The sequence below is a fragment of the Paenibacillus contaminans genome, from assembly GCF_003285015.1.
In the GTDB taxonomy this organism is placed as follows: Bacteria; Bacillota; Bacilli; order Paenibacillales; family NBRC-103111; genus Paenibacillus_V; species Paenibacillus_V contaminans.
The window spans coordinates 1-183,313 of the sequence record NZ_QMFB01000019.1; the positions used below are offsets into that span (position 1 = coordinate 1).

General features: G+C 51.0%; 148 protein-coding genes, 3 tRNA genes, 1 rRNA gene and 2 riboswitches. Of the genes, 136 read left to right on the plus strand and 16 right to left on the minus strand.

Going from position 1 to position 183,313, the window contains the following annotated elements:
• The first annotated feature begins 55 nt into the window (after window positions 1-55).
• The 25 genes from rrf to DQG23_RS27085 all read left to right on the plus strand — a co-directional run bounded on the left by rrf (window position 56) and on the right by DQG23_RS27085 (window position 29,077).
• A 5S ribosomal RNA gene (gene rrf, locus DQG23_RS26970) occupies window positions 56-172 on the plus strand.
• 263 nt (window positions 173-435) lie between these two features.
• Window positions 436-1,731 carry a putative glycoside hydrolase gene (locus tag DQG23_RS26975; RefSeq protein WP_113034151.1) on the plus strand — a complete coding sequence of 432 codons (1,296 nt, stop codon included), beginning with the start codon at window positions 436-438 and terminating at the stop codon, window positions 1,729-1,731.
• A gap of 179 nt (window positions 1,732-1,910) precedes the next feature.
• Window positions 1,911-3,368, plus strand: a complete 1,458-nt coding sequence (gene guaB, locus DQG23_RS26980) for an IMP dehydrogenase (protein WP_113034152.1) — start codon at window positions 1,911-1,913, stop codon at window positions 3,366-3,368.
• 235 nt (window positions 3,369-3,603) lie between these two features.
• Window positions 3,604-4,902 carry a D-alanyl-D-alanine carboxypeptidase family protein gene (locus DQG23_RS26985; protein ID WP_238178048.1) on the plus strand — a complete coding sequence of 433 codons (1,299 nt, stop codon included), beginning with the start codon at window positions 3,604-3,606 and terminating at the stop codon, window positions 4,900-4,902.
• Window positions 4,903-5,050: 148 nt separating this feature from the next.
• On the plus strand, window positions 5,051-5,932 hold the full coding sequence (pdxS, locus tag DQG23_RS26990) for a pyridoxal 5'-phosphate synthase lyase subunit PdxS (protein ID WP_113034153.1): 882 nt from the start codon (window positions 5,051-5,053) through the stop codon (window positions 5,930-5,932).
• Window positions 5,933-6,054: 122 nt separating this feature from the next.
• Complete coding sequence (gene pdxT, locus DQG23_RS26995) at window positions 6,055-6,627, plus strand: pyridoxal 5'-phosphate synthase glutaminase subunit PdxT (protein WP_113034154.1); 573 nt, start codon at window positions 6,055-6,057, stop codon at window positions 6,625-6,627.
• A 27-nt stretch (window positions 6,628-6,654) separates the two neighbouring features.
• Window positions 6,655-7,935 (plus strand): serine--tRNA ligase, encoded by a 1,281-nt coding sequence (gene serS, locus DQG23_RS27000; RefSeq protein ID WP_113034155.1) that lies wholly within the window; start codon window positions 6,655-6,657, stop codon window positions 7,933-7,935.
• Window positions 7,936-8,013: 78 nt separating this feature from the next.
• Window positions 8,014-8,103 (plus strand) — tRNA-Ser (locus DQG23_RS27005).
• Window positions 8,104-8,346: 243 nt separating this feature from the next.
• The gene (locus DQG23_RS27010; RefSeq protein ID WP_113034156.1) at window positions 8,347-8,694 is read left to right on the plus strand and encodes a hypothetical protein; all 348 of its coding nucleotides are present in this window, start codon (window positions 8,347-8,349) and stop codon (window positions 8,692-8,694) included.
• An 18-nt stretch (window positions 8,695-8,712) separates the two neighbouring features.
• Window positions 8,713-8,859: a hypothetical protein gene (locus tag DQG23_RS42640; protein WP_192894644.1), complete on the plus strand. Its 147-nt coding sequence runs from the start codon at window positions 8,713-8,715 to the stop codon at window positions 8,857-8,859.
• Between the two features lie 14 nt (window positions 8,860-8,873).
• Window positions 8,874-9,032 (plus strand): small acid-soluble spore protein P, encoded by a 159-nt coding sequence (locus tag DQG23_RS27015; protein WP_113034157.1) that lies wholly within the window; start codon window positions 8,874-8,876, stop codon window positions 9,030-9,032.
• Between the two features lie 536 nt (window positions 9,033-9,568).
• On the plus strand, window positions 9,569-11,896 hold the full coding sequence (locus DQG23_RS27020; protein WP_113034158.1) for an AraC family transcriptional regulator: 2,328 nt from the start codon (window positions 9,569-9,571) through the stop codon (window positions 11,894-11,896).
• A 233-nt stretch (window positions 11,897-12,129) separates the two neighbouring features.
• A complete protein-coding gene (locus DQG23_RS27025) occupies window positions 12,130-13,068 on the plus strand; it encodes an ABC transporter permease (protein ID WP_238178057.1) in 939 nt (312 codons plus the stop codon).
• A gap of 39 nt (window positions 13,069-13,107) precedes the next feature.
• Entirely contained in the window at window positions 13,108-13,992 is an 885-nt protein-coding gene (locus DQG23_RS27030; protein WP_113034160.1) for a carbohydrate ABC transporter permease, read from the plus strand.
• A 42-nt stretch (window positions 13,993-14,034) separates the two neighbouring features.
• Entirely contained in the window at window positions 14,035-15,600 is a 1,566-nt protein-coding gene (locus DQG23_RS27035) for an extracellular solute-binding protein (protein ID WP_113034161.1), read from the plus strand.
• Window positions 15,601-15,750: 150 nt separating this feature from the next.
• Window positions 15,751-16,371: an SGNH/GDSL hydrolase family protein gene (locus tag DQG23_RS27040; RefSeq protein WP_158560716.1), complete on the plus strand. Its 621-nt coding sequence runs from the start codon at window positions 15,751-15,753 to the stop codon at window positions 16,369-16,371.
• Between the two features lie 282 nt (window positions 16,372-16,653).
• Window positions 16,654-18,093 (plus strand): stalk domain-containing protein, encoded by a 1,440-nt coding sequence (locus DQG23_RS27045; RefSeq protein WP_158560717.1) that lies wholly within the window; start codon window positions 16,654-16,656, stop codon window positions 18,091-18,093.
• 354 nt (window positions 18,094-18,447) lie between these two features.
• Entirely contained in the window at window positions 18,448-20,226 is a 1,779-nt protein-coding gene (locus tag DQG23_RS27050; RefSeq protein ID WP_158560718.1) for a sensor histidine kinase, read from the plus strand.
• Window positions 20,201-21,847, plus strand: a complete 1,647-nt coding sequence (locus tag DQG23_RS27055) for a response regulator (RefSeq protein ID WP_113034165.1) — start codon at window positions 20,201-20,203, stop codon at window positions 21,845-21,847. The genes DQG23_RS27050 and DQG23_RS27055 overlap by 26 nt, the downstream gene beginning before the upstream one ends.
• A 109-nt stretch (window positions 21,848-21,956) precedes the next feature.
• On the plus strand, window positions 21,957-23,627 hold the full coding sequence (locus DQG23_RS27060) for an extracellular solute-binding protein (protein WP_113034166.1): 1,671 nt from the start codon (window positions 21,957-21,959) through the stop codon (window positions 23,625-23,627).
• Between the two features lie 52 nt (window positions 23,628-23,679).
• Window positions 23,680-24,573, plus strand: coding sequence for an ABC transporter permease (locus DQG23_RS27065; protein WP_113034167.1), 894 nt, complete (start codon window positions 23,680-23,682; stop codon window positions 24,571-24,573).
• Between the two features lie 15 nt (window positions 24,574-24,588).
• On the plus strand, window positions 24,589-25,473 hold the full coding sequence (locus DQG23_RS27070; protein ID WP_113034168.1) for a carbohydrate ABC transporter permease: 885 nt from the start codon (window positions 24,589-24,591) through the stop codon (window positions 25,471-25,473).
• 19 nt (window positions 25,474-25,492) lie between these two features.
• The gene (locus DQG23_RS27075) at window positions 25,493-27,007 is read left to right on the plus strand and encodes a glycoside hydrolase family 28 protein (RefSeq protein ID WP_113034169.1); all 1,515 of its coding nucleotides are present in this window, start codon (window positions 25,493-25,495) and stop codon (window positions 27,005-27,007) included.
• An 83-nt stretch (window positions 27,008-27,090) separates the two neighbouring features.
• Entirely contained in the window at window positions 27,091-27,948 is an 858-nt protein-coding gene (locus DQG23_RS27080; RefSeq protein WP_113034170.1) for a sugar phosphate isomerase/epimerase family protein, read from the plus strand.
• Between the two features lie 157 nt (window positions 27,949-28,105).
• Window positions 28,106-29,077, plus strand: a complete 972-nt coding sequence (locus DQG23_RS27085; RefSeq protein ID WP_113034171.1) for a Gfo/Idh/MocA family protein — start codon at window positions 28,106-28,108, stop codon at window positions 29,075-29,077.
• A gap of 144 nt (window positions 29,078-29,221) precedes the next feature.
• Here the strand turns inward: DQG23_RS27085 and DQG23_RS27090 are convergent, their stop codons facing one another.
• The 3 genes from DQG23_RS27090 to DQG23_RS27100 all read right to left on the minus strand — a co-directional run bounded on the left by DQG23_RS27090 (window position 29,222) and on the right by DQG23_RS27100 (window position 31,875).
• Complete coding sequence (locus DQG23_RS27090) at window positions 29,222-31,336, minus strand: hypothetical protein (protein WP_113034172.1); 2,115 nt, start codon at window positions 31,334-31,336, stop codon at window positions 29,222-29,224.
• Window positions 31,337-31,632: 296 nt separating this feature from the next.
• Window positions 31,633-31,709: transfer RNA gene (locus tag DQG23_RS27095), tRNA-Pro, on the minus strand.
• A 90-nt stretch (window positions 31,710-31,799) separates the two neighbouring features.
• A tRNA-Arg gene (locus tag DQG23_RS27100) sits at window positions 31,800-31,875 on the minus strand.
• A 152-nt stretch (window positions 31,876-32,027) separates the two neighbouring features.
• Here DQG23_RS27100 and DQG23_RS27105 point away from each other — a divergent pair.
• The 6 genes from DQG23_RS27105 to DQG23_RS27130 all read left to right on the plus strand — a co-directional run bounded on the left by DQG23_RS27105 (window position 32,028) and on the right by DQG23_RS27130 (window position 36,966).
• The gene (locus DQG23_RS27105; protein WP_113034173.1) at window positions 32,028-32,411 is read left to right on the plus strand and encodes a GntR family transcriptional regulator; all 384 of its coding nucleotides are present in this window, start codon (window positions 32,028-32,030) and stop codon (window positions 32,409-32,411) included.
• Between the two features lie 65 nt (window positions 32,412-32,476).
• Entirely contained in the window at window positions 32,477-33,589 is a 1,113-nt protein-coding gene (locus DQG23_RS27110; protein WP_158560719.1) for a DUF1648 domain-containing protein, read from the plus strand.
• 366 nt (window positions 33,590-33,955) lie between these two features.
• Entirely contained in the window at window positions 33,956-34,474 is a 519-nt protein-coding gene (locus DQG23_RS27115) for an RNA polymerase sigma factor (protein WP_238178049.1), read from the plus strand.
• Window positions 34,471-35,040, plus strand: a complete 570-nt coding sequence (locus DQG23_RS27120) for an anti-sigma factor family protein (RefSeq protein ID WP_113034176.1) — start codon at window positions 34,471-34,473, stop codon at window positions 35,038-35,040. Before DQG23_RS27115 ends, DQG23_RS27120 begins: the two co-directional genes overlap by 4 nt.
• A complete protein-coding gene (locus tag DQG23_RS27125; RefSeq protein ID WP_113034177.1) occupies window positions 35,033-36,298 on the plus strand; it encodes a hypothetical protein in 1,266 nt (421 codons plus the stop codon). Before DQG23_RS27120 ends, DQG23_RS27125 begins: the two co-directional genes overlap by 8 nt.
• A complete protein-coding gene (locus DQG23_RS27130; protein WP_113034178.1) occupies window positions 36,295-36,966 on the plus strand; it encodes a hypothetical protein in 672 nt (223 codons plus the stop codon). The genes DQG23_RS27125 and DQG23_RS27130 overlap by 4 nt, the downstream gene beginning before the upstream one ends.
• 116 nt (window positions 36,967-37,082) lie before the next feature.
• Here the strand turns inward: DQG23_RS27130 and DQG23_RS27135 are convergent, their stop codons facing one another.
• The 3 genes from DQG23_RS27135 to tadA form a co-directional block, all read right to left on the minus strand.
• The gene (locus DQG23_RS27135) at window positions 37,083-39,050 is read right to left on the minus strand and encodes an ABC transporter ATP-binding protein (RefSeq protein ID WP_113034289.1); all 1,968 of its coding nucleotides are present in this window, start codon (window positions 39,048-39,050) and stop codon (window positions 37,083-37,085) included.
• Between the two features lie 104 nt (window positions 39,051-39,154).
• Window positions 39,155-40,921, minus strand: a complete 1,767-nt coding sequence (locus tag DQG23_RS27140) for an ABC transporter ATP-binding protein (protein ID WP_113034179.1) — start codon at window positions 40,919-40,921, stop codon at window positions 39,155-39,157.
• Between the two features lie 73 nt (window positions 40,922-40,994).
• Window positions 40,995-41,474, minus strand: coding sequence for a tRNA adenosine(34) deaminase TadA (tadA, locus tag DQG23_RS27145; RefSeq protein ID WP_113034290.1), 480 nt, complete (start codon window positions 41,472-41,474; stop codon window positions 40,995-40,997).
• A 581-nt stretch (window positions 41,475-42,055) separates the two neighbouring features.
• Window positions 42,056-42,146: riboswitch (cyclic di-GMP riboswitch) on the plus strand.
• Window positions 42,147-42,160: 14 nt separating this feature from the next.
• Here tadA and DQG23_RS27150 point away from each other — a divergent pair.
• Entirely contained in the window at window positions 42,161-42,967 is an 807-nt protein-coding gene (locus tag DQG23_RS27150; RefSeq protein WP_113034180.1) for a transglutaminase-like domain-containing protein, read from the plus strand.
• Between the two features lie 280 nt (window positions 42,968-43,247).
• On the plus strand, window positions 43,248-46,922 hold the full coding sequence (locus tag DQG23_RS27155) for a collagen binding domain-containing protein (protein ID WP_113034181.1): 3,675 nt from the start codon (window positions 43,248-43,250) through the stop codon (window positions 46,920-46,922).
• Window positions 46,923-47,193: 271 nt separating this feature from the next.
• On the opposite strand, the gene DQG23_RS27160 is transcribed toward DQG23_RS27155, so the two are convergent.
• On the minus strand, window positions 47,194-47,889 hold the full coding sequence (locus DQG23_RS27160) for a class D sortase (RefSeq protein WP_113034182.1): 696 nt from the start codon (window positions 47,887-47,889) through the stop codon (window positions 47,194-47,196).
• Between the two features lie 284 nt (window positions 47,890-48,173).
• Between DQG23_RS27160 and DQG23_RS27165 the strand changes: the two genes are divergently transcribed.
• From DQG23_RS27165 to prmC, 4 genes are all read left to right on the plus strand, one after another.
• Window positions 48,174-48,842 (plus strand): glycoside hydrolase family 73 protein, encoded by a 669-nt coding sequence (locus DQG23_RS27165; RefSeq protein WP_238178050.1) that lies wholly within the window; start codon window positions 48,174-48,176, stop codon window positions 48,840-48,842.
• Between the two features lie 204 nt (window positions 48,843-49,046).
• Entirely contained in the window at window positions 49,047-50,147 is a 1,101-nt protein-coding gene (ychF, locus tag DQG23_RS27170) for a redox-regulated ATPase YchF (RefSeq protein WP_113034183.1), read from the plus strand.
• 64 nt (window positions 50,148-50,211) lie between these two features.
• Window positions 50,212-51,282, plus strand: a complete 1,071-nt coding sequence (gene prfA / locus DQG23_RS27175; protein ID WP_113034184.1) for a peptide chain release factor 1 — start codon at window positions 50,212-50,214, stop codon at window positions 51,280-51,282.
• 6 nt (window positions 51,283-51,288) lie between these two features.
• Window positions 51,289-52,164 carry a peptide chain release factor N(5)-glutamine methyltransferase gene (gene prmC, locus DQG23_RS27180; RefSeq protein WP_420330256.1) on the plus strand — a complete coding sequence of 292 codons (876 nt, stop codon included), beginning with the start codon at window positions 51,289-51,291 and terminating at the stop codon, window positions 52,162-52,164.
• 574 nt (window positions 52,165-52,738) lie between these two features.
• On the opposite strand, the gene DQG23_RS27185 is transcribed toward prmC, so the two are convergent.
• Window positions 52,739-54,748: a dihydroorotate dehydrogenase gene (locus tag DQG23_RS27185; RefSeq protein WP_113034185.1), complete on the minus strand. Its 2,010-nt coding sequence runs from the start codon at window positions 54,746-54,748 to the stop codon at window positions 52,739-52,741.
• A 322-nt stretch (window positions 54,749-55,070) separates the two neighbouring features.
• Between DQG23_RS27185 and DQG23_RS27190 the strand changes: the two genes are divergently transcribed.
• From DQG23_RS27190 to DQG23_RS27485, 60 genes are all read left to right on the plus strand, one after another.
• Window positions 55,071-55,454, plus strand: coding sequence for a glyoxalase superfamily protein (locus DQG23_RS27190; RefSeq protein WP_238178051.1), 384 nt, complete (start codon window positions 55,071-55,073; stop codon window positions 55,452-55,454).
• An 82-nt stretch (window positions 55,455-55,536) separates the two neighbouring features.
• Window positions 55,537-56,352, plus strand: a complete 816-nt coding sequence (gene spoIIR / locus DQG23_RS27195; protein ID WP_113034186.1) for a stage II sporulation protein R — start codon at window positions 55,537-55,539, stop codon at window positions 56,350-56,352.
• Window positions 56,353-56,414: 62 nt separating this feature from the next.
• Window positions 56,415-57,578, plus strand: a complete 1,164-nt coding sequence (locus tag DQG23_RS27200; RefSeq protein ID WP_113034187.1) for an L-threonylcarbamoyladenylate synthase — start codon at window positions 56,415-56,417, stop codon at window positions 57,576-57,578.
• 228 nt (window positions 57,579-57,806) lie between these two features.
• Window positions 57,807-58,367, plus strand: coding sequence for a manganese efflux pump MntP (locus tag DQG23_RS27205; RefSeq protein ID WP_113034188.1), 561 nt, complete (start codon window positions 57,807-57,809; stop codon window positions 58,365-58,367).
• A gap of 69 nt (window positions 58,368-58,436) precedes the next feature.
• On the plus strand, window positions 58,437-59,021 hold the full coding sequence (locus tag DQG23_RS27210) for a low molecular weight protein arginine phosphatase (RefSeq protein ID WP_113034189.1): 585 nt from the start codon (window positions 58,437-58,439) through the stop codon (window positions 59,019-59,021).
• 205 nt (window positions 59,022-59,226) lie between these two features.
• A riboswitch (ZMP/ZTP riboswitch) is annotated at window positions 59,227-59,307 on the plus strand.
• Between the two features lie 86 nt (window positions 59,308-59,393).
• Window positions 59,394-59,852, plus strand: a complete 459-nt coding sequence (gene rpiB, locus DQG23_RS27215) for a ribose 5-phosphate isomerase B (RefSeq protein ID WP_113034190.1) — start codon at window positions 59,394-59,396, stop codon at window positions 59,850-59,852.
• An 82-nt stretch (window positions 59,853-59,934) separates the two neighbouring features.
• Window positions 59,935-60,576, plus strand: a complete 642-nt coding sequence (locus DQG23_RS27220) for a TIGR01440 family protein (RefSeq protein ID WP_113034191.1) — start codon at window positions 59,935-59,937, stop codon at window positions 60,574-60,576.
• Between the two features lie 248 nt (window positions 60,577-60,824).
• Window positions 60,825-62,081, plus strand: a complete 1,257-nt coding sequence (glyA, locus tag DQG23_RS27225) for a serine hydroxymethyltransferase (RefSeq protein ID WP_113034192.1) — start codon at window positions 60,825-60,827, stop codon at window positions 62,079-62,081.
• Window positions 62,082-62,328: 247 nt separating this feature from the next.
• Window positions 62,329-62,961 carry a uracil phosphoribosyltransferase gene (upp, locus tag DQG23_RS27230; RefSeq protein WP_113034193.1) on the plus strand — a complete coding sequence of 211 codons (633 nt, stop codon included), beginning with the start codon at window positions 62,329-62,331 and terminating at the stop codon, window positions 62,959-62,961.
• 142 nt (window positions 62,962-63,103) lie between these two features.
• The gene (gene wecB / locus DQG23_RS27235; protein WP_113034194.1) at window positions 63,104-64,252 is read left to right on the plus strand and encodes a non-hydrolyzing UDP-N-acetylglucosamine 2-epimerase; all 1,149 of its coding nucleotides are present in this window, start codon (window positions 63,104-63,106) and stop codon (window positions 64,250-64,252) included.
• 229 nt (window positions 64,253-64,481) lie between these two features.
• Complete coding sequence (locus DQG23_RS27240) at window positions 64,482-64,718, plus strand: AtpZ/AtpI family protein (protein ID WP_113034195.1); 237 nt, start codon at window positions 64,482-64,484, stop codon at window positions 64,716-64,718.
• Window positions 64,711-65,085 (plus strand): ATP synthase subunit I, encoded by a 375-nt coding sequence (locus DQG23_RS27245; RefSeq protein WP_113034196.1) that lies wholly within the window; start codon window positions 64,711-64,713, stop codon window positions 65,083-65,085. Before DQG23_RS27240 ends, DQG23_RS27245 begins: the two co-directional genes overlap by 8 nt.
• A gap of 36 nt (window positions 65,086-65,121) precedes the next feature.
• Complete coding sequence (gene atpB / locus DQG23_RS27250) at window positions 65,122-65,904, plus strand: F0F1 ATP synthase subunit A (protein WP_113034197.1); 783 nt, start codon at window positions 65,122-65,124, stop codon at window positions 65,902-65,904.
• 87 nt (window positions 65,905-65,991) lie between these two features.
• Window positions 65,992-66,207, plus strand: a complete 216-nt coding sequence (atpE, locus tag DQG23_RS27255; RefSeq protein ID WP_113034198.1) for a F0F1 ATP synthase subunit C — start codon at window positions 65,992-65,994, stop codon at window positions 66,205-66,207.
• A gap of 192 nt (window positions 66,208-66,399) precedes the next feature.
• A complete protein-coding gene (gene atpF, locus DQG23_RS27260) occupies window positions 66,400-66,885 on the plus strand; it encodes a F0F1 ATP synthase subunit B (RefSeq protein WP_113034199.1) in 486 nt (161 codons plus the stop codon).
• Window positions 66,882-67,427: a F0F1 ATP synthase subunit delta gene (locus DQG23_RS27265; RefSeq protein WP_113034200.1), complete on the plus strand. Its 546-nt coding sequence runs from the start codon at window positions 66,882-66,884 to the stop codon at window positions 67,425-67,427. Before atpF ends, DQG23_RS27265 begins: the two co-directional genes overlap by 4 nt.
• A 16-nt stretch (window positions 67,428-67,443) precedes the next feature.
• Complete coding sequence (gene atpA / locus DQG23_RS27270) at window positions 67,444-68,958, plus strand: F0F1 ATP synthase subunit alpha (RefSeq protein ID WP_113034201.1); 1,515 nt, start codon at window positions 67,444-67,446, stop codon at window positions 68,956-68,958.
• Window positions 68,959-69,192: 234 nt separating this feature from the next.
• On the plus strand, window positions 69,193-70,050 hold the full coding sequence (atpG, locus tag DQG23_RS27275; protein WP_113034202.1) for an ATP synthase F1 subunit gamma: 858 nt from the start codon (window positions 69,193-69,195) through the stop codon (window positions 70,048-70,050).
• Between the two features lie 124 nt (window positions 70,051-70,174).
• Window positions 70,175-71,581: a F0F1 ATP synthase subunit beta gene (atpD, locus tag DQG23_RS27280; protein ID WP_113034203.1), complete on the plus strand. Its 1,407-nt coding sequence runs from the start codon at window positions 70,175-70,177 to the stop codon at window positions 71,579-71,581.
• Between the two features lie 82 nt (window positions 71,582-71,663).
• Window positions 71,664-72,065: a F0F1 ATP synthase subunit epsilon gene (locus DQG23_RS27285; RefSeq protein ID WP_113034204.1), complete on the plus strand. Its 402-nt coding sequence runs from the start codon at window positions 71,664-71,666 to the stop codon at window positions 72,063-72,065.
• 359 nt (window positions 72,066-72,424) lie between these two features.
• Window positions 72,425-72,790, plus strand: a complete 366-nt coding sequence (locus DQG23_RS27290) for an NADH-quinone oxidoreductase subunit A (RefSeq protein WP_113034205.1) — start codon at window positions 72,425-72,427, stop codon at window positions 72,788-72,790.
• Window positions 72,775-73,293: a NuoB/complex I 20 kDa subunit family protein gene (locus DQG23_RS27295; protein WP_113034206.1), complete on the plus strand. Its 519-nt coding sequence runs from the start codon at window positions 72,775-72,777 to the stop codon at window positions 73,291-73,293. The genes DQG23_RS27290 and DQG23_RS27295 overlap by 16 nt, the downstream gene beginning before the upstream one ends.
• The gene (locus DQG23_RS27300; RefSeq protein ID WP_113034207.1) at window positions 73,290-74,471 is read left to right on the plus strand and encodes an NADH-quinone oxidoreductase subunit C; all 1,182 of its coding nucleotides are present in this window, start codon (window positions 73,290-73,292) and stop codon (window positions 74,469-74,471) included. The genes DQG23_RS27295 and DQG23_RS27300 overlap by 4 nt, the downstream gene beginning before the upstream one ends.
• A gap of 6 nt (window positions 74,472-74,477) precedes the next feature.
• On the plus strand, window positions 74,478-75,578 hold the full coding sequence (locus DQG23_RS27305) for an NADH-quinone oxidoreductase subunit D (RefSeq protein ID WP_113034208.1): 1,101 nt from the start codon (window positions 74,478-74,480) through the stop codon (window positions 75,576-75,578).
• On the plus strand, window positions 75,578-76,585 hold the full coding sequence (gene nuoH / locus DQG23_RS27310) for an NADH-quinone oxidoreductase subunit NuoH (RefSeq protein ID WP_113034209.1): 1,008 nt from the start codon (window positions 75,578-75,580) through the stop codon (window positions 76,583-76,585). Before DQG23_RS27305 ends, nuoH begins: the two co-directional genes overlap by 1 nt.
• A 22-nt stretch (window positions 76,586-76,607) precedes the next feature.
• Entirely contained in the window at window positions 76,608-77,063 is a 456-nt protein-coding gene (gene nuoI, locus DQG23_RS27315) for an NADH-quinone oxidoreductase subunit NuoI (RefSeq protein WP_113034210.1), read from the plus strand.
• Window positions 77,053-77,580 (plus strand): NADH-quinone oxidoreductase subunit J, encoded by a 528-nt coding sequence (locus tag DQG23_RS27320; protein ID WP_113034211.1) that lies wholly within the window; start codon window positions 77,053-77,055, stop codon window positions 77,578-77,580. Before nuoI ends, DQG23_RS27320 begins: the two co-directional genes overlap by 11 nt.
• A gap of 3 nt (window positions 77,581-77,583) precedes the next feature.
• Window positions 77,584-77,895, plus strand: coding sequence for an NADH-quinone oxidoreductase subunit NuoK (nuoK, locus tag DQG23_RS27325; RefSeq protein WP_113034212.1), 312 nt, complete (start codon window positions 77,584-77,586; stop codon window positions 77,893-77,895).
• A gap of 280 nt (window positions 77,896-78,175) precedes the next feature.
• On the plus strand, window positions 78,176-80,065 hold the full coding sequence (gene nuoL / locus DQG23_RS27330; protein ID WP_113034213.1) for an NADH-quinone oxidoreductase subunit L: 1,890 nt from the start codon (window positions 78,176-78,178) through the stop codon (window positions 80,063-80,065).
• Window positions 80,055-81,689 (plus strand): complex I subunit 4 family protein, encoded by a 1,635-nt coding sequence (locus tag DQG23_RS27335; RefSeq protein ID WP_113034214.1) that lies wholly within the window; start codon window positions 80,055-80,057, stop codon window positions 81,687-81,689. The genes nuoL and DQG23_RS27335 overlap by 11 nt, the downstream gene beginning before the upstream one ends.
• Before the next feature lie 4 nt (window positions 81,690-81,693).
• Window positions 81,694-83,238: an NADH-quinone oxidoreductase subunit N gene (locus DQG23_RS27340; RefSeq protein WP_113034215.1), complete on the plus strand. Its 1,545-nt coding sequence runs from the start codon at window positions 81,694-81,696 to the stop codon at window positions 83,236-83,238.
• A 532-nt stretch (window positions 83,239-83,770) separates the two neighbouring features.
• Complete coding sequence (locus tag DQG23_RS27345; RefSeq protein WP_192894645.1) at window positions 83,771-86,263, plus strand: S8 family serine peptidase; 2,493 nt, start codon at window positions 83,771-83,773, stop codon at window positions 86,261-86,263.
• Window positions 86,264-86,301: 38 nt separating this feature from the next.
• On the plus strand, window positions 86,302-86,553 hold the full coding sequence (locus tag DQG23_RS27350) for a DUF1146 family protein (RefSeq protein WP_113034217.1): 252 nt from the start codon (window positions 86,302-86,304) through the stop codon (window positions 86,551-86,553).
• A 271-nt stretch (window positions 86,554-86,824) separates the two neighbouring features.
• Window positions 86,825-88,150 (plus strand): UDP-N-acetylglucosamine 1-carboxyvinyltransferase, encoded by a 1,326-nt coding sequence (gene murA / locus DQG23_RS27355; protein ID WP_113034218.1) that lies wholly within the window; start codon window positions 86,825-86,827, stop codon window positions 88,148-88,150.
• Window positions 88,151-88,515: 365 nt separating this feature from the next.
• Window positions 88,516-89,592 carry a stage II sporulation protein D gene (gene spoIID, locus DQG23_RS27360; RefSeq protein ID WP_113034219.1) on the plus strand — a complete coding sequence of 359 codons (1,077 nt, stop codon included), beginning with the start codon at window positions 88,516-88,518 and terminating at the stop codon, window positions 89,590-89,592.
• A 237-nt stretch (window positions 89,593-89,829) separates the two neighbouring features.
• A complete protein-coding gene (locus DQG23_RS27365; protein WP_337589417.1) occupies window positions 89,830-90,477 on the plus strand; it encodes a M23 family metallopeptidase in 648 nt (215 codons plus the stop codon).
• Between the two features lie 154 nt (window positions 90,478-90,631).
• Window positions 90,632-90,922: a sporulation transcriptional regulator SpoIIID gene (gene spoIIID, locus DQG23_RS27370; RefSeq protein WP_113034221.1), complete on the plus strand. Its 291-nt coding sequence runs from the start codon at window positions 90,632-90,634 to the stop codon at window positions 90,920-90,922.
• Between the two features lie 241 nt (window positions 90,923-91,163).
• A complete protein-coding gene (gene mreB, locus DQG23_RS27375; RefSeq protein WP_113034222.1) occupies window positions 91,164-92,159 on the plus strand; it encodes a rod shape-determining protein MreB in 996 nt (331 codons plus the stop codon).
• A gap of 205 nt (window positions 92,160-92,364) precedes the next feature.
• Window positions 92,365-93,279 (plus strand): flagellar hook-basal body protein, encoded by a 915-nt coding sequence (locus DQG23_RS27380; RefSeq protein WP_113034223.1) that lies wholly within the window; start codon window positions 92,365-92,367, stop codon window positions 93,277-93,279.
• Between the two features lie 31 nt (window positions 93,280-93,310).
• Window positions 93,311-94,186, plus strand: coding sequence for a flagellar hook-basal body protein (locus tag DQG23_RS27385; RefSeq protein WP_113034224.1), 876 nt, complete (start codon window positions 93,311-93,313; stop codon window positions 94,184-94,186).
• A 19-nt stretch (window positions 94,187-94,205) separates the two neighbouring features.
• Window positions 94,206-94,433 carry a DNA-directed RNA polymerase subunit beta gene (locus DQG23_RS27390; RefSeq protein ID WP_113034225.1) on the plus strand — a complete coding sequence of 76 codons (228 nt, stop codon included), beginning with the start codon at window positions 94,206-94,208 and terminating at the stop codon, window positions 94,431-94,433.
• A 214-nt stretch (window positions 94,434-94,647) separates the two neighbouring features.
• Window positions 94,648-95,202, plus strand: a complete 555-nt coding sequence (locus DQG23_RS27395) for a CDP-alcohol phosphatidyltransferase family protein (protein WP_113034226.1) — start codon at window positions 94,648-94,650, stop codon at window positions 95,200-95,202.
• A gap of 120 nt (window positions 95,203-95,322) precedes the next feature.
• Window positions 95,323-95,751, plus strand: a complete 429-nt coding sequence (gene fabZ / locus DQG23_RS27400; RefSeq protein ID WP_113034227.1) for a 3-hydroxyacyl-ACP dehydratase FabZ — start codon at window positions 95,323-95,325, stop codon at window positions 95,749-95,751.
• A gap of 104 nt (window positions 95,752-95,855) precedes the next feature.
• Entirely contained in the window at window positions 95,856-97,556 is a 1,701-nt protein-coding gene (locus DQG23_RS27405) for a phospho-sugar mutase (RefSeq protein ID WP_113034228.1), read from the plus strand.
• A gap of 82 nt (window positions 97,557-97,638) precedes the next feature.
• The gene (locus DQG23_RS27410; protein WP_238178052.1) at window positions 97,639-99,678 is read left to right on the plus strand and encodes a DUF5693 family protein; all 2,040 of its coding nucleotides are present in this window, start codon (window positions 97,639-97,641) and stop codon (window positions 99,676-99,678) included.
• Window positions 99,651-100,775, plus strand: a complete 1,125-nt coding sequence (csaB, locus tag DQG23_RS27415) for a polysaccharide pyruvyl transferase CsaB (RefSeq protein ID WP_113034230.1) — start codon at window positions 99,651-99,653, stop codon at window positions 100,773-100,775. The genes DQG23_RS27410 and csaB overlap by 28 nt, the downstream gene beginning before the upstream one ends.
• 7 nt (window positions 100,776-100,782) lie before the next feature.
• Window positions 100,783-101,526, plus strand: coding sequence for a WecB/TagA/CpsF family glycosyltransferase (locus DQG23_RS27420; RefSeq protein WP_113034231.1), 744 nt, complete (start codon window positions 100,783-100,785; stop codon window positions 101,524-101,526).
• Window positions 101,527-101,657: 131 nt separating this feature from the next.
• Window positions 101,658-102,752: an MraY family glycosyltransferase gene (locus tag DQG23_RS27425; RefSeq protein WP_113034232.1), complete on the plus strand. Its 1,095-nt coding sequence runs from the start codon at window positions 101,658-101,660 to the stop codon at window positions 102,750-102,752.
• A 331-nt stretch (window positions 102,753-103,083) separates the two neighbouring features.
• Window positions 103,084-106,965: an S-layer homology domain-containing protein gene (locus tag DQG23_RS27430; RefSeq protein WP_113034233.1), complete on the plus strand. Its 3,882-nt coding sequence runs from the start codon at window positions 103,084-103,086 to the stop codon at window positions 106,963-106,965.
• A 605-nt stretch (window positions 106,966-107,570) separates the two neighbouring features.
• Window positions 107,571-111,074 (plus strand): Ig-like domain-containing domain, encoded by a 3,504-nt coding sequence (locus DQG23_RS27435; RefSeq protein WP_158560720.1) that lies wholly within the window; start codon window positions 107,571-107,573, stop codon window positions 111,072-111,074.
• 89 nt (window positions 111,075-111,163) lie between these two features.
• Window positions 111,164-111,724 carry a hypothetical protein gene (locus DQG23_RS27440; protein WP_113034235.1) on the plus strand — a complete coding sequence of 187 codons (561 nt, stop codon included), beginning with the start codon at window positions 111,164-111,166 and terminating at the stop codon, window positions 111,722-111,724.
• A gap of 85 nt (window positions 111,725-111,809) precedes the next feature.
• Complete coding sequence (locus DQG23_RS27445) at window positions 111,810-112,085, plus strand: alpha/beta-type small acid-soluble spore protein (protein WP_113034236.1); 276 nt, start codon at window positions 111,810-111,812, stop codon at window positions 112,083-112,085.
• A 187-nt stretch (window positions 112,086-112,272) separates the two neighbouring features.
• Complete coding sequence (gene metK / locus DQG23_RS27450) at window positions 112,273-113,478, plus strand: methionine adenosyltransferase (protein ID WP_113034237.1); 1,206 nt, start codon at window positions 112,273-112,275, stop codon at window positions 113,476-113,478.
• A gap of 150 nt (window positions 113,479-113,628) precedes the next feature.
• A complete protein-coding gene (locus DQG23_RS27455; protein WP_113034238.1) occupies window positions 113,629-116,301 on the plus strand; it encodes a stalk domain-containing protein in 2,673 nt (890 codons plus the stop codon).
• 231 nt (window positions 116,302-116,532) lie between these two features.
• On the plus strand, window positions 116,533-117,711 hold the full coding sequence (locus DQG23_RS27460; protein WP_113034239.1) for a sensor histidine kinase: 1,179 nt from the start codon (window positions 116,533-116,535) through the stop codon (window positions 117,709-117,711).
• Window positions 117,695-118,420, plus strand: a complete 726-nt coding sequence (locus tag DQG23_RS27465; protein WP_113034240.1) for a response regulator — start codon at window positions 117,695-117,697, stop codon at window positions 118,418-118,420. Before DQG23_RS27460 ends, DQG23_RS27465 begins: the two co-directional genes overlap by 17 nt.
• Window positions 118,421-118,529: 109 nt before the next feature.
• On the plus strand, window positions 118,530-118,931 hold the full coding sequence (locus tag DQG23_RS27470) for a glycosyltransferase family protein (protein ID WP_113034241.1): 402 nt from the start codon (window positions 118,530-118,532) through the stop codon (window positions 118,929-118,931).
• A gap of 118 nt (window positions 118,932-119,049) precedes the next feature.
• Window positions 119,050-121,131, plus strand: coding sequence for an ATP-dependent helicase ComFA (locus DQG23_RS27475; RefSeq protein WP_113034242.1), 2,082 nt, complete (start codon window positions 119,050-119,052; stop codon window positions 121,129-121,131).
• Window positions 121,128-121,907, plus strand: coding sequence for a ComF family protein (locus DQG23_RS27480; RefSeq protein WP_113034243.1), 780 nt, complete (start codon window positions 121,128-121,130; stop codon window positions 121,905-121,907). Before DQG23_RS27475 ends, DQG23_RS27480 begins: the two co-directional genes overlap by 4 nt.
• A gap of 103 nt (window positions 121,908-122,010) precedes the next feature.
• On the plus strand, window positions 122,011-122,433 hold the full coding sequence (locus tag DQG23_RS27485) for a TIGR03826 family flagellar region protein (RefSeq protein ID WP_113034244.1): 423 nt from the start codon (window positions 122,011-122,013) through the stop codon (window positions 122,431-122,433).
• A 155-nt stretch (window positions 122,434-122,588) separates the two neighbouring features.
• Here DQG23_RS27485 and DQG23_RS27490 read toward each other — a convergent pair whose 3' ends face one another.
• The 3 genes from DQG23_RS27490 to DQG23_RS27500 are packed head-to-tail and all read right to left on the minus strand — an operon-like array spanning window position 122,589 to window position 126,041.
• The gene (locus tag DQG23_RS27490) at window positions 122,589-124,163 is read right to left on the minus strand and encodes an extracellular solute-binding protein (RefSeq protein ID WP_238178059.1); all 1,575 of its coding nucleotides are present in this window, start codon (window positions 124,161-124,163) and stop codon (window positions 122,589-122,591) included.
• A gap of 45 nt (window positions 124,164-124,208) precedes the next feature.
• Window positions 124,209-125,072, minus strand: a complete 864-nt coding sequence (locus DQG23_RS27495; protein ID WP_113034246.1) for a carbohydrate ABC transporter permease — start codon at window positions 125,070-125,072, stop codon at window positions 124,209-124,211.
• 18 nt (window positions 125,073-125,090) lie between these two features.
• Window positions 125,091-126,041 carry an ABC transporter permease gene (locus DQG23_RS27500; RefSeq protein ID WP_113034247.1) on the minus strand — a complete coding sequence of 317 codons (951 nt, stop codon included), beginning with the start codon at window positions 126,039-126,041 and terminating at the stop codon, window positions 125,091-125,093.
• 326 nt (window positions 126,042-126,367) lie between these two features.
• Between DQG23_RS27500 and DQG23_RS27505 the strand changes: the two genes are divergently transcribed.
• The 32 genes from DQG23_RS27505 (at window position 126,368) to DQG23_RS27660 (ending at window position 166,243) form a co-directional block, all read left to right on the plus strand.
• On the plus strand, window positions 126,368-128,707 hold the full coding sequence (locus DQG23_RS27505; protein WP_113034248.1) for a helix-turn-helix transcriptional regulator: 2,340 nt from the start codon (window positions 126,368-126,370) through the stop codon (window positions 128,705-128,707).
• A 107-nt stretch (window positions 128,708-128,814) separates the two neighbouring features.
• A complete protein-coding gene (gene flgM / locus DQG23_RS27510) occupies window positions 128,815-129,090 on the plus strand; it encodes a flagellar biosynthesis anti-sigma factor FlgM (protein ID WP_113034249.1) in 276 nt (91 codons plus the stop codon).
• A gap of 29 nt (window positions 129,091-129,119) precedes the next feature.
• Complete coding sequence (locus DQG23_RS27515) at window positions 129,120-129,620, plus strand: flagellar protein FlgN (RefSeq protein WP_238178054.1); 501 nt, start codon at window positions 129,120-129,122, stop codon at window positions 129,618-129,620.
• Window positions 129,621-129,632: 12 nt separating this feature from the next.
• Window positions 129,633-131,099: a flagellar hook-associated protein FlgK gene (gene flgK, locus DQG23_RS27520; RefSeq protein WP_113034250.1), complete on the plus strand. Its 1,467-nt coding sequence runs from the start codon at window positions 129,633-129,635 to the stop codon at window positions 131,097-131,099.
• Window positions 131,100-131,121: 22 nt separating this feature from the next.
• The gene (flgL, locus tag DQG23_RS27525) at window positions 131,122-132,021 is read left to right on the plus strand and encodes a flagellar hook-associated protein FlgL (protein WP_113034251.1); all 900 of its coding nucleotides are present in this window, start codon (window positions 131,122-131,124) and stop codon (window positions 132,019-132,021) included.
• Window positions 132,022-132,054: 33 nt separating this feature from the next.
• Window positions 132,055-132,624, plus strand: coding sequence for a DUF6470 family protein (locus DQG23_RS27530; RefSeq protein WP_113034252.1), 570 nt, complete (start codon window positions 132,055-132,057; stop codon window positions 132,622-132,624).
• Between the two features lie 55 nt (window positions 132,625-132,679).
• Entirely contained in the window at window positions 132,680-133,138 is a 459-nt protein-coding gene (fliW, locus tag DQG23_RS27535) for a flagellar assembly protein FliW (RefSeq protein ID WP_113034253.1), read from the plus strand.
• Window positions 133,132-133,362, plus strand: coding sequence for a carbon storage regulator CsrA (csrA, locus tag DQG23_RS27540; RefSeq protein WP_113034254.1), 231 nt, complete (start codon window positions 133,132-133,134; stop codon window positions 133,360-133,362). The genes fliW and csrA overlap by 7 nt, the downstream gene beginning before the upstream one ends.
• A 147-nt stretch (window positions 133,363-133,509) precedes the next feature.
• Window positions 133,510-135,144 carry a flagellin N-terminal helical domain-containing protein gene (locus tag DQG23_RS27545; RefSeq protein ID WP_113034255.1) on the plus strand — a complete coding sequence of 545 codons (1,635 nt, stop codon included), beginning with the start codon at window positions 133,510-133,512 and terminating at the stop codon, window positions 135,142-135,144.
• A gap of 148 nt (window positions 135,145-135,292) precedes the next feature.
• The gene (locus DQG23_RS27550) at window positions 135,293-135,691 is read left to right on the plus strand and encodes a flagellar protein FlaG (protein ID WP_238178055.1); all 399 of its coding nucleotides are present in this window, start codon (window positions 135,293-135,295) and stop codon (window positions 135,689-135,691) included.
• Between the two features lie 30 nt (window positions 135,692-135,721).
• Window positions 135,722-137,623: a flagellar filament capping protein FliD gene (gene fliD / locus DQG23_RS27555; RefSeq protein ID WP_113034256.1), complete on the plus strand. Its 1,902-nt coding sequence runs from the start codon at window positions 135,722-135,724 to the stop codon at window positions 137,621-137,623.
• Between the two features lie 81 nt (window positions 137,624-137,704).
• The gene (fliS, locus tag DQG23_RS27560) at window positions 137,705-138,106 is read left to right on the plus strand and encodes a flagellar export chaperone FliS (RefSeq protein WP_113034257.1); all 402 of its coding nucleotides are present in this window, start codon (window positions 137,705-137,707) and stop codon (window positions 138,104-138,106) included.
• Entirely contained in the window at window positions 138,099-138,443 is a 345-nt protein-coding gene (gene fliT / locus DQG23_RS27565; protein ID WP_113034258.1) for a flagellar protein FliT, read from the plus strand. The genes fliS and fliT overlap by 8 nt, the downstream gene beginning before the upstream one ends.
• A 421-nt stretch (window positions 138,444-138,864) precedes the next feature.
• Complete coding sequence (locus tag DQG23_RS27570) at window positions 138,865-139,062, plus strand: cold shock domain-containing protein (RefSeq protein WP_113034259.1); 198 nt, start codon at window positions 138,865-138,867, stop codon at window positions 139,060-139,062.
• A 355-nt stretch (window positions 139,063-139,417) separates the two neighbouring features.
• Window positions 139,418-139,969, plus strand: coding sequence for a ribosome hibernation-promoting factor, HPF/YfiA family (gene hpf / locus DQG23_RS27575; protein ID WP_113034260.1), 552 nt, complete (start codon window positions 139,418-139,420; stop codon window positions 139,967-139,969).
• 241 nt (window positions 139,970-140,210) lie between these two features.
• On the plus strand, window positions 140,211-142,718 hold the full coding sequence (gene secA / locus DQG23_RS27580; RefSeq protein WP_113034261.1) for a preprotein translocase subunit SecA: 2,508 nt from the start codon (window positions 140,211-140,213) through the stop codon (window positions 142,716-142,718).
• Window positions 142,719-142,758: 40 nt separating this feature from the next.
• Window positions 142,759-143,884, plus strand: a protein-coding gene (prfB, locus tag DQG23_RS27585; RefSeq protein ID WP_113034262.1) for a peptide chain release factor 2 whose coding sequence is annotated in 2 segments (ribosomal slippage) — window positions 142,759-142,830 and window positions 142,832-143,884 — 1,125 coding nt in all. Because the reading frame shifts where the segments join, the coding sequence is not laid out codon by codon here.
• Between the two features lie 225 nt (window positions 143,885-144,109).
• Window positions 144,110-144,979 (plus strand): YitT family protein, encoded by an 870-nt coding sequence (locus DQG23_RS27590; RefSeq protein ID WP_113034263.1) that lies wholly within the window; start codon window positions 144,110-144,112, stop codon window positions 144,977-144,979.
• Between the two features lie 231 nt (window positions 144,980-145,210).
• On the plus strand, window positions 145,211-146,263 hold the full coding sequence (gene argC / locus DQG23_RS27595) for an N-acetyl-gamma-glutamyl-phosphate reductase (protein ID WP_113034264.1): 1,053 nt from the start codon (window positions 145,211-145,213) through the stop codon (window positions 146,261-146,263).
• 87 nt (window positions 146,264-146,350) lie between these two features.
• Window positions 146,351-147,577, plus strand: a complete 1,227-nt coding sequence (gene argJ, locus DQG23_RS27600) for a bifunctional glutamate N-acetyltransferase/amino-acid acetyltransferase ArgJ (protein WP_113034265.1) — start codon at window positions 146,351-146,353, stop codon at window positions 147,575-147,577.
• 127 nt (window positions 147,578-147,704) lie between these two features.
• Window positions 147,705-148,493, plus strand: coding sequence for an acetylglutamate kinase (gene argB, locus DQG23_RS27605; RefSeq protein WP_113034266.1), 789 nt, complete (start codon window positions 147,705-147,707; stop codon window positions 148,491-148,493).
• A gap of 72 nt (window positions 148,494-148,565) precedes the next feature.
• On the plus strand, window positions 148,566-149,759 hold the full coding sequence (locus DQG23_RS27610; RefSeq protein ID WP_113034267.1) for an acetylornithine transaminase: 1,194 nt from the start codon (window positions 148,566-148,568) through the stop codon (window positions 149,757-149,759).
• 134 nt (window positions 149,760-149,893) lie between these two features.
• Window positions 149,894-150,841, plus strand: coding sequence for an ornithine carbamoyltransferase (gene argF / locus DQG23_RS27615; protein WP_238178056.1), 948 nt, complete (start codon window positions 149,894-149,896; stop codon window positions 150,839-150,841).
• Between the two features lie 143 nt (window positions 150,842-150,984).
• A complete protein-coding gene (locus DQG23_RS27620; protein ID WP_113034268.1) occupies window positions 150,985-152,223 on the plus strand; it encodes an argininosuccinate synthase in 1,239 nt (412 codons plus the stop codon).
• 361 nt (window positions 152,224-152,584) lie between these two features.
• Entirely contained in the window at window positions 152,585-154,000 is a 1,416-nt protein-coding gene (argH, locus tag DQG23_RS27625) for an argininosuccinate lyase (protein ID WP_113034269.1), read from the plus strand.
• A gap of 289 nt (window positions 154,001-154,289) precedes the next feature.
• A complete protein-coding gene (locus DQG23_RS27630; protein ID WP_113034270.1) occupies window positions 154,290-156,611 on the plus strand; it encodes a helix-turn-helix domain-containing protein in 2,322 nt (773 codons plus the stop codon).
• Between the two features lie 201 nt (window positions 156,612-156,812).
• The gene (locus DQG23_RS27635; RefSeq protein WP_238178060.1) at window positions 156,813-157,754 is read left to right on the plus strand and encodes an ABC transporter permease; all 942 of its coding nucleotides are present in this window, start codon (window positions 156,813-156,815) and stop codon (window positions 157,752-157,754) included.
• Between the two features lie 15 nt (window positions 157,755-157,769).
• On the plus strand, window positions 157,770-158,675 hold the full coding sequence (locus DQG23_RS27640) for a carbohydrate ABC transporter permease (protein WP_113034271.1): 906 nt from the start codon (window positions 157,770-157,772) through the stop codon (window positions 158,673-158,675).
• Window positions 158,676-158,702: 27 nt separating this feature from the next.
• Window positions 158,703-160,313, plus strand: coding sequence for an extracellular solute-binding protein (locus DQG23_RS27645; RefSeq protein WP_113034272.1), 1,611 nt, complete (start codon window positions 158,703-158,705; stop codon window positions 160,311-160,313).
• Window positions 160,314-160,365: 52 nt separating this feature from the next.
• Window positions 160,366-162,348 carry an NHL repeat-containing protein gene (locus DQG23_RS27650; protein ID WP_113034273.1) on the plus strand — a complete coding sequence of 661 codons (1,983 nt, stop codon included), beginning with the start codon at window positions 160,366-160,368 and terminating at the stop codon, window positions 162,346-162,348.
• On the plus strand, window positions 162,345-165,017 hold the full coding sequence (locus DQG23_RS27655) for a cohesin domain-containing protein (protein ID WP_113034274.1): 2,673 nt from the start codon (window positions 162,345-162,347) through the stop codon (window positions 165,015-165,017). Before DQG23_RS27650 ends, DQG23_RS27655 begins: the two co-directional genes overlap by 4 nt.
• A 200-nt stretch (window positions 165,018-165,217) precedes the next feature.
• Window positions 165,218-166,243, plus strand: coding sequence for an S-layer homology domain-containing protein (locus tag DQG23_RS27660; RefSeq protein WP_113034275.1), 1,026 nt, complete (start codon window positions 165,218-165,220; stop codon window positions 166,241-166,243).
• An 88-nt stretch (window positions 166,244-166,331) separates the two neighbouring features.
• On the opposite strand, the gene DQG23_RS27665 is transcribed toward DQG23_RS27660, so the two are convergent.
• The 3 genes from DQG23_RS27665 to DQG23_RS27675 form a co-directional block, all read right to left on the minus strand.
• Complete coding sequence (locus DQG23_RS27665) at window positions 166,332-167,216, minus strand: DUF4097 family beta strand repeat-containing protein (RefSeq protein ID WP_113034276.1); 885 nt, start codon at window positions 167,214-167,216, stop codon at window positions 166,332-166,334.
• Window positions 167,217-167,221: 5 nt separating this feature from the next.
• Window positions 167,222-167,776: an HAAS signaling domain-containing protein gene (locus DQG23_RS27670; RefSeq protein WP_158560721.1), complete on the minus strand. Its 555-nt coding sequence runs from the start codon at window positions 167,774-167,776 to the stop codon at window positions 167,222-167,224.
• Window positions 167,777-168,163: 387 nt separating this feature from the next.
• Window positions 168,164-169,597, minus strand: coding sequence for a VanW family protein (locus DQG23_RS27675; protein ID WP_158560722.1), 1,434 nt, complete (start codon window positions 169,595-169,597; stop codon window positions 168,164-168,166).
• A 429-nt stretch (window positions 169,598-170,026) separates the two neighbouring features.
• On the opposite strand from DQG23_RS27675, the gene ftsE reads away from it, so the two are divergent.
• The 5 genes from ftsE to DQG23_RS27700 all read left to right on the plus strand — a co-directional run bounded on the left by ftsE (window position 170,027) and on the right by DQG23_RS27700 (window position 175,944).
• Window positions 170,027-170,713: a cell division ATP-binding protein FtsE gene (ftsE, locus tag DQG23_RS27680; RefSeq protein ID WP_113034279.1), complete on the plus strand. Its 687-nt coding sequence runs from the start codon at window positions 170,027-170,029 to the stop codon at window positions 170,711-170,713.
• Window positions 170,703-171,620, plus strand: a complete 918-nt coding sequence (gene ftsX / locus DQG23_RS27685) for a permease-like cell division protein FtsX (protein ID WP_113034280.1) — start codon at window positions 170,703-170,705, stop codon at window positions 171,618-171,620. The genes ftsE and ftsX overlap by 11 nt, the downstream gene beginning before the upstream one ends.
• A gap of 93 nt (window positions 171,621-171,713) precedes the next feature.
• The gene (locus DQG23_RS27690) at window positions 171,714-172,922 is read left to right on the plus strand and encodes a murein hydrolase activator EnvC family protein (protein WP_113034281.1); all 1,209 of its coding nucleotides are present in this window, start codon (window positions 171,714-171,716) and stop codon (window positions 172,920-172,922) included.
• Window positions 172,923-173,004: 82 nt separating this feature from the next.
• The gene (locus DQG23_RS27695) at window positions 173,005-174,486 is read left to right on the plus strand and encodes a S41 family peptidase (RefSeq protein WP_113034282.1); all 1,482 of its coding nucleotides are present in this window, start codon (window positions 173,005-173,007) and stop codon (window positions 174,484-174,486) included.
• Between the two features lie 171 nt (window positions 174,487-174,657).
• Window positions 174,658-175,944, plus strand: a complete 1,287-nt coding sequence (locus tag DQG23_RS27700) for a PDZ domain-containing protein (RefSeq protein ID WP_192894646.1) — start codon at window positions 174,658-174,660, stop codon at window positions 175,942-175,944.
• 82 nt (window positions 175,945-176,026) lie between these two features.
• Here DQG23_RS27700 and DQG23_RS27705 read toward each other — a convergent pair whose 3' ends face one another.
• Both DQG23_RS27705 and DQG23_RS27710 read right to left on the minus strand, forming a co-directional pair.
• Window positions 176,027-176,818 carry an OmpA/MotB family protein gene (locus DQG23_RS27705; protein ID WP_113034283.1) on the minus strand — a complete coding sequence of 264 codons (792 nt, stop codon included), beginning with the start codon at window positions 176,816-176,818 and terminating at the stop codon, window positions 176,027-176,029.
• The gene (locus tag DQG23_RS27710; RefSeq protein WP_113034284.1) at window positions 176,802-177,602 is read right to left on the minus strand and encodes a flagellar motor protein; all 801 of its coding nucleotides are present in this window, start codon (window positions 177,600-177,602) and stop codon (window positions 176,802-176,804) included. The genes DQG23_RS27705 and DQG23_RS27710 overlap by 17 nt, the downstream gene beginning before the upstream one ends.
• Before the next feature lie 561 nt (window positions 177,603-178,163).
• Here DQG23_RS27710 and uvrB point away from each other — a divergent pair.
• A complete protein-coding gene (gene uvrB, locus DQG23_RS27720) occupies window positions 178,164-180,161 on the plus strand; it encodes an excinuclease ABC subunit UvrB (protein WP_113034286.1) in 1,998 nt (665 codons plus the stop codon).
• A 56-nt stretch (window positions 180,162-180,217) separates the two neighbouring features.
• Window positions 180,218-183,100, plus strand: a complete 2,883-nt coding sequence (gene uvrA, locus DQG23_RS27725) for an excinuclease ABC subunit UvrA (RefSeq protein WP_113034287.1) — start codon at window positions 180,218-180,220, stop codon at window positions 183,098-183,100.
• Window positions 183,101-183,313: the final 213 nt, after the last annotated feature.

Below are 183,313 nucleotides of genomic sequence, written 5' to 3' on the forward strand. Positions count from 1 at the left end.
CAAACACTTCGCATCTAGTTTTCAGGGAGTAAACACCCTGTATATGGGCAACATGTTTGGTGACGATAGCGGAGGGGAACCACGCGTACCCATCTCGAACACGACCGTTAAGCCCTCCAGCGCCAATGGTACTTGACCCGCAGGGGTCTGGGAGAGTAGGACGTTGCCAAGCAAATGAAAGCCTCTTTACTGGTTAACCGGTAAAGGGGCTTTTTNAATGAAAGCCTCTTTACTGGTTAACCGGTAAAGGGGCTTTTTGTGTTTTCTAATGTTTCTTTGCGGAGAAGGCTTTAAAGTACAGGACATAGGTCAGCGTCAAATTGCTGCAGGCGGTAGAGGTTAATTTAGCTGGACGATTTTCCAATAAACTCTTGTTAATTGAAGAATTATGCATGTCTTCCTTGAGCCATACTACCAGCTAAGGAGGAGATACAAATGAATGGGGAACGGATTTGTACGTTATTTTACGGGTTATTGATCTGTTGTATCGTGCTCTTGGGAACGGCTTGTTCGCAAAATGTGTCGTCCAGACATATTGACGGATACACCTCCGATGAGGCGAAGGCGAAAGCACCTGAAGGAACTGACCATGTGCCAGTGCAAGAGCAGAATCGTTCGGATTTCACGAAGGAAGATAAGGCCCCTGCGGATACCGACATAAAGTCGGGAAATGAACGGCGTACCGGGAACGAGCCGTCGTCACCGGCCGTTCCTATTCCCTCGGGCGGAAATCAATCGAAGGAAGAAGTAAAAGCCAAGGGCATATACGTTTCCGGGCGTATGGCTGCGAGCGGCTCTTTTCAACAATTGCTCGATTTGGTGGACCGTACGGATCTAAATGCGATGGTTATTGATATGAAGAACGATTCGGGACAATTTATTTTTCCTAGCAGCATACCTTTAGCCGAACAGATCGGGGCGACCGAGAGTCCGATGATACCGTCTCCGGAAGCTTGGATGCAGCGCCTCAAAGCGAGGAATATATATTCGATAGCAAGAATTGTCGCTTTTAAGGATCCTTACTTGGCTGTACAGAGACCGGATTTCGCTATGCGTACGAAAGACGGGAACGCTTGGCAAGATGCAAGAGGCGTTTTATGGATTGATCCGTACAATGAAGAAGTATGGGATTATAATATTGCGATCGCTAAGGAAGCGGCGAGAATTGGTTTTGACGAAATTCAATTCGATTACGTTCGTTTTCCGGAGAACGGTCAGAAGGTGGACAGGGAGGTCCAGTATCAAAATCCGCATGGATGGAGCAAGGCGAAAGCGATAGAGGCGTTTTTGAGCAAAGTGAAGGAGGGGTTGAAAGGAACGGATGTATTCGTGTCGGCGGATGTTTTTGGACTTACGACATCGAGCTCCACAGATATGGGAATCGGCCAGGAATGGTCTAAAATCGCCAAGCACGTCGATGTGATTAGTCCGATGATTTACCCTTCCCATTACGGTAAAGGCGTCTATGGGATCGCGAATCCCGATCAGGAGCCCTATCTGACGGTTAGGCAGGCGGTGAGCGATGCACTGGCCAAGAACGATGAAGTATTCCGTCTTAACGGCAAATCTCCTGCCATACGGCCATGGTTTCAGGCTTTCACGGCAACATGGCTCCCTTCCCATCAAAGATATGGAGCGGCTGCGATCAAGGAGCAAATACTTGCAGCTAAAGAGCTGGGCTTGGAGCAATTTATGCTATGGAATCCGGCCTGCAAATACGCGTACGAATAAAATTTTTCGTTTTGATAAGCCTTCTGTTCGTGCGGAAAGACGGCGATCGGTGAAGAGTTTTTGAAAAAAAGGAAATACATAAATGAGTTCCTTGAAAATGGAGAGGACATTTTCTTGACATGAAAATAGAGCATTGATAATATTGCAATAATATACTCATGTAAGGAGGCGCTCCATTCGTGTGGGAGACGAAGTTTGCGAAGGAAGGGTTAACGTTCGATGACGTGCTGCTCGTACCGAGAAAATCAGCCGTATTCGGGAAGGAAATCGACGTATCGACGGTGCTGGGTTCTACGCTGAAGCTAAATATTCCTTTTATCAGTTCCGCAATGGATACGGTAACGGAGTCGGCGATGGCGATCGCGATTGCGAGGGAAGGCGGCATCGGCATCATTCACAAAAATATGTCGATCGACCTGCAGGCTAACGAGGTTGATCGCGTCAAGCGGTCGGAGAGCGGCGTTATTACGAATCCTTTTTCACTTACGCCGGAACATCATGTTTATGACGCGGAAGAGTTGATGGCGAAGTACCGCATTTCCGGGGTGCCTATCGTTGACGGAAACAACAAGCTGGTCGGTATTTTGACGAATCGCGATTTGCGTTTCGTACACGACTATTCGATTAAAATCAAAGACGTGATGACGACGGAAGGGCTTGTCACCGCACCTGTCGGCACTACGCTCCAAGAGGCGGAGGGCATTCTTCAGAAGCATAAAATCGAGAAGCTGCCGCTTGTTGACGATCATAATGTGTTAAAGGGTCTTATTACAATAAAAGATATCGAGAAAGCGATCCAGTTCCCGAACGCTGCCAAGGATCAATACGGCAGACTGCTCGTGGGCGGTGCTCTGGGCGTTTCTAAGGACGTTATGGAGCGCGCTGCGGCGCTTGTAGAAGTTGGCGTCGACTTGATCGTGGTTGACTCCGCACACGGGCACCACATCAACATCGCCGATACGGTAAGAAAGCTGCGCGGACAATATCCGGAGCTTCCGATCGTGGCAGGCAACGTGGCTACGGCGGAAGGCACCCGCGATCTGATTGAAGCAGGGGCCAGCATCGTTAAGGTCGGAATCGGGCCGGGTTCGATTTGTACAACCCGTATCATCGCCGGTATCGGCGTTCCGCAAATCACGGCAATCTATGATTGCGCGGAAGAAGCCAGAAAGCACGGCGTGCCGATCATTGCAGACGGCGGGATCAAATACTCCGGGGACGTCGTCAAAGCGATTGCCGCCGGCGCCAGTGCGGTTATGTTAGGAAGCTTATTCGCAGGTACGGAAGAAAGTCCCGGTGAATCTGAGATTTATCAAGGCAGACGTTTCAAGGTATACCGCGGAATGGGTTCGTTAGGCGCGATGAAAGAGGGAAGCAAGGACCGTTATTTCCAAGAAAACGAAAGCAAACTTGTACCGGAAGGCATCGAAGGCCGGATTCCTTATAAAGGACCTGTTGCCGATACGATTTTCCAACTGGTAGGCGGTTTACGCTCGGGTATGGGTTATTGCGGTACGCAAAACCTTCAAGCGCTTATTAACGATACGCAGTTCGTCAGAATTACCGGAGCAGGCTTGCGCGAAAGCCATCCGCATGATGTTCATATTACGAAAGAAGCGCCAAACTACTCGCTATAAGCGGAGTGACGGCTTGAAGGGAAGCAGCGGTTATCATAACGCTGTTTCTTTTTTATTAATCGGCAAGAAAGAATTTATCCGCGAATTGTTCGATTTCCCGGTAAACGCGCCTGCCCTTTAGGACGTCGAAGCCGTTTATCCTTGTTGCGTCTAAAGACCTACCCCTTTGCAAGGTGAATTTACGTGTTCCCATATGGTACAATGTAAAAATAAATCACATCATATATGGGAGTGAGTGTGGGAATTGAAACGGTTCACAAAGATGAAACGATACGTCGCGATGTTGGTAGTGGCTCTTCTAGGGCTGCAGTTGCTAATGATAAAACCGGAGAGCGCGTTGGCCGCGGATACGGTAGATTTGAAGCTGGAAGTGAAGTCGGCGATCTTGATGGATGCTGCGACCGGGCAGATTTTATACGAATTGAACGCCGATACGGCGCTGCCTCCCGCCAGTATGGCAAAGATGATGACCGAATATCTTGTTATGGAAAACATCAAGTCTGGGAAACTTACTTGGGACGAGCTGGTTACGACGAGCAAATATGCTGCTGACGTACCGGGTTCCGGCGACTTGTTGGCTAATGGCGAGAAGCTTTCTGTCAAAAGCATGTTTCAAGCGATGTCGATCTATTCGGGCAATGACGCTTCCGTAGCATTGGCTGAACGGATTGCAGGTTCGGAAGAAAATTTCGCCAAAATGATGAATGATAAGGCAAAGGAGCTCGGTCTGCCGACTGCCCACTTTGTAACGTCAACAGGCCTTAGCAAAAATGATCTTAAAGCCTTCCCTCCGATCAACCTGGAAGGCGAGACGTTAATGTCCGCTAAAGATGCTGCGATGCTCGCTTTTCGGATTATTAATGATCACCCGGAAGTGCTTGAGTTTACGAAAATCCCTTCTCTTAAGCTCCGTGAAAGGGACAAGTCCCCGATGATCAACTGGAACTGGATGCTGGAAGGAAATCAAAGCGTAACGAACTTCAAGAAATACGCTTATCAGGGGTTGGACGGGCTAAAAACAGGATCGACCGACGAGGCGGGTTACTGCTTTACGGGAACTGCGGTTCGCAATGGTATGCGCTTAATCAGCGTCGTTATGGGAACGGATTCCGAGCCGAAGCGTTTTGAGGAGACGCGTAAGCTTCTGGATTACGGCTTCAATAACTTCGAGAAGAAGGATATCATCGCCGCGAAAGCCGAAATCGATACCATGAAAACCGTCGAGCTGAAAAAAGGCGTGAAAACTTCCGTTCCTGTCGTGACGGAAAGCGCGCTTTCGATGGTTGTCAAAAAAGGAACGACCGAAGATCAAATCGTGAAGACGGCCGAACCGATCGAGGAAAGCAAGCGGGTCGCTCCTATCAAGCAAGGAGATGTACTGGGCACCGTTAAAGTCACGTACAACGGGAAGGATCAATCGGTTAATTTGGTGGCATCCGAGGATGTCGATAAGGGAAGCTGGATTCGCCTTTTGTTCCGGGCCATCAAAAACTTCTTCGTCGATCTGTTCAGCGGCATCAAGAACATGTTCTAGACAAAATGTTGACACCTGAACAAGGTGAGAAATATGGGCGATAAGGTTGTATAATGTCGACCCATGCTGTAAAATAATTTGTTAGGAGTTTGTCAAATTCGGTTCAAAATAAAATCAGCTCTTATGCCATTTGGGAGGTCAATTCGCAATGGAAACAGGAACGTCTCGCGTTAAAAAAGGTATGGCCGAAATGCAAAAAGGCGGCGTCATCATGGACGTCATGAACGCTGAACAAGCTAAAGTTGCCGAAGCGGCTGGAGCATCCGCCGTTATGGCGCTTGAGCGGGTACCGGCAGACATTCGTGCGGCAGGCGGCGTAGCCCGTATGGCGGATCCGACAATCGTCGAGGAAGTTATGAAGGTTGTTTCGATTCCGGTAATGGCGAAAGCGCGTATCGGTCATTTTGTCGAAGCGAAAGTGCTTGAATCCCTCGGCGTCGATTATCTCGACGAGAGCGAAGTACTGACACCGGCTGACGAAGTATTCCATATTAACAAAAAAGAGTTCACGGTACCTTTCGTGTGCGGCGCGCGCGACCTCGGCGAGGCGCTCCGTCGGATCGGCGAAGGCGCTTCGATGATTCGTACGAAGGGCGAGCCGGGAACTGGAAATATCGTTGAAGCCGTTCGTCATATGCGCATGATCTGGTCGCAAATCCGGAAAGTGCAAAGCCTGGCGAAGGACGAGCTGATGGCGGAAGCAAAAAACTTGGGCGCTCCATACGAATTGCTTGCTTTCGTTCACGAGAACGGCAAGCTTCCGGTCGTTAACTTTGCGGCTGGCGGCGTAGCTACTCCTGCGGATGCGGCATTGATGATGCATCTCGGCGCTGACGGCGTATTTGTCGGATCGGGTATTTTCAAATCCGACAGCCCTGAGAAGTTTGCAAAAGCGATCGTTGAGGCGACTACGCACTACACGGATTACGCTTTGATTGCAAACCTTTCGAAAAACCTCGGCACGCCGATGAAAGGCATTGAAATCTCCAAGCTGAATGCCTCCGAGCGTATGCAGGATCGCGGCTGGTAATCAAGCTTAAATAGTTAGGCATATTCGATGCGGCAGATGTGCGGACCGGCTCCTATTGCCCGGTTACCGCATCATCTGTCCGCATTTTTACAGCTATAGCGAGTTGGAAAGAAGGAACGGACATGAAAATAGGGGTACTTGCGCTGCAAGGCGCGGTTGCCGAGCATATCCGAATGCTGGAATTGGCCGGCGCTGAAGGAGTCGTTGTTAAACGGACCGAGCAGCTATCGGAAATCGGCGGTATTGTCATTCCCGGCGGAGAGAGCACGACAATCGGCAAGCTGATGCGCACATACGGCTTTATCGATGCGCTGAGGCAGTTTTCAGCGGAAGGCAAGCCGATTTTCGGCACTTGCGCAGGTCTCATCGTGATGGCCAAGGAAATTTCGGGTCAGCCGGAAGCTCATCTCGAGCTTATGAATATTACCGTTGCCCGTAACGCTTTCGGACGGCAAAGAGAAAGCTTCGAGACGGATCTGGACGTACACGGAATCAGCGAGAAAGTAAGAGCGGTATTCATTCGTGCGCCGCTGATCGAGAAAGTAGGGGAAGGTGTCGAGATTCTGTCCACCTATAACGGACAAATCGTGGCCGCCCGCCAAAAGCATCTGCTTGTTGCGTCGTTCCATCCGGAGCTGACCAACGATTACCGGATGCATGGATATTTTCTCGAGATGGTTAAACAACGCGGGTAAACTACTTCCCTTTCTGGAGGGGTTATTTTGTTTGATGCCAAGCTGTTAAGAAATGAATTCGAACGCGTTCAGCAGGCGATGAGCAATCGCGGAAAGCAGCTCGAAGAAGTCGATCGTTTTCCAGGCGTGGACTCGAAACGCAGGGAATTGCTGCAGGAAGTGGAACAGCTCAAGAACCGGCGGAATGTCGTTTCTCAGGAAGTCGCCGTAAAGAAACGCGCTAAAGAAAATGCAGATGATCTTATCGAAGAAATGAAAATCGTCGGCGACCGGATTAAAGTGCTGGACGACGAAATTCGTATCCTCGAGTCCGAGCTGAACGATATTTTGCTTGCGATTCCGAACGTGCCGCATGAATCGGTGCCGGTCGGCAAATCCGAGGATAATAACGTTGAGGTTAGACGGATCGGCGAACAAACCTCTTTCGCTTTTGCTCCGAAAGCGCATTGGGAAATTGCTCATGATCTGGATATTCTGGATTTTGAAAATGCGGGCAAAGTGACAGGCTCCCGTTTTGTGTTCTATAAGGGGCTTGGAGCGAGATTGGAACGGGCACTCATGAACTTCATGATGGACCTTCACGCCGACCGGCACGGGTACGAGGAAATGCTTCCTCCTTACATCGTGAATCGGGACAGCATGACCGGAACAGGCCAGCTTCCGAAGTTCGAGGAAGATGTGTTTAAAATTCAAGATACGGATTATTTCTTGGTACCGACAGCGGAAGTTCCGGTAACTAACTATCATCGCGACGACATTCTGCCTGTCGAGGCTTTGCCGAAATATTTCGTAGCATTCAGCGCTTGCTTCCGTTCCGAAGCCGGAGCGGCAGGCCGGGATACACGCGGGTTAATTAGACAGCATCAGTTCAACAAGGTCGAGCTGGTTAAGATGGTCAAGCCGGAGGACTCTTATGACGAGCTGGAGAAGCTGACGAATGAAGCCGAGACGGTATTGGAGCTGCTGAAGCTGCCATACCGCTGTATGAGCCTCTGTACGGGCGATATGGGCTTTGCGTCGGCCAAGACGTACGATCTTGAGGTTTGGCTGCCTAGCAGCGGCACGTACCGCGAGATTTCGTCCTGCAGCAACTTCGAGGACTTCCAGGCGCGCCGCGCCAACATCCGCTTCCGTCGCGATTCGAAAGCGAAGCCGGAGTTCATCCATACGCTGAACGGTTCCGGGCTTGCGCTTGGGCGTACGGTGGCTGCGATTTTGGAAAATTATCAGCAGGAAGACGGCACCGTGTTAGTGCCTGAAGTTCTTCAACCTTATATGAATGGCCTTAAGGTGATCGGCAGAAAATAGAGGTTGATATTGTTTTCACATTTATGTTAAAATTCAATGTGCATCTGGAAATTTCCTAAACGTTAGGAAATTCCACTTGGAGAGGTGGTCGAGTGGTTTAAGGCTCTGGTCTTGAAAACCAGCGAAGGGGTAACTCTTCCGTGGGTTCGAATCCCACCCTCTCCGCCACTAAGCTAATCATGAAACTTACAGCCATTTGGACGATTATCGTCCGGGTGGCTTTTTTATATTCACAATGTTTATCCGCCTTACAGTGTCGATTCCGATTGGGCGGAATCGAAATCCAAGCGCATGCAACAAGCGACGATCCCTTCAGCCGTACTTGGATAATTTAGTTTCTTCAAGTGGAACCGAGAGCTTGTATAAAAGGCTGTCCGTCTCCATACGTTAACACTGTGGAGGTGGTAACAGATGAGGAAAAAAGAAAGTCCGGCAATCGATCAAGAGCAGCTCGTAGCCGCTTGGAAGCGCACGCTGCCGACCGTGCTGAACGCGTCCGACAAAGTTTCGGTCTATGCCGACGAAGCCGATCCGCAAGCGATTCGGATTACGATTTTAGCGGAAGGCCGCTCCGGTTATGAATTTGATTTTACATGCAGGTACGTGGACGATCGGGAAGTGAAGGTTCAATTGGTCGACGCGGAGCGCGATGAAGTAACGGTCGACGAGCGGGGCGAACGAATTCAGCAGATGGTGGAGGATTATATTCGCCACATCCATGAATGCGCGCAGGTACTGCATGCCGAGACGCATGCTTAACAACGGAGGCGATACACGATGACGAAGAATCGAGCAACCGATAAAAATTTGCAGAACGTGGTAAAGGACTTCGATAAAACGCCGGTCAACAGCCACGATGCCCAGCAAATTCAGCAGCAAACGAACGATCGCCGCCATAAGGACTCGTTAAATCACGAAGGATAGGGAGGAATACGCACATGCCGAAAAATAAGACGCAAGTCGTTAATCCGCCAAGCGGGCAAACGAATCAGCATGAATCCGTACAGCCCCAAGAGCCGCTTTCCGGCTCCAAAACGGTGAAGAACCGCAACCATTCCCACAAGAGCCCGAGCGAAGGCAGCGGATCCGGGGGATAGTTTGGCTCCACGTTAAGAAAAAAATCCGCCTTTCGTGCAAATGCCGAATAGGCGGTTTTTTTATGAAATTTTTATTTTCGAGAAGCGCATAGTTATCGAACGCCCGGACATACTATTATCGACGGTGAGAGCGAGGTGTGGTTCCATTGAACAATTTCGAGGGAAACTAGCCACTAACGATCTTTCAGCCTTATTATAGAAACTGGAGGGATGTGCCAAAGACACGTAAGTGTTAGAGGCAACAAAGAAAGTTGTCTACGACAACCGGATCGAAGGTACTATAAGCGAGGAATAAAGAAATGATCTAAAAAATTTTCACCGTCAATGAAGAGGACCCCATAAAAAGGGTCCTTTTCGCATTGTCAGGGTAATTTATGTTCCGCCGTATTAGTCACCCAGGCTACTCGTCCTACTACCGGCAAGTGTATGAATTTATTCGTACTCGTTTCCAAGAAAAACAGCTATAGGGTATACTATACTAGTACTGCTGAGACCAAAGGATAAGAATATGATGAACAACGGGAGCGACGAAGGTATTGAATAGATTATACCGATTCTTTCGACATGCCAAGGGAAACTTCTATAGAAAAAGTCTCGTTCTCATTCTGCTCAGCGCGAGCATCCCCGGGCTTGTCATCGGTGGAAGCGTTTACTGGATCGTATCCGCTAAAATCGAGTCCGCGTTGATTGAATCGCATCAGAAACAAATTTTGGAGCAGTCCCGAAATATGGACGAGCAGTTAAACTATTTGGAATTGACCTTGAGTCATTGGGCCTTCGAGCCGCGTTTTGGCGAAAGCTTGCAAACGCTTGATTTTGTCTATCATTTTGCGGAAACAAGGGACATCTACAAGACGCTGCTCGTGATGCAGGGCTCTCATCCGCTCATCAAAGGGGTGGAGCTGTTTATTGACAGGCCGTCGCCTGTGCGGTTCAACCCGGAATACAATCCACCCAACGACCAGAGCCAGATTACGTATTTCAAGCAATTGCTGAGCAGAGGGGGCACGGCTTACTGGACGAATTCGTCCCAAGTCGCCAAACCATCCGCTTCTAATGACGCCTTGTTGGTTCACAAGATCATGGATATGAACCAAAACCCGTTCGGTGTCCTGGTCGCCACGCTGAATCGCGAGAAAGTCGAGAACATGTTGAAGGTGCTGAATCCCTATGATAAAGGCGCCTCCTTTCTGATGAATAGGCAAAATGAAATTTTCGCAGCCGTCCAGAGTGGAGCTTCTTCACCGAACGAGTTTGAAGCGGCCATTAAGGAAGCCGTCATGCAAGTGAGAGACGACGAGAGGGCTTTCTCGTTCAAATGGAACGGTGACGATTATTCGGTTTCAGTCGGCAAGCTGCCGCGAATCGATACGGAGTGGACTTATGTCTCTGCCACTCCCATCTCGGCCATCACCTCGCCGATTATTTTCGTATCCGAATTGATACTCCTCTTCAGTATTTCCGGTTTTGCTTTGGCATTGGCGCTGTCGTGGTTCGCCTCCAATCGCATCTATTCGCCGGTAAAGCGGCTGATGAATGTGCTTGCCGGAGGAAAGGCCGGGGGATGGAGCCGAAACCTCGACGAATTCCAGCTTCTTGAGAAACAATGGGGGCATTTATCGCGGGAAAGCAGTCTCCTACAGAGCAAGCTTCAGGAACAACTGCCTCATATTAGAGAGGGTTTTCTGCTGCAGCTGTTTCACCAATACTTGAATCGTTATTCCGAGCAGGAGCTCAAGAATCGCATGAAGCAGTACGGTTGGGAAACCGACGGCCGGCAATTTATCGTAACGAATGTGCAATTAACCGGATTTTCGCAATCGGATGGGCGATTTACTCATGATGACAGAGGACTTGCCACGTTCGCGGCGGCCAATATCATCCAGGAGCTGGCGGCATCGCGCTTGAAGGAATTCAGCGTCATTAATTTTCACGATTCGTCGATCGGCCTGCTCGTATTCGCCTCCGATGCGGCTTCAGCGAGAATGGAACTTCTTGCGATGAGTAAAGAGCTGACGCAAACGATCAATCAGATCCTATACGTCCGCGTGACGATTACGATTGGCAAGCCGACGGATTTGGTGCGGAATATCCCGGCTATATTCGAAGAGGCCAGCCAGGTTTCGTGGGCTCGCATAATGAAAGACGCCAATCAGATCATCGACATGGAGCAGCCTGATGCTGCGCTTGACCTCGGCGCATTCCAATACCCGTTCGCGCTGGAACGGGACATCGTACAAGCGATGCGAATGGGGCAGCAGAACGATGTCGAGCGTCTGCTCGAGCAGTTTCTGAACGAAGTGGCGGACGGAGGGAACAAAGAAGCGGTTGTGAAGCAAAGCCTGCTTCTTCTGGTCGGAAGTATGCAGCATATGATTATGTTATCGGGGATTCGGTTGAGAACGCCGTTAGAGGGCGCTAACGTATTCGACAGCCTGCTGCAAACCCGGGAGCGGGAGCAGATCATACAGCTCATCTGCACGAAAGTGGCCAATCCGTTTATCGAGGCGATGGCAGAGCGAACGAATACCCAGGTGCAGAAGATTATAGAACAAGCGATTCGCTATTTGGAAACGAATTATACGAAGGATATTTCGCTGGATAGCTGCGCGGATCAATTAGGGACGAATCCGTTTACCTTGAGCAAATCGTTCAAGCAAGTAACGGGAATCAATTTTATTGATTATGTGACGGACTTGCGATTGAACAAGGCGAAGGAGCTGCTGCGGGAAACGGATATGAAGATGAATGACATCGCGGAATCAGTCGGGTACCAGCAGACGTATTTCAACCGTATTTTTAAAAAGCAGGAGGGCATTACGCCAAGCCAGTATCGGGATAAAAGCCGTGATGCAACCGTATGAGCATCAGCATTGTTGCCCTGAACGTCTGTTATTTAGGCGTTTTGAGGGCTTTTTTGGCATGCGGCGAGAAAGTCCAATACGGGTAAAAAAGTGCAAAACTAGCTCTGTCGCGGCCGTTGCTCCTCCATCCAAAATGTATAATTGCCTGCAAAATGATCCTGCCCTATGATTCAGTTGCGAATACACTTCATGCAGAAAGGAGGAACATCCGAAAGGAGATACCGATGGATAAAATGTTGTCGAGCGCGAAACCGGCAGGCCGATCGGAGACGAATTGGCTTCGTCATGTGAAGAAAGACAAGTGGTTGTATGTGCTGCTGTTACCGGGGGTTCTGTATTTCCTTGTTTTCAAGTACATCCCGATGTGGGGAGTGCTCATTGCGTTTCAGAATTACCAGCCGTTTTTAGGGTTTTGGCAGAGCAAGTGGATCGGAATGGAACACTTCACCATCTTTTTTCAAAATCCCGATTTCATCAAACTGCTTCGCAATACGCTATTGCTGTCATTTTACAATATTATCTTTTATTTCCCTGCCCCTATCTTTATCGCGCTTATGCTCAACGAAGTTAGAATTGCGATCGTCAAGCGAACGATTCAGACGCTGATTTACGTCCCGCACTTCATCTCGATGGTCATCGTGGTCAGCATTACCTACGTGTTCTTAACGACCGAGGGCGGGATCGTCAACGAGCTGTTGCAGCAGTATACGGGCACGAAGATCGCTTTCTTGTCCGACCCCGATTGGTTTCGACCGTTGATCATTCTGCAAACGATATGGAAAGAAGCCGGGTGGGGGACGATTATTATTCTGGCTGCGCTGTCGGGCGTCAGTCTGGAGCAGTATGAAGCCGCGATCGTCGACGGAGCGGGAAGATGGCGCCAACTGTGGCATATTACGCTGCCGGCAATCCGAAGCACAATCGTCATACTGCTCATTCTCAGGATGGGGTATGTTCTCGATAACGGATTCGAGCACATTTATTTGATGATGAATGCGCTCAATCGTGATGTGGCCGATGTATTCGACACGTATGTGTATGATACCGGGATCAGAGGGGGAGCATTCAGCTACAGTACGGCAGTCGGCTTGTTTAAATCGATTGTAGGCGTCATTCTCGTATTGTCCAGCAATTACCTGGCAAAGAGATTCGGGCAAACGGGCATTTATTGATTGACTGATTGATTGATTGATTGATGGAGGATAATCGTTATGGGAAAATGGTCTAACACCGTATCCGCAAGGATATTCGACGGGTTCAACTACCTCTTGCTGGTGTTGTTCGCCCTTTGCTCCATCGTCCCCTTTCTTTATATTATTGGCGGTTCTTTCGCTACGGAGGCGGAATTAAGCACGAGAGGATTTTTTCTGATTCCAACAGAGTACTCCTTGAATGCGTATAAGTATATTTTCACATCGAATACGTTGATCCGCAGCATCATGGTTTCGATCTATGTGACGGCAGTAGGTACCGTGGTCAATCTGTTCTTTACCGTCACGATGGCCTACCCGTTGGCGCGCAGAACATTGCATGGCAGGAATACCATCCTCAACCTGGTTGTCTTCTCCATGCTGTTTAGCGGCGGGCTCATTCCTACCTTCTTGATCGTAAAAAGCCTGGGTCTGCTCGACACTTATTGGGCTTTGATGCTGCCGGGCGCGATAAGCGCATTTAATTTGATCATCGTGAAAAATTTTTTCCAGGAGCTGCCCCCGGGGTTGGAGGAGTCGGCGAGAATAGACGGCTGTACGGAAGTAGGCGTATTGTGGAAAATTGTGCTGCCATTGTCCAAACCGGTGTTGGCTACATTCGGCATGTTTTACGCGGTCGGGCACTGGAACAATTTCTTCACTGCGCTGCTTTATGTGAACAGTCCCGAAAAATGGCCGTTGCAGGTATTGCTGCGCCAAATCGTTTTGCTGTCGCAGGGGAGCTTGGGGGATTCGACGCAAATGGATCATCTGTTCGAGCAGCCTCCTGAGCAAGCGGTGAAAATGGCCGCGATCGTGGTGGGCACCGTTCCGATTCTGCTCGTGTACCCGTTCCTGCAAAAGCATTTTGCCAAAGGGGTACTGCTTGGTTCCGTCAAAGGATAATCGTCAAAGATTGTATAAAATGAGGAGAGGAATGAATCATTGATGGCGACGAACAAGAAATCGCTACAACGGGGGATTACCCTGGCACTTGTTTCAGCAGTAGGGCTCACAGGGATGATCGGATGCTCAAACGGGGGGAATAGCAAGGAGCCGGCCGGGAACAGTACGTCACCTGCCGCGAATAGCGCATCGCCAACTACGCAGCCGCCGCTCAATCTCGATATTATGCTTCCTTCCTTTGGAACCGAGAGCCCGAAGGAGGACAGTCCGGTCATTCAAGCGCTCGAAAAGGCGACAAACACCAAACTCCATTTTGAATGGGCGCCCAATTCGTCCTATGGGGACAAGTACAACATTACGTTGGCGTCCGGCAAAATGCCCGCGATCATGGTCGTGCAGAGCAAGACGGCCAGCTTCGTGAATGCAGCCAGATCGGGAGCTTTCTGGGAGCTTGGACCATACTTGAAGGATTATCCGAACTTAAGCAAAGCGAACCCGATTACTTTGAAAAACTCTTCCGTCGACGGTAAGGTATATGGTCTTTATCGTACTCGTCCGCTCGGCAGAAACGGGATGATGATTCGCCAAGACTGGCTCGAAAATGTCGGCTTGCAGCCGCCCAAAACGATTGATGACTTTTACAATGTGCTTAAAGCATTTGCCGCTCAAGACCCGGATAAGAACGGGAAGGCGGATACGTACGGCATGGTCATTACCAAATACAATCTCCCGTGGGAGATGATGCAAACCTGGTTTGGGGCTCCGAATAAATGGGGAATGGATGCGAATGGCAAGCTGACGCCGGTTCATTTTACGTCCGAATATATGGATGCGCTTCGCTTTTTCAAAAAGCTGTATGACGAGAAGCTGATCAATCAGGATTTTGCCGTCATGGATTCGGCGAAATGGGTAGAACCGCTTGCCGGCAATCAGGCTGGTGTTGTGCTTGGCGAGGCGGACGGTGTCGTGCCTTTTGAGAACCGGGTTGAGGAAGCGATGAAGAAGCTGAACAAGCCAGAGCGGCAATACCTCGATATTTTCGGTGATGTTGCCGGACCTAAGGGAATCCGAAACTTGCCGACAACGGGCTATGCAGGTTTGGTCCACATTTCTAAATCCACAGTAAAAACAGAAGCGGAACTGAAACGCGTATTGACGTTCCTGGACAAGCTGAGCGATGCCGATATGCAAAACTTGCTGTACAACGGAATTGAAGGCAGACACTATACGAAAACGGCGAATGGGATTGAGGCGACGACGGACAAAGCGCTGCTTGTGGAAAAGGTTGATATATCCCAAGTTTTAACAAATATTCCGGAAAATAAGGCGCTTCAGGCTGTGGTAACGCCGCTGCGGGCGAAATTGACCAAGGTACAGAAGGATAACGAAGCGTTCGTCGTTCCAGATCCGACTTCTCCTCTCGTATCGACCGTGTATACGCAGAAAGGCGCGCAATTGGATAATATTGCAAATGACGCCAGAACCAAATTCATTGTCGGTCAAATTGACGAAGCGGGCTTGAAGGCGGCGAACGAGCTGTGGCTGAAGAGCGGCGGCGAAGACTTGATTAAAGAAATGAATGAGCTGTATGTTGCGAATGGGAAGTAAAGATAAGAGTCGTTTCACCATAGCGGTCATGAGCCGCATCTGCTGACCCCACAGATTCTAACGGTGCTATTTATAACTATTTCGGGAAAATAGCTCCGTTAGATTTCTTTACCCTCCATCGTGCTCGAAGCGAAAGGAATGTCTATAAACATGAAAAAGATTTTTTTAATTGGCGACAGCATAAGCGTACACTACGGTGATTATTTATCAGCGTTAATTAAGGAATGTTATGAGCTCATTCCACGCGAGGGTATAAAAGAAGCCTTGCAGAATATCAATATGCCGATTGGCGGTAACGGCGGGGATAGCGCCAGGGTGCTGGGTTTTCTTAAAGCTCAGGAGGATGAAGAAAGGCTCAATTATGATGTTTTGTTATTTAACAGCGGACTACATGACATTAAGCGCATATATGAAACCATGGAAATACAAGTTGAGCTTTCTGCCTATGAAGCTAATTTGAGAGAAATACTCAAACTGGCGCGTGTTCATCGGGTGATGCCGATTTTTATAAACACCACGCCGGTAGACGATGAAATCCATTTTTCCTTCCTTAAAGAAAACGGTGGAATAACCCGTTATCATGCAGATGTTATTGCCTATAACCATGCAGCAGAAAAAATAATGAGGGAAAATGATGTAGCGATTATTGATTTGAACGGCTATACTGCGTCGTTAGGGGGCAACTTGTATTGCGACCATGTGCATTTCAATGATTCGATAAGGAAATTGCAGGCTGATTTTATCGCTGTAAAGCTTGCCGAAATACTCTGAAATGACAGTTTTGAACAGGACGCACCTCTCCAACCAGATATACGGTGAGAGAGGATTATCTAAAAATTTTCACCGTCAATGAAGAGGACCCCATAAAAAGGGTCCTTTTCGCATTGTAAGGTTAATTTTACCACTTTACAACCTGCTTCTTTTATGTCGATATAAAAATAAGCCGGAATTCTTTAATTTGCATGCGGTATGACCGGCATTTTACATCGAAATGGAGCTGGAGGAATGACCGGATACGGATTCAAACAGCGAATGCGCCGGAGGAGGCTGGCTTTGGCTTTATCGCTAGCTGTAACAACCGGTATCGCCCTGGATGGGGGAGCATGGACACATACGGCTTCCGCAAACGGCGGAGTCGATTACGAGACCGCTACGATCGGTTATGCAGGGAAAAACTTCACGGTGCAGATGGTGACCGTCGATCTGAAAAACCCTTTCTTGCGTGTTGAGCCGGTTATCGCCTCCGGAGGGATCGGACATGTGGAGAGTTTGTCCTCCATGACGGAACGAACGGAAGCGGCTGCTGCGGTAAACGGTACGTTTTTTGATGCCTATGCAGCGGATGAAACGCAAAAATATCCGAATGGACTCATGCTGAGGGCAGGAGAAATAATGAGGAGCGGGGAAAACCAGACTTTCGCCGTAAGCGTCGATAAGGTGCCGATCATCAACAAGCTTAAGCTCGGGATGACCGTAACGGTGAAGCATAACGGAGACGCCTACAGCTTCAGCCCATGGGGCGTCAATACATATTACGGTGCGGAAGCCTATGACCAGGTTATCTGGTATACGCGGGACTTCGGGGAGAAGGTGTCGTTCCCAGGGGGGACGAAGGTTGTCGTATCGAACGGCATCATTACGGAAATAACGGATGGCGAGGCGACGATACCGGAGGACGGCCAGGTTTGTTTTATCGGTCATACGGACGGGAACAAAAAGTACATGCTCTCCAAGCTGCACGTCGGCGATGAGGTGTTTGTGGAGGCGAAGGTTGAAAATAAGGATAGCGGGGATACAGGCTTGGCCGGCGGCTGGGATGCGGCGATCGGCGTCGGACCGAAGCTTGTGACGAACGGCGCAGTCGATGTCGATTTTGCAAGAGACGGCTTCGACGATCCCAAGATTACGAGTTCGTCAAACGTGCGGAGTTTCGTCGGCATTGACGAGCAGAAGAGGCTCGTATTGGGAACGGTATCGTCTTCGACTATCTCCCAAATGGCGAATGTGCTCGCTGAGCTTGGTTTGACGGATGCCATGAATTTGGACGGTGGCGCAAGCTCCGGGCTTTTCTACGAAGGGGCGTTGAAGCGGACCCCGGGCCGGCTGCTAAGCAATGCGCTCGTTGTTAAGCGTTATGATGAGCCTCAGGTGCAGGTGGTCGTCAATGGGAAGTTTATTACGGAATATCGCGGTTTTATACGCAATAATACGACGATGGCGCCTTTCAGAGGAATATTCGAGGCGATAGATGCCTTTTTCACGTGGAACAATGACGAGCGTACCTTAAGCGTCCAGAGAGACGGCAAGCAGATTGTATTAAGGCCTGACGAGGCGACTGCATTGGTGGACGGCCAAACGGTCAAGCTTGAGGAACCGGCCACGATCGTCGACGGCCATATGTATATTCCGCTGCGGTTTGTGGCGGAAACGCTGGGCGCGAAGGTGCAGTGGAACCAGGAGCTGTATCGTGCCGAGCTGACAGTATCGAAGTAAGCGCCAGGCATATAGGAAATGGTAAAGAAGCGGGACGCTCCGGGCACTTTGGCTCGGTTCGTTCCGTTTTTTTTGTACCCTTTGGGATAAACGCCATCGTCAAAGCATTGCCGGTAGGCGTGCAGGGTTTCGACCGATAAGTAACGAGTCCCCGCGTTGTTCCGCAGTACTTCCTTGTTTGAAGCGGGTATCGCCCCCTTCCTTGATCGTAAAGAAATGATCGATGCAGATGCCGACTTGGATGACTGTTTTGTTATATGTCGGTCTACTTTGTTAATATTCCGATTGTCGACAATGAACAACGCTGTTATAATGCCACCATATCGAAATCCATGGGGATTGGAGAGGAATGTTATGCGTTTGTTGCGAGAACGGGGCTTTTCGATATATGCGAAGCTGCTGATTTCTTTTCTTTTTGTCGTCCTACCCTTGTATGTAATCGCTCTCATTTCCAATCAAAACGGCTCGGAGATGGTAAAGGAGGAGCTTCGGCGATCTCTCGGTTCCAAAGTACATTTCTATTTAAGCACATTCGACAGCGAAATGATGCGGATCGTCCAGCTAAGAAACGAGTATGTGTCCGATAAAGATTTGCAAGATATAAGCTTGCTGAGTCCGATCATGTCCGATTATCAATATACCCAGTCGGTTAGCCGAATTATCGATCGTTTAAACGTATTGAAATCGTCCAGTCTTTACGTTCGGGACGTTAAGGTGAGCGTACCGTCACTGAATCGGACGATATCCACCAAAACGTATTCGGATTCGCTCGAGAATACGGAGCTCTCCCCAAAGAAAAATATGAACGGGGCGCTGGATGCTTCGATACTGCAAGCGGACAATCAATATTACATCGCCGGTTCCTATCCCCTCGCTCTCCCTCAAGACACGGCGCCGCTCTATTACGTGAAAATAACGTTGTCAGAAGAAAAAATCATGCAATCGCTCTCCGATATTAATCACAATTTGAAGGGAGGGGCCATCTTATTCGGATCCGATCTAAGCTGGTCGATTCATAGCGAATCAGAGAAGCCCTTCCTGCCTCAAGTTCTTCCATACGCGCAAGAGATGGCGAAGAGCGGGGCGAACGAAGCAAGTCAGCTGATGAGAAGCAACGGAAAGGACTATTTTGTCTTTTATGAACGATCGCCCAAGCTCAATACCGCTTTGTTGGTCTATATTCCGGAAGATGAAATATTGGGGCCGCTGAAGAAAAACCGGATCTGGCTTTGGACACTTTCGATCGTTTCGGTCACGATATCCGTCTTGTTCTCGGTTTGGATTCATCGGCTCATCCGCCGGCCTATTCGCACGATGGTTCAAGCTCTTCGCAACGTCGAAGCGGGAAGAACCGGCATCGTCATCCACTACCGGTTCAAGGATGAATTCGGCTATATGTACAATCAGTTCAACGCCATGACCAAAAGGCTGAACGTTCTCATTCATGAAGTATACGAACAGCAAATACGTGCGCAGCGGGCCGAGCTGAAGCAGCTGCAGTCCCAGATTAATCCGCATTTTTTGTACAATAGCTATTTTGTTTTGTACCGAATAGCACGGCTTCATGATATCGACAATGTGATTCGGCTAGCGCAGCATCTTGGCGATTATTTTCGCTTTATTACACGCAGCTCGAACGATGAAGTACCGTTAAGCGAAGAGTGGAAGCATACGCTGGCCTATATCGAAATCCAAATGATTCGCTACCGCAAGCGCATGCAGACCCGATATGACGAGATTCCCGAAGCATGCCGTGAAATCAAAGTGCCCCGGCTGCTGTTGCAGCCCGTCATGGAAAATGCTTATGAGCACGGGTTGACCAATAAAGCTTCGGGCGGACTGGTGACCGTTCAATTCCTGTATCGGGAACGGAGCCTCACGATCGTTATCGAAGATAACGGAGACGAATTATCAAGCGAGCAAATCCGGCTTATGCAACAAAAGCTGAAGCAGTATGACGATTGGACGGAAACGACGGGCATTCTCAACGTCCATAAACGAATTCAACTGAAATTCGGATCTCGCTTCGGCTTGCAAGTATCGCGTGCTTCGATCGGCGGCTTGCGCGTAGAAATGACAATACCGGCTCAAGAGGAGGAGAACGGCGATGTACCGACTGTTAGTGGTGGATGACGAGGATTTTATCGTGGATGGGTTAATCGACTTATTCGAGGAACGCTTCCCGGCTTCAATGGAATACTACCGTGCTTATTCTTCGGGCGAGGCGCTTGAGTGGCTGAAACGGGCGAAAATCGATATCGTCCTTACCGATATCCGCATGCCGGGCATGAACGGGCTGGAGCTTCATGAGGAAATCATTCGGCTATGGCCGCAATGCAAGGTTATCTTTCTGACCGGATATAACGACTTTGACTATATTCAGTCGGCCATGCGGAACGAAAGCATCGATTACATTCTGAAGACGGAGCACGATGACGTCATCGTCAGAGCGGTTGAAAAGGCGGTCTATGAGCTGCAGCACAGGTTCGAGTCGGAAAAGTTGATCGCAGATGCCAAAAAAAGATTGCAGACGGCATTACCGGTTATGCAAAAGGAACTGCTATGGGACATTTTGAATGGAGACGTATCGCAGGCCGCGGTCGCTCAACAATTCGATGAATTAAACTTGCCGCTGCGCTCGGACCGTCCGGTGTTTCTTGTGCTGGGCAGGATCGACGGCTGGAACGGCATTTCATCGCCCTCCGACCGGATGCTGCTCGTGTATGCGCTGCAAAATATTGCAAATGAGTATTTATCCGCCTTCGCTTATCATTACTCCATTTTTTACGAGCAGGCCAGACTTGTGTGGTTCATTCAATTCAAGGAGGATTCGCACGCGGAGGAGAATGAGGGCGATTATAGGCAAGGGGAGCAAAGGAACCTCTTTGTTAACGGGGCCATGGAGAACATTCAAAATGCCAGCAGACAATACTTGCATATTCCGGTGTCATTCCTTGCAGCTAACGACGCGGTGGATTGGTATGAATGCGCGGAAAAATATAATCTGCTAAAAATGATGCTCCATGTCCATTACGGCATGCAGCAGGAGCTGCTGCTTTCGGAAAGTCATTTGCCTGAAAACCCAGACAACCGGGTTACCCGCGCAGGAATATTCGAGCTTCGGCCCAATAAATGGGCGCTTTTGCAGTCCTGCTTGGAGAAGGGGGATATGCAGCACTTCCAGGAGCTGTTCCGGGAGCTGGTGAAGCTTATTCCGGCCAATCGCCAGCAATGGGACGGATTGGGGTTCCATATCTATCATTCGATCTTGTCGGTGTATTTTACGCACCTTCATCAGTCCGGCATGACGGACATGTTCGGTTACGATCAGGTGATGGCTAGCGGAACGAACCGAACCTGGGGGGAGACGGCCGAGCGATTGTGGCAAATGGCGGAAGCGATATTCGAGCGGCAAAATAACGAGCTGATCGATCGGGAGCGGGAGGTCATTCGTAAAGTTAAGCAATATATCAGCGCGAACTTGGGGGGCGATTTATCGTTAACCCGAATCGGAGAGGTGGTCGGGTTCAATCCATCTTATTTGTCCCGGTTGTACAAGCAGATGACCGGAGAAGGGTTATCGGATTATATCGTTGCCGAACGGCTTCAGCTTGCCAAGGCGCTGCTTGCGAAGCAGCATATGCGCATTCATGATATCGCAGAATCGCTCGGCTTCGACTCGCCTGCCTATTTCGCGCGCTTTTTCAAAAAACAAACGGGCATGACGCCGACGGAGTTTCGGGAGTTGTTATAAAGCCGTAAATGGAAGACTCAATTGTAAAGACATTCTGATTGTTGGGCTTCTGCGGGGGAATCTATAATTTAGTTGTCAAGATATTCTGGATTTTATAGGGGGAAATGCAATGAACAGAAGGCGTTCCAGCGTGTTTCTGGCAACGGCATTGGCAGGCATTATGGTTGTCGTGACGGCTTGTTCCGAAAAGCAAGAGAAGCCGGTAAGCGAACAATCACCCGGCAATCAGACAGGTACGGAGAAGCAGGAGTCTGCCGCAACCAAGCCTAGCCCGCTCGGCAAATACGACTCGAAGATCGAGGTAACCGCCGCGCGTGATTTGTCGGGTGTGACATTCCGGCCGGGGGAATCCATCGAGAACAACATTTGGAGCAAGGCGTATGAGGAAGAGCTGGGAATCAAGGTCAAATACGCATGGACCACATTAGGCGATTACGATCAGAAATTGAATGTATCGATCGCTTCCGGAGAGCTGCCGGATATTTTCCCGGTAAACGCTACGCAGCTCAAGCAACTGGTCGATTCCGGCCAGTTAGAAGATATGACGGACCTATTTGAAGCATATGCGTCCGATCTCACGAAAAAAATTGTCAAAGAGGATCCGAATCAATTGAAATCCGCAACTTTCAAGGGAAAGTTGATGGCGATACCGAAAGCGGGTTCGGCTACGGACTTTTCCCAGGTGTTGTGGATTCGTAAAGATTGGCTGGACCGGCTGCAGTTACCCGAGCCGAAGACGCTGGACGACGTCGTCAAAATTGCGGAAGCTTTCGTCAACCGTGACCCGGACGGCAACGGCAAGGCGGACACGTACGGATTGGCTGTCGGCTCCGGGATGAACGGAACGTATACAAGCTTACGGGGATTTTTCAACGGCTATCACGCTTATCCAAATAGCTGGTATAAAGACAAATCCGGTAAATTTGTTTATGGAGGCGTGCAGCCGGAGACGAGGAATGCGCTTGCAAAGCTAAGTGAAATGTATAAAGCGGGCCTCATCGATAAAGAGTTTGCCATTAAAGGCGATGACAAATTGGTGGAGCAGATGGCGGGCGGCAAAGTCGGCATCAACTACGGCCCCTGGTGGATTCCTGGCGGTCCGCTGCAGACGAACAAAAATCAGAATCCGGATGCGGACTGGAAAGCGTACGGCATCCCTTCGGCAGACGATAAACCGGCTAAGCTGCAGGTAGATTTCCCGGTTGCTCAATATGTCGTGGTCAAGAAAGGCGCCAAAAATCCGGAAGCGGCCATAAAAATGCTAAATTTAATGGTCAAGTATGCCTATGAATTGAGAGAAATCGAGAAATATTTTGTCCCAACCGACGGGATTTCACTCAATGCCTATCCTTTGCTATTCGCGTCGCCGGTCAACGGCAACTTGACCATTCATGTCAACATCATGAAGGCGCTGGAAACGAAAGACCCTGCCAAGCTTAATGCGGAGGAAAAAAGCTATTACGATAGAATTATCGGTTACCGGAACGGCGACAACAAGTTATGGTTCCAGGAGGCAACTTACGGCGGAATCAGTGCATGGTCCGGGGTGAAAGAGAAAGTCGACCAGGGGCTGCTGCAAGCTCCCGATTTCTTCGGTGCCGTTACGAAAACGATGTCTCAAAAGGGCGGAGTTTTGACCAAGCTTGAACTCGAGACGTTCACCAAAATCATTATGAACGAAGCGCCAATCGAGGAATTCGATAAATTCGTTGAGAATTGGCACAAACTGGGCGGCGATGACATCGCAAAAGAAGTCGAAGCATGGGCCAGCAATTTATAACGAACATAGGGGAGCTCACCCTCCCCTATTCTCTTGAACGAGGAGGAGCGGGATGAACCGTAAGACGATCAGACAGCTGCCCCTGCATCTCATGCTGCTGCCCGGCATCGTATTTGCAATCGTGTTCAGCTATGTACCGATGGTAGGTATTGTTATTGCATTTCAACAGTTTTTGCCGGTCAACGGACTGTTCGGTTCGCAGTGGATCGGATTGGACAATTTCACCTACGCATTCGAACTTCCCGATTTTACGAAGGTGCTGGGGAATACGGTTTATATCGCCCTTATGAAGATCGTCGCCGGGTTGGCGGTCCCCGTCATTATCTCGCTTTTGTTGAATGAATTGCGGATCCATGTCCTTAAGCGGGGCATCCAGACGCTGATTTACTTGCCCCACTTTTTGTCGTGGGTCATCCTTGGCGGCATTCTGACCGATATTCTGTCTTCCGAAGGCATTGTCAATCAACTGCTGGGTACGTTCGGCATCGATCCGATTTCCTTTCTAAGCCGTAACAATTGGTTTCCCTACGTACTGGTCGTATCTGACGTGTGGAAGGAGTTCGGCTTCAGTACCATTGTTTATTTGGCGGCTATCACGGGCATCAACCCGTCCATTTATGAAGCGGCCGTGATCGATGGAGCAAGCCGGATCAGACAGATGTGGCATGTGACATTGCCCGGTATGCGGCCGGTTATCGTGCTGCTTATGACGCTTAGCTTGGGGAATGTGTTAAATGCCGGATTTGATCAGGTATTTAATTTATATAATCCCGCCGTATACGAGAGAGGAGATATTCTCGACACGTTTGTCTATCGGATAGGGATGCTTGATTTTCAATATGGCCTGGCCACGGCGATCGGGATGTTCAAATCGGTCGTTTCCCTGATTTTCATATCGGTGTCCTATTGGGCGGCCTACAAATTGGTGAATTACCGTATTTTCTAAGGAGGGCTCGCTTCAATGGTAACCGGAGAATCATTCGGCAATCGTGCGTTTCATCTATTGAATATCTTCTTTTTAGTTGCCGTTGCTTTGCTCTGCCTGCTGCCGTTAGTTCATATTCTTGCCGTTTCGTTCAGTAACAGCAGCGCAGCTGCCGCAGGAGCCGTCAAGCTGTGGCCGGTCGGTTTCACGTTACATTCCTATGAGTTTATATTGAAAAAGCCGGAGTTTCTCCGGTCGGTTAACATTACGTTGATCCGTGTCGTTATCGGCACGACGCTTAGCATGCTGCTGACCGTGCTGTCGGCGTATCCGCTATCCAAAGATACGCGGGCGTTAAAATTCCGCACCGGCTATGCCTGGTTCTTCGTCTTTACGATGTTGTTCGGCGGCGGACTGATTCCTTGGTATATGACGATCAAATATTTGGGATTGCTCGACAGCGTATGGGGATTGATTTTGCCGTCGGCTCTACCGGTATATAACGTAATCCTGCTGCTCAACTTTTTTCGCAACTTACCGAGCGAGCTTGAGGAATCAGCGCTTATTGACGGCGCCGGTTACTGGAAGGTGCTGTGGAAAATATACGTGCCTTTATCGATGCCCGCACTCGCGACCGTAGGACTATTCACCATCGTGGGGCATTGGAATTCCTGGTTTGACGGGCTGATTCTGATGAACTCTCCGAGCAATTATCCGCTTGCCAGTTACTTGCAAACCGTCATCCGAGGTGTGGATTTGACGAAGGTCACGGGGCAGGACGTGCTGACATTGGCGTCGGTCAACGACCGCACCGCTAAAGCGGCCCAAATTTTCGTCGGTACGATACCGATTTTGTTGGTTTATCCATTTCTTCAGAAATATTTCGTGAAGGGCATCGTCCTTGGCAGTGTAAAGGAATAACAGGTTGGAGTTGAGCAGCGTGTATCAATTTAATGTGATGGATTACGGAGCGGCAGGCAATGGAACGAATTCCGATACGGCAGCGGTTCAAGCGGCAATCGACGCTTGTGCGGCAGCGGGGGGAGGTACCGTATATGTGCCGCCAGGACGGTATTTGATCGGCACGGTATGCTTAAGAAGCAACCTGACGCTGCATCTTGAACAGGGTTCTGTTCTCATAGCCAGTACGGATAAGGACGAATATCGGTTTGTTACCGTATACGAGCAATGCGTCAATACGACGGTACAAACGGGAAACTTGTATGGGAAAGATATTAGCAACTTCAGGATTACCGGAAACGGAGAAATCGATGGCGCTGACAAGGCGTTTTGGACTCGAAAAGAAACGGTAGGCGAAAGCTGGAACTCGGTCCCCATTTATTATTGGCCAAAAGAATGGCGGCCTATGGGCATCATGCTGGAAGGCTGCAGCAATGTTCATATCGAGGCCGTCACGATTCGCAGCTCGCCGCTTTACTCCGGGTGGCTAATCGATTGTCAACGCATCCAATTGCGGGGATTGCAAATTTTGAACGATTTTCATGGTCCCAATACGGATGGCTTTCACTTCAGCTCGTGCCGGGACGTTCATATTGCCGACTGTCATTTTTTGACCGGGGACGATTCTATTGCCATCGATGCCGATGGCATAAGCAAGGCCGAGAATTACACGATAACCAATTGTACGTTTAACACTTCCGTTAATTGCTTCCGTATTTTTACCGGTCTGGATCCGTGGTTTACGGTCGGCAGCTATAATGAAGTGCGAAATATCTCGATCAGCAATTGCTCCGTGTCCAATGCCGCAGGATTTCTGAATGTGACTGCAGATAACGGTTTAATCGAAGGCATAACGGTATCAAATGTTACGTTGACGATGGAGCAGGAAGGCACGCCGATCTTTATCATGACGAATAAAGGTACGGTTCGTCATGTTATCGTGAGCAACATGACGGCCAAATCGAACGGTACATGCGTCATAATCGGTCAACCGGGCGACAGTATCGACGATATCGTACTTTCGAATATTTTGTTTGACGTTGCCGCAAAGAGAAAGGCATTCGGAATCGATATTCCGGACGATATTCAAGGCTATGCGTATCATCATTTTGTTCCGTACAATCTGTATTTCCGTTACGCGGGACGAATCCGGCTGCACCAGGTTGCTGTCCATTGGCTGGATACGGAGCTCCAGGAGAGCTGGAGCGCATTGAAGTGCCGCGAAATCGAGCGGATCGATATCGACGGCTTCAGCGGCATACATGCCGGAGAGGACTCCGAGATGCCGGCCCTTCACTTTGCGAACGTCAAGGAAGCTTGGATTACCCGGACACGAGCTTTACCTGGTACAAAAGTATTTTTGCAGGTAGAGGGGACGGAAACGAGAGACATTCATTTATCGGATAATGATCTGATGCATGCAGGCCAACCTGTAAAAACAGCCATGGATGTACGTGCCGAAGCCATATGCGAGCGGGGCAACAGAACTTGGTGAGAACAAGGAATGTCCGGTACCGCTTAATGAGAAACGCGTACAGTTGGTATATCTTGGGTCTGATCTGAAATAGGGGTGCTGCCATGAGGCTAGGTATAAGCTCGTATTGCTTGTCCCAGCTGGTGCGAGAGGGGAAAATGACGATCTTCGACGTGATGGAATGGGTAGCGGCTCAAGGCGGGCAGCATGTGGAAATCGTTGCCGGAGGCCCGTTAACCATCGACACGGAACTGGCCGAGAAAATAAGGGAATATGCTCAGGGATTGGGATTGGAAATTTCGAATTACTTAATTGGCGCCGATTTTACCGCGGGTGATGAAGGCTTCGAGGAAGAGGTACACCGAGTCATGAGGGAGGTTGATGTGGCAAGCCGCATGGGCGTCAACCTGATGCGTCATGATGTGGCGTGGCGCCCCGCGGAGGAAGCGACGACCGAAGAATTCGAACGGGACCTTCCCAAATTGGCGGAAGCGTGCGCGAGAATCGCGGACTATGCGGCGCGGTACGGGATAATAACCAGCGTCGAAAATCACGGCTACCATGTGCAGGGGAGCGAGAGGGTGCAGCGCTTGATCGCGGCGGTCAATCGTCCCAATTTCCGAATGACACTTGATATAGGCAATTTCATGTGTACGGATGAAGAGGCCGTGGCCGGAGTCAAGCGTACGATCGGTATGGCCGCAATGATTCATTTGAAAGACTTCTATGTGAGGCCTTCTTACCGAAATCCGGGTACGGGCTGGTTTACGACGGTTTCGGGAAATTACTTGCGCGGCGCCATCGTCGGACAAGGGGACATCGATATGTGGGAAGTGCTTCGCGTGATCAAGACAAGCGGTTACGACGGTCCGATTTCCATTGAGTTCGAAGGAATGGAGGCGTGCAGGAGCGGGACGGAACATGCATTCCACAATGCCATGCGTATCTGGAACGAGGTTTGAAGGATAACGCGAATACGCGCTGCGATTTCTTCGACGCTCTTCAACCGGATGGAGGTTGCCTAGTGCTCGACGAGTCGATGGAAAGCGGGGCGAGCGTCAATGTACCGTTTGTGCGAAACGAATAGAAGCTTAAGTCGGAGAGGACGGATCGACTGACATGCGTTTAAAAATCGGCTTTATCGGAGTAGGGGGCATTGCCTCTCTCCATATCCAGAGTCTGTTGCGGATTGACGGCACAGAGATCGTTTCGGTGTACGACGTGAACAAGGAAAATGCGGTCAAAGCCGCGGAAAGCACTGGGGCACAGGTCATGGATAGCGCGGAGCAAGTACTCGATCCGGCCCGGATCGATGCCGTGTATATTTGCACGCCTCAGTTTGCAAGGGGAAATTTGGAGGAGCTGGCGGCGCTCCGCGGCATTCATTTGTTTGTGGAGAAGCCGCTGGGCTTGGATATGGAGGAGGTTCGCAGGAAGGAGCAGGTCATTCTGGAATCGGGCATCATCCATTCCGTCGGTTATTGTCTCCGCTACCTCGATACGGTTCAGCAAGCGAAGGCGTATTTGACCGGACGTCAGGCGCATTTGATTCAAGCCTATCGGTTCGGCGGTTCCCATCCGGCGGAATGGTGGCACAGGCTGGACATGTCCGGCGGGCATCTGGTAGATGCGGTTACCCATCAGATTGACATGATTCGCTATGTAGCCGGCGAGTTCAACGAGGTCGAAGCGAAGCTCGGCCGCGTATCCTTTGACAGCCTTCAGTCGAAAGGGTCGATATACGATGCCGGATCCATTGCGTTCTCCATGGAACAGGGAACGGTCGGCAGCATCACCGAATCGTGTTTATCTCCGTTTCATACCGCTTCCGACCTTAAATTGTTCGGACACGACTTCTTTGTCTATCTTAGTCAGAACGGTGCAGTGTTGGCAATCATTGACGGCGGGCAAAATGAAACCATTACGTCTGCCATGGATCCATACTTCGAACAATGCAAAGCGTTCGTCGAGGCCGTAACGCATCATACACAAGCACCGATCTTGAGCAGCTATGCAGACGGGGCAAGGACACTCGCCGTTACGCTTGCGGCTAACCGGTCTTCGTTAGAACGGACCGCCATTCATTTCTAGTGATTATGGGAAAGCTTGAGATCATCAAGCTTTCTTTTTTTTGAAATTTCATTAGCCGATTTACCGGCAAACAAAAAAGCTCAAATCGCTAAGGATGATTGTCTTCGCGACATCATCCCGGGATTTGAGCCGCCCTTTATCGAGTTAGACCGCCTGCCAGTGCAAATCGCCAGCCCAGTCGGGTGCATAGTAGATACGCACGGTCGCCGATTGCGTATCGACGCCGATCAGCTCGGATTTCGTATGATTCCCATAGAAAGCGCTTGCAGGAAGCAGCGAGTAGGTGAATGCGGGCAATGTAGAAAACTTGGCTGCGAAAGTTACCGTAACGTCGACATAGGTACCGGTGGAGTAAGGAACGTTCTTAATGCCGCGCTTCATCTCGGAGGCACCGCACACGATGGTTTCTACCGGCGATGCGGAGGTGGTATGGTAAGGCAGCGGGGCGCCTTTGTAAGCGGAAATGAATACGCTCCCGAGGTACATCGTAAATGCGGATGAGGTTCCGGCTGTAGCCAACAGTCGGATTTTTCCCGCCGGACCTGACAGCTTCCCGGATATACGCAGCAGGTGGAAGCCGTTTCCGAAGTCGTAGAGGTTGACGTCCCGGTAACTCTCAGCGCCCGAGGCAACGTCGATAACCATGATGGCGGCCGGCATTTTTCCATCCGGACTGTAAAGCCAAATTGTCGATGAAAATTCAAATGTATCAACTTCGAAGTTGATTTCGATAAATTGGAAAGCGCCGGTTCCCGATCCGCCATATACCGCTTTGTAACCATAGGGCGTGTTGACGGTCAGCGGCATTACGGAGGCAGTAAAGGTCGCCGCGAATGCCGGCGGCTTGTCATTCGAGTCCCTAACGGACCAGTCCCCGCCGATTGCGGAGTTCTGAAGGGACATGGAGAACATATCCCCTCGCGATGCCGGGCTGTGCTGCGTCATGCCGATGACATGCGAGTAAGGAGATACCGCCGGAGGTGAATTGGAGTCGTGATTCATACCGAATATGAGGAAGTTTCCGTTGATTCGTGCCCCTCGTTCCATGTAGCAGTTCGTTAATATGTTTTGCTGATGTACCCTTGTCGCGTTTCGTGCGCCGAGCGAGACTGAGAAATCGCAGCCGATGAAGTTGTTGGCATGCGCTTCCGAGGTTGCGCCGGGGGTACCGTTATCGGTAATGAGAAGACCATAAACGTCAGGTTTGTTGCCGTTGCACTTCAGAAATTCATTCGCATTGACCGCCTGTGCCTGGCAGTCCAGGATGATTTGTCCGGCCCGGATATTCTCGAATTTGTTCCAAAACGCTCCCCAATCGAGACTGTATCCGTCGACAATGAAGGTGTCGCACTCTATGGAACGAATATTGGAGTGCCAGACCGCTTGCGCCATAAGGGTATCGCAGTAGAAGTTGTGAATGTCGGGGTATTTCGTGGTTCTGACGATCAGACGGCCGCCCGAGTACCGGGCGCCGGCGCCGTCAAATACTTTAGGGAGCATCAAGTCGCCGGTGATGCTTCCCGATACGCCTCCCACCATCCGGACCGACAGCTCCGAGGCTGCATGGCTGGCGGCTTGCATAGGGAGCGTAATATCCTGATCCTCCGCGGCTCCGAAGTCGGAGGCAGAGATCGACTCCCCGACGATTCGTACCCAGCAGCCGGCGCCGGTTGGCTGCGTCTCTCCGGTACCGGCAAGGAATGACGCGAGGGTGCCGTACTGACCGTTCCAGGGGACGGTCGGGCTGATAATGGTCCCGCCGTTATGCCGGTTCTTGGCACAGCCGGCGTCCCAATAGAATAGCCCCCCGCCTGCAGCGCTTCCGGCATAATAACCGCGGACGCTGATATGGTGATTACCGGTCGTTGTCACGGTAAACAAATCGACGACGGATGAAACGGAGACGGCGCTTCTTCCGACCAACACAGCCCCATTTGCGGGATTGGCTGCATCGGATAAGTCTTGGACCGTCTTAGGCGACCCATCCGGAGCTAAATAGCTTATTGCCGTTGAAGGATGGGAATTGGCGCTGTCACGATTGCTCAGAAGTTCGTGGTCGCAATTGCAATCGGCGTTTTTCGGTTTGGCTCCTGCCGTCCCTGCAGCTCCGAGCAAGCCCAAACCGCTTGCAGCTGCCGCTACACCTGCCATTCCCAGCTTGGACAATACATTTCTACGGCTCACCATAGGCGAATGATCGGATTTGGCGGAAGTGTCCTCGATCGGCAAATCATGTTCTTTAACGTCTTCTGATTTCATGGTCGATAGCCTCCTTATAAATGGTTTTCCAAGCATCACGTGCGAGGCAGCCTCACCCGTTCGTACAGTTCATCCCATCACCCCGAGTAAATAAAGTGGTTTGCTCTTCCATTATAAATTTGCCGAAAATGGGCAACTACAAGAATGTCTTTACATTTCGGTCTTCTGTTTACCGTTTTATGAAGGCTGGCGTGAATGTTTTGCAGAGATCAGGGAGCGAAACGGAAAGCTTCATTTGACGATTTTAACGCACAAAAAAACCGCAGCCCGGAAGCTGCGATTCGATGTTATAAGTATGGTCGGGACGACACGATTTGAACATGCGACCCCCTGGTCCCAAACCAGGTGCTCTACCAAGCTGAGCTACGTCCCGATGGTAATTATGGTGACAACCTCAATCGTCACGAAGAACATAATAGCATAAGTAAACGAGAAATACAAGCCTTGGAACGGAAAAAAATTATGGCGTCCCCGGACGGAATCGAACCGCCATCTGTCCTTTAGGAGAGGACTGCTCTATCCTATTGAGCTACGGGGACGCAGTAAAAATGATTATATCATAAAATAATGAGATCAGGAAGCGCGAACAAACGATTTAAAGAACATCCCTTAATTTATGTATTTAGGGTTTACTTTGCAATCTATCTGTTATATATATAATATAACAGATATACACGGGGAGTGGCTGGTTGTGATCATCCAAATCGATCTGCAGTCGGAAACGCCGATTTATGAGCAGCTTATGAATCAAATAATCGAAGGGATTGCAGCGGGAGAGCTTAAACCCGGCGATCCGCTTCCTTCCGTACGAAGCTTGGCGTCGGATGTAGGCATTAATTTACATACCGTAAATAAAGCCTATACGCTGCTTAAGCAAGAGGGATTTATTCAAATTCACCGGCAGAAAGGCGTAGTCGTCCAGCCGGATACGATGCCGGGAATGACCAGCGCGTATACGGAGAAGCTGCAAAGCGAGCTGAAGCCGATCATAGCCGAAGCCAAATGCCGGGGTATGACGATGCAGGATTTGACGGAAGCGGTGGCGGCTATGTACCGCGGATTGGGTCGAGTCTGACCGCTGCGGTCAACCGGATTCGCCAAAGCTAGCCGTGAGCCATAAAGTCATGGGGAGGTATGAGTATGGAATTGTTGATTATGTACTCGTATTTGTTGTTAATGAACGCCATTACGATCGGTATTATTGCTTTTACCCCTTATTGGACGAGGAAGACGGTGCAATTCGGCTGTTCCATACCGGAAGCTGAATTTCATACCCCGCTGCTGAGGTCGATGCGGAGACGTTATGCCGGATGGATGGGAAGCTTCGGATTATTGCTGCTCGTCGTATGTTCCGCCATAGCCGCTGCCGTCGGCCCTGATCGTATCGCCATCGTGATAACGGCTAATGTTATCGTAGTCGGGCTCGTATCGACGTTCATGTACTATTATTATCATAATAAAATGAAAAAGCTGAAGGCGGAGAAAGGCTGGATCGGACATGGCCTGCGTATTGTAGCGGTCGATACGTCGTTTCGTAAAAAGCTGGTCATTTCGACATCCTGGTACTGGCTGCAAATCGGCGTAGTCGCAGTAAATGCTTTGGTGCTTGCGCTCAATTACGACAAAATTCCGGACGTGTTGAACATGCATTACGATTTTGAGGGCAACGTTACCCGTACGGAACCGAAATCGTTTGGAAACGTGTTTATGATGTCGATTATCCAAATCGTTATCGTCGGCTTGTTCTCGTCCATTAATGTCGCCATCAAGAAGAGCAAGCAGCAGATCGATGCGAATAACCTGCAAAAATCGATCGGCCAAAATACCCGCTTTCGCCGCAGCTGGTCGCAATTTCTGTTCGCAATGGGATTGGCGATGGTGCTTATGTTCGTTTTCGACCAATACAGCCTGTTGTTTTCCTTCGATGGCAATCTAGTGCTTGCCGTGAACTTGCTCGTCCCGCTGGCCATGGTCGTAGGCGTTGTGCTGCTGTCGATCCGTACCGGGCAGGGCGGCAGCAATCTTGCCGTCGAGGGCACCCCGTCCCCGGAAGCGGTGGAGCCGATCAACGACGATAAACACTGGAAGCTCGGCATGATTTATTATAATCCGGACGATCCGACGCTTTTTTTGGAAAAAAGGGTCGGCATCGGGTGGACCGTCAATTTTGCCCGCCCGCTGGCTTGGGTTATCTTGCTCGGGCCGTTGGTTATTGCGGCGGTCATCATCATCGCAGTAGAAACGGCATCGTAATCATTTGGCATCGTCGCATGTACAAAGCTCTCATTCCCGCATCGGCGGGGAGGGGGCTTTGTTTATTTTGAAATATCAGGGCAGAAAGTATATCTCCGGGGCTTGTTCGATTTCCCGATAAAAGCGCCTGCCCTTAAAGGGCGGCGAAGCCGTTTATCCTTGACTTAGGAGCTGGAAGGTCTCTTTCGCTGCTTGATATACATTTGCCCGTCGGATGCCCGATAATCGAATTACTGAACGCTGTTGCGGTTGGGAAAAATATTTTTGGCGGCAGTGCAGTAGTTTCGTAAAAGGCTTCGTCTATTAGTCATGGAATGAACGGGAAAGGGGGAGAGCCGCATTCAAGAGCATGCCGTCATCGAAAGCGTGTTGGCGGGGGAAACGGATGCGTTCCGTGCGATTATCGAAACGTATCAGGCTTATTTGTACAGAGCCGTATATCCGATCTTAAACGATCAGAAGGACGCGGAAGACGTGCTTCAGGAAGCGTTCGTCAAAATTTTCGTTTCTCTCCCCCGTTACCAGCACCAAGGCTTCAAAACATGGATTACGCGCATCGCCGTCAATACGGCGATTGATTATAGACGCAAGCGCTCCAACCGCAGAGAGTATCTGACCGATACGCATGAAGAACACGCGATGCCGGTTTCCGAGAACGCTGCGGAGCTCGAAGTCGTTCGTAAAGAACGCGGCGAGCTGATCGCCAAATATGTGAACGATCTGCCTGCGAACTATCGGGAGGTCGTCGTCGCTTTTTACCTGGAAGAGAAGTCGTATCAACAAATCGCCGATGAACAAGGCATTGAAATTAAGACGGTGGCGTCAAAGCTGTTTCGGGCAAGAACCTGGATGAAGAAGCACTGGAAGGAGGAAGACTTGCGATGAGCGCGAACCATTATAGTAAAGAAGAATGGCAAATGTATGCGGAAGGCCGCATTGACGATCGCGACAGGGATGCTTTCGAGAAACATTTGTATGAGTGCGACATCTGCATGAATCAATATGTTGAACTGCTGGAAGGGCTAAATGATTCGGGAAAGTCGCAAGAGGTGTCTTCTTCGGACGCATGGGAAAGGGATATGCCCGGAAAGGACTTTACGGATCGCGTCATGGCGGCTTTAAAAGAGCTGGGGGGCACGGCTTTACCCGTTCCAGAAGAATCTGGCGCAGGAGTTGCTGCAGACGGCGGCGTTGATGCGAAAGGCAGCGGGAAGGCTGTCGTCAGCCAAGTGCCGTTATTCCGCAGACCGTTGTTCCATTATGCGGTGGCGGCTGTTATTACGCTGATATTGATGTCGACCGGGATGTTCCATAACATTTCGTCACGGGTCGAGCATTTGGAAACGCAGTCCGGCGAACAGCGGGAGCCGATTTCCGAACGGCTGATGGAAAAAACGGTTTCGATGCTGGAAGCGATGCAGGCACAAAGAGGAGGGGAAAAACATGAATAAAAATCCGATCGCCGCATTTTTGCTGTCGTTTATCCCTGGGCTGGGGCACCTCTATTTAGGCCGGTACGTCCGCGGTGTGCTGTACGGAGGCGCTTCGTTCGGCCCGATTTTCCTATTGATTCTAATGGATTTCGGCAGCGGCGGTTCGATACCGGCAGATTTTGCGATGCTGATGATAGGCTTTGCGCTTGTGGCGGCGGCCATCAATATGCTTGATATGATTATTACGCTGTTGGCAAGGGGAAATGGCACTCCGCACGGTGGCGCCGGCATGAACAGGAGCTGGACGGGCGACGGAACGAAAACGTATTCCGCAGGTTCTGCAGGCGGCTTCTATGGAAGCCCAGCAAGCGCCGGCGAAGCGGGAGGAGGAACACCCGACGGTACGATGGGCGGCAATCTTCCTTACGGACAATACGGACAGGATCAGGCACGGATGTCTTCTCCGCACTGGTCGCCGGCGGAAGCGGCTCAGCAGCAGGACGAGCGCTTCAAAACGATTTTGCTGTCGTTTATCCCGGGACTCGGCCATTTCCAGCTAGGCCTGATGCAGCGCGGCTTGACGTTTCTCATCAGCTTTTTCGGATTGTTTGCCATGATCGCCTTTGTTTCGTATATGACGCGGGAAGACGGCTTCTTCGTATTCCTGCTCGGTTTGCCGGTCATCGTGTTTTACTGCATATTCGACGCCATCCAGCAGCTGAACCGCAAGCATAGGGGAGAGACGCTCGTAGACCGGAGCATCATCGAGGAGCTTGATCTAAACCGTCAGGACGGGCGTAAAAGCAAGCTTGTCGCCATGTTCCTATCGATATTTCCCGGAGCCGGGCATATGTACCTCGGCTTGCAGCGCCGCGGCTTGCAGCTGATGGCCGGTTTTCTGTTCAGCATTTACATCATGGATGTGCTGCGGCTGTCGATTTTCATGTTTTTGATCCCGATCATTTGGTTTTTCAGTTTATTCGATGCGCTCCAGCTCGTTTCCAAACACGATCGCGAGGAGCTGCAGGATATTCCGCTCGTAGGCTGGCTCCTGAACCATCAAAAATGGCTTGGCATCGCCTTTATCGCATTCGGAGGTTATTACTTGCTGGATAGAGTCGTGCTGCAGCTATTGGAGCGGAAATTTCCGGAACTTCATATCTCGGGATACTTTCATCAATACTTTCAACTGTTCGTCATCTCCACGCTGCTGATCGGGGGCGGGCTGAGGCTGCTGCTGGGCAGCTCCGTTAAGAAAGAAGGGGACGGACAATGAAGCAATGGCGCGTAGGAACCTTTTCGATGGGGATCTCGCTTATTATGGCGGGGGTTACGTTATTGATCTCGTCGTGGCAAGGGCTTTCCGCGTTCGATACGTTGATTGCGTGGTGGCCGGTCGTGTTCGTTATGATCGGAATTGAAATATTGCTGTTCGCCGTATTGTCCAAAACGGAAAATCGGATCGTGAAGTACGACGTGTTCAGCGTACTGTTCGTGGGTTTGATCGGATGTTTGTGCCTCGGCTATGCGATGCTGGCATCAACCGGGCTGCTTAACGAAGTCAGATATGCGGTAGGCTCGACCGAACGTTCGCTGGATCTGCCGAAGGTGTCGGAGAACGTGCCGGCGGATGTGAATCGGATCGTCGTACAGTTCGGAGGCCGGCAGCCGAAAATCGATAAAACGGCGGATCGTTCCGTCTCCTTATTCGGAAATTACCGGGTCCGGACCTCTTCGGAACGGAATATCGAGGCGTTAAAGCCGGACGAGGTCGCGACGGTGCAAACGGTCGGTACGACCATGTACGTATCCGTTAAAGAATTGCCGCGGAAGCGGGGGTTAACGGATGAATATCCTTATGCGGCGGTGACGGTCGTCCTGCCTCAGGATATCCCCGTCGAGCTTCGAGGCGCAAGCAATCAGGAAATTGGATTCAGCCAATGAAACGGATATAAAAAAAGCCCGCGTCCGCACGAAGGTGCAGACTAGCGGGTTTTTGCGTATATCAGCTGAAAAGCCATTGGTGGACGGCTTAACTCGAAAAGGCTCTTCGAGCGCTGTCAGCTTGCGCCTTGCTGCAGCCGGTACATTTGAGCGTAACGTCCCTGCAGGCCAAGAAGCGATTCATGCGTGCCCCGTTCAACGATTTCGCCGCGGTGCAGCACGAGAATAAGATCGGCGCTGCGGATGGTCGACAGCCGGTGCGCGATGATGAAGGTGGTCCGGCCCTTTTTTAGCACCTCAAGCGCGTTTTGGATGACCGCCTCCGTCTCCGTATCGATGCTGGAGGTGGCTTCGTCAAGAATGAGAATCGCAGGATTAAATGCGAGCGCCCGCGCGAACGAAATCAACTGCCGCTGCCCGGCCGACAGGGTGGCCCCTTTCTCCAGTACAGGCTCGTCATAACCTTTGGGCAGTCCGGCCAATATTTGCGCTCCGCCGACGTCGTTCAGCGCCTGCGCGACTTGCGCCCGGCTAATGGCCGGATCGTTCAGACTGACATTCGACGCTACGGTGCCGGTGAACAAATACGGGTCCTGCAGCACAATGCCCATATGCTCGCGCAAAGGCTGCTTGGGGATGGCCGACGTATCCTGGCCGTCGATCGTGATCGTCCCGCGCTGCGGGTCGTAAAAACGGAATAGCAGGTTCATAATGGAGCTTTTGCCGGAACCGGTATGACCGACAAGCGCGACCGTCTGGCCTTGCTTGGCTTCGAACGAAATGCCGCGCAGCACGTAATCGTCTTTGTAAGCGAACCAGACGTTGTCGAACCGGACGTTGCCCTGGTAGCGGGGAAGCTGTCCTTGCGCGACATCCGTTCCCTGCTCGTCGATCAGCTCGAATACGCGCTGGGCGGCGATACGGGCTTGTTCCAGCATGCCAAGCTGGTTCACCATCCCGTTAAGCGGCTGGAAGAGCCTGCCGAGATAGTCGATGAAGGCATACAGCACGCCGAAGGTGATGGCGCCCCCGAACGTAAACGAACCGCCGCCAAAGTACCAGACGACGCCGGCGAATGCGAAATTTTTCAGCACGTTGACAAGATTGAACGAGGTAAGCGCGTTAAGGTGCTGCATTTTGTTTTGGTAGACGAAATATTCGGTATTGAGCGCTTCGAATTCATCCATCGTTTGCTTCTGCCGGCGGAACGCGCGAATGACCGTCATACCTTGTATGGACTCGTTGATGATGCCGTTCAAATCGCTGATTCGCGCGCGGATAATCTGGTTGTAGCGGCCGGCGTACTTGCGGTACAGCCAGATCCAGGCGACCAGAAGCGGTATAATAACGAGACAAATCGCGGCAAGCCTCGGGCTGAGCAGAAACAATGCGGCATAAATGCCGATCATGTTGATCGCGCCGGAGAAAAACTGAGTCAGCACCGAAACGAATAAATCTTTGACCGCTTCCGTATCATTCGTTACGCGGGAGACGACCTTCCCGGCCGGCATGTTGTCGAAATAATTAATAGGAAGCCTTTGGATTTGTTTATACAGGTCCAAACGAAGCTTTTGCACGATGCGGTTGGCCGCCGTTTGGAGAAAGTATTTTTGCCCGTAATGGAATGCCGATGCGACGGCGAGAAGCAGCAGATATAGGCCGGCCAGCTCGATCAGTCCGCGTACCTCCGGTTTATAGAACGCGAACAATTCGCCGGGCGATAACGTCTGGACGGCATAGGAAGCGACTTTGCCGTCTTTGCGTACGACAAGACTGCCGTCCGTTAGGGAACGTTCGCCGTCGAAACGCAGCGGCTCATTGACGAACACAAAATGCTTCCCCGTCTGGATGACGCGTACCTCCCGGCCGGCTTCCGCACCTTTCGGCAGTTTGTCGCTGCGGACGTATTGCTTGTCCCGATAGCCGACAATATCGTCGGGATCAATCGTATTGCCGGCATCGCCGACACCTGTAGGTGCCGTTATTTCATACCAGGGCTTTTCGATGCCGAGAATATGCGTATCGATCATCGTCTTCGCGATAAAGGGACCGCACAGCTCTGCGAATACGGCGACGGCAAGCATCGCGAGACCGACGGTGAAACGGCGTTTATACTGAAGCGCGTACCGAAGCAAGCGGCTTCCGGCACCGGCGGTTTTTGGGCTGTTATTTATCGTTCCTCCGGCGCTCACTTCGATTCACCGCCTTCTTCTTCGGATAAGTTGGCTTCGACCTGCTGGCGCTCGTATTGTTCGCGATACCAGCCGCCTGCTTGCAGCAGCTGCTCGTGCGTGCCCTGCTCGACGATATGGCCGCCCTCCAATACGATAATTAGATCGGCGTGTTGTACGGCGGAAAGCCGATGGGTAGCGATCATCGTCGTTTTATCGGTGCGGAGACGGCGTACGTTCGCAATAATTGCCGCCTCCGTCTTGGCGTCGACGGCGGACAGGGAATCATCGAGAATGAGCATCTCCGGCTCGGCTATGAGAGCGCGCGCAATCGCGACCCGCTGCTTTTGTCCGCCGGAAAGCGCTACGCCTTTCTCACCGACAAGCGTGTCGAGGCCGTTTGCTAGAAGCGGAATATCGCGCAGGAAATAGGCCGCTTCAAGCGACTTTGCGATATCCTCTTCGGTTGCATCTGGTTTGCCGAACCGGATATTTTCGCGGACCGTTTTCGAGAACAGCATTTGTTCCTGTGGCACATAACCGATTGCCCCGTGCAAGCTTTCAAGCGATATTTGCTCGATCGGAACGCCGGCAAGCGAGACGATGCCCTTGCCGCTCGGATAGTCGCGAAGAAGCTGACGAATCAGCGTCGTTTTGCCGCTGCCGGTCCTGCCGACGATGCCGAGCGTCTGACCAGGCTCCAGCCTGAATGAAATATCCGTTAAATTGTCCGTTTCGGAGGAAGGATAACGGAATGTAACACGCTCGAAGCGCAATGTTTTCGTTCCGGACGGGGGCTTCGGCTCATCGCTGTCGGCCACATCCGGCTTGTAAGCGAGCGTCTCGTTAACCCTGTCGAGGGATGCGTTGCCGCGCTGCATAATATTGATGAGCTCGCCGATCGCAAACATGGGCCAAACCATCATTCCGAGGTAAACGTTAAACGTAACGAGCTCGCCGAGTGTGATTTCGTTGCGGAATACAAGATAAGCGCCGTAACCGAGCCCGATTAAATAGCTGGCGCCTACAAGCAGCTTCACTGTCGGCTCGAACAGGGCGTCGATCCGGGTAACGTCGGTATTTCGCTCATATACGTCATCGGTTAGCTTCGCAAATTTCGCCTGATCCGCCGTTTCCTGAACATAAGCGCGAATAACGCGAACGCCGGCCGCTGCTTCAAGCACATGGTCGTTCAATTGGCCGAACGATTCTTGTGACGAGCGGAAGCGTTCGTGAATTTTTTTGCCGTACAGGCTCATCACAAGGGCGATTAAGGGCAATGGAATAAGCGCAGCAAGGGTCAGCTTCCAGCTGATGAGGTAGCCCATCGCAAATAAAATGACCAGCATAAAGCCGCTGGAATCGACTAGCGTAAGGATGCCGAAACCGGCGGTCGCGGAAATCGCCCGCAGGTCGTTCGTCGCGCGAGCCATCAGATCGCCGGTCCGGTTGCGCTCGAAGAAGGTCGGCGTCATGCGTAGGAGATGGCGCATGAAACGGGAGCGGAGCATACGTTCGATCAGGAACGCCCCGCCGAACAACTGATACATCCAGTAGTAAGAAACGACATAAATGACGGCCATGACGGCGGTAAATTGAAGCAGGAAAGCCGTTAGCTCCGACTTGGTCAGCGTTCCCTGCTGAATCCGGTCGATCGCGCTGCCGATCATGCGCGGCGGCACGAGCTCGAGCACGCCGACAATAACGAGGAGCGTCACGGCGATGGAGTAACGAATCCAGTGCATTTTATAAAACCAGCGAAGCTTGTAGAGTACGGCGAACAAGGTTGTATCCTCCTCCGTTGATTGTTCATTTCCGGTAAACGCGAACGGCCCTCATAAAATAAGGCGCCGCCGTTTAGCCTTGTTCAACGGACGGGGACGATTGCTGCTTGCGCAACTCCCTAAGCTCGCGGAAAAAACGCGACAGCCGTTCGCTGCATGCTTCCTGCAGCACGCCTTGCGTAAGCTCAACGCGGTGATTGAAACGCTCCTCCTGAAGCAAGTTCATGAGCGTTCCCGCACATCCGGCTTTAGGATCGCTCGTGCCGAAGATGACATGAGGGATTCTGGCTTGAACGATGGCGCCCGCGCACATCGGACAAGGCTCCAGCGTGACGTACAGCTTGCAATCCAGCAGCCTCCAGGCGCCGAGATTCCGGCTGGCTTCGCGAATGGCGATCATCTCCGCATGAGCGGTAGGATCAAGGGACGTTTCACGTAAATTATAGCCGCGTCCGACGACTTCCCCGTTGCGAACGATGACGGCGCCGATCGGCACCTCGCCGATAGCTGCGGCTTTCTCCGCTTCCTCCATCGCCATGCGCATCCATAACATATGTTCTTCTTCCAAGGGTACACCTCTTTACGTTCATAACGTTCCATTTAAGGGTATAGGCATAGTTTGCAGTGCCGCTTATTTGCATAATAAAGTGATAGCAGCTATCCCCAAGAGGATAACCGAAAGGCCGGCTCGATATATCCACTGTGGACGGTTATGACGAATTTTATGATTATCCACATGCTGTGCATAACTTTGTGGATAACATTGTTCGTAATGTGGACAAAGCAAGCGGTATCCTCATTGTACGTCGGGCGGGACGTTAGGGCAAGTCGGCGAATTGCTTGTAAAAACGGGAATTTATTTGCGCGAAGAATGAAGGATTCCCGACTTCATACCATGTGAATATATGTTCCATGATGTGGATGTCTTGTGGATAGGAATCTATGAATCTCAAGGCCATGATCATACAGAAATGGTAGAATGACTTCATCAAGTCGGGCCGCCTTCATGTAGCACGGGGAGCTGCTGGCGGTGAGGAAAAACGCAGAGCTAGACATGGAAAATATTGAATATACAAAAGGACAAGGTATATGGTATACTTTACCTGATAAATAAATATTTTTTTCGGTGCTTTCCGCCGATAAAGGCAAATTTAGCGAAAGCTAAAGACGCAAAACTATAGGGTCTTCCTTAGTACTCGTACTAAAAAGACAGCCAGCTGCCGAAATGGAGGCTTTTTTATGTTCCCGAAAAGACGTATTATTCTAATAGTTTTGGCAATATTCCTGCTTGCTCTGCCGAATGCCGCCTTCGCGGCGCCGGCTAAAGCGGCGGTTGATAAAGACTTGTTGGATCAAGGAATTGTTACGGTTGATTATGCTATTGGCAAGAACGCCAAAGCGATTGTTCGAGTGGTAAAAGGGAAAGTGCACTACGATTATAATCTGGTTGAAGGCGCACAATACCCGCTGCAGCTTGGCGACGGCAAGTATACGATTCTTATTGCTGAAGCGGTAGGCGGTACTAAATATAAAGTAGTTGCCCAGGAAGAAGTCGTTCTGGAGATGGAAGATGCGAATGCCGTATTTTTGCAAACCATACCGCCGATCGATTGGAATGAGGAGACGCTGGCAGTCGTGAAAGCTGCTGAACTGACCGAGGATCTCGAAACCGACGAGGAAAAGCTTGCGGCGATCTATCAATATATTACCGAAACCATAGAATACGATTATGAATTGGCAGCAACGGTTGAGCCGGGCTACATCCCGAATCTGGATGAAGTGTTCGAAGCGGAGAAGGGTATATGCTACGATTATGCGGCTACCTTCGCGGCGATGGCGAGAAGCGTCGGCCTTCCAACCAAGCTGGTAATGGGTTATCAAATGGATGATCCGGACACCTACCATGCATGGAATGAGGTTTACCTGGAGGAAACCGATGAGTGGGTAACGATCGACACCACTTATGATGCCGCCGCGGTCCAGAATGGAGAAGCTGCGGAAATGATTAAGGATGCGGCTGATTATACGGTTGCTAAATTTTATTAAAACTTCATAGACGATAACGCTTGTTGAGGAATGGTTGAGCGGTACTTTGACTATACCTAAAGCGCTATAGAGAACGGGATGTCCCCTCGGGGGAAATCCCGGTTCTTTGCGTTGTTCAAATATTGTTCAGATCGGTGGATTATACTGTCCGAGATATCATGATTCCATCAACGAGACAAGCAAAAGCTGCCAAAAAGAGAGAAGATAGCGACCAGATTTTAGGAGGCGGAGGAGGAGAGCGATTTTATTTTTCACCAAACTGTAGAAAAGGAGTAATGAAATGGTAACGAGGACATTAACAGCTCCCGCATTTAAGAAAAAAATCAGCATGATGCTTATCGCGTTTTTGCTTCTTATGCAAACCGTTTATGGCGGCGGCATATTTGTTGCGAATGCTGCCGGGAGCACCATTACCGAAAATATTTTAACCAGCGTAACGATGACGGTTTATGATAAAAACGGGCAACCTGTAACCGGCAACGTATACGACCAAGAATCGGAAGTTAAACTCGATTTTACATGGGAGCTTCCGAACGGCAAGTACGAGAATGGAAGCAAGTATACGTTCACGCTTCCGAGCAATTTCGAACTGTACAACGATATTACGGGTGATCTTGTAACCGATGAAGGTTCTGTAGGGACGTTTAAGGCTACGAAATCCGATCACAAAGTACTCATGACATTCAATGATATCGAAAACGACTTCGTCGCGGGAACGTTAACGTTTAAATCCGTTTTTAAAAAGCTTCAAGTGACGGATTCTACTGAGCAGAAAATCTCGTTCCCGGTCAATGGCGGCTATGAGATAAGTGTGTTCTTTAAGCCGACCGGCGCAAAGGAAATAGAAAAAAAAGGAACTCCTGCAGGCTTTAATGCCAAATCCATAGACTGGGAAATCATCGTCAATAAAGGCTTGAATACGGTACAGAACGGAGTCGTTACCGATACGATCCCTACAGGCTTGGCTGCACCGGTTACGGTGGCCGTCTATGAGCTTGACATCAATGCTGGGGGCGGGGTAATCAAGGAGACGCTTGTTGATCCTTCAAAGTATACATACACAAACGGCGCACCTTTGACTGTTCAGTTCCACGGAGAAATCAAAAAAGCATACAAAATTAAATATACGACGGCAATTACTGACGCTAGTATAACGACGTTTAAAAACCAAGCCACTTTCGAAGGAGTTTCTGCTGACGAAACAGTTACCGTGAATCAAGGCAAGCACTTAACAAAGAGCTCGAGCTACGATTCCAGTAAAGGAGTTATTTCTTGGACCATCCAATACAACTACGATGAAAGAAAAAATGCGGATCAAACCGTAACCGACCTTTTTGATGATTCTCAGAGATTGGTTGCCGGTTCGCTGAAGGTCCAATCCGTTAAGCTGAATGCCGACGGAAGCGAAGGGCAAAAGACCTTGCTGAACACTCCTGCCGGTTACACAGTGAACCCTAAGAGCGACACCGGCAAAACTGGCTTTGAACTTGTGTTCGCACAACCTGTGTCCGCGGCGTATAAAATCGAATATCAGACTGAAGCGACCGATCTTGCAGCAGACCGTATCACAAGCACCAAGACGATCAAAAATACGGTCAGCACGGTGACCTACGGGAGCGTCAATGCTGAACGGGATGTTACCCAAGCGATCCTGAAGAAGTCATTTGGAGCGGTAGATTACAAGAATAAGACGGTGAAATGGACCATCACGGTTAATGGCGACTCCAAGCTGATGACGAACGCGCTTATCAAGGACACCTTTACAAACAAGGGCTTGGAGCTCATTCCGGATTCGATTAAAGTGGCTCCAAAAAATAGCGGCGTAACGGCAGTGGTTTATGAAATACTACCGAATCCGCCAGCGGTAAAAGACGGATTTAATGTTCAATTCAAAGCTCCTATTAACGTTCCGTACACGATTAGCTACGAAACGAAATTCATGTACTATGAGCTGCTTACCGGAAAAACGAAATTTTTGAACACTGCTGAAGTTACTTGGGATCAGTACCCGGGGAAATCCATAAAAGTGGATGAAGATTTCGATCCTAACCCTGAGACGAAGGCGAACGGCTTTAAGTACGGATCTTACAATGCCGCTACGAAGAAAGTTACTTGGAATATCGGGGTCAACTATAACGGAAAGCCGCTTACATCGATTGATGTAACGGATGCTGTACCTGCAGGCCAAAAGCTGGATCCCGATTCGATCAAAGTATACTACATGGATATTACGACAGGCGGCAAAAAGGAAGATACTACGGCAAAAGCTGCCCAAGTGCCGGCTGATCGTTACCAGATCGTCAAGAACGATCCGAATAAAGTGGTCGTGAAATTTAGCGATCCTTTGAATGCTCCTTTTAGCGATCCGTTCTTGATTACATTCGAAACGAGCATCGACAATCAAATTGTAGGCGCAAATGTTAAAAATGAAGCTTCGGTAACCTATAATTCCGATCCGGTCGTGAAATACTCCGCTACCGTAGACATCAAGCAAGGCGGGGAGTATGTTTACAAGGACGGCCAGCAGGACGGCGACGTGATTAATTGGTCTATCGCCATCAATCGCGGACAGTCGACCGTTCAAGGAGCGAAAATCAAGGATATCCCAAGCGACAATCAAATCTTTAAGCCGGGAACGTTCCATTTGTTTGAGACGACCGTCGATAGTGCAGGGAATGTGAAAAAAGCGCAACCTGTCTCGGAACTAACGGTAAATGTTGATTATAAACTGGAAATCAAAACGGATAATAGCGGCAATCAGACATTCGAGCTTGAATTTTTACATGAAATCAAGACGGCTTATATTTTGGAATATCAATCGTTAATTGTTGCCGCCAACAATGATAAGGTAACCAATAAGGTGGAGTTTAGCGGCAATAACGTACAAACAACAATAACGCCGTCAACAAAAGAGATCATCGTCAAATTCTCATCGGGATCCGGTACAGGAAGCGGGATTAGAGGCGCGCTGACCGTTGAGAAAAAGGATGAGCTCGATGGTACTAAGCTGCTCAGCGGCGCGACATTCAGTCTATTCCGCGTATCTGGCTCGGATCGTATCCTGGTCAATACCCTTACGACGGGTAACGACGGGAAGATTGAATTTAAAAAGCTCCTGGCAGGAGACTACATTTTGAACGAAATTACAGCTCCGGCAGGATACGTTTTGGATTCGAAGGATCACCAGGTAACGATTAATTCTACGACACCGATTAACAAGACAATTAAAAACAAAAAAGTGGCGACACCGACGCCGACACCTACGGTAACGCCGACGTCTACACCAACAGTGACACCGACGCCGACACCGACACCTACGGTAACGCCGACAGTGACACCGACATCGACGCCGGCAACGCCGTCGCCAACACCGGCAACACCGACGCCGACAACATCGGTAGAAACGCCGTCGCCGACACCGGCAACGCCAACACCAACACCAACACCGACGCCATCGGCAACGCCTGCGACACCAACGCCGACGACTTCAGTAGCACCGACGCCGACACCGACAGCAACGACGCCGGTAGAGACTGCGTCGCCATCGCCGACGCCGGTACCGACTAAGGAGCCGGTAACCGAACAGAAGAAGACGGACAAAGACACTTTGTTAGAGGGCGAAGTTGAAGTTCCGCTCGGAGGAAAACCGTCAGTCGGACAAAAACCGAAAAATGGCACGGTAGATGTAGATCCGGATGGCCGCTGGGTTTATAAACCGGACTCCGGATATATCGGAAAAGATCATTTTACAATCGTGGTCAAGGATAAGGACGGAGCCGAAGAGGAATATTTCATTGACATTGATGTCGAGGATGTTCCGCTTGGCATAACGCCTCCAGTAAAAGAGCTGCCGAAGACAGGCGAAGAAAGGCATTATTATTTTGAAATGGCCGGTCTTGTCATGTTGCTCTTGGGGGCGGTGCTTCTGAGAAGCAGATTCTCCAGAAACAAATAATTCATCGTTAAAGGATAAAACGCCTGCTTGCGTCATTGACGCCGGCAGGCGTTTTGCTGTGTGGCTGCAGCATAATTTTTCGCCGATACAGTCCGTCACACATTTACCGCGATTGGCTTTTTCATGATGGTGATTTAGCAATTGTGTCCGGGCGCTGGCTTAAAAGCGCGAACATAAAAAACGCCTGCCTTCACGAGGTGAAGACTGGCGTAAAATTTTAAAGGTTTGGGGAATCGGCGGACCTACCTATAGATCAGGCGTGACTCGACTACTAGTAATCAGGGTTTGGTTTGGCTTGCACAATAAGCCGATGAGTCGCGTTGACGATCGGATCGCATGTAATGAGGGTGAGTACTTGATCTTTCTTGTTGCTTTTCAGCACCCAAGTATCCGTGGGTTTAACAACAACGACGTTATAAACGGTATAGACGATTTTTTTGTCCTTTATTTTCAGCTCAATTTTGTCGCCCACTTCCATCTCGTTCAGGCGGTTGAAGAGCTTTCCTTTATTTCGTACCCGGTGAGCGGCTATCGCAGCGTTGCCGACTTCGCCGAGCGCGGCCGTCTCCGTCATATGGGCGGCTGCGTATTTCATGTTCTCCTCGGTAGCTCCCTCCAACACCGGCAATTTCAGGTTAATTTTGTCGATGGAGAGAAGCGCAACAGCCTGTTTGTCTTGCTTCGGCTCAGGTTCCGCTTGCGGAGCGGGGCTCGCTTCCGGCACCTCCTCCTCTTCGGCCGCAGGAGACTCATTGACTTGCATAAACAATTGGGAAAGCTGCTCGTATTCGGCCGCAGCCCGGGGGTCGACCTCGTGCTCGCCCGAAACGGAGAAGCTTTGTTCCGTTTGCTCCAGCAGCTTCGTTTGCCGCCAATCGTAATAAATGTCTTTGGCTTGTGGCCATAATAGCAGCAGGATACCGGCGACAAAGCAGAACAAGGATAAGGTATTTATGTTTTTTTTCATCATTCGCCTCTGTTTTTTTTAGAATTAGTATAGGGATGAAGTTTCCCTATTTAATCATATAGTCCGCATCTGAACGAAAAATGAACGGAAAGATTTATATTCCTCCTTGACCCGCAAACATGCCGTATTTTCAGAGTTCCATGCTGCACAACAGCGGTCGAATCGTAAAATCCGATGTGGTTAACTAACCGTCCTTGCTTGGCGCTGTGACCAACTCTACTGTTTTTACGTAAGATAAACAGAGGATGACGCATCCTTCTAATAAGGACAAGGAGGTATGCCGTATGAAGGTGTCACAGCGGCAATTTATCGATGCCGTAGCGCCGATCGCCGTTTTGCTGCGTACCGAAGGCTCCTCGATATTCCCGTCCGTCCGAATTGCGCAGGCTTTGCTCGAAACAGGCAGCACCCTGCATCCATGGAACAACCTGGTTGGATATAAAGTGGGCGATGGCGGGCTAACGCCGTATTGGCGCGGCCGCAGCGTAAGCAGGACGACTTGGGAGGTCTACGACGGCGTCCGGGTGGATGGCGTGGCCGCGGATTGGCGTGCGTACGATACGATCGCCGACTGCTTCCGCGATCAGGATCTGCTTTTTCTGAAGCCGCGCTATGACCGGGTACGTGTTTCGGCAACGCCGCAGGAACAGACCGTCATGCTGCAGGCTTGCGGATATGCGACCGATCCGGCGTACCCGGGAAAGCTGCAAAGCTTGATCGCTACCCATCAATTGCTAAGCTACGATACGGAAGCGGAGGAGAGAATGCCGATGAAATTGGAGCATGATTGGCAATGGAACATGCTCGGCGACGCGCTCGACGGGCTTTATAAGCAAGGGCTTATTACCGACAACAGCTGGGTGGAGAAGGCATATAAGCAGACGCTGACGCAATCGGAGCTGACGTGGTTGAATACGATCCTGTTCGCGCGCAAAAACGGCGTGCAAATTTAGTTTTATTTTCGGGTTCGAAAGATGAGAATAGGATGAACAGAGGTTCGGCTCTTTATCCGAATCAGGCTATTGTCAGGCCTCTGTCTGGCGATAGCCTGTTTGGGTATTTTCGAAGCATCGCCAGCGGTTTACAGGATGACTTTGCATCACGTCTGCGATATAATTAAATAATGACCATTTACAGAAAATTAAGGAGTTGTCGTAATGGCTTTGAAGGCTGGAATCGTCGGCTTGCCGAACGTGGGCAAATCGACTTTATTTAATGCGATCACACAAGCGGGGGCGGAATCCGCGAACTACCCGTTCTGTACCATCGACCCGAACGTAGGGGTTGTAGAAGTGCCGGACGAGCGGCTGCAGAAGCTGGCCGACATCGTCAACCCTAACCGGATCGTGCCTACGGCGTTCGAATTTATCGACATCGCCGGCATCGTGAAAGGCGCAAGCAAAGGCGAAGGGCTCGGCAATAAATTTTTGGCGCATATCCGCGAAGTGGATGCGATCGTTCATGTCGTCCGCTGCTTCCAGGATGAGAACATTACGCACGTATCCGGCAAAGTCGACCCGATCAGCGATATCGAGACGATCAACCTTGAGCTGATTCTTGCCGATCTCGAGTCGGTGGAGAAGCGGATCGACCGCTCCCGCAAAAATATGAAGGGCGGCGACAAGAAGTACGCGGCCGAAGTCGAGTGCCTGGAACGGATCAAAGAGGCGCTGTACAATGACCTGCCGGCGAGAAGCGTCGAGGTTAGCGATGAAGAGGCGGTTCTGATTCGCGATCTGCACCTGCTGACGATGAAAAAGATGCTGTATGCGGCTAACGTAAGCGAAGCGGAAGTAGCGAATGCCGACGACAATCCTTACGTGCAGAAGGTTCGCGAGTTCGCAGCGAAGGAAGGCGCGGAAGTCGTGCCGATCAGCGCCAAGGTGGAGGCGGAAATCGCGGAGCTGGACGGAGAAGACAAGGAAATGTTCTTGCAAGAATTAGGTTTGACGGAATCCGGCCTCAACCGTTTGATTCGCGCCGCCTATAAATTGCTCGGACTGTACACGTACTTTACGGCGGGCGTGCAGGAAGTGCGTGCGTGGACGATCCGCAAAGGACTTAAAGCGCCTCAAGCGGCAGGCGTTATTCATACGGACTTCGAACGCGGATTTATTCGTGCCGAGGTCGTATCTTACGAGGATTTGGTTGCAGCGGGTTCGATGAACGCCGCGAAGGATAAAGGGCAGCTCCGGCTGGAAGGCAAGGAGTATGTCGTGAACGACGGCGATGTTATGCATTTCCGCTTTAATGTTTAGCGGATGCCTTGACGGCGGCAATCCATTCTAATAAAGGTTTTTAGAAAGCAAGGGGTGAACGAACATGTTGGACCGGCTTCAATCATTAGCGGATAGGTATGATAAATTAAGCGAGCTGCTTTGCGATCCGGACGTTGCGAACGATCCGAAGAAGCTGCGCGAGTATTCCAAAGAGCAGTCCGATTTGCAGGAATCGTATACGGCTTACATGGAGTACAAATCGGTCATGGAGCAGCTCGAGCAAGCGAAAGTGATGCAGAACGAGAAGCTCGATGACGAGATGCGCGAGATGGTCAAAATGGAAATCGACGAGCTCGTCGAAAACAAAACCCGCTTGGAAGAGCAGATCAAAATTTTGATGCTGCCGAAAGACCCGAACGACGACAAGAACGTTATTGTGGAAATTCGCGGAGCGGCGGGGGGCGACGAGGCGGCTTTGTTCGCAGCCGATCTGTATCGGATGTATACGCGTTATGCGGATACCCAGGGCTGGCGAGTGGAAGTGCTGGATACGAATCTGAACGATCTCGGCGGGTTCAAAGAGGTCATTTTCATGATTACCGGCAAAGGCGCGTACAGCAAAATGAAATACGAGAGCGGCGCTCACCGGGTGCAGCGCATTCCGGTTACTGAGTCGGGCGGACGGATCCATACGTCCACATCAACGGTCGGCGTTATGCCGGAGGTTGAGGATTTCGATATCGAAATCAAAGAAAGCGACATTCGCGTCGATACGTTCTGTTCGAGCGGAGCGGGCGGGCAGTCGGTCAACACGACGAAATCGGCCGTGCGGGTAACCCACGTCCCGACAGGCATCGTGGCCACCTGCCAAGACGGCAAATCGCAAAACTCCAACAAAGAAAAAGCGCTGCAGGTACTGCGTGCGCGGATTAACGATAAGTTTCTGCAGGAAGAGCAAGCCAAATATGCCGATGAGCGCAAAAGCAAAGTCGGTACCGGCGACCGCAGCGAACGGATCCGTACGTACAATTTCCCGCAAAGCCGTGTGACCGATCACCGGATCGGCCTGACTCTGCACCGTTTGGAGACTGTCTTGAACGGCGATTTGGAAGAAATCGTTTCGGCGTTGACAGTGGCTGCGCAAGCGGATCAGCTGGACGATAAAGGAGAATAAGACGTCATGCCGATGCATGCGGAAACCATACGTGAAGCCTATTTAAAGGCTTCTTCTTTTTTACGCGACAAGGGCGTAGCGGACAGCTCCGCTAATGCCGAGCTGCTGCTTCAGCACGCCCTCGGACTGGACCGCACGTCGCTTCTGCTGCGCTGGTCGGAACCGTTCCCAGCAGAGCGGGAAACGGACTGGCTGCGATTGCTGGAGCGCAAAGCGGCGGGAGAGCCGGCCCAGTACATCATCGGCGAGCAGGAGTTTTACGGGCTGCCGTTTACGGTAAACCGGAACGTCCTTATTCCGCGTCCGGAGACGGAATTGCTCGTCGAGCGGATGATCGCGGAAGGAAACCGGCTATGGCCCGGGGGCAGTCCCCTGCTCGCGGATGTAGGCACGGGAAGCGGGGCGATTCCGGTTTCCATTGCGGTACATTGCCCTGCGTGGCGGGTCATGAGCTCCGACATATCGGCGGGAGCGCTGGAGACGGCTAGGGGAAATGCCGAGCGCAACGGCGTAGGCGAGCGGGTGAAGTTCGTTCAAGGCGATTTATTGCTGCCTTATATCGAACAAGGTACCGCCATCGACTTGCTCGTGTCTAATCCGCCGTATATTTCAACCGGGGATATGGCCGGCTTGCAGCCCGAGGTGAGGGATTACGAGCCGCATAGCGCGCTGGACGGCGGCCCGGAAGGACTTGATCTGTACCGCAGAATGATAACGCAGCTCGCGGAACTTCCTGCTTGCCCGCGCGTTATCGGGTTCGAAGTCGGACAAGGACAAGCCCGAGAGGTAGCGCGTATGTTGGGTTCAGCGGCTGATTGGACGGCGATCGATCTAGTGAAGGATTTAGCCGGCATCGAACGTCATGTCGTGGCGGTAAGATAGTCGAGAAAAACGGTCCGGCGAAAGCAGCTATATGGTATAGCCAGCCGCGCATAAACGAAAAGCTCGAAAAAAAACCTAGCGCTGATGTCCAATCTGCCGCTAGGTTTTTCTTTTAGTTTGCATACTGCACGAAGCCGTGTAGGCGGCTGCTTCCTCGGCCTTTTAGTACGAGATCAAGTCTAAAACTAGGAACTGAAGAAGACACGAGAAGCAAACACGGGTGCCTGGACAGTTCGCTAGTGTAGAAAATATTATTATTTATGAGGCTATCCGTACTATTTCACCTGTAAAATGCTCGTTCTCGCCTGTTTGTGAGGCAAACGCAACTATTCATTTCGTTTGCCTCACGAATAGTTGCATTTGCCTCATTAGCTCGCCAGAACACGGTTTTTTGGCGAGAGATAGTGAGATTTGCCTAATGAACAGTAAACTTTTCCTTACTATTTCTACAGAGCACAAGTGATCAGTGGCATGGAGCATGCATCTTAAGCTCTGGAGTTTTGGGGGATTGATGTCGATAACTTATCCGTTACACAAACAAATGCTGTGCATCCCCTATAAAATCTAGTCGGTCTTAACGGAGTGTAGGCGACAGGGGTTCAGCGACCGGCTTTCGTTTCACCATATAAGGGTACAGCAGCGCCAGTCCTCCTACGTACAGAGCAAACGCGAAAATGGCCGGCGACAAGTGAAGCAAATCGGTATAGCCGATCGCGAGATGTACGCCGAAGCCGGCTGCGAACCCCGGCAGGCCCCCGATCAGCAGCGTCCACCACAACCAGCGTTCGCCTTGGTTGATCCCCCATAATGCCGCAGCCAGAATGGCGATTGCATTCGAAAACAGCGCCCCGCCGAAGCCAGCGCGATCATGAGCGATAAGCGGTACAAGCCGCACGTTGAGCTGCGTTAGCATTTCCGGGGTTGTGCATAGGAAGGCTAAGTCTTGCGGCACAAACACGTCGTTCATCCCGATCCAAGCGATTACGATGCCTCCGGTCGCAAGCGAAAATCCGAGCGTAACGAGCAGCAGCTGTCCCCATTGAGCCCGCCGCCACCGTGGATCGTTAAATCGATTGGGCGGTTTGCGGGAGGGCTGATCCGCGCGGGTTCGCATCGACATAAGAAACATCGGAAGCAAAATAACGGCAACCAGCGCATGCAGCGGATCGAAGTAGCCGTATCCGAGAAACAGGAAAAAGCTTGAGAACCCTACGGCTCCTGAGGTGAATAGAGCGGTTTTGGCCCAATGAAGCCGGTTGCGCAGGCCGAACCATCCGAAAAGTCCGTACAGGATGCCGATCGACATCATCGTTCCCGCCAGCGTCACCCTGTCATGGGACATAAAGGGAAGCAGGCGTCTGTTCAACTGTGCGAGCATCGTTTGGTTCATATTTAAATAAGCTGCGTCGTAGGGGAGGATAACGGAGGTGGCGGCAATCCACCATGCCAAAATCCCGCCGATTACCATACCCAAGCCAAGCAGGCACATCCAGCCCCAGTCCCGCCAGAACGAATGTGCTGCCGGAGCGGGCTTCGAACGAACGCGATCATAAACGATCGCTTCATTAATTCGCTTTGCGAGCCCGGGGCCGCTATAGACGAAGCCGCTGTGCAATTGGACGGCAGCCGCTCCGGCTTCCAGCAAGTCCATGGCGTCTTGAGGTTCGTGAACGCCGGCCGACGCAAGTATAGGGACGCTGGAGCCGATTGTCCCGCTAATAGTGCGAAGCAGTTCGATGCACCGTTGTTTTCCGGTCAGACCGATGATATCCCCGACTTCGGTGCGGATGAAGTCGCCGACGGAAATGCCGTCGAAGCGTTCATCCCGAACGATTCGGAGCAGCTCTTTGAGTTTACCGAAGGGACAATCTAGCGGGACATAGAGAAGAACAGGCCGCTCCGGAGCCGCTAGACGGGCGGCTTCCCTTATTTGAGCGAGAAAGCTTGCAGTTTGCTCCGATGTCCAGTCCCGCTCGACGGTCGCGTCTATGATAAAGCCGCGCGCATAAGGCGCGAGCTTCGTTATTGTCGTTTTCTGCTCCGCCAGGGCGTCCTCGGGATTCAAACCGGGCATGTGCGCAAGCCGGAACAGGTAAGGAAGCCGTTTGGCGGATTTGCCTATTTGCGGAGCTCCGGCTTCTTCGCTGCTCGAATCAGGAAGGTGCGCATGCTCTTTATCCAAACGCCCGATGATGGCGTCAAGCCCGTCATTGACATAGAGGTTCGGATAAAGGATCGTCTCCGCGGCTTCGTCGCGAATAATCGGTCTATCGTCTTCTATCGCCTGGGCGGTGACGGGGCCGATCTCGATATGGCCGATTCCGAACTGGGAAAGCGCTTTGCGGCCGGTTCCGTGAACGTCCAACTCGCCGCTTAAGCCGACGGGGCTTTGCAGCGGAATACCCGCTAACGGGGTCTGCAAAATCGGTGGCAGTTCAGCGTGGCCCAGCGTACGGATAACAAGCGCGCCGCCCGGCAGACGGCTTAAGGCGCCCATGGCGCCGAGCGTCAAATCCCGGGCTGTTCGGGCAGGCAATTTGAAAAGCAGCGGGCGGAACAGCGTCTGATAAGACCAATCCGGCATACCGGGCGACCTCCTTTTGCTTGCGGCCTTCAGAAGAAGGTACGGTTTCACGCGTTTCTTTGATTTATCAGCAAAGTATATCGTGGAAGCGGCTCTAAATCTCGGTAAACGCCAGCGCCAAAGACGCCGGTAGGCGTTTATCCTTGCTGATAATGATACTTCGATCATAGCAAGGCGGGGCATTATTGTAAATTATTGATTGACTGCCGGAATCATATGCGAGACAGTTGAGGAAGAAGGTTTTCCAAAAGCATCCTGTTGCTTGGGAATGCAGCAAACCAGCCCGCAAGAGAAGGTCGATTAAACTCAAGGAGGTTTTATCATGAAAAGTCAAGAAATCGGGATGAAGCCGGTAACGCCTATTTTGCGCATATTTGATGAAGAGAAAGCGAAGGAGTTTTATATCGGCTTTTTGGAGTTCGCCGTGGACTGGGAGCATCGGTTTGAGGACGGCTTCCCTCTTTATATGCAGATATCCCGAGGCGCATGCCTCATTCATTTGTCGGAGCACTATGGAGACTGTACGCCGGGCTCGTCGATCCGGATCGAAGTCGATGCGCTCGAAGCGTACCACGCCGCTTTGCTCGGGAAGGCATATAAGTATGCGCGCCCGGGGATCGAAAATACGCCTTGGGGGACGCGGGAGGTTCGCATATCCGACCCGTTCGGCAACCGGATCACATTTTATGAGAATGAGGAAAGCTAGAAAACTTTTACTAGATTGATAGGTTTAAAGAAAGACCCCTCTGTCCATACTTGGAGTATGGAACAGGAAGGGGTTGTGCGAGATGGTTAAACGGGTTTCGTTTCGGCAATATGCTTACGTAATATTCGCGATGCTGGTTATGATCGCTTGCTGGGAAACGAATAAATCGAATGCGGCGGTTGTCGGCTCCGACATTCCGTCGGAAGCGATCCGTCTGCGCATACTGGCCAATTCCGACGCCGTTCAGGATCAGGCGATCAAGCGGGTCATCCGCGATGCGATCATCGCCGAAATGGACAAATGGGTAAGCGAGCCGCAAGGGATCGACCAGGCTCGGCAAACCGTCCGCGATCATTTGCCGGAGCTCGGCGAGCTGGTTGGAAAGCAGCTGGCGGAGCACGGTTATACATATGGGTACAGCGTGGAGCTTGGCATCGTGCCTTTCCCGACGAAAATGTACGGAAACCGGATCTACCCTGCAGGAAATTATGAAGCGCTTCGGGTGACGCTCGGCAAAGGTGAAGGACAAAACTGGTGGTGCGTGCTGTTCCCTCCATTGTGCTTCGTGGATGCGGCCTCCGGCGAGGCGGTAGCCGAAGAGAAAACGGATTCCCGCAAAAAGGCGGATTCGCCTAAAGCCGTCCCGCTTTCCGCTAAAGCGCCGAAAGAGGACGACAAACGCGGCAGTGCGGAATCGGTCGGAACGAAATCCTTGTCCGCGAAGGCAAAGGATGCGAAAGCCGAAACGATTGCCAAACATACAAGCATCGCAGTTTCCGATATGGGCAAGCAAAAAACGATTGAAACGACGCAGCTCGGCGAACGTCCGGCAATGAAATTTTTCCTCTGGGAAAAAACGAAATCGGTATTCTCGTCCATCAAAAGCTGGTTCGCTTGATACCGTGACAGCGGCTGTCTCGGGATGTATAATGAACAACAAAAACGCAGAGGGTAATTCTAATGAAGACGAAAATATGGACTGTCGGCACGGCGCTTGATGCAACGGTACGGCAGTCCGAAATACAAGAAGCGGCCGATTGCCTCCGGGAAGGGAAGCTGGTCGCTTTTCCGACGGAAACGGTATACGGCTTAGGGGCGGACGCACGCAGCACCGAGGCGGTGGAGGGCATATTCCGGGCCAAAGGCCGTCCGTCCGACAATCCGCTGATCGTCCATATCGCGGACAAGTCTCAGCTTCACGATCTGGTCGATCGTGTCGATGAGACTTCTTGCCGTCTTATGGACGCATGCTGGCCGGGGCCGCTCACGCTCGTGCTGCCGGCCAAGCCCGGCGCCGTCTCGCCGCGCGTCACCGCGGGCCTCGCGACCGTCGCCGTGCGCATGCCGGCGCACCCGCTCGCGCTAGCGCTGATCCGCGCCGCCGGCTGCCCGGTTGCCGCGCCAAGCGCGAACCGCTCCGGCCGCCCGAGCCCGACGGAAGCGCGACACGTGCTCGACGACCTGGACGGCCTTATCGACGGAATCGTCGATGGCGGGCCGACCGGCGTCGGCGTCGAGTCGACCGTCGTCGAGGTTGCGGCGGACGGCCGCGTGCACGTGCTGCGCCCGGGCGGCGTTAGCGCGGAACGGCTCGCGCAGCTTTTGCCGGATGCGGCCGTCGTTTCGGCGCATGACGATGGCGCGGGAGCCGAGGCTTACGGCGCCGTCGTAACCCGGGCGGAAGCGCACGGTGCTGCAGCAGGCGCTTCTGTCGCGGCCAAGGCCGATGCCAGTGCAAGTACGCCTCTGGCCCCGAAGTCGCCCGGCATGAAGTACGCGCATTACGCGCCCAAGGGCCGTCTGACGCTCGTGCGGGGCTTATCGGCCGAGCGCGTCGCAGCACGCATCCGGCAGGAGCTTGAGGCTGCGCGTGCGCGAGGGGAAGTCACGGGCGTTTTGACATTCGCCGAACGCGCCCGATTATATGACGCCGATTTAGTCGTGCCGTGCGGCAGCCTGGCGGATCCGGATTCGGTAGCACGCGGGTTGTATGCGGCGCTTCGCCGTTTTGACGATGCGGGGGCAACGTTTATTTTGGCGGAGACGCCGGAGGAGAAGGGGATCGGAGCGGCCGTTATGAACCGTATGCGAAAAGCGGCGGCTGATCGAGTGATAGAGGTTTAACCGGCACGTGGAACGCTTCTACAAACGACAGTCATCGCCACTCCAAGTGTGCCGCTGTCATACACTGCCGTCCCGCGCCGCTGAGCCGTTCACCAGGATAATGCGCACAGTGCGAATAATCGCTCGTCAGCTTGTCTTGCAAGGCTTTTTCCGAAACGGCTAACCTAGCATGTTTCCCAAGTTGTCCGCATATGTTGAAGGTAGGACAGGCGGATCGGGGGGAAGGCTATGGATACGGCGGTGGCGGTATGGGGACAGCTTGCTACGCTGCTGGTGATGGCGTTTGCGCTAGGCTTGGACGCATTTTCGCTCGGCATCGGGATCGGCATGAAAGGAATACGGCTCATTCACATTTTGCAGATCGGGTTGATCACCGCTTTGTTCCATGTGCTGATGCCGTTGTGCGGAATGTTTACCGGATATTATGTAGGTACGCTTCTCGGGAATGTGGCGACCGCCGCAGGAGGCGGGTTGCTGCTCCTCTTGGGAGGACATATGCTGTACAGCGCAATGAAGGGAGAGAGCGCCCCGTCTTTCGATCACGGCACCTTATGGGGGATTTTGCTGCTTGCCTTAACGGTCAGCATCGATTCGTTCTCGGTCGGCGTCTCTTTCGGCATGTTCGACTCGGATTTGCTGCTCACCGTTCTCTTATTCGGAACCTTCGGCGGAATCATGTCCGTTACCGGTTTATGGCTTGGACGAAGAGCGGGACATTGGGTGGGCGAATACGGAGAAGCGTTCGGCGGTATTATTTTGCTTGTTTTTGGCATTAAATTTTTGATGTAGCGCACTTTTTGCTACAATGGATCTATACTACTACTATAACGCGCTCGCGAGAGAAGGGGGCGAATCGATATGGCACATCGCATTTTGTTCGTCTGCACGGGAAATACATGCCGCAGTCCGCTGGCCGAAGGGCTTCTAAGCTTGCTGGCCGAGCAACAAGGGCTTTCTGTCGAGGTCAAGTCCGCCGGCGTAGCCGCAATCGAGGGCTGTTCCATGTCGGCGCATTCGGCGTCCATTTTGCGGGAAAAAGGCTATAAAGGATCGATTACTTCCAAGCCCCTTGACGGCAATCTTGTCGGTTGGGCCGATTTGATTTTGACGATGACGGTTAATCATAAACGGGCGGTCATTCAGCAGTTTCCCGATTCCGTCGATAAAACGTACGCGCTTAAAGAATATGCCGAAAATGATTCGCACATTCTTGAGGCGGTACGCGAACATGAAGCGCTTAGTGCGGAGCTTCAATTGAAGCAAGCGCTCGGCCGGCAGATCGGCACGAGCGAACGGGCGCGGCTGTTGGAGCTTGTCGACCGGTTGCCGGATTACGACATCGCCGATCCGTTCGGCGGGTCCCGGTCGAGTTACGAGATAAGCGCCGCGGAAATCGAACGAAGTTTGCGCAAATTGCTGGATCGGTTAAGCAGTCAAGGATAAGCTTCCAGCGCGCTCTGATCACAGTTTAATAACGGTTCATTAAACAGCTGTCCGTCTTTGCTTATCGCGGCTTACAAGATTCACCAAGGAATACTGGGTTAGCACATCCTATGAATGAAGAAGCGGCTGCTTTTTTCCGCGTACGACAGGAAAGGTGCAGTCTTTACAGCGTGAAGAGAATGAGCTATGATAGTAGCAAGTAAATAGGACTCAATGTAACTGGCGACAAGTGGGAATAACCACAATGGAGCATTGAGGGTAACGGCCGGTCGCCTGGGCAAAGAGCAACGACGTGGAAGCACGCGTGTGCTCTTTTTCTGTTTTACGGTACGGATAGGTTATACTAAGGGTATGATAACGGGAGGTGTCCTCATGAAAATTGTTATAGGTTCCGATCACGGCGGGTTTGCGTTGAAAGACGGCATTAAAGCGCTCATTCTCGAAATGGGCCACGAGGTTGTCGATGTGGGCTGCGATTGCACCGATTCCGTAGACTACCCGGATTACGCGCTGCCTGTATGCGAACAGGTAGTATCAGGCGAAGCCGACCGCGGCATTCTCATTTGCGGGACGGGAATCGGCATGTCGATCGCTGCGAACAAAATTCCGGGAATACGCTGTGCGCTTGTGCATGATACGTTCTCGGCGAAGGCGACGCGCGATCATAACGACTCCAACGTTCTGGCGCTGGGCGAGCGCGTCATCGGTCCCGGTCTTGCTGCGGAAATCGTCCGGATATGGGTCGAGACGCCGTTCTCGCACGGACAACGCCACGAAACGCGCGTAGGTAAAATCAAAGCGCTGGAAGACAAATATTCGATCCATCCGTAAGCAAAGTTGAAAAAGCCGCCGCGACAGGCAGCTTTGCTAAGCTGTCCGCATCAAACGGCGCTGCAGGAAAGGGGATGCCGCAATGCGGCCAGCTGACGAAATATCCGAGGTGGGCGGTACGGAATCGGACGACCGGCGGCAAGTGGAGCTGGACAAGATCGAAGCCGACGTTGAGACGGTGCTAAGCGAGTTGGTTGAAGTGGGGCGAGTGGAAGCGGGACAAATTGTCGTCGTCGGGACAAGCACCAGTGAGGTGCTAGGCCGCCATATCGGCACATCGGGCACAATCGAGGTGGCGGAGCGGCTGTATCGCGGCATCATGCGAGTGAGAGCGAAAACAGGCTTTTCCCTCGCCTTTCAATGCTGCGAGCATCTAAATCGTGCGCTTGTTATCGAACGGGAGCTGCTGGCCCGGTATCCGGCGCTCGAACCGGTATCGGTTATTCCCGTACCAAAGGCGGGCGGCTCTATGGCCGCATATGCATACCGGCATTTTCAGCAGCCTGTCGTGGTGGAAGAGATCGCCGCACATGCAGGCATCGACATCGGCGGTACGCTGATCGGCATGCATTTGCGACGCGTCGCGGTTCCTTTGCGGCCGTCGATTCGCTTTATCGGCCACGCGCCGGTGCAGATGGCGTACACGCGTCCGAAGCTGATCGGCGGCGTTCGTGCCGTCTACTCCGAGGAAGCGGCTAACGAGGCGAACGGAAGCTGTTCGTAGGACCGTGATGAAGTGCCGATGCTTTCTTTCAAAAGGGGCGGCGACAACAAAAAGTCGTCCCGGTTAACGCGCAGCTTCCTTCGTAAGGGGAGTCGCAGTGTTTTTTACGAAAATGCGCGTTTACGCTGGGTTTTCAGCATAGCGTGCGACCTGTCGCCCGACGGAAGATGCATATGATCGTTTATCCTTGTATCTATTTTTATTCATAATGGATGACCAAAAACATAACGACTCAGGAGGAATCGAACATGGATTTTTTGCGTAAAGCGGACCCGAAAGTATTGGAAGCGATGAATTTGGAGTTAGGTAGACAGCGTGACAAAATCGAGCTGATTGCTTCGGAGAACTTTGTCAGCCCGGCTGTAATGGAAGCGATGGGATCGGTTCTGACGAACAAATATGCGGAAGGTTATCCGGGCAAACGTTTCTACGGCGGCTGCGAGTATGTTGACGTAGTGGAAGATATCGCTCGGGATCGGGCGAAGGAACTGTTTGGCGCGGAGCACGCGAACGTACAGCCGCACTCCGGCGCACAAGCGAACTTGGCCGTATATCTGGCAACGGTAAAGCCTGGCGACACTATCCTCGGGATGAACCTGGCTCATGGCGGTCACTTGACTCACGGAAACCCGGCTAACGCATCCGGCTTATTGTACAATTTCGTAGCTTACGGCGTTAACGAGCAAACGTTCCGCATCGATTACGACGAAGTCCGCAAAGCTGCATTCAAGCATAAACCTAGAGTGATCGTAGCGGGTGCGAGCGCGTATCCGAGAACGATCGATTTCGAAGCTTTCGCGCAAATCGCCAACGACGTAGGCGCCCTGTTCATGGTTGATATGGCGCATATCGCCGGCCTCGTTGCGACGGGACTTCACCCGAATCCGGTGCCGCACGCTCATTTCGTAACGACGACGACGCACAAAACGCTTCGCGGTCCGCGCGGCGGGATGATCCTGTGCCGCGAAGCATGGGCGAAAGAAATCGATAAAGCCGTATTCCCGGGCACGCAAGGCGGTCCGCTCATGCACGTTATCGCAGCCAAAGCGGTTTCGTTCGGCGAGGCGCTGCAGCCTTCGTTCAAAACGTACGCACAGAAAGTAATAGACAATGCGCAAGCCATGGCTGAAGAATTGCTTGCTCAAGGCCTTAACATCGTCTCGGGCGGTACGGACAACCACTTGCTGTTGGTCGATCTGCGCGGCATCAATCTGACCGGTAAAGTCGCTCAGCACCTGCTTGACGAAGTAGGCATCACGGTAAACAAAAATGCGATTCCATTCGATCCTACGAGTCCGTTCGTTACTAGCGGCATTCGGATCGGTACGCCTGCTGCGACTTCCCGCGGATTTGACCAAGCGGCTATGAAATCGATCGCCCAAATGATCGCACTTACGCTGAAAAATCCGAACGACGCAGCCGTTCACGATAAAGTTCGCGGCATGGTCGCCGATTTGACGGCACAATATCCGATGTATCCTAGCCTGAACTACGGGCAGGCATAATGAAACTTTCCTTATAATAAACGGAACGGGTCGCTTGCGGCCCGTTTTTTCCTTGTAATACTTTTTTTCAGCGATTTTCAAATACGATTTACAAAAACGTTAAATCCGATACTGCATGTTTAACGATTGTGGTATAATAAGCAAGGTTTCTGTAAATTCCTGTTGACATCAGGCGAAAACATGTTGCACCGAAATCCGGATGCGATCGTCGGAGCCTGGCCTGTAAGCAGACAATCGGGAGGACAACATGGGTAAGGTGTTTGTTTGCGATCACCCTCTGATCCAGCATAAATTAACGTACATACGCGATAAAAATACGAAGACGAAGGACTTCCGGGAACTGGTGGACGAGGTATCCTCGCTCATGGCGTACGAAATTACGCGCAATGTCGCACTCGAGCAAGTCGAGGTGGAGACGCCGGTTACCAAGACGACTTGCCACATCGTTTCGGGGAGCAACAAACTTGGTCTTATACCGATTTTACGTGCCGGACTCGGCATGGTCGACGGCATGCTGAAGCTGATGCCTACCGCAGAAGTCGGCCATATCGGACTGTACCGCGATCCTCAGACGTTGCAGCCGGTCGAATATTATGTAAAGCTGCCTACGGATCCGACGCAGCGCGAGCTGATCGTCATCGATCCGATGCTGGCGACAGGCGGCTCGGCGATCGCCGCAATCGATCTTCTCAAGAAGCGGCAGTGCACCCGCATCAAGCTGATGTGTTTGATTGCTGCGCCGGAAGGCGTGGCCGCCGTTCAGAAGGCGCATCCTGACATTGATATTTACGTCGCTGCAGTGGATGAGTATTTGAACGATCACGGTTATATCGTACCGGGTCTTGGAGATGCCGGCGACAGGTTATACGGGACGAATTAATCTTGTGCGACGAGCAAGCGGGCGGCGGTCTGCGACATTGCGACCCCGCTTTTTTGGAGCGCATGGGCTTAGCCCGCAGCCGCTGCAAGCCGTTTAACGGTACTGCTTGCTTGGCGCCTTAACGATAGGGGGAAACAATCCGATGAAGCGCATAAAAGTCATGACCATCTTCGGGACGCGCCCCGAAGCGATCAAGATGGTTCCGCTCGTTCTCGAATTGCAGAAATATCCGGAGCAAATCGATTCGGTCGTTTGCGTGACCGCCCAGCACCGGCAAATGTTAGATCAGGTGCTCGAATTGTTTCACGTGAAACCGGATTACGATCTCGACGTCATGAAAGACCGCCAGTCGCTTAACGAGCTTACGGTCCGCGTCCTGCAAGGGCTTGATCCGATTTTGAAGGAAGCGAAGCCGGATATCGTGCTGGTTCACGGCGATACGTCGACGACATTCCTCGCCAGCTACGCAGCTTTCTTGCAGCGTATTAAAGTCGGTCATGTGGAAGCGGGACTGCGTACATGGAACAAGCTTTCACCGTATCCGGAAGAAATGAATCGCCAGCTCACAGGCGTGCTGTCCGATCTTCATTTTGCTCCAACCGACTGGTCGGCGGGCAATCTGAGGAACGAAAGCAAAGCCGAGGATGCGATATACGTAACCGGCAATACGATTACCGACGTGCTGCAATACTTGGTTAAAGAAGATTTCGCGCATCCTATGCTCGATTGGGCCAAGGACGGAAAGCTTATTCTAATGACAGCGCACCGCAGCGAGTCGCAAGGCGAACCGCATCGGCAAATTTTCCGGGCGGTGAGACGAATCGCCGACGAGTTCGAGGATGTACGCATTGTGTATCCGGTTCATCTGAACCCTGCCGTCCTGGAACCCGCTCACGAAATTTTAGGCGGTCATCCGCGCATTCAGCTGATTAAACCGTTGGATGTTTTCGAATTGTACAACTTCTACCCGCATACGCATCTGATTTTGACGGATTCGGGCGGGATTCAAGAAGAGGCGCCGTCGTTCGGCATACCGGCACTGGTGCTCCGCGATACGACAGAACGTCCGGAAGGCGTCGGCGCCGGCGTACTGGAGCTGGTCGGCACCGACGAAGAAACGGTCTATAACAGGGCTAAAGCGCTTCTTACGGACAAATCGCTTTACGATAAAATGAGCAAATCGTCCAATCCTTACGGAGACGGGCAAGTATCGACGAGAATCGTTAAGGCGATTTTGCATCATTTCGGCTTGGCGTCGGAACGTCCGGAACCTTTTTCCCCTAGTAAATAATGGTGTTTTTAATGAGGGGTCAGGCAGCTATATTCGGCCGATATTGAGACAAGCTTTAACACATGCCGAAAACTCCGCACCGTACAGTGGCACTGTTCGGTTTCCAAAACCGGGAAGCCTTGAATTATAAGGGTTTGTCGTGAAATGTTCACGAAATGTTTGATTTTTGGTGAATTGACATTGCCACCTTGCTCCGATACAATAAATGAGGATTGTTAGGGGTTGTGCCATGAAGAATTCGGATTCTTCCAACCAGAGTCCATGGCGGGCTGCTGGATTACTTGGGGCGATTGGTCTGGATGTTGCGGCCTGTACGGTACTCGGGTATTTCGGCGGACGTTATGCGGAAAGCATTTTCGGCGGAGGAAAAGGATGGGTTATCGGAGGCGTGCTGTTCGGTTTTTTCGTCGGCATCGCAACGGTCGTGCTGATCATAAGAAAATTTATGGAGGACGACCATGATTGACTTATCAAGCCATCTACGAACTTTGCTGCGCGCAACTCTTTTTCTTATGGCTGTTGGACTTGTTGGTTGGGCGTTGGTTCCTTCGGTTCGTCCCTATGCGGCCGGCATTATGCTGGGCGCGGTAGGCAGTCTCGTCAATGCGCATTTGCTGCGTTACAAGATTGAGATGTTGGGGCAGCAGATTGCCGAAAAAACGCAAAAACGAGTCGGTTTGGGATTTGTGGCCAGGATCAGCGTGGCGCTTATTGCCGTTATGGTGGCGATCAAGCAGCCCGGCGTCGATTTGGCCGCGACTATCGTTGGATTATTTTTTGCCCAAATGGTTACACTCCTGTTAGGTATGGTAACCATTTTTAAACGTAAGTAGCAATACAACCCATAGGAAAGGGGTGAAAATGGACTAATGCATGATTTTCCTACATGGCAAATTGGTGGTTTGAATATTGACGTTTCTACTTTTTTGGCGATTATCGTTTCCTGTGTAGTCGTATTCGTGCTGGCTCGCGTTGCAGTAAGCAACCTGTCAGTCGAAAACCCTTCCAAGATTCAAAACTTCATGGAGTGGGTCGTCGAGTTCGTACACAACCTGATTGCCAGCACTATGCCTCTTAGCAAGGTGAAAACGTATCTTTCTCTTGGCATGACGCTGATTCTTTTTATTTTCGTTTCCAACCTGCTCGGCTTGCCGTTCGGGATTGTTACCGAGCACACCGAAGAAGTTAAACTTTTCGGGCATACGCTAATTTCCAATGAAATGATTCAAAAAGGAATCGATAAAGGCCATCACGGTGCAGAAGTGGCTTGGTGGAAATCGCCTACCGCAGACGTATCCGTTACGTTCGGTCTTGCAGCTATCGTCTTTTTCTTGACGCATTTCCTTGGTTTGACGCGCAATACGAAGCATTATCTCAAACACTATTTCGAGCCGTTTCCTTTCTTCTTCCCATTGAACGTGCTCAAAGAGCTTTCGAAGCCGCTGACGCTCAGCCTTCGTTTGTTCGCAAACATTTTTGCGGGTGAGGTACTGATTTCGACCATTCTTATGGCCGGCATCTGGGGAACTCCGCTTCTTGCCGCTTGGCAGGGCTTCAGTCTTTTCGTAGGCGGCGTACAAGCCTTCTTGTTTACGATTTTGACAATGGTGTACATTGGCTCGGCAGCTATCCACAATGAAGAAGATCATTAGAAGTTGTCGCGCTCATTTAAGAGGCAAAGCCTCTCGGGTAACAACCCGTATATTTTAGATTCACCACTATGAGGAGGATGTTTACAAATGGAATTATTGGCAGCAGCAATCGCTATCGGTTTGGGTGCACTTGGCGCAGGTATTGGTAACGGTATGATCGTAAGTAAAACGGTAGAAGGCATTTCCCGTCAGCCTGAGCTTCGCGGTACGCTTCAAACGACTATGTTTATCGGTGTCGGTATCGTCGAGGTAGTTCCAATCATCGGCGTCGTTCTTGCATTCTTGATGTTCTTCCAAGCGTAATTCACAGCCCGTTTGTTGGCGGGGAAGGCCTAAGCCATCCGCGCCTTCATTTTTGCCTAAGACTGCACGGCGTTTACAACAGGTGAAGACATACATGGTTTCGCCGGTCTTGGGTTCTTAAAAACGAGAGTGCTTGTGAATAACAGGTATTAAAGAGCGATTCTTTCGAATGATTGGAAGGGAGTGACAGGAATGGCGTGGAAATGGGAGTCGTTTGCATTCGCGATTTTAGCCTTTGCAATTTTGTACTGGCTGTTGAACAGATACGCTTTCGGGCCGCTTTTCGGCATGATGGAGAAGCGTCGTGAAATGATCGCTCAACAAATGAAATCGGCCAGCGACAATCGCGATCAAGCGGATAAACTTCTGGCAGAACAGAAAAAAGTCATCGAGGAAGCCCGCAAAGAGGCTTACGCGATTATCGAGCAGTCCCGTACGATGAGCAGCAAACAAGCGGACGAGCTGATTCAGAACGCAAAAGCGGAATCCAACCGCATCAAAGAAGATGCGCTTAAGGATATCGAGAGCGAGAAGAACAAAGCCGTTGCTGCATTGCGCGGTCAAGTCAGTGCGATGGCCGTTATGGTAGCATCGAAAATTATCGAGAAGCAAGTGGATGAAAAGTCGCAAGAAGAGCTCATTGACAAATACCTGAAAGAGGTAGGAGGCAAGCTATGAGCGGCGGTACGATCGTAGCAAAAAGGTATGCTAGAGCGCTGTTTGAAGTGGCGCGCGAGCAGAACCTGGTTGCACAGGTGGAGGAAGAGCTGCGTTCGGTGCTAGCGGTTATTCGGGACAATCCCGATTTCGGCCAGCTGTTGCAGCATCCGAATATCGCATCCGCAGCGAAGGTCGAAATGGTCAAAGAGGTGTTCGGCGATCAATTGTCCGAAACCGTCTTTAACACATTGTGCCTTTTGTTGGAAAGACGGCGTGAAGACGCGCTTTCTTACGTGCTCGACGCTTTTGTCGCAATCGCGAATGAAGCGCTCGGTCAAGCGAATGCTGTCGTGACTTCGCCTACGGCGCTTTCCGACAAGGAAAAAGAAGAAATTACAGCACAATTCGGCAAGCTGGTCGGCAAAAAAATCCGAATTGAAAATGTTATAGACGCAAGCTTGATCGGCGGCGTACAAGTGCAAATCGGCGATCGTTTGTTCGATGGCAGTTTGTCCGGCAAGCTGACTAGGCTGCAAAATTCGTTCTCAAAAGCACAATAGTTAGGGGTGAGGTTCGTTGAGTATCAGACCTGAAGAAATCAGCACGCTGATTAAAAAGCAAATCGAAAATTATAAATCCGAGATTCAAGTCGTTGAAGTCGGTACGGTTATTCAGGTAGGTGACGGTATTGCCCGTGCACACGGTCTAGATAGCGTTATGGCCGGCGAGCTGCTCGAGTTCTCGAACGGCGTTGTGGGTATGGCCTTGAACCTCGAAGAAAGCAATGTCGGTATCGTTATCTTGGGGCCTTACAAAGATATCCGCGAAGGCGACCAAGTAAAACGCACCGGCCGTATCATGGAAGTTCCCGTAGGCGAAGAATTGCTCGGCCGTGTCGTTAACTCGCTCGGTCAGCCGGTTGACGGCAAAGGTCCGATCAACACGACGCAATTCCGTCCCGTAGAATCTCCGGCACCAGGCGTAATGGCGCGTAAATCCGTTCATGAGCCGATGCAAACCGGTATCAAAGCGATCGACTCGATGGTTCCGATCGGCCGCGGTCAACGTGAGCTTATCATCGGCGACCGTCAAACCGGTAAAACGACGATTGCGATCGATACGATCATCAACCAAAAAGGCTCCGGCATGAAATGTATTTATGTCGCGATCGGCCAAAAGCAATCCACGGTAGCGAACGTCGTAGAAACCCTCCGCCGCAACGGCGCGATGGACTACACGATCGTTGTTACGGCAAGTGCATCCGAACCGGCTCCGCTCTTGTTCTTGGCGCCGTACTCGGGATGCGCGATGGGCGAGTACTTCATGTATAAAGGCGAGCACGTGCTCGTTATCTATGACGACTTGTCCAAACAAGCTGCCGCATACCGTGAGCTCTCCTTGCTCCTGAGACGTCCACCGGGCCGGGAAGCTTACCCTGGTGACGTATTCTATCTTCACTCCCGTTTGCTCGAGCGTGCAGCTAAGCTGAACGACGAACTGGGCGCAGGTTCCCTGACTGCTTTGCCGTTTATCGAAACGCAAGCGTCCGACGTATCCGCCTATATCCCTACGAACGTGATCTCGATCACGGACGGTCAAATCTTCCTGGAATCCGACCTGTTCTATTCCGGCCAACGTCCGGCGATCAACGTCGGTATCTCGGTATCCCGTGTCGGCGGCTCCGCACAAATCAAAGCGATGAAGAAGGTTGCCGGTACGCTGAAGCTTGAGCTCCAGCAATACCGCGAGCTGGCTGCGTTCGCGCAGTTCGGTTCCGACCTCGACAAATCGACGCAATCGATTCTGAACCGCGGCGCTCGTACGATGGAAGTTCTGAAACAAGGCGTTAACGAGCCATTGCCTGTCGAGAAGCAAGTCGTTGCTCTCTACACGGTTATGAAAGGCCATCTGGACGAAACTCCGGTTCAAGACGTTATCCGCTTCGAGAAAGAGCTTCTGGCGTTCCTTGATTCGAGCCATTCGGAAATTCTCGCTTCGATTCGCGATACGAAGGATCTGGTTGCCGACAACGAGAAAGCGCTCGTTGACGCGATCAATAAATTTAAAAGAAGCTTTGCGCCATCTGCTTAGTCGTCAAGGATTTTGTCCCGACGCCCGGAAGGTCCAAACCAAGCTGGCTTTCCGTAAGGAAAGCTTAGCTTGTGCCTAGGGCTGTTCGGATATGGCGGCGGCACGAACGCAATCGATATAAGCTCCGACGCTTCGGAATAGCTCGGAGCGCCCTTTCTAGAGCGGCTTGCCGATGCAAGCTTGGCTATTCTTTACGAAGTAACTTGCTTATGCAAGTTTGAAGGTGGTGAAAGCATGGCAAAAGGGATTCGCGAAATTAAGCGCCAAATCAAGAGTAAACAAAACATGCGTCAAATCACGAAAGCGATGGAAATGGTTGCGGCCTCCAAGCTGAAGAAAGCGCAAAACAGCGCCGAAGCGGCACGTCCTTACGCGGACAAGATCAAGGAAGTAATCGGAAGCATCGCTGCAGGTACGAAGGGCATTAAGCATCCGATGCTGCAATCGCGCGAGATTAAGAAGACCGGATATTTGGTCATCACGTCCGACCGCGGTCTTGCAGGCGGCTACAATGCCAACGTATTGCGTAAAGTGATTAACACGATTCACGAGCGGCATAAATCGAACGACGAGTTCGCTATTTTCGTCGTCGGACGCAAGGGCAGAGACTTCTTCAAGAGACGGAATATCGCCATCCACGAAGAAGTGACGGGACTTCCCGACGCGCCTTCGTTCGCGGACATCAAAGCGGTTGCGGCTGCTGCCGTAAGAGGCTTTGAGAAAGGCGAATACGACCAGTTGTACCTGGTGTATAACCAGTTTATCAACGCGATTTCGCAAACGCCTGTGGAGAAAAGACTGCTCCCTCTTGATGATATGAAAACCAGCGGTCCGACTACGGATTATGAATATGAGCCGTCGCCGGAAGCCGTGCTTGAGGTGCTGCTGCCGAAGTATGCGGAAACGCTTATTTACAGCGCTGTGCTTGAAAGCAAGGCGAGCGAGTTCGGCGCGCGTATGACCGCAATGGGCAGCGCGACGAAAAATGCGACGAAGATGATCAACGGACTTACGCTTCAATACAACCGTGCACGTCAAGCGGCAATTACCCAGGAAATTTCCGAGATCGTTGCCGGAGCGAACGCGCTGTAGGCTAATGGTCGTTTGAACGGAAAAGAACTGACTAAGATGATTTCGATGCTGTTTTGCAGACGCAAAATGCAGCTTATGCTTTCGATGTCGGTTTGCTAACGCAAATCGTTTAGGAGGGAAAACAATGAGTAAAGGACGCGTTGTTCAGGTCCTGGGTCCGGTTGTCGATATCGAGTTCGAGCGCGGACAACTGCCAGAGATCTTGAATGCGATCAAAATTCAACAAAAAGCCCAATCGGCGAACGAGCAAGACATCAACCTTACGGTTGAAGCGGCTGTTCACCTTGGGGACAACATGGTTCGCTGCGTTGCGATGTCCTCCACGGACGGACTCGTTCGCGGAGTTGATGCGGTTGACACGGGCGCTCCAATCAGCGTACCTGTAGGACCGGCGACACTGGGCCGTGTATTTAACGTTCTTGGCGACCCGATCGATAACAATGGTGATGTTGATCGTTCGATCGCTCACCCGATCCACCGCGAAGCTCCGAAATTCGACGAATTGACGACGCAAGCGGAAATGCTGGAAACGGGCATCAAAGTTATCGACCTTCTGGCTCCTTACATGAAGGGCGGTAAAATCGGTCTCTTCGGCGGTGCGGGCGTAGGTAAAACCGTAACGATGCAAGAGCTGATCCACAACATCGCTTCCGAGCACGGCGGTATTTCCGTATTTGCCGGCGTAGGCGAAAGAACGCGTGAAGGTAACGACCTTTACCACGAGATGAAGGATTCCGGCGTTATTTCCAAAACGGCGATGGTATTCGGACAAATGAACGAGCCGCCAGGCGCGCGTCTTCGCGTAGCATTGTCCGGCTTGACAATGGCCGAGTATTTCCGTGATGCGGAAGGCCGTGACGTTCTTCTGTTCGTCGATAACATTTTCCGCTTTACTCAAGCGGGTTCCGAAGTTTCCGCATTGCTCGGCCGTATGCCTTCTGCGGTTGGTTACCAACCGACGCTGGCAACCGAAATGGGCCAACTGCAAGAACGGATTACAACGACCAAAACCGGCTCCGTTACGTCGATCCAAGCGATCTACGTTCCTGCGGATGACTATACCGACCCGGCTCCTGCTACGGCGTTCGCCCACTTGGACGCAACGACGAACCTGGAGCGCGGTATCGCGGCAAAAGGGATCTTCCCAGCGGTTGACCCGCTTGCATCGAGCTCGCGTATTCTGTCGCCGCTAGTCGTTGGCGCCGAGCACTACGAAGTGGCTCAAGGCGTAAAACGGATTTTGCAGCGCTACAAAGAACTTCAAGACATCATCGCGATCCTCGGTATGGACGAGCTCAGCGACGAAGATAAAATAACCGTAGGCCGCGCGCGCCGCGTAGAGCGTTTCTTGTCGCAGCCGCTGCACGTTGCCGAGCCTTTCACAGGTACGCCTGGTATCTACGTACCGGTTAAAGAAACGGTTCGCAGCTTTAAAGAACTGTTGGAAGGTAAATATGACGATCTTCCGGAAGCGGCATTCTTCAACGTAGGTACGATTGAAAATGCGGTCGAGAAGGCTCAAAAGCTGTAAGTTTTGACGAAAAAGAGTTTTTAACGCAAATTTCGGCGAAAGCCGGAGAGTTGACGGCAAAAAACTCTTGGGAGGGTTCAGAGTGAGCAATTTTTTACTGGAAATTGTCACTCCCGAGCGCAAAGTATACGCGGATCATGCGAATATGATTATCGTGAAGGGAGTTGCCGGGGAACTCGGCATTTTGCCGAACCACATCCCTCTCGTTACTCCGCTGAAAGTGGCGCCGATTACCATTAAGAAAGACGGTAAAAACGAGCAAATTGCCGTAAACGGCGGCTTTATGGAAGTCCGTAAGGACAAGGTCGTCATTCTCGCGGAAAGCGCAGAGCTTCCCGGGGATATCGACGTGGAGCGTGCGAAGGCGGCTAAAGAACGTGCCGAGAAACGTCTGGGCTCCAAGCAGGATGAGGTCGACTTCCGCCGTGCGGAGCTCGCTCTTCAGCGTGCTTTGACCCGGATCGATGTGGCCGGTAAGAAATAACGGTTTGAGCATGAAGGCGCAAAGGGTAACCTTTGCGCCTTTTCTCAGTGTATCGGAAAGGAAAGTCATCGCCGATTGTTCGATTTTTATGTAAGCGCACTCTTCTTTTAGAAAAGAAGGCGCAGTCGTTAATTCTTAGGTCGATACATATTATAGAAGTGAAGGGAAATGTTGTGCGTTATGTTGGAATATCCGTCAAACGCAGCATTTGGCAATATTTTGGGGAAATGCGAATGAAAAATATCGTAATAACGCATCATGATAAAGGACGTTAAAGGAAAAATCAGTTAGACACTACTGATGGCTTTTGTTATAATTGGGACGGAATTTAATCCAAATCTACGGAGGGATACGGCAGCATGTACATGAATAATTATGTCATTGTGGCGATTTTCATCGGACTCGGCATCTTCCTGCCTGTAGCCGCACTGACCATCGGCAGAATACTGCGACCAAGCAAGCCGGTTTATGAAAAATTGACCACTTATGAAAGCGGTAACGAGCCTGTCGGTGTAGGACAAGTTCGCTTCAATATCCGCTATTATTTGTTTGCGTTGATGTTCGTCATCTTCGACGTGGAGACGGTTTTTTTATACCCTTGGGCAGTGGCATATAAGCAGCTGGGCTTGTTCGCGCTGGTCGAAATGCTGATCTTCGTTTCGCTGCTGGTTGTAGGCCTGATTTATGCTTGGAGAAAGAAGGTGCTTCAGTGGACTTCTCTTTAGAGTCAATTTCTCCGGAAGAAAGAAAAGAGCTTGAGCGCAATGTATTTATGACTACACTTGAGCAGTTGAAAGCATGGGCGAGAAGCAATTCGCTTTGGCCGCTAACGTTCGGGCTTGCTTGCTGTGCAATCGAAATGATGGGAACCGGCGGCTCCCACTATGACCTCGACCGTTTCGGCGTCATATTCCGGACTTCTCCGCGCCAATCGGACGTCATGATCGTAGCCGGAACCGTAACGAAGAAAATGGCTCCGCTCCTTCGCCGTCTTTACGAGCAAATGCCTGAACCGAAATGGGTTATCGCAATGGGATCCTGCGCAACTGCCGGCGGACCGTACGTCAAGTCCTACGCTGTCGTTAAAGGGGTCGATCAGGTGGTTCCCGTAGATATATATATTCCTGGTTGTCCCCCGAATCCGGCTGCCTTGATATACGGAATCAACAAGCTTCAAGAGAAGATCCGTTATGAGGCGAAGACAGGGAAGCAGGTGACGAACCAATGAGCGAGGAAAAGAAGGATTCCGAATTAAAGCCGGAGGAAGCCGCGAAAACAAACGAGATCCCGTCCGCCGACGAGAAAAAGGAAGCGGATTCATCTGCTGCCATTAGCCGAGATGACGCTCAAAAGCAATCGCCTGACAAGCCGTCTTCCACGGCGCCTTCGGAGGCCTCCACAGGGGCTTCTGAAGCGGAAAACGTACAATCTCCTGCAAGCGGAGATGAAGCTCCTGCAGCGGCTGCGAAGCCCGCAAACAGCGATTCGGCCAAGCCCGATGGAGATGCGGCTCCTGCAGCTTCAAGCGCTGATGCGGAGAAGGAAGCCAAAATAAAAGCCGCGGCGGAAGCAAGAGAAGCGCGTGCGAGGGAAAGAGCGGCTAAAGCGGCTGAAGCTGGAGAAGGCGGAGCCGAAGCGGCCGCACCCGCAGCATCGGGCGGAGATGCGGACGCAGAGAAGGAAGCCAAAATAAAAGCCGCGGCGGAAGCAAGAGAGGCGCGTGCGAGAGAAAGAGCGGCTAGAGCGGCAGAAGCCGGAGAAGGCGGGGCCGAAGCGGCCCCACCCGCAGCGTCGGGCGGAGATGCAGACGCCGAGAAAGAAGCGAAAGTGAAAGCCGCGGCGGAAGCAAGAGCGGCCAGAGCGCGAGAACGCGCCGCCAAAACAGGCGAAGGCGCGGATGCAGCGCCGGCAGCCCCAAAGGAGCCGTCGCCGAAGCAGCCTGTTCTCGATCGCCTCGTACAGCTGCTTAAAGACCACGTAGCGGAGGATGCTGTCGAAGAGGCTTCCATTAACGAACGCGGCGGACACCGTCCGACGATCGTCGTGAAAGGCGATCATTGGCCGGCTGCGGCTGAGTTGCTGAAATCGAGCCCGGAGCTCGACCTCAACTATCTGCGCAATTTGTCGGGCGTCGATATGGAAACGCATCTGGAGGTCGTTTATCATCTTATCAGCCTGAACAGCAAGGAAGAATATACGGTGAAGGTGAAGACGAATCGTGACGAGCCGACTGTTCCGTCGGTGACGCCGATTTGGTCGACCGCGAACTGGAACGAGCGTGAGGTGTACGACTTGTTCGGTATCGATTTTCCGGGACACCCTGACCTTAGACGAATTATGATGTCGGACGAATGGGTCGGACATCCGCTGCGCAAAGATTATGAACCGCTCGACCCGGAGGTGTAACCGAACGTGATACGGACAGAAGAGTTGCTGCTTAACGTCGGACCTCAGCATCCGAGTACGCATGGCGTATTTCGTATTGTTGTCAAACTGGACGGCGAAGTGATCACCGAGGCGATCCCGGTCATGGGATACTTGCATCGGGGCACCGAAAAACTGGCTGAAAATCTTACTTACACCCAGATCATTCCCTATACCGACAGGCTGGATTACGTTTCGGCGATGACGAACAACTATGTGCTCGTTAATGCCGTCGAGAAGCTGATGCAAGTCGAAATACCGGAACGCGCCGAGTTTTTGCGGCTGATCGTTATGGAGCTTCAGCGGGTCGCCAGCCATTTGGTATGGTGGGGAACTTATTTGCTTGATATCGGGGCGATGAGCCCGTTTTTGTTTGCATTCCGCGACCGCGAAAAAATTATCGATCTGTTTAACGAGCTGTGCGGCGCACGCTTGACCTACAATTACATGCGGATCGGCGGGGTCAAATGGGACGCTCCCGAGGGCTGGATTGACAAGGTGCGCGATCTCGTTCCGTACATGCGCGATAAAATGGAAGAGTATAACACATTAGTTTCCGGAAACGAAATATTCCTGTCCCGGATCAAAGGGATCGGCAAATATGACGCGCAAACCGCGATCGATTATGGGCTTAGCGGAGCCAATCTTCGCTGTACGGGAATTGACTGGGATATTCGTAAAAAGCAGCCTTACTGCATTTACGACCGATTTGAATTCGATGTGCCGGTACGCAGCGGCGGAGACTGCTATGACCGGTATTTGATCCGTATGGAGGAAATACGCCAGTCTCTTCGCATTCTGGAGCAGGCGGTGGAGCAGTTCCCGGCGGAAGGCGACATCATGGGTAAAGTGCCGCGCGTGCTGCGCGTACCTGAGGGTGAAGTCTATGCGGCTATCGAATCTCCTCGAGGCGAGATCGGCTGCCATATCGTTTCGAAAGGAAAAGACAAACCGTACCGGTTGAAATTCAGAAGGCCGTCCTTCGTGAACTTGCAGATATTGCCCAAGCTGCTGGTAGGCGAAACGATGACCAATATGATCACCATTCTGGGCGGCATCGATATTGTCGTAGGGGAGGTCGACGGCTAATGGAAAATCTGCTGAATGAGCAGCTGTCATGGTGGAATTTCGGCGTTTTTTCTTTCTGGGCAGTCGTTCTGCTCGTCATCGTGCTGGGCTACGTTACCTACGCAATCTATTTCGAGCGCAAGATCCTGGGATGGATGCAGCTGCGGCACGGTCCCACGCGGACCGGCCCGCTAGGCTTGCTTCAAACCGTTGCGGACGTCGCGAAGCTTCTCATTAAAGAAGATACGATTCCGCGGAAGGCTGAACAGACCTTGTTCAAGCTTGCGCCGATCATTATGTTCATTCCATCGTTCGTCGTGCTCGCGACGATTCCGTATACGAGCAGCTGGTTTTTCGCTGACCTGAACGTCGGCATGTTGTACTATGCGGCGCTCTCCGGTATTTCGACGATAGGCGTCGTGTTAGGCGGATGGGCTTCGAACAACAAGTATGCGCTTCTCGGGGGCATGCGCTCCGCTGCACAGATGATCAGCTATGAAGTTCCGCTCGTTATTTCCGTCACAGGCGTCATCATGATGTCCGGAAGCCTCAATATGCGTACGATCGTAGCCGCACAAGAAGGGGCGTTCTGGCATTGGAACTTTCTGCCCCAAATTGTAGGCTTTATTGTATTTATCATCGCGGCGGTTTCCGAGCTGAACCGGACTCCGTTCGACTTGCCTGAGGCGGAGTCGGAGCTTGTAGCGGGTTACCACGTAGAATATAGCGGTTTTCGCTTCGCCTTCTACATGCTGGGCGAATACGTATACACGTTCGCGATCGCTTGCCTGACTACGGTTCTCTTTCTTGGAGGCTGGCATGCGCCGCTGCCGTTCCTGGATTTCATACCGGGCATTATCTGGTATCTGCTGAAATTTACGCTCGTCGTCTTCTTCCTCATCTGGCTTCGCGGCACGCTACCGCGTGTACGTATCGACCAACTGATGAGTCTTGGCTGGAAGGTGCTGCTGCCGCTGTCTCTCGTCAACGTGATCATTACGGCTGTCGTGATCGAGCTGACTAAATAAAAGGTGGAGGGGTGAGTCGAGAATGAAAGGGATAATGAAAGGTCTAGGCTTTACGTTCAAAAACATGACGCGCAAAAAAATAACGTACGCCTATCCCGATGTGCCGTTGATCATGCCTGACCGCTTCCGCGGGATCCAGCATTTTGATCCGGAGAAGTGCATTGTATGTAACGCTTGCGCGCGGGTATGCCCGACCGATTGCATCACGCTGACCGGGAAGGCGAATCCCGACCCCGAGAAAAAGGGCAAGGTTATCGACACGTACGATATTAATTTTGAAATATGTATTTTGTGCGATTTATGTACGGAGGTATGTCCGACGGAAGCGATCGTCATGACGAACAATTTCGAGCTTGCCACTTACAGCCGGGACGAGTTGTTCAAAAACTTGAATTGGCTGAACGACAATAACCAGCATATTCGCCAAGAAAACAACTCCGCTATGCCGAAAGGAGGAGCGAAAAAAGATGCTGAATAATCTCGCCGACTTCTTCTCCAGCGGCAGCAATCTCGTCTTTTTCTTCTTCGCGATCCTCGCGATCGGCGGCGCGATTTTTATGCTAAGCTTTACGCGGGTCATTCACATGGTTCTGGCGTTGGCGCTGACTTTCCTTAGCCTGGCCGGTCTTTACGTACTGCTTGAGGCGGAATTCGTCGCTTTCGTGCAAGTGCTCATCTATGCGGGGGCGATTTCGATCCTGATGATTTTCGGCATTATGATGACGAAGCATCAAGGCGAGGAAGAAGAACCGCGTCGGCCGCTGCATTCCATACTGACAGCCGTAGGCGCTTTGGCGCTTTTCGGGATTTTGTTCTATGCGATTCAGCAGGCCACCTTTCCGACCGCCGGCGGCTTTGAACCGGGCGAAGACAATACGCTTGAAATCGGCAAGCTGCTGTTTAATGTCCATGTCATACCTTTCGAGCTGATGTCGGTGCTTTTGACCGTCGCATTTATCGGTGCGATCGTGATCGCCAAGAGGGAGGAGGAGTAGCCAATGAGCGGTTCCATTGCTCCTTATTTGACACTGGGCGCGATTCTATTCTGTATCGGTCTCTATGGGGCGCTCTCCAAAAAGAACGCGGTTATCGTGCTCTTGTCCGTCGAGCTGATGCTGAATGCCGTCAACTTGAATTTAGTCGCTTTCTCCAAGCTTGGCGTCAATCCGTCGCTGACCGGACAGATTTTCTCGCTCTTCACGATCACGGTGGCCGCCGCTGAAGTTGCCGTCGGCATCGCGCTTTTAATTTCGCTCTTCCGCAACAAAGGAACGGTTGACGTTAACGAAATGGATTCGATGAAGCATTAGCCTGGCGCTTCAAGCAATCTGGCTTGCGAACCAGCTCTACGAAAGCCGGCCTTACGATGCGCTTTCATTACGATAAGAGCTTGAAGCAAGCAAACTTAGCGAGTTTGTGCAAGCAAACCTTACGATGTGCTTTCTTACGGAAAGCGAGCTTTAACCTTACGATGCGAGTTTGCTACCGCAAACTTAGCGGCTGCTTACGATGTGCTTTCCTTACGGAAAGCAAGCTTAACCTTACGATGCGAGTTTGCTCACGCAAACTTTTAGGAGGTTCCCAAATTACATGGTATCCGACTACTCACAATACGCGTGGATCGTTCCGCTGTTCCCGCTTGCGGCGTTTCTCCTGCTGACCGCCTTTGGCCGCCAGCTGAGAGAGGGCGGCGTATTCGTCGGCATTGTTGCCGCTTTCGCTTCATTCGCGCTGTCGCTGCTCATTTTTTTCGAGCGTGCCGGCGGGCAGATGGAGGATTATACGTGGAACGACCTGCAATGGATTAAAGTCGGCGACTTCACGCTGAATATGGGGTTTGAAGTAACGAACCTGAATGCGCTGATGCTTGTCATTGTCACGCTGGTAAGCTTACTCGTGAACATTTACTCCAAAGGGTATATGCACGGGGACGAACGAATCTCTACCTTCTTTGCTTACGTGTCGCTGTTTACATTCTCGATGCTTGGGCTCGTCATCTCCGTTAATATCGTGGAGCTCTATATCTTCTGGGAGCTTGTAGGCGTCTGCTCTTTCCTGCTCGTCGGGTTCTGGTACTTCAAGCCCGAAGCGAAGGCTGCGGCGAAGAAGGCATTTATCGTTACCCGGATCGGCGATGTCGGGCTGTTCATCGCGATTCTGCTGTTGTACTGGTACATGCCCGGCCACCAGCTTGATTTCAGCTCGATCCATAATGCCATTCAAGATAAGGCGATCGAGCCAGGCATCGTTACCCTGATCGCGATTCTGATCTTCGTAGGGGCTGTCGGGAAATCGGGTCAATTCCCGCTGCATACGTGGCTGCCCGATGCGATGGAAGGTCCGACCCCGATAAGCGCACTGATTCACGCGGCGACGATGGTAGCTGCCGGCGTATATCTGGTTGCGCGGACGTACGACATTTTTCTCGCATCCGAAACCGCATTGCTGGTCGTGGCGCTAGTCGGCGGCTTTACGGCGATTTTCGCCGCTACGATCGGTACGGCTCAGAACGACATCAAGCGCATTCTCGCATACTCGACCGTCAGTCAGCTGGGCTACATGATGATGGCGCTCGGTCTCGGGTCGTGGGTTGCATACTCGGCGGGTATTTTCCACCTGTTTACGCACGCGTTTTTCAAAGCGCTTCTGTTCCTCGGGGCAGGCAGCGTCATTCACGCGGTGCATACGCAGGATATCCAGCTGATGGGCGGACTGTCCAAAAAGATGAAAATTACGACGATCACGTTCGCAATCGGAACGCTTGCTTTATCCGGCATTTTCCCGTTCTCCGGCTTCTGGTCGAAGGATGCGATTTTGGCGGAAGCGTACCACTCGAACCAGCTTTTATTCTGGATCGGCTTGATTGCGGCGTTCTTTACGGCTTTCTACATGTCGCGCCTGTTCTTCCTGGTCTTCACCGGAAAGAAAAGATCGGATTACGAGCCGCATGAATCGCCGGCTTCCATGACGCTTCCGCTTATCATACTCGCGGTGCTCGCTGTCGGCGCAGGTTTCGTGTTCATGCCGGAGCTGAACCCTTGGCTGGGCGAATGGCTCACCGACGGCAAAGCGGCAGAAGAGCATATCAATTGGGTTGTCGTCATTCTTTCCAACGCTGCGGCCATTCTAGGCATTTTGCTCGGCTGGGCGATATTTGCCAAAGGCTCGATCTCTCGAGAGCTCGTATCGAAGCCGATGCCATGGCTCGTCACGCTGCTGAACCGCAAGTATTACATCGATGAAATTTATCAAACGATTATCGTCAAGCCGCTTCGCGCGATCGGTTTTGCGCTTAATGCGGTAGACGACTTCATTATCGACGGCATCGTCCGTTTGACGGCGACCGGCGTCGTATCGCTCGGAAGGCTCGGCACGAGGCTGCAAAACGGCCAGGTTCAAACGTACGGTTTGATTACGCTGCTCGGACTTATCATTTTGGCTGTCGCTCTCGTCGGAAGGAGGTTCATCCATGTTGGCTAACATCCCGATACTCAGCATGATCGCCTTCTCTCCGCTGCTCGGTGTGCTAGTGCTCCTGTTCATGCCAAAGTCGCAAGGCCGCTGGATCAAAGTGATCGGCATCGCGACGACGCTGATTCCGCTTGTGCTTGCGACATGGCTGTATATCGATTTCAATCAGCAAAGCAACAATTTGCAGTACGGCGAGCATTATGACTGGATCAACGTACCGCTCAACAAAGACGTGCCGAATCTCGAGCAGTACGGATTTACCTCGTATTACTTGAAATTCAGCTATAGTCTGGCGGTGGACGGCTTGTCGCTGCCGATGGTGTTCCTGACGGCGCTGATCGCAACGATGGCGGCGCTCGCCTCCGTATACATCAAGAAACGCTGGAAGCTGTACTTCATTTTGTTCTTGCTGCTTGAAGTGGGTATGTTCGGCGTGTTTATGTCGCAAGATTTGTTCCTGTTCTTCGTTTTCTTCGAAGCCACGCTGATCCCGACGTTCTTCCTTGTCGGTATCTGGGGGTATATGAACAAGGAGAAGGCGGCGAACAAGTTTTTGTTATACAACGGGCTGGGTTCGGCCGTCATGCTGCTGGCTTTTCTCATTTTGGTCGTAACGGCCGGCTTCTCGCAGGTGCAGGATCAGGCGAGTTCTTCGATTTATTTCAGCGGGAACCTCGGCGACATCGTAACGAACCTGTTCACGCCCGATTCTGCGGTTAACGCCGGAGGGGAAGGCAATCCGTTTTATATGAGCGGGAACTTGAAATGGGCGGTATTCATACTGCTGTTAATCGCTTTCGGCATCAAACTGCCGATCCTGCCGTTCCATACATGGATGTTGAAAGTCCATATGGAAGCGCCGCCTTCCATCGTTATGATTCACTCCGGCATTTTGCTTAAAATGGGCGCTTACGGCTTGATCCGTTTCGGCATTCTGCTGTTCCCGGCGGAAGCGAAGGAATGGGCGTTCGTACTCGCGCTGCTCGGCTTGATCAACATTGTGTACGGGGCGATTCTGGCATTCGTCCAGAAGGATTTCAAGCTTGTGCTGGCTTACTCCAGTATCAGCCACATGGGCGTCGTTCTGCTTGGGATCGCAGCGTTCAATCAAATCGGAATGGAAGGCGCAGTTTTCCAGATGGTATCGCATGGTCTCATCTCGGCGCTTATGTTCTTGCTTGTCGGCAGCATTTACGAACGTACGCAAACGACGCAGCTCGATAAACTCGGCGGGTTGGCCGGCTCCGTACCGTTCATGAGCGGCATCCTGCTTGTAGCGGGAATGGCTTCGCTGGGTCTTCCGGGCTTGTCCGGATTCGTCGGCGAATTCCTTGCCTTCCTCGGCTTGTTCGGTTCGATGAAGGTCGTAACGGTCGTCAGCGCGCTCGGTATTATTTTGGCAGCAGTCTACGTGCTTCGCGCCGTGCTCCGCATTACGTACGGACCGATCAACGAAGCTCACCGCTCGATCCGCGATGCGAGGCTCATTGAAGCGATTCCGATGATCACGCTTGTAGCGTTCATCATTTTGCTTGGCGTATATCCGGCGATCGTAAGCCAGCATCTGCAGCAGACGGTAAACGGCTTCGATCAGTTTATTCAACAAGTCACATCGATGAAGACGGGAGGTTAGACCGATGGAGCAACAAGGGCTTCAGCTAAGCGATTTGTACACGTTAGCGCCGGAGTTGACGTTGGTCATAGCCGCCATCGTCATCTCGTTGATCGATTTATTCATACCGAAGCAAGTCAACCGAAGCCTGCTCGGCTGGCTGACGCTTGCAAGCATTATCGTTTCGGGCGTTTTCGTTTCTTTGCAGATCGGACCCACTTCGCTAATTGACCCGGCTAACCCCGAGTCCGGCGAACTCCTTAACCTGCTGGGCGGAAGTTACCGGGTAGACAACTTTGCCAACCTGTTGAAGCTGATTTTGCTCGGATCGACGGGGCTGATCATCCTGATGAGCATCGGCTCGGTCAAAGAAGAGGACATCCCGCATAAAGGGGAGTTCTATTACTTCTTCCTGCCGGCCGTGCTGGGCGCGATGATTACCGCTTCCTCAGGGGATTTGATCACGCTTTTCGTGGGGTTGGAGCTGCTCAGCATTACATCCTATATTATGGTGGGTATGCGCAAAAAGGATCATAAGTCGAACGAAGGCGCGTTTAAATACGCTATACTCGGTGCGGTTTCGTCGGCTACCATTTTGTACGGGATGTCGTTCCTGTACGGCATGTCCGGCTCTACCAATCTGATGGCTATCAATGCGGCGCTTCAGCAGGCGGATCCTTCTTTCTCGGCGCTTATCTACGTATCGTTCTTTCTGCTCCTTGCGGGCTTCGGCTTCAAAATAGCGGCCGCTCCGTTCCACAACTGGGCTCCGGACGTCTATCAGGGCGCTCCGACGCCGGTTACGGCATTTTTGGCGGTCGTTTCGAAGGCTGCGGGTTTTGCCATCTTGTTCCGCGTGATGTACGGCGTATTTTACGGAAATTCCGGAACGCCGGAGCATCCGATTGGAGAAGACGCATTCTTCTCGCTCAGCGTACTGGCCGCGATCGCGATGATTATCGGTAATGTGACGGCGCTGCGGCAAAAAAATGCGAAGAGGCTGCTTGCCTACTCAGGGATCGCAAACGCAGGTTACTTGCTGGTCCCGATTGCGACGCAATTCTCGCTCGTCCATTACACGAACTTCTCGGAATTTGCATATTATTTGCTGGCGTACGCGCTTATGAACATCGGCGCCTTCGCTGTGCTTCTGATTATCGAGCGTTCAACGGGCTCTTCCGAAATTAGAGGATATGCCGGTTTGTATTACCGGGCGCCATGGACGGCCGCCGCGATGGTGCTGCTTATCTTGTCGCTCGCGGGTATTCCGGTGACGGGCGGCTTTTTCGGAAAGCTGTTCATTCTAATGGGCACCCTGCAAAACCAAACGTACTGGCTCGCTGCGATTATGCTTGCGACGAGCGTCGTTTCGTACTACTTCTATTTCAGTATTATCCGTCAAATGTTCATGCGCAGCGACGAGTCGTCTCCGATTCGTACGACGCCGACGTTAGGGATTACGATCTGGATTTGTACGATCGGCACGGTGGCGATGGGCGCTTATCCGCAAGGCGTGCTCGGCTGGATTCAGGACATGTTCAAGCTGACGCGCGATTTGTTTATCGGTTAAATAGGAGCAGCCTGAATCAACGAGGGAGTTTCGAATTCGAAGCTCCCTTTTTTGCGTGGAGAGATTCGTAAAAAATTGCCCGGTACTATCTTTCGCCGATTGTTCTATTTCCTATAACGCTTGTCCCTGGTGGGCGTGCTGGCCAAATTTGAAGCCGATATACGGAGAAAATGGGGGTTTTTCATAAGGGTTGTATACGACGAAGCTGCTAATCTCTCAAAATTGGTCAAAATGAACCGAAATCGGCACATTTGGCATGAAATAAAGACTTGAAAAATGATATGATTGAAGTAGCTTTATATGGACGGGCCGAACCTGCGGATACTTCGCATCGGCGCATAATCCCATAGCTGGCGTAGCGCGCGTTGATAGAAATGTCCTCGGAGCGGCCGGGGATTAACGAGAGCCCTGTTTTGCACGATCACGCAAACATGAAAGCGCGTTTACGTAAATTAGCAGGGAAAGGGCTGTCTCTGGCGAATTAGATAAACAGGCAAATTCGTCGACAACATTCGCTAAAGGATGCATTAATATGACAAAAAAAACGCTGCTCCTTACGGCACTATTGTTCGCTGCCGGTTCCACTACGGCTTGGGCCGCTGCACCTAACGATCCGCTTATAAGCAACCAGTCTTATTTGCAGCAAATACATGCTTACGAAGCTTGGGATATTGCAAAATCCAATACGGACATTATCATCGCTGTCGTAGATACAGGGGTCGATTTGGAGCACCCCGATTTAAAGGATAATTTAGTTCCCGGCGCGAATTTAGTTCAGCCCGGCAAGCCTCCAATGGACGATAAAGGGCATGGAACGAATGTTGCCGGCGTTTTGGCGGCGGCAGCCGATAACGATAAAGGCATTGCGGGTTTGCTTTGGAACGCCAAGATCATGCCGATCAAGGCCCTGGAATCGGACGGTACCGGCGACGAAGAGAAGCTGGGCGAAGGCATTCGTTACGCTGTCGATCATGGCGCCAAGATCGTTGTGCTCTCTCTCGGCTTAAACAAGTATTCTTCTTATATGAGCACAATTGTGGATTATGCCGAAGAACGCGGTGTTCTGCTTGTAGCAGCGGTCGGCAATGAAGGCAATGCGGTCCGCTACCCTGCCGCTTACCCGACTGTGCTTGCAGTCGGCGGCGTTGGGAAGGATAATAAAGCGGAGCCGTTATCCAACTCCGGGCCGGAGATTGACATAGTGGCGCCCTGGGACGTTTTCACTACCGCGATGCGGGGAACATATACCGAGAAAAACGGAACGTCGCTCGCCGCTCCGCAAGTAGCGGCTGTAAGTGCGCTGCTCTGGTCGATTCATCCGGATTGGAAGCCGTATCAAATTCGCAATGCCATTCGCCAAAGCGCGGAGGATCTCGGAGCTCCGGGATGGGACCCCGTCACCGGATTCGGGCTGCTGCGCGCCGATCGTGCGCTCTCGCTCGAGTATAAAGACGATTTATTCGAACCGAACGATACGTCACAGAGCGCGAAGCCGCTGTCGATCAACAGTGTGGTGGATGCATCGTTTGCCGGCGCCGAGGATATCGACTGGTTTGTGGTGGACGCGCCCTATGACGGAGTGCTTCGCGTCCAATTGACCGGCGAGGAGGCCGGCTTGAAGGGGCGGCTGGTTTATTATGCCGATCCGGTCTCGAACGGCGTTTCGTACCCAGACGGGCTCGAGAGCGGCATAGACATCCCCGTTACTAAAGGGAAGAGCTATTTAAAGCTTCAATCGCAGGGCGCGCCTAAGGGACAAGGCATATACCATCTAAAAACGAATTTCAGCATGAATCCGGATGTTTATGAAGACAACGACCGTCAGTATAAAGCCTATGTGCTGCCCGACAGGAGCCAGGTTGTTGTGGGGACGTTCCACGCTTATCAGGACGTCGACTGGTTTGCCATGACGATCGATCAGCCGGGAACGCTTAAACTAAAGCTTTCCGTGGATACGGCGAGAATCGATCCGGTGCTGCTCATTCAGCGTAAAGGCGGCAAGGAAATCATAATCGACGAGCGTTCCGACGGCGAAACGGAGACGTCCATGCCGATCGATGTCACGCCGGGAACCTATTATTTCCGAGTAAGCAATATTACCGACTATGCTTACCCGGTCGTCGGGGAATATATGCTCGATATCGACTTCTCCACACGTTATGAGGACCCGAACGAACCGAACGATAAGCCGTACCAAGCCTCTCTGATGGAACTGGGAACCGGTTATCAGGGCGTGCTGGACACGGATTCCGACGTGGACTGGTTTAAATTTAAAATAGATGCCGAAAGCCTTGTTCATTTCAGGCTTACGGACATTCCGGCCGACCGTATCATTTCGATCGGAGTGACGGATGCGTCGCTTGCTGCGCAGCAAACGGAGAGGGTCGAAACGACGCCGACATCTACACAGCTTGAAGCCAAGCTGGCGGCAGGCACGTATTACGTGAAGCTGACGGCAAACCGCAGCTTCGATACCCAGCTGTATACGCTGACTGTCGATGCCGAGCCGCTTGTCGCCGGTTTTACCGATATTGGCGGCCACTGGGCGGAGGAAGCTATTACGAAGCTGACGGGACGGCAGATCGTTAACGGCTTCGCTCCGTATCGGTTCGGACCCGACCGCACGCTGACACGAGCCGAGGCCGTCGCCATGTTTGTCCGTGCATTCGGCCTTAAAGGCGGACAAGCGACTTACAGCGATGTGCCGAATACGCACTGGGCCAAGGATGCGATAGCGGCGGCTACCAGAATGGGAATCGTCAGCGGCTACGAAGACGGCAAGTTCAGACCCGATTCGCCGTTATCGCGAATGGAGCTGACGGCGATGCTGGCTCATGCGCTTGGCTTTACGCCTAGAAACGGCCCTGCGCCATATACCGATATTGACGATTCGTATTGGGGCAGCGGCATTTTGCGGACGATGAAAGCGGAAGGCTGGGTACAGGGATTCGAAGACGGGCGTTTCCTGCCGGGATCACCGGCTACTCGGGCCCAGCTCGCAGCGCTGCTTGCGAGGACGGGGTAGCTGAGCAAATATAATTGAAGAGAATCGGGAGGAACAATATGGACGGTTCGGATCCGCTTAATTATTCGTTTGCGATGAGCAGCCTCGGCTATATTATTTTGACGCTTTGCGCGATCGGGTTGTCTTGGTGGGCGCTTCAGCAGGTTCGCCTTGATCTTTTCGTGAAAAATCCGAAGAGCGCTCAGGTGAAAGTATTGCAGATCTTTTTATCGATTGCGCTCGGGTATGAAGTATCGCGTTTTTTGATCGATTACTTCAACTGGTCGGCTTTGCTGAAAGGGTTGTTCTAAAGCCGCTCCGCGGTTTCCGGCTGCTGCAGAAAGAGATTTTGCCGAATAACATGCAGCCTACTTGTCAACAATGGATAATAACGAAGAAAAATGTTACCCTTGCATAATATTTCAACTGCACCGCCCAAAAAAGCGTAACGCTTACGAACGTTATGAAGAACGTCCGTTTAACGACTGAATGGCCTGCGCGAAACATATTGTTTGCGCATGCGCGGGCTGCAGCGGGCCAGCAGAAATAATGCTGACATCAAACAGGCGCGGAGGGACCAAGATGAGCAAAATAATCGTCCGCGGGGGCAAACGATTATCTGGTAAAGTTAAAGTGAGCGGCGCGAAGAACGCCGTTCTTCCTATTATCGCCGCATCGCTGTTAAGCAGCGACGGCGAAAGCGTCATTCATGACGTGCCGCATCTGGACGATGTGATGACCATGATGCAAGTGCTTCGTCAGTTGGGCGCGAATATCGTCTACGATCGTGAAACGATGCGGGTTGATGCGACGAAAATCGTGTCTTGCGAGGGTACCTACGACCTGGTACGCAGAATGCGCGCTTCGTTCCTTATTGTCGGTCCGCTGCTGGCCAGAATGGGCCGAGCCAAAATTGCGCTGCCCGGCGGCTGTGCAATCGGAACGCGCCCGATCGATCAGCATCTCAAAGGCTTTGAAGCAATGGGGGCTACGATCGAGCTCGGACAGGGCTACATTGAGGCGAAAGTGGACGGACGGCTGCGCGGCTCCAAGGTATATTTGGACGTCGCCAGCGTCGGCGCAACCGAAAATATCATGATGGCTGCGGCGCTTGCCGACGGGACCACCATAATCGAGAATGCGGCGAAGGAACCGGAGATCGTCGACCTGGCCAATTATTTGAATGCCATGGGCGCACGCATACGCGGCGCAGGTACGGGCGTTATTCGAATCGAAGGCGTGGAAGAGCTGCATAGCGTTACGCATACGGTTATTCCGGACCGCATTGAAGCGGGCACCTATATGGTAGCGGCTGCGATTACAGGCAGCAGCTTATATATTGAAGGAGCGCTTGCGGATCATATGATGCCGGTCATTTCCAAGCTTCAAGAAATGGGCGTTGTCATTAACGAAGACGAGAACGGCTTGCATGTAAGCGCGCCGGATCCTCTTAAAGCGGTCGATGTCAAAACCTTGCCGTATCCGGGCTTTCCGACCGACATGCAATCCCAGATGATGGCGTTGCTGCTTAAGGCGGACGGAACGAGTATCGTAACCGAAACCGTGTTCGAGAACCGGTTTATGCACGTCGATGCGTTTCTTGCGATGAATGCGCAGATCAAGGTTGAAGGGCGTACTGCGGTTGTCGGCGGCAATAACAGGCTGAAGGGCGCCAAAGTATGCGCAACCGATCTTCGTGCCGGAGCGGCGCTTATATTGGCCGGTTTGGCGGCTGACGGAGAAACGGAAATTACGGGCATTCATCATATAGACCGCGGATATGTCGGGATTGTATCGCGGCTTCAGGAGCTCGGGGCGGATATTCGCAGAGTGGAAGTCGAGCTGGAACAAGTGGAAGAGGAAATGAGCGAGGTCGGATTATTCGCCATTCAGCCTACTTGGGCATAATAGCGCTTCGCAGATACATAAACCGAAAAGCCGGTCACCCGGCTCATACAATAAGAATCGGAAAACCGACATTCAAGCTGAGAAAGCTTGGGTGTCGGTTTTTTTGGTTTATCAGCAAGCATATCGCGGAAGCGGCTCTCAACCTCGGTAAACGCCAGCGTCAAAGACGCCGGTAGGCGTTTATCCTTGGCGTAACCTTATTCTATTTCAACTTATCCAACCCCTGTTTACGAATGCCGCAAGTCTGTCAAAGCTTGTTCTAGCAGAGGTTTCATAGTCATATGATGGATAACAAGCCTAGCGAATGATGCTAGCTTGCCCCTTCGTTCCTGTGAACGGAAATCAACTCGCTAGAGGAGGCCCTCATGATCAAACTGGCCGCGCAACGCAAAAAACAGGCTGCAATCTGGGCGGCGCTGTGGTTGTCTATCGTTCTCGTTATTACTGTCGCCATCCCGTTGCTGCTTGTCGACCGTTCGCCCTCTCCCTCGCAGCCGGACGGCTCGGCTCTAGCAGCGCAAGGCACGGCCGAATCGTCGGCCGCTGCGGAAGCCGGCCTATCTTTTTTGGTTCCCGTTTATTTAACGAAGGAACAGCGAATCGATCGGATTCCGATAGAATCATATGTTCGGGGCGTCGTAGCCGCCGAAATGCCGGTCGAGTTCGAAGTCGAAGCGTTGAAAGCACAGGCTCTTGCAGCCCGGACTTATATCGTGCGGCGTATATTGGAGAACGATACGAGCAGCGTGCCTGTTAAGGGAGCTTGGGTAACCGACACCGTAGCGCATCAGGCTTACTTGACGGACAGCCAGTTGGAGGCACAGTGGGGAGCGGAGGCTTACCGAACGAACGCCGCCAAAATCAGCCGTGCCGTAGAGGAGACGAAGGGCATGATTCTGACTTACGAAGGCAAGCCGATAACGGCAACCTTTTTCTCTACCAGCAATGGGTATACCGAAAACGCCGAAGATTACTGGTCGGATTATATTCCCTATTTGCGCAGCGTCAAAAGTCCGTGGGACAGCAAGCTATCCCCCCGTTTTAAAGAAACGGTCACGATGCCTTACAGCGACTTCGCCCGCAAGCTGGGAATAAGCGGCTCCGTGTCCGCAAGCTCGGCGGTTTCGGGCAGCAAAACGATCGAAGTGAGCGAGGGCCATCGCATCAAGCAGATTAAGATCGGCGGCAAGCTGTTTAGCGGCCGCCAGGTGCGCGAGAAGCTCGGGATTAATTCGTCGCAGTTTCAGCTCAAGCTGAAAGGGAAAAACGTGGAGATCACGACAACGGGCTTCGGTCATGGCGTGGGCATGAGCCAGTGGGGCGCCAACGGGATGGCGAAGGAAGGAAAAACGGCAGAAGAAATCGTTACCTACTATTATACCGGTATAAAAATAGAGAAGGACGCTTCTTTTCTGGAGCGGGCTTCCAAAGCGGAGTTTTAGGAGATACGGCCTGCAATCTTTCAAGTGGACAGCCTCGTAAAGCATGAAGAAGATTATCAATATGAATCTCCAAAAAAATCTATCATCTCGCGTATAAAACATCTTGATCTGGCAACAATGCTTAATGAGGTGATAGCAATGAGTGATCAAAACAAAGAGATTCAGAGCAAACCAGAAGCTGCTCAATCCACAGAAGCAGCTCCGGCGGTAAACCCGTCATCGTCTTGGAAAAGGCTAATGTCGAAGAAGTGGGCCTTTCCTGCGCTGTACATGGTAGCCGCTGCTATTATTTTAACGTTAATGTGGGTCTACCAAAGTTCCGGCACAACAACCTTAACCGGTAAAGAGCTAGGACTCGAAACCGGTAAGGCCGGAACGACGGTGACCGACGCAAACGGCAAAACGGGAGATTCGGTAGAGGTGGCGGCGAACACGGAAACGATGCGCTGGCCGGTGAACGATCGTAACGAGCAACCGGTTGTGATGCCTTTCTTCGACAAAGACGCCCCGAATGACGTGAAGCAAGCTGCGATGATCGAATACGGCGATACGCTGATCCCGAATGCGGGAGTCGATCTGGCAAGACAGGACAATGAAGCTTTTGACGTACTTGCTGCGGCAAGCGGCAAAGTCACGAACGTGCAGGATCATCCGGTAGCCGGGCAAACCGTGGAAATCACACATCCGAACGGGCTTGTTACCGTATACCAGAGCTTGTCCGACGTGAAGGTAGCCAAGGACGCGGAAGTGAAAAAAGGCGATCTGATCGCCAAAGCAGGACGCAGCGAGCTCGGCAAGGATCTCGGCGTTCATCTTCACTTCGAAGTGCGCCAAGGGCAGAACGGCACGGCGCTCAATCCGGAAACGGCAATCAGCGACAAGTAAAGCGTCTCGCTAAGCAAAGCTTAGGCAGGCGGCCATAAGCAGAGGGGGACAATCCTTCTCTGCTTTTTTTTGTAGGACAAACGCTCAATCAGAATATATAGGCTCGCTCCTCATATAATGTACCAAACTATCTCGAAGTAGGGAGGCGGGCGGAGTGCACGATTACATCAAAGAGCGAACCGTCAAAATCGGTCGCTGTCTTGTTGAAACGCGAAATACGGTTCGAACGATTGCCAAGGAATTTGGAGTCTCCAAGAGCACTGTGCACAAGGACTTAACGGAACGGCTGCCTGAAATCAACCCCGATCTGGCGAATCAAGTGAAAACGATTTTGGAATACCACAAATCGATCCGTCATTTGCGGGGAGGCGAGGCCACGAAAATCAAATACAAAAAAAACCGTCACTACAAAGGAGCCGATCAGCTCGTAAGCGCGAAATCGTAGTTGCCGCCGATGCAAAAATGTTCGAAAAAAAGAGGATTTTAGCTTTTTATGGCGAATGATTGTTGCAGGCGGTTTTCTCGGCTTTTGAAGTGATTCAGCATGTATAAGCTTCACGCTTATACGTGACTCTGAATTCACCTCGGGAAACGGCACTGTCTTACCTAAGACGGTGTAGCCGTTTCCACTTGGAACACCCCAAATGATGGCAGGAACGGTCGGTTCAGGGAGGATTTTAGTTCGTATGTTAAGCAAAGATATCGGAATAGATTTGGGAACAGCAAACGTACTCATACACGTGAAGGGACGCGGCGTCGTTCTGGATGAACCTTCGGTCGTAGCGATCGAAAGCGAAACGAAGCGTGTCCTTGCCGTTGGGGAAGAAGCGCGGCGGATGGTAGGCCGGACACCCGGCAATATTATCGCCATTCGCCCGTTGAAGGACGGCGTTATCGCGGATTTTGAAATAACCGAGATGATGCTCAAATATTTTATCGATAAAGTCGGCGGGAGAAAATGGTACAGCCACCCCCGGATTCTTATTTGCTGTCCCACAAATATTACTTCGGTCGAGCAGAAGGCTATTCGCGAAGCTGCGGAACGAAGCGGCGCAAGAGAGGTCTTTTTGGAAGAAGAGCCGAAAGTGGCGGCGATCGGCGCGGGAATGGATATTTTCCAGCCGAGCGGTAACATGGTAGTGGACATTGGCGGAGGGACGACCGACGTTGCCGTCTTATCGATGGGCGATATCGTCACCTCCTCTTCTATTAAGATTGCGGGGGACAAATTTGACTCCGCAATCATGAAATATATTAAAACAAAGTACAAGCTGTTGATCGGCGAGCGGACCAGCGAGGACATCAAGGTGAAAATCGCAACCGTGTACGGGGACGGCCGATACGACGAAATGGACATTCGCGGTAGAGACATGGTTTCGGGGCTTCCGCTTACCGTTACGATTAACTCGAAGGAAATCAAGGATGCTTTGTGGGAATCGGTGTCCGCGATCGTGCAATCGGCCAAAACGGTGCTGGAGCGCACGCCTCCGGAGCTTTCGGCGGATATCATCGACCGCGGCGTCATTCTGACCGGCGGCGGCGCTTTGCTGCACGGGCTCGATCTCTTGCTGTCGGAGGAGCTCAAGGTTCCGGTCATCGTGGCCGAGGATCCGATGCACTGCGTGGTCAAAGGAACCGGCGTCATGCTGGACAACCTTGACAAGGTCAAGAGACGCATTTAACGTACATACGCTGGTCAATACCTGCGGCGTCTTTGACGCTGGCGGTTACCGCAGCTCTAGAACCGTTTTCGCGATATGCATGCCGGGAACTAAAAAACGGACACGCCGTTGACGATATATACAATATGTAAAAGAAGAAGGCCGGTTCTGGGACCGGCCTTTTCCAAGAATAAGCGTGTCTCGCCCTGCGGGAGGAGGAGCCTCAATGTTAAGAGGATTATATACGGCTGCGGCCGGGATGATTTCCCAGCAGCGGAAGCACGATACGATCACGAATAATATCGCCAATATTAATACGCCCGGGTTTAAGCAAGGCAACGCGGTAAGCCGTTCTTTTCCGGAGATGCTGATCGCCATGTCTGTCGGTGGTCAGGACAGCCCTATCTCGTCGCCGATCGGCAGAATCAATACCGGCGTGATGGCGGAGGAAGAGTTATCGATTTATTTGCAAGGCGACTTGCAAGAAACGAAAAACCCGTTTGATTTGGCTCTTATTTCGAATATTCAGGTTCCCGGCATAGCGTTCGACGGTGCGGGCAAATACATAACGCCCGATGGGGAACGTATTTATCAGCCGCAAGCTTTCTTTACGGTACAGGATACGAACGGCGAAAACCGCTACTCCCGGAACGGGCGATTTACCGTCGACTCGGATGGCCAGTTGATTACGCCGGAAGGCTATCGCGTGCTCGGGCAGGACGGCCAGCCGATCGTGCTGACGGACAATACGGATCCGGCCAATCCCGTGCTGCTGTCGGATGCGACGATCGGCCCGCAAGGCCAGTTTTTGGACGTGGTGAACGGCCAGCCCCTGAACGATGCGAACGGCAATCCGATCTCGCTGCTTATATCCCGGGTTGACAACCCGAATCGTTTGATTCGCGAAGGGAACGGCGTTTATCGTCTGAATGAGGAAGATGCGGCGCAAGTGGTTCCGATCGTCAATATGAACGAGCAGGTTCAAGTTGAGCAAGGTTATATCGAACGCTCGAATGTCGACCCGACCCAATCGATGATCGATATGACGTCTGCCTTGCGCGCGTATGAAACGAATCAGAAAATGGTACAATTTTATGATAAAAGCATGGAAAAGGCCGTCAATGAAGTCGGCAGAGTCTAGGACGGAATAGGGAAAGGTTTAGGAGGTTCCGATGAACAACTCGTTGATTAATTCGATGGTGACGCTCCACGCCCTTCAGCAGAAGCTGGATATCGTTTCGAACAATATGGCCAATCTTAATACGGTCGGCTATAAGCGGCGCGAGGCGACTTTCGAAGATATTTTGAACAATATCAAAGAACAGCCGCAAGGGTTCCAGAAGGAAGGGCGCTTGTCTCCGCTGGGCTTTAACCAAGGCTGGGGAGCCAAGCTCAGCCAAGTGCAGATGAGCATGAGCCAGGGCACGATTAAGGAAACCGGCACCAAAACCGACCTCGCCATCGAGGGAGATAACGGTTTATTCGAGGTCACCCGAAATACGCTGGACGCTAACGGCAATGCGGTGCCTGAGGTTTTGTATAAGCGTGAAGGCGCATTCGATTTGATCGTGCAGCCCGCGGATCCCGACAATCGCTATTTGGCGACCAAGGAAGGTTACCATGTAAGGGATACGAACGATCAGCCGGTTACCGTTCCTGTCGGTTTTACTATGGGTGTCGATCCTAATGGCGATATCCGGGTATTTGACGAAGGAAATCCGAGCAATTCGTTTTTGACCGGACAGAGGATCAAGCTGATCCGCGCCGTTCGCCCGCAATATTTGCAGCAAGTCGGCGATAATTTGTTCGTCTTGCCGCAAGGGGCGGTTAATGGGCAGGGACAAATCACCAGAGTGGCGAACGATGGAGGCGGCTCCGGGCTTGAGAGCACTATCGCGGTCCGCCAAGGCGCGCTGGAGCAATCCAACGTCAACATGGCCGATGAAATTACTGAACTGATGATGGTGCAGCGGGCGTTTCAGCTCAGTTCGCGTGCGGTGACGTCCTCGGATACGATGATGAACCTTGCGAACAACCTGCGCGGATGACGGTATGGAGACGAACGTCATGACGGCTAAACAGACGAAACCGAAAGCTGCCCGCAAAAGTCTTCCGCGCGGACTTGCCATCACGCTGCGCATACTTCGCCACTTGCTCGTCCCTATTCTTTGCTGCATCGCGTTGCTGGCCGGCCTGAGCATAGGCTACGTGAAGCTGGGCGGACAACCTTTCGCCGACGTGTGGAAGCTGGAAACCTGGAAGCATTTGATCGACCTCGTTTTTGCAAATACCTAGGTTGGGTTTCTTGATTTCCAATCGCAGTCCGGCAATGAACGGATAAAATAGAACGACGGTGGACTCCCTGAGGGGAGTTTTCTTTTTGCCCATTCTAACGTTATAATGTAAGGATGTGGGCGGTTTACGTTTGCGCGCGCTTCCATCAAGGGGAAACAGAGAGATGCTTATTAAGCCGTTTTGTTGAAGCAGAACGTATAGGAGGGGCACGGATTTGAACTTGCCAAATCTGTTGACCGGGGTCCGGTTTGTATTAATACCGATTTATTTGAGCGTATTTTTTGAAGGGTACGTCAAGCTCGCTTTCGTCGTATTATTGATCGCGGGCATAACGGATGTGCTTGACGGGTATTTGGCGCGCAAAAGAAAACAGATTACGGAGATCGGCAGCATGCTGGATCCGCTTGCGGACAAGTGCATGATGTTAGCCGTAATGGCATCTCTGCTTATATCCGAAATGATTCCATGGTCGGCTGCAATCGCCATGCTGATTCGGGATGCGGGGATGATCGCGGGTTCTGCGTTTTTCCATTTTCGAGGTAAAAAGACGGTTCCTGCAAATACGATGGGTAAGCTGACAACGGTTCTTTACTATATTGCGATATGGCTGATCGTATTCGAGGTTCCCTATGCCATTACATACTTGTGGTTCGTCATTACGTTCTCTTTTCTTACTTCCTTCATTTATATATTCAAATTCAAAACGCTTAACCGAGGCCAAGGCGCGCAGGAGGCAGAGGAAAGGAAAGAGCATATTTCCCGATACTAGTCGGATCCGGAAATACGCTCCCTTATCTGAACCCTCAGAACCTGCAGATTATGAGGGACAATTGTATTGTAAGTTGAATGCAGCAAAATTATTCCGAGCTCAGGAAAGGCAGGTTTTCGTATGCTGAACGTAACTGAAATTCAAGACATTATTCCTCACCGCTATCCGTTTCTGTTTGTCGATCGTATTTTGGAGGTCGAAGAAGGGGTTAGGGCGGTAGGAATCAAAAACGTAACGATTAATGAACCGTTTTTTCAAGGGCACTTTCCCGGGTTCCCGGTCATGCCGGGCGTTCTGATCGTGGAAGCGCTGGCGCAGGTCGGCGGCGTGGCCCTGCTGAAGATGGAAGAAAATAAAGGCAAAATAGGACTGTTTGCAGGTATCGACGGTTTAAGAATTCGACGTCAAGTCGTTCCCGGCGATACGCTGACGCTGGAATTTACCGTCACGCGGTTAAAGGGAACGATCGTCAAGGGCCGCGGTGTAGCCCGCGTCGGCGATGAAGTAGCGGTGGAAGGCGAATTGATGTTCGCAATGGCCGGCCGTTGATCTTCAATTGCAATGCCTGACTCGTACAGGGATAAAAAGAACACACCGTGCATATTCATGGGAAGGCAAGTTAAGCATGTTCCGGACATGGAGGGGTATGGAGAATGAACGCAAATGTACAGGACGAATACCGTCGCTGGTTAAACGACCCGGCGATTGACGACTCGACGAAACAGGAGCTGCTCTCTATAGAGGGGCAGCAAGGCGAAATCGAAGATCGCTTTTACAAAGAGCTGGAATTCGGGACAGGCGGTTTGCGCGGCGTTATCGGCGCCGGAACGAACCGGATGAACCGGTATACCGTAGGCCGGGCTACCCAAGGCTTGGCGCAATATTTACTGGAGCACGAGAAGGATCCCCAGTCGGTTGTTATCGCGTACGATTCACGCAACCAGTCGCCCGAATTCGCTTTGGAGGCGGCATTGGTGCTTGCGGGGAACGGCATTGCGTCATACGTGTTCGAATCTCTTCGCCCGACGCCGGAGCTATCGTTTGCGGTTCGTCATTTGAAAGCCTCTGCGGGTATTGTCGTGACGGCCAGTCACAATCCGCCTGAATATAACGGATACAAAGCATATAACGCCGATGGCTGCCAGCTCGTTCCGGAGCAAGCGGAGCGGGTAATCGCCAGTATTCGATCCATCGAATCGTTTACGGAAGTTCGCCGCGCGTCCCGGGAACAAGCGGAGGCCAAGGGACTACTGCACTGGATTGGCGAAGCGATTGACGCAGCTTATCTCCAGCAGGTGACTGCAATCAGCCAGAACCCGGATGCGGTTAAGGCGATGAGCGACCAAATGCGTATCATTTATACGCCGCTGCATGGTGCAGGCAATCTTCTTGTACGAGGCGCATTGAAGAATATCGGTTTTGAACGGGTCGAAGTGGTTGCCGCCCAGGAGCTGCCGGATTCGCAATTTTCGACCGTTAAGTCGCCGAATCCGGAGGAACGGGAAGCATTCGCGCTGGCTATCGAGATGGCGAAGCAGAGCGATGCGGACCTTATTATCGGAACGGATCCGGATTGCGACCGGATGGGTGCCGTCGTCAAGGATGCGCAAGGCGAATATGTCGTATTGTCCGGAAACCAGTCGGGTGCGATCATGGTCGATTATTTGCTGGGCAGCTTGAAGCGGCGCGGCGAGCTGCCTGCAAACGGTACGGTTATCAAAACGATCGTGACAAGCGAGATGGGAGCTGTCATCGCCAAGCATTACGGCGTGGAAACGATCAATACGCTGACCGGCTTCAAATATATCGGAGAGAAAATGACGCAGTTTGAAACGACGGGCGAGCGTAGTTTTTTATTCGGATATGAAGAAAGCTACGGCTATTTGGCCGGCAATTATGCGCGCGACAAGGATGCTGTCGTCGCCGCCATGCTGCTTGCGGAAGCGGCTGCTTATTACAAGCAGCAGGGGAAAACGTTGTACGACGTACTTCAGGAGCTTTATGAACGGCACGGCTTTTTCCTCGAAGCGCTCGAATCGCGGACGATGAAGGGCAAGGACGGCTTGGCCCAAATCGGGCAAATCATGAGCGATTGGCGGAGCAGTCCGCCTGTCCAGGTGACCGGCATTCCCGTTGCCGAGGTGCTTGATTATTCGCAGGGCCGGGATGGCCTGCCGCCTGAGAACGTGCTCAAATATGTGCTTGCCGACAAGTCGTGGTTCTGCTTGCGCCCGTCCGGTACGGAGCCGAAAATCAAATTGTATTTCGCCGTTTGCGGCGAAGCGCCTAAACAAGCGGCGGATCGGCTGCAAGCGTTAAGAGAAGAAGTCATGGCCGGAATCGACGGCAAATAGCGAAATCCGGCCATGATGGCGGATTCTCGAAATTGAGGTGAGGCGTTTGGCTGGACGGACTGTCCAATGGAATCGCACGATAATGAAGTTGTTGTGGGGGCTGGTCATTCTTGGCCTGCTGGCCTCCCTTCCTTTTACTTATGAACGTCTGCGTACGGAGGGCTCCTCGAAGAAGGTGGAGTTCGTATTCGACTACCGCGACCTTTTGGAAATTTCCGATACGAAAACGAACCCCCAGGAATTCGTTAACACGCAGCTAAAGGAATTGAAGAAGAACGGCATTCACTCGTTGGCCGTTTACGAAAGCACGCTTAATGAGCTGAAGCTGAGCCGCAGAGTCGAGCTGTATTCGTCGCGGGACGCTTCCATCATCATGCAGACGCCGATCGTCGCGCATGAAAATTTTGCTTATGTGCTGTTCTCGGACAAAGAATCGCAGGCGGTTACGAAAGATTTAATTGAGCGGGCTTTTAACCGGCTGAATGTGAAAATGCGCCCTTGGAGCTTCAAAAATCAAGAAGGCATGATTATTGAAATGCCGCTCGACGAAGCGTCGATCAAATCGCTCGACCCGGATCCGATTACGCTCAAAGCGTTGAAGGACCAAGGGTTTCAAATCGTGAGCCGCCTGTCCAATCGTCGCGCGTTCAACGCAGAGGATATGGACAAGCTCTTGGGTCAACTCGCGCAATTGGGCGTAAAAACGATTCTTACCGACGGCGATTCGGTTCCCGGCTACTCCAACGGGGCGGGCGGGAAATCGAAGGTGGAAGACATCGAAGCGATGGCCGAGCTGATGAACAAGCATCAGCTTGCGCTTGCGGGGGTAGAACCCGTCAGCTTGAAGGTGCCTCCCAAAGGGATGAGCACGCTGGCTAAGGAGCTTGATTACAATATCATCCGTCTGCATTCGTTCTCCGAGGCGGAGGCGGACAAGCTGACGGAAAACTTGACACCGGAAGAGCTCGAGGGGCGGGTTCAGGCGATCGCCGACCGGTTTGTGCTGGCCGTCAAGGATCGCAACATTCGGATGATTTTCCTGAATGCCCGGGCATCCAAAAATCTGATTCGCGGACAATACGTGGATCCTCTTCAAGCGGTTTACGATACGGTCAATGGCAAGGACGGGGCACTCGAGCGAATCGAGAAATCCGGGTACACGCCGGGAACGGCGCATTCCTTCACCGTTTATGAGCCGCCTATGCAGAAGGCGCTGCAGCTGTTGTCGGTCCTCGGCAGCGTCGCGGTTATCGCGCTTATGCTGTCCAGATTCGTTCCTAGGCTGACGCTGCCGATCTGGATAATCGGTACTGTAGGCGCAGCCGGACTATTTGTCGTCAAACATAGTCTATTGATCAAGCTGCTTGCATTGGGCGTAACCGTCAGCGCATCGACGCTGGCGATTATGACGGTTATCAGCAAGCTGCGAAGCATATCGAATCGGCCGGTTCGCTCAACGTTCGGTACGATGTTCGCGCTTCTGCTGCAGGCGACAATCATTTCCGGCTGCGGCGCAGTTTTCGTCGTGGCGCTGATGAGCCACATTACGTTTAATCTGCAGCTCGCCCAATTTACCGGCGTCAAAATGCTTGCGTACTTGCCGGTCGTGCTTGCAGCGATTTATTTGATTTTCTTCAGCGAAGGACTTTCGGCGGCCGGCATTTTCGGCAAAGCGAAGCGAATCTTGTTCTCGCATATAAGCGTAATTTCGATTGTGGCGGGGGCAGTCGTTCTCGGCGCCGGCTACTATTATTTATCGCGGACCGGCAATGAGGGACAAGCATCCTCACTGGAGCTTATTTTCAGGTCATTCCTCGAAAATACACTCGGGGTAAGGCCGCGTACGAAGGAATTTTTGATCGGACATCCGATATTCCTGCTCGGCGTCTACTTGTGCTTGAAGCGCAAGGCATGGGGGCTTTATGCGGTGTTGATCGGAGCGATCGCGCAAGCGGATATCGTCGGTACGTTCACGCATTTGCATACCCCGCTCGATATATCGATGATCCGGGTTATTTACGGCCTGCTTTTCGGCAGCGTAATCGGACTTTTGTTGATTGCAGCTTGGGAACTTTGCGCAAGGAGTTGGCATAAATGGGTGGGCCCGCTAAACAAATTGTAATTTCCGGCTATTACGGCTTCCGCAATAGCGGAGACGAGGCGGTGCTCCAATCGATTTTGCTTGCGCTTCAAGACGAAGGCCATCAACAGGGGATTTCGATCGAGCCGGTTGTTTTGTCCGGAGATCCGGAATGGACTGCCCGAACGTACGGCGTCAAGGCGGTTCACCGGATGAAGGCGGGCGCGCTTCTATCGGCTATACGCCAAAGCGACGGCTTGATCAGCGGCGGCGGCAGCCTGCTTCAGGATGCTACCGGAAAGATGACGATCCCATATTACATCGGTGTCATCAAGCTCGCCCAATGGCTCCGCAAGCCGACTTTTATTTATTCGCAAGGCATCGGGCCGGTTAACAGCAAGGGATTTTACCCGTTAATCCGCAGCGCATTCAAGCATTCCGCTTACGTTTCGGTTCGCGATCAGGAGTCGGCCGAGCTTCTCAAGTCGATGCATTTAGGGCAAACTAAAATAGAAGTCGTTCCCGATCCCGTTATGGGACTTCCCCTTCGGGAAACGGGCGTGCGGCAAAAACCTGCGGCGAATGCCGGGTCGAAACCGGTTATCGGCGTATCGGTACGCTACTGGAACGAGAACAGAAGCGAGCTTGCGGCGCTTGCGGACAGCTTGAACGGCATTGCAGCCGATCGGGACGTAGAAATTCGATTTTTGCCGTTCCATTTGCCGTCAGATGTAAAAGCGTCGGAAGACGTTATAGAGCGATTGAGCGATGCCGCTCGCGCCGCCAGCGTGAGCGTACGCGACGTTACGCACCCGCAGGACATGCTTGCGGAAGTCAGCGCTTGCGATGCGATCATCGGCATGCGCCTGCACTCGCTTATCTACGCGGCTTCTCAGCACGTTCCGATGATCGGCATTTCTTACGATCCGAAAATCGATCAATTTTTGCATCGGCTCGATATACGGTCTTCGGCGACGACCGAACGCTTCGATTCGACGGCTGTCGCGGCGGAAACGCTTCGCTTGCTCGACGCCCGGGAAGCATGGCAGCTCGAGAAGCGCGATGCGATCCAGCGCCTCAAGGCGGAAGCGAACAAGCCGGCGCAACAAGTTGCGGCATTTTTACGTCAAAAAGGGTGAATAACGAATGAGTATTCCGAAAGTATCCATATTCGGCGTTCCGATTTCTAAGCTGGGGATGAGCGAAACGGTGCAAATGCTGGCTGAAGCCGTCGAAAGCGGCCGTCCGCATCAGATCATTACGGCGAATCCGATTATGGTCATGATGGCGTTGGAGCAGCCTTCTTATATGGCCATGATGAAACGGGCGGAAATTATTGTGCCTGACGGCGCAGGCGTCGTTTGGGCTTCGGGCTACGTCGGCAATCCGGTCAAGGAGAAGGTCGCCGGCATCGAGCTTGTTCACGAGCTTGCCAAAATGGCCGAGCATACGGGGTGGCGCATGTATTTGGTAGGCGCATCCGGCGAGGTTATTGCGGCGGCAGCCGAAAAATTGAAAGAAAAGTACCCGCGTCTGCAGCTGATTGGGTATCGGGACGGATTTTTCGGGGAAAATCAGGATCGGGACGTCATTCAGGAAATCCGGGAGGCGAAACCGGACATTTTGTTGGTCGGCCGTTCGGCGGATAAACAGGAGCCATGGATCGACCGTTATAAAGAAGATCTGAATGTACCCATTATTATGGGCGTCGGAGGAAGCTTTGACGTCATTTCGGGCAAACTGAAGAGAGCTCCGAATTTCTGGATCAAGTTCAAGTTAGAGTGGTTTTATCGTCTTATGCAGGAGCCTTGGCGGTATAAAAGAATGCTTGTATTGCCGAAATTTGCATGGAAAGTCATTCGCGAAAAAGAGAACGTGCAAAAAAGTTGAAAATGCCCATGAAAACGACCGTAATTCGTCCATTTTCGGATAAATAGCAGATTCGCCTTTATTTCACAAACAGAGTATAATGAGTCCCGTATGCTCTGTGAAAGAAACCTGAGGGGTTGTGTGTAAATATAATGAGCGCATGGATGTATGTGATCGGCTTCATTGCTTCTTGTTCGTTAGCCGTTCTGCTGACACCGCTGGTCAAAAAGCTCGCGTTTCGCGTCGGTGCCGTATCCGTTCCGAACCATCGCAGCGTGCATACCAAAATTATGCCGCAAATGGGCGGGCTCGCGATCTTTTTGGCATTTGCTATCGTATATACTGTCGTTTCACTTATCGCTCGACATTATACAACGGAAATCACTATGGCGCTGCTGATCGGCGGTACGATCATCGTAATCGTCGGCGCGTTTGACGACCGGTTGGCGCTTTCTCCGAAAGTAAAGCTGCTCGGCCAAGTGATTGCGGCGATCGTGGTCGTTTCCTTCGGCTTGCAGATCGACGTCATCAATATTCCGTTTACGGACTGGTCATGGACGCCTCCAACCTGGCTGGCGATCGTTATTACGATCGTTTGGATCATCGGCGTTACGAACGCGGTAAACCTGATCGACGGTTTGGACGGTTTGTCCGCCGGCGTTTCGGGCATCGCAACCGCTACGATCATGGTCATGGCTTTGATGATGCCGCAGCAAGAATATCCGATTGCGCTGCTTTGCGCAGTTCTTTTGGGAAGCATCGTGGGATTTCTCTTCTTCAACTTTAACCCCGCCAAAATATTTATGGGCGATACGGGTGCGCTGTTTCTCGGCTTTACATTGGCTACATTGTCCATCGTCGGTTATAAGCAGGCGGCATTCGTCTCTTTTATCGTGCCGATTCTTATTCTGGGCGTCCCGATTTCCGATACGCTGCTCGCCATCATACGCCGGAAGCTGAACAACAAGCCGATTTCGGCTCCCGATAAAGGCCATTTGCACCACAGCCTGATGAGCCTCGGGTTCAGCACGAAGAAAACGGTGCTGATCATATACGGAATTTCGATCTTGTTCGGTCTTTGCGCCGTGCTGTTGTCGCAGCCTACCCAATGGTGGACGATCGTGCTGTTGGCGATATTTTTGCTCGGCATGGAAGTCGGGGTTGAAGCGCTCGGCATTCTAAGCAAGAAACGCAAGCCTGTTATCCAGCTGCTGCAAAGGTTGTCCGGTCAGCGGAGCAAAGGATAAGGTTCCGAATAGCAAGCCTCTGTCTCAAGTAGACAGGGGCTTTTTTGTCTTTTCTGCGTTACTTAAGGTAACCGCTAGAGATGCTGTAAGGCCGTTATTTATTCGCGGACCAGGCCACACTTGATCGCTGCCGAAAAATCACGACTTTATGAAAATCGGCATCAAATCTAAAGATTCGACCTGTTTTTGCCGATAACAACAAGTAACCGCAACTTTTTGGAAGCAAACGGAGTCTAAGGAAGGGGAAATTTGGAAAGGGGCGAAGTCGCGAGAATTATTGTTGGTCGATACGGGTAATTTAAAGTCTTTTTCATATAAGGAGGAAACCGTTTTGAAAATCAAATTGTTTCGCAGCTGGACAAGCGTGATCGTAGCGATTGCGCTGGTGCTGACGCTTCTTCCGGTCTTTCCGAAGCAGGCCTCGGCTGCCTCGACTATTTTTTATCCGGACGATACCGGGATGTCGCAGAAAGCGAATCCAACATTTACTAACGGCGTTGTATCGCTTGATCGTAATGTCGCTTACGTGGCAAACTCCAAAACAATCGATATTAAGGGAACGTATCACTCGGTCGCCTCGGATTCCATGGTCATCAAAGTCGAACAGATGGTGAAGGATTCCTTGGGCAAATGGACGACGGATCCGCAGCGCAGTTTTACGAAAGGCATTAATGCGCTGCCGAACAATCGGTTCGAGGCTTCGCGTATTCAGTTTTTCGCAGGCTATAATAAAGTGACCTTTCTCGGCAAGCAGAATGGCCAAGAGAGATTTGACGTTCTTTACGTGTTGTATGACGATATTCCCTATTTGAAATCTCTTAAAGTCGGCACAGGGAATTCGGAACCGGTCGATCTGAATGAAGGCGTCAGCCGCGTTATTCCGAAGCCGACTACGATTACCGATCCGAACTATCGGATGACGGTTTATTTGCAAGGGCAAGCCGACAATGCCACCAAAATTTCCGTGAACGGCAACGTAACTACACCTACGGAGGACGGCGTCTTTTTCGCTCCGCCGATCACGCTCGTGCCAGGGAAGAATGAAGTCGAAATCGTCGTCGAGAATGACACGAACCGCGTGGTGGCGAAGCGGACGATCTACTACTACGATCCGTTGAAGCCATATGTGGAGCTCGGCATCAAGCAAGACAGCTCAACCGCAGTGGAAAATCCTTTGGAATCGCTGCTTACGGGCAGGCCGAAGCTGACGGATACGACGACGGCGGCGAAAATCGTAGGTACGATCATTACGCCGTACAGCGCTACGAATCGCAAAGACGACTTTAAAGACGTTGCAACGGTAACGGCACATGTATATACCGGAACTCCGCAGGCTTTTAGCGGCGCGGCGCTCCAGCCGATTACAGAAACGGTCATTCCGGGAGATGACGGAGATCCGGCATATAAACTGATCACGTTTACGCTGAATGGCTACAATATTCCGAATCCGACGGACAAGGAAACCAAGACGCTCGATTTGCAAATCGCTTACGGTACATTTACTAATCAAATGGGCAATTTGAAGTACGATTATTATCCGGGCGATGTTGTTATAACGGAAGCTGCGCTTGTCGACGCCACAGGTGCCAATATTGCGCCGCTCAACAACAGCGAAGTGACGCAGCCAAACTTCTTCATCAAGGTGAAGACGAATAAAGCGCCTGCAGATGTTAATAAGCTGCAAGCCATGCTGCTTCCGCTTGGTACGTCGAATTTAGGCGTGGCCTACAAGGCGGCGGGGACTGGTGCAAACGAATATATTTATGAGGTAACGGGTCTGCCTAACGGCTCGCAGAAGCTGCGTTTGCAATATGAAGGATCTCAAACAGGCTTCGATGCGACCGTTAATTACGTATCCAAACGTTACATTTATCTTGAAGGCATCAACGACGGGCAAACGGTGAAGGTGAATTCGAAAAACTTCTCGCCGAGTCTGCCGAACAGTTATCCTAAGATTCCGATTTCCGGACAATTTGTAGGGTTTGACGAATTACAGAATGTAGAATTGGCGATAAACGGCAAGAAAGTAACGGATCTTACTATTCCAACGGTAAAACCGTATAATTTCAGCTATGAATTGAAGTTTGACAATAGCGTATCCGAAGGCCGACTTTATTTTGGCGAGAATACGATTGTAATCAGCGGGGACGATACTTCCGGCGGAACGATTCAATCGATTCGCAAGGTTGTAAAAATCTACATCGTAGATGAGAACATGCCAAACCTGTTTAAGTTCCAGCCGCTTGAAATCCCGACATCGGGAACGCGTCCTGTTTTGGATGCGAACATTTTTACGAGCGCATTGACGCAATTCATCTACAAAAACGAGAAGTTCGTTACTAGCGTGAAAAGCTACGACCTGGCTTTCCAAGGAAACGGTGCCACAGAAATCAAGCTGATGCGCGGCGGCGAAATGGTGCTTCATTCTAAAATATCCGGCAACACGGCATCAATCGAACCGGATAGCCAACTAGGCAGTGCGCTGTTTCAGACTTCCGATTTTAACGGAACGTCGGACAATTTCTTGTTCCGAATCAGAAATCTTACGTTCGATGCGCCAGGCAGTCATGTCTACACGCTCGAATTGAAAAATGCGACGGGTGCTCCCATCCAGCAGCGTTTGGAAATTCAACGCGAGGTAGCTCCATACCGTATTCTTTCGCCGCAGCCGACTGTAGGCGATAGAATCGTAGTAAACAAGAACTTTGTTCGCTTCGATGTTGAGGCGGAAGGCGCGACACAAGTTTTGATCGACGGGAAACCGGCGACAAAGCGGCCGGATTTTAACGACAGATTTATTTATGACTTTTCCGGACTGAAGCCGGGCAAAGAAACGACAATCAAGGTTGCGATCGTACGTTCGGGTGGGACGTTGAACAGTTCGGTGAAGGTGTTCTATACGAACACTGTCGAGATCGGCTCTCAATTTATGGAGAAGATCGGTTCCAAACATAGCGTTTTTGGGGGAGATTTGCAGCTGTCGTTCCCTAAAGGTACGGTTATGAAAACGGCGGACCCTTCCTTCTCCCAAAATCAAGTCACGAAATTTTACGATCAAACGCAGTTGATGTTCGGGATCGCCGATCCTTCTAACGGTATGGTCGAGAAAATGAACGACTACGGCAACCGGAAAGGCCTCGACATTGACTTAAGAACCGATGCCAGAACGCCTAACGGGCAGTACGCAATTCCTATTTTGGACTGGCTGGCCCAGCAATTTACTAGTCCGTCGACAAGACAGCACTTTACTGCCGTATCTCCGTATTACTGGATCTCCGGAGGCGTTGGCGAGGAGAACGTAAAAGGCTCCGCAAACTATAAGCCTGCTACCAACGGTCTTGATCCGTACGACGTTGAAGGTACATTTACGACCTTCTTGCCTGAACGCAAGGTCGTGCCGACGGAACGCGGAACATTGACGCTGCAGTTTGACAAGTCCGTAGTCGATATCGCCGGCTCGCAGGTTACGGTTTTCCATTTTAACGATAAAGGTGAATGGAATAACATCGGCGGCGTAGTCGATACCGGTAAAAATACGATCACAGTGCCGTTTGACGATTACGGATACTATGTGGTCATGAAGCTTCGCGAAGGATTTGCGGACATTACCATCCATCCGTGGGCGCGTAACGTTCTGGAGGCATTGTTCGCCAAAGGCTTCATGAAAAACATCCGTTATGAAGACTTCGGAACGGACGATTTTACTACTCGCGGCGAATTCGCAGCGATGATCGTCAAGTCGTTGAACATCCCGCTTAAAGTCGACAATAACAACACTTTCGTCGATGTCGTGCCTGGAAGCAAAGCTGTTACTTGGGATTATGCACATATTGAGACGGCGGCAAGGGCGGGCATCATTACCGGCATGGATAACCGATGGTTCGGCGTGAACCAGCGGCTGACCAGGGAGCAAGCGGCGACTATGATCGCGAGGGCGCTTGATCTCAAAGTTTCTATTAATGACAGCAAACTGAACGCCAAGCTGGAAAAGTCTTTCGAGGATGTAGCGGCGATGTCTTATTACGCCAAGCCGTTCATCGATGCGGTGAACAATGCGGGCATTATGGTCGGCCGTCCGAGCAATCTGGAGGATCCGAAGAGCAAGACGCTTCTTTTCGATCCGCAAGCTAATCTAACTCGAGCCGAAGTCGGGGAAATTTCCGTACGCTTGCTTCAGAAGTACACCAAGATCTTCCCTAAAAATCTGAATTAACTTATATGGAGTGGCCGTTTCAGTCTACTGGAACGGCCACTTGTTAAAGTTTCAAAAGGTATATTCTTCGCTGAACGTCCCACTTCCGGTAAACGTGCCGCAGCCGTTTATTCTTCGTTTATCAGAAAGCACATCGTGGAAGCGGCTCTAGACCTACGGTAAATGCCAGCGTCAAACACGCCGGTAGGCATTTATCCTTGTTGGAAAATGTTTCGCGATGACTTTTGTATAGCATTGCATGTATACTAAATCTCGTAGCGGATGATATATCGGAAATATACACGCTGCAGACTACATAAGAGAGGGATTTTGCGGCCTTCGAAAAATAAATTAAAACTTTTTTCTGAATCCGCAACTTTTTCAAAGCTGGAGCGTTTAATTACTGTGAAAACATTCAGCGGGATACATAAGACGGTACATTCCGATGGTTAATTTTCACAAAATTATCTCTTTACGCTGACAGGGGTCCATTGTATAATGTTTAAAGTGGCCTAGGACTCTCTATGTTTTTTTAAGTTGTTTACTAGTTTCTGTGGGCACCACTGTTCGCAGACTTTCATATTTGATGATACATGCTCAACTCTGGGAAGGAGGTGAATCGGCAAATGAGTGAATCGAGCTCAAATTTATCTAGAGAGTACTCTCAGAAACATATTCGAGGAGGAGAAAAAAAGGTTATGAAAAAAACTTTATCTTCTGTCGTTTCGATCGCTCTGATCTCTTCGATGTTCGCAACAGCGGCTTTCGCAGCTGAGACGACTTCGACACCAGAAACGACTAATACATCCGTAAGCGCAACAAAAGAAATGACTACACTAGAGAAATACGAAGCTTTGAAAGCTGCTGGCGTTTTTGAAGGCGACAGCACAGGTGCAAACCTTGAAGGTTTGACAGACCGCGCGCAAATCGCGAAAATCATCGCTAAAGCGTTTGAACTGTCTGAAAATGCTTCCGGCGCATCTGTTTACAATGACGAAGCTTTCAAAACTCCTGAATACAGCTGGTCCCTTGGATTCGTTGGCGCAGTTACTAAAGCCGGCCTGATGGATGGCGTATGGGAAGGCGTATTCGACCCAACTAGCAACGTAACTCACGAGCAAATCGCAACGATCCTCGTTAAAGCGTTCAAACTGGAGCACCCTGCAACTGCAGAAGTTGAAGGCGAAGTATCCGATTGGGCTAAAGGTTATGTAGCTGCAGCTGTTAAAGCTGGTCTGATCAAGGCTCAAGCTGACTACACTGTTGCTGCAAAGCGTAGCGACCTCGTAGAATCCGCTTGGACGGCTATCGAGAAAATCGATTCGGAAAAACCGGTAACGGCTTTGAAAGTTAGTGGCGTAACTGCTTTGACTAACAGCAAGGTTTCCATTACTCTTTCCGAGGCTGTAACTGCAGTTGACAAAACGAAGATCTCGATCAAAAACTTCGACGGCTCTGCATTGGAAGTGAAAGACGCTTCTCTGTCTGCTGATGGCAAAACCGTTACAGTAACAACTGCAACACAAACTGCATACGCAGCATATTCTTTGACTGCTGACGGCGTAACGAAAAACTTTGTAGGTCTTCCAGTTGACACGACGAAACCTTCGGTAGTTGGAACTGTCTCGGTAGATTACAAAGGTGTGCTGACAGTTGCATTTAACGAAAAAGTTGATGCAGCAACTGCAACTAATGTTGCTAACTACACTTTCGATAACAACTTGAAGGCAAAAACAGCTACTCTTGATTCGGCCACCAACAAAGTTACAATTGTGACTGAAGCACAAACATCTGGCCAATTATATCAACTGACAGTATCCAACGTAACGGATCTTGCTGGAAATACAATGGATTCGAAATCGGGTCTGTACTTCAGCGGTGTTGTTGATACGAATAAACCGCAAATTTCGACAGTAACTGTTAACACTGATGGTACTGTCGAAGTTAAATTCACCGAAAAAGTTGATGCAACACTTGCTACTAGCGTACAGAACTACGTGTTTGACAATAGCCTTACGGCAACAAGTGCAACAATTAACAGCGACAATGATGTTGTAACACTGACTACTTCTGCACAAACGAATGGTCAGCTTTACAAAATGACTGTTAAGAATGTTGCAGACATTTCGGGCAATGTAATCGATGCTGTTGACAAATTCTTCAGCGGCATCGTTGATACTACGAAGCCTCAAATTGCTACGTTCACCGCTAACCAAGATTCCAGCATTACTGTTATCTTCAACGAGAAGGTGAACAAAGAGCAAGCGGAAAATGTAGCGAACTACGTCATTGACAACAATCTTACGGTAACTAGTGCTTCGCTTAACGCGGATGATCTTAAAACCGTAACATTGAAAACTACTGTTCCAGTAGTAGGTCAGCTCTACAAAATGACAGTTAAAAATGTTGCTGATAAGTCCGGAAACGTAATGGATGCTGCCGACAAATTCTTCAGCGGTATGGTAGATACGGCAGGACCGACGATTGTATCTGCAACGACAGATCCAGTTACTAACAACCAAGTTGTTATTAAGTTCAATGAGAAGTTGAATAAAGATCTGGCACAAGATCCTACTAACTATTCCGTTGATGGTGACTTGAAATATCCAACTAAAGCTGTTTATGACGAATCGACTGGTGTAGGAATCGTTACTCTGACTACTGCAAGTCAGACGTCCGGCAAGCTTTACACGGTAACAATCAACAACCTGAAAGACCTTTCCGGCAATGTAATTTCTGCAAATTCGAAGAAAGGCTTCTCCGGTGTTAATACGAGCACTACTACATTGAATCTGCAAACGATTCAAGCAGTTGACAACAATACGCTGGATGTTTACTTTGATGCAACGCCATCTGATGCGGATGCCCAATCCGTAACATTGACTGTATACGATGGATCTTCTGCATCGGGAACTCCTAAGGCACTTGTGCTTGTTAGCCAGGGCAAACGTCCTGACAACTCCAAGGTTGTAAGATTCTATTACACAAGCACAGACGGCGTATTTACGCAAGGGAAAGCATACACTGCTGTAGTTTCCGGCGCTGCTAGTCTCCCAAGCGATGTGTCGAAAAACACCAAAACTTTCGGCGGTACTCCGGTAGCCAGCGCTCGGCCGAAGGCTTTGACAGCTTCTCCGGTTAACAGCACATCGGCGAAAATTGTATTCGACAAAGTAGTTAAGGGTTTGCATGCATCCCGGATTCACATCGTCGACGCTGCTGATTCCTCTTACGTGATTGATGTCACTGGAATTCAAGATGCAGATGGGTCGGGCAATCTTGATAATGTTACAACTGCCATACTGAATTTTGGCGATTCGAAGCCACTAAAAGGCGGACGCACTTATAAAGTAACGTTTGATGCTGGTATTACTGACCCGGCTGGAAACCAATTGCAAATTGGTTCCGACTATGTTGTAACGCTTGGTGGTATTGACCTTGCTAACGCAGCTCCTAAAATGGTCTCGACAGCTGTTATTGACAAATACAACTTCGACATCATCTTTAGCGAGCCAGTATTGAATGCTGGTGCTGCTGGTGTGCAGTACATCATCACTGACAATACTGATTCCAGCGTTGTAGCTGTAACAAACGCAGTTTATACAGCTTCCTCTGACAAAACAAGATTGACCGTATCGCTGAACAAAGATGCTGCTCCTGCAGGACTTGTGGGCGGCCGCGCATATACGGTAACGTATGTAACAGCAACGGGTTCGATTATTGACAAGCAAGGAAAAGCATATGACACAACAACTGATGCAAACAAAGTACAGTTGGGCGCATCGAATGCGACTAATGCACAACCGATTGTAGTTGCAGTTGACGCTAGCAGCGCAAAGAAAGAGATTAAGCTCACGTTCAGCGAAGATATTTATAAAGCTCCTGGTGTAAAACTGGCAGCTGGTGATACTCTGAGCGATACGTACTTTACAATCGCGATCAACGGCGGCGCACCATTAACTGGCTCTGTTGTTGCAATTGATTCTAAAACGGTCAAGTTTGTTGCTAACGAGTCGTTTGCAGCAGCTGGAACGGGTACTGTAGCAATTACTGCTGCAGGAGCTACTGCACTGAAAGATATTAACGGTCAAGTTTCCCTGACTGACTCGGTATCCTTCGGTACTCGCTAAGTTCGGCTTAAAAGAAGCCTCTAGCCTCTGGGCAGAGGCTTCTTTTCTTTTATGCACATCTAATTCACTCAACAAGGAGGATTTCAAATTTGAGCAAAACAAAGAAAATAGTTGTGATAGCAGCATCGCTAGTCGTTGCTTCATGGCTGGCTTTCCAATTACCAACCAACGCCGACGCCCCATCCCAACCTGGTACAGCTAACGATCCGCTTGTGACGAAAAGCTATGTAGATGAGCTTGTCCAGAAAAAGGTTGCGGAGGAAGTAGCCAAGATTAAAGGCGGCATAACGGCGCCTACATCTACACCGACGCCTACTCCTACTCCTGTAACAACACCTGGCACGTCGTCGGAAGGCGTAACCGTTATCGAGCTGAAGGCCGGACAAACACTATATGGCGCGGCAGGCGCAGAGTTTATTGTGCGTACTGGAAAGACGTTAATCGTCAGCAGTGACGACAATGGCGTTCCGGACATAACATCGGGTAAAGATATCGCACCTAACGGAGCGATTGAAACAAACCATTTGCTTATTTTCCCTAGAGAGGGACGCGGTATTAAACCGGATCCGAAAAACAAGGATGCCATATTCGTGATGGTCAAAGGAAATTACATACTGCAAAATGCGGACGGTACGAAAGTATCGCCATAAATTTACCCAAAATGACAGAATGTTATCCGGCTGACGAAAACGCCGGCGGTCATACTATAGGTACACCAACAAGGAGGTGACCGAGATGGCCAAACAAAAAGTAGTACAAGCCAGCAAACAAGCCCTCGACATGATGAAGTACGAAATTGCCGCAGAGCTTGGTTTACCGGTCGGTAAACAAGCAATGAGCGCAATGGGAGCGGATGTCGAATTTGCGACTGAGCTAGGCTCCATTTCTGCAGGGTCCATGAAAGAAGATTACTGGGGGCATATCGCTTCCCGTGATGCAGGAGCCGTAGGCGGAACGATTACCAAACGTCTCATACAGAAAGCGGAAGAAGCCCTTTTCTCTTTGTCTTAAAATTAGAAATTCCTAATGTAAAGTGTTCCCTTAAAGCCTATTTTTATACTTGGTTTATTGACAGTACTCGACAAATCGATTAGTATAAACTATTGAAGGTCGTGAATAACAACCTCCTCCACTGATTCTTGGAGAAGGTTGATTTTTTGTGCAGCCTTTTCAAAAATCATTGGGAGGTCGAGTTCAAATGGCGACTTCAAGCAAAAGACGCTTGTTTACATCGGAATCCGTAACGGAAGGACATCCGGATAAAATATGCGACCAAATTTCCGATGCAGTTTTGGATGCTTTTCTTAAGGAAGATCCGAATGCGCGTGTTGCTTGCGAAGTATCGGTAGCGACAGGTTTGGTTTTGGTTATTGGGGAAATTAGCAGCCGTGCGGAGTTCGTGGATATTTCTGCGATTGCACGTCAAACTATTAAAGAAATCGGTTATACGCGTGCGAAATTTGGCTTTGATTCCAATACGTGCGCAGTATTGACTTCGCTTAACGAGCAATCTGCCGACATTGCACAAGGTGTAGACAAGGCGCTTGAAGCAAGAGAAGGACAAATGTCGGATGCCGAGATCGAAGCGCTTGGCGCAGGCGATCAGGGGCTTATGTTTGGTTTTGCCGTAAACGAAACGCCGGAATATATGCCGATGCCGATCGCTTTGGCTCACCGTTTGTCCCGTCGTCTTGCTGAAGTAAGAAAGAACGGTACTCTTGCTTATCTGCGTCCAGACGGCAAAACGCAAGTTTCCGTCGAGTACGAAGGCGATAAACCTGTACGTGTTGACACGATTGTCGTTTCGACACAGCATGCAGAAGAAATTACGCTTGAGCAAATCAAAAAAGACATTCATGAGCATGTTATTGCGCCTGTTGTTCCTGCCGAGTTCCTGGATGCTGAAACGAAATATTTCATCAATCCGACCGGCCGTTTCGTAATTGGCGGACCGCAAGGGGATGCAGGTCTTACCGGACGTAAAATTATCGTTGATACTTATGGCGGTTATGCACGCCATGGCGGCGGCGCATTTTCCGGCAAGGATCCGACAAAAGTCGACCGTTCCGCAGCTTATGCCGCACGTTATGTAGCGAAAAATGTGGTAGCAGCCGGTCTTGCAGATAAATGTGAAATCCAACTTGCTTACGCGATTGGCGTAGCGCGTCCGGTTTCCATCAATGTGGACACGTTCGGCACCGGTAAAGTAAGCGAAGAAAAAATCGTCGAACTGATTCGCAATAACTTCGACCTGCGTCCTGCCGGCATCATCAAAGAGCTGGATCTTCGTCGTCCAATTTACCGTCAAACGGCAGCTTATGGACATTTTGGCCGTACCGATCTCGACGTTCCTTGGGAACGCCTGGATAAAGCGGATAAGCTGAAAGCCGAAGCTTTCCAATAAGAGACAAATATTTTCAAATTATAGATAATGGAAGAACCATTTGTCTGCAATAGGCAATTGGTTCTTTTTTCATGCGCAACTTTTTGTCGAAAGTAGGAGTCTAAATTAGGTAGAGATAGAGAGGAATAGGTATTGGAGAGGAGAAAGGCAATGAATCGGCAACACGGAAAGAAAAGCATGGTGATCGTCTTAAGAAAAACGGGGACGCTGTTACTGACGGCTGCGCTTCTTGCCACGCCCGTTACGTTGAGCTGGAAGCCCGTTATAGCAGCGGCGGCGGAGGACTCGATCAGACTGATTAGCGAGGAAGCGATCACGTCAGGCGCTATTCTCAAAAAGTATGAGTGGACGTCGACACGAGGCAGCAAGGCGATTAAAGTAGGAGCCAATGTCATCCAAGTAGATCTTCAGAACCCCAACGTGAAACTTGACGTCATGACAGGCAAGGACAGCCAGTTTACCAAAAAGCAGTCCGTACGCAACATGGCGACTGAAACAGGGGCTGTAGCCGGCGTGAATGGCGATTTTTTCAACACGCAGGCGGTTGGCGTACCGATCGGACCGGAGGTTTCGAACGGAAAGCTTGAATCGACGCCTCCATTCTTACCGGGGTGGTATTCGTTCGGGCTGACGAAGGACAATAAGCCGGTCATCGAAATGTTTACGTTCAAAGGCTCGGTAAAAGCAAAAGATGGTGCGGAGTTTCCATTGGGCGGCATCAATAAGCTGTATTACTGGTACGAACCGAACGGCGAGCACAGCCACATCGATTCCATGTTTATTTATACTAGCACATGGGGACAGGATGATCGCGCAAACGACCGGAATACGGACTTAACGGAGGTCCTGGTTCAGAATGATATAGTGAAAGAGATCGTCCGTTACGGCAAAATTCCTATGATAGCTCCGGAAGACGGATACATACTTAGAACGGAAGGCAAAGCAGCGCAGTTCGTGATGGATCACATCAAAGTAGGCGATAAAATCGAGGCCAACTATGAGGTGTATGCGCAGGACCCGACATTAAGCTATGACGCCAAAACGTTCAAAATGATGATTGGCGGTCATACGATCCTTGTCGATGGGGGGAAACCGGCCGAGTTTTCACGCCCGTCCTCAAGCGTCAGCGGTTCGTCTCCGGTCGCCCGTACTAGCGTCGGTTATTCCCAGGACGGCCGTTATGTGTATATGATTGCAGCGGATAAAAGCAGCGAAAGCGACGGCTTGACTCTTGCGGAGCTCCAAAAAGTGATGATCAAGGTTGGCGTCTGGAAGGGAATGAACCTCGACGGCGGCGGATCGACGCAAATGGTCTCCCGTCCGCTTGGCGAGAACAATGTACAGCTAGTAAACGATCCGGGTGGTTATGAACGTCCGGTAGTCAACGGTCTGGGCGTATTTTCGACGGCGCCTAAAGGCACCAAAGCGCTCAGCATGAAAGTAACCGGTCCTACTTCGCTTCTCGTAGGCGAGAAGGCTAATTACAACGTATCCGGTTACGATGAGTACTATAATCCGTTCCAAGCGGGTCAAATAACCGCAGACTGGTCTTCAAGCAAACCGGTCGGCACTTGGGACGGCAATACGTTTACGGCCACGCAAAAAGGGAAAACGACGTTTACGGCCGTTTCGGGCAATATTAAACAAACCTACGACGTTCAGGTTGTCGGCAGGGAAGATATCGCCAGCATGGTCATAGAGCCTTCCGTAGGCGTCATAACGGACAGCAACGAGCCAATCAAACTTAGCGTTCGCGTCAAAACCAAATCAGGTGCCGAGAAACAGCTCCCCGGCGATTTGTTCCAATGGGAAATTAAAGGCGCCAAGGGTCAAATAACCGGCGATACGCTTCAATTGGAATCGATAACCGATGTGAAATCGGTCGAGCTTATAGCGCGTTACGACGGATTCAGCAGCATCACATCGCTTGGGATCGGCTACAAAAAGCTGTGGGCGGATTTTGACAAAGCGAATTTTGCAACGACCTTCGCGGGTTCATCGGCCGATGTCAAAGGCGAAGTGAAGCGCGTACCGGGCTTTGGCAATGCTGCAGGCAGTGTCAACAACGCCGTGTATTTAGGCTACGACATGACGGCAGGGACTGGGACGAAGGCCGCTTATGCCGTGTTTAGCGAAGGCGGAATCGCCATCGAGGGCGAGCCGAAGTCGCTTAGCATGAACGTGAAAGGCGACAACAGCCGAAACTGGCTGCGGGCTGAGATTTTCGACGCCACCGGTAAAAAGTTTTTTGTGGAATTCACGAAATCGATCAACTGGGGAGATTGGAAAACGGTCACGGCCAACCTGGCAAGCTATTCGATGACCTATCCGATCAAATTGAGCAAAATATACGTGGCCAATCCTGAGCAAGGGCAAGACGAACGGGAATTGAAGGGCTCCATCGTTTTTGACGATCTGACCTTCCATTACCAAACGGAGGCTCAACAGCTTCCAAGAAATCAGATTAAACTGACGGTCGACAAAAAAACGGTACAAGTGAACGGTAACCCGGTAGATATCGAGCAAGCGCCGGTAATTGTAGAAGGAAACACGCTGGTTCCGGGCCGATTCGTAGTCGAGGCGTTGAAGGGCGAGGTTCTCTGGACGAACGAGGAACGCAAGGTTACAATTTATCGCGGTTCTCAAATGGTAGAACTTTGGTTGGATAACAAGGAATTGAATATTAATGGGAAATTGGTGACAGCCGAAGTGCCGCCTGTGCTTATGAACGAGTTTACGATGGTGCCGCTTCGTATTCTATCTGAGAATTTAGGATGGAAAGTAAGCTGGGATCAAGAAACGAAGACGGTAACGCTGGAGTAAAATAGTACTTCCATAGCACTTTCAAACATCGGCAAATATGATACTATTATACCAAACGCCTTTTGCGGAATTTGGAAAAAGACTAATCGTCCTGTGGCGTCTGTATCTTGAAATCTCAGAAAGTGTATCTGCTGATTGTTCGATTTCCCGGTAAACGCGCTCTTCCTTCGGAAAAGACGGCGCAGCCGTTTATCCTTGGTTTTTAGATGGGTATAAAGGAGTTTGGGCAGCTTGCAGCAAGTCGATGCAATTGATCGTGTCATAAAAAATGCGATATCCGTAATGGAGAGCAGCAAATATCAGATTTTTGAAATTTGTGAAAGTGCCCGTGCGGAACGGGATACGCTTAACAAAGAGCTGCAGCAGGTCATGGAAGAAGCAGGCAGTGCGATCGATCAGGTCGATAAGCTCGAGCTCGCATACAAAAAGTCGAGAATCCGGCTCACGGAGGTGAGCCGGGATTTCCGGCGTTTCAAGGAAGAAGATATAAAGATCGCCTATGACGCCGCTACTCAGCTGCAGCTGCAGCTCACGGTTTTTAGGGAGAAGGAAGCGCACCTGAGGCAGCGCCGCGATGATTTGCAGAAGCGGATCAAAAACGTGGACAAGCAGATCGAACGCGCAGAAATGATCGTTTCCCAAGTGGGCGTAGTTCTCGAATATTTGTCGGGCGACTTGAACCAGGTCACGCGTATTTTGGAATCGGCGAAGAACAGACAGATGATCGGCTTGAAAATTACGCTCGCCCAAGAGGAGGAGCGTAAGCGCATTGCCAGGGAGATCCACGATGGGCTGGCGCAAACCATGGCGAACGTCGTACTGCGTGCCGAAATATCCGAACGTATGCTCGCCAAAGGGCAACAGGAAGCCGTAAAAGACGAACTGATCGAGCTCAAAGGGCAGGTGCGCAGCGGTCTTGAGGAAGTTCGGAAAATCATTTTCAACCTGCGGCCGATGACGCTTGATGATTTGGGACTTGTTCCTACGCTGCGGCGATTTGTGCAGGATTTTGAGGAACGCACGAAAATACATGCCTCGATAGAACTGATTGGAAGGGAGATGCGGCTGCCTTCGGGTATGGAGGTGGCCGTCTTCCGATTGGTCCAAGAGACGTTTTCGAACGTGCTCAAGCATGCGAACGCTTCTTATATCTCGCTGGAGTTGACTTTCCAAGCCCAGATGGTGAAGATCGCCGTCAAAGACAATGGGGTCGGCTTCGATGTAGGGATGATCGAGGCGAAGATCGCTAAAGGAAGCCATTTTGGATTGATGGGCATGCGTGAACGAGTCGAACTGCTGGAAGGAAGGATGGATATCGAGTCCAGCCCGAATGCCGGTTCAAAAATATCAATGCTGATTCCGATCGGTTCCGAACAGAGGAGGAATATAACGGATGGACAAAATGACTAGCGCAAAACGAAACATTAAACTGGTCTTAGCCGACGACCACCAATTGTTTCGCGAAGGCGTCAAACGAATTATCAATATGGAGCAAGGTCTTGAAGTGGTAGGCGAATGCGGAGACGGCATCCAAGTCATCGAGCTCTGCAACGAGCTGAAGCCGGATATCGTGTTGATGGACATCAACATGCCGGTGGAGAATGGCGTTGTCGCGACGGAGAAGCTGAAGGAATTTTTCCCGGAAACAAAGGTTATCATTCTTTCTATCCATGACGATGAAAGCTATGTGTTCGAAACGCTTCGCAAAGGCGCATCGGGCTATTTACTGAAGGATATGGAAGCGGAGTCGCTTATCAATGCCATTCATTCGGTTGTTGCCGGCCATGCTTATATTCACCCGAAGGTAACAGGCAAGCTGATCAATCAGCTTCGCAGGATGACCTATTTGGATGAAGTCGGCGTAGCCGCAAGCGGAACGGCCGTGAAGGAAGCGGGCGTCAAATTCGTTCATTCCTCGAATAACCCGCTCACTCGCCGCGAAGCGGAAGTGCTTCGACTGATGGCTGAAGGCAAAAGCAATAAAGGGATCGGCGAATTCCTTTTTATAAGCGAGAAAACGGTGAAAAACCACGTTAGCAGCATTTTGCAGAAAATGGAAGTGGATGACCGGACGCAAGCGGTAATCATCGCCATCAAAAATGGATGGGTCACGCTTTAGTACATAGGCGCTGCGCTTAGTACTGCAATAGAATAGTATGGCGAGTCGAAAGTAACAGGAACTCCGCCAAGCATTGCGGCATATACTATCCGTAAGGGAGGGAGCCGCGATGATCGTAGGGTTGCTGTTGTTTTTCGGCTTGTACGGCTTGAGTGCGGTACTCGTTCATGTTTGGTATGCTTTGGATCAGAACAAGAAAAGAAGACGCACCATCCGATTTATTTTGATTACCCGCAATAATGAACAGCATATGGAGTGGTATTTGCGATCGCTTCGGTTTTTTTCAAGATGGCGCGGTTGTCATGTGGCCATTGCGGTTTTTGATGACGGATCGACCGACGATACGCTGCATATTGCCCGGCAATATGGGCGCAAACGGGATTATATAGACATCTACGAGCGTGTTGACGATATAGACAACTATATGGACGACTGGCAGGGGGAGCGATTGATTGTACTCAGGCTGCATTTGCTAACCCCTTACAGGCGATTAGCCGTTCTTCAGTGGTAAACGCTTTCAGCTGTTGAAAAGGTGCTGAAGAGACGCGTCCGGACTAGAGCGAATGATGGAAGACGAATGAGGATGAACAACACGGCGAGACTTGGAATTTTCGAAGAGGAGCCGATGCATGAAGGCAACCTTATATGCCGTTAAGAGCGGGGGCGAGTGGAGCTGGCGCGCGACGCCGGATTTTCGCATCGATCTTGCTTACTGGCTTCGGCAATATGATGGACCAAGGGACATCGTATCGCTCGAGCCTGCCTTATCGTGGGGACAAGCCGTATGGATACGGGATACGCTTAATTTGCGAAGGCTTCAGCCTAGCCAACATCAACATGTCAGGAGGGAATTGACGAAAAGGTTACGGGAATCGGGTGACGGTTCCCAGCTGCTCCGGAACGTGAAATTTAAGGAGCGACCGCTTTCAGGGGAAAGCGTTCATGATTTCTCGGGGACGGATCGCTCGACGGCAGAGAAAATTGCGAAGCTGCTCCAAGGCCGCTCTCTGCTTCCGGAGGAGCTCCACAGCTTATTGACTGCGCATGGGCTTGGCCATGTAGTGGATAGTTGGCTTCCATATGTCCAACTGGCCGCATTGGAGGGCCATGTGACTTTGACGAATGCGGTTCGCTGCCGGGAAAACGGCTGGTTTTGGCGGCGCGTACGAAGCTATTCATGCCGTCGCTGCGGAAGCGGCGATAAACGAATGTATTGGAGCCGCTGTTTATTTTGCGGGACGGATTGCCCCTACTGCGAAGAGTGCTTGACGATGGGGCGTTCGCGGTTTTGTACGCTTCTGATTTTGGGCGAAGGAAGTGTGACCGGTGAGGAACGTGACTCCGTAGTTAGTGCAACTGGTGGCCGGTTGCTTGAGGAGCGGCATATGGTCCGTCATGCAAGATCGTATCAGGCAGGAGCTGCGCTAGGTGCGAAAGGCGCCGCTGCTGCTCAAGAAATGGACGGGCTGGCGGCCCATTTGCGGCCCTGGGGTCTCAGTCCGGCGCAAACGGAGGCGTCGGGCAAGGCGCTGCTTTTTCTTAAGGAAACGGCTGCGGGTATGAAGTCGAATGAAGATGTACGGGCGAAAAAGGGTTCGGCAAGCTCCCATGGCCGCCAAGCTTTGTCAGGGAACGCTTCTATACATCCGAATGCGAACGTGAAAGAGGATCGGCCGTCTTTCCTTATTTGGGCTGTCACGGGTGCGGGCAAGACGGAGATGATTTACCCCTTGGTCTCGCATGAGCTGGCCGCAGGACGGAACGTGCTGATCGCGACGCCGAGGCGGGATGTCGTTCTCGAGCTGATGCCTCGACTTGCTAAAGCATTCCCGGGCGAGAAAATCGTAACGCTGTACGGCGGCAGCAAGCAGCGCTGGGAGCAGGGCAGCGTTACGCTATCTACGACGCATCAGTTGATGCGTTTTTGGCGGCGGTTTGATCTGGTCGTGATCGACGAGCTGGATGCCTTTCCGTTCCACGGCAATCCTGTGCTTGAGTTTGCGGCGATCAAAGCCTGCAAAGAGGATGGGCGCTATATTCTGCTGTCGGCTACGCCTCCCACGGCTCTGCAGGAGGCCTCATCCAGCGGAAAACTGCCGCATGTGAAGGTGCCTGTGCGCTACCATCGGCATCCGCTTCCAGGGCCGGTATTGCTTACGTCAAAGCCGCTCAGGAGCTGGATCAAGCTGAACGCCGTTCCGAAAGGCGTGCTGCTTGCGATGAAAGCATCGGTTGCGAGGGGAGCGCAGCTGTTTATTTTCGTACCCGCAATCGTGTTGGTCGAGCCGCTTGTTGCGCTGCTGCGCCGAACGTTTCCTGAACTGAACGTGCAGGGGACATCGTCTAAAGACGAGGACAGGGCTGAGAAAGTGATCGGTTTTCGCGAGAAACGAACCGATATGCTCGTAACGACGACTATTCTCGAGCGGGGCGTAACGGTGCCGAAGACGGACGTGTTTATTTTGGGTGCGGACTCGGGGTTGTTTAACGAAGCGGCTTTGGTACAGATGGCAGGACGGGCTGGGCGATCGAAGGATGACCCGTTTGGTTATGTATACTTTATTGCCTACGAACGTACGCAAGCGCAGCGGGCGGCTATTCGGCAGATCGAGCGCATGAACCGGCTGGCGAAGGAGAAAGGGTATCTTCTTGATGAGGGACCGCAGCAGCAGAAGCACGCATCCCAGGACAGCGGGGAGGTGCAGCGATGATCGGCGAGCCTCGTAGGCCATTTGCGGGTTTATGGCGCGGCATGGGGCATAAAATCGGCGGGTTGCTGGGCGGCTTCCAGCGGGATTGTCCGGTTTGCCGGGCGGCAGCGAACGCGGCTTCCAACCCGTTCGGGCTTTGCGCGTCTTGTTTTGCCAAGGTTCCTTGGATTACCGAGATTATTTGCGAAATCTGCGGCCGGTACGAAGCATGTCCCGATTGCCGGCGGCGAAGCGAGCCCGCCTTTCGTCAGAACAGGAGTGCTGTCCGCTATAATGCGGTGATGAAGGAGTGGCTGGCGTTGTTCAAGTACCGCGGCGACGAAAGGCTGCTGAATTTATTCGCCGACATGCTGCTGCTTGCGTATCGAAAACATGGCGAGCTGGCCGACCTGCCCAAGCACGGATTCGATCTGCTTACTTACGTCCCGCTTAGCGAGCAGCGTTTGCTGGAAAGAGGATTCAATCAGGCGGAGCAGTTGGCCCTTCGGCTTGGTCAAAAAACCAAGGTGCCGGTTATGCCTCTGCTGACCCGCCTGCGTCATACGCCCAAGCAGAGCTTTCAAAAGCGCGCGGAGCGTCTCGGCAATCTCGAGGGCGCTTTCGATATAGACGGCGAGCATGTCGGCAAGCTGGCTCCCATGCTGCGCGAACGAAACCATCTGCACATCGCAATCGTAGATGATGTGTATACGACCGGCACGACGCTGCAGCACTGTTCTTCGATTTTGGCGCGGCATGTGCCCGCAACTTTTTACGGTATTACTTGGGCCAGGTGACGGAATTGTAAAATATTAGAGAATTAGCTATACAAATGTTGCGTCGGTCATGTAAACTGGTGGATAAGAATGACCGTTTGGATCGATCGGGGGGCTTTTTTTTATGGGAATGAATGTTGATAATTGTCCTCGCTGCGGCAAAATCTATGTGAAGAATTTTCGTGATGCATGTCCGTCCTGCATAAAAGATTTGGAGCAGCAATATGAGAAATGCGTGAAGTATTTGCGGGAATCCCGTAAAGCTACCATTATCGAGCTGAGTGAAGCGACCGAGGTATCGGTTAAGCAGATCACGAAGTTTATTCGGGAAGGCCGTATTTCGATTGCGAGTTTGCCGAACATGGGGTATCCGTGCGAAGTGTGCGGCACCATGATCCGCGAGAACGCGATGTGCGGAAGCTGCCGTCAGCGGCTGGCGAAGGACGTTTCCAACGCTCGGGAGGACGCGCTGCGTGCGGAGGAAAACCGTAAACAGGAAGCGCATATCGCCTTTAAAATTGAAGATCGTTTGAAAAACAAAAGATAACGGATCGTATGCGAATCCCTGATACCGAAACGGTATTTTCGATATCAGGGATCTGTCACGGCAATAAACTCGTAAACGTTGCCGGTCATCTAATGGAGCTTGATCCGGCGCGATGATCAAAGCGATTGCACTATTCCGCTGTCGAGAAACAGCGGCTATTTCCGGTTCTGAACATGATCATACGCATCCTTATACGTTTTGACCAGTTGATCCAGGCCAAGTTTTTGCACTTCGCCCACATATTGATCCCATTCATCCAGACTGCGGTTGCCGAGAATAAATTTCGTAGCATTTTCCTGTTGGTACTTCTTGACGGCTTCTCCGACCGTATTGAGCACATCGATCTGCTGGTCGGTGAACGGAGGGCTCGGCTGCAGCTTGGAATCGTAGTTGGCCGCTTGTTTGAATGCGTCTTGCGACTCCGTTCCCATGAATGTCAGTGTGGCCATAAAATCCATCCGCGTATAGGTGCCCAAATTAAACAAACCGGGTTTCTCGCGCAACTCCGATAGCGTTTTGAACGATTTCAAATATTGCTTTTTCCCGTCCGCCATTTCGTACGTGACCCCTTCAACGCCCCATGTCGACAATTGCTCGCCTTCATCGCTATAGAAGAAATCCATATATTTCATGGCTTCTTTAATTTTCTTCGATGTCGAGGCTATCGTCATTCCGATATCGAGCGCCGTCTGGTTAATGTTAACGCGGCTCGCTCCCTCAAATCCTGCAGGAGGCGGCATGAACAGCATGGTGAAGTCAGGACGGTCTTTGCGCAGCGGCACATTGTAATAGTCCATTACGACGTAATCCAGAAAGACAAAGGCCTTATCGTTCGAAAGGCTGTCTTCCCACTTCTTGGAGTTAAACGTCAGCCAATCCGGGGCTATGAGACCTTCCTTGTATAGTTTGTTCATGAACGCAATCATCTTCTTATAGTTGTCTTCGATCGGTCCGTAACGCCATTCTTTCCTGTCAAAGTCGTAGTACGTATCATTGAAGGTATTGAACTGCGGCGCCATCCGCGAAAGGGTGTCGAACCCGGCTCGCGTGCTGAACGGATAGCTGTCCGGGTACATCTGCTTCAATTTCTTAAGAACGTCATACAGCTCATCATAGGTCTGCGGGACATTCAAGCCGTTTTTCTTGAAGACATCGTCGCGGTACATCCAAATAATCCGATCGCCCAGACCAAAGTTCTGGTCATTCGGGAACTCGTAAAGCTTTCCGTCCACGGACGAGAACCGCTGCAGAATATCGGGATGGGCCCCCAGCCATTTCTTCAGATTCGGCGCTTGGTCCAGGTAATCCAGAATGTTGACCAGCGCGCCTTGCTGTCCATATTTATTTGCCTTGGTAAAGCTGCTCATGAAAATAAGGTCTGGCATGTTCCCCGAGGCAATCGTTAAATTGACAGCGCCATCATAATCATTTCCGGGGGGGACTTGACCCTCGATCGAATACCCCGTCTTCTCCTCGATCGCCTTCCAGATCGGCTTGTCTTTGCTGTAAGTCCAGTTCGATTGAGAAGGGACGAGCATATTGAGCGAGACCTTCTCTGCAGGCTTGGCGGGCGGCGTTCCTTTACTCGGACTTGCGCTGCTGCCCGGGCTTGCCGTGCCGGAAGCCCCTTCGTTGTCGGATGAGGTGCTGCAGCCTCCAGCGGCGAGACCGAGCAATAGGGCAAGCGAGATCGTTGTTACCTTTTTCATTATAGCGGCGCAGGCTTGCACAGAAGCCAATGCGCCTTTCCTCCCCTCAGCAAATTAGTAGTTGCCTTACCCTTTTAAGGAACCGAGCGTCACCCCTTTCACGAAATATTTTTGCAGGAATGGATAGGCTAGAAGGATCGGAAACGTTCCGATCAGAATGGTGGCGTACTTCAACGATTCTTCAACAATTTGCTGATCGCGCCCGAGCGAGAAATTACCCTGAAGATTCGTTTGTCCCGACAACACGATTTCTCGCAAAACAACCTGCAGCGGGACGAGGTCGGCATTGCGCAAATAAAGCAGCGGCGTAGAAAAATTGTTCCAGATCCCGACTGCATAGAAGAGTCCGATTGTCGCCAAAGACGCTTTGGAGAGCGGCAGCGCAATGCGGTAAAACATACCGATGTCGGTCAATCCGTCTATTTTGCCCGCCTCTTCGAGCTCCTGCGGGATGCCGGCGAAAAATGTTTTCATAATAAGCAAATACCAGGCACTGATCGCTCCGGGAATAATCATCGCCCAGAACGTATCGACGAGCCCCAAGCTTTTGACGACGAGAAAGGTAGGCACCATTCCTCCGCCGAAGAACATCGTGACGACGATGGCCATCAGAAGCTGCTTCTGGAACAGCATCTTTTTTTTGGATAGCGAGTACGCCCCCATAGCCGTACAAAGCAGTGATATTGCCGTGCCCGATGCCGTATACAGCACCGAATTCCGAAAACCGGTCCAGAGACGCTGGTCATTGAGGGCAATGGCGTACATTTGCAAATTGAATCCTTTCGGCCATAAGGACACTTGCCCTTTCATCACGTATACGGAGCCGCTAAGCGACACATTGAGCATGTACAGAAAGGGATACAAGACGACTGCCAGCAGGAGCAGCATGATGCTGATGTTGATGGCGTCGAACCAACTGAATTTTCTCATCTCACGGATGCCCTCCATTTACCATAAGCTTGATTCCTTGGCAATTTTACGGCTGAATGCATTGGCGCTTACAAGCAGGAGCAGGTTCACGATGCCGGTAAACAGCCCGATGGCGGTCGCATAACTGTAATTTCCTTGCAGAAGCCCGATTCGGTAAACGTAAGTGCTGATAATGTCGGCGGTTTCATATGTGGCGGGGTTATAGAGCAAAAATACTTTCTCGAACCCGACCTCTAGCATGTGCCCGATATCAAGAATCAGCAGCATGATCACCACCGGTAAAATGCCGGGGAGCGAAATATGCCACATCCTTCGGAAGCGCCCCGCGCCATCCATCTCGGCCGCTTCGTACAGATGGGGGTCGATCGCCGTAAGCGCCGCCAAATACAGAATCGAGGACCAGCCGATGCCCTGCCAGATGCCGGAAGCGACATAGATCGTACGAAACCACTCCGGCAAGATCAACCAATTGACGGCAGAGAAGCCGAGCGATTCGATGACTCGGTTGACGATCCCCCCGGAAGGCGAGAGAAAGACCGTGATCATGCTAACCACGACCACATTCGAGATGAAATGGGGCAAATAGCTGACCGACTGCACAAATCGCTTAAAGATGGCATGCCTCAGCTCATTCAGCAGCAAAGCCAATAGAATCGGCGCCGGAAATCCGAACAGAATCGAGTAGAAGCTAAGCAGGAACGTATTTCGGAGCAGCTTGAAGAAATCCGGGTTTTGGAAAAACATTTCATAATATTTAAACCCGACCCACTCGCTATGCCAAACCCCGCGAAACAAATTGTATTTCTGAAATGAAATCAGGATGCCGAACATGGGAATGTAGTGAAAAATAAAGAAATATAGAACGCAAGGCAGCGCCAGCAGCAGCAAATACTTGCTTTCACGAAACTTCCGGCGGAGATTCGATCGTTTTGGCGTCTGCGTGTAGAGTTCGGGCTGTACCCGAGCCATGTGTTTTCCTCCTCTCGTCAGGTTCCGTTTCTCTTGCATCGTACAGGAAATGAAGGCGCTGGCATACATTCTATTTGTCAAGATGTATGCGTTCAGAGCCGCTTCTGACAAATTGAATATTACCTGACGAACAGCATATTTACCGCTGTCTGAAGCGGTTTGCCGCAATATTGATTATTGAAGATGGGGTTGTTATAATGATCCTACCTTGCCGGTGCAGCCATATAAAACAGACTACTCGGTACGGCTGGACCCGATCCGGCCAACTTGCAGTGCGCTTCTCACACGTGGCGGGATACGAATATTCGTGAGAAGGAGGCAATGTTATGGTTCGGCCAAGATTCATCCCCATCCGCCGGAATTCTTTGTTTGTGAAGCTGCTGACCGGCTTTCTCATCGTCATTGTGCTGCTGATTTCCTTCAATGCGCTTTCCTTCGCTTTCTTCAAAAACAATATCGAACGGGAAATCATCGATAACAGCACGCTTAATTTGAGCAATACAGTCGATCGATACGAAAAACAGTTCAAGATTGTGGAAAGCGCTGTCATGAAGCTTTATTTCAATGACCGCTTTTATTCCATTTTGCAGAAAGACAATATGTTGGATTACTATACGGCACATCAGATCATCACCAAGGAAATCAGCGCTTTGGTAAGCGACGACCTGCTTCTTTTGGAAAACATGCTGGTGCTGTTTCGCGATAATTCGATTGTCCTGGATAAGCAAGGCCTGAGCGGCACGGCTGATTTTTTCAGCAAAAGCTACTCCAGCGAACCTTATAATGCCTTGTTCTGGAAGCAGCAGTTTACAGACAGCTATTCGCTGAGCATTTTTCCCGCGGCTGCTTTCAATGAGATTAGTTTCGACAAGCATGTGGTCAGTAAGGGCGATTTGGTCCCGTTTGTGATCAAGAATCAATTCAACAGCCGTTATATCGTCGCTGCGCTGCTGGACGCCGACCGGATGTTTCAAGCGTTCGGGCATGGAGGCGATGACAGCTTCTTTATTCTCGACGCCTCTCAGCGCATGCTTTTTCACAGCGAGAACGACCGTAGGGCGCCGGCGAACGATAGCGGTTCCCGCGGCGGTCTGCCCGATCGTTTCACCGCTTCCCAGACAACCGGCTATATGAACATCGACAATTACTACTACATGTACAAGAAAGGCGCCCATTCCGGGCTTACCTACGTTTATGCCATCCCCAATGTAAGAATAGCGTCGCAGGTTGCGCATTTGAATATGGTATTGATCGTTATTCTTGCCGTATCGCTCGTGCTCAGCGTGATCATTTCCATCCTGCTCAGCATGAAGCTGAACAGCCCGATTCAACGGATCGTGCAGCTTGTAGAGCGAGGCGGGCATTCCGACAAACGGCCCAGTAAAATTCATGAATTCGATCTGATCAGCGACAATATCGCCGACATGATCCGGACCAACCAATCGTTCCATCATGATATTGAGATGAAGAACGATTTGCTGAAAAATTACGGGTACATCAATCAGATCAAAAACATTTATCAGTGGGATGGATTGCGCAAGCTGATCGAAATGAACAAACCGTTCTATCTCGTCGCTTTCCAACTTGCGTTTACGAAGCATTTCCGCAGTCTGATGCCGGATGATCAAGAGAAGGCCTCCTATTACATCAAGGAATTTATCCACCTGCATATGAGCGGAAGTTTCCATGATTATGTAACGCTGCAGCTTGAGAAGGAAGTGATTCTATCCTTGATCTTCGAGGAAGAGAGCGCCGATGCAGTGCTTGACGCGCTGCACCAAATCAAGGGGATGCTTGGCGCCGACAAGGAATATTGTTCGATTACGTTAGCCTTCCGTCCGGTAAGGCGTCATCCTGAGGAGCTTGCCGCAGCATACGAAGAATCACGTGAAATGATTGCAAGGCGTATGTTGAATCGGGAGACCCAACTCATAACGGATTTAGAGCCTGATCGACGTACGTTCTGGCTGTCGGTTTCGCAGGAGCAGGAGCTGCTTGCCGCTCTGCAAGGCGGTCACGCGGATAGGGCGACGGACCAGATCCATCGATTTTTGGATTATATGGAGAAGAATAAGGCCAATGCGCAGCAGTTTGCCGAATTTGGCAAGGAAGTCGTCCTCAAAGTGATGCAAACGCTGACGTCTTTTAAACTTGATATCGGCCCCTTGTTCAACGGGCATCACCCTTCCATTTTGATGGAGGAATGCGTGACGCTGGATGAATACAAGCTGTGTTTCCAACAGTTTATTAACGGAGCGATGCAGCCGGTTCAGGACAGAAACGCGGAGAAGGATCCAATCAAGGATTACGTTCTGGACTATTTGAGCAAACGTTACGGCGAGGACATCTCACTCGAGCAGCTGGCCGACCAATTGCAGCTGTCCCGCGGCTACTTGTCTGCGTATTTCCATGAGAAGACCGGGAAGAAGTTCATCGATTATTTGAATGAGGTGCGCATCAGCCGTGCCAAAGAAATTTTGAGCCAGACGGATATGCGCATCCAGGAAATCGCACTGCAGGTCGGTTATCAGAATGTCAACTCGTTCATTCGCATGTTCAAGCGGATTAGCGGATTTACGCCAGGGGAATATCGGAGAGACGCGCTGGCGAGGGCTTGCGCCGTTCAAGCTCCGGCGGATATGGAACTTGGACGGGATTTTAAGTAGAAAGGAAAATCACGTGATTTATATAAAGTTTTGCTGTTAGCAGACCGATAATATGTATAACGATTATCGGTCTATTTTGTTTACCGTAGCATAAAGAGGTGAGTACATTGAAGATCAACGAAACGCAGCGGATCAACGCCGTTAACCCTTATAAGAACAACAATCTTGCGAACCACAGCATAACGGGCAAGAAGGGGAAACGCAGGGACGAGGTGCAAATATCGGCGGAGGCGCAAGAACTGCTTGGCACGCAGCGGGTCAGCACGCAGGATCAAGAGGTTCGCAACAAGAAGCTCAATGAGCTTAAGCAGTCCATCGATGCCGGAACCTATCATCGCGATGCCCGTCAGATAGCCGAGAAAATACTGCCATACTTGAAGTAATCGTTTAGGGGAGAAAGAGGTGATTTTGCGTGGCGATCGGGCCGATTATGGACGTGATGTCCCAACTGATTGAAGCACACGAGCAGCTGCTTGCCTTGAGCGAGCAGAAGACCGAAGTCATAGTACGCAACAACGTAGAAGAACTGAACAGAATCGTTGGGAAGGAATCCAGGCTGACTGCGCATATCGCCTCCCTCGATCAGCAGCGGGTATCGGCGGTAGGTCAATATTTGACTGCTAAGGGTTATCGGCCCCATCCGTATATTACGGTAAGCGACATCGTCAAATTGATAGTCAAAATGGAAGAAAAGCAAGCGATTCAAGAGGCGCAGCGCAAGCTTCTGAATACGATCGAGCGGCTGAAGGAAGTCAACGGACAAAATCAGCAGTTGATCGAGCAATCGCTTACCTATATCGAGTATTCCTTGGATCTGATTGTCGGCCCGCCCGATGACGAGGCCACCTATCAGCATCCGGCCAATCAATACGCAGGAACGAAAAGAAGCGGCTTGTTCGATACAAGAGCTTAAGGAGGTGCAAGCATGAGATCGACTTTTACGAATATTGAAATATCCAAGCGAAGCCTCTTTACCCAGCAGGCCGCTCTACAAACGACAGGACATAATATTGCGAATGCCAATACGCGGGGGTTTTCCCGTCAGGTCGTCCACATGGTGGCGGCCCGGCCGATCGAAGCGCCCGGTTTAATGAGAAGCGACGTACCTGGACAAATGGGTCAAAGCGTTGAGTTCGACGCGATTACGCGGGTTCGCGAGCAGTTTTTGGACAAGCAGTTCTACAACGAAAGTAAAGGCTTCGGCGAATGGTCGGTACGCAGAGACACGCTTGAGAAGCTGGAAGCGATTATCAACGAGCCGTCGGAAACCGGGATACGGAAAGTATTGGACGGGTTTTGGAATGCTTGGCAGGAACTGAGCAAACAGCCGGATAATTTGGAGGCGCGTGCGGTAGTTAAAGAAAGCGCATTGGCGTTGACCGACGCTTTCAACCATGCAGCCAGACAGCTTAAGGATTTGTCCGCCGACCTTACGGATAACATTGATGTCAAAACAAGCGAGGTTAACTCGCTGCTTGGTCAAATCAAAAGTTTGAATCATGAGATTTACCGGATCGAGACCTTAGGGAACAATGCGAATGATCTTCGTGACCAACGTGATGTTTTGCTGGACGACTTATCCAAAATCATCAATATTACATCGGTTGAAGAAGAGCAAGGCTATACGGTCAGAATGGGCAATGTGGAGCTGGTTAACGGCGATACGGCGGTCCCATTTGATCTCAACATGGTAAACGCCAACTATGTTGTGGACGGAACGGGCAATTTAAACAGCGGTGAGCTGTTCGGATTGATGTATTCGAAGAATAAACTTGTCGTCGAGTATCAGAATCAGTTGGATTCTCTTGTATCGACTATGGCAAACGGCATCAATAGCGTTCATAAGCAAGGATATACGCTTAAAGAACCGACCGAGCTCGGTCAGGATTTCTTCGTTTTCGTGCCGCAAACGACGCCGCCCACCAGTCTATCGGAGAGAATGCGGGTTAACACCGTCATTACCAACAATGTCGAGAACATCGCGGCTTCGAAAGCGACCTATACGGATGCGAATGGCGTTTTGAAGGTGGTTAGGGGCAACAATGAGCTTGCTCTGCAAATCGCAGGTATTCGCAATCAGAAGTTTAACTTCGACACCTCCGGAATCGATAAAATCATATTGAACGGCGGAACGTTCGACGAGTTTTTACGTGCGGTCGTAGGAGAGATCGGCGTTCAGACGCAGGAAGCGAATCGTCAGGCGAACAACCAGCAGATTCTTGTCGAGCAGATCGATGCCAGAAGACAAGCGGTTAGTGGAGTATCATTGGATGAAGAGATGGCCAATATGATCAAATTTCAACACGCATATAACGCGGCGGCAAGAGCACTGACGGCGGCCGACGAGGTGCTGGATAAGATTATCAACGGCATGGGCGTCGTAGGCAGATAACTAGTATTGAGGTGAGCAATCGATGGGAACTCGTGTTACCCAGAGCATGTTGAACTCGCAGATGCTGCGAAACATCAACACAAACATGAACCGTATGCAAACGCTGCAGGATCAGCTTTCCACCGGCCGGAAAATCAACAAGCCTTCCGACGACCCCGTCGGTATCAGCTTCTCCATGCGTTACCGCAGCGAGCTTAATGTTAATGAACAATATGAGAGTAATGTGTCTGCATCGCAGTCATGGATGGACTATACTGACACGATGCTCGATCAGATGGGAAAAGTAATACATCGCGTAAGGGAACTGGCCGTCGAAGGGGCGAACGGGACGAATTCCAAGGAATCGCTGGAAGCTATGCGGATCGAAGTCGACCAAATGTACGGACAAATGGTCAATATAGGAAACAGTCAGTTCAACGGCAAATATGTATTTAGCGGGCAAATGACCGACCTTAAGCCTTTTCCCGATGAAGAGGACGCTATGAATGCCATAACGGATACGCGCGAGATTCAATTCGAAATCGGTTTAGGCGTCCGAATGGCTGTCAACAAGACGGCTGATCAAGTATTCGGTGAACCGGGTGCGGAAACTAACATCTTTCAAGTGTTCAAAGACCTTTCCAAAGCGCTGGGCGATCAGAATTATGACGGCGTATCTACAGCTTTGGGTAAGCTTGACCAGCGCATGGATTCATTTCTTGGCGTACGTTCGGACGTTGGAGCCAAAGCCAATCGTATCCAACTGGCGGCGGACCGATTGCAGGATATTGACGTCAATGTGACCAGCTTGCTGTCCAAGACGGAAGATGCCGATATCGCTAAAGTGATTACTAATATTAAAATGGATGAAAACGTATATCAGGCTTCTTTATCGGCAGGATCGCGATTAATTCAGCCGAGCTTGGTGGATTTCCTGAGATAGAGCGATTTTCTTGCTTATGGAGGAGGTGACACCGTGGTTATCGCGCCGCAAATTCAAATCAGACAAACGCCCGCTTTGCTTGGCATAGACGCCGATTTGGGCACGCAAGACATCGTTCAACCCAGAGCGACGCTTGAGATGACCACGGAGCGCCCTCAGCAGGATATAAGACAGCCGCGGGGGGACTTGGAGATCGATCAGTCCCGGGCGTGGGACGCGCTTGGCGTCGGCGGCGTTTTGCAGACGATGAGCCGAATTTATTCCAACGCGCCGGAAATTGCGCTGCAGGCGATCGCCCGCATTGTGGAGGACGGCAATCGTATGGCCAAAATCCATATTAAGTCCGACGCGATAGCCGAGCTCGCCCAGAACATTCGTCTCGAGTTCGGACAGTTCGATGTTGTGCCGCCAACAGAGTTCGACAATGTAGATATATGGTACACGGCGAATAAGGCTGAGATAAACGTAACGGACGGAAGAGTGAATATTAATGCCCAGGCGAACCGGCCACAAATCGATTATCACCGCGGCAAGCTCGATATTTACTTGATGCAATACCCGAAGGTGGAGATTACCCCGCCGAGCATTGACTATACCGTATAAAGAGGCTAACGTATGACGTAAAGCCTCTTTTTTATGGGTAAGGAGCGTGAATAGGATGATTATTACAACTGCGCTTTTTGGTGATGTGGAAGTCGCTGAAGAGGATGTTTATACGTTTCCGGGTGGTGTGCCGGGATTTGAGAATGCGAATCGATTTGCGTTGATCAAACAGCACCCGGATGAACCGTTCGTATATTTGCAATCGGCGGAGGCGCCGAGCCTAAGCTTTATACTGGCGGACCCTTTCGTTTTCGTGCCGGATTATGATTTTGAGATACGCGAGCATCTTATTGAAGAACTGCGTATCGAAGAACTGTCGGATATTGCCGTATGGTCGATTGCGACCGTTAACGATACGTTTACCGAGGCTTCAATTAACCTGATGGCGCCGATTCTGTTAAATTCGAAACATAGAATAGGCAAACAAGCGATTTTGCATGACACTTCCTATCCGGTTAGACATCGTATTCTTAGCGCAAATGACGAGATGAAAGAGGAGGACTCCGTATGCTAGTGTTATCTAGGAAAAAAGGAGAGTCCATCGTCATTGCCGGGAATATTGAATTAGTTGTACTGGGGACGGAAGGCGATAATGTCCGTTTGGGAATCAAAGCACCTAAAGATGTCGAGGTTTATCGGAAGGAGCTTTTCCAAGCTATCCAAGAACAGAACGTAGCCGCAGCTTCAAATAATAGGATCGATCCGATGCGAATTAGCAAATTGTTCAAAAAAAACTGATAAGTTTTTTGATTTTGCTCTAAAAAAACTGTCGAATGCATTCGATAATAATAGTAGCGGCAATTTATGGGGCGGCCGACCTATAGATCTGCTACATATGAATTCCACACGGATGTGGAATAAGAACCTTCAAGGAGGAAGAATAACATGAGAATTAATCACAACATTGCAGCAGCAAACACTCACCGTCAATTGACGGGCAACACATCAGCAGCAAGCAAATCCCTGGAGAAATTGTCTTCCGGCTTCCGTATTAACCGTGCAGGCGACGACGCAGCAGGTCTTGCGATCTCCGAAAAAATGCGCGCGCAAATCCGCGGTCTGGATATGGCTGCTAAGAACTCGCAAGACGGCATCTCCCTGATCCAAACGGCTGAAGGTGCGTTGAACGAAACTCACTCCATCTTGCAACGTGTTCGTGAATTGGCTGACCAATCCGCTAACGGAACAAACACAGATGATGATCGTAAAGCGCTTCAAAACGAAGTTAAACAATTAAAAGAAGAGATCGATCGTATTGGTAACACTACTGAATTCAATACCCAAAAACTATTAAATGGCGCGTTACAATCCTCAGGTGTATCAGTTGGTACTAACTCGACCAATGGTGCCAAAGTTTTGAATCAAACAGCCGCGAAGTTAACTTCCGCAACAGATTTTGATTCAATAGATGGAAGCGGCATAACCATTACAACGAAAGATACTATTAAGATTGATAAAGCAGAAATTAGCATTGACTGGGATAAAGGTCTGACTGACTCGGAAAAGGCTTTAATCCAAGGCGACTATAGCACCACCGCAATGACTGACACGCAAAAAAATGATATCAAAAATGCTCTGAATCGTGTGGTAAACGAGGCGATCGATGCCTATAATGCTGCAAATGGAGCGAGTGTTTCAAATGTTAAGATCTACGAAGCAGCTGGGAAGCTCGTAATGGAAAGTGGAAAAGTTGGGCAAGACTCTCAGATCGATTTTGGTGCATCAGCTGGTGTTCTGGATGTATACCTTGATGCCGCGACTCAAAGCAATTCCGGACAAGATCAAGTAGCAGTTGCAGTTCCTGCGGAGACTCTTTCTTTTGAAATCAACGGTGTAAAACTTCAAACTGCAACATTGGCTACTGCAGCTGCTTCAAGTAACGCAACAACTGTGGCAACCGATATCCAAACCAAGATACGCGCAGCAGTTGATTCTTATAATACTGACGCTGGTTTAACTAAAGGTATGGAAGGCTTTATCGATAAAGATGCAATCTTTGTCGAGGCTAAAGATGGAAGATTTGTTGTGTCCAGCACAAGCGGCGCTATAACTTTTAACGAAAGAGAGGGCTCGACTCTCGTTAAGAACCTTGGTTTGACACAAGCTCAAACTGACGCTGCAGGAAATGGCGGCATGACTTTCCAAATTGGGGCTAACCGTGGTCAAACGATTAGTTTTGGAATTGGTGATATGCGTTCTGCAGCTCTGGGTATTGCGAATGTTGATATCAGCACTAAGTCGGGAGCATCTCTGGCGTTGGACACAATGGATAAAGCGATTAAATCCGTATCTGCCGAACGTTCCAAAATGGGTGCTGTTCAAAATCGTCTGGAGCACACAATCAACAATTTGCAAACCGCTTCCGAGAACCTATCTGCAGCGGAATCCCGTATTCGCGACGTAGACATGGCGAAAGAAATGATGGACTTCACGAAGAACAACATTCTTTCCCAAGCGGCACAAGCAATGTTGGCTCAAGCAAATCAACAGCCACAAGGCGTTCTGCAATTGCTTCGTTAAGATTTGGCTTCATAAAGAGCGGCTATCTTTCGCGGATAGCCGCTCTTTCATATATCAAACTGAATCGATAATAACTAAATTTGCTAACAAAACCATTTTACTATGCCGATAAATACATTAATAGAATCTTCTAAATGGAGGAAAAAACATGAGTTCAAATGACATGTCAATAGGACAGTCGATTGCTCCTTTGTCAATTGAACGGTCTGCAGTCGATAGTTCGGCAAAGTCAGAAATTCAAGCATCGGCAGCTATATTGCAAAGCGCTCAAACGGTTAAAGATTTAAAATTAGCAGGGCTCAAAGGCGAGCATGTAACCATCAGTGACGAACAATTGGTGAGAGCCATTGAACGCGCGGTCAAAGCGATGCAAGGAGCCAGCACACAATTGCAATTCTCTGTGCATGAGAAGACGAAGCAAATCATGGTCAAAGTACTTAATTCGGATACGGGTCAAGTCATTCGTGAAATTCCTCCGGAGAAGAATCTGGATTTTGTTGCTAAGTTATGGGAGATGGCGGGAATTCTTGTCGACGAACGCAGATAATCAAAATTATTCAGTAAGAAGGTGTATGCTATGAACAACATGCGTATTAGCGGTCTTGCTTCGGGTATGGATATTGACGATATGGTCAGCAAACTTATGAAGGCAAGCCGTATGCCATTGGAACAACTGAATCAGAAAAAGCAGCTCATGGAATGGCAGCGTGACAGTTACCGGACGTTAAACATGAAAGTGCTTGATTTAAAAAATGCCGCGTTCAATCTGAAACTGCAGTCTGCCTTCAGTGCTCGGAAAGCGGCGGTTTCCGATGAAAGCATCGTAAGTGTTGCACCTGGAAATAGCAGCAGTGAAGGGTTATATTCTATAAAGGTAAATCAGTTGGCTAAATCCGCCTCGGTTACTTCCGGTCAATTGACCGGTGTATCTAAAGATACCGATCCGCTTAGCACATTAGGTCTCAGCGCCGAGACAACGTTGACTATAAGCGGCGAGAAGGGAAGCGCTACCGTCAAATTGAAGCCAACCAACACGGTGGCTGAACTTGTGGCCGAAGTGAACGGAAAGTCGAATGCAACTGGAGTTAAGGTTTCTTACGATGAAACAATGAACCGACTTTTCTTTGTGTCCGGGAGCACAGGTACAACCTCCAAAGTGCAGTTAAGTATGAGAAGCACAACGGAAGGTGCCGGTCAAAATTTACTCAGCTCAGTACTTAAGTTGTCTGGTTCTACAGCGATCGCTGATAAAGGACAATTAGTAACCGGTTCGGTAAATTTTAACCCAGATGGGGTCGGAACTTTAATAGACAAAACGCTGACATCGGAGCAGACCTTGAAAATTAATGTGAGCGGGGTTGCTACTCCTTACGAATTCAAGATTTCCAATACTACAACTGTCGGCCAATTGATCGATAAAATTAACAGCTCCGATCTTGGGAAGTCGGGTATATCTGCATATATGGACAACTCGGGAAATCTGGCTTTTTACAATCCAGACGATTCCAAGACGCTATCTTTCACCGATACTACCGCTGACGGAACTGGTCTGTTGACAAAGCTCGGTTTTATCGGCGGGCAGAGCGTCACGAACGATATCGATACTTCGCAATATACAATATCCGGTCAAGACGCGATCATCGAATTTAATGGTGTTACTGCTAATTACAAGACAAATACCTTTACGGTAAACGGGATGTCAGTCACAGCAAAAAAAGAAGGTAGCCCAGCGGTTAATGTTACCGTTACTCAGGATGTTGACAGCACCTTCAATACGATAAAATCGTTTGTGGACAAATATAATGAATTTATAGACTCCGTCAATAAAGAGCTATCGGCGAAAAAATACCGGGATTTTGCGCCACTTACCGATGAGCAGAAGAAAGATATGAAGGAAGACGATATTAAACGGTGGGAAGAAAAGGCGAAGAGCGGCATGCTCCGCAATGACTCGTTATTTTCAAATGCGTTATATAAATTGAGAGGCTCCTTTACTCAACAAGTCGGCGGCTTAGCTGGAGGGGATCTGGACAAACTGTCCGAGATTGGAATCGGCACAGCGCTGGTATCTGGACCACTTGTATCGGGCAGTTATCTGGAGAACGGGAAGTTGTATATTGATGAAGCCAAGCTCAAAAAGGCTATCTCGGAAAAACCGGAACAAGTCATGAATTTGTTCGTTAAGGACGATGGCAATAAAGATACGGATAGCGCTGACGGTATTGCAACGCGGCTAAATGAAAGGCTTGAAGGGCTTTTCAAACAGATCACGTCCAAAGCGGGGACAACCGATAGTGTCGAGACAAGCTTCACCATGGGGAAACAAATGAAAGAGTTGAACAAGCGAATCGACGCATTGACGCTCAAAATGGAAACTCTCGAATCCCGTTATTACAAGCAATTCACAGCTATGGAAAAGTATCTAAACCAAATGAATGCGCAAAGTAGTTGGCTGTCTCAACAGTTCGGCGGGCAATAAGCTGCATAAAGTTGACAGTTCTATGATTCGCCGAATATGATAGCTTACATAGGCACACAGTACGACCAAGGGGGCTTTACGATGATTTCAGCACAACGGAATAAATACTTGGAGACGACGATTCAGACGGCATCCCCGGCACAATTACTTATTATGCTATATGATGGCGCTATTCGTTTCTGCAGGGCGGGGATCGAGGCTATACGCAATAATAACGTGAAAGACGCAAATGTGAATTTGATCAAAGCCCAGGACATTGTCAGCGAGCTTATTATTACGTTGGACCGAAGCGCCCCTGTGTCCGAAAGTTTGCTAAAGCTTTATGAATATTTCGGCCATCTTCTTATCCAAGCAAATATCAAGAAATCGGCTGAGCCTGTCGAGGAAGTGCTGCAATACTTGCTCGAGCTTAAAGAAACCTGGATTCAGGCAAATAAACTAGCTGCCTCCGGCTCTGCCGGCGCAGGTGTTCAACATGCATGAAGCTATTGAACGCTTGCAAGAGCTTACGGCCAATTTGGTACGCGATCTCCCTCAAGCTACTGTAGACGATATTGAATCGTTTATATCGGAACGCGGCCTGTTGGTGGAACGACTTTCAGGGCTCAATCTTACTGGAGACGCATATCGCCAAGCTTCCAACTGCATTAAGGAAGTTTTGAGCCATGATCCGGTTATTATCGAACGGATGAATGCTCTGCGGGATGAGGCGGCTCAAGGTCTGAGCAAGTTCAACAATGCCCGTATGCAGCGAAGCGCTTATGAAGTAGGAGACAGCTACAGCTATAATGAAAGTTTATTTTTTGATAGCAAAAAATAAAAATGATAAACCTCTTCCGGCATGATTGCGCTGCGTGAAGAGGTTTTTTTATTTTAGTTGATTGACCAAACGTTTGATTTGTTTAATCTAGTGCAAAAACAAGCTGACTTTTGGAATGCTTAGTGGCCTCTGTGCGTTTCTTTAAGGAATAATGCCGCAATATACCCACTTTTCCACACAAACCATTATCCCCACCTGTGGATAATGTGCATAACTCTGTTGATAACCAATGAAAACAAGCTTTCAGCGGTTCTTTCATATGTTTAGATTTTGTTAATAGCGAAATTTTCAGAAAAATGCGGCTTTATTGGTTAGGCGCTTTCATTTCAATTGACATCGCTTCCAACGGGTGTTATAGTCAAAATGTGGGTGAAAGCGCCTGCAGCTATCTAGCTATTTGAAGACGAAGGGAATGTGTCGCATGCAAGGTAAAGTGAAATGGTTTAACGCAGAGAAAGGCTATGGTTTCATCGAGCGTGAAGACGGTGGGGATGTATTCGTTCACTTCTCCGCAATCCAATCCGAAGGATTCAAAACACTTGAAGAAGGCCAAGCTGTAGAATTCGACATCGTCGAAGGCGGACGCGGACCTCAAGCGGCTAACGTAATCAAATTGTAATTATCCGGCCAATCGGCCGATCGGAATAGTGCGTGTTCAGGGGGCTTCGGCTTATTTGGGCAAACTCTATATAGATGGCTATTATCCGATACGCTAATGTTACACCTCGGCAGATGCCGGGGTGTTTTTTCGGTTTTCCCGCCGTGCGAGGTGTGGAGGATATGACGGTGGCCCCACGCTCTCTGTTACGGAGATTTTTATCATATCAGCGGAAAAGTAATGTAAAAACGGCAGCGTATAGGCGTCAGCAGGCGCTGTCTTAGTCATCCAAATCCGGCAATAACGTTCATGTTAAGTTTTTTTGAAGCGGGCGGGCGAATATAGTATAATACAGATAGAAGGGAGGAGTTATACCATGAAATTCAACATCCGCGGTGAGAACATTGAAGTGACAGCAGCTTTGAGGGATTACGTTGAACGAAAGCTGAGCAGGCTGGAAAGGTATTTTGAAGCTCCCCTAACCTCTGAAGTACATGTAACCTTGAGCGTGGTTCGCGAAATGAATAACATCGAAGTGACGATTCCCCTCACAGGTGTGTTGCTGCGTGCCGAGGAACGCGCCAGCGACATGTATGCCTCCATCGATCTAGTGGTGGATAAGCTCGAAAGACAAATACGCAAACATAAAACGAAAGTCAATCGCAAGATACGGCAAGAAACCGGACATAAGGCATTTTTCAAAGTCGAAGGAATCCCGGCGCATTTGCTGGATGACGAGGACGATCTCGAACTCGTACGTACGAAGAGCTTCACGCTCAAGCCGATGGATGTGGAAGAAGCGATTCTGCAAATGAACATGGTTGGGCATAACTTCTTCGTATTCGCCAATTCGGACACCGAACAAGTGAACGTCGTGTATAAACGCAATGACGGCAAGTACGGCTTGATCGAACCGTCTTTACATTAAGACAGTAGGCGAATGACCCATAACTGAGAAGCTGTATAAGCCTGATCCGACGGGATCGGGCTTTTCTATATTGAAACTTAACTTGCGGCGCGCCGTACTAAGGAAACAGCAGGGCGGAGGTCAGCGCCGGCAGACTGGAGAATCTGACGGATATTACCTATCCAAATGGACGTCGATTCCTTGCTACAGCCCTGTTAAACTGTTACAATTTAGGCAAACCGTCTTTGAAAGGGGCAAGCCCATGCTGGGACTCGTAAAGAAAATATTTGGCGATGCCAACGAACGGGAAATTAAGCGAATCACGAAAGCTGTCGAATACATCAATTCCCTCGAACCTTCGATGGAGGCGCTGACGGACGAGCAATTAAGCGCCAAAACGATAGAGTTCAGAGAACGTTTGGAAAAAGGCGAAACGCTGGACGATTTGCTGCCGGAAGCTTTTGCGACGGTGCGCGAAGCATCGAAGCGTACGCTCGGCAAGCGTCATTTTGACGTTCAAATGATCGGGGGCATCGTGCTTCATGAGGGCAAAATCGCCGAGATGAAAACGGGCGAAGGTAAAACGCTCACCGGTACGCTTTCGGTTTATTTGAACGCACTTGCGGGCAAAGGCGTGCATCTTGTCACGGTCAACGATTATTTGGCGACGGTCGGCCGGGATGAAATGGGCAGAATCTATAATTTTCTCGGAATGACTGTCGGATTGAACTTGAACTCGCTGGATCATGCGGAAAAGCAAGCGGCATATGCCTGCGATATCACATACGGAACGAATAACGAATACGGCTTCGACTACCTTCGCGATAACATGGTGCTGTACAAGGAACAAATGGTTCAGCGCCCGCTGTACTATGCAATCGTGGATGAGGTTGACTCCATCCTGGTCGACGAAGCGCGGACGCCGCTTATTATTTCCGGACAAGCTGCCAAGTCGACGGAGCTGTATACGGTGGCGGACCGTTTTGTCAGCCGGTTGAAGGTGGAGGAAGATTATACGGTCGACGTGAAGCTGCGTACGGTAACGATGACGGAAGCGGGCGTGTCGAAGGCGGAGCGGGCTTTCGGCATCGAGAACTTGTTCGATCATCAGAATGTGACGCTCAACCATCATATTACGCAAGCGCTGAAGGCGCATGTCATTATGAAACGCGATGTCGATTACGTCGTGCAGGAAGACGAAGTCGTCATCGTCGACGAATTTACAGGCCGTTTGATGACGGGACGTCGCTACAGCGACGGACTTCACCAGGCGATCGAAGCGAAGGAAAACATGCGCGTTCAGAACGAGAGCATGACGCTCGCGACGATTACATTCCAGAACTACTTCCGGATGTACCAGAAGCTTGCCGGCATGACCGGTACGGCGAAGACGGAAGAAGAAGAGTTCAAGAAAATTTACGGTCTCGACGTCGTCGTCGTGCCTACCAACCGTCCGATGATTCGTAAAGATACGCCGGACGTCGTTTATAAATCGGTCGGCAGCAAATTCCGCGCGGTCGTCGAGGAAATTGCAACTCGCCATCAGAACAACCAGCCGGTACTGGTCGGTACGATTTCGATCGAGAACTCCGAACGGTTGTCGGAAATGCTTAAACGTAAAGGCATCAAGCACCAAGTGTTGAACGCCAAATATCATGCCGAGGAAGCGGCAATCGTTTCGCGTGCCGGTCAACCGGGAGCCGTGACGATCGCTACGAACATGGCGGGACGCGGTACGGACATTTTGCTGGGAGACGGCGTTCCCGAGCTTGGCGGTTTGCATATAGTAGGTACGGAGAGGCATGAAAGCCGGCGTATCGATAACCAGCTGCGCGGCCGTGCCGGACGTCAAGGCGACCCGGGTTCGTCGCAATTTTATTTGTCGCTGGAAGATGAGCTGATGCGCCGGTTCGGCGCCGAGAACATCATGGGTATGATGGACCGCCTTGGGTTCGAGGAAGACCAGCCGATCGAAAGCCGTCTGATTACGAAGGCGATCGAGTCCGCTCAGAAGCGCGTAGAGGGCAACAACTTCGATATGCGTAAAGTCGTTCTCCAATACGACGACGTGATGAACCAACAGCGGAACATTATTTACAAGCAGCGTAAAGAAGTGCTCGAGTCTGCAAATATTAAAGAGATCGTTCACGGCATGATTGCGCCGCCGGTCGAACGCATCGTTGCCGTACACTGTCCGAGCGAGCAAATCCCGGAAGAGTGGGATCTGCAGGCGGTTGTCGATTACGTTCACGGAAACTTGCTTCCGGAGGGCGAGCTCGACAAAAACGACCTGTGGGGTAAAGAAAACGAAGAGATTGTCGAATACCTGAAAGAGCGCGTCTTCAATCTCTACAACGAGCGTGAGGAGCAAATCGGCGAAGAGAGCATGCGCGAGTTCGAGAAGGTTGTCGTGCTGCGTGCGGTAGACAGCAAATGGATGGATCATATCGACGCGATGGATCAGCTTCGTCAAGGGATTCACCTTCGTGCATACGGCGGTACGGATCCGCTTCGTGAGTATCAGTTCGAAGGCTTCGAAATGTTCCAGGAAATGATCGAAAGCATCCAAGAGGAAGTAGCTATGTACGTCATGAAGGCGCATGTAGAGACGAATCTGGAGCGTCAAGCGGTAGCTCAAGGCCAGGCCGTCGATCCGAGCGGCGAAGCGGCGCCGAAGAAGCCGGTTACTCGTGACGAAGATCGTATCGGCCGGAACGACCTGTGCCCATGCGGCAGCGGCAAGAAGTATAAACAATGCCACGGAGCGTAAGCTTTGTTGCTTATAACATTTTGCAAGAGGTGTAAAAACGATGATCGATGCGCAAGTTAAACATGGAATGAAGGAAATGGCAGAACGACTCCTACAACTTAGGGGGTCACTTTGACTTCGATCTGAAGCAAGAACAGATTGCGGATTACGAAGAAAAGATGGCGGCTCCCGATTTTTGGGACGACAATGAGCGCGCGCAGAAGCTGATCGCGGATATGAATGGCGTCAAGACGGTGATCGATCAGTATTTGGGGCTGTCGGGCGAATACGAAGATCTGGAAGTGCTGATGCAGCTTGCCGATGAAGAGAATGACGCCGATATGGCCGCAGAGCTGACCCAAGGCGTGGCTGCGCTCAACCGGAAGTTCGAGGATTACGAGCTCCAACTGCTGCTTAATCAGCCGTACGATCGGCTCAATGCCATTCTCGAGCTGCATCCCGGCGCCGGCGGCACCGAGTCGCAGGACTGGGCGGAAATGCTGCTTCGTATGTACCGCCGTTGGGCGGAGAAGCGCGATTTCAAGGTCGAGCTGCTCGATTACTTGCCTGGCGACGAAGCCGGAGTGAAAAGCGTCACGCTTCTTATTAAAGGGTTTAACGCATACGGCTATTTGAAGGCGGAGAAAGGCGTTCACCGGCTCGTTCGGATTTCGCCGTTCGACGCATCGGGCCGTCGGCATACTTCCTTCGTTTCATGTGATGTCGTGCCGGAGATCGACGACGATGTGGAGATCGATATCCGGACGGAGGATTTGAAAATCGATACGTACCGGGCGAGCGGCGCAGGCGGTCAGCATATTAATACGACCGATTCCGCGGTTCGGATTACGCATATTCCGACAGGCGTCGTCGTTACGTGTCAAACGGAACGTTCGCAAATCAAAAACCGCGAGCGCGCGATGAAGGTTCTTCGCTCTAAGCTCTACGAGAAGAAGATCGAAGAACAGCAGAAGCAGCTTGCGGAAATTCGCGGCGAGCAGTCCGACATTGCTTGGGGAAGTCAAATTCGCTCCTATGTTTTTCATCCGTACAGCATGGTGAAGGATCATAGGACGCAGACGGAAACCGGCAACGTGGGCGCTGTTATGGACGGCGATCTCGATTTTCTGATCGATGCGTATTTGCGGAAGCAAATCAATCAGTCCAAGGATAACGAAAACCAATAAGCGTCAGCGTTTCTCGCGGCGTGTTTGGATAACAAACCTACGTAGTCATTCCTACTTGACGGTTTGCGGTTTGCCGATGAGGCGGCCGCATCCGGACAGGTAGGTTTTTAAGTTTTCCAGAAAGTATATCGTGGAAGCGGCTCTACACCTACGGTAAACGCCAGCGTTAAAAACGCCGGTAGGCGTTTATCCTTGTGTTTAGAGGTTGTTGCACGAGGAGGACGTATGCGCAGAAAAGTACCGCTCATCCGAATGGGAACGCCGCTTCATCATACGATCGAGTATGCGATGCTGCTGGTCGGCTCCCTTATCATCGCGCTAAGTTTCAACCTGTTTCTGAACCCGAATCAAGTGGCTTCCGGCGGCGCTTCGGGTATTTCCACCATACTCGAGCATACGATCGGTTTGGAGCCCGCTGTCGGGCAGTGGCTGCTTAACATTCCGCTTTTTGTGGCGGGGGTGCTGCTGCTGGGCAAATCGTACGGATTAAAAACGGCAGTCGGATCTGTGGTACTGCCGCTTTTTGTGCTGTTCACGCAGCATTTGCCTTCCCCTACCGATAATGTGCTGCTTGCCGCCATTTATGGAGGAATCGGCGTGGGTCTCGGGATCGGCATTGTTTTCCGGGGGCGTGGGTCGACCGGCGGACTGTCGGTTGCGGCACAGCTCGTACATAAATATACGGGCTTGAGTCTTGCGCTGTCGATTGCGCTGATGGACGGCCTGGTCATTTTGTCGGCGGGGTTCGTATTTTCTGCGGAAAAGGCGCTGTATGCACTCATCGGACTGTATGTAACGACCAAAACGATCGATATCGTGCAAATGGGCTTCGGTTATTCGAAGGTGGCTTTCATTATTAGCCATAAAACGGACGAGCTGTCGGAGGCGATTCTTCACGTGCTGGATAGGGGCCTGACGAAGCTGAACGGCGCAGGCGGCTATACAGGTGACGAAAGGGTTGTGCTGATGGTGGTCGTCGGACAGACGGAAATCAGCAAGCTGAAAACGATCGTGCAAACGGTCGATCCGACAGCGTTCGTCATCATAAGCGACACGACAGAAGTTTTGGGAGAAGGCTTTAAACTGCAAGCATAAAAAGGTAAAATAAAAAAGGATTTGGACCAGCGCGGATGTCGACGCTGCCGGCGGGAAGGAAGCTAGTTGCGGAAGCAACGGCAGCGTCTGACGGATAGCAGCGGCTATCGTATAGCATCGTATACCGGCATTATTTATGTGCAAGAAACCGTTGAATTTTTATACATACGAATGTATAATGATTCATATCGTTTGGGAACGGTCATGGAATAGGGTGAGGAGGAATTGGCAATGACACAGACAACTTTGAGAGCGGCGGTTGTAGGATCTACCGGCTATGGCGGGGTGGAGCTGATTCGTTTTTTGCTTGGGCATCCGAATGTTCAAGTGACCTCGGTCATTTCGTCGTCGCATGCAGGGACGCTTCTATCGGACGGATTTCCGCATCTGACGGAAATTATCGTGGATGAGCTGGACGCGGTCGATGTCGATCTGATTAAAAGCAAGGCGGATGTCGTATTTACGGCGACACCGCATGGCGTCAGCTCGGCATTATGTCCGAAGCTGCTCGATGCAGGGCTTAAGGTCGTCGATTTGTCGGGGGATTTTCGTCTGCAGTCGGGGGAGCTTTACGAGAAATGGTATAAGCATCAACCGGCGGATCCCGCGTATTTGCAAAAGGCCGTTTACGGCTTGGCGGAAGTGTTTGGCGACGATAGCAAGGGCGCGGAGTTCATTTCAAACCCGGGCTGCTATCCGACTTGCACCGTGCTGGGGCTCGCTCCGGCAGTAGCGGCGGGCTGGATCGATCCTGCGACGATTATCGTGGACGCGAAGTCCGGCGTGTCAGGCGCGGGCAGGGGGCTCAGCCAATTGGTTCATTACTCGGAAATCAATGAAAATTTCCTGGCTTACAAAGTAAATAAACATCAGCATGTGCCGGAAATCGAGCAGACGCTGTCGCGGATCGCCGGCAAGCCGGTCGTGACGACGTTCACCACGCATCTGGTTCCGATGACGCGCGGCATTCTGTGCACGGCGTACGCTACCTTGACGGATAAACGGACGGATGAAGATTTTATCGAGATGTACCGCGCATATTACAAAGGACGGCGGTTCGTGCGCATTCGCAACAAGGGCAAATGGCCGGCGACGAAGGAAGTTTGGGGCTCCAACTATTGCGATATCGGTTTCTCCGTAGACGAGCGCACCGGACGGGTCACGATCATTTCCGTCATTGACAATCTGGTGAAGGGCGCCGCAGGGCAAGCGATCCAAAACCTGAACCTGATGATGGGTTGGGACGAATGGGCCGGGCTTGAATTTACGCCGGTGTATCCATAAGAAGTGAATCCCCTAACCCCTTACGGCGGGATCGGGATTGTGAATGAAGGCGAAGAGAAGCTATTGGACAACCGCTAAGGAAGGTAGATGGGGATGAAGGAGTTATTTACGGTAGTGCCGGACGGCAGCGTTACGTCGCCTAAGGGGTTTCGGGCAGGCGGCTTGCATTGCGGATTGAAAAAAACGACGCGGTTCGACCTCGGCGCAATCGTTTGCGACGTGCCGGCCGCGGCTGCGGGCGTATACACGCTTAACGCGTTCCAAGCGGCGCCTCTTAAAGTGACGCAAGAGAGCGTTGCGGTAGAAGGCAAGCTGCAGGCGATGCTGGTCAACAGCGGCAATGCGAACGCCTGTACGGGCAAGCAAGGCGAAGACGATGCGCGGACGATGCGCGCGGAGCTGGCCAAAGGGCTCGGCTTGGCTGAGCATCTGGTAGGCGTGACGTCGACCGGCGTAATCGGCGAGCTGCTGCCGATGGGGAAAGTGTCTGCGGGCATCGAGCAGCTGCCGGGGCAATTAAAAGCGGATGGCGGCGACGATTTCTGCCAAGCGATTTTGACGACGGATTTGGTCAAAAAAATGATTTGCGTCCGCGTCAACATCGGCGGCGAAACGATCCATATTGCCGGCGCTGCCAAAGGTTCGGGCATGATTCATCCGAACATGGCGACGATGCTCGGCTTCCTGACGACGGATGCGGATATCGACAGCGCCGATCTGCAAAAGCTCTTGAACGAATCGACCGATTCGACGTTTAACATGATAACGGTGGATGGCGATACGAGCACGAACGATATGGTTATTGCCATGGCGAGCGGTCTCGGCGGAGGCGGCAAGCTGAATCCGCAGCATCCGGACTGGCCGGCATTCGCGGCGGGCTTCCGCCATGTGGGCGAATATCTCGCCAAAATGATCGCCCGCGACGGCGAAGGCGCAACGAAGCTGATCGAGGTTAATGTGGTGGGCGCGGATTCGGAAGCGGCGGCGCGTGCGATCGCCAAAACGGTCATCGGCTCCAGCCTGGTCAAATCGGCATGCTTCGGCGCCGACGCGAACTGGGGACGCATCATCGCGGCCGTAGGCCGGGCAGGACAGCCGGTCAATACCGAAACCGTCGACATTCGCCTCGGCGACATCAGCGTGCTGGAGCAATCGCGTCCGGTGAAGTTCGATGAAGAGCGGGCTGCGGAATATTTGAAGGGCGAGCTTGTCGAAATCTATGTGAACTTGAATATGGGGAACGGGCGGGCAACGGCATGGGGCTGCGACCTGACCTATGAATATGTTCGTATTAATGCGGCGTATCGGACTTAATAGAAGCGAAGCGATATAACGGCAAAAGATTTGCCACAGCGTTCTTCGACGAGAACCGGGGAGGGCGGATTTTGGGCCGATGATCAGATCTAGCTAACGTTCGGAGCCTGCAAGGGAGAGACGAAGCGTGAACAATTGTTTTGTAATGAAATGCGGCGGCAGTACGCTTGCAGCGCTGCCTGAATCGTTCTTTGCCGATCTGAAACGGCTGCAGGAAGACGGGCTGATCCCGGTTATCGTGCATGGCGGCGGACCGGCGATCAACGAGACGCTCGGAAAGCTCGGCATCGAAAGCGAATTTGTCGGCGGCTTGAGGAAAACGAGCGAAGCGGTGCTCGATGTCGTCGAAATGGTGCTTGCCGGGCAAATCAACAAAGAAATCGTGCGCAAAATTCAAAAATCCGGCGCTAAGGCGCTGGGCATGTGCGGAGTCGACGGACACTTGATGCTGGCGCAGCCGGTTGAGAACGCGCATGAGGTCGGACTTGTCGGCGACGTTGTCGGCGTTAACGCGGCGCTGATCGAAGGTGTAGTGAATATGGGCTACATGCCGGTTATCGCGCCTATCGGTCTCGGCGAGGATGGCGGACAGCGCTACAATATCAATGCGGATACGGCGGCAGGGGCGGTTGCCTCGCATCTCGGCGTGGAGCGGATGATCGTCGTCACCGACGTGCCGGGCATCATGCGGACGGTAAACGGCGAGAAGGTCGTGCTGCCGTCGGTCACGAAGGCGGACATCGACGAAATGATCGCGAGCGGAGAAATATACGGCGGCATGATCCCGAAGGTTCGGGCGGCGCTGCAGTGCATACAGGGGAATGTGAGCGAGGTCGTCATCGTTGACGGCTCGGTACCGGAAGTGCTCAGCAAAGTGCTTAAGGAAGGCAATGTCGGTACGCGCATTTTGCGATGACAGTCATGAGCGGCATAAGCCGGAATGTGCGTGCACGTAGGGGGTCGACATTTTACAAGAGGAGTGAGTGGCATGGGTGAGGAGAACAAAAGCTCGCTATTCCCGACGTACGGAAGATTTCCGATTACGATCGTGAAAGGGGAAGGCAGCCGTCTGTGGGACGACACAGGCAAAGAGTATTTGGATTTGATGACCGGGATCGCGGTTACGAATTTGGGTCATGCGCCGAAGCAGATCAAGGAAAAGCTCGTCGAGCAGCTCGATCAGCTGTGGCATATCAGCAATTTGTTCGGAATCCCGAACCAAGAGAAGCTCGCGAAGCTGCTGACCGATAACAGCTGTGCCGATGCGGTTTTCTTCTGCAACAGCGGTGCGGAAGCGAACGAAGCGGCGATCAAGCTGGCGCGCCGTTACAACCAGAAGGTGCTCGGCAACGAGCGCTACGAAATCGTGACGTTCAAGCAGTCGTTCCACGGACGGACGCTGGCGACGCTTACGGCTACCGGCCAAGCGAAGGTGCAGGAAGGCTTCCTGCCGCTGCCGGAGGGTTTTGTGTATGCGCCGTATAACGATGCGGAAGCCTTGAAGGGATACGTCAACGATAAAACATGCGCGATCATGCTCGAGCTCGTACAAGCCGAAGGCGGCATTATTTTGGCGGACCCTGATTTCTTGAAAGAAGTCGTGCGTTTGTGCAAGGAGCATAATCTACAGCTGATCGTCGACGAGATTCAGACCGGTATGGGTCGTACGGGAACATTGTTCGCCTACGAACAGTTTGGGATCGAGCCGGATATTTTCACGCTTGCCAAAGGGATTGCGAGCGGGTTTCCGATGGGCGCTATGCTCGGCAAAGCGCATCTGCGCGAAGCCTTCGGACCGGGCAGCCACGGCTCCACGTTCGGCGGAACGCCGATTGCGACAGCGGCCGGGATCGCTACGCTGGAGACGATCGTCGGCGAGCAGTTGCCTCAGCGTGCTGCTGAGCTCGGGGCTTTCGCGGTTCGCAAGCTGAGCGAAAGTCTGAACGGCAATCCGTTCGTGAAGGAGATTCGCGGCAAAGGATTGATTATCGGGATCGAATGCGCGGAGCCGGTTGCCGGCGTCATTTCGGATATTCACCAAGAGGGCGTGCTGGCCATTACGGCAGGGCCTAACGTGATCCGTTTGCTGCCTAGCCTGCTTATTTCGGAAGAAGAGCTGGGACGCGGGCTGGACGTCATTTGTTCCGTTCTGGCCAAACGCTCGGCTGCAGCCGTGCAATAAATTGTATAGGGAAGTATGCAAAGCGATTCCTCATGGATAAACGGGGGCTCCCCCGAAAGTACCGGGAATACGCTTCGAAGGAAACCTTCATTTTTGGGGGAATTTGTTAAGGGTTTGTGAAAGGAGAGATAGCGTTGGCGGAATTAAAGCTAGACGTAAATCTGAAGGGGCGGGATTTTCTCGGTTTGGTCGATTACACCCCTGAAGAAATTCAATATTTGATCGACTTGGCGGTCGAGCTGAAGCGCAAACAGAAGGCCGGCGAGGAGTACCATCCGCTTAAAGGCAAGACGTTGGCGATGGTATTCGAAAAATCTTCGACGCGCACGCGCGTTTCGTTCGAGGTCGGCATGTACCAGCTCGGCGGTCAAGCGCTGTTCTTGAGCCGCAACGATATCCAAATGGGTCGCGGCGAGCCGATTTCCGATACGGCGCAGGTGCTTTCGCGTTATGTGGACGGCATCATGATCCGTACGTTCGCACACCGCAACGTAATCGAGCTTGCCCGCGCGGCGACCGTTCCCGTCATCAACGGGCTTACGGATTTCTCGCATCCGTGCCAGGCGCTGGCCGACTACCAAACGATCTACGAGCACAAGGGCTCGCTGAAGGGCTTGAAAATCGCCTATATCGGCGACGGTAACAATATGGCCCACTCGCTGATGATCGGTGCGGCGAAGCTCGGCATGCATATTGCCGTTGCGACTCCGGAAGGCTACGAGCCGGAGAAGGAAATTACGGAGGTTTCCAAGGAAGTGGCGGCGACGACCGGCGGAAGCGTGACGGTATGCCGTGATCCGAAGGAAGCCGTATTGAACGCCGACGTTATTTATACGGACGTATGGGCGAGCATGGGCTTTGAGGAAGAGCAGAAGCAGCGGGAAATTGCCTTCGCGAACTATCAAGTGAACGAAGAGTTGGTGAAGCATGCTAAGAAGGATTACCTGTTCATGCACTGCCTGCCGGCACACCGCGGCGAAGAAGTGAGCGAGGGCGTAACGGACGGCCCGAACTCGATCATTTTCGACCAGGCGGAAAACCGCCTGCATGCGCAGAAAGCGATCATGGCCTCGATTATGTAAAAAAGGCAAGTCCGTTAAGACGGGTTTTATAAATGGAATGAAGCAAGACGGGACTTTGGGGCGGCGCCGGCTGCAGGCCGATCGGGCAAGGCGCGGGCCGCCTCGAACCCTGTCGACGAAAATAAGGAGCGTGTCACAAGCATATGGCGAAGGAAAAAATCGTGCTTGCCTATTCGGGCGGGCTGGATACGTCGGTCATTCTGAAATGGCTGAAAGAAACATACGACGCGGAAATTATCGCATTCACGGCGGATATCGGACAAAAGGACGAGCTGGACGGCCTCGAAGCGAAGGCGCTGCAAACCGGCGCGTCGAAAGTATATATTGACGATCTGCGCGAAGAATTTGCCCGCGACTTCATTTACCCGATGTTCCAATCGGGCGCTTTGTATGAAGGGCAATATTTGCTCGGCACGTCGATCGCGCGTCCGCTGATTGCGAAACGCATGGTCGAAATCGCACGCGCCGAAGGCGCTACGGCGATCGCACACGGCGCGACAGGCAAAGGAAACGATCAGGTTCGTTTCGAGCTGACGGCTGCCGCTTTGGCGCCGGAGCTTGGCGTAATCGCCCCTTGGCGTCTTGACGAGTTCCGCGAGCAGTTCCCGGGACGCGCGGAGATGATCGCTTATGCCGAGAAGCATGGCATTCCGGTGCAAGCGAGCGCGGCGAAGCCGTACTCGACTGACCGCAATCTGCTTCACATCAGCTTCGAGAGCGGCATGCTGGAGGATCCTTGGTTCGATCCGAGCGCGGAGTCGAATGAAGACATGTACGTGCTTAGCGTTTCGCCGGAGCGCGCTCCTGATCAAGCGGAATACGTGGAGCTGGAGTTCGACAAAGGCGATTGCGTGGCGGTTAACGGCGAAAGCCTGTCCCCGTTGGAAGTCATGGAGAAGCTTAACGATCTCGGCGGCAAGCACGGCATCGGCCGCGTCGATATGGTCGAGAACCGCTTCGTCGGCATGAAAAGCCGCGGCGTATACGAGACGCCGGGCGGCACGATCCTCTTTACGGCCCACCGCAAAATGGAATCGCTGACGATGGACCGCGACGTCATGCACTTGCGCGACTCGCTGATCTCGAAATACAGTTCGCTCGTGTATAACGGCTTCTGGTTCGCGCCGGAGCGGCTCGCTCTGCAGGCGCTCGTAAACGAGAGCCAGAAGAACGTAACCGGTACGGTCCGCATCAAGCTTTACAAAGGGAACGTGATCGGAGCGGGCGTGAAGAGCCCGGTCAGCCTTTACAATCCGGATATCGCGACAATGGAAGCGGACCCGACGAAAGCGTACAATCAGAACGATGCGACAGGCTTCATCCGCCTGAACGCTTTGCGCTTGAAAGTAGGCTCCGGCGTCGAGCAGAACGCGAAAAAATAAGGAAGCCTCGTAATGGCTCCCGTCATTGGAGAATGCGGCTTCGCAAGCTTGAAGGACAAGTCGCTCCGGGCGGCCGGAAAATGGAACAAATAACCGAAGGACAAATTACCGATAGTACAAGCCGAAGGGTCGAGCGAATGCTCGTCCCCTTTGACGGTCTTATATACTGTATTTCGTATGACGCATCGCTCGGGAGAGGCAAATCTTTTCAGAGCTGGAGCGCGTAAAGCGGTCTGCTTTGCGCCAAAAATCAGAACGCAATTCGCGATTCGCATCTTTTCGGCTGTTGACCGATAGTTGCGGGTACGGCGAGCATCCTTGCTCCAAGGACGGCGAAGGTTAAGGAAGGGGAGTTACGTACGTGTCCAAACTTTGGGGTGGACGTTTCACGAAGCAAACGGATCAATTGGTAGAAGAATATACGGCTTCGATCATGTTCGATAAGGCGCTGGCCGAGGAAGACATTCAAGGCAGTCTTGCGCATGTCACGATGCTGGGCAAATGCGGCATTTTGCCGGCTGACGATGTGGAGAAAATCAAGGACGGTCTCTTGAAGGTACAAGGCATGATTCGCCGCGGGGAAGTCGAGTTTACCGTAGGCGACGAAGATATTCACATGAATATCGAGAAAACGCTGATCGACGAAATCGGGCCGGTCGGCGGCAAGCTGCATACGGGCCGCAGCCGGAACGACCAAGTCGCGACGGATATGCACTTGTACCTGCGTAAACGGGTCGTCGAGTTCGTCGGCCTGCTGAACAAGCTGAACGAGGCGCTGATCGGGCAATCGCTCGCCAACCTCGACACGATTGTGCCGGGCTATACGCATCTTCAACGGGCTCAGCCGATTTTGTTCGCTCATCATATGATGGCGTATGTGTCCATGTTCCAGCGCGACATCGAGCGCATGCAGGACAGCTACAAGCGGATTAATTCGCTGCCGCTGGGCGCCGGTGCGCTGGCCGGAACGACGTTCGCGATCGACCGTCATTTCGTGGCGCAGCAGCTCAAATTCGACCGCGTGTACGAAAACAGCCTCGACGCTGTCAGCGACCGCGATTTTATCGTCGAGTTTCTGGCGAACGCCGCGCTTGTTATGACGCACTTGTCGCGTTTGTGCGAGGAGCTCGTCCTCTGGTCGAGCACGGAATTCGCTTTCGTCGAGCTTGACGATGCGTTCTGTACGGGCAGCAGCATTATGCCGCAGAAGAAAAATCCGGACGTACCTGAGCTTGTCCGCGGCAAGACGGGGCGCGTTTACGGTAACCTGTTCGGTCTTTTGACGGTGCTGAAAGCATTGCCGCTTGCCTACAACAAAGACATGCAGGAAGACAAAGAAGGCATGTTCGATACGGTCAAAACGCTGCAGGGCGCGCTGCAACTGTTCGCGCCGATGATCGCGACGATGAAGGTCAACCGCGAGCGGATGCGCCAAGCCGTCAACCAGGACTTCTCGAACGCCACCGATATCGCCGATTATTTGGTGAACAAGGGGCTGCCGTTCCGCCAGGCGCATGAAGTGATCGGGAAAACCGTGCTGTACTGCATTCAGAACAAAAAATATTTGCTCGATCTCAAAATCGAGGAGTTTCATCAGTTCTCCAAGCTGTTCGACACGAATATTTACGATGTGCTGCAGCCGGAGAACGTCGTCAACGCACGTAATGTATACGGCGGTACGGCTTCCAACCAAGTATCGGAAGCAATCGAACGCGCACAGAAGCAGCTCGAGGAAACGAACGACTGGGTGCAAGCGTACGTCGAGAAAAGCAAATAATGAATTGCATAAGTGCTAGATAAAGTGAAATGGACGGTGACTTGTCACCGTCCATTTTTTTCTGCGTCTTTCTTTTCTTACGTAATAAGGGAAATGCGGTCTATCTCCCTTCTTGAGCGGCAAGTTATTTATAAAAATGGGTGTCCATATTTACTCTTGGATGTTTACTCCAATATGTCTCAGACGTATGATTAATCTTATAACATTTTTTCCTGTTCATGGTTATTTCAATAAATCCCTTCCCAATGAAATTAGCTCTCGCTTAATCACTTAAAAAGGGGTGTGAAATTTGAATAAATCCGGGAAAGAACTCCATTCAAGAAGAAAATCCCTAAGAAAGGTTTTTCTATTATTACTAGCCTCGTACATTTCACTTTTATTGGTGGCTATGATCAGCAGCATCATTTATTACCAACGGGTGGAGTCGAATATGCTTGATAGCGCCAAACGCACAAGCATGACTATGTTGGAGCAGTTGAAAATAGACATGGATAACAAGATTGAATATGTAAATAAACTCAGTAACAGTTTAGTGTTCAATCAAAAGATGGATATGTTGGTTAGAGATAATCAAACGGTATATACATATGAGGACTTAATGAAAGATATGATGGGCTTTACAAAAAGCGATTTTATTTATGACTACTATGTTTATTTTGCAAATAGTGATGAAATTGTAACTTCTACTATCAAAATAGATCCTAAGCATTTCTATGATAACGTTTACAATTATGAAGATGTTCAGTATGAAAAGTGGTATTCCATGCTGCATGAATATCATTTCAGGAAATATATGTCCGCAACCCGACTAAACGCTTATGGCTCCCAAACACAAAGCGTTATTACCTTTATGCAGACGATACCGATTCACAGAAGCAGCACCATGGCACAAGCGATCATTCTTATTGATGAAAGCAAGATCAAAGCAGTTATCGATAAAATGAACTGGGCAAGCGGAGCGCATATCTATGTCCTTAATAAAGACTCTGAAACCATTCTCACCTCCAAAAATGCTCCGGTCATATCCGATGATATAAAACATGCTATGAATACCACGAGCGGAGTGGTTGATCATGAACAAAACTCCGAGAATGTTATCGTGTCCTTCCAAATCTCCGATGACACCGGTTGGAAATATATTATGGTTACTCCGAAATCAAAGTTTTTTTCGCAAATCAACCGGATTAAAGTAAACGGGTATATCATTCTCATCATATGTACCCTGATCGGAAGCGTATTAGCATACATTTACACTTATAAAAATTATCGTCCCATAAAGGAAATCAGCAACATCATCGGTCATGAAGACAACAGCAATATACAATCCAATAACGAATTTGAGCATATCAGATCTTTCATTATTCAAACTCTTGAAAAGAAAAAAGAGCTTAAAGACATAATCAATGTACAGGCTCCAATCATGCGCTCAAGCTATTTCACTAAACTTATGAAAGGGTATCCGTGCAGTACCGGGAATGAGAAGGATTCTTTAGGATTTCTGGGAATTGAATTGCAATCGGACGGATTTATGGTGATCATCACCGAAATTAGCGACCGATGCGGTTTTTTCAAAGATCATACAGAGGAAGAGTGGATGTTAGGGCGTTTTATCCTCATGAATGTAGGCGAGGAATTATTTAATAACGAGTACAGATGCTACTTTGTTGAGATTGATCATTGCCGTGTAGCGTTTATTTTGAATCTGCAGCAAGATCGCGACGGAATAAATCAAAAAAATGAATTTGAACAAATCTATACGATTTACAATGAAGTGATTGAGAAAAAGTGGGGGTTATCCATTACTTGTGGGGTGAGCAATCAACATACGGGCATGATTCAGTTAAGAGAATGCTACGATGAGGCTATGAAAGCATTGGAATACAGTACGGTTAAAGGTAAAGGCGGTATTATTTACTTTGAAGAACTGAGCCGGGGAGACAGCTATTATTACTATCCGATCGACATTGAAATTCAAATGATAAATTTTTTGCGCTCGGGTGACTATGAGAATGCGATTCAAATGGTGGATATGATTATTGAAGTAAACTTCAAGTCAAGACGTATTAGTTATGAGACCGGTAAATGCTTAATCATTGAAATGATCAGCACATACATGAAGGTTATGAACGTTATTCTGGCGAAATCAGGCGAGAGTACGATCCCTATGGATGATATGGTAAAGAACGTACTCGGTTCCAGCACGATTGCAGAGATGAGCATGAAGATGAAGGAGATAGCCGACAGTATATGCAAACTGGTCAAGAAAAATCAGGGGACTCCCGGCGAGAAGCTGGTAAATGAAGTGATTGCGTATATTCGGGATAATTTTAGCGATAATTCCTTAAGCCTTAAATCCATAGCGGAACGATTCAATATTACTCCTCAATATGTCTCTACACTGTTCAAAAAACATACATCTGAGAATATTAAGGATTTTATTTCCCAAATCAGGTTGGAGAAGGCAAAGGAATATCTTGCAGACAGTAGTTTGACCACATCTCAAATCGCTGAATTGCTGGGTTATGCGGATGAGAAGGGGGTCATAAGGCTGTTTAAAAAATGCGAAGGGATAACCCCGGGAAGCTATAGGAAAAGCATAGGTACCGAATAATTCGATCGGCGCAAGCGATCTCTTCATCGCAGAGATCGGTATGCGTCTTTTTCATTGGCAAAGATTAAGAAATGGAAGTCGAGATTTAGTCTTGGGTGTTTATTCGGATATATCCTTTGACGTATTGTTACTGCAGACATACGGCAGTTTTTTATGGCTGCGCGTAAATAAAGCGAGAGGAGTGATTAAATGTTGAGCAGAATGCCCCTTTATAGACAAAGTATCGGCAGAGCGATTTGGAACAACCGATCTATAAAGGGGATGATCAGGGGGTGGAGGCTTTATGTCTTTATTCTACCGGCATTTCTTTATTTTATTATTTTCTGTTATGGCCCGATGTATGGAGTACAGATTGCGTTCAAGGATTTTATTCCGGCCAAAGGGATATGGGGGAGTCCATGGGTAGGCCTTAAACACTTCAGCATGTTTTTTGGTTCACACGCGTTCGATACTGTTATTAAAAATACGGTTTCCATATCGTTATACACGCTGATTGCAGGATTTCCTGCTCCTGTCATACTGGCATTGATGCTGAACGAAGTAAAAGGAAAGTTCTTTAAAAAACTTGTACAAAATGTAACCTACGCTCCCCATTTTATATCTATGGTTGTAATGGCAGGCATGATTATCATGTACTTAAGTCCTAATGGTATAGTCAATCAATTATTTGAACATGCGGGTATCGCAAAAATTCCGTTTCTTGAGAAGGCCAGCTATTTCAATGATATTTATGTGTTTTCCGGGATATGGCAAAATGTAGGCTGGGGATCCATTATTTATCTTGCAGCTTTGGCCGGGATTGATCCTCAACTGCATGAAGCGGCAATCGTAGATGGCGCTACCAGAATGCAAAGGATTATTTACATTAACATTCCCAGCCTGATTCCAACCATGGTTATTATCCTTATACTTGATGCCGGCGGAATCATGAATGTAGGGTTTGAAAAGGTTTATCTGCTGCAAAATCCCTTGAACCTGGAGGCGTCGGAAGTCATATCTACCTATGTTTATAAAGTAGGACTCCTTAAGGCACAGTACAGTTTTTCAGCGGCGATAGGTTTATTCAATACCCTGATTAATTTATCGCTTATGCTGTTAGTCAATAAAATCTCAAGAGTCGTAAGCAAAACCAGTCTTTGGTGATAAGCGTGGGAGACAATTATGAATGCGATGAGGGAAACAAAGCTGGATCAAATTTTTGTAGCGATCAATACGGTTCTACTGTCGGGCATACTAATAGCCACTTTATATCCGCTGGTGTTTGTTATAAGCGCTTCGATCAGTGATCCCGATTTGGTCAATTCCGGCAGGATGATTTTATTGCCTAAAGGAATCTCTTTTGAAGGGTACGCCAATGTGTTTAAAGATTCACGTATATGGACGGGTTATAAAATGACAATTTTCTATACGCTGGCAGGGACATTAATAAACCTTGCAGTGACCATACCTGCAGCGTACTCTCTGTCAAGAAAGGATTTTGTCGGCAAAAAGGTCATCATCATTATTTTTATGGCTACTATGTTTTTCAGCGGAGGGCTTATTCCAACCTATCTGTTGATGAAAGATATAGGTATCCTTAACACGATTTGGTCCATGCTGCTGCCTGGAGCAACATCAATATGGTATATCGTGATATGCAGAACGTATTTCCAGACGAACATCCCGGATGAATTAAGAGAAGCGGCTGTCATTGATGGGTGTACCGACTTTAGATTGTTTTTTTCCATCGTGCTTCCTCTATCCTCGGCCATTATAGCCGTCATGGCCTTGTTCTTCGGAGTGAGTCATTGGAACAACTACTTTTCAGCTTTAGTATACCTCTCAGACAAGGAGTTGTTTCCGCTCCAGCTTATACTGCGGGAAATTCTTGTGAAGAGTGAATTCAATGCTCAAATGCTTCTGATCGGTTCCAGCGATTCGGAGGCGCTTGGTAAAGAACTACGGATCGCAGAACAAACCAAATATGCGTTAATCATCGTCTCCACTTTACCGGTTATGCTGGCGTATCCGTTTATTCAAAAGTATTTTGTAAAAGGCGTAATGGTAGGCTCATTGAAAGGTTAATCTCTAATAAAGAAGAGGAGTATTGGAATGAAAAAGAAAGTTGCCCTGCTAATGGCGCTCGGAAGCACGATGTCAATTATTGCTGCATGCAGCAGCGAACCGGCGAAAGAAGCTGAGAAGCCTGCCGAAAAGGAAGATAAGGCTGCCAGCTATATGAACGCAACAGGATTTCCGATTGCGAAGGACAAAATCACGATTAAGGCGATGGGGTTAAAGGATCCGGGGGGAACGGAATGGAACGACCTGGAGCTGTTCAAGAAGGCGGAAGAGCTGACGAATATTCATTTTGATTTTCAACTGGCTGAGCAGTCGACTTATGAGGAGAAAAAGAACCTTGCCCTTGCCAGCGGAGAGTATCCGGATGTCTTCTTCCGTAGCATATCTGTAAATGACGAGGAGGTTTACGGGAAGCAAGGCACGTTCATTAACCTGAAACCTTTGATCGATAAATATGCGCCCAACTTAAAAAAGCGTATGGAGGAAAATAAAGAGTTAAAGGCAGCGATAACGGCAACGGATGGAAACATCTATGCCTTGCCTTATTATGTTCAGACCAGTACGTTGAATCCGCATGTGAGCTTTTTTAATGCCGAGTGGATGAACCGAGTAGGCATGACCATGCCGCAGAATACGGATGATTTATACTTGTTGCTGAAAGCCTTCAAAGAGAAAGACCCGAACCAAAATGGCAAAGCAGATGAAATTCCATGGTCCAGCTATCGCTTTGAAGCCATGAATCAGTTCATTTTACCGGCGTTTACAGGACTTTCCGGCGGACCTGTATTCGATGTTAAGGACGATAAGGTTGTTTTTACGCCAATCCTTCCAGAGTTCAAAGAATATCTTGCCTATATGAACAAGCTCTATAAGGAAAATCTGATCGACCATGAATTTCTCACCCAGACTGCTCAACAGCATCTCGCCAAAGTGAAAAGCGGCATAGTGGGCGTATATAATACATCGCCAACCGTACTTCCGCCGGAAACCACCGAATTGCAGGATTCTCTCGAGCCTATTACGTCTCCATTTAACAGCAAAAAGGTTGCGAGAGCTTACAGCCCCATTTATACAGGCAGAGCGGCCATTACAGACAAGAATAAATATCCGGAAGCTACAATGCGCTGGATTGATACGTGGTATGCCAAGAGTGACGAAGCGGTACAGGGTCTGAGCGGAACCGCTTTATTTGTCGGAATGGAGAACGAGCATTGGGAATATGCGGATCCGGAAAAGAAGACCTACAAATTCAAGAGTCCTGTTACGAGTTTTCAGGATATCAATAAGAAAGTTTCCGTAAGTTCGTATATGCCTAGCTATTTGGAATTTATGCCGTATCCTTCCGGTTCCCCACTCATGGAGATGAAGGTCAAGGGAGTTCAAAAACGCCAGGAGCCTTATATGAAGTCGTATTTCCCTACAACAGCAAGGTATACGAAGGAAGAGGGCGAAAAGGCTACCATAATAGAAACGGATATTAATACGTATGTGGAACAGATGATGACAAAGTTTATTACCGGCGATGAACCGATTCAAAATTTCGATAAATATGTGGAAAGCTTGAAGAAAATGAAACTCGATGAACTTACCGCCATTAAGCAAGCTATTTATGACAGATGGCTGAAAGGCAAAAACAGCTAGTTTTTGAGCGAAACCGGATTCGACATTATTCATTATGCAGGAGGTTGACCAAATGATTAATCATTCTCGGTATGGGGCTCCCGAATTTATGGGGTATCCGCTGAAAGAGACCTTTCTATTAAATTGTGCTGTAGGTATAGAGGATGGTCAAAATATGCTGTATACCTTACAGACGGGGAGACCGCCGGTTTTTAACGTATTTGACATCGATGCATGTCGTGTTGTACGTTCCTTCCCGCTTTCAGAAGATACCCATACTTGCTGGACACATAAAATTGACGCCGAGGGCAATGTATACTTTGCCACGCAGGCAACAGGCAGGCTCTATAGGTATTCGCCAATATCCAAGGAAGTGGAAAGCCTGGGGTATGTGCTGGGTGAGTCTGCACTCTACCACATTTGTTTTGATGAGGAACGCAACGTATATGTGGGAACATTTCCAAACGCCAAAATTGTCAAATACGATGTAAAGGAAAAGCGCTTTTATGACCTTGGCACAGTCATTGAGGGTGAAAAATATGCCATGTCCATGGTCTATTACAAGGGTTTCCTTTACGTCGGAGGCAACTCTGCAAGTACAAGCTTTTATAAAGTGAATGTAAAGTCGGGAGAGAAGGAGCGGCTTAAAAACCCAAGTATTTCAGGTGTGTTTGATGAAACCCAGGTTCGCTGCTATTATATGATGACTCTCGTTGAGCACTATCTTTTTGCCCATACGAAGCTGTTTGACGGTACCTATGTCATGCTGGTATATGATTTGGAGCAAGGACGATGGTTAGACTTTGTTCTGGATAAGGCATTTGGACATCATGTATCACCCAAGCTCGACGGCAAGGTTTACTTGATCCTGGAGAAAAGGGTAAAGTCATTTGATCTTGCTACATGTGAAATTGAAGAGACGGGTATGGATTATGCAAATTACATCATGGGCGGAAACTGGGTCCGGATGAAGGATCAGGAGAAGTACCCGGGCAATACGTATGTAACTGTAAATTACGACCTGGGGAAGCCTGTTCTGCTCAATTTGCAAAAGAAAGAAGTAACCGTGCTGGAAAATGCCGACTTTACAGATCAGCCGATTGAAATAAGGGCTATGGGCACGGACCCGGATGGACATATCATCTTCGGGGGTTATATGGGGACGCATGGCGCCGTTTTTGATGTTGCAACAGGGGACTACCGAATATTCCCGATCGGACAGATCGAAGGAATGGGGACTTGCGGCGACAAAGTGTATTTCGGTATTTATACACAAGCCCAAGTACATGAGTTTGATCCCAAGCTGCCTATCGATACGGGCAATAACCCCAGGTTTTTGAGGAAAATCGGGGAAAAACAAGACAGACCTTTTAAGGTCATTGAAGCGGAAGGCAAGGTTGTCATATCGTCTGTTCCAACTTATGGCGAACTTGGAGGAGCATTGACGATATTCGATCCGGTCGGCGATACCTGGGCGGTATATCGAAATATTGTTCCAAACCATAGTGTCATTTCACTTGCGTACCGTGATGGGAAAATATATGCATCGACCTGTATATGGGGCGGGCTCGGTATTGATCCTATCGAGAGAGATGCCAAAATATTCGTTTTTGATCTTGCCAAAAGTCAAAAAGTAGCGGAAGTAACGCCGAAGTTTCCTGATTTCCAGGATCACCTGATGCATATAGGAGATATTTCTTTTGGGCCTGACGGTCTGTTATGGGCGGTATCGAAAGGATTTGTTTTTGCTATGGACCCCGAGACGCTGGAAATTATGAAATATCGTAATATCAATGGGTATGATTGGACGGTGGAAGGAATAAGATTGGTTCCTATATGTATCCGTTGGGGGCATGACGGGCTTATGTATATCAATGCGAACGACACCATGGCCGTGTTTGATATCCATAGTCTCGATTACAAGATTATTGGGGGAAGGGCAACGCACTTTGAAATAGGCAAGGACGGAAACCTGTATTATACGGACTACTCCCGGTTGTATAGAATCGACGTTTCGAATACAAACGAACCCGTACCAGGAGGAAAACAAATATGAGAAGACGAGCGTGGAGATGGGCAATCTCGATGATGGCTTTTCTGATGATCGTATTTGGAACGCTAACACCTGCTTGGGCAGATGGGCCGGGATCGCCGAATAGTAAAATAATAGACGGACCCGAATTCCTGGGTGAACCTCTTACACAGACACTTCTGCTCAATACGGCGCTTGGAACGGAAGACGGACATAACATGCTCTATACGACTATGAGCGGAAAGCCTGATGCCAAGTTCATTGTGTATAATCTGGATACCCATACCGCAGAGCGTACATTCGAGCTTCCAGGTGTAAAGAACTCATGGAGCCATAAAATAGACAGCAAGGGGAATGTTTACATGCTCCCTCATGGCTATGTAAGGGTCTATCAGTATTCGCCAGTCACCAAGCAAATAAAGCAAAGCGGGCTCGTTCCAGGAGAAACCGCTACATACGGCTTAAACATTGATGAGAATGACAATGTGTATTTCGGAACTTTCCCCAGCGCCAAAGTAATCAAATACAATCCTGTTACAGATGAAATGACGGATTTCGGAACGATCTTTCCCGGACAAAAGTACGTCATGTCCATGGTATACCATGAGGGATTCCTTTATGCAGGCGGGCAGGATCAGAACAGTATGTTTGTCAAAATAAATGTCGAAACAGGCGAGAAGACGCCGATCCCCAATCCGAACGCTTCGGAGCTTCCGGAGCTTCCGGCAGGCTTCACACCTATTTCCTACTACATGATGAGTAAAGTGGACCATCTTGTTTTCGCTCAGATAAAAGCATCAAACGGTATGTATTACATGTGTGTATATGATCTTAACCAGGGCAAATGGGTGAAAGCGTTTTACAGATCCTTCGGACATTATGTGTCTCCAAAGCTCGATGGAAAGGTTTACTTGCTGGGCGGTCTCCCGAGTGACGGAACGACAAATGCATTATATTCGGTTGATCTGACAACGTTCGAAACGGAAGATACAGGAATACGGTATTATGGAAACTATACAGGGGGCGGATGGGTAGAGCTTCAAAACAGGCCGGATTTACCGGGTAAATCTCTTGTAACGGTTCAGCAAGGAAAAGTGTTGGCGTTTAACCTGGCGGCCCAAAAAGCAGAGTTCCTGCAGGAATCGAACTTTCCTGCTAATGGAATCCACATACAGGATCTTGAAGCGGGACCTGGCAACAAGCTTATTATGGGCGGATATATGCTTGACAAAGGTATCATCTACGACACGGAAACCGAGAGCAAGCAGGAGTTTGCAACTACACAAACGGAGACAATCAAGCGAATAGGAAACAAAATCTACTTAGGTTTGTATACGCAAGCGGTATTAAGTCAATTAGATTTGGAACAACCGATCGGACCCGCGAATCCAAAGCAACTGACTTCCTTCGGAACGGAGCTTCAGGATAGAATTTTTGATATTGAAGACGCGGACGGCAAGATTGTAATGGGGACCTTTCCTCGGGCAGGTTTTCTAGGAGGGGGACTTGCCATATATGATCCTGCAACAGGCGAAAGCCAACTCTACAAAAATGTAATTCCCGATCAGAGCGTAGAAGGATTGGCCTATAAGGATGGCAAGGTATATGGAGCCACCAGCATATATGGAGGCGCGAATCCTACTCAAACGGAGGCGAAAGTATTTATCTTTGATATGGCTTCAAGGCAAGTCGTTAAAGAGGTTGCGCCCAAAATGGCAGGCGTGGATGTTCCGCTTACCTTTATAGGGGATATTGAGTTTGGGCCGGACGGGAATTTGTGGGGCATCTCATCAGGCGTCGTTTTCGCTTTGGACCCGGTAACGCTCGAAACCGTGAAAGCAATCGTCGTTGACAGGGTTTCCAGTACCAAAACGCTGCCTACCGTAGCCCATCTTATTTTTGGAGAGGACGGCATGCTTTATACCAATGTAAACGGTTACTTCACCATCATTAATCCTTTTACATTGGAATACGACAAGACCTCGATAACGATGACTTACCATACGATAGCATCGGACGGAAACATATACTTTACAGGCTATTCTTCTGATACGCATAAGCTGTATAGAATGAAGGTTTCGGACCTTACGGAGAAAAGCACACTGACTGCCCCTGTCAGTACCGTTTCAGCCGAAACGGAATTCAAGGTTAGCTACGGAGTCAGCGATGTAAGTCGGGCCGTTTACGGTCAAGACATCAACCTGGAATACGACCCAGGCGTCATCGAGCTTGTATCCGCAAGATCGCTAATCGAAGGGGTCGCGATTGTCGAGACCGTCAAGGAGCCTGCCGGCAAGCTTCGTTTGATTGTAGCCAGTCAAGGTCCGCAGCACGTCGTTACCGGCAATGCGCAAGTGATCGAGCTTACATTCCGGGCGAAGGATGTTTTGCAAACGGCTTCAAGCGTCATTTCGATTACAAGCGCCTTGTTGAGCGATGAGCAAACAAACGAAGTTCAAGCAAAGGCATCGTCCGTCACAATTACGGTAACGGCAGACGGCGCTGGCGGAAGAAATCCGGATATCAATCAGGACGGTAAAGTGAGCATAGGCGATTTGGCGTTCGTGGCTGCGAATTACGGCAAAGACAGAAGCAGTCCGGATTGGGCACAAGTGAAGAAAGCGGATATTAACGGAGACGGCAGAATCGATATTCTGGACCTCGCGGCGGTTGCCAAGAAGATCCTTGAATAGCGGAATGTGAAGAGGGAAGGGGGAGGCCCCCTTCCTTTTTTTTAAATATAAGACTGTATATGTTTCACATAACAAGTGCTTATATTTCAACGGTAAACGCGCTTGTCCGAGCTTATGCTTACGAAGTCGCTTTCTTCGAAAGCGTTCAGGACAGCGAAGCCGTTTATCCTTGACCGAAAGTATAAGGAAAGGATGTTGTTATGAATCGCAGAGTAATCATTTCTCAGCTGCTTCTGCTGGTTTGTTTCCTGATGTTGCTTCCGATTAGCGCTTATGCGCAGTCAGCCCCGTCTATTCTGTTGACCGCAGCCAACCCGGTTGATGGAAAAGTGACGATAACCATGAGCGGCAACAATATGAACGATTTATACGGTTATGAGGCGAGCCTGGCTTTCGATTCCGGTATGCTGGAGCTTGTGGAAGCCAAATCCGGGCTGGAGGGGTTTTCCGTTTCGCCTGTTGTCAAGGGCAACGAGATCGTCCTCGCTCATACCAAAATCGGCAACGTAGCCGGAGAAAACGGAGATCTTCTCATTGGTACGCTAACATTTAAGATCAGGAAATACGGGGCTTCTACTGTCACATGGAAAGCTTTCAAAACGATCGACTCCCGCTTGGCCGCGCAAACCTACGCCATAGACGAGAGCGTTTCCGTGGTTGCTGCCAGGAAATTTGTGGATTTGGAGGGGCATTGGGCCAGAGAAGATATCGAATTACTCGCTGCGAAGGGCGTTATAGAAGGAATGGACGAAGATCATTTTGTGCCGGAAGCACATGTAACCAGAGCGCAGTTTACTGCGTTGCTCGCGAGAGCGCTGCATATCCAAACGGACGCGAAGCAGAATCCGTTCACCGATGTTTCTCCCGGTTCCTGGTATAACGAAGCGGTCCGCAGCGCCTTTGCTGCAGGCGTTATTCAGGGCGTGACGGAAACGAGCTTCGCTCCGGAGCAAAAGATCGCAAGGGAAGACATGGCCGTGATGATGGCGAGGGCGAGCGCCTATGTGGCGGGGGCTGCAACAGGGCAAAGCCTTGAAGGCGATTTGCCGATCTTTGCGGATATGGAGGAAGCAAGCGAGTGGGCCAGAGCAGACATTCGCGCAGCCGTTCACTTAGGCATCATCAACGGCAGAGAGGAGAATCGGTTTGTTCCTAAAGACAAGGCAACCCGGGCCGAAGCGGCTGTAGTCATAAAAAGGCTCTTGTCCTCGTTAAGCCTGCTTTAACCGGTGGATTGGAACAGGCGGGAGTCGTCCGTTATGCAGCCTGTAGGAGAAGCTAAATGGATAGCCCCCGCAAATGCAGTTCCTAATTCTACCGAAGACCTACCGAGACGCCGCCGATATCCGAGCGTATTTTGAGCAGCGGTCCTTTGTTTTTGTCGCCGATCGTGCCTTGGATATTGTGATTGTCGTTGCTCGTAAACACCATATCGGGAAGATTGACGGTGGATGCGCCGATTTCGCTCTTAATATCCACCCGCATCGCGTCGGTCCGCGGCAGCTTTACGCTGATCCCGCCGATATCGCTGTAAACGACGGCATCCTGGTTAAATTCGCTCAGTGATAAATGGATCGCTCCAATCCCGCTTTCAAGCTCGACAGCGCCGCTGACGTCCTTGATGTTCATAGCGCCCGTATCCGTCGAGGCTTTGAACGAATCGCTCTTGAAGCCGTCTACCGAAAGCGTGCCGACATCCGTGCTGAGTTTCGCTGTTTGTGCCTGCAGCCCTTCGATTCGAACGCTTCCGATGTCGCCTTTGACTTGAAGCGACCGGTACATTTTGTCGGGTACCGTTATTTCGAGCTTGGGGCGGAGATTGCCGTTTATCAAATCGAATATTTGCGGAATATCGATTCCGGTCTGAAACTTTTTGTGGATCAGCGCTTCGATGACTGCCGTATCGGACGGCTGCGTTTCGGCCTTAAAGCTGACTTGCTTTTCCATCGAGTTGAGCGCGCTGCCTTGGAACGAAACGTGTATATCGCTGTCCTTGCCGGGCAGGAGGACGACTTCCGCGTAGTCGGCTTTTACAGATATATGTTGAATGGCGGCAGCATCGATCGTTTTTTCATGTTTGAACTCGCTTCTCTCCTGGGCGAAACCGTCCGTTTCCTGGTACAGCCAGGCGAGACCGACCGTCCCAATCGCTATGAACGCGATGCCGATAAAAGTGAAAGTTTTGAGTGGAAAGCGCATACGTTCTATTCTCCCTTAATGAGCCGTTTGTTGGCTCGAATATAGGTGCGGACCAAGCGGGAAAAGCGCGGCACAATGGCCAGCATAGCCGATCCGAAAAGCAAACCGAGTCCGACCAGCACAAGGGAACCGAACAGCTCGACCAGCAAAATCGTGTTCGTTTGCTCAAAGCCGGTACCAATCATTATGAAAATGGGACTGGCAATCAAGATGAGCGAAACGAGCGAGAAAGAGAATAACACCCCGCATATTGCCAAGAAAGGCGCCAGCACGAATATCAAATTGAAGAAACCCAGCGCCACGCTGATCAGCATCGATTTAGCCGTGTTGTCTTGCGGCGGCGTCGGATAGCTTTCGTACATCGGCGGCGCCTGAGAGGTCATCCACTCCGGACCGCGGTTCGGCTGGCTGAGCCACTCGATGATTTCCCGCTCGCTTTTGCCGTTCGCCTCGGCTTGCCGGAACAGCTCCTCATAAACATATTGAATACGGCGCTGCTCGTCTTCCGGCAGCCCTCTTAACCGCAGCTCGAGACCTCGTAAGAAATCGTCTTTGTTCATTTGGAAATCCCTTCTTTTGTTCTTGTTGCTACAACCATACATGAAAACGGTCATAGTGACCAAGTAACTGCGGTCATGTGACTTCGGCCGGTACCGGCACATGCAAGAATAAACGTTCATGACCCTTCGGGTCACAGATTATGATGAAAACTCGGCGCACAATCGCGCATTTTCGTAAAACGGCTTCATCGTCCTAAACGCTTTCAAAGAAAGCGCCTTCGTAAGCATATGCTTACGAAGGCACGTTTACCGGGAAGTCGAACAATCAGTGAAGAGTATGTCTCCTGAGACTGCCAAAAACCCCCGCGGGAGGCGGAGGCGTTTAAGGCTGCAAGGGTAACCGGTGCGCGTCGGCGTGAAGTCAAATGTGAAATCGACAGCGCTCGCTTAGCGGAAATTCGGCCCGCGTACACCGTCCTCGATAACGGAGGGGGCGGGCGCCGTGTCGTCGCCCAGCTTCGATTCGTCGCCGTTCACGGCGATCAGCGTAGGCTGCGGCGCATAGGCATCGCGGGAGACGAGGTCGGTAGAGACGACGTTTCCGTTTTGCTTTTTGACGCGGTACGTTTCCACGATGAGCCCGGGCTTTCCTTGCTGGAGCGTCACCTTTTTGCCTTTGCGCAGCGTCGGGTTCTGGACATATTTGTTCGGCGCCGGAAGCTCGCGGATCGTCTTGGTCACGACCTCGTACGTGATGTCGCTCGGCGTTTGGCCGAACAGCTTGACGGTAAGGCGGCCGTTGTCCATCGAGGTGCGGATGAGCAGGTGATGGCCCGTATTGTTTTTGAATTTGAAGTTGATGTAACCGTCGGCATAGGTGGCGTCGAGTCCCGGCGTGACGTAGCTTACGGGAAGCGAATGGTTGCGCCGTTCGACGATCTGTAGTCCGCCCAGCAGCACCGCGTTATACAGTGTCGAAGATACTTGGCAGATGCCCCCGCCTACGCCCGGGACGAGCTTCCCGTTCAGAATGACCGGCGCTTCTTGAAAGCCGAACTTTTTTTCGGTTTCCTGGATGATCTTGCTGTAATCGAAAATACCGTCCGGCGGAAGCAGCATATCGTGAACCGTTTGGGCTGCGGAGGAAACGTTGTGGATGCGCCCCTCCCCGCTTGCCGGAAAAACGGTGGAAAACTCCGCTATTTTCCGCGTGATGCCTTGCGCTTTCAGCGTCTCTTCGGTGACGGCGGGTTTGATTGCAAGAAGCGGAAGCGTAAGCGGAATCGGCGCCTGCAGTATCCCGAGCATCCAATCCTTCGGAGGAAAACGCCCGTCCAGCTGCCGCAGCAGCTCCTCCGTATCGATCCGGTATCCGTTCCTGCCGGGATCGATCCGTACTTCATCTTGCGGAGATATGATACGCAACGCGTTGACCGGCTCGCTTTTTTGCAGCGCGATCCATGTCTGGTCCACCGTTCGCTGCAGCACCTCTTTATCGAAAGTAATTTGCAATCCCAGCGCGCGGTTCGTTAGTTTCTTGCGCAATTGCGCGCGCTGCCAAAGCGAGCCTGACTTCAGCGCTTCCATCTGCGCGATGATTTCGTCGGCATTGCTTCGCAGGCCCAGCTGTTCCAGAGTAAGCGAAGTTGCCACTCCGCCTGCCGGCTCGGCCTTCAGCCGGACTTGCTGCCGTGCGAGAAGCAAAACGGCATCCTCCAGCTTGGCGCGAAAGCCTTGGAGAGACACGCCCTCCGCATGCCAGCCGGACACGATGACGCCGGCCGGTACCGTCTGGCGGGTGGCATAGACCGCCAAGGACGCAGCGCCGCCGGCCGCTGCCAACACGCCAAGCACGATACCTCCGATAAGCAATCGTTTCAATAACGCCATCCCCTTCCTTCGTGGTCAGCCTGTACTACAAATGTATGACGGGGACATGCGGATTCATGCTCGTCTTTCCGGAACGACGCAAAGGTTATTGTTTCAGCCGCTAAATCGCGTAATTTCGAGGCTTGTCCGGATCGTCGCAGAATGTTTCGATTTTGTGGCAATTTGTCGGGTACGTAAAGGAATTTGACCGTTCGTGTCGAAGTGTATAAGGTACGACCGGACGGCCCATTTTTCGACATCGGACACAGGCAGAGGCGGGCTGGCGGGAGCTCGGGACGGAATGGAAAACTTGCGTGCAGAAAGCAAAACTCGACGGATCCTTAGGGAGTCGATCGAACGAACGGACTATCGGACGCCGTACATAAAAATAGACGCTGATCCGGCTGAGGCCGGTGTGTCAATAAACTGGGATGTGATTGAATGATAGAAATGCAGGATGTATGGAAGACGTATGCCGACGGGACGCATGCGATCCGTGGAATGAACCTGAAAGTCGACCGCAACGAGTTCCTTTATGTGGTCGGACCGTCGGGCGCCGGCAAATCGACGTTCATGAAAATGATATACCGGGAAGAAAAGCCGACCAAAGGGCAAATTTTCGTCAACGGGTTTAACCTCGGCAAGCTGAAGCAGCGGAAAATTCCGTTCGTACGTCGCAATATCGGCGTTATTTTCCAAGACTTCAGGCTGCTGCCCAAGCTGACGGTTTTTGAAAATATCGCATTCGCCATGGAAGTTATCGAATCGCCCAAAAAACTGATCAAGAAACGCACGATGGAGGTTCTGGAGCTGGTCAAGCTGTCGTCCAAAGCGGAATCGCTTCCAACCCAGCTTTCGGGCGGCGAACAACAGCGGGTAGCGATCGCGAGAGCGATCGTCAACAATCCGGCGGTCATTATCGCGGACGAGCCGACCGGTAACCTTGACCCCGAAACGTCTTGGGGCATTATGAAGCTGCTCGAAGAAATCAACTACCGGGGGACGACGATCATCATGGCCACGCACAACAAAGAAATCGTCAACACGATACGCAAGCGGGTACTCGCCATCGAGAAAGGGCAAATCGCGCGCGACGAGGCTAAAGGAGAGTACGGCTATGAAGATTAGCACGTTGGGCCGTCACTTTCGCGAAGGCGGTAAAAATGTAATCCGCAACGGCTGGATGTCTTTCGCGTCGATCAGCTCCATCGCAATATCGCTGTTTATTCTCGGTGTTTTCCTTATATTGGCCTTAAACGTAAACTACTTGGCGCAGCAAATCGAGAAGCAAGTGGAAATTCGCGTGTTCCTCGATGTCAATACGCCGGAGGAAACGGTTGCGGAAATCAATAGCAGTATCGGCGCCATGCCGGAAGTCAGCAAAGTGACCTTCGTATCCAAAGCGGAAGGGCTCGTCCTGATGCGGGAGCGGATGGGGGAGACCGGCAAAGCGTACTTGGAAGGGCTCGACGGGGATAACAACCCGCTCAACGATTCGTTCACCATCGAGGTTGCCGAGCCGCGGACCGTAGCGCAGGTAGCCGCCAACATTTCGGAGTTGAACGACGGCAAATCGGTGAAGCCGATCGTCAAAGTCAGCTACGGCCAAGGGACGGTCGAAACGATGTTCAAGATTACGTCGGCTATCCGGAACGTAGGACTTGTGCTTGTCGGCTGCTTGGCACTCACCGCGATGTTCCTTATTTCGAACACGATCAAGCTGACGATCATGGCGCGCAACCGCGAAATTCGGATCATGAAGCTGGTCGGTGCGACCAACAGCTTTATCCGCTGGCCTTTTTTCATTGAAGGCGTGCTGCTGGGCTTGATCGGGTCGGTTATTCCAGCCGGTATAATGACTTACGGTTACTGGGAGCTGCTGAACAACGGCAAGTTTGAAATGAGCTCGTTCATGATGCAGCTGAAGCCGTTTGAGGAGATCAGCTATCCGATTGCCGGACTGCTTATCGGGATCGGCATCGTGATCGGCGTTTGGGGAAGCACGATTTCCGTTCGCAAGTATTTGAAGGTGTAGAGAGGCAGAAAGTCCGTTATCGGCAGGGGGATTATGCTAAAGCGGTTCTGAGGAAGCGCACTTCGAAAGTATTTGCCAATAGGAGGATCCGATTTGAATAAACGTGTATTGTCGCTGATTGTTGGAGTAACGCTGCTCGGCGCCGCTTTGGCGCCGGTGATCGGTTATGCGGACAGGCTTCAAGACTTGAACAACGAGCTGAAGGCGATCGAGAAAAAAACGGCTGAGGCCAAGAAGAAAATTCAGGAAGCCGAGCGTGCCGCGGATAGTCTGAAAACCCAGAAGGCTGCGGAAACGAAAAACCTTGAAGAAGTTCGCAAAGATATCGACGATCATGCCAAAAAGCTGAACGAAATCAAAATGCAGAAGTTGACGGCCATAGAGGATCTCGACCGGACCGCCGTGGAGCTGCAGCAAGCGGACGACCGGGTGGCGGAGCGGGACAGGCTGCTCAAATCGCGCGTTCGTCTCATGTATATGAACGGCTCGGTTTCGTATTTGGACGTCATCCTTAGCGCGACGAGCTTTTCGGACTTTCTTGACCGGTTTTATGCGCTCCAGAACGTCGTCGGCCAGGACAAAACGATCCTGGAGGCAAACAAAGCCGACCGGCAGATTATTGCGGCCAAAGAGGAGCAGCAGAAAGTCCAGCTGGCGCAAGTGACTGCGCTCGAGGCCGAGGAAGAAGCGGTGAAGCAGAAGCTGCTGACGCAGGAGAAGCAGAAGCAGGTCATGATCGCTTCGCTGGCCAAGCAGGAAGAGGCTGCGGAAGAAATCAGCGAGGAGCAGGAGCAGGCGGTCAAGGAGCTCGCGCTTCGCCAGCAGAAAATTATCGACGAGAAGCGCAAGGAGCAAGAGAAGCTGAATAAAAAACCGGCGACGCCGGCTCCGAAATATTCGGGCGGCAAGCTGGGCTGGCCGATTCAGGGCGGCGGCGGCACGATCTCCGACAACTTCGGTTACCGGATCGATCCGATCAAAAAAATCCGCAAGCTGCACAAGGGCGTCGATATCGCTGCGCCAAGAGGAACATCGATTATTGCGGCGGAGGAAGGCGACGTGCTGATTGCCGATTGGACGTCGGGTTACGGCAATACGGTTGTGATCAATCACGGCAACGGCATGTGGACATGGTACGGTCACATCCGGGAAGGCGGCATTAACGTAAAAGTTGGGGATCACGTCAAACGCGGGCAAAAAATCGCCGAAGTAGGCTCGACGGGGGATTCTACCGGAAACCATCTGCATTTTGAGGTGCGGCTGAATCAGGAAGCGACCGACCCGATGCCATATTTGAAATAATTCGGCTTTTCGACAATAATAAACCATACGGGCTTGTCATATACTATTGCGTGGGCAAGCCGGTAAAGGTGGTGGAAGCGTTTTGGCGTTTAAGGGACGGACTGTACTTGCATTTATTTTGCTATCGATGTTTGCCAGCAGCATTCTGACTTTGACGATTGTGAAGTCTCCGGCGTTTTCTCAGGAAATCTCTGGGTCGGCGGGAGCGCCGTCGGGAACGGCGGGGTCGAAAGCGGGCGCCGGGTTGTCGGATGCCGATGTGAAGAAGATTTCCAAAACATTCGATCTGATCCAGAAAAATTACGTCTCCGAGGTCGAGCACGATAAAGTGGTGAACGGCGCAATCAACGGCATGCTGGCCGTGTTGGACGACCCGTATACGAGCTACATGGATCAGAAGGAAGCGAAGCAATTCGACGAATCGATCTCCTCTTCCTTTGAGGGAGTCGGCGCGGAGGTTTCGATGGTTGACGGCAAGGTGACGATCATGTCGCCGATCAAAGGATCGCCTGCCGAGAAGGCGGGGCTGCGCACGGGAGACGTTATTGTAACCGTCAACAGCGAAAAGCTGGACGGACTTACGCTTAACCAGGCGGTCATGAAAATCCGCGGGCAAAAAGGGACGCAAGCGAAGCTTGGCGTCGTTCGTTCCGGGGCGGCAGAGCCGATCGAGGTTATCGTGGTGCGCGATGCGATTTCCGTGGAGACCGTGTACGCGGAGATGATGAGTGACGGCATCGGCAAGATCGAGATCCGCCAGTTCTCTCTCAATACCGGCACGCGGTTTAAAGAGGAGCTAGAAAAGCTGGAGAACCAAGGGATGAAGGGGCTTGTCATCGACGTGCGGAACGACCCGGGCGGTTTGCTCGACGTCGTGCTCGATATCGTCCAGCCTTTCGTCGAGAAAGGCAAGCCGCTTATACAAGTTGAGAATAAAATCGGACAGAAGGATACGAAGGTGTCCGAAAATCCGAATCCGCCGAAAAAATATCCGGTCGCCGTGCTTATCAATAACGGCAGTGCCAGCGCGTCGGAAATTTTGGCGGGCGTTTTCAAGGAAGTCGTTCCCGGCAGCAAAATTATCGGCGAGACGTCGTACGGCAAAGGGACCGTGCAGGTCACGTTCTCCAAAGAGATGGGCGACGGCAGCAACATCAAAATGACCGTTTACAAATGGCTGACGCCGAACGGCAATTGGATCAATAAGAAGGGCGTCGAGCCGGATATGAAGGTGGAGCAGCCTGCGATTTACACTGTGGCGCCATTCTCGAGGAAGACGACGCTGAAGTTCGATACGACCGGCGAAGATGTCAAGACGCTGCAGACGATGCTGGCGGCGCTTGGTTTTCCGGCAGACCGGACGGACGGTTACTTTAGCGACAAAACGATGCGTGCGGTCAAATCGTTCCAACAACAGCACGGCCTGACGGCAACCGGCGAAGTCGACGAGAAGACGATGGATAAGCTGGAGCAGGAAACGATCGCCTTCATCAAAGAAGGGAAGCACGATTTGCAGCTTAGCGCGGCCGTGAAGCATATGCAGGATAAGCTGTCGGGCAAATAGCGGAAGCTCAGGCGAACGAGGCATACGGCTATTGGAACAAAAAGTAAGGGGAACGCTGGAAAGCGCGATTCCCCGGCAGGATATTGCTGCAGGCGCGTCGAAATAGAAGAAGAAGGCTGCGGAAGTCGGGCCTTCTTCTTTTATTTTTCATGCTTGTGAGGAGGCGGATGGATGAATTTAAGCATGGATTGGCTTAAACAGTTGGCCGAAGCTTTGCTTCAGCTGCTGCTGAATCCGCTTTATTATATCGGCTTGCTGCTGATTTTGCTGCAGTATCGCAGGCAGATGGCGCTCGAACGAAAACTTTTTCACGTCAAGCTGCATGGGATGCTTGGGGAAACGTGGCGTGCGGTACTGTCCGGCTGGCTGGCGGGTATCGCGGCTTCCCTCGTCATGGCTGTGATCGGGGCGAGATTGCAGCCGGAGACGGTACTGCTGCTGTGGGGGATAACCGCTGTACTTATGCTGGTAAGAGCTCGGCTTGCCTGCTTGGCATACGCAGTCGGGGCATTAGGGCTGCTTCAGGGATTATACGAGCTTATTCCGTCGCTTCGCGACATAAACGGTATGGGATGGCTGAAGACAGCGGTCGTGGAAGCGGATATGCCTTCGCTTTTTGCGCTCGTGGCCGTATTGCACCTGCTTGAAGGTATGCTTGTCCGCTGGCAGGGGCAGCGATTGTCCAGCCCGCTGTTCTTCGAGGGCAAGCGGGGCAAGCTGATCGGAGGTTATCATCTGCATGGCTTCTGGCCGGTACCGCTCTTCTTGCTTATTCCTGCTCCCGGGGGGCTGACGCTGCCATGGACGCCGTTCTTCTACGGCGATGCGGCGGCTGCCGGCTGGACGTTGATGGCTATGCCCGCTTTGATCGGTTTTACGGAGAGAACCGTCGCATTCCTGCCCAAGCATAAAACGGAGAGAACAAGCGGAAGATTGTATATTTACGGTACCATTATTCTCCTGCTCGCGGTCGCGAGCGAATATGTGCCCCTGCTTGTTCCAGTTGCCGCTATCCTCGGGATCGTGCTGCATGAGGCGCTGATTTGGGTCAGCAGACGAGAGGAATCCAACCATCGGCCGCTGTTCGTTCATGAGCGGAACGGATTGAAAATATTAGCCGTTCTGCCGAACAGCCCTGCCGCCGTCATGGGCTTGGAGCCGGGCGAGACGATTTATAAAGTGAACGGCGAGAAAGTGCAGACGAAGGAGCAGCTGCATCAAGCGATGCGTTTAAGCTCGGCATTTTGCCGGCTTGAGGTGGTCAACGGGGCCGGGCAGAACAAGTTCGTGAGCCGGGCGTTGTATGCGGGCGATCACCATCAGCTCGGTCTCATTCTGTGTCCGGATAGCGATGCCAGATATTATGTAGGCGAGAAGCAGCGGGAGCTGACGGTTGCCGCCTTCTTCCTGTCACGGTGGAAAGGACTGCGCAAAAACGATCAGACGGAGTCTATGTAACAGCTAGAATAAAGAAAAGCCCCATGAATTTGCCTTCCGGCAGTTCATGGGGCTTGCTGCCCTTAAAGGACGGCGAAGCCGTTTATCCTTGCGGAGTTTCCCGGAGCACGACGATTTCGACGCGGCGGTTTTTCTGCCGGTTCTCGGCGGTATCGTTGGGGGCTACGGGCCTCGTATCCGCAAAAGCAGCGGAAATGAACATGTCGGCAGGCAGCTTGGATTTATCGGTAAAGTACCGCGAAACGGATGCCGATCGTTCGAAGGATAAACCGAGATTATCCTTGAAAGCCGAGCCTGTGGCCAGCGGGAGATTATCCGTGTGTCCTTCGATGCTGATTTTGGCTTCCAGCGTCAGGAACAAGCTGGACAACTTGTCCAGGATAGGGAAAGCGCCGGCTTTTAGATCCGCTTTACCCAGATCGAACAGAAATAAATCGTTAAGCGTAACGGCTATGCCCCGCTGCGTATCGGCAACGAATACCTGGTTTTGCAGCTGGTTTTCGTTGACGTATTGATTGATCTTTTGCAGCAGGTCCTGAAGCTCCTGCTCCTTCTTCTCTTGTTCCTCGCGCTTTTGCTTCTGTTCTTCGGTTTCTTCCGTCGAGTCGCTCTTATTCGGTTCGCTTCCGTTCGTTCCCCGTCCGATGTCGACGCTTCCGATGACGCCTGATCCGCTTGGCAGCATCGCGTCCGAATTTTTAAACTGGAACTGGAGCGTCTGCGCCAGAACGTCGAATTTCGCTTTATCGACTTTGCTCATCGCGTACATGATGACGAAGAAGATGAGCAGCAGGGTAATCAAGTCGGCATAGGTGATCAGCCAGCGCTCATGGTTTTCGTGCTCGGCGTGCTTTCCTTTATTTCTCCTCGCCATTATCTCCACCTGCTTCCGGAGCATTGTTATTCTTCGTCTTGTCCTGATGGAGGAAGGAGGTCAGCTTTTTCTTGATCAGCTGTGGATTTTCGCCTGCTTGCAGCGCCAGAATGCCTTCCAGCATCAATTCCATTTCGGAAATTTGCTCTTTGCTGCGGATTTTGATTTTGCTCGCGATCGGCAAATAAAGAACGTTCGCACTGCTGACGCCGTAAAGCGTAGCCGAGAACGCAACTGCGATCGCCGGGCCGAGCGCTTCGGGATCTGCCAGGTTGCCGAGAACGTGAATGAGACCCATAACGGTACCGATAATACCCATTGTCGGAGCATAAGCGCCTGCCGATTCGAACACTTTGGCATAGCCTTCATGATGGTGCTCTAACGCATCCATCTCCAGCTCCAAGATTTGACGGGTCAACTCCGGATCGGTGCCGTCGACGACCATCATCAGGCCTTCCTTCAGAAAAGCGTTCGGGTGCTCCTGCGCCCTTTGCTCCAGCGCAAGCACGCCTTCGCGTCTCGCTATCGTCGCCATATCTACAATTTCATCGATAATTTGGTTCGGATTGCGTTTGGATTCCTTGAAGGCCATAGCGAACGCTTTCGGCAGCTCTTTGAGACGCGACAGCGGAAAGGATACGGCGACAGCGCCGAACGTCCCGCCGAATACGATCAGCATGGCGCTGGGAACGAACAGGGCGCTCAAATGTCCGCCGTCCCATATGTAGCCGCCTATTAAAGCGGCAAGGCCGAAAATAATGCCTAATAGTGTTGTAATGTCCACGTCATTCCACCCCTGATTCGTCATAAAAAAATATCTTTACTGGAGAAGAAAGGAAGCCAACTTCGTTTGCAAGAAGGTTGCAAACGCGGTATAATGAAAACGGGAACAGACATTCCTATCCGTTGTCATTTAATGGTTTTCAGTACTGCATGGAACTCGGAAATAAGCGGGAGCGGCTGACGTTTTTTTTGAAACGTCGGAAACTGATTGCTCCGTTTCCCGGCAAACGCGACTCGTTCAAGGATTTATGTTATTGCGAAAGCGTTTGGGACGGTTGGTCCGTTTATTCTTGTCGCGATCATGCTGCTGATTTCATATAACTTTATATCGGAACGTGCATAGGGAAAGTTTAGAGCGTTTCCTTGCGAACGGTTGTATACGGGGCCGTCGATAAGGCGATTCGTGCTTGTATCGTATCGAACACAGGGTGTCAGGGTATACGAACGTGTCCGGTGGCGAACAATGATTTCCATGTCCGTCTATGGCATGCATAAATAAATCAGCCTCTGAATTCAAGAGGTTTTTGAATGGGGTCTACAATAGTTAATGGGTGGGGGATGCATGAGCGATATTGAGCTTAACCGCAGAAAATTTGAGCTGGTTTCCAATTTTGCGCCTCAGGGCGATCAGCCGAAGGCGATCGAAGAGCTAGTCCGCCGCGTTCAAAGCGGCAGCATGCATCAGGCGCTTCTCGGAGCGACCGGCACCGGCAAAACGTACACGATTGCCAACGTTATCGCGCAGCTGAACCGGCCGACGCTTGTAATGGCCCACAACAAGACGCTGGCGGCGCAGCTGCACAGCGAATTCAAAGAATTTTTTCCGAACAACGCCGTCGAATACTTCGTCAGTTACTACGACTACTTCCAGCCGGAAGCATACATTCCATCCACCGACACTTACATTGAGAAGGATTCCAGCATCAACGACGAGATCGACAAGCTCCGCCACTCGGCGACCAGCTCGTTGTTCGAGCGCCGCGACGTCATCATCGTAGCGAGCGTTTCGTGCATTTACGGCCTCGGTTCTCCTAAAGAATACGGCGAGCTCGTCCTTTCTCTGCGCGTCGGCATGGAGCGGTCGCGGAACGAGCTTCTGCACCGTCTCGTGGATATCCAATACCAGCGGAACGATATAAATTTCGTACGGGGGACGTTCCGCGTGCGGGGCGATGTTGTAGAAATCTTTCCTGCATCGGGCAGCGAGCACGCGATCCGGGTCGAGCTGTTCGGCGACGAGATCGAGCGCATGACGGAAATCAACGTGCTGACCGGCGAAATTATCGGCGAACGCGAGCATGTCGCGATCTTCCCGGCTTCTCACTTCGTCACCCGGGAGGAGACGATGAAACGGGCGATCGTCAATATCGAGCGTGAGCTCGAAGAACGTCTCGTTGAGCTGCGCGAGGCGAATAAGCTTCTGGAGGCGCAGCGGCTGGAGCAGCGTACCCGGTACGACATCGAGATGATGCTGGAGATGGGCTTCTGCTCGGGCATCGAGAATTATTCGGGTCCGCTTACCTTCCGCGAACGGGGCGCAACGCCTTATACGCTTCTGGATTACTTCCCGGACGATATGCTGTATGTCGTAGACGAATCGCACGTGTCGCTTCCGCAGGTCCGCGCGATGTATAAGGGCGACAGGGCACGCAAAGAAATGCTTGTCGAGCATGGCTTCCGGCTGCCCTCCGCGCTGGATAACCGTCCGCTTCGATTCGAGGAATTCGAAGAGAAGATGACCCAAGCGATTTACGTATCGGCGACCCCGGGACCGTATGAGCTGGAGCATTGTCCGGAAATGGTGGAGCAGATCATCCGGCCGACCGGCTTGCTCGATCCGATTATCGAGGTGCGTCCGACGAAGGGGCAGATCGATGATTTGCTCGGCGAAATCAACGACCGCATCGCGAAAGACGAGCGCGTCCTCGTTACGACGCTGACCAAGAAGATGGCCGAGGATTTAACGGACTATTTGAAGGAAGTCGGAATTAAAGTGCGTTATTTGCACTCTGACATAAAGACGCTCGAGCGTTTGCAAATTTTACGCGATTTGCGGCTAGGCGTATTCCATGTGCTCGTCGGGATCAACCTCCTGAGAGAAGGGCTCGATTTGCCGGAGGTGTCGCTTGTCGCTATTCTCGATGCCGATAAGGAAGGCTTTCTGCGGGCGGAGCGCTCGCTTATTCAAACGATTGGGCGCGCGGCGCGGAATGCGGATGGACGCGTAATCATGTACGCCGACAAAGTAACCGATTCGATGGACAAAGCGATATCCGAAACGCGCCGCCGCCGAACGATCCAGGAAGGCTTCAACGAACAGCACGGCATTACGCCGACAACGATTCAGAAGAAGGTTCGCGACGTGATTGAGGCGACCAAAGTGGCCGAGCAGAAGGCGGACTATTTGACGGATGTCAAGCAAGGCAAGATGTCGAAGAAGGATCGGGCTTCCCTGATCGAGCGTTTGCAGTCGGAGATGAAGGAAGCCGCGAAAAATTTGCAGTTCGAGCGTGCAGCCGAGCTGCGTGACGCCATTATGGAGTTGAAAGCGCAGGATTAACGGGCGCTATTTATAAGATTTACATGTGGGAACACCGAAAGGATGGGGAAACGCAAGTGGCAACCGAAAGCATCGTCATCAAGGGAGCTAGGGCTCACAATCTTAAAAATATCGACGTGACGATCCCGCGGGACCGTTTCGTCGTGCTGACCGGGCTTAGCGGTTCAGGCAAATCCTCGCTGGCGTTCGATACGATCTATGCGGAAGGACAGCGCCGGTATGTAGAATCTCTGTCGGCGTATGCGCGGCAGTTTTTGGGCCAAATGGATAAGCCGGATGTCGATTCGATCGACGGCTTATCGCCGGCCATTTCGATCGACCAGAAGACGACAAGCCGCAACCCGCGTTCGACTGTCGGTACCGTAACCGAAATATACGATTACTTGCGGCTGTTGTTCGCGCGTATAGGACGGCCGCATTGTCCGGATCACGGCATCGAAATCACATCGCAAACGGTCGAGCAGATGGTCGACCGTATTATGGAATACCCGGAGCGGACGAAGCTGCAAATTTTGGCGCCGCTTGTTTCCGGGCGCAAGGGCGAGCATAGCAAGCTGCTTGCCGATGTTCACAAGCAGGGCTTCGTACGGGTGCGCGTGAACGGAGAAATCCACGACCTGTCCGATAAAATCGAACTCGAGAAAAACAAGAAACATTCGATCGAGGTGGTTGTCGACCGCATCGTCGTGAAAGACGACGTGCACGCGCGTCTCGCCGATTCGCTTGAGACGGCGTTGAAGCTCGCGAACGGACGCGTCATCGTTGACGTAATGGATCACGAAGAGCTTTTGTTCAGCCAAAACCTCGCGTGTCCGGAATGCGGCTTCAGCATCGACGAGCTGGCTCCGCGGATGTTCTCGTTTAACAGCCCGTTCGGTGCATGTCCGGACTGCGACGGTTTGGGCGTCAAAATGATCGTCGATCCCGATCTGCTCGTGCCGAATCCGGAGCAGACGATCGAGGAAGGCGCCTTCGAGGCTTGGGCCGGAAGCACTTCGAACTACTACCCGCAGTTTCTTGCATCCGTCTGCGCGCATTATCAAATTCCGCGCGATGTGCCGGTCAAGGAGTTTACGGCCGAGCAGATGAAGATATTGATGTACGGTACCGGCGGCGAAAAAGTGCGTTTTCGCTACGAGAACGATTTCGGACAATCGAAAGAAGCGCTAGTGCCGTTTGAGGGCATCGTCAGAAATTTGGAGCGCCGTTATCGGGATACCGGTTCGGACGGCATTCGGGAGTATATTGAGGCGTACATGAGCGCGAAGCCATGCGGTCGCTGCAAAGGACAGCGCTTGAAACCGGAAAGTCTTGCCGTTACGATCAACAGCCGGAACATTGCGTATGCGACCGATCTGTCGATTGGGGACGCGCAGCAGTTTTTCGAAGGATTGTCCTTGAATGAGAAAGAATTGGCGATCGGCCATTTAATCTTGAGGGAAATCAAGTCGAGGCTCGGCTTCCTCGTAAACGTAGGCTTGGATTACTTGTCGCTAAGCCGCGCAGCGGGAACGCTGTCCGGCGGGGAAGCGCAGCGGATCCGGCTTGCTACGCAGGTCGGCTCGAGCTTGATGGGCGTCCTGTATATTTTGGACGAGCCGAGCATCGGATTGCACCAGCGCGATAACGACAGGCTTATCCGTACGCTTGAGCATATGCGCGATCTGGGCAATACGCTTATTGTCGTCGAGCATGACGAGGATACGATGCTTGCGGCCGATTACATTATCGACATCGGACCGGGCGCCGGCATACACGGCGGTCAGATCATCGCTCAAGGAACGCCTCAAGAAGTGATGGCCGATGAAAATTCGCTGACCGGACAATATTTGAGCGGACGGAAGTTCATTCCGGTCGCTGCCGAGCGACGCAAGACGAACGGCAAATGGCTGGAGGTTAAAGGAGCTAAGGAGAACAACCTGCGCAACGTTAACCTGAAGGTGCCGCTTGGCGTGTTCTCCTGCGTGACGGGCGTTTCCGGATCCGGCAAGAGTACGCTGATCAACGAGATTTTGTATAAAACATTGGCGCGCGAGTTGAACGGTGCGAAGACGCGTCCCGGCGAGTACAAGCAAATGCTGGGATTGGAGCATGTCGAGAAGGTAATCGATATCGATCAATCGCCGATCGGCCGTACGCCGCGTTCCAACCCGGCGACATATACTGGCGTGTTCGACGATATTCGCGATGTGTTCGCAACGACGACCGAAGCCAAAGTGCGCGGTTATAAGAAGGGACGCTTCAGCTTTAACGTGAAGGGCGGAAGATGCGAAGCTTGCCGCGGCGACGGCATCATTCGGATCGAAATGCATTTCTTGCCGGACGTTTACGTTCCATGCGAGGTGTGCAAGGGCAAACGTTATAACCGCGAAACGCTTGAAGTGAAGTACAAAAGCAAAAATATCGCCGAAGTGCTCGAACTAACGATCGAGGATGCATGCGAATTTTTCAAGAACATTCCTCGCGTACACCGCAAGCTGCAATCGCTGTTCGATGTCGGACTCGGCTATATGAAAATCGGCCAACCGGCGACGACGCTTTCGGGAGGCGAAGCGCAGCGCGTGAAGCTTGCGGCCGAGTTGTACCGGCGCAGCACCGGCAAGTCGATTTATATTCTCGACGAGCCGACGACAGGGCTGCACATCGACGATATCGATCGGCTGCTCCGGGTGCTTCACAGACTCGTGGATAACGGCGAGACTGTGCTCGTCATCGAGCATAATCTCGATGTCATCAAGACGGCTGATTATTTGATCGATTTGGGACCTGAGGGAGGCAGTCGCGGCGGCTCGATTATCGCTACGGGAACTCCGGAGCAAGTCGTACGAGTGGAAGGTTCGTATACTGGGAAGTATTTGAAGCCGATTCTTGAGCGTGATCGGGCACGGACGGAAGCGATGGAGCAGCAACAGAAAGAGCTGGAGAAAGCGGCTTTGTAACGGGATCGAAACAGGGGTTGCATGCTGCATAGCAGAACAGAAGCCGGTTCTGCATGGTTTACGATTTTGTATGATTTACAGTTCTGCATGGTTTACCACCGCCTAGCGAGTAAATCAGCATATAAAGAAGCTTCCATCTCCACCCGATAGGAGGCCACTGACAAACTAATGATTTTTCAGTGAGTTCCAGTAGCGGGTACAAAAAATGCGACA

Excerpts from the sequence above, each read along its gene's own strand:
- DQG23_RS26975 (WP_113034151.1), top strand. The coding sequence starts at position 436 with ATGAATGGGGAACGGATTTGTACGTTATTTTACGGGTTATTGATCTGT.
- pdxS (WP_113034153.1), top strand. The coding sequence starts at position 5,051 with ATGGAAACAGGAACGTCTCGCGTTAAAAAAGGTATGGCCGAAATGCAA.
- pdxT (WP_113034154.1), top strand. The coding sequence starts at position 6,055 with ATGAAAATAGGGGTACTTGCGCTGCAAGGCGCGGTTGCCGAGCATATC.
- DQG23_RS27010 (WP_113034156.1), top strand. The coding sequence starts at position 8,347 with ATGAGGAAAAAAGAAAGTCCGGCAATCGATCAAGAGCAGCTCGTAGCC.
- DQG23_RS42640 (WP_192894644.1), top strand. The coding sequence starts at position 8,713 with ATGACGAAGAATCGAGCAACCGATAAAAATTTGCAGAACGTGGTAAAG.
- DQG23_RS27015 (WP_113034157.1), top strand. The coding sequence starts at position 8,874 with ATGCCGAAAAATAAGACGCAAGTCGTTAATCCGCCAAGCGGGCAAACG.
- DQG23_RS27025 (WP_238178057.1), top strand. The coding sequence starts at position 12,130 with ATGTTGTCGAGCGCGAAACCGGCAGGCCGATCGGAGACGAATTGGCTT.
- DQG23_RS27030 (WP_113034160.1), top strand. The coding sequence starts at position 13,108 with ATGGGAAAATGGTCTAACACCGTATCCGCAAGGATATTCGACGGGTTC.
- DQG23_RS27035 (WP_113034161.1), top strand. The coding sequence starts at position 14,035 with ATGGCGACGAACAAGAAATCGCTACAACGGGGGATTACCCTGGCACTT.
- DQG23_RS27040 (WP_158560716.1), top strand. The coding sequence starts at position 15,751 with ATGAAAAAGATTTTTTTAATTGGCGACAGCATAAGCGTACACTACGGT.
- DQG23_RS27050 (WP_158560718.1), top strand. The coding sequence starts at position 18,448 with ATGCGTTTGTTGCGAGAACGGGGCTTTTCGATATATGCGAAGCTGCTG.
- DQG23_RS27055 (WP_113034165.1), top strand. The coding sequence starts at position 20,201 with ATGTACCGACTGTTAGTGGTGGATGACGAGGATTTTATCGTGGATGGG.
- DQG23_RS27060 (WP_113034166.1), top strand. The coding sequence starts at position 21,957 with ATGAACAGAAGGCGTTCCAGCGTGTTTCTGGCAACGGCATTGGCAGGC.
- DQG23_RS27065 (WP_113034167.1), top strand. The coding sequence starts at position 23,680 with ATGAACCGTAAGACGATCAGACAGCTGCCCCTGCATCTCATGCTGCTG.
- DQG23_RS27070 (WP_113034168.1), top strand. The coding sequence starts at position 24,589 with ATGGTAACCGGAGAATCATTCGGCAATCGTGCGTTTCATCTATTGAAT.
- DQG23_RS27080 (WP_113034170.1), top strand. The coding sequence starts at position 27,091 with ATGAGGCTAGGTATAAGCTCGTATTGCTTGTCCCAGCTGGTGCGAGAG.
- DQG23_RS27085 (WP_113034171.1), top strand. The coding sequence starts at position 28,106 with ATGCGTTTAAAAATCGGCTTTATCGGAGTAGGGGGCATTGCCTCTCTC.
- DQG23_RS27090 (WP_113034172.1), bottom strand. The coding sequence starts at position 31,336 with ATGAAATCAGAAGACGTTAAAGAACATGATTTGCCGATCGAGGACACT.
- DQG23_RS27110 (WP_158560719.1), top strand. The coding sequence starts at position 32,477 with ATGGAATTGTTGATTATGTACTCGTATTTGTTGTTAATGAACGCCATT.
- DQG23_RS27120 (WP_113034176.1), top strand. The coding sequence starts at position 34,471 with ATGAGCGCGAACCATTATAGTAAAGAAGAATGGCAAATGTATGCGGAA.
- DQG23_RS27125 (WP_113034177.1), top strand. The coding sequence starts at position 35,033 with ATGAATAAAAATCCGATCGCCGCATTTTTGCTGTCGTTTATCCCTGGG.
- DQG23_RS27130 (WP_113034178.1), top strand. The coding sequence starts at position 36,295 with ATGAAGCAATGGCGCGTAGGAACCTTTTCGATGGGGATCTCGCTTATT.
- DQG23_RS27135 (WP_113034289.1), bottom strand. The coding sequence starts at position 39,050 with ATGCTTGCCGTCGCCGTATTCGCAGAGCTGTGCGGTCCCTTTATCGCG.
- tadA (WP_113034290.1), bottom strand. The coding sequence starts at position 41,474 with ATGTTATGGATGCGCATGGCGATGGAGGAAGCGGAGAAAGCCGCAGCT.
- DQG23_RS27150 (WP_113034180.1), top strand. The coding sequence starts at position 42,161 with ATGTTCCCGAAAAGACGTATTATTCTAATAGTTTTGGCAATATTCCTG.
- DQG23_RS27155 (WP_113034181.1), top strand. The coding sequence starts at position 43,248 with ATGGTAACGAGGACATTAACAGCTCCCGCATTTAAGAAAAAAATCAGC.
- DQG23_RS27160 (WP_113034182.1), bottom strand. The coding sequence starts at position 47,889 with ATGAAAAAAAACATAAATACCTTATCCTTGTTCTGCTTTGTCGCCGGT.
- DQG23_RS27165 (WP_238178050.1), top strand. The coding sequence starts at position 48,174 with ATGAAGGTGTCACAGCGGCAATTTATCGATGCCGTAGCGCCGATCGCC.
- ychF (WP_113034183.1), top strand. The coding sequence starts at position 49,047 with ATGGCTTTGAAGGCTGGAATCGTCGGCTTGCCGAACGTGGGCAAATCG.
- prfA (WP_113034184.1), top strand. The coding sequence starts at position 50,212 with ATGTTGGACCGGCTTCAATCATTAGCGGATAGGTATGATAAATTAAGC.
- prmC (WP_420330256.1), top strand. The coding sequence starts at position 51,289 with ATGCCGATGCATGCGGAAACCATACGTGAAGCCTATTTAAAGGCTTCT.
- DQG23_RS27185 (WP_113034185.1), bottom strand. The coding sequence starts at position 54,748 with ATGCCGGATTGGTCTTATCAGACGCTGTTCCGCCCGCTGCTTTTCAAA.
- DQG23_RS27190 (WP_238178051.1), top strand. The coding sequence starts at position 55,071 with ATGAAAAGTCAAGAAATCGGGATGAAGCCGGTAACGCCTATTTTGCGC.
- spoIIR (WP_113034186.1), top strand. The coding sequence starts at position 55,537 with ATGGTTAAACGGGTTTCGTTTCGGCAATATGCTTACGTAATATTCGCG.
- DQG23_RS27200 (WP_113034187.1), top strand. The coding sequence starts at position 56,415 with ATGAAGACGAAAATATGGACTGTCGGCACGGCGCTTGATGCAACGGTA.
- DQG23_RS27205 (WP_113034188.1), top strand. The coding sequence starts at position 57,807 with ATGGATACGGCGGTGGCGGTATGGGGACAGCTTGCTACGCTGCTGGTG.
- DQG23_RS27210 (WP_113034189.1), top strand. The coding sequence starts at position 58,437 with ATGGCACATCGCATTTTGTTCGTCTGCACGGGAAATACATGCCGCAGT.
- rpiB (WP_113034190.1), top strand. The coding sequence starts at position 59,394 with ATGAAAATTGTTATAGGTTCCGATCACGGCGGGTTTGCGTTGAAAGAC.
- DQG23_RS27220 (WP_113034191.1), top strand. The coding sequence starts at position 59,935 with ATGCGGCCAGCTGACGAAATATCCGAGGTGGGCGGTACGGAATCGGAC.
- glyA (WP_113034192.1), top strand. The coding sequence starts at position 60,825 with ATGGATTTTTTGCGTAAAGCGGACCCGAAAGTATTGGAAGCGATGAAT.
- upp (WP_113034193.1), top strand. The coding sequence starts at position 62,329 with ATGGGTAAGGTGTTTGTTTGCGATCACCCTCTGATCCAGCATAAATTA.
- wecB (WP_113034194.1), top strand. The coding sequence starts at position 63,104 with ATGAAGCGCATAAAAGTCATGACCATCTTCGGGACGCGCCCCGAAGCG.
- DQG23_RS27240 (WP_113034195.1), top strand. The coding sequence starts at position 64,482 with ATGAAGAATTCGGATTCTTCCAACCAGAGTCCATGGCGGGCTGCTGGA.
- DQG23_RS27245 (WP_113034196.1), top strand. The coding sequence starts at position 64,711 with ATGATTGACTTATCAAGCCATCTACGAACTTTGCTGCGCGCAACTCTT.
- atpB (WP_113034197.1), top strand. The coding sequence starts at position 65,122 with ATGCATGATTTTCCTACATGGCAAATTGGTGGTTTGAATATTGACGTT.
- atpE (WP_113034198.1), top strand. The coding sequence starts at position 65,992 with ATGGAATTATTGGCAGCAGCAATCGCTATCGGTTTGGGTGCACTTGGC.
- atpF (WP_113034199.1), top strand. The coding sequence starts at position 66,400 with ATGGCGTGGAAATGGGAGTCGTTTGCATTCGCGATTTTAGCCTTTGCA.
- DQG23_RS27265 (WP_113034200.1), top strand. The coding sequence starts at position 66,882 with ATGAGCGGCGGTACGATCGTAGCAAAAAGGTATGCTAGAGCGCTGTTT.
- atpG (WP_113034202.1), top strand. The coding sequence starts at position 69,193 with ATGGCAAAAGGGATTCGCGAAATTAAGCGCCAAATCAAGAGTAAACAA.
- atpD (WP_113034203.1), top strand. The coding sequence starts at position 70,175 with ATGAGTAAAGGACGCGTTGTTCAGGTCCTGGGTCCGGTTGTCGATATC.
- DQG23_RS27290 (WP_113034205.1), top strand. The coding sequence starts at position 72,425 with ATGTACATGAATAATTATGTCATTGTGGCGATTTTCATCGGACTCGGC.
- DQG23_RS27300 (WP_113034207.1), top strand. The coding sequence starts at position 73,290 with ATGAGCGAGGAAAAGAAGGATTCCGAATTAAAGCCGGAGGAAGCCGCG.
- nuoH (WP_113034209.1), top strand. The coding sequence starts at position 75,578 with ATGGAAAATCTGCTGAATGAGCAGCTGTCATGGTGGAATTTCGGCGTT.
- nuoI (WP_113034210.1), top strand. The coding sequence starts at position 76,608 with ATGAAAGGGATAATGAAAGGTCTAGGCTTTACGTTCAAAAACATGACG.
- DQG23_RS27320 (WP_113034211.1), top strand. The coding sequence starts at position 77,053 with ATGCTGAATAATCTCGCCGACTTCTTCTCCAGCGGCAGCAATCTCGTC.
- nuoK (WP_113034212.1), top strand. The coding sequence starts at position 77,584 with ATGAGCGGTTCCATTGCTCCTTATTTGACACTGGGCGCGATTCTATTC.
- nuoL (WP_113034213.1), top strand. The coding sequence starts at position 78,176 with ATGGTATCCGACTACTCACAATACGCGTGGATCGTTCCGCTGTTCCCG.
- DQG23_RS27335 (WP_113034214.1), top strand. The coding sequence starts at position 80,055 with ATGTTGGCTAACATCCCGATACTCAGCATGATCGCCTTCTCTCCGCTG.
- DQG23_RS27340 (WP_113034215.1), top strand. The coding sequence starts at position 81,694 with ATGGAGCAACAAGGGCTTCAGCTAAGCGATTTGTACACGTTAGCGCCG.
- DQG23_RS27345 (WP_192894645.1), top strand. The coding sequence starts at position 83,771 with ATGACAAAAAAAACGCTGCTCCTTACGGCACTATTGTTCGCTGCCGGT.
- DQG23_RS27350 (WP_113034217.1), top strand. The coding sequence starts at position 86,302 with ATGGACGGTTCGGATCCGCTTAATTATTCGTTTGCGATGAGCAGCCTC.
- murA (WP_113034218.1), top strand. The coding sequence starts at position 86,825 with ATGAGCAAAATAATCGTCCGCGGGGGCAAACGATTATCTGGTAAAGTT.
- spoIID (WP_113034219.1), top strand. The coding sequence starts at position 88,516 with ATGATCAAACTGGCCGCGCAACGCAAAAAACAGGCTGCAATCTGGGCG.
- DQG23_RS27365 (WP_337589417.1), top strand. The coding sequence starts at position 89,830 with ATGTCGAAGAAGTGGGCCTTTCCTGCGCTGTACATGGTAGCCGCTGCT.
- mreB (WP_113034222.1), top strand. The coding sequence starts at position 91,164 with ATGTTAAGCAAAGATATCGGAATAGATTTGGGAACAGCAAACGTACTC.
- DQG23_RS27380 (WP_113034223.1), top strand. The coding sequence starts at position 92,365 with ATGTTAAGAGGATTATATACGGCTGCGGCCGGGATGATTTCCCAGCAG.
- DQG23_RS27385 (WP_113034224.1), top strand. The coding sequence starts at position 93,311 with ATGAACAACTCGTTGATTAATTCGATGGTGACGCTCCACGCCCTTCAG.
- DQG23_RS27390 (WP_113034225.1), top strand. The coding sequence starts at position 94,206 with ATGACGGCTAAACAGACGAAACCGAAAGCTGCCCGCAAAAGTCTTCCG.
- fabZ (WP_113034227.1), top strand. The coding sequence starts at position 95,323 with ATGCTGAACGTAACTGAAATTCAAGACATTATTCCTCACCGCTATCCG.
- DQG23_RS27405 (WP_113034228.1), top strand. The coding sequence starts at position 95,856 with ATGAACGCAAATGTACAGGACGAATACCGTCGCTGGTTAAACGACCCG.
- DQG23_RS27410 (WP_238178052.1), top strand. The coding sequence starts at position 97,639 with ATGAAGTTGTTGTGGGGGCTGGTCATTCTTGGCCTGCTGGCCTCCCTT.
- csaB (WP_113034230.1), top strand. The coding sequence starts at position 99,651 with ATGGGTGGGCCCGCTAAACAAATTGTAATTTCCGGCTATTACGGCTTC.
- DQG23_RS27420 (WP_113034231.1), top strand. The coding sequence starts at position 100,783 with ATGAGTATTCCGAAAGTATCCATATTCGGCGTTCCGATTTCTAAGCTG.
- DQG23_RS27425 (WP_113034232.1), top strand. The coding sequence starts at position 101,658 with ATGAGCGCATGGATGTATGTGATCGGCTTCATTGCTTCTTGTTCGTTA.
- DQG23_RS27435 (WP_158560720.1), top strand. The coding sequence starts at position 107,571 with ATGAGTGAATCGAGCTCAAATTTATCTAGAGAGTACTCTCAGAAACAT.
- DQG23_RS27445 (WP_113034236.1), top strand. The coding sequence starts at position 111,810 with ATGGCCAAACAAAAAGTAGTACAAGCCAGCAAACAAGCCCTCGACATG.
- metK (WP_113034237.1), top strand. The coding sequence starts at position 112,273 with ATGGCGACTTCAAGCAAAAGACGCTTGTTTACATCGGAATCCGTAACG.
- DQG23_RS27455 (WP_113034238.1), top strand. The coding sequence starts at position 113,629 with ATGAATCGGCAACACGGAAAGAAAAGCATGGTGATCGTCTTAAGAAAA.
- DQG23_RS27465 (WP_113034240.1), top strand. The coding sequence starts at position 117,695 with ATGGACAAAATGACTAGCGCAAAACGAAACATTAAACTGGTCTTAGCC.
- DQG23_RS27470 (WP_113034241.1), top strand. The coding sequence starts at position 118,530 with ATGATCGTAGGGTTGCTGTTGTTTTTCGGCTTGTACGGCTTGAGTGCG.
- DQG23_RS27475 (WP_113034242.1), top strand. The coding sequence starts at position 119,050 with ATGAAGGCAACCTTATATGCCGTTAAGAGCGGGGGCGAGTGGAGCTGG.
- DQG23_RS27480 (WP_113034243.1), top strand. The coding sequence starts at position 121,128 with ATGATCGGCGAGCCTCGTAGGCCATTTGCGGGTTTATGGCGCGGCATG.
- DQG23_RS27485 (WP_113034244.1), top strand. The coding sequence starts at position 122,011 with ATGGGAATGAATGTTGATAATTGTCCTCGCTGCGGCAAAATCTATGTG.
- DQG23_RS27495 (WP_113034246.1), bottom strand. The coding sequence starts at position 125,072 with ATGAGAAAATTCAGTTGGTTCGACGCCATCAACATCAGCATCATGCTG.
- DQG23_RS27500 (WP_113034247.1), bottom strand. The coding sequence starts at position 126,041 with ATGGCTCGGGTACAGCCCGAACTCTACACGCAGACGCCAAAACGATCG.
- DQG23_RS27505 (WP_113034248.1), top strand. The coding sequence starts at position 126,368 with ATGGTTCGGCCAAGATTCATCCCCATCCGCCGGAATTCTTTGTTTGTG.
- flgK (WP_113034250.1), top strand. The coding sequence starts at position 129,633 with ATGAGATCGACTTTTACGAATATTGAAATATCCAAGCGAAGCCTCTTT.
- flgL (WP_113034251.1), top strand. The coding sequence starts at position 131,122 with ATGGGAACTCGTGTTACCCAGAGCATGTTGAACTCGCAGATGCTGCGA.
- fliW (WP_113034253.1), top strand. The coding sequence starts at position 132,680 with ATGATTATTACAACTGCGCTTTTTGGTGATGTGGAAGTCGCTGAAGAG.
- csrA (WP_113034254.1), top strand. The coding sequence starts at position 133,132 with ATGCTAGTGTTATCTAGGAAAAAAGGAGAGTCCATCGTCATTGCCGGG.
- DQG23_RS27545 (WP_113034255.1), top strand. The coding sequence starts at position 133,510 with ATGAGAATTAATCACAACATTGCAGCAGCAAACACTCACCGTCAATTG.
- DQG23_RS27550 (WP_238178055.1), top strand. The coding sequence starts at position 135,293 with ATGAGTTCAAATGACATGTCAATAGGACAGTCGATTGCTCCTTTGTCA.
- fliD (WP_113034256.1), top strand. The coding sequence starts at position 135,722 with ATGAACAACATGCGTATTAGCGGTCTTGCTTCGGGTATGGATATTGAC.
- fliS (WP_113034257.1), top strand. The coding sequence starts at position 137,705 with ATGATTTCAGCACAACGGAATAAATACTTGGAGACGACGATTCAGACG.
- fliT (WP_113034258.1), top strand. The coding sequence starts at position 138,099 with ATGCATGAAGCTATTGAACGCTTGCAAGAGCTTACGGCCAATTTGGTA.
- DQG23_RS27570 (WP_113034259.1), top strand. The coding sequence starts at position 138,865 with ATGCAAGGTAAAGTGAAATGGTTTAACGCAGAGAAAGGCTATGGTTTC.
- hpf (WP_113034260.1), top strand. The coding sequence starts at position 139,418 with ATGAAATTCAACATCCGCGGTGAGAACATTGAAGTGACAGCAGCTTTG.
- secA (WP_113034261.1), top strand. The coding sequence starts at position 140,211 with ATGCTGGGACTCGTAAAGAAAATATTTGGCGATGCCAACGAACGGGAA.
- DQG23_RS27590 (WP_113034263.1), top strand. The coding sequence starts at position 144,110 with ATGCGCAGAAAAGTACCGCTCATCCGAATGGGAACGCCGCTTCATCAT.
- argC (WP_113034264.1), top strand. The coding sequence starts at position 145,211 with ATGACACAGACAACTTTGAGAGCGGCGGTTGTAGGATCTACCGGCTAT.
- argJ (WP_113034265.1), top strand. The coding sequence starts at position 146,351 with ATGGGGATGAAGGAGTTATTTACGGTAGTGCCGGACGGCAGCGTTACG.
- DQG23_RS27610 (WP_113034267.1), top strand. The coding sequence starts at position 148,566 with ATGGGTGAGGAGAACAAAAGCTCGCTATTCCCGACGTACGGAAGATTT.
- DQG23_RS27620 (WP_113034268.1), top strand. The coding sequence starts at position 150,985 with ATGGCGAAGGAAAAAATCGTGCTTGCCTATTCGGGCGGGCTGGATACG.
- DQG23_RS27635 (WP_238178060.1), top strand. The coding sequence starts at position 156,813 with ATGCCCCTTTATAGACAAAGTATCGGCAGAGCGATTTGGAACAACCGA.
- DQG23_RS27645 (WP_113034272.1), top strand. The coding sequence starts at position 158,703 with ATGAAAAAGAAAGTTGCCCTGCTAATGGCGCTCGGAAGCACGATGTCA.
- DQG23_RS27650 (WP_113034273.1), top strand. The coding sequence starts at position 160,366 with ATGATTAATCATTCTCGGTATGGGGCTCCCGAATTTATGGGGTATCCG.
- DQG23_RS27655 (WP_113034274.1), top strand. The coding sequence starts at position 162,345 with ATGAGAAGACGAGCGTGGAGATGGGCAATCTCGATGATGGCTTTTCTG.
- DQG23_RS27660 (WP_113034275.1), top strand. The coding sequence starts at position 165,218 with ATGAATCGCAGAGTAATCATTTCTCAGCTGCTTCTGCTGGTTTGTTTC.
- DQG23_RS27665 (WP_113034276.1), bottom strand. The coding sequence starts at position 167,216 with ATGCGCTTTCCACTCAAAACTTTCACTTTTATCGGCATCGCGTTCATA.
- DQG23_RS27670 (WP_158560721.1), bottom strand. The coding sequence starts at position 167,776 with ATGAACAAAGACGATTTCTTACGAGGTCTCGAGCTGCGGTTAAGAGGG.
- ftsE (WP_113034279.1), top strand. The coding sequence starts at position 170,027 with ATGATAGAAATGCAGGATGTATGGAAGACGTATGCCGACGGGACGCAT.
- ftsX (WP_113034280.1), top strand. The coding sequence starts at position 170,703 with ATGAAGATTAGCACGTTGGGCCGTCACTTTCGCGAAGGCGGTAAAAAT.
- DQG23_RS27700 (WP_192894646.1), top strand. The coding sequence starts at position 174,658 with ATGAATTTAAGCATGGATTGGCTTAAACAGTTGGCCGAAGCTTTGCTT.
- DQG23_RS27705 (WP_113034283.1), bottom strand. The coding sequence starts at position 176,818 with ATGGCGAGGAGAAATAAAGGAAAGCACGCCGAGCACGAAAACCATGAG.
- uvrB (WP_113034286.1), top strand. The coding sequence starts at position 178,164 with ATGAGCGATATTGAGCTTAACCGCAGAAAATTTGAGCTGGTTTCCAAT.